Origin of the sequence: Pseudomonas sp. R3-56 (assembly GCF_051132075.1) — a bacterium.
Lineage (GTDB): Bacteria > Pseudomonadota > Gammaproteobacteria > Pseudomonadales > Pseudomonadaceae > Aquipseudomonas.
The window spans coordinates 3,136,552-3,367,237 of the sequence record NZ_CP071657.1 but is presented as its reverse complement, the minus strand read 5'-3'; the positions used below and the strand labels follow the sequence as shown (position 1 = coordinate 3,367,237).

Annotated in this window: 183 protein-coding genes and 1 pseudogene (2 of these 184 running past the window's edge); 94 read left to right on the top strand and 90 right to left on the bottom strand. The window is 62.7% G+C overall.

The genetic code is table 11. From position 1 onward, the window contains the following. From J3P96_RS15020 to J3P96_RS14975, 10 genes are all read left to right on the top strand, one after another. A protein-coding gene (locus tag J3P96_RS15020; protein WP_434651985.1) for an ABC transporter ATP-binding protein crosses the window boundary here: on the top strand, positions 1–745 show its 3' portion. Its footprint begins 59 nt before the window's first position; 745 of the gene's 804 nt are visible here — the last part of the coding sequence; the start codon falls outside the window, past its left edge; its stop codon occupies positions 743–745. Further along, positions 742–1,725 carry a FecCD family ABC transporter permease gene (locus tag J3P96_RS15015; RefSeq protein ID WP_434651984.1) on the top strand — a complete coding sequence of 328 codons (984 nt, stop codon included), beginning with the start codon at positions 742–744 and terminating at the stop codon, positions 1,723–1,725. Before J3P96_RS15020 ends, J3P96_RS15015 begins: the two co-directional genes overlap by 4 nt. Next, positions 1,722–2,771 carry a FecCD family ABC transporter permease gene (locus tag J3P96_RS15010; protein ID WP_434568699.1) on the top strand — a complete coding sequence of 350 codons (1,050 nt, stop codon included), beginning with the start codon at positions 1,722–1,724 and terminating at the stop codon, positions 2,769–2,771. The genes J3P96_RS15015 and J3P96_RS15010 overlap by 4 nt, the downstream gene beginning before the upstream one ends. A 55-nt stretch (positions 2,772–2,826) precedes the next feature. Then, positions 2,827–3,765 (top strand): ABC transporter substrate-binding protein, encoded by a 939-nt coding sequence (locus J3P96_RS15005; RefSeq protein ID WP_434568698.1) that lies wholly within the window; start codon positions 2,827–2,829, stop codon positions 3,763–3,765. A gap of 156 nt (positions 3,766–3,921) precedes the next feature. Further along, positions 3,922–4,875, top strand: coding sequence for a TauD/TfdA family dioxygenase (locus J3P96_RS15000; protein WP_434658187.1), 954 nt, complete (start codon positions 3,922–3,924; stop codon positions 4,873–4,875). Positions 4,876–4,945: 70 nt separating this feature from the next. Beyond that, positions 4,946–9,760: an amino acid adenylation domain-containing protein gene (locus J3P96_RS14995; RefSeq protein WP_434651981.1), complete on the top strand. Its 4,815-nt coding sequence runs from the start codon at positions 4,946–4,948 to the stop codon at positions 9,758–9,760. A 43-nt stretch (positions 9,761–9,803) separates the two neighbouring features. After that, positions 9,804–19,268, top strand: coding sequence for an amino acid adenylation domain-containing protein (locus J3P96_RS14990; RefSeq protein WP_434651979.1), 9,465 nt, complete (start codon positions 9,804–9,806; stop codon positions 19,266–19,268). An 11-nt stretch (positions 19,269–19,279) separates the two neighbouring features. Further along, entirely contained in the window at positions 19,280–28,312 is a 9,033-nt protein-coding gene (locus J3P96_RS14985) for an amino acid adenylation domain-containing protein (RefSeq protein WP_434651977.1), read from the top strand. Then, a complete protein-coding gene (locus J3P96_RS14980) occupies positions 28,309–32,091 on the top strand; it encodes a non-ribosomal peptide synthetase (protein WP_434651975.1) in 3,783 nt (1,260 codons plus the stop codon). The genes J3P96_RS14985 and J3P96_RS14980 overlap by 4 nt, the downstream gene beginning before the upstream one ends. Continuing rightward, a complete protein-coding gene (locus tag J3P96_RS14975; RefSeq protein ID WP_434651973.1) occupies positions 32,088–33,731 on the top strand; it encodes a cyclic peptide export ABC transporter in 1,644 nt (547 codons plus the stop codon). The genes J3P96_RS14980 and J3P96_RS14975 overlap by 4 nt, the downstream gene beginning before the upstream one ends. 9 nt (positions 33,732–33,740) lie before the next feature. Here J3P96_RS14975 and fhuF read toward each other — a convergent pair whose 3' ends face one another. Next, on the bottom strand, positions 33,741–34,478 hold the full coding sequence (gene fhuF / locus J3P96_RS14970; RefSeq protein WP_434651971.1) for a siderophore-iron reductase FhuF: 738 nt from the start codon (positions 34,476–34,478) through the stop codon (positions 33,741–33,743). A gap of 197 nt (positions 34,479–34,675) precedes the next feature. Between fhuF and J3P96_RS14965 the strand changes: the two genes are divergently transcribed. Both J3P96_RS14965 and J3P96_RS14960 read left to right on the top strand, forming a co-directional pair. Then, a complete protein-coding gene (locus tag J3P96_RS14965; protein ID WP_186610593.1) occupies positions 34,676–34,891 on the top strand; it encodes an MbtH family protein in 216 nt (71 codons plus the stop codon). Positions 34,892–34,926: 35 nt separating this feature from the next. Further along, a complete protein-coding gene (locus J3P96_RS14960; protein WP_434651970.1) occupies positions 34,927–36,357 on the top strand; it encodes a diaminobutyrate--2-oxoglutarate transaminase in 1,431 nt (476 codons plus the stop codon). 158 nt (positions 36,358–36,515) lie between these two features. Here J3P96_RS14960 and J3P96_RS14955 read toward each other — a convergent pair whose 3' ends face one another. From J3P96_RS14955 to J3P96_RS14945, 3 genes are all read right to left on the bottom strand, one after another. Then, positions 36,516–37,442 carry a sugar ABC transporter substrate-binding protein gene (locus tag J3P96_RS14955; RefSeq protein WP_434651967.1) on the bottom strand — a complete coding sequence of 309 codons (927 nt, stop codon included), beginning with the start codon at positions 37,440–37,442 and terminating at the stop codon, positions 36,516–36,518. A gap of 81 nt (positions 37,443–37,523) precedes the next feature. Continuing rightward, positions 37,524–38,315: a TIM barrel protein gene (locus tag J3P96_RS14950; RefSeq protein ID WP_434651965.1), complete on the bottom strand. Its 792-nt coding sequence runs from the start codon at positions 38,313–38,315 to the stop codon at positions 37,524–37,526. Continuing rightward, positions 38,312–39,334, bottom strand: a complete 1,023-nt coding sequence (locus tag J3P96_RS14945) for a Gfo/Idh/MocA family oxidoreductase (protein ID WP_434651963.1) — start codon at positions 39,332–39,334, stop codon at positions 38,312–38,314. Before J3P96_RS14945 ends, J3P96_RS14950 begins: the two co-directional genes overlap by 4 nt. 195 nt (positions 39,335–39,529) lie before the next feature. Between J3P96_RS14945 and J3P96_RS14940 the strand changes: the two genes are divergently transcribed. Next, positions 39,530–41,530, top strand: a complete 2,001-nt coding sequence (locus tag J3P96_RS14940; protein ID WP_434651960.1) for a sigma-54-dependent Fis family transcriptional regulator — start codon at positions 39,530–39,532, stop codon at positions 41,528–41,530. A gap of 21 nt (positions 41,531–41,551) precedes the next feature. On the opposite strand, the gene J3P96_RS14935 is transcribed toward J3P96_RS14940, so the two are convergent. Beyond that, positions 41,552–42,853, bottom strand: a complete 1,302-nt coding sequence (locus J3P96_RS14935; protein ID WP_434651957.1) for an SDR family oxidoreductase — start codon at positions 42,851–42,853, stop codon at positions 41,552–41,554. 148 nt (positions 42,854–43,001) lie between these two features. On the opposite strand from J3P96_RS14935, the gene treA reads away from it, so the two are divergent. Together treA and J3P96_RS14925 are read left to right on the top strand one after the other, a co-directional pair. Beyond that, positions 43,002–44,606 carry an alpha,alpha-trehalase TreA gene (gene treA / locus J3P96_RS14930; protein ID WP_434651955.1) on the top strand — a complete coding sequence of 535 codons (1,605 nt, stop codon included), beginning with the start codon at positions 43,002–43,004 and terminating at the stop codon, positions 44,604–44,606. Positions 44,607–44,668: 62 nt separating this feature from the next. After that, positions 44,669–45,592, top strand: coding sequence for a LysR substrate-binding domain-containing protein (locus tag J3P96_RS14925; protein ID WP_434651952.1), 924 nt, complete (start codon positions 44,669–44,671; stop codon positions 45,590–45,592). 176 nt (positions 45,593–45,768) lie between these two features. Here J3P96_RS14925 and leuD read toward each other — a convergent pair whose 3' ends face one another. The 6 genes from leuD to xylA form a co-directional block, all read right to left on the bottom strand. Next, positions 45,769–46,374, bottom strand: a complete 606-nt coding sequence (leuD, locus tag J3P96_RS14920; RefSeq protein ID WP_434651949.1) for a 3-isopropylmalate dehydratase small subunit — start codon at positions 46,372–46,374, stop codon at positions 45,769–45,771. A 2-nt stretch (positions 46,375–46,376) separates the two neighbouring features. Next, the gene (leuC, locus tag J3P96_RS14915) at positions 46,377–47,798 is read right to left on the bottom strand and encodes a 3-isopropylmalate dehydratase large subunit (RefSeq protein WP_434651947.1); all 1,422 of its coding nucleotides are present in this window, start codon (positions 47,796–47,798) and stop codon (positions 46,377–46,379) included. 125 nt (positions 47,799–47,923) lie between these two features. Next, the gene (locus tag J3P96_RS14910) at positions 47,924–49,060 is read right to left on the bottom strand and encodes a sugar ABC transporter permease (protein WP_434568680.1); all 1,137 of its coding nucleotides are present in this window, start codon (positions 49,058–49,060) and stop codon (positions 47,924–47,926) included. Continuing rightward, a complete protein-coding gene (gene xylG, locus J3P96_RS14905) occupies positions 49,061–50,617 on the bottom strand; it encodes a D-xylose ABC transporter ATP-binding protein (RefSeq protein ID WP_434651944.1) in 1,557 nt (518 codons plus the stop codon). 164 nt (positions 50,618–50,781) lie between these two features. Further along, positions 50,782–51,783, bottom strand: coding sequence for a D-xylose ABC transporter substrate-binding protein (gene xylF, locus J3P96_RS14900; protein WP_434651942.1), 1,002 nt, complete (start codon positions 51,781–51,783; stop codon positions 50,782–50,784). Positions 51,784–51,931: 148 nt separating this feature from the next. After that, on the bottom strand, positions 51,932–53,248 hold the full coding sequence (xylA, locus tag J3P96_RS14895; RefSeq protein ID WP_434651940.1) for a xylose isomerase: 1,317 nt from the start codon (positions 53,246–53,248) through the stop codon (positions 51,932–51,934). Between the two features lie 155 nt (positions 53,249–53,403). On the opposite strand from xylA, the gene J3P96_RS14890 reads away from it, so the two are divergent. Then, positions 53,404–54,579: a XylR family transcriptional regulator gene (locus J3P96_RS14890; protein WP_434651937.1), complete on the top strand. Its 1,176-nt coding sequence runs from the start codon at positions 53,404–53,406 to the stop codon at positions 54,577–54,579. On the opposite strand, the gene J3P96_RS14885 is transcribed toward J3P96_RS14890, so the two are convergent. After that, positions 54,568–54,810: a hypothetical protein gene (locus J3P96_RS14885; RefSeq protein WP_434651935.1), complete on the bottom strand. Its 243-nt coding sequence runs from the start codon at positions 54,808–54,810 to the stop codon at positions 54,568–54,570. The two genes, J3P96_RS14890 and J3P96_RS14885, sit on opposite strands and share 12 nt — an antisense overlap. Positions 54,811–54,954: 144 nt before the next feature. Between J3P96_RS14885 and J3P96_RS14880 the strand changes: the two genes are divergently transcribed. Both J3P96_RS14880 and J3P96_RS14875 read left to right on the top strand, forming a co-directional pair. Further along, the gene (locus J3P96_RS14880) at positions 54,955–55,296 is read left to right on the top strand and encodes a hypothetical protein (protein WP_434604648.1); all 342 of its coding nucleotides are present in this window, start codon (positions 54,955–54,957) and stop codon (positions 55,294–55,296) included. Positions 55,297–55,461: 165 nt separating this feature from the next. Next, positions 55,462–55,839, top strand: a complete 378-nt coding sequence (locus tag J3P96_RS14875; RefSeq protein ID WP_434651934.1) for a hypothetical protein — start codon at positions 55,462–55,464, stop codon at positions 55,837–55,839. Positions 55,840–55,865: 26 nt separating this feature from the next. On the opposite strand, the gene J3P96_RS14870 is transcribed toward J3P96_RS14875, so the two are convergent. Next, positions 55,866–56,387, bottom strand: a complete 522-nt coding sequence (locus tag J3P96_RS14870) for a GNAT family N-acetyltransferase (protein ID WP_434658185.1) — start codon at positions 56,385–56,387, stop codon at positions 55,866–55,868. 18 nt (positions 56,388–56,405) lie between these two features. After that, positions 56,406–58,055, bottom strand: coding sequence for a malate dehydrogenase (quinone) (gene mqo, locus J3P96_RS14865; protein ID WP_434651932.1), 1,650 nt, complete (start codon positions 58,053–58,055; stop codon positions 56,406–56,408). A gap of 223 nt (positions 58,056–58,278) precedes the next feature. Between mqo and J3P96_RS14860 the strand changes: the two genes are divergently transcribed. Continuing rightward, positions 58,279–59,064: a DeoR/GlpR family DNA-binding transcription regulator gene (locus J3P96_RS14860; RefSeq protein WP_434568671.1), complete on the top strand. Its 786-nt coding sequence runs from the start codon at positions 58,279–58,281 to the stop codon at positions 59,062–59,064. 90 nt (positions 59,065–59,154) lie between these two features. Beyond that, positions 59,155–60,081, top strand: a complete 927-nt coding sequence (locus tag J3P96_RS14855) for a Gfo/Idh/MocA family protein (RefSeq protein ID WP_434651929.1) — start codon at positions 59,155–59,157, stop codon at positions 60,079–60,081. 45 nt (positions 60,082–60,126) lie between these two features. On the opposite strand, the gene J3P96_RS14850 is transcribed toward J3P96_RS14855, so the two are convergent. Further along, a complete protein-coding gene (locus J3P96_RS14850) occupies positions 60,127–60,729 on the bottom strand; it encodes an XRE family transcriptional regulator (protein WP_434604657.1) in 603 nt (200 codons plus the stop codon). 157 nt (positions 60,730–60,886) lie between these two features. On the opposite strand from J3P96_RS14850, the gene J3P96_RS14845 reads away from it, so the two are divergent. Continuing rightward, positions 60,887–61,579 carry a B3/B4 domain-containing protein gene (locus J3P96_RS14845; RefSeq protein WP_434651927.1) on the top strand — a complete coding sequence of 231 codons (693 nt, stop codon included), beginning with the start codon at positions 60,887–60,889 and terminating at the stop codon, positions 61,577–61,579. Positions 61,580–61,740: 161 nt separating this feature from the next. Here J3P96_RS14845 and yghU read toward each other — a convergent pair whose 3' ends face one another. After that, the gene (gene yghU / locus J3P96_RS14840) at positions 61,741–62,580 is read right to left on the bottom strand and encodes a glutathione-dependent disulfide-bond oxidoreductase (RefSeq protein ID WP_434651925.1); all 840 of its coding nucleotides are present in this window, start codon (positions 62,578–62,580) and stop codon (positions 61,741–61,743) included. A gap of 319 nt (positions 62,581–62,899) precedes the next feature. Between yghU and J3P96_RS14835 the strand changes: the two genes are divergently transcribed. Beyond that, a complete protein-coding gene (locus J3P96_RS14835) occupies positions 62,900–64,954 on the top strand; it encodes a 2Fe-2S iron-sulfur cluster-binding protein (RefSeq protein ID WP_434651922.1) in 2,055 nt (684 codons plus the stop codon). Between the two features lie 459 nt (positions 64,955–65,413). On the opposite strand, the gene J3P96_RS14830 is transcribed toward J3P96_RS14835, so the two are convergent. Both J3P96_RS14830 and J3P96_RS14825 read right to left on the bottom strand, forming a co-directional pair. Then, positions 65,414–65,683, bottom strand: coding sequence for a YceK/YidQ family lipoprotein (locus J3P96_RS14830; RefSeq protein ID WP_434568665.1), 270 nt, complete (start codon positions 65,681–65,683; stop codon positions 65,414–65,416). Positions 65,684–65,752: 69 nt separating this feature from the next. Next, entirely contained in the window at positions 65,753–66,715 is a 963-nt protein-coding gene (locus J3P96_RS14825) for a DMT family transporter (RefSeq protein WP_434651920.1), read from the bottom strand. Positions 66,716–66,789: 74 nt separating this feature from the next. Here J3P96_RS14825 and J3P96_RS14820 point away from each other — a divergent pair, with 74 nt between their 5' ends. After that, positions 66,790–67,644: a LysR family transcriptional regulator gene (locus J3P96_RS14820; RefSeq protein ID WP_434651918.1), complete on the top strand. Its 855-nt coding sequence runs from the start codon at positions 66,790–66,792 to the stop codon at positions 67,642–67,644. Between the two features lie 10 nt (positions 67,645–67,654). Here J3P96_RS14820 and J3P96_RS14815 read toward each other — a convergent pair whose 3' ends face one another. Beyond that, complete coding sequence (locus J3P96_RS14815) at positions 67,655–68,110, bottom strand: PACE efflux transporter (protein ID WP_434651915.1); 456 nt, start codon at positions 68,108–68,110, stop codon at positions 67,655–67,657. Between the two features lie 105 nt (positions 68,111–68,215). Between J3P96_RS14815 and J3P96_RS14810 the strand changes: the two genes are divergently transcribed. Beyond that, the gene (locus tag J3P96_RS14810; protein WP_434651913.1) at positions 68,216–69,100 is read left to right on the top strand and encodes a LysR substrate-binding domain-containing protein; all 885 of its coding nucleotides are present in this window, start codon (positions 68,216–68,218) and stop codon (positions 69,098–69,100) included. Between the two features lie 60 nt (positions 69,101–69,160). Here J3P96_RS14810 and J3P96_RS14805 read toward each other — a convergent pair whose 3' ends face one another. Beyond that, on the bottom strand, positions 69,161–69,406 hold the full coding sequence (locus J3P96_RS14805; RefSeq protein ID WP_434651910.1) for a hypothetical protein: 246 nt from the start codon (positions 69,404–69,406) through the stop codon (positions 69,161–69,163). A 239-nt stretch (positions 69,407–69,645) separates the two neighbouring features. Next, the gene (locus tag J3P96_RS14800; protein ID WP_434651908.1) at positions 69,646–70,827 is read right to left on the bottom strand and encodes an MFS transporter; all 1,182 of its coding nucleotides are present in this window, start codon (positions 70,825–70,827) and stop codon (positions 69,646–69,648) included. Between the two features lie 141 nt (positions 70,828–70,968). Between J3P96_RS14800 and J3P96_RS14795 the strand changes: the two genes are divergently transcribed. Continuing rightward, positions 70,969–71,427 (top strand): winged helix-turn-helix transcriptional regulator, encoded by a 459-nt coding sequence (locus J3P96_RS14795; RefSeq protein ID WP_434651906.1) that lies wholly within the window; start codon positions 70,969–70,971, stop codon positions 71,425–71,427. Between the two features lie 12 nt (positions 71,428–71,439). On the opposite strand, the gene J3P96_RS14790 is transcribed toward J3P96_RS14795, so the two are convergent. Continuing rightward, entirely contained in the window at positions 71,440–72,174 is a 735-nt protein-coding gene (locus J3P96_RS14790; RefSeq protein WP_434658183.1) for a substrate-binding periplasmic protein, read from the bottom strand. A 247-nt stretch (positions 72,175–72,421) separates the two neighbouring features. Between J3P96_RS14790 and J3P96_RS14785 the strand changes: the two genes are divergently transcribed. Further along, positions 72,422–73,117, top strand: coding sequence for a tRNA (adenine(22)-N(1))-methyltransferase (locus tag J3P96_RS14785; protein ID WP_434651904.1), 696 nt, complete (start codon positions 72,422–72,424; stop codon positions 73,115–73,117). A 77-nt stretch (positions 73,118–73,194) separates the two neighbouring features. Here J3P96_RS14785 and J3P96_RS14780 read toward each other — a convergent pair whose 3' ends face one another. Then, the gene (locus tag J3P96_RS14780; protein ID WP_434658180.1) at positions 73,195–73,851 is read right to left on the bottom strand and encodes a glutathione S-transferase; all 657 of its coding nucleotides are present in this window, start codon (positions 73,849–73,851) and stop codon (positions 73,195–73,197) included. Positions 73,852–74,039: 188 nt separating this feature from the next. Between J3P96_RS14780 and J3P96_RS14775 the strand changes: the two genes are divergently transcribed. Continuing rightward, the gene (locus J3P96_RS14775; RefSeq protein ID WP_434651902.1) at positions 74,040–74,603 is read left to right on the top strand and encodes a TetR/AcrR family transcriptional regulator; all 564 of its coding nucleotides are present in this window, start codon (positions 74,040–74,042) and stop codon (positions 74,601–74,603) included. Between the two features lies 1 nt (position 74,604). Here J3P96_RS14775 and J3P96_RS14770 read toward each other — a convergent pair whose 3' ends face one another. The 3 genes from J3P96_RS14770 to J3P96_RS14760 all read right to left on the bottom strand — a co-directional run bounded on the left by J3P96_RS14770 (position 74,605) and on the right by J3P96_RS14760 (position 79,471). After that, a complete protein-coding gene (locus J3P96_RS14770) occupies positions 74,605–76,893 on the bottom strand; it encodes an Orn/Lys/Arg decarboxylase N-terminal domain-containing protein (RefSeq protein WP_434651900.1) in 2,289 nt (762 codons plus the stop codon). Beyond that, complete coding sequence (potE, locus tag J3P96_RS14765) at positions 76,890–78,299, bottom strand: putrescine-ornithine antiporter (protein ID WP_434651898.1); 1,410 nt, start codon at positions 78,297–78,299, stop codon at positions 76,890–76,892. Before potE ends, J3P96_RS14770 begins: the two co-directional genes overlap by 4 nt. A 176-nt stretch (positions 78,300–78,475) precedes the next feature. Further along, the gene (locus J3P96_RS14760; protein WP_434651896.1) at positions 78,476–79,471 is read right to left on the bottom strand and encodes an aldo/keto reductase; all 996 of its coding nucleotides are present in this window, start codon (positions 79,469–79,471) and stop codon (positions 78,476–78,478) included. 113 nt (positions 79,472–79,584) lie between these two features. Between J3P96_RS14760 and J3P96_RS14755 the strand changes: the two genes are divergently transcribed. From J3P96_RS14755 to J3P96_RS14735, 5 genes are all read left to right on the top strand, one after another. Further along, entirely contained in the window at positions 79,585–80,508 is a 924-nt protein-coding gene (locus J3P96_RS14755) for a LysR family transcriptional regulator (RefSeq protein WP_434651895.1), read from the top strand. A 326-nt stretch (positions 80,509–80,834) separates the two neighbouring features. Beyond that, positions 80,835–81,263: a DUF2231 domain-containing protein gene (locus J3P96_RS14750; RefSeq protein ID WP_434651893.1), complete on the top strand. Its 429-nt coding sequence runs from the start codon at positions 80,835–80,837 to the stop codon at positions 81,261–81,263. Then, positions 81,260–82,552, top strand: a complete 1,293-nt coding sequence (locus J3P96_RS14745; protein ID WP_434651891.1) for a PQQ-dependent sugar dehydrogenase — start codon at positions 81,260–81,262, stop codon at positions 82,550–82,552. Before J3P96_RS14750 ends, J3P96_RS14745 begins: the two co-directional genes overlap by 4 nt. Before the next feature lie 184 nt (positions 82,553–82,736). Beyond that, entirely contained in the window at positions 82,737–83,501 is a 765-nt protein-coding gene (locus J3P96_RS14740) for an SDR family NAD(P)-dependent oxidoreductase (RefSeq protein WP_434568649.1), read from the top strand. A gap of 20 nt (positions 83,502–83,521) precedes the next feature. Next, complete coding sequence (locus tag J3P96_RS14735) at positions 83,522–84,361, top strand: oxidoreductase (RefSeq protein WP_434651888.1); 840 nt, start codon at positions 83,522–83,524, stop codon at positions 84,359–84,361. Positions 84,362–84,405: 44 nt separating this feature from the next. Here J3P96_RS14735 and J3P96_RS14730 read toward each other — a convergent pair whose 3' ends face one another. Beyond that, positions 84,406–85,356, bottom strand: a complete 951-nt coding sequence (locus J3P96_RS14730) for a DNA/RNA non-specific endonuclease (RefSeq protein WP_434651886.1) — start codon at positions 85,354–85,356, stop codon at positions 84,406–84,408. A 71-nt stretch (positions 85,357–85,427) separates the two neighbouring features. Continuing rightward, positions 85,428–86,777 carry an OprD family porin gene (locus J3P96_RS14725; RefSeq protein WP_434651884.1) on the bottom strand — a complete coding sequence of 450 codons (1,350 nt, stop codon included), beginning with the start codon at positions 86,775–86,777 and terminating at the stop codon, positions 85,428–85,430. A gap of 197 nt (positions 86,778–86,974) precedes the next feature. On the opposite strand from J3P96_RS14725, the gene J3P96_RS14720 reads away from it, so the two are divergent. Next, the gene (locus J3P96_RS14720) at positions 86,975–87,754 is read left to right on the top strand and encodes an EAL domain-containing protein (protein ID WP_434651882.1); all 780 of its coding nucleotides are present in this window, start codon (positions 86,975–86,977) and stop codon (positions 87,752–87,754) included. Between the two features lie 81 nt (positions 87,755–87,835). Here the strand turns inward: J3P96_RS14720 and J3P96_RS14715 are convergent, their stop codons facing one another. Beyond that, positions 87,836–89,557, bottom strand: a complete 1,722-nt coding sequence (locus J3P96_RS14715; protein ID WP_434651879.1) for an amidase — start codon at positions 89,555–89,557, stop codon at positions 87,836–87,838. A gap of 269 nt (positions 89,558–89,826) precedes the next feature. Here J3P96_RS14715 and J3P96_RS14710 point away from each other — a divergent pair, with 269 nt between their 5' ends. From J3P96_RS14710 to J3P96_RS14670, 9 genes are all read left to right on the top strand, one after another. Beyond that, the gene (locus tag J3P96_RS14710) at positions 89,827–90,831 is read left to right on the top strand and encodes an ArsJ-associated glyceraldehyde-3-phosphate dehydrogenase (RefSeq protein ID WP_434651877.1); all 1,005 of its coding nucleotides are present in this window, start codon (positions 89,827–89,829) and stop codon (positions 90,829–90,831) included. A 9-nt stretch (positions 90,832–90,840) separates the two neighbouring features. Continuing rightward, a complete protein-coding gene (arsJ, locus tag J3P96_RS14705) occupies positions 90,841–92,046 on the top strand; it encodes an organoarsenical effux MFS transporter ArsJ (protein ID WP_434651874.1) in 1,206 nt (401 codons plus the stop codon). 127 nt (positions 92,047–92,173) lie between these two features. Further along, on the top strand, positions 92,174–92,905 hold the full coding sequence (locus J3P96_RS14700; RefSeq protein WP_434651873.1) for a GntR family transcriptional regulator: 732 nt from the start codon (positions 92,174–92,176) through the stop codon (positions 92,903–92,905). A gap of 123 nt (positions 92,906–93,028) precedes the next feature. Then, positions 93,029–94,318 (top strand): MFS transporter, encoded by a 1,290-nt coding sequence (locus J3P96_RS14695; RefSeq protein ID WP_434651871.1) that lies wholly within the window; start codon positions 93,029–93,031, stop codon positions 94,316–94,318. 26 nt (positions 94,319–94,344) lie between these two features. Next, positions 94,345–95,175: an amidohydrolase family protein gene (locus tag J3P96_RS14690; protein WP_434651869.1), complete on the top strand. Its 831-nt coding sequence runs from the start codon at positions 94,345–94,347 to the stop codon at positions 95,173–95,175. Positions 95,176–95,428: 253 nt separating this feature from the next. Continuing rightward, on the top strand, positions 95,429–97,546 hold the full coding sequence (locus J3P96_RS14685) for a PAS domain-containing sensor histidine kinase (RefSeq protein ID WP_434651867.1): 2,118 nt from the start codon (positions 95,429–95,431) through the stop codon (positions 97,544–97,546). Next, positions 97,543–97,905 (top strand): response regulator, encoded by a 363-nt coding sequence (locus tag J3P96_RS14680; protein WP_434623979.1) that lies wholly within the window; start codon positions 97,543–97,545, stop codon positions 97,903–97,905. Before J3P96_RS14685 ends, J3P96_RS14680 begins: the two co-directional genes overlap by 4 nt. 20 nt (positions 97,906–97,925) lie before the next feature. After that, on the top strand, positions 97,926–98,369 hold the full coding sequence (locus tag J3P96_RS14675; RefSeq protein ID WP_434651865.1) for an HIT family protein: 444 nt from the start codon (positions 97,926–97,928) through the stop codon (positions 98,367–98,369). A gap of 125 nt (positions 98,370–98,494) precedes the next feature. Then, positions 98,495–99,013: a hypothetical protein gene (locus J3P96_RS14670; protein ID WP_434604708.1), complete on the top strand. Its 519-nt coding sequence runs from the start codon at positions 98,495–98,497 to the stop codon at positions 99,011–99,013. 28 nt (positions 99,014–99,041) lie between these two features. On the opposite strand, the gene J3P96_RS14665 is transcribed toward J3P96_RS14670, so the two are convergent. From J3P96_RS14665 to J3P96_RS14655, 3 genes are all read right to left on the bottom strand, one after another. Then, entirely contained in the window at positions 99,042–99,911 is an 870-nt protein-coding gene (locus J3P96_RS14665; protein WP_434651863.1) for an AraC family transcriptional regulator, read from the bottom strand. Positions 99,912–100,265: 354 nt separating this feature from the next. Next, positions 100,266–100,553 (bottom strand): hypothetical protein, encoded by a 288-nt coding sequence (locus tag J3P96_RS14660; RefSeq protein ID WP_434651861.1) that lies wholly within the window; start codon positions 100,551–100,553, stop codon positions 100,266–100,268. Positions 100,554–100,574: 21 nt separating this feature from the next. Continuing rightward, positions 100,575–100,949 carry a YiiX/YebB-like N1pC/P60 family cysteine hydrolase gene (locus J3P96_RS14655; protein WP_434651860.1) on the bottom strand — a complete coding sequence of 125 codons (375 nt, stop codon included), beginning with the start codon at positions 100,947–100,949 and terminating at the stop codon, positions 100,575–100,577. A gap of 1,099 nt (positions 100,950–102,048) precedes the next feature. Here J3P96_RS14655 and J3P96_RS14650 point away from each other — a divergent pair. From J3P96_RS14650 to J3P96_RS14635, 4 genes are read left to right on the top strand one after another with little or no spacing between them, the layout of a single operon-like run. Beyond that, entirely contained in the window at positions 102,049–102,531 is a 483-nt protein-coding gene (locus J3P96_RS14650; RefSeq protein ID WP_434604729.1) for a formate dehydrogenase subunit gamma, read from the top strand. Beyond that, on the top strand, positions 102,525–104,084 hold the full coding sequence (locus J3P96_RS14645; RefSeq protein ID WP_434651858.1) for a formate dehydrogenase beta subunit: 1,560 nt from the start codon (positions 102,525–102,527) through the stop codon (positions 104,082–104,084). Before J3P96_RS14650 ends, J3P96_RS14645 begins: the two co-directional genes overlap by 7 nt. Then, complete coding sequence (gene fdhF, locus J3P96_RS14640) at positions 104,081–106,957, top strand: formate dehydrogenase subunit alpha (protein WP_434651856.1); 2,877 nt, start codon at positions 104,081–104,083, stop codon at positions 106,955–106,957. Before J3P96_RS14645 ends, fdhF begins: the two co-directional genes overlap by 4 nt. Next, entirely contained in the window at positions 106,954–107,175 is a 222-nt protein-coding gene (locus J3P96_RS14635; protein ID WP_434651854.1) for a formate dehydrogenase subunit delta, read from the top strand. Before fdhF ends, J3P96_RS14635 begins: the two co-directional genes overlap by 4 nt. A gap of 953 nt (positions 107,176–108,128) precedes the next feature. Here the strand turns inward: J3P96_RS14635 and J3P96_RS14630 are convergent. Further along, positions 108,129–108,410, bottom strand: a complete 282-nt coding sequence (locus J3P96_RS14630; RefSeq protein WP_434580987.1) for a fructose-bisphosphate aldolase — start codon at positions 108,408–108,410, stop codon at positions 108,129–108,131. A 470-nt stretch (positions 108,411–108,880) separates the two neighbouring features. Then, a complete protein-coding gene (locus J3P96_RS14625) occupies positions 108,881–110,020 on the bottom strand; it encodes an epoxide hydrolase family protein (protein WP_434651852.1) in 1,140 nt (379 codons plus the stop codon). A gap of 250 nt (positions 110,021–110,270) precedes the next feature. Here J3P96_RS14625 and tspO point away from each other — a divergent pair, with 250 nt between their 5' ends. Further along, positions 110,271–110,711: a tryptophan-rich sensory protein TspO gene (tspO, locus tag J3P96_RS14620; protein WP_305494863.1), complete on the top strand. Its 441-nt coding sequence runs from the start codon at positions 110,271–110,273 to the stop codon at positions 110,709–110,711. Continuing rightward, positions 110,711–111,736: an alpha/beta hydrolase gene (locus tag J3P96_RS14615; RefSeq protein WP_434651850.1), complete on the top strand. Its 1,026-nt coding sequence runs from the start codon at positions 110,711–110,713 to the stop codon at positions 111,734–111,736. Before tspO ends, J3P96_RS14615 begins: the two co-directional genes overlap by 1 nt. Here the strand turns inward: J3P96_RS14615 and J3P96_RS14610 are convergent. Beyond that, positions 111,678–112,922, bottom strand: a complete 1,245-nt coding sequence (locus J3P96_RS14610) for an acyl-CoA dehydrogenase family protein (protein WP_434651848.1) — start codon at positions 112,920–112,922, stop codon at positions 111,678–111,680. The genes J3P96_RS14615 and J3P96_RS14610 overlap by 59 nt on opposite strands. A 381-nt stretch (positions 112,923–113,303) precedes the next feature. On the opposite strand from J3P96_RS14610, the gene sfnG reads away from it, so the two are divergent. The 6 genes from sfnG to J3P96_RS14580 all read left to right on the top strand — a co-directional run bounded on the left by sfnG (position 113,304) and on the right by J3P96_RS14580 (position 119,761). Beyond that, complete coding sequence (sfnG, locus tag J3P96_RS14605; RefSeq protein WP_434651846.1) at positions 113,304–114,401, top strand: dimethylsulfone monooxygenase SfnG; 1,098 nt, start codon at positions 113,304–113,306, stop codon at positions 114,399–114,401. Between the two features lie 13 nt (positions 114,402–114,414). After that, positions 114,415–115,581, top strand: coding sequence for an AMP-binding protein (locus tag J3P96_RS14600; protein ID WP_434651844.1), 1,167 nt, complete (start codon positions 114,415–114,417; stop codon positions 115,579–115,581). Further along, positions 115,578–116,360: an ABC transporter ATP-binding protein gene (locus tag J3P96_RS14595; protein WP_434651842.1), complete on the top strand. Its 783-nt coding sequence runs from the start codon at positions 115,578–115,580 to the stop codon at positions 116,358–116,360. The genes J3P96_RS14600 and J3P96_RS14595 overlap by 4 nt, the downstream gene beginning before the upstream one ends. 67 nt (positions 116,361–116,427) lie before the next feature. Then, complete coding sequence (locus J3P96_RS14590) at positions 116,428–117,309, top strand: branched-chain amino acid ABC transporter permease (protein WP_434651841.1); 882 nt, start codon at positions 116,428–116,430, stop codon at positions 117,307–117,309. Between the two features lie 9 nt (positions 117,310–117,318). Further along, on the top strand, positions 117,319–118,386 hold the full coding sequence (locus J3P96_RS14585) for a branched-chain amino acid ABC transporter permease (protein WP_434651839.1): 1,068 nt from the start codon (positions 117,319–117,321) through the stop codon (positions 118,384–118,386). A 49-nt stretch (positions 118,387–118,435) separates the two neighbouring features. After that, a complete protein-coding gene (locus tag J3P96_RS14580; protein WP_434651837.1) occupies positions 118,436–119,761 on the top strand; it encodes an ABC transporter substrate-binding protein in 1,326 nt (441 codons plus the stop codon). A 206-nt stretch (positions 119,762–119,967) separates the two neighbouring features. Here the strand turns inward: J3P96_RS14580 and J3P96_RS14575 are convergent, their stop codons facing one another. Beyond that, positions 119,968–121,071, bottom strand: a complete 1,104-nt coding sequence (locus J3P96_RS14575) for a sigma-54 interaction domain-containing protein (RefSeq protein ID WP_434651835.1) — start codon at positions 121,069–121,071, stop codon at positions 119,968–119,970. A 401-nt stretch (positions 121,072–121,472) separates the two neighbouring features. Between J3P96_RS14575 and gabP the strand changes: the two genes are divergently transcribed. The 4 genes from gabP to J3P96_RS14555 all read left to right on the top strand — a co-directional run bounded on the left by gabP (position 121,473) and on the right by J3P96_RS14555 (position 127,590). After that, a complete protein-coding gene (gene gabP, locus J3P96_RS14570) occupies positions 121,473–122,894 on the top strand; it encodes a GABA permease (RefSeq protein WP_434623935.1) in 1,422 nt (473 codons plus the stop codon). A 259-nt stretch (positions 122,895–123,153) separates the two neighbouring features. Continuing rightward, entirely contained in the window at positions 123,154–124,875 is a 1,722-nt protein-coding gene (locus J3P96_RS14565; protein WP_434651833.1) for a type I secretion system permease/ATPase, read from the top strand. After that, positions 124,868–126,238, top strand: a complete 1,371-nt coding sequence (locus tag J3P96_RS14560) for an HlyD family type I secretion periplasmic adaptor subunit (RefSeq protein ID WP_434651831.1) — start codon at positions 124,868–124,870, stop codon at positions 126,236–126,238. The genes J3P96_RS14565 and J3P96_RS14560 overlap by 8 nt, the downstream gene beginning before the upstream one ends. Before the next feature lie 2 nt (positions 126,239–126,240). Next, positions 126,241–127,590: a TolC family outer membrane protein gene (locus tag J3P96_RS14555; RefSeq protein WP_434651829.1), complete on the top strand. Its 1,350-nt coding sequence runs from the start codon at positions 126,241–126,243 to the stop codon at positions 127,588–127,590. A 368-nt stretch (positions 127,591–127,958) separates the two neighbouring features. Here the strand turns inward: J3P96_RS14555 and J3P96_RS14550 are convergent, their stop codons facing one another. Next, positions 127,959–133,571: a putative Ig domain-containing protein gene (locus J3P96_RS14550; RefSeq protein ID WP_434651827.1), complete on the bottom strand. Its 5,613-nt coding sequence runs from the start codon at positions 133,569–133,571 to the stop codon at positions 127,959–127,961. Between the two features lie 375 nt (positions 133,572–133,946). Beyond that, complete coding sequence (locus J3P96_RS14545; protein WP_434651825.1) at positions 133,947–136,604, bottom strand: excinuclease ABC subunit A; 2,658 nt, start codon at positions 136,602–136,604, stop codon at positions 133,947–133,949. 651 nt (positions 136,605–137,255) lie between these two features. On the opposite strand from J3P96_RS14545, the pseudogene J3P96_RS14540 reads away from it, so the two are divergent. Together J3P96_RS14540 and J3P96_RS14535 are read left to right on the top strand one after the other, a co-directional pair. Next, positions 137,256–137,702 (top strand): annotated as a pseudogene (locus tag J3P96_RS14540) (MCP four helix bundle domain-containing protein); the annotation flags it as partial. A 15-nt stretch (positions 137,703–137,717) separates the two neighbouring features. After that, complete coding sequence (locus tag J3P96_RS14535) at positions 137,718–138,878, top strand: methyl-accepting chemotaxis protein (protein WP_434631326.1); 1,161 nt, start codon at positions 137,718–137,720, stop codon at positions 138,876–138,878. Positions 138,879–139,052: 174 nt separating this feature from the next. Here the strand turns inward: J3P96_RS14535 and J3P96_RS14530 are convergent, their stop codons facing one another. The 3 genes from J3P96_RS14530 to J3P96_RS14520 form a co-directional block, all read right to left on the bottom strand. Beyond that, positions 139,053–140,792 (bottom strand): dipeptidase, encoded by a 1,740-nt coding sequence (locus J3P96_RS14530; RefSeq protein ID WP_434651823.1) that lies wholly within the window; start codon positions 140,790–140,792, stop codon positions 139,053–139,055. A gap of 398 nt (positions 140,793–141,190) precedes the next feature. Further along, positions 141,191–143,194, bottom strand: a complete 2,004-nt coding sequence (locus J3P96_RS14525; protein WP_434651821.1) for a peptidase U32 family protein — start codon at positions 143,192–143,194, stop codon at positions 141,191–141,193. Between the two features lie 105 nt (positions 143,195–143,299). Then, positions 143,300–144,868 (bottom strand): sensor domain-containing diguanylate cyclase, encoded by a 1,569-nt coding sequence (locus J3P96_RS14520; RefSeq protein WP_434651819.1) that lies wholly within the window; start codon positions 144,866–144,868, stop codon positions 143,300–143,302. 128 nt (positions 144,869–144,996) lie between these two features. On the opposite strand from J3P96_RS14520, the gene J3P96_RS14515 reads away from it, so the two are divergent. Then, positions 144,997–145,455, top strand: coding sequence for a metallophosphoesterase family protein (locus J3P96_RS14515; RefSeq protein WP_434651817.1), 459 nt, complete (start codon positions 144,997–144,999; stop codon positions 145,453–145,455). A 10-nt stretch (positions 145,456–145,465) separates the two neighbouring features. On the opposite strand, the gene J3P96_RS14510 is transcribed toward J3P96_RS14515, so the two are convergent. From J3P96_RS14510 to J3P96_RS14500, 3 genes are read right to left on the bottom strand one after another with little or no spacing between them, the layout of a single operon-like run. After that, on the bottom strand, positions 145,466–146,368 hold the full coding sequence (locus J3P96_RS14510) for a sugar phosphate isomerase/epimerase family protein (RefSeq protein WP_434623917.1): 903 nt from the start codon (positions 146,366–146,368) through the stop codon (positions 145,466–145,468). Between the two features lie 45 nt (positions 146,369–146,413). Continuing rightward, positions 146,414–147,583: a Gfo/Idh/MocA family protein gene (locus J3P96_RS14505; RefSeq protein ID WP_434651815.1), complete on the bottom strand. Its 1,170-nt coding sequence runs from the start codon at positions 147,581–147,583 to the stop codon at positions 146,414–146,416. A 20-nt stretch (positions 147,584–147,603) separates the two neighbouring features. Continuing rightward, entirely contained in the window at positions 147,604–148,527 is a 924-nt protein-coding gene (locus tag J3P96_RS14500; protein ID WP_434651813.1) for a TIM barrel protein, read from the bottom strand. A gap of 127 nt (positions 148,528–148,654) precedes the next feature. Here J3P96_RS14500 and J3P96_RS14495 point away from each other — a divergent pair, with 127 nt between their 5' ends. The 3 genes from J3P96_RS14495 to J3P96_RS14485 all read left to right on the top strand — a co-directional run bounded on the left by J3P96_RS14495 (position 148,655) and on the right by J3P96_RS14485 (position 150,669). Beyond that, positions 148,655–149,710: a LacI family DNA-binding transcriptional regulator gene (locus J3P96_RS14495; protein ID WP_434651811.1), complete on the top strand. Its 1,056-nt coding sequence runs from the start codon at positions 148,655–148,657 to the stop codon at positions 149,708–149,710. Positions 149,711–149,800: 90 nt separating this feature from the next. Then, positions 149,801–150,367: a chalcone isomerase family protein gene (locus J3P96_RS14490; protein ID WP_434651808.1), complete on the top strand. Its 567-nt coding sequence runs from the start codon at positions 149,801–149,803 to the stop codon at positions 150,365–150,367. Beyond that, positions 150,364–150,669: a DUF6482 family protein gene (locus tag J3P96_RS14485; RefSeq protein WP_434651806.1), complete on the top strand. Its 306-nt coding sequence runs from the start codon at positions 150,364–150,366 to the stop codon at positions 150,667–150,669. Before J3P96_RS14490 ends, J3P96_RS14485 begins: the two co-directional genes overlap by 4 nt. Before the next feature lie 15 nt (positions 150,670–150,684). Here J3P96_RS14485 and J3P96_RS14480 read toward each other — a convergent pair whose 3' ends face one another. Genes J3P96_RS14480 through J3P96_RS14455 form a run of 6 tightly spaced genes read right to left on the bottom strand, consistent with a single transcriptional unit; the run spans position 150,685 to position 155,650 of the window. Next, a complete protein-coding gene (locus J3P96_RS14480) occupies positions 150,685–151,176 on the bottom strand; it encodes a DUF2878 domain-containing protein (protein WP_434623906.1) in 492 nt (163 codons plus the stop codon). Next, positions 151,173–152,441 (bottom strand): class I SAM-dependent methyltransferase, encoded by a 1,269-nt coding sequence (locus J3P96_RS14475; RefSeq protein WP_434651803.1) that lies wholly within the window; start codon positions 152,439–152,441, stop codon positions 151,173–151,175. Before J3P96_RS14475 ends, J3P96_RS14480 begins: the two co-directional genes overlap by 4 nt. After that, complete coding sequence (locus J3P96_RS14470) at positions 152,413–153,228, bottom strand: DUF1365 domain-containing protein (RefSeq protein ID WP_434651800.1); 816 nt, start codon at positions 153,226–153,228, stop codon at positions 152,413–152,415. The genes J3P96_RS14475 and J3P96_RS14470 overlap by 29 nt, the downstream gene beginning before the upstream one ends. Further along, positions 153,225–154,472 carry an NAD(P)/FAD-dependent oxidoreductase gene (locus J3P96_RS14465; protein ID WP_434651797.1) on the bottom strand — a complete coding sequence of 416 codons (1,248 nt, stop codon included), beginning with the start codon at positions 154,470–154,472 and terminating at the stop codon, positions 153,225–153,227. The genes J3P96_RS14470 and J3P96_RS14465 overlap by 4 nt, the downstream gene beginning before the upstream one ends. A gap of 3 nt (positions 154,473–154,475) precedes the next feature. Next, a complete protein-coding gene (locus J3P96_RS14460) occupies positions 154,476–155,231 on the bottom strand; it encodes an SDR family NAD(P)-dependent oxidoreductase (RefSeq protein ID WP_434568597.1) in 756 nt (251 codons plus the stop codon). Next, positions 155,228–155,650, bottom strand: coding sequence for a nuclear transport factor 2 family protein (locus J3P96_RS14455; RefSeq protein WP_434651794.1), 423 nt, complete (start codon positions 155,648–155,650; stop codon positions 155,228–155,230). Before J3P96_RS14455 ends, J3P96_RS14460 begins: the two co-directional genes overlap by 4 nt. Before the next feature lie 430 nt (positions 155,651–156,080). On the opposite strand from J3P96_RS14455, the gene J3P96_RS14450 reads away from it, so the two are divergent. The 5 genes from J3P96_RS14450 to J3P96_RS14430 all read left to right on the top strand — a co-directional run bounded on the left by J3P96_RS14450 (position 156,081) and on the right by J3P96_RS14430 (position 160,810). Continuing rightward, positions 156,081–157,385, top strand: a complete 1,305-nt coding sequence (locus J3P96_RS14450) for a flavin-containing monooxygenase (protein ID WP_434651791.1) — start codon at positions 156,081–156,083, stop codon at positions 157,383–157,385. Further along, complete coding sequence (locus J3P96_RS14445) at positions 157,385–157,795, top strand: RidA family protein (protein WP_003201555.1); 411 nt, start codon at positions 157,385–157,387, stop codon at positions 157,793–157,795. Before J3P96_RS14450 ends, J3P96_RS14445 begins: the two co-directional genes overlap by 1 nt. Positions 157,796–157,805: 10 nt before the next feature. After that, positions 157,806–158,480, top strand: a complete 675-nt coding sequence (locus tag J3P96_RS14440; RefSeq protein WP_434651788.1) for a DUF1028 domain-containing protein — start codon at positions 157,806–157,808, stop codon at positions 158,478–158,480. Beyond that, positions 158,473–159,642 (top strand): acetylornithine deacetylase, encoded by a 1,170-nt coding sequence (argE, locus tag J3P96_RS14435; protein WP_434651786.1) that lies wholly within the window; start codon positions 158,473–158,475, stop codon positions 159,640–159,642. The genes J3P96_RS14440 and argE overlap by 8 nt, the downstream gene beginning before the upstream one ends. Positions 159,643–159,769: 127 nt before the next feature. Next, positions 159,770–160,810, top strand: coding sequence for an ABC transporter substrate-binding protein (locus J3P96_RS14430; protein ID WP_434651783.1), 1,041 nt, complete (start codon positions 159,770–159,772; stop codon positions 160,808–160,810). Positions 160,811–160,981: 171 nt separating this feature from the next. Here J3P96_RS14430 and J3P96_RS14425 read toward each other — a convergent pair whose 3' ends face one another. The 6 genes from J3P96_RS14425 to J3P96_RS14400 all read right to left on the bottom strand — a co-directional run bounded on the left by J3P96_RS14425 (position 160,982) and on the right by J3P96_RS14400 (position 167,663). Then, positions 160,982–161,893, bottom strand: coding sequence for a LysR family transcriptional regulator (locus J3P96_RS14425; protein ID WP_434568588.1), 912 nt, complete (start codon positions 161,891–161,893; stop codon positions 160,982–160,984). Between the two features lie 214 nt (positions 161,894–162,107). Next, entirely contained in the window at positions 162,108–163,310 is a 1,203-nt protein-coding gene (locus J3P96_RS14420; protein ID WP_434651780.1) for an NAD(P)/FAD-dependent oxidoreductase, read from the bottom strand. Between the two features lie 769 nt (positions 163,311–164,079). Then, entirely contained in the window at positions 164,080–164,454 is a 375-nt protein-coding gene (locus J3P96_RS14415; RefSeq protein ID WP_434651778.1) for a response regulator transcription factor, read from the bottom strand. Between the two features lie 100 nt (positions 164,455–164,554). Beyond that, positions 164,555–165,205 carry a response regulator transcription factor gene (locus J3P96_RS14410; RefSeq protein ID WP_370870915.1) on the bottom strand — a complete coding sequence of 217 codons (651 nt, stop codon included), beginning with the start codon at positions 165,203–165,205 and terminating at the stop codon, positions 164,555–164,557. A 19-nt stretch (positions 165,206–165,224) separates the two neighbouring features. After that, the gene (locus J3P96_RS14405) at positions 165,225–166,295 is read right to left on the bottom strand and encodes a sensor histidine kinase (protein ID WP_434658178.1); all 1,071 of its coding nucleotides are present in this window, start codon (positions 166,293–166,295) and stop codon (positions 165,225–165,227) included. Positions 166,296–166,643: 348 nt separating this feature from the next. Then, a complete protein-coding gene (locus J3P96_RS14400) occupies positions 166,644–167,663 on the bottom strand; it encodes a GlxA family transcriptional regulator (protein WP_434651776.1) in 1,020 nt (339 codons plus the stop codon). 209 nt (positions 167,664–167,872) lie between these two features. On the opposite strand from J3P96_RS14400, the gene J3P96_RS14395 reads away from it, so the two are divergent. From J3P96_RS14395 to J3P96_RS14375, 5 genes are all read left to right on the top strand, one after another. After that, entirely contained in the window at positions 167,873–168,874 is a 1,002-nt protein-coding gene (locus tag J3P96_RS14395) for an ABC transporter substrate-binding protein (RefSeq protein ID WP_434651774.1), read from the top strand. Positions 168,875–168,973: 99 nt separating this feature from the next. Then, positions 168,974–169,945 (top strand): helix-turn-helix domain-containing protein, encoded by a 972-nt coding sequence (locus J3P96_RS14390; RefSeq protein WP_434604814.1) that lies wholly within the window; start codon positions 168,974–168,976, stop codon positions 169,943–169,945. 71 nt (positions 169,946–170,016) lie between these two features. Beyond that, the gene (locus J3P96_RS14385; RefSeq protein ID WP_434651773.1) at positions 170,017–170,949 is read left to right on the top strand and encodes a SphA family protein; all 933 of its coding nucleotides are present in this window, start codon (positions 170,017–170,019) and stop codon (positions 170,947–170,949) included. Between the two features lie 10 nt (positions 170,950–170,959). Further along, entirely contained in the window at positions 170,960–172,213 is a 1,254-nt protein-coding gene (locus J3P96_RS14380) for an MFS transporter (RefSeq protein ID WP_434651771.1), read from the top strand. Positions 172,214–172,230: 17 nt separating this feature from the next. Then, entirely contained in the window at positions 172,231–173,694 is a 1,464-nt protein-coding gene (locus tag J3P96_RS14375; protein ID WP_434651769.1) for an amidase, read from the top strand. 152 nt (positions 173,695–173,846) lie between these two features. On the opposite strand, the gene J3P96_RS14370 is transcribed toward J3P96_RS14375, so the two are convergent. Together J3P96_RS14370 and J3P96_RS14365 are read right to left on the bottom strand one after the other, a co-directional pair. Further along, on the bottom strand, positions 173,847–175,334 hold the full coding sequence (locus J3P96_RS14370) for an aldehyde dehydrogenase family protein (protein ID WP_434651767.1): 1,488 nt from the start codon (positions 175,332–175,334) through the stop codon (positions 173,847–173,849). 117 nt (positions 175,335–175,451) lie between these two features. Next, positions 175,452–176,780 carry an alginate export family protein gene (locus tag J3P96_RS14365; protein WP_434651765.1) on the bottom strand — a complete coding sequence of 443 codons (1,329 nt, stop codon included), beginning with the start codon at positions 176,778–176,780 and terminating at the stop codon, positions 175,452–175,454. 292 nt (positions 176,781–177,072) lie between these two features. Here J3P96_RS14365 and J3P96_RS14360 point away from each other — a divergent pair, with 292 nt between their 5' ends. The 3 genes from J3P96_RS14360 (at position 177,073) to feaR (ending at position 180,221) form a co-directional block, all read left to right on the top strand. Beyond that, positions 177,073–178,572 (top strand): APC family permease, encoded by a 1,500-nt coding sequence (locus J3P96_RS14360; RefSeq protein ID WP_434651762.1) that lies wholly within the window; start codon positions 177,073–177,075, stop codon positions 178,570–178,572. Further along, complete coding sequence (locus tag J3P96_RS14355) at positions 178,517–179,137, top strand: DUF3156 family protein (protein ID WP_434651760.1); 621 nt, start codon at positions 178,517–178,519, stop codon at positions 179,135–179,137. The genes J3P96_RS14360 and J3P96_RS14355 overlap by 56 nt, the downstream gene beginning before the upstream one ends. A 121-nt stretch (positions 179,138–179,258) precedes the next feature. After that, complete coding sequence (gene feaR / locus J3P96_RS14350; protein ID WP_434651758.1) at positions 179,259–180,221, top strand: transcriptional regulator FeaR; 963 nt, start codon at positions 179,259–179,261, stop codon at positions 180,219–180,221. 155 nt (positions 180,222–180,376) lie between these two features. Here feaR and J3P96_RS14345 read toward each other — a convergent pair whose 3' ends face one another. From J3P96_RS14345 to J3P96_RS14320, 6 genes are all read right to left on the bottom strand, one after another. Beyond that, entirely contained in the window at positions 180,377–181,144 is a 768-nt protein-coding gene (locus J3P96_RS14345; protein ID WP_434651756.1) for an SDR family oxidoreductase, read from the bottom strand. Next, complete coding sequence (locus tag J3P96_RS14340; protein WP_434651754.1) at positions 181,137–181,937, bottom strand: SDR family NAD(P)-dependent oxidoreductase; 801 nt, start codon at positions 181,935–181,937, stop codon at positions 181,137–181,139. Before J3P96_RS14340 ends, J3P96_RS14345 begins: the two co-directional genes overlap by 8 nt. After that, a complete protein-coding gene (locus tag J3P96_RS14335; RefSeq protein WP_434651752.1) occupies positions 181,930–182,751 on the bottom strand; it encodes a molybdenum cofactor biosynthesis F family protein in 822 nt (273 codons plus the stop codon). The genes J3P96_RS14340 and J3P96_RS14335 overlap by 8 nt, the downstream gene beginning before the upstream one ends. Before the next feature lie 242 nt (positions 182,752–182,993). Next, positions 182,994–183,650 carry a helix-turn-helix transcriptional regulator gene (locus tag J3P96_RS14330; RefSeq protein ID WP_305494779.1) on the bottom strand — a complete coding sequence of 219 codons (657 nt, stop codon included), beginning with the start codon at positions 183,648–183,650 and terminating at the stop codon, positions 182,994–182,996. A gap of 51 nt (positions 183,651–183,701) precedes the next feature. Continuing rightward, positions 183,702–184,067: a cupin domain-containing protein gene (locus J3P96_RS14325; protein WP_305494777.1), complete on the bottom strand. Its 366-nt coding sequence runs from the start codon at positions 184,065–184,067 to the stop codon at positions 183,702–183,704. Between the two features lie 167 nt (positions 184,068–184,234). Continuing rightward, positions 184,235–185,533 carry an NAD(P)/FAD-dependent oxidoreductase gene (locus J3P96_RS14320; protein ID WP_434623848.1) on the bottom strand — a complete coding sequence of 433 codons (1,299 nt, stop codon included), beginning with the start codon at positions 185,531–185,533 and terminating at the stop codon, positions 184,235–184,237. A 33-nt stretch (positions 185,534–185,566) separates the two neighbouring features. Here J3P96_RS14320 and J3P96_RS14315 point away from each other — a divergent pair, with 33 nt between their 5' ends. From J3P96_RS14315 to J3P96_RS14305, 3 genes are all read left to right on the top strand, one after another. Beyond that, positions 185,567–185,761 carry a hypothetical protein gene (locus J3P96_RS14315; RefSeq protein ID WP_434651750.1) on the top strand — a complete coding sequence of 65 codons (195 nt, stop codon included), beginning with the start codon at positions 185,567–185,569 and terminating at the stop codon, positions 185,759–185,761. A gap of 84 nt (positions 185,762–185,845) precedes the next feature. Continuing rightward, entirely contained in the window at positions 185,846–187,015 is a 1,170-nt protein-coding gene (locus J3P96_RS14310) for a p-hydroxyphenylacetate 3-hydroxylase oxygenase component (protein ID WP_434651749.1), read from the top strand. A gap of 71 nt (positions 187,016–187,086) precedes the next feature. Then, the gene (locus J3P96_RS14305) at positions 187,087–188,028 is read left to right on the top strand and encodes a p-hydroxyphenylacetate 3-hydroxylase reductase component (RefSeq protein WP_434651747.1); all 942 of its coding nucleotides are present in this window, start codon (positions 187,087–187,089) and stop codon (positions 188,026–188,028) included. 40 nt (positions 188,029–188,068) lie between these two features. Here the strand turns inward: J3P96_RS14305 and J3P96_RS14300 are convergent, their stop codons facing one another. From J3P96_RS14300 to J3P96_RS14290, 3 genes are all read right to left on the bottom strand, one after another. Continuing rightward, complete coding sequence (locus J3P96_RS14300) at positions 188,069–188,473, bottom strand: cupin domain-containing protein (RefSeq protein WP_434568563.1); 405 nt, start codon at positions 188,471–188,473, stop codon at positions 188,069–188,071. A gap of 174 nt (positions 188,474–188,647) precedes the next feature. Further along, positions 188,648–188,941, bottom strand: a complete 294-nt coding sequence (locus J3P96_RS14295; RefSeq protein WP_305494768.1) for a putative quinol monooxygenase — start codon at positions 188,939–188,941, stop codon at positions 188,648–188,650. 124 nt (positions 188,942–189,065) lie between these two features. Continuing rightward, a complete protein-coding gene (locus tag J3P96_RS14290) occupies positions 189,066–190,499 on the bottom strand; it encodes a PLP-dependent aminotransferase family protein (protein ID WP_434651745.1) in 1,434 nt (477 codons plus the stop codon). Positions 190,500–190,662: 163 nt separating this feature from the next. Between J3P96_RS14290 and J3P96_RS14285 the strand changes: the two genes are divergently transcribed. Both J3P96_RS14285 and J3P96_RS14280 read left to right on the top strand, forming a co-directional pair. After that, positions 190,663–191,103, top strand: coding sequence for a carboxymuconolactone decarboxylase family protein (locus J3P96_RS14285; RefSeq protein ID WP_434651743.1), 441 nt, complete (start codon positions 190,663–190,665; stop codon positions 191,101–191,103). A gap of 254 nt (positions 191,104–191,357) precedes the next feature. Then, the gene (locus tag J3P96_RS14280) at positions 191,358–192,305 is read left to right on the top strand and encodes an IS110 family transposase (protein WP_434623735.1); all 948 of its coding nucleotides are present in this window, start codon (positions 191,358–191,360) and stop codon (positions 192,303–192,305) included. Positions 192,306–192,507: 202 nt separating this feature from the next. Here the strand turns inward: J3P96_RS14280 and J3P96_RS14275 are convergent, their stop codons facing one another. The 8 genes from J3P96_RS14275 to J3P96_RS14240 all read right to left on the bottom strand — a co-directional run bounded on the left by J3P96_RS14275 (position 192,508) and on the right by J3P96_RS14240 (position 201,678). Continuing rightward, on the bottom strand, positions 192,508–192,678 hold the full coding sequence (locus tag J3P96_RS14275) for a nucleoid-structuring protein H-NS (protein ID WP_434658366.1): 171 nt from the start codon (positions 192,676–192,678) through the stop codon (positions 192,508–192,510). A gap of 181 nt (positions 192,679–192,859) precedes the next feature. Next, on the bottom strand, positions 192,860–195,433 hold the full coding sequence (locus J3P96_RS14270; RefSeq protein ID WP_434651741.1) for a bifunctional diguanylate cyclase/phosphodiesterase: 2,574 nt from the start codon (positions 195,431–195,433) through the stop codon (positions 192,860–192,862). Positions 195,434–195,562: 129 nt separating this feature from the next. Next, on the bottom strand, positions 195,563–196,237 hold the full coding sequence (locus tag J3P96_RS14265) for a DUF2238 domain-containing protein (protein WP_434651739.1): 675 nt from the start codon (positions 196,235–196,237) through the stop codon (positions 195,563–195,565). A gap of 2 nt (positions 196,238–196,239) precedes the next feature. Beyond that, positions 196,240–198,039, bottom strand: a complete 1,800-nt coding sequence (locus J3P96_RS14260) for a thiamine pyrophosphate-requiring protein (protein WP_434651737.1) — start codon at positions 198,037–198,039, stop codon at positions 196,240–196,242. 99 nt (positions 198,040–198,138) lie between these two features. Continuing rightward, the gene (locus J3P96_RS14255; RefSeq protein WP_434623833.1) at positions 198,139–198,657 is read right to left on the bottom strand and encodes an HvfX family Cu-binding RiPP maturation protein; all 519 of its coding nucleotides are present in this window, start codon (positions 198,655–198,657) and stop codon (positions 198,139–198,141) included. 16 nt (positions 198,658–198,673) lie between these two features. After that, complete coding sequence (locus J3P96_RS14250) at positions 198,674–199,312, bottom strand: ferric reductase-like transmembrane domain-containing protein (RefSeq protein WP_434651736.1); 639 nt, start codon at positions 199,310–199,312, stop codon at positions 198,674–198,676. A 306-nt stretch (positions 199,313–199,618) separates the two neighbouring features. Beyond that, positions 199,619–200,941 carry an ATP-binding protein gene (locus tag J3P96_RS14245; protein ID WP_434651733.1) on the bottom strand — a complete coding sequence of 441 codons (1,323 nt, stop codon included), beginning with the start codon at positions 200,939–200,941 and terminating at the stop codon, positions 199,619–199,621. Next, a complete protein-coding gene (locus J3P96_RS14240) occupies positions 200,938–201,678 on the bottom strand; it encodes a response regulator (protein ID WP_123344949.1) in 741 nt (246 codons plus the stop codon). Before J3P96_RS14240 ends, J3P96_RS14245 begins: the two co-directional genes overlap by 4 nt. Before the next feature lie 222 nt (positions 201,679–201,900). Here J3P96_RS14240 and J3P96_RS14235 point away from each other — a divergent pair, with 222 nt between their 5' ends. The 3 genes from J3P96_RS14235 (at position 201,901) to J3P96_RS14225 (ending at position 204,168) form a co-directional block, all read left to right on the top strand. Continuing rightward, positions 201,901–202,164: a DUF2790 domain-containing protein gene (locus J3P96_RS14235; RefSeq protein ID WP_434623828.1), complete on the top strand. Its 264-nt coding sequence runs from the start codon at positions 201,901–201,903 to the stop codon at positions 202,162–202,164. A gap of 167 nt (positions 202,165–202,331) precedes the next feature. After that, entirely contained in the window at positions 202,332–203,543 is a 1,212-nt protein-coding gene (locus J3P96_RS14230) for a cytochrome c biogenesis protein DipZ (protein ID WP_434651731.1), read from the top strand. A 295-nt stretch (positions 203,544–203,838) separates the two neighbouring features. Next, positions 203,839–204,168, top strand: a complete 330-nt coding sequence (locus J3P96_RS14225; protein ID WP_434651729.1) for a hypothetical protein — start codon at positions 203,839–203,841, stop codon at positions 204,166–204,168. 36 nt (positions 204,169–204,204) lie between these two features. On the opposite strand, the gene J3P96_RS14220 is transcribed toward J3P96_RS14225, so the two are convergent. The 11 genes from J3P96_RS14220 to J3P96_RS14170 form a co-directional block, all read right to left on the bottom strand. Next, positions 204,205–204,705 (bottom strand): DUF6644 family protein, encoded by a 501-nt coding sequence (locus tag J3P96_RS14220; protein WP_434651727.1) that lies wholly within the window; start codon positions 204,703–204,705, stop codon positions 204,205–204,207. Beyond that, positions 204,705–205,055, bottom strand: a complete 351-nt coding sequence (locus J3P96_RS14215) for a DUF6152 family protein (protein WP_434568546.1) — start codon at positions 205,053–205,055, stop codon at positions 204,705–204,707. The genes J3P96_RS14220 and J3P96_RS14215 overlap by 1 nt, the downstream gene beginning before the upstream one ends. A gap of 15 nt (positions 205,056–205,070) precedes the next feature. Next, complete coding sequence (locus tag J3P96_RS14210; RefSeq protein ID WP_434651725.1) at positions 205,071–205,625, bottom strand: DinB family protein; 555 nt, start codon at positions 205,623–205,625, stop codon at positions 205,071–205,073. A gap of 214 nt (positions 205,626–205,839) precedes the next feature. Beyond that, entirely contained in the window at positions 205,840–206,757 is a 918-nt protein-coding gene (locus tag J3P96_RS14205; RefSeq protein WP_434651723.1) for a dihydrodipicolinate synthase family protein, read from the bottom strand. A 171-nt stretch (positions 206,758–206,928) separates the two neighbouring features. Beyond that, positions 206,929–207,957 carry a trans-3-hydroxy-L-proline dehydratase gene (locus J3P96_RS14200; RefSeq protein ID WP_434651721.1) on the bottom strand — a complete coding sequence of 343 codons (1,029 nt, stop codon included), beginning with the start codon at positions 207,955–207,957 and terminating at the stop codon, positions 206,929–206,931. Positions 207,958–208,074: 117 nt separating this feature from the next. Next, positions 208,075–208,797: an amino acid ABC transporter ATP-binding protein gene (locus J3P96_RS14195; RefSeq protein ID WP_305494738.1), complete on the bottom strand. Its 723-nt coding sequence runs from the start codon at positions 208,795–208,797 to the stop codon at positions 208,075–208,077. Then, entirely contained in the window at positions 208,790–209,440 is a 651-nt protein-coding gene (locus J3P96_RS14190; RefSeq protein WP_434651719.1) for an amino acid ABC transporter permease, read from the bottom strand. The genes J3P96_RS14195 and J3P96_RS14190 overlap by 8 nt, the downstream gene beginning before the upstream one ends. Before the next feature lie 9 nt (positions 209,441–209,449). Then, positions 209,450–210,115: an amino acid ABC transporter permease gene (locus J3P96_RS14185; RefSeq protein ID WP_434651717.1), complete on the bottom strand. Its 666-nt coding sequence runs from the start codon at positions 210,113–210,115 to the stop codon at positions 209,450–209,452. Then, positions 210,108–211,886, bottom strand: coding sequence for a cis-3-hydroxy-L-proline dehydratase (lhpI, locus tag J3P96_RS14180; RefSeq protein WP_434651715.1), 1,779 nt, complete (start codon positions 211,884–211,886; stop codon positions 210,108–210,110). The genes J3P96_RS14185 and lhpI overlap by 8 nt, the downstream gene beginning before the upstream one ends. Positions 211,887–211,896: 10 nt before the next feature. Continuing rightward, on the bottom strand, positions 211,897–212,715 hold the full coding sequence (locus J3P96_RS14175) for an ABC transporter substrate-binding protein (protein WP_434651713.1): 819 nt from the start codon (positions 212,713–212,715) through the stop codon (positions 211,897–211,899). 232 nt (positions 212,716–212,947) lie between these two features. After that, on the bottom strand, positions 212,948–213,697 hold the full coding sequence (locus J3P96_RS14170) for a helix-turn-helix domain-containing protein (protein WP_434651711.1): 750 nt from the start codon (positions 213,695–213,697) through the stop codon (positions 212,948–212,950). A gap of 595 nt (positions 213,698–214,292) precedes the next feature. Here J3P96_RS14170 and J3P96_RS14165 point away from each other — a divergent pair. Further along, the gene (locus J3P96_RS14165; RefSeq protein WP_434651709.1) at positions 214,293–214,829 is read left to right on the top strand and encodes a hypothetical protein; all 537 of its coding nucleotides are present in this window, start codon (positions 214,293–214,295) and stop codon (positions 214,827–214,829) included. A 3-nt stretch (positions 214,830–214,832) separates the two neighbouring features. On the opposite strand, the gene J3P96_RS14160 is transcribed toward J3P96_RS14165, so the two are convergent. After that, positions 214,833–216,164, bottom strand: a complete 1,332-nt coding sequence (locus J3P96_RS14160) for a cation:proton antiporter (RefSeq protein ID WP_434651707.1) — start codon at positions 216,162–216,164, stop codon at positions 214,833–214,835. A 319-nt stretch (positions 216,165–216,483) separates the two neighbouring features. Here J3P96_RS14160 and J3P96_RS14155 point away from each other — a divergent pair, with 319 nt between their 5' ends. Genes J3P96_RS14155 through ligD form a run of 4 tightly spaced genes read left to right on the top strand, consistent with a single transcriptional unit; the run spans position 216,484 to position 222,633 of the window. Beyond that, on the top strand, positions 216,484–217,869 hold the full coding sequence (locus tag J3P96_RS14155) for an iron-containing redox enzyme family protein (RefSeq protein ID WP_434651705.1): 1,386 nt from the start codon (positions 216,484–216,486) through the stop codon (positions 217,867–217,869). Positions 217,870–217,878: 9 nt separating this feature from the next. Continuing rightward, the gene (locus tag J3P96_RS14150) at positions 217,879–218,880 is read left to right on the top strand and encodes a methyltransferase (RefSeq protein WP_434568535.1); all 1,002 of its coding nucleotides are present in this window, start codon (positions 217,879–217,881) and stop codon (positions 218,878–218,880) included. After that, a complete protein-coding gene (locus J3P96_RS14145; RefSeq protein WP_434651703.1) occupies positions 218,852–220,015 on the top strand; it encodes a carboxylate-amine ligase in 1,164 nt (387 codons plus the stop codon). The genes J3P96_RS14150 and J3P96_RS14145 overlap by 29 nt, the downstream gene beginning before the upstream one ends. Then, positions 220,012–222,633, top strand: a complete 2,622-nt coding sequence (ligD, locus tag J3P96_RS14140) for a DNA ligase D (RefSeq protein ID WP_434651701.1) — start codon at positions 220,012–220,014, stop codon at positions 222,631–222,633. Before J3P96_RS14145 ends, ligD begins: the two co-directional genes overlap by 4 nt. Positions 222,634–222,846: 213 nt before the next feature. On the opposite strand, the gene J3P96_RS14135 is transcribed toward ligD, so the two are convergent. Continuing rightward, positions 222,847–226,992 (bottom strand): CheR family methyltransferase, encoded by a 4,146-nt coding sequence (locus J3P96_RS14135; RefSeq protein ID WP_434651699.1) that lies wholly within the window; start codon positions 226,990–226,992, stop codon positions 222,847–222,849. Between the two features lie 155 nt (positions 226,993–227,147). Next, positions 227,148–227,759 (bottom strand): Yip1 family protein, encoded by a 612-nt coding sequence (locus J3P96_RS14130; RefSeq protein WP_434651697.1) that lies wholly within the window; start codon positions 227,757–227,759, stop codon positions 227,148–227,150. 167 nt (positions 227,760–227,926) lie between these two features. On the opposite strand from J3P96_RS14130, the gene J3P96_RS14125 reads away from it, so the two are divergent. The 3 genes from J3P96_RS14125 to J3P96_RS14115 are packed head-to-tail and all read left to right on the top strand — an operon-like array spanning position 227,927 to position 229,407. After that, complete coding sequence (locus J3P96_RS14125) at positions 227,927–228,427, top strand: CinA family protein (protein WP_434651694.1); 501 nt, start codon at positions 227,927–227,929, stop codon at positions 228,425–228,427. A gap of 10 nt (positions 228,428–228,437) precedes the next feature. Continuing rightward, positions 228,438–228,956 carry a hypothetical protein gene (locus tag J3P96_RS14120; RefSeq protein ID WP_434651691.1) on the top strand — a complete coding sequence of 173 codons (519 nt, stop codon included), beginning with the start codon at positions 228,438–228,440 and terminating at the stop codon, positions 228,954–228,956. 7 nt (positions 228,957–228,963) lie between these two features. Continuing rightward, positions 228,964–229,407, top strand: coding sequence for a DUF421 domain-containing protein (locus J3P96_RS14115; RefSeq protein ID WP_434651689.1), 444 nt, complete (start codon positions 228,964–228,966; stop codon positions 229,405–229,407). 184 nt (positions 229,408–229,591) lie between these two features. Here J3P96_RS14115 and J3P96_RS14110 read toward each other — a convergent pair whose 3' ends face one another. Beyond that, positions 229,592–230,449 (bottom strand): SDR family oxidoreductase, encoded by an 858-nt coding sequence (locus tag J3P96_RS14110; protein ID WP_434568527.1) that lies wholly within the window; start codon positions 230,447–230,449, stop codon positions 229,592–229,594. A gap of 186 nt (positions 230,450–230,635) precedes the next feature. Here J3P96_RS14110 and J3P96_RS14105 point away from each other — a divergent pair, with 186 nt between their 5' ends. Then, a protein-coding gene (locus J3P96_RS14105) for a VOC family protein (RefSeq protein WP_434568526.1) crosses the window boundary here: on the top strand, positions 230,636–230,686 show its 5' portion. Its footprint extends 354 nt past the window's final position; 51 of the gene's 405 nt are visible here — the first part of the coding sequence; the start codon lies at positions 230,636–230,638; the stop codon falls past the right edge of the window.

The following is a 230,686-nucleotide window of genomic DNA, read 5'->3' as shown; positions in this document are numbered from 1 at the left end:
CAGCCTGGATATTCCCGAGGGTTGCTTCACCGCGTTGATCGGGGCCAACGGCTGCGGCAAGACCACGCTGCTTAATGTACTGGCGCATATGTTGCGGCCGAGCGCGGGTGACGTGCATCTGGGCGGAAAATCGTTGGGACAGTACTCACGCCGCGCATTGGCGCAACGAATGGCGCTGTTGCCCCAGCGCACTACGTCGCCGGCCGGCATGAGCGTGCGGGAGCTGGTGATGCAGGGGCGCTTCCCCTGGCAGAGCTGGTGGCGCCAATGGTCCGACCAGGACCAGCAGGCGATTGATCGCGCCATCGAACTGGCGGGTATCGGGCCGTTGCTGGATCGTTCGCTGGCCACCCTGTCGGGCGGGCAGTTGCAGCGCTGCTGGATCGCCATGACCCTGGCCCAGGACACCCCGGTGATCCTGCTGGACGAACCGACGACCTTTCTCGACATCGCGCACCAGATCACGTTGCTCGAATTGCTGGTGGATCTGCGTGAGCAAGGCAAGACCATCGTGGCGGTGCTGCACGACCTCAACCAGGCCGCGCGTTACGCCGATCACCTGGTGATGATGCGCGAGGGTCGGTTGCTGGCCCAGGGCGCGCCTGCCGAGGTGTTCACCCGGGAGAATCTCAAGGCGGTCTTTGACCTGGACGCGCACATCATTACCGACCCTTATTCCGGCGATCCGTTATGTGTCCCGCAAACCACCCGTAGCCAGCCGTCGGCTGTGCGGGAGGCGATGTGATCCACGGTTTGCGCTTGCCGGTGTGGCTGGGCCTGCTGATTGCGATTGCCCTGGCCGCGCTGCTGCATCTGGCGGTGGGCGCCAAGAGCATCCCCTGGAGCGAGGCGTGGCAGGCCTTGGTCGCCTATTCGCCAGACAGCCCCGACCAGAGCGTCATTCGTGGCAGCCGCCTGCCCCGTCTGCTGGTGGCCATGCTGGTGGGCGCGAGTCTCGGCCTTGCCGGTGCGATCATGCAGGCGGTGGGCGACAACCCATTGGCCGACCCGGGGATTCTCGGCATCAACAGCGGCGCGGCATTGTTCGTCGTGTTCGGCTTGCTGGTGCTGCCGGGTCACGACCTGTCGATGATCCCGCTGTTTGCTTTCAGCGGCGCCCTGGTCGCCGCCGTTGGTGTCCTGCTGCTGGCGGGCAGGGGCCACAACCCGATTCGACTGACGTTGTCCGGGGCGATGATCGCGGCGTTATTCAGTGCTATCACTTCGATTTTACTGTTGCTCGATCAGCAGGGGCTGGACAGCCTGCGGCGCTGGCTCACCGGCTCGATCGGGGTGACCGGAGGCTCGATGCAGGCGTGGGTCTGGCCGTATGCCGTGTTGGGCATGTTCCTCTGCCTGGTCAACGTCCGCGCGCTGAACGCGCATCGGCTGGGTCCGCAAGCCGCCGCCGGCATGGGCGTCAACCTGTTGAAGATGCGTCTGTTCGGCCTGGCTTCGGTGGTTCTGCTGTCAGGCTGCGCCGTGGCCCTGGCGGGGCCGATCGGTTTTGTCGGGCTGGTGGTGCCTCACGCCGCGCGCCTGTTGTTCGGCGATGACTACCGTCGGTTGCTGCTGGCCGCGCCCTTGCTTGGCGCGCTCCTGCTGATCCTGGCGGACATCGCCGCCAGGACCGTGGTGCGTCCCTTCGAGCTCAATACCGGGATCGTCACGGCGCTGATCGGCGGGCCGATCTTCGTGGTACTGGTGTTGAGGAAAGTCCGATGATGCGCTTGGGGCTGACCCTGCCCAGAATGCTGCCGTTGCTGCCCTGGGTGGCCCGGCCGATCGACCTGATTTCGGTGCTGGTGTTGCTGCTCGCCTTGGTTGCGTTGGCCCTGTACGCACTGACCGTCGGCAGCTATTCACTGGATGTTGCCCAGGCCTGGCAAGCGCTGGCAGCCCCTGACCAGGCCAACCCGACGACGCGCAACCTGCTGTGGGAGTTGCGCCTGCCGCGGGTCTTGCTGGCGATCCTCGCCGGGGCGGCGATGTCGCTGGCCGGCCTGTTGATGCAATCGTTGACGCGCAATCCCCTGGCGGCGCCGGGCCTGGTAGGCGTGGAGTCGGGCGCCAGCGTCACCATGTTGTTGATCATCGTGCTCTGGCCCACGCTGCTGCCGCTGGAGCTGTATCCGTTGGCGGCACTGACCGGTGGGCTGGCCGTGGCGTTCTTCGTCGCGTTGCTGTCGTGGCGCCAGGGCATCTCGCCTCTGCGCTTGATCCTCGTCGGCGTCGGGCTGACCGCCATGCTCAGTGCGGTTGCCGACCTGCTCATCACCTACGGCAATATCGACCAGGTCGAGTCAGCCTTGATGTGGCTGGGTGGCAGCTTGCATCGGGCCGGCTGGGCCCAGGTCCATAGTCTCGCCGCCTGGTTGCTGCTGGCGGGGGCGCCGTTGCTGTTTTTTCATCGCCAGTTGAACCTGTTGCAGTTGGGTGAAAAAGTCGCCCTCAGCCGAGGCCTGAATGTGACGGGTGTCATGGCCTTCCTGTTGCTTTGCAGCGTCATGCTGACGGCGGCAGCGGTGGCGAATGTCGGCACCATGACCTTTGTCGGCCTGGTGGCCCCGCACCTGGCGCGCCAACTGGCGGGTGATCGCCACGGTGCCCTGATGCCTTTATCCGCGTTGATGGGGGCGCTGCTGGTGCTGGCGGGCGACACACTGGGGCGGGGGCTTTTCCCACCGTTGCAGTTACCGGCAGGGCTGGTGGTCGCGATCATCGGAGCGCCTTATCTGATCGTCTTGTTGGCGCGTCAACGCAGTCGCTGAGAACACAGCGACGCTCATATTGAAGTTATCTGGAGGCAAGCGCGTGCGGGGAAGGGTGAAGGGAATATTCCAAGGGTTGCTCGGCATGCTGTGTGTGTCGTTGGCATTGCTGTCCATGCCTGCTGGCGCGGCTGAAACCAAGGTGTTCGAGAACAGTTTCGGCCGGGTTGAAGTGCCCGTTTCGCCGCGTTGCATCGTGTCTTTGCATGATTTCAGCCTGACCACCCAGTTGCTGGAGTTGGGTATCAAGCCCTGCGGCTCGACAGGGCGCAAGAAGCTGTTTTCGGATGTGCTGTTTCGTGGCGCGCAGGAGCGCTTCGATGTGACGGGCATTCAATACATCGGCTCGCACCAGTCGCCTGACCTCGAAGCCATTGCGGCGTTGAAGCCTGACCTGATCATCGGCCTGTCCTATCACGCCGACCTCAAGGACAAGCTCAGCAAGATCGCCCCGGTCGTTCTGTTGCCGTCGCGAGAGAGCGATATCAAGACCTACGCCAAGGAACTCGCCGACCTGGTCGGCAAGCAACAGCGCTATGAAGAAATGCTTCGCGAATACCAATGGGTGGTCAGCGAGTTCAAGAAGCGCGTCAAGGACCCTGCGCGCATCACGGTCACCACGCTGGAAGTCTATACCGATGGTTTCCAGTTGATCGGCCGTGGCGGGATGGATGACGTTATCGCTGATTTCGGGCTGGGGCGTGTCGCCGCGTATCGTGAGGCGCGGCAGAATGTGCCCTACAGCCTGGAGCGAATCGGTGACTTCGACAGTGATTTCATTATCGACACCTACGAGGAGCTGCTCGATTCGGAAACCAGCACCGCAGCTTTCCGCCAGTCCCCTCAATGGCGGAACCTGTTCGCCGTGAAGAACCGTCAGTTTCTTTACCTGAACCGCAGTCGTTATGCCGATACGATGCAAGGCCTGCTGGGGTCCGCTTACCTGCTGATGTCCCATATCGCTGAGCGCGAGAGTGTGCTTCAGGGCAAGTGAATCGTAGCAGCTGTCATACTATCGTCATTAATGACAATCATTCTCTATTGCGGTTGTTACTCGTTTGTATTAGTTTGTGCTCTCGAAAAATACGCTCATCGGAATGGCGAGGGATTACAAATGGAAACTGGTTTGGCGCGTGCACAGGTTCAATCCATGGAAGGCGTACCGGGCAACGAGCAGACCTTGCCGTTCATTTTCGAAGCGCCAGCCACGGGGGCTCGCTGGCAAGATAGCCGAGCGCAGATCCTGCAGGCCGTCGAGGCCGAGTTGCCGCGTGTCGGCGGCATCCTTTTCCGCGGTTTTGCCTTCAACGGGGAAGCCGATTTCGAGGAGTTTGCCCGCGGTTTTGGCCATGAGCTGCTGACCTATGACTACGCCTCCACGCCGCGCACCAAGCTCAGCAACCGCGTATACACCTCCACTGAATACCCGGCCCACCAGGTCATCCCGCTGCACAACGAGCAGTCCTATTCGCTCAATTGGCCGATGAAGATCTGGTTCCACTGCGTACAGGCTTCTGCTGTGGGTGGTGAAACCCCAATCGCCGATAGCCGCAGGGTCTACCAGCAACTCGATCCGGCGATCCGCCAGCGCTTCGCCGAGAAACGCCTGATGTACGTGCGCAACTACGGCAACGGCCTCGACTTGCCCTGGCAGCAGGCGTTCAGCACCGAAGATCGCTCGCAGGTGGAACAATTCTGTCGCGCCAACCACATCCAGTTCCAATGGACGGACGACGGCGAGCTGTCCACGCGCCAGGTCTGCCAGGCCGTGGCCCGGCATCCGGTGACCGGGGAGTGGGTATGGTTCAACCAGGCGCATCTGTTTCATATCTCCAATCTCGCTGCGCCGGTACGCGAGACGCTGATTTCCATCGTTGGCGAAGAGGGTGTGCCACGTAACGTCTTCTACGGGGACGGTTCACCCATCGAGCTGGAAGCCCTGGAGCATGTGCGCGGCGTACTGCAGCGCTGCCAGGTGACTTTCCCCTGGCAGGCGGGCGACGTGCTGATGCTCGACAACATGCTGGTGGCCCACGGCCGCTCGACATTCCAGGGCGCGCGAAAGGTCGTGGTCGCCATGGCCGAGCCTGCTCCGGCGGGTTGAGCCCGCCGCTCTTGCATTAAGCCGCCGCATTGGCTGGCTTATTCCAAACAAGCAAAATGAAGGACATCAAATGCTCGATCGCCTGATGCATCGCTGCTGGCTGCGTGGAATTCGCCTATCGGAAGCCGAAGGTCAACTGGACATCGTTCCCGGGTCGCAAGGTGCTTTGACGGATGAACTTGAAGCTGAGCTCCGTTCGCGAGAGCACGAAGTGTTGCAATGGCTGGCCCTGCATCCCGATTATCTTGATGCGCGGCCACTGACCGACAATGAGCAGGCGCTCTGGTTTCTTCAGCGACTGGAACCCGACAGTTGTGCCTATAACCTTGCTTACGCAGGACGAATCAAGGCGCAGTTCGTAACGGAGGACTTGCCTCGGCGCCTACAAGACGCCTGGGCCACGATTCAGCGGCGTTACCCTGTGTTGAGCACGGCCTACGGTGAACGCAACGGCGACCTGGTGCAGTGGAGTCGTAGCGAAAATATCCAGCCGTTGCAGTGGGTTGCCTTGCAGGCGGCGGACACCGATACCTTGCAGCAACGCATTGCCGAACTGGCCGACCGGCCTTTCAATCTCCAGGCCGGTGAAATTAGCCGAGGTGTGGTGCTGAGCAACGCCCGGGACGGTCATACCGAGCTCACGCTGCTGCTGGTGATCCATCACATCGCTGCCGATCCGGCCACGTTCCATATCGTGCTCAACGAGCTGTTCGCACAGGTCGATGGTCAGCCGTTGCCTGCAATCAATCCTGATGCCTATCGCAACTACAACAGTGAGCTGCACGTGCGTAGCGAGGCGACCGAAGCTGCGGAGCTGGCATGGTGGCAGGCACAACTGAGCGAAGCTCCAACGCTGGAGTTGCCGACGGATTTCGCCTTTGGCGGTAACCGCTCATTCGAAGGGATGGAGCTGCCGGTTCGCTTCGATCCCGCCACCACGGCGAGGGCGAGGGCCCGGGCCCGTGAATGGGGCGTGACGCCTTACGTCTGGTGGTTCTCGCTGTTTCAACAGTTTCTCGGGGTGTTGTCCGGGCAAGACGATTTTGTGCTGGGTACGGCCGGCGGTCTGCGCTTGCGACGCGAACACCTCAATTTGCCGGGCTATCTGGTCAACTCGCTGCCGGTTCGCTGTCGCTTGCAGCCAGACCTTTCAAGTCGTGACTGGGCCCGTGAGGTAGACGCCACCGTCAAGCAGGCCCTCGCGCACCGACACTACCCGTTCTCGCGCCTGGTCAAGCAGTTGAACCTTGAGCGTCAGGCGGGCAAGGCGCCGCTGTTCCAGCACATGTTCACGCTCAACAAGGAACGTGCCGCGCCTTTTCACCAGTACGTGGACGCCGTGTTGTCGGAACAGCGTGGAGCGGCCCATGAACTGAACATGGTTGTGGTGGATGAGGAGGAGGGTTTCCTCTGTCGGTGGCGTTACAGCAAGGCTTTGTACCGTCACGAAACAGTCCAGGGTTATTGCGACCAGTTCGTTGCATTGGTCCACGCGGTCATCGACCAGCCGGACGTACCTTTTGCCCAGCTCGACTGGCTACCGTCCGTGCAACGATCGATCCTCAGTGGCGAGGACCTACCGGTCCCGGTCAGCAACGCCTGGCAGGCGTTCGCCCAGCAGTGCGCCCACAAGTCTGAGTCGATTGCCCTGCAAGACGAACAAGGCACATTGAGCTATGCCGAGCTGGGCCGAGCGGTGGTTGCCCGTGGCGAGCGGTTGCAGACAGGCGCGAACCTGGAGGGTGCTCGCATCGCCTTGTGCCTGCCCCGCAGCCGCGAGCTGGTGATGCACATGCTCGCGGCCTGGCAGTGCGGCGCCACGTACCTGGCCCTCGATCCGCAGTGGCCGCAGTCGCGTTTGCAGGACATCTGCGAGGATGCCACGCCCCGGGTCTGGGTGGGCGAGGGCCAGCGTCCCGAATGGCTGCCTGAACCGGTACGGTGGCTGTCGTTGCCAACCGCGTCGTTGTCCAGCGAATCGCCATTGCGCGCAGCCGTGGCCGCAGACCTGCCGGCTTACGTCGTCTATACCTCCGGCTCCACCGGACGGCCGAAGGGCGTGGCGGTCAGCCAGGCCAACCTGATTCATTACGTAACCGGGTGCATTGAACGCCTGGACCTGTCCGCCGATGCCAGCCTTGCAAGCCTGGCCAGTTGCGCCACCGACCTGGGGCACACGGCGTTGTTCGGTGCACTGCTCAGTGGTCGGCGCCTGCGCCTGCTGGCCGAGGAGCTGGCTTTCGATGCCGAGGAGCTGGCTGCGGTGCTTGAGCGCGAGCCCGTGGACCTGCTGAAAATCGTGCCGTCGCACCTCAACGCCTTGCTGGTCGCCAATGATCCGCAGCGCTTGTTGCCGCGCCAGTGCCTGGTGACCGGCGGCGAGGCCCTGGGCCAGGCGCTGGTTTCACGCTTGCGCGCCTTGCAGCCGGACTTGCGCATCGTCAACCACTACGGCCCCAGCGAAACCACCGTCGGGGTGTTGACCCATGAGGTCGATACCCGCGGCGCAGCGCCGCTGGGTCGACCCCTGCCGAATGTCCAGGTCAGCGTGCGTTCGCCCGCCGGCGCACTCTTGCCGAAAGGCGTCAGTGGCGAGCTGTACGTCGAGGGGGCGACCGTTGCGCTGGGCTACCTCAGCGCGACCGACGCAGACCGGGCCCGCTTTGGCCGGCACGGCTATCGCACCGGCGATCGGGTTCGACTCAATCATCAAGGGCAGGTGGAGTTTCTCGGTCGGCTCGATGAGCAGGTGAAGATCCGCGGTTACCGGGTAGAACCGGCCGAAGTCGCGGCTCGATTGCGCGCGATGCCGCAGGTCGGCGACGTGCAGGTGCTGAACAGCCCTTCGCCGTTGACCGGCAATCGCCTGGTGGCTTTTCTCGTCGCGCCAGCTGCCGCGCTGCCCGACATTCAAGCTGCCCTGCAAGCGCAACTGCCGGACTACATGCAACCGGCCCAATGGCATTGTCTCGAGGGTTTCGCCTTGCTGCCCAACGGCAAGGTCGATCGCCAGGCATTGCTGCGATGGGACGAGCAGGCGCCGGCCCAGGCGCCGGCGAAGACATCGCTTGATCAGCCGTTGGACGCGGTTGAAAGCGCATTGCTGGACATCTGGCGCGGGCTGCTCGGCAATTCCGACCTGGGGCCCGATGACAACTTCTTTGCCCTGGGCGGCGACTCGATCCTCGGCTTGCAGATCATTGCGCTGGCGCGCCAGCAGAACATCCTGATGACGCCCAAGCAGCTGTTCGCCGAACAGACCGTGCGCGCCTTGGCGCGAGTGGTGCAAACACCGCAGCGCAGTCTCGAACAGCGCTTGCTCGACATCGCTCGGGAAATTCTTAGTAACCCGGAGCTGCGGGTCGATGACAATTTTTTCAGCGTTGGTGGCGACTCGATCCTGAGTCTGCAAATCATCGCCCGGGCCAAGCAGCAGGGCCTGCAGCTCAAGCCCAAGCAGATTTTCGAGTTCCCGACCGTGCGCGGCTGGGCCGAACACGTGGTTGACCTTGGCGCGGCGAAGGAGGGTGCCAAGCCTCCCGTGCTCGAGCCCACCACGGCATTTGCCTTAACGCCGATCCAGCAATGGTTTTTCGCCCAGGAGCAAAACCAGCCCGGGTATTGGAACCAGTCGTTGCTGCTGGCGTTGGACCAGCCATTGGAACCGGCGCGGTTTACCCAGGCCGTGGGCGCGCTGTTGCAGCGTCACGCCAGCTTGCGCCTGGTCTTCGAAGCCTCGGCGCATGGTTGGCTACAACGTTACCAGGCGTTCTCTCAATCCCAAGTCAACGGGTTGTTCCATGTCGAGGAGCAACCCCTGAGCGAAGCGCTGTTGCAGCACTGGCAGCAAGGCTTCGATCTGGCAACGGCGCCGTTGATTCGCTGGGTGTATTTCTCCCAGAGCCGGGAGCTGCTGTGCACGGCGCATCACTTGCTCGTCGATGCAGTGTCGTGGCAGGTGCTGCTGGAGGAGCTGGAAAGTCTCTACCTGCAACCGGACCTGGCGTTGCCGGCCGTCTCGGCGGGTTTCCATGCGTGGAGCGAGGCCCTGCAGCAGCACCGCCGCGAGCCGGCCGTACTGGCCCAGGTTGATTACTGGCACGAACAACTGCGTGCAGAGGGCGTTGTCCCCGAACAGGCGAATACCTACGGCGCAAGCCGGACGCTGGACACGCAACTCTCATCGGCGCAGACGCAGTTGTTGCTGGGCGACTGCCACGCCGCCTATGGCACCCAGGTCCAGGATTTGCTGGTGGCGGCTTTGGCCGGCGTCATCGGCCAGTGGCAGGATCGCGAGCGCGTCACCCTTGAGCTGGAAAGCCATGGCCGCAGCGGCTGGGAGCAGGCCCCCGATTTGTCCCGCTCGATCGGTTGGCACACCAGCCGCTATCCACTGGCGGTCGACACTTCCTGGGATCTGGAGCCCTCGATCATCGCGGCCAAGGAAGCCCTGCGCCGCGTACCCGAGCAAGGCATCGGCTACGGTCTGTTGCGCCAGGATCCGGCGCACGGCCTGGCTGCGGCCTCGCTGTTGACGTTCAACTACCTGGGGCGGGTCGACCAATGGATCGGCGCTTCACGCCTCTGGCGCCTGGCGCGGCCGGTATGTCCAGGCATGCGCGCCGAGAGCACGCGCCGCACGCATTGGCTGGACGTGACGGCGCTGGTCAACGAAGGGCAGTTGCATGTGGAGTGGCGTTATGCGCCGCAGGTCCATGACCCGGCGCTGGTGAGCGAGTTGGCGCGGCAGTTCCAGCAGCGGCTCACAGCCTTGCTGGAACATTGCCAGGCGCCCTCGGTTGGCCGCGCCACGGCTTCGGATTTCGCCGACTCAGGCTTGTCCGACGATGAATTCCTGGGGCTGCTCGAACAACTCGAACAGTGAAACCTCTGCGTCCCCAAACATTACAGGTTCGGATACCGTCAGCATGAACGACAAGGTCAAAGCTCTTTCGCGCAACATCGAAGCTATTTACCCGCTGGCTCCCATGCAGCAAGGATTGCTGTTCCACAGCCTGATGCACCCGGGCAAGGGCATGTATCTGCTGCAATACCGGCACGTCATGGTCATGCCGAACCTCGACCTGGCGGCGTTCCGCCAGGCTTGGGCGCAAGTGGTGGAACGCCATGAACTGCTGCGCACCTCCTTCGTCTGGAAGCAGCAGAAGCGGCCGATGCAAGTGGTGCACAAGCAGGTCGAACTGCCGATCACTTATGAGGATTGGTCGCACCTGAGCGAAGCCGAACAGCACGCGCGTCTGGAGCAGTTGCTCAGCGCGGAACGCGCTGAAGGGCTGGACTTCACCAAGGCACCGCTCATGCGGGTCAGGCTGTACAAGTTGGCGCCCGACACCTATCAGTTCGTGCGCAGCTACCACCACATCCTGATGGATGCCTGGTGCTTCTCGATCATCATGATGGACTTCCTCAACGGTTACCGTGCCGCTCAGGAAGGCCGTCGATTGAACCTGCCGGCGCCCCGTCCCTATCGCGATTTCATTCGTTGGCTGGAAACCCAGAAGCCGGAGGACCACCAGGCCTTCTGGCAACAACGCCTGGCGGGTTTCGACACGCCAAACGAGTTCGGCTTCGGCCATGTCGGCCGCATCCAGGGCGCCAGTGAACCGGTCGAGGACTGTGTCGAGTTTCTGCAGCCTGAGCAGACCTTGGCGCTGCAAAACGTCGCGGCGCAGCACGGCCTGACCCTCAACACGCTGGTGCAGGGTGCCTGGGCTCTGTTGCTGGCGCGCTACAGCGGCGATCGCGATCTGGTGTTCGGTATCACCGTCGCCGGTCGTCCGGTCCACCTGCAAGGTATGGAAAGCATCGTCGGCCTGTTCATCAACAGCTTGCCGCTGCGCTGGAGCTGGCGCCCGGATGACGCGCTGGGCCCGTGGCTGAAAGCCTTGCAGACCGAGAACCTGAGCCTGCGTGAACACGAGAGTGTGTCCCTGGCCGACATCCAGCGCTGGAGCGACGTGCAGCGCCAGGACCTGTTCCAGAGTCTGTTCGTGTTCGAGAACGCGCCCATTGCCGCCGACGTGCGCCAGGGGCAGTTGGACTACCTGATCAGCGACATGGCCAACCGCACCCACACCAATTACCCGATCACGGTGGTCATCGTGCCGGGTGAACGCCTGCACCTGCAACTGACCTACCAGACCGACTGGTTCCTGCGTGAAGAAGTCGAGCAGATGCTGCGGCATTTCCGTGCCCTGCTGTTGAACATGGGCGAGGCCTTGGGCGCGAACTCCGCAACGCCTTTGCATCAACTGGCGATGCTCGATGAAAGTGAAATCCGCCATCAGCACCAGGTCTGGGCCGGTGGAGGCCTGGCGGCCGACGAACAACTGCTGCAACCGTTGTTCATCGAGCGCTTCCAGCAGCAGGTCCGCCAGAATCCAGGGCGCGTCGCCATAGTCCATGGCGAGCACAGCCTGACGTTCGATCAGTTGAACCGCGCCGCCAACCGGCTGGCCCGGCACCTGCGGGCACAAGGGGTAAGCAGCGACGATCTGATCGCGGTGTTCGATGAGCGCGGGCTGGACCTGGTGGTGATGATCGTCGCCACGCTCAAGGCCGGTGCCGGTTGGCTGCCGCTCGATCCACGCAACCCGGCCCAACGCCTGGCCCAGGTGCTGCGCCAGAGCCGCACGCCGTTGCTCGTGCACAGCGCGGGGCAGGGCGAGTTGGCCATGCAGGCACTGGATCTGCTCGAACAGCGGCCCAAGGCCGTGCGTTATGACCCCTCGGTGCTGAGCGGCTACAGCGATGAAAACCTGAACATCGCGGTGCACGGCGACTCGTTGGCCTATTGCATCTTCACCTCCGGCTCCACCGGCACGCCGAAGGGCGCCATGGTGGCCCAGGCGGGCATGCTCAACAATATTCTGGGCAAACTGCCGGGGCTGGGGCTCGATGCGAATGACGTGATCGCCCAGACCGCACCGCAGTGCTTCGACATCTCGGTCTGGCAAACCCTCGCGGGCCTGGTGCTGGGCGCACGCACGGTGATTCTCGGTGACTGTGTGGTACAGGACCCCGAGGCGCTGGCAACGGCCATCGGCCGGCATGGCGTCAGCATCCTCGAAGCGGTGCCGTCATTGATGCAAAGCCTGCTTGACGCCGGCCTGGAGACGTCGCCCCTGCGCTGGGTTCTTGCCACGGGTGAGGCCTTGCCGCCAGTCTTGGCGCGACGCTGGTTCGAGCGCTATCCGGCGATCCCGCTGGTGAACGCCTACGGTCCGGCCGAATGCTCCGATGACGTTGCCTTCCACCCGCTGCTGGAACGCTTGCCGGAACAACGCATCAACGTGCCGATCGGGCGCGCCACGCTGAACAATCGCCTGTATCTGCTCAATGCTGATCTGCAACCGATACCGGTTGGCGCAGTGGGCGAGATTTTCGTCGCCGGTGTCGGCGTCGGGCGCGGCTACATGGCCGACCCGGCGCGCACGGCGGCGGTGTTCCTGCCGGATCCGATCGCCAACGACGGTTCGCGTCTGTATCGCACCGGCGATCTGGCGCGCTTCCTGCCCAATGGGGATCTGGAATACGTCGGACGCACCGACCATCAGGTCAAGATTCGCGGCCACCGTATCGAACTGGACGAGATCGAAGCCTGCCTGACCCGTTACCCAGGGGTACGGGAAGCGGTGGTGGTGGCCCGCGACGACCAGCAGCGCTCCAAGGTGCTGGTGGCCTATGTCGTGGCTGAGGTCGCGTGCAGCATCGAGGCGTTGCGCGAGCATGTGCTGGGCAATCTGCCGGCCTACATGATCCCGAGTGCATTCGTGTTGCTGGAGCGTTTCCCGCTCAACGGCAACGGCAAGATCGATCGCAAATCCTTGCCCGCTCCGGATTTCGCCGCGCAAAGCCAGGCCCGCTATGTGGCACCCAGCAGCGCGTTGCAAGGCCAGTTGGTGGAAGCCTGGCAAAGCGTGCTCGGGCTCGAACAGGTGGGCGTCGAGGACAACTTCTTCGAACTCGGCGGCCATTCGCTGCTGGCCACTCAACTGATTGGCCTGATCGGCAAACTCACAGGCAAGGACTTGCCGTTGCGCGTGGTCTTCGAGCGCCCGACCATCACCGCCATGGCCGATTGGCTGGAAAGCCAGGCCGGTACGGTAAAACCGTCGCCAACCCTGCTGCCACGGCCGGAAAAGCTGCCGCTGTCGTTTGCCCAGCAACGTCTCTGGTTCTTGCAGCAACTCGATCCGCAGAGCCCGGCGTACAACCTGGCGGGCGCGGTACGCCTGACCGGCGAGCTGCATGTCGCTGATCTGCGTGCGGCGTTGCAAGCGGTAGTCGACCAGCACGAGGTGCTGCGCAGCGGCTTTGTCAGCGGGGCCGAAGGGCCGAGCCAGGTGATCCTGGCGCAGACCGAAGTTGATTTGCCGGTGATCGATGTGGCGAGCGAGGAAGCGCTGCACGATCGGCTGCGTCAGGATGCAATGACCCCGTTTGCGCTGGATGCGGCGCCGTTGCTGCGCGCCCGGCTGTATCGCCTGGCGCCGCAGGTGTCGGTTCTGTCGCTGAACTGCCATCACATCGTTGCCGATGGCTGGTCCCTGCAATTGATCATCGACGCTTTGTGCGAGCAATATCGCAACCGCCGCCAGGGCCAGTCGACTCAACAGCTCGCCCCGGCGATGCAATACGCTGACTACGCCGTCTGGCAGCACCAGTGGATGGGCAGCAAGGCGTGCGCGCAAGAGCTGGCCTACTGGCGCGAGCAACTGTCCGGTGAACTGCCAGTGCTCGACCTGGCGGCCGATTTTGCCCGACCTGCCCAGGCCAGCCAGGCCGGAGGGCGCGTCGAGCGACGCTTGCCCGAGGACCTGGCGGCCCGCCTGAAGGCGTTCAGCGCCCGCCACGGCTGGAGCAATTTCATCCCGATGCTGACCGCTTTCCAGTTGCTGTTGCGCAGTCGCAGCGGCGAAGACGACATTCTGGTCGGTGTTCCAGCGGCCAACCGGCACCATGCGGTGTTGCAGCCTCTGGTCGGTTGCTTCGTCAACACGCTGGTGTACCGCAGGAAACTTTCCGGCGAGCGCAGCCTGCTGCAACTGATGAGCGAATTGCAGGCGCTGTCCGTGTCGGTCCAGTCCCATCAGGATCTGCCGTTCGATTACCTGATCGAACAACTCGGCGTGGTTCGGCAGGTGAGTTACAACCCGCTGTTCCAGGTCATGTTCAACTATTTCCCGGGTAATGCCCTGGAGCGTTTCGACCTCACCGACGTCATTGCCGAACCGCTGGACAATCGTCCGGACAGCGCGCTGTGCGACCTGCACCTGGATGTGCGCGACAGCGAGCACGGCATCACCCTGAGCTTGCAGTACAGCAGCGACCTGTTCCGTGAACAGACCGTGCAAGCGATGGCCGCACAGTACCTGGCGTTGCTCGACGCGTTGATCGAGCAGTCCGATCAGCCGTTGGGTGAGCTGGCATGGCAGCCGGCCGAGCGGGATCTTGCGCGGATTGATGGTCGCGCGGTGAACGGTCATCAGGACATCCTCCAGGCCTTTGCGCTTCAGGTTGCCCGCCAGCCCGCGGCGATTGCCGTCGTGGCCGGCAACGAACAGCTGACCTACGCCGAACTGGATCAGGCCGCCGAGCGGCTGGCGGCGAAGTTGCAGGCCCAGGGCGTCGGTGTCGAAGACCGCGTTGCGCTGAGCCTGCCTCGCGACGCGCGCCTGCCAATGGCCATGTTGGCGGTGCTCAAGGCCGGCGCTGCGTATGTGCCCTTGGCCGAGGACACGCCACCGGAGCGTGGCCGCTACATTCTTCAAGCGGCCCGGCCCACGTTGTGCCTGGGCACGGCGGCGAGTCTCGGTGTGTTGGCGCAGTGGAACAGCGGCCTGCCGTTGCTCGACATTGATGCCAGCGCTTCAACCGACACCTTCAATGCAGTGGCCTGCGTCGCCGGTCAGCTCGCCTACGTGCTGTATACCTCGGGTTCCACCGGCCAGCCCAAAGGCGTGGCGATCAGCCGTGGCAACCTGATGAACCTGATGCTGGCCGTCGAGCAGGTCCTGCCGATGACGGCCCGGGACCGGGTCCTGGCGCTGACCACTGCGACGTTCGACATTGCCATCGTCGAGTTGCTCCTGCCCCTGGCCCGAGGCGCCAGTATTCTGCTGGCCGATCGCGAACAGGCGCGGGACCCGCAGGCCATCGACCAGTTGTTGCTGTCCGGACAACCCACCGTCATGCAGGCCACACCGGCCACCTGGCGGATGCTGGTGGCGCATACCTCGCGTAGCTGGCAAGGCGTGCGCGCCATCTCCGGTGGCGAGGCCTTGCCGTGCGCATTGGCCGAAGCCATCGAAGGCAGGGGAGCCGAGGTCATCAATGGCTACGGGCCGACGGAAGCGACCGTCTACAGTACCTTTGAAGTGCGCAGCGGCAACGAAACCGGCGCCGAGGTGCCGATCGGGCAGCCGGTGGCCAATACCGCCGCGTACATTCTCGATGCCGACTTGCAACCGGTGGCCGCCGGTGTTCCCGGTGAGCTGTACCTGGCCGGGGCCAACCTGGGCCGGGGTTATTTCGCCGCTGCGCGCCTGACCGCCGCGGCGTTCCTGCCGGATCCTTTCGTGGCCGGCGCGCGCATGTACCGTACCGGCGACCGGGTCAGGCGTAACAGCAATGGCAGCCTCGATTACCTGGGACGCCTGGATTTCCAGGTCAAGCTGCGGGGTTTCCGTATCGAACTGGGTGAGATCGAAGCGCTGTTGTCCCGCATCCATGGGGTTCGCGAGGCCGCTGTTGTGTTGTTGGGCAGCGGTGAGTCGGCGCGCCTGGTGGGCTATTACGCAGGCGATGCGCTGGATGAAGCGCTGCTGCGTGGCACCCTCGGCGCTCAGTTGCCGGACTACATGCTGCCCAGTCAGTTTGTGCGCCTCGACACGCTGCCGTTGAGCCCGAGCGGCAAGGTCGACCGCAAGGCCCTGCCGGCACCGCAGCAACGTGACGGCCAGCATGGCGCGCTGGCGGGTGAGTGGGAACTGACCTTGGCCGAGCTCTGGAAGGAGCTGTTGGGATGCACCGAGGTTGGCGCTGACGATAACTTTTTTGCCTTGGGCGGACACTCGCTCCTGGCGGCGCGGCTGGTCGCGCGGATCGCCGAACAGCATGGCCGACGCCTGCCATTGCGCAGCGTGTTCGAGCAACCGCTGCTGCGTGACCTGGCCGCTACGCTGGCCCAGGCAAGCACCGAGGCCGACGGCATCCTGCGTGCTTTCGAAGAGCCCTTGGCACCGTTGCATTTCACCCAGCAACGCTTGTGGTTCCTTGATCGCCTGCAGGGCGATACCCAGGCCTATCACTTGTCCCTGGCCCTGCGCCTGGCTGGCAACTTGCAACCGGCCGTGCTGGAGCAGGCGCTGGCGCAACTGGTTGCCCGTCAACACAGCCTGCAAACGCTGTTCAGCGAAACAGCCGAGGGTGCGCGCCAGCGTGTCGAGGCCCTCGACATCATGCCGCTGAGCTTCGAGCCACTGGAAAATGATGAGCAATCGAGCGCTTTCACCCAAAAACTGAGCCATGAGGCGCAGCGTCCGTTCGACCTCACCGCGCCGCCGCTGTGGCGCGTGCGTGTGTACCAAGGCCACGACCGCAGCGTGCTGCAAGTGACCGTGCATCACATCATCGCTGATGCACGCTCGCTGGAGATTCTCTTCAACGAACTGCAACTGATCTACCAGGCTTTGCTGGAAGGGGGCGACGCTTGCCTGCCACCGCTGCCGCTGCAATTCTCCGATATCGCGGCCAGCTGGCAGAGCCCGGCCGGGCAGGCACGAATCGAAGCGCAGCTCGGGTACTGGCGTGACGCCCTGGCGGGCGAGCCGCACGTGCTGAATCTGCCGACCGACATGCCGCGGCCCGCCGAGCAGGGCTACAACGGCCAGCGGCTGCGCTTCAACCTGCCGATTGCGCTGGTCCGGCGCCTGCGCGAAACGGCACAACGTCACGGCCTGACCGCTTTCCCGCCGTTGCTGGCGGCCTGGAAAACCTTGTTGGCCAGGCACTCGGGGCAGCGCGAAATCTGGGTCGGCCTGCCGGTCGCCCATCGCCATCAGGCCCACACGGATAACCTGATCGGTTACTTCGCCACCACTCAGGTCCTGCGTAGCCACATCGACCCGCAACAATCGGTCGAGCAGTTCTGGCAGCAATTGCAAGCCACTCACCTGGCGGCACAACAGCATGCCGACGTGCCTTTCGAGCGTTTGGTGGAAGCGTTGCAGGTGCGCCGCGATCTCAGCCACACGCCGCTGTTCCAGGCGTTGTTCAACCTGATTCAGCGGGATGCCAACGCAGCGCTCGAACAGCGCTTCGCCGGGTTGCCGGCACAGCGCCTGAACGTCGAAAGCGCCAGCGCCCTGGTGGACATCGGCCTGCATATCGAACAGCAGGGCGAGGATTGGCAGTGCGTGCTGGAGTACAACACGGACCTGTTCCTGGCACATACCGCGCAGCGTTACGCCGATGAGTTCCGTTACCTGCTCGAAGGCATGCTCGAGCAACCCGAGGCGCGCCTCTGGGACATCGACCTGGCGAATGCCGACCATGCGCTCGCCGAGCGGCCTTGGAACCGGCCCGCGCAATCCTTGACTGCCGCGGTGGACGTGATTGCCCGCTTCGAACGGCAAGCCGCCCTGACGCCTGAAGCGCTGGCCGTGGATTGCCAGGACCGGCAACTGAACTACGCGCAACTCAACGCCATCAGCAATCGATTGGCCCATTGGCTGCGTGCGCGCAATGTCGGCACTGATGATCTGGTTGCCGTTTGCCTGAGTCGCGGCCCGTGGTTGCTGCCAACCCTGTTGGCGATTCACAAGGCGGGCGCGGCGTACCTGCCGCTGGATCCGCAACACCCGAGTGAACGCCTGCGCTTCATCATCGATCACGCGCGTCCAGCCCTGGTGCTCGGCGAAAGTCTCTGCGCCGAGGCCTTGGCCGGCGTCGATCACGTCCTGCTCGATCAGTTGCCGCTGGATGCCAGCAGCGACGCCAACCTGACGCTGGCGGTGGACCCGCGGCAGCGCGCGTATGTGATCTACACCTCGGGCTCAACCGGCACACCAAAAGGCGTGCAGGTGACCCGTGGCAACCTGAGCAATCTGTTGGCCGGTCTCGATCGCTTGCTGCCGCTTGGTGCCGAGGATGTCTGGCTCGCCAGCACCACGTACGCCTTCGATATGTGCAAGCCGGAGCTGTTCCTGCCGCTGGTCAACGGCGCCGCGATCCTGCTGGCGCGGCGCGAGCAGGTGGTCGATGGGCACCAGCTGTTCGCGCTGCTGCGTCGGGCCACGGTGTTCCAGGCGACACCGGCCGGTTGGCAGATCCTTCTGGAGACCGGCCAGGCTGACTGGCCGCCGTTGCGTGGGCTGATCGGTGGCGAGGCGGTGCCCGGTGAACTGGTGAACGAATTGCGTGGCCGAGGCGTGGCGTTGATCAACGCTTATGGCCCGACGGAAACCACCGTCTGGTCGACCACCCAGGCGTTGCAAGACGTGCCGTCCGGCGTCGCCGACATCGGCGCGCCCTTGCTCAACACCCGTTGCTACGTGCTCGACGACATGCTCCGCCCGGTTCCGCTGGGCGCCACTGGCGAACTGTATATCGCCGGCTCCGGGGTCACCCGTGGTTATCAACACGCGCCCGCCATCACGGCGGCGGCGTACTTGCCCGACCCTTATGCCGGCGAACCCGGCAGCCGCATGTACCACACCGGCGACCTGGTGCGCCGACGCGACGACGGGCGACTGGCCTATGTCGGTCGCGGTGATTTCCAGGTCAAGGTACGCGGGTTCCGCATCGAACCGGGCGAAATCGAATCGCTGCTGCGCCGTTACCCAGGCGTCGAAGAAGCCGTGGTGATGATCGATTCGCGCAGCCAGAGCCTGTTCGCCTGGCTGCAAACGCCGAACCCGGTTGATCAGGCGGCGCTGCGTCGGTATCTCGAAGGTGTGCTGCCGGGCTACATGATTCCGGCCGGCTTCATCGAACAACCGCGTTTTGCCCTCAACGCCAACGGCAAGATCGACCGCAAGGCATTGCCGGCACCGCAGCCCGTGGCGATCCGGGGCGTGGCACCGCGCAATGAGCTGGAACAGCAACTGGCGGACATCTGGCAGAACCTGCTCGAGTTGCCGCAAGTCGGGGTGTTCACCAGCTTCTTCGAGCTGGGCGGGCATTCGTTGTTGGCGATGCGTTTGATGACCCAGGTCGAAAGCCGCTTCGGCGTCAAGCTTGAGCTGCGCAGCCTGTTCCAGAACCCGACGATCGCCGCGCTCGCCGAGCAGATCGAAAAGCCCCAGGGGCCTTCGACCGACGAAGCCTTGGACGAAATGCAGCGCCTGTTATCAGAGATGGAAGAGTAAGGATGAGTACGATGACGCAACAAGCTTTCCTGGAGATTGCGCAGCGGCTGGCATCCTTGCCCGCGGACAAGAAAAAAGTCTTTCGCCAGCGCCTGGCCGAGAAGGGCATCGACAGCTGGCGCCTGCCGATCGTCCCCGCCGTGCTCGGCGAAGGCGAGCACAGGCCGCTGGCGCAGGCGCAGCGGCGCTTCCTGTCGGCTGAAGCCCTGAGCAGCCGGGCCCTCTACAATCTGTGCTCGGTGCTGCGATTCGACGGGCGTCTGGACGGCGAGCGTCTGCAGCAGGCGATGCAGCAAGTCGTCGATCGCCACCAGATCCTGCGCACTCGCTACACCACGGATGCCAACGGGCAATTGCAGCCTCATTGCGCGCCGCAACAGGTCCGCTTGCCAGCCGTCGAGCGGCTGACGTTGGCGGCGTCTGACCAGGCGCAATGGTGCGCCGATGAGTACGCCCGCCAACTTGCCGAACCGTTCGACCTGGCTCAGTCGATGCCTTGGCGCTGGCAAGCGTTCAGTGACGCCCAGGAGCAATCCACCTGGCTGTTTTTCACCATCCATCACGTCGCCTATGACGCCTGGTCGGCCCAGCAACTCACCTTTGAACTGGCCGAGGCCTATCGGGCGCTCGCTTCGAACCAGCCTGCCGCACAACCCGAGTTGAGCATTCAATACGCCGATTACGCCGCGTGGGAACGCGAGTGGCTGGACAGCGACACTTGCCGGCAGCACATCGACTTCTGGCGCGACCAACTGGCGGACGCGCCGGCGCCCCTGGCGTTGCCACTGGACCGGCCGCGCCCTGCGGCCACCCAACGTCGCCACAGTGGCGCGATCCTGGCCCGGGAGCTATCGCCGCAACTGACCGCAACGGTGGAGGCGGCCATTCGCAACCAGGGGGTGACGCTGTATATCTACGGCCTGACGGCCTTTACCTGCCTGCTGTCGCGCTACAGCGGCGAGACCGATCTGTGCCTGGGCACGTCGGCGGCCCAACGTGACCGTCCGGAGCTGGTGCCGCTGATCGGCCCGTTGCTCAATACCCTGGTGATCCGCCAGCGTCTGCAGGACAACCCGGACTTCGGCAGCGCCTTGCTGCGGACCCGCGAAACGGTCGCGGCCGCATTCGACCATCAGCAGTTGCCCTTTGAAAATATCCTCGAAAGCCTTGAGCGTCCGCGTTCGAGCCCGCTGTTCCAGGTCATGTTCGTTCAGGTTGATCTACCCGAAAGCCGCACCCTGGCCTTGCCCGGTGTGGCGGTCGAGGTGCTCGACCCGCCGCAACGGCATGCGCGTTTCGACTTGACGCTGCGCATGGTACGTAGCGCTGACGCGCGACTGCGCTGCGAGCTGGAGTACAGCGACGAATTGTTTGATGCGGCGACGGTCGAGCAGATGCTCGACGACTTGCTGGCGATTCTGCACGAGGGCTCGGTGCATCCGCAGCGACGCCTGGCGGATCTGCAACTGGTTTCGCCGCCCAGCGAGTTGCATGGCCCCGCCCTGGATACGGCGCCGTTGCCGTTGGACCGGCAAGTGTTGCACTGGGCCAATCAGACGCCGTCCGCTGCGGCACTCTGCAGCGCTGGGCGGACCCTTGATTACGCCACGCTCGGCGCCGCCAGTCGGTCGATGGCCGCGCGGCTGGCCGGGCAGGGCATCGGACCTGGGCAGGTGGTTGCTCTGTGCATGCCACGCTGCGCTGAACAGCTGTTGGCGACCCTGGCTTGTTGGCAGCGTGGCGCGACCTGCCTGTTCCTCGACCCGGCGCAACCGCCGCAGCGCCTCGCGCAGTTACTGCAAGACAGCAGCGCGAGCCTGTGGGTGACGCTGGCGCACGCGCCTGAAGCCGGCGCTGGCCTCGCGCATCTGGTGATGAGCGACGCCGACTGGTCGGCCGATGCCAATGTCGGGCAGGGCGAAAGCCTCAGCCAGCCGCAGTTGCCTGCCTACCTGATCTATACCTCGGGCTCGACCGGCCAACCCAAAGGCGTGCTGGTCAGCCATGCCAACCTGGCGCATTACGCGAGCGCAGTCGGCCAGCGCTTGCACGCCTTACCCGGCAGCCGTTGGGCGACCCTGGCGACCGTCGCCGCGGACTTGGGGCTGACCTCGGTATTCGCCGCGCTCGCCGCTGGCGACCCGCTGGTCTTGCCGCCGGCGTCGTTGGCTTTCGATCCACCCGGCTGGGCTGACTTTCTTGATCAGAATCCCGTCGATTGCCTGAAGATCGCGCCTTCGCATCTGCGCGGCTTGCTGGCATTGGACGATGCCCGTCGGGTGTTGCCCAAGGACATACTGATCCTCGGCGGCGAGGGGTTCGATCAGGCCCTGTTCGCCAAGGTGCATGAACTGGCGCCGCAACTGCGTATCTTCAATCACTACGGCCCGTCGGAAACCACGGTTGGGGTGGTCTGCGGGGAAATCACCGGGTCCGACGCACTCGAAGCGGGTCAATACTTGCCGTTGGGCCAGCCTTTGTCCGGCTGCGAGTTGCGCATCGTTGATGGCAATGACAGAACCGTACCGCTCGGGGTTGCCGGTGAGCTGTTGATTGGCGGGCCCCAGGTTGCCCAGGGCTACCTCGGGCAACCCGGGTTGACGGCGCGCGCGTTCGGTTGCACGGCCCAGGGGCAGCGATTCTATCGCAGCGGTGACCGGGTGCGCCTGGATCGCAACGGGCGGCTGGTATTCCTCGGGCGCCAGGACGATCAGGTCAAGATCCGTGGTTTTCGTGTCGAACCGGGCGAGGTCAGTGCCTGGCTCAACGCCCAACCCCAGGTGCGCGAGGGGGCGGTGCTTGCCTGCGAAGTGAAAGGACGCACGCAACTGGTGGCCTACCTCACCCCCGGGATCGGCTCTTCGATGACCACCGAAGCCTTGGCGATGCTGCAAGCCGAGGCCAAGCGCCAACTGCCGGAACACATGTTGCCGGCCTATTGGCTGGCCCTGGAGACACTGCCGCTGACCGCCAACGGCAAGCTCGACCGGCGCGCATTGCCCGAGCCCGCAACGGATGAGCCGAGCGCTGAAACCGTCGAGCCACCGAGCGGTGCGACCGAACAGCGCCTGGCGCTACTGTGGTGCCAGATTCTCGGTTGCGCGCAAGTCGGGCGCGGGGATGATTTTTTCGCCCTCGGCGGCGACTCGATTCTCAGCCTGCAATTGATCGGCCTGGCTTCACGGGAAGGGTTCAGGCTGCAACCTCGCGATGTCTTGCAGCATCCGACATTGGTGGCCATGGCGCTGTGCATCGATTGCCGCGCCGAGCCGGCCTTGCTCACGGTGCTGACGGCCTTTCGCGAGCTGCTCGGCCAACCCGCGCTGGGCGCGGATGCGGATTTTTTTGCCATGGGCGGCGATTCGATCCTCAGCCTGCAACTGATCGCGCGCTTGCGTCAGGCCGAGCTGCGCCTGATGCCTCGGCAATTGTTGGAGAACCCAACCCCTCGGCAGTTGGCCAAGGCGCTGACGCCGGTCGTGGCGCCTGTCGTCGCGGCGGTCGAGCCGAGTGACGTGGCGAAGCAACCACAGCCGCTGTCCCACGCCCAGCAACGGGTGTGGTTCATGCAGCAGCTCGATCCGGCTGAAACCGCCTACAACGTCACCCAGTTGCTGGCCTTGCGCGGCGATCTGGATGTGCCGCGTCTGCAACGTGCCTGTCAGGCGCTGGTCGCCCGTCATGATGCGTTGCGCTGCCGCTTCTTCGAAGAGCAAGGGCAAGTATGGCAGCGCCTGGACGATACGCCCGCGGCGATCTTCAACGTCCACGATATCGGCGGCCTGACCGGGGCGGAGCAGGATGCGGCCATCGCCAGCGCGGCCAAGCGGGTGTTCGACCTCTCGCAGGGGCCCTTGCTGGCGGTCGATGTGTTTTGTGTCGCACCCGCTGACTACCGCTTGCTGTTCAATGTGCATCACATTGCCGTGGACGGTTGGTCCATGGGCCTGCTGGTCGAGGATCTGACGTCGCTCTATCAGGAGCGGACGCTGTCTTCAACAAGCGCTCTGCTGCCGTTGATCAATGCGCAGCGGCAACAGTTGGAAGGGGACCACGGCAAGACGCTGTTGGCTTATTGGCGGCAACGCCTGGAAGGCTTGGGCAACGAGCCTCTGGAACTGCCCGGACAACCCACTCGGCCGGCAGTGCAGGCGTACGCCGGAGCGCGGGACGAGTTCGCTTTGCCCGGTACGCTGAGTGCCGCTGTGGAGGCGCGGGCAAGGGCACTAGGCGTCACACCGTTCGTGGTGTATTTCGCTGCGTATCAATTGCTGCTCTGGCGTCATGGCGGACGCAGTGATTTCGCCGTCGGCGTTCCAGTGGCCGGACGCGAGTCGGCAGAGAGCCAGGCGCAAGTCGGCCTGTTCGTCAACACGCTGGCGCACCGGGTGCAGATCGATGCTCGCCAGAGCCTGCAATCGTTCGTCCAGGCCTTGAACGGCAGACTGAGCGAGGACCTGGCTCATCAGGCGCTGCCGTTCGAGCAATTGCTCGACGTGCTGAATATCGAGCGCAGCCTGGATCGCACGCCGGTGTTCCAGACGATGTTCAACTACCAGGTCGACCACCAGCAGTCCCGCAGCCTGAACCTGCCCGGCGTCAGCGCACAGGCCCTGGCATTGCCGGGCGGGGTGGTGAGCGCCAAGTTCGACCTGACCTTCAACCTGTTCACCCAAGGGCGTGGTGCCGAGGCCAGGACTTGGTTGATCGTCGAATACGCGACCGCGCTGCTGCAACCGGGCACCACCCGGCGGCTGGTGGAGGACTATCAGGGATTGCTCGCCAGCCTGGCGGGTATTGACCTTCAGACACGCTTGCCGGAAATCCCGCTGCGCTCCGTCGCGACCCTGGTGACTGCCGGTGAGCCGTTGCAATTGTCCGGCGAAGCGGATTTCGTGACGCGTTTCGAAGCGCAAGCCGCTGCGCATCCCGAGCGCATCGCGGTGTACTGCGCTGATCGGCAGATAAGCTACGGGACGCTGGATGCCCAGGCCAACCGCCTCGCTCATTGGCTATTGGCCCAAGGCGTGGGCACCGAATCGATGGTTGCCTTCTGCCTGCCTCGGGATGAGCGGTTGCTGGTGTGCATGCTGGGCATTCAGAAGGCCGGGGCGGCTTACCTGCCGCTCGATCCCGGCCATCCACCGGCTCGCCAGGCGCAAATCCTCGACCGGGCGCAGCCGCATCTGCTGCTCTGCGATTCGCCGAGCGTCGATCTGCCGGCGCCGTTGCGCGTGTGCCCATGGGCGGACCTGCCGCTGGGGCAATTCGCGGCCCAGGCGCCGGAATTGGCGGCCAACCTTGGGCAGCTGGCCTACACCCTCTATACCTCGGGCTCGACCGGCCAACCGAAGGGCGTGCAGATCAGTCGCGGCAACTTCGCCAACTTCCTGCTGGCCATGGAACAGGCGCTGCCCTTGGCGAATGTGCAGCGCTATCTGGCCTTGACCACGGTCACCTTCGACATCTGTGGCCTGGAGCTGTGCCTGCCGCTGGTGCGTGGCGGTGCGGTCGTCCTCGCCGACGATGACGAGCGCCAGGATCCGCTGCTGCTTGCGCGCTTGATCGAGGAAAAAAATGTCGACCTGATCCAGGCCACACCGGCGACCTGGGCGATGTTGCTGCAAGGCGATCGCCAGGTGCTCAAGGGGCGCGTGGCCCTGGCCGGTGGCGAGGCAGTGTCGGCCGAATTGGCCCACGAGCTGAAGCAGTGCGTGGCGCAACTGATCAACGTCTATGGCCCGACCGAGACCACGGTGTGGTCGACCCAGACGCCGATCGATGCGCTGCAACTGCCCGTCGCGCCGATTGGCCGACCGCTGCTGAACACGCGCTGTCATGTTCTCGACGAACACCTGTGCGAGGTGCCGCCTGGCTGCGTGGGCGAACTCTATATCGCCGGCGACGGCCTGGCCCGCGGTTATGCCGGGCAGCCGGGGCTGACCGCCGAGCGCTTCATTGCCGACCCGTTCGGGGGTAACGGCGGGCGTTTGTATCGCACTGGCGATCTGGCGCGCTGGCAGCCCGACGGCCAGCTGTACTACCTCGGGCGTACCGATGACCAGATAAAGTTGCGCGGGTACCGCATCGAACTGGGAGAAATCGAGGCGGTTCTGCTCAGCCATCCCCAACTGCTGCAGGCGGTCGTGGCCGTGCAAGGCGAGCACCTGGCGGCGTTCTGGGTGGCGGAGGCTGAAAACGCACCTGACGAGGCGGCTGTGCGCGACTATCTGCAGACACGTTTGCCGATCTACATGTTGCCGACGCACCTGCAAGCGCTGGAGCGGCTGCCGCTCAACACCAACGGCAAGGTCGATCGCAAGCAGCTGCCGCGCCTGCTCGCGGTGGTCGACAGTGCACCTGCTACCGAGCGCGCCTTGTCGGCGAGCGAGGCCTTGCTGATGCAGATCTGGACCTCGGTGTTGCACGTGCAACACGTGCCGGTTGATGGCCATTTCTTCCAAATGGGCGGGCATTCGCTGATGGCCGCTCAAGTGCGTGGGCGCTTGCGCGAGCAGGGGTTTGACGTGCCATTGCGCTGGCTGTTCGAAACGCCGGTGCTGGCGCAACTGGCTGAGCGAATCGAAGGGCTTGCGGGGCAGCAGGCCCCGGCTTCGCTGACGATCTCGCCGGTTGATCATGAGGTCGAGCAACCCTTGTCCTCGGCGCAACAGCGGGTCTGGTTGATGCAGCAGCTGGACCTTGCCGACAGCAGTTTCAACATGAGCAGTAATGTCCGTTTGCGCGGGCAATTCGACATTCAGGCCCTGGAGCGTTCATTGCAGCGGCTGGTAAGCCGCCACGCCATCCTGCGCACCACCTATCACCAGCGGGACGGCGAACCGCGCCAGCGCATCCACTCGCAATCGACAGTGGCCCTGGAAACCGTCGCGTCGACGCAAGCGCAGTGGCCGGTTGAAGCCCGGGACAGGGCACTGCGCCCCTTCGACCTGGTTCGCCAGGCTCCGCTGCGGGTGGTCCTGTATCGCCTCGGCGAACAGGATCATGTGCTGCAAATGATCATGCACCACATTGCCTCCGATGGCTGGTCCGGCGCTATTCTGGTCGATGAGCTGATCGAGGGCTACGAGCCCTATAGCACCGGCGTGCTACCGAGCCATGAAGCGTTGCCGATCCAGTACGTCGATTACGCCGTATGGCAAGGTTCGGCCGCGGTCCGATTGCGTCAGCGTGAAGGCCTGGACTTCTGGCGACGGACCCTGGCCGGCATTCCCGCGCAGGTGCCGCTGCCGTTCGATTTCCCGCGTCCGGAGCGTGACAGTGGCGCCGGGGCCGCAGTGGATTTCCAGTTGCCGCCCGCCATGGTCGGTCGGCTCAAGAGGTTCGCCCAGGACAGTGGCACGTCGCCGTTCATGGTGCTGCTGACTTGTTATGCCGCGGTTCTGCAACGCGAGACGCAGGGTCGCGATCTGGTGATCGGTACGGACGTTGCGAACCGCGACCATCCGGCCACCGAATCGCTGATCGGCTTCTTCGTCAACCTGCTGGCCTTGCGTGTCCGCCTGCAACCGGAGTTGAGTTTCCGTGAGCTGGCGCTCCAGGTGCGTGAGGTCTGCCTGCAAGCGTTTGCCTGGCAGGACACGCCGTTCGAACAGGTCGTGGAGTGCCTCGAGCTGCCGCGCGTCGCCAATGTCCACCCGCTGTTGCAGACCTTGTTCGTGCTCGACAACACACCACGCCAGCAGCGTCAGCTGGGCGATCTTCAGGTCGAGCCGCTGGCCGGCGAGCAACACCATTCCAAGTTCGACATGGCTCTGTTCGCCAGCGAAGACTCTGATGCCATCAGCCTGCGCTGGGTGTACCGCACCAGCCTGTTCCGCCAGGCCACCGTCGAGCGCTTGCGCCATGCCTTCGAGTCACTGCTGGAGCTGGCCCTCGGCGCGCCGGACAATCCCATCGATACCTTGATTCCGACTGTAAAGGGAGCCGCTGCAATGTCCACGGACAACCCGCTGCAACGCAAAATGAGCAAATTGGGCAAGATGCGCCAGAGCGGATCGGCGGCGACCCGTGAGCCCATCGAAGCCCGGCCGCTGCGAGAGGAGGCGAAATTTCCGCTGCTGGTCTCGCTGCGTGACCGTGAACTGGCCCCGGCTATCTGGGCCGAAGCCAACCGCGACAAGGTCGAAAACTGGCTGCGCGAGCATGGCGGTATCCTGTTCCGTGGGTTCGACCTGCCGACACCGGCGGATTTCGAGGCGTTCTGCCAGGCGCTGTGCCCGCAGTTGTATGGACAGTACGGCGACCTGCCGAAGAAAGAGGGTGGCAAGAACATCTACAAGTCCACGCCATACCCCAAGGACCGGATGATCCTGTTCCATAACGAGAGTGCGCACCAGCACCGTTGGCCGCGCCGCCAGTGGTTCTACTGCGAGACGCCAGCGACCTCCGGTGGCGCGACGCCGATCGTCGACAGCCGCCAGGTCTACCGCGAACTGCCGGCCTGGTTGCAGGCAAACCTGCGGCGCAAACAGCTGATGTACGTGCGCAATTTCAGCGCCAGCCTGGACGTCAGCTGGCAGCATTTCTTCCAGACCGAGGATCGGGCCGAGGTCGAGCGGATCTGCCGTGAGAGCAACATCGAATTCCAATGGCGCGGCGCCAACGAGCTGCACACCCGCCAGGTTTGCCCGGCGGTGATCCTGCATCCATTGACGGGCGAAGAGAGCTTCTTCAACCAGATCCAGCTGTACCACCCGGCGTTTCTCGATGCCGATATCCGCGAGCAGTTCCTGCGCGATGGCGAAGCCGCCATGCCCAGGCAGGTGTTCTACGGTGACGGCTCGGACCTTGAGCCGGCTGCCATCGATGCCATCAATGCCGCCTATGACCGCTGCGCCGTGCGTTTCGATTGGCAACAGGGCGATGTGGTCATGCTCGATAACATGCTGGCGGCGCATGCCCGGGATCCGTTCGAGGGCGAGCGCAAGATTGTCGTGGCCATGGGCGAGATCTATGGTCGTCACCAGGTAATGGCTGCCCCTGCGCAGACCGAAGAGCATTCCGCAGAGTTGACCCCATGATGGATCTTGGACTGACGCTTTCACCGCAACAGAAACAACTGGCCCAGGCCAATCCGCAAGCCTGGCGCTGGGTCCGCATGCGCTTGGCGGGCGTGCCCGAGGGCATCGTCGAGCAACGCTTGCGCGACGCCCTGGCGCAGCATCAGGCGTTGCGCCTGCGTTACGAGCGCCCACTGGGCGCCACCGGCCTGCGCCAGCGGGTTATCGAACCTGATGCACTGCGGCTGGACTGGCGCCAGGGGCGGGCAGCCGACGGTCACGATGGACAGTCGTGGCTGGAGGCGGCCCGGCGTCGTTGCGACGCCGAGCAACCCGACATTCTCGCCTGGCAGCTCGACGATCTGTTGCTGTTGGCAGTCCCGATCTATTCACTGGACCAGCGCAGCCTGATCGGCTTGCAGGAACACTTGCTCGGGCGTGCCGCAGCGCTGGACGACGAGCCCATGCAGTACGCCGACTATGTCGAGTGGATCAACGGCCTGCAACTGGATGAAGACGCCGAGCAGGGCGCGCAGTTCTGGCGCAACCTGGCCTTGCAGGACATTCCCGGCATGCGCCTGGTCGAGCGCTATGGCATCGCCAGCGGACGTCACGCAGTCGTCCGCCAGGAACTTGAGCAGCGCTTGCCAACGATGCTCACGGCACTGGCCGATCGTGAAGGCGTGGCCGTCGAGCAGTGGGTGCTGGCCGCCTGGGGTTCATTGCTCGGCAGGCTCAACGGGCAGCAGCAGGGGCAGTTGGGGTTGCAACACGATCCTCGCGACAACTACGAGGAATTGTCCGGCGCGTATGGGCTGTTCGAGCAGACTTTGCCGATGGTCTTGCAAGTGTCCGAACACAGCACGCTGACCAACCTGGCCCGGCAACTGGCCCGGCAATTGGAGAGTGCCGTGGACTGGCAGGAATATGTCGGCCAGGCACAGTTGTTGCCCGAGTGGCGGGCCAGCTTCCAGGCCGGCCTGCGGGTCTCGCCCGTGCCGCAACTGGACATGTCGCAGTGGCTGTCTTTCGACACACCGGTCGAACTGCAACTGCAATTGACGCTCGATGCCCAGGGCCACGGCGAGCTGGCGTTGGCATACGACCTCGGCCTGTATCGCGAGGGGCAGATGCAGACGCTGCTCAAGCGTTTTGCCCATTGGCTTGGCCAAGTGGTGCAATCGCCCGACGGGCTCATCGCAGACATTGATGCGCGCCTGCCTGAAGAACGGCTGGCCTCGGCGCAGCCTGCTGCCCTTGGACCGGACCTCGATATCATCGCGACCTTGCGCCGCCATGCCCAGGCACAACCGTCGCATCCGGCGCTGCGGTATGCCGAGCAGGTATTTTCCTACGCTGACCTGGATGCCCTGAGTGATCGTGTCGCCGGCAGCCTGAACCAGGCGGGCGTGGGCCGCGAGCAGGTCGTTGGGCTGTATCTGCCGCGTGGCGCGCAGATGCTGATTGCGATGCTGGCCTGCTTCAAGGTGGGGGCCGCGTATCTGCCGTTGGACCCACAGCAACCACCGCTGCGTCTGGCCGGCATACTCGACGACGCCCAACCGGCGTTGTTGCTGCACCTGGAAGGGCTGTTGCCCGAGACATCGGTGCGGACCCTGTGCTGGACGCAGGCGAGCAACGGGCCGGCGTTCGCCTCGCCAGTCTCCGGCACAGCGCAGGACCTGGCCTACGTGCTCTATACCTCGGGCACCAGCGGCAAGCCCAAGGGTGTGCAGATCGAACAAGGGCAACTGCGTCACTACGCCACCCAGGTGATCCACGCGTTGCAATTGCCCGAGGGCGGGCATTACGGGCTGGTGTCCTCGTTGCTCGCAGACCTGGGCAACACCGTGCTGTTCCCGGCGTGGCTGCGGGGCGGCTGCGTGCATGTCCTGGCGCAGACGACCGTGACCGATGCGCGGGCGTTTGCCGATGAGCTTCGGCGCTACCCACTGGACGTGCTCAAGATCGTACCTTCGCACCTCGAAGCACTGATGGGCGAGCAGGCCGCCGACGTCCTTCCACGCCAGGTCCTGGTGCTGGGCGGAGAGCCGATCGGCGAGGCGCTGTTGACCCGCCTGGCGCAGGCCGGACCGACCTGCCGTGTTTACAATCACTATGGTCCGACCGAGACCACGGTAGGGGTGTTGTGGCGGGCGATCGATCTGGAACAGGGGGTGAGTGGCTGCGCATTGGACCAGGTGTTGGGTGCCAACCGTATCCACCTGCTCGACGAGCGGCAGCGGCCGGTACCGTCAGGCCAGGCCGGCGAGTTGTGCATCAGCGGCGCCAGCGTTGGTCGGGGTTACGTCGGCAATGTCGGCGGCAACGCCTTTGCTGTCGAGCCTGCCACTGGTCATCGTCTGTACCGTACGGGTGACCTGGCCATGCGCCAGGCCGATGGGGCCGTGCGCATTCTGGGGCGCAACGATCAGCAGGTGAAAATCCGTGGGTTTCGCCTCGAGTTGGCCGAGGTCGAGCAGGCAATGCTGGCCCAGCCAGGCATCTCGCAGGCTGCTGTGCTGCTGGACGGCGAAGGTGACCACGCCCGATTGCTGGCCTTCGTGGTCACGGAGGAGGCGTATTCGCAAGGCACGGATCAGTTGCGCGCCAGCCTGGCCCGCCAGTTGCCGGACTACATGCTGCCCAGCGCTGTCCTGGCGCTGAAGGCCATGCCGTTGAACAACAATGGCAAGCTCGATCGCAAGAACCTGCTCGAACGCGCCCGGCAGCGTTTGCACAATACCCGCGTGGCACCGGTCGGCGAGCTGGAGGCGGCGACCCTCGCCATCTGGTGCGAAGTATTGGGAGTCGAGGACCTTGGCGTCACCGACAACTTCTTCAATGTCGGTGGGCATTCGCTGGCCGCGATCAAGGTGGTGTCGCTGATTCGTGAACGGTTGGGCCTCGACCTGCCGACCAACCTGCTGTTCGAACGCCACACCGTGCGTGACCTCGTCCAAGGCCTGGGCGAGATCGACAGTGGTCCGTGGAAGGTCCTGAACACTGCCGATCCGCAAGCCCCGGCGCTGTTGCTGGTGCATGGGGCGCAAGGGCATCTGCAGGCCTACCAGCCGCTGGTGGACAACCTGCGCGACGGCGTCGCGGTGTTTGGCCTCGCCGCGCTTGAAAGCGGCTGGGCCGAGGGCGACATGGATGCACTGCTGCGCCGATACGTGGCGAGTATCCCGGCGCAGCTCAAAGAGCGTCCGCTGGTACTGTTGGGCTGGAGCCTGGCCGCGCGCCTGGCGATGTTGCTGGTGCCGCATCTGCAAGCAAGTGGTTTCAGGGTCGCCGGGTTGGTGGTGCTTGATCACGATGCGCAGCGCAGCCTGGCCGGCGAGGGTGATGAAGCCGGCCAGTTGATTGCCGATTTCGCTTTTTATTGCCGCAGCCACGCCCAGCCGCTCGGCGAGTCGCTACGGGAACGGTTGACGGGCCTGTTGGCCGGCCTTGACTATGCCGAGGGTGTCGCCCGGCTACTGGACGACGAACAGGTGCGCGCGCATCTGCAATGGGAATCGGCCGACGCGGAATTGTTGGCGTTGATGGCGCAATATCGCGCGATCAAGACCCGCTTGTACCAGCAGGCCTTGCCGACTGTCGATGTGCCGGTGTGGCTCTGGCGCGGCAATGCCCACGGCGATTTGCGCGCGTCATGGCAACGCCATGCCTTGCAACCGGTCAGCCAGTGGACATTGGACGTGGGGCATCATGAAATGCTCGGCGAGCCGCGACTGGTCGAAAACCTGCTGCCTTTACTGTTGCAAAACTCTGCCAAGGTGGTGCCGGTCCCATGATGTTATTGAAAGAACTGCTGCATGATGCGCGATGGCGCATCTTCCTTGCGGTGCTGTGCAGTGCCTTGAGCGCGGCCACCAGTATCGGCCTGATCGGCTACATCAACCGTTGCCTGGAACAAGGCCTCGATGACCTCGGTCGGGGCTTGCTGCTGTTCGGTGGCCTGTTGGTGCTGTTGTTCATCAGCGGAGTCGTCTCGCAATGGTTGCTGGTGCAGATCGGTCATCGCCTGGTCTACCAGCTGCGCCTGCGACTGGTGGGCAAGGTGCTGGGCACCGCGCTCGAACGCGTCGAACGGCTGGGCAGCCCACGTATCTACAACGCGCTGACCAAGGATGTGACCACCGTCGCCACGGCGTTCAAGCAACTGCCGATCTCCTTGTACAACGGTTTGCTGCTGTTGGCGGGGCTGGCCTACATGGGCTGGTTGAGCTTGCCGTTCTTTTGCCTGACGCTGGCGGTGATCGCCGCTGGCGTTGGTTTCGATGTGTTGCTGGGGCGCAAGGTCAAGACCATGATGCAGGCTGTCCGGCAACAGGACGACCAATTGACCGAGCAGTTCGAAGCCACGATCCAGGGGCGCTGCGAGTTGGGCCTGAGCCGCGAGCGCCGGCATCTGCTTTATCAACACAAGCTGGAACCCATCGCGCGCGCCTCGCTGGACGCCTCGGTGCGCGCCGACACCCTCTGGGCGGTGAACCTCAATTGGACGACACTGCTGGTGTTCATGTTGATCGGCACCCTCTTTTTCCTCGGCCAGGGGCTGGGCTTGCTGGACCAGCAGGTGGTGGTCGGCTACGTGTTGGCGATCATGTTCCTGCGCACGCCCATCTCGATGATCCTCGACGCCATTCCCGCAGTGATCCGCGGTCATGTCGCGTTGCAGGCCATCGACGCGCTGGCGCTTGGCGAGACGGTGGAATTCAAGACGCCGGCGCAAGCGGCGCAGCCGTTTCGCGAACTGCGCCTGGCGAACGTGCATTACCGTTATTCCGGCAAGAACGAGGAGTTTGCATTTGAACTGGGTCCGATCGACCTGACGATTCGCCGTGGCGAGCTGATTTTCATCGTCGGTGGCAATGGCAGCGGCAAGTCGACCCTGGCCAAGCTGCTGACCGGCCTCTACGTGCCCGCTTCCGGGGAGGTGTCACTCAATGGCGTGGTACTGGATGCCACTACCAGTGAGTGGCACCGGGAGCATTTCGCCGCGATCTTCGCCGACTTCTATCTATTCGCCGATGTGCTGGGCGAGGCGGGAGACCATGAAGGGCTCGAAGCCCGGGTGGACCATTATCTGGAGCGCCTGGGGCTGGCCCACAAGGTCGAATTCGCCGCCGGGCGCCTGTCCACCACTGCCTTGTCCCAGGGGCAGCGCAAACGCCTCGCGTTGCTGTTGCTGATGATGGAAGGCCGGGAAGTGTTCCTGCTGGATGAGTGGGCGGCGGACCAGGACCCGGTCTTCCGCCATGTGTTCTACAACGAGTTGCTGCCCGAGCTGAAGGCCGCCGGCAAAACTGTCATCGCGATCACTCACGATGATCGTTATTTCGATGTGGCGGACCGGGTCTATCGCCTCGACTACGGCCACCTCGTCGATTACGACCGGGCCACGGAGAACCCTTTTCAGCTGGTGAAATAACGGCTGCGCTCAGGCGCCTTGAACCTGGCGCCTGGATTCATCGAGGGGGCAGCTGCTGCAATAGCCAACGCCGGGGAGGCGGTAGCGAATGCAGCAGATGCGCCTCAGGCGCTGCGGCTCGTCCTCGCCGATGTCGTGGTAACGCACGGGCGCGAACAGAGGGTTGCGCCGGCCGTCGGGGCGCAGCCGGGCAGTGAGGATCTCCCTGGCCGGCAGGGTGCTGGAGGCATCAGCCAGGGGGTGCAGTTCGATCCGCGTGGTGACAAATTCGAAGGTGTTGGCGGCGTTGCTCCAGAACAACCGGGGCGATGCCCGGCTGACACTGGCAAGAATCTCGATGACCGGTTCCAGATGGCATTCGACGAGCGTATGGAACCGCTCGAAGGCCGTGCACCGGGGGAGTATCTGGCCATCGTCGCGCAAATGCAGGGCCTGGGGCCTGGCGTCATCGCCGAGTTTCAAGCCGACATCAGCCAGGGCGAGCGGCAGCTCGCGTTGCTGGAGCAGGTTGGCGGCCATGACTGGCGCCAGGAAGGTACTGAAATACCACTTGGACCACAGCGACACCAGGGCCAGGCGCTCATCGGTCTTGTAGCGTGCCAGCAGATCGTCGACGAATGCACTGAACGTCTCATGCTGGAAGAACACGGCGGCCGGCAGATCGGTGCGCGGGAGGCTGCGCAGTTGCAGTTTCTCTTCAAAGGCTGCGAGCGGCCCGATGAACAGCGGAGCAAGGCTGGGAATCATTGACTCATCCGTGACCGCGAATCGAGAGAGGTTATCGTTCAGGGGCGAAGTATAAACAGCGTACTGCTGTCTTGCGACTGCTCGCCAGCAATGAAATATGTGCGCAACGTAAGATTTTTATAATATTAATGAGAATCGCTACCATTAGTATTGTATCGTAGCGATCTTTTCCGTCATGCCAGTCAAAGGAGCAAGCAATGAGTTTGGATAGCCCGGATACGCGGTTTCTGGTTGTCGTCAACGAAGAGGAGCAGTACTCGATCTGGCCGGACTACCGCAGCGTGCCCGACGGCTGGCGCACCGTGGACATGCAGGGCAGCAAGGAAGAGTGTCTGGCCTACATCGAGAAAGTCTGGACCGACATGCGCCCGCTGAGCCTGCGTCAGGCCATGCAGGTACAAGGACAGGGCTGATCGCCCACAACCGAGTGGTTACTCAGGGAGTCAAAATGGAAAGTGTCCAGCCCCGTTCATCCTCCAACGCAACCTTCACGCTGGAGCAGTTTCGCCAGCAAGCGCCGCGTGAACTGAACACCAACCCGTATCTGCAACGCCAGGCGGCCCGGGAGTCGAACGCCCGTTCTTACCCGCGGCGCATTCCGTTGGCCTTGCAAGAAGCCCATGGTATTTATGTGCGCGATACTCAAGGACAATTGTTCATGGACTGCCTCGCGGGTGCGGGGACTTTGGCGCTGGGCCATAACCATCCGGTGGCCATCGCGGCCATGCGCCAGACACTCGATTCCGGCCTGCCCTTGCACACCCTGGACCTGACGACACCGGTCAAGGATCGTTTCGTCGAGGACCTGTTCAACGCCTTGCCGGAAAACTTTGCCCGTCACGCGCGCATCCAGTTCTGCGGACCGACCGGTGCCGACGGTATCGAGGCGGCCCTGAAGCTGGCGCGGATCGCCACCGGGCGCAAACCGATCCTGACGTTCTCCGGCGGTTACCACGGCATGACCCTGGGGACACTGAGCCTGATGGGCAACCTGGGGCCGAAACAGGGGCTGGGCTCGTTGATGGCCGACGTGCAGTTCCTGCCGTACCCCTATGACTACCGCTGTCCGTTCGGCATCGGCGGCGAAGCCGGCATCGATGCCGGGCTGCACTTTATCGAACAACTGTTGAGCGACCCGGAGTCGGGTGTGCTGCCACCGGCAGCGGTGGTCGTGGAAGTCGTGCAGGGCGAGGGTGGGGTGATCCCGGCACCGGTCCGTTGGCTCCAGGGCTTGCGCCAATTGACCCGCAAACACGGCGTGGCACTGATCATCGATGAAGTACAGACCGGCCTGGGACGTACCGGCAAGCTGTTTGCTTTCCAGCACGCCGACATCGAGCCGGACATTCTGGTCTTGTCCAAAGCTATCGGCGGCGGTCTGCCGCTGGCGGTGATGGTGTATCGCGAAGAACTGGACACCTGGAAACCCGGTGCCCATGCCGGCACGTTCCGTGGCAACCAGATGGCGATGGCAGCGGGGGGCGCGACGTTGCGTCATATCATCAGCGAACACCTGCCAGCGCACGCTGACATCATGGGGCAACGCCTGATGGAGCAGCTGCGTCAGTTGCAGGGCGATTACCCTTGCCTGGGCCAGGTGCGTGGTCGTGGCTTGATGGTGGGCGTAGAGGTTGTCAGCGATACGCCGAGCGATGCCCGTGTGCCCGCCGCGGATACGGCACTGGCCCAGGCCATCCAGCGCCAGTGCCTGCGCTTGGGCGTCATCCTCGAGTTGGGCGGGCGCCATGGCGCCGTTGTGCGATTCCTGCCACCGCTGATCATCCAGGCTGAGGAAATCGATGTGCTGGTCGAGCTGTTCCGGGTGGCCTTGAACAATGCCATCGCCGAGACCAAGGGCAGGGCGTTGCACATCGCCTGAGCAGGTGCTGGCTGTTGACGTGAGGCAATCGACCCGTGGCGAGGGAGCTTGCTCCCGCTGGGCTGCGCAGCGGCCCCAAAAGTCTTGCGGCTGCTACGCAACCGAGCGGGAGCAAGCTCCCTCGCCACGAGGCCATCATTTTTCTCAGGTGATTACTGCTACTTGTAGCGCTGCTCAAACACCGCCAGTTGCTCAGGCTTGATCAACTGGAACGGCACCCAGACCTCCGGTTCAACCGGCTCGCCCTTGATCATCTTGAGCGCCGCCTGCACCGCGCTGGTCGCTTGGGCCTTGGGGTCCTGGAATACCGAGGCGACCAGCATCCCACGCTTGATCGCCGCCAGGCCATCAGGCAAACCGTCGATGCCGACAATCGAAATCTCGCCCTTGGCTTTGCCGGCTTGCTGCAAGGCCATGGCCGCACCGATGGCCATCTCGTCATTGTTGGCGACGATGGCATCGAAACGGCTGCCGGCGAGCAGCCAGTTGCTGGTCAGGTCCATCCCTTTGCTGCGCTGCCACTCGGCGCTCTGCTGCTCGACGACCCTGATCTGGGGGAAGTCCTTGAGCACCTGCTTGACCCCTTCGGTGCGGTCATGGGTGGCGTTTTGCGCGAGGTCGCCCATGATGATCGCGAGATTGCCCTTGCCGCCGAGTTTTTCCGCCAGGTAGCGCATCTGCAGTTGGCCGGCCTCGATGTCGTTGGACGCCACCGTAACTACGCCTTTGGGCAAGGTGCGCTCGTCCGGGTGGCGGTTGACGTAGACCAGCGGCGTCTTGGCTTCGACCGCGGCGCGGGTGATGTTGGCGGTGGCGGAAGTGTCTACCGGCAGGACAATGACCGCATCGACTTTCTGGTTGATGAAGCCCTGGACCTGATTGAGCTGGCGGACCACGTCGCCCTGGGCATCTTCGAACTGGATCTGGACGTTATCCTTTCTGGCGGCCTCGTCCAGGCCGTTACGCACGTAGGTCATGAAGTTGTCGTCAACCCTGGCGATGCTGACACCGATGCGATAATCGGCGGAGGCCCATTGGCTGAACAGCACCAGCAATGTGGCGAAAAGCAGTGTGCAACGACGCATGATGGTTTTCCTTTTGTTGTTATGGAGTGAACGTCATCAAGTGATGGAAATTTTGCCGCGCGTCTGGCGTCCGCGAGGCGCTCACCCATCCAGGGTGAAAGCCTGTCTGAAACGCTCCAGTGCTGTTTCGCTGTCACCGCTGGCCCAGCCTTCAAGGCCGACGACACCGCGGTATCCCGTGCCGAACAGCGCCCGGGCAATGGCCGGATAGTGAATTTCACCGGTGCCGGGCTCCATGCGACCCGGAACATCGGCGACCTGGATTTCGCCGATGGCGTCACCGGCGCGCTGGATCAGCTCGATCAGGTTTCCTTCGCCGATTTGCGCGTGATAAAGGTCCAGGTTCATTTTCAGGTGCGGGCTGCCCACGGCTTCGATCAGCGCCAGGGTATCGTCGGCGCGGGCGAACGGTGTGCCGGGATGGTCGACTTCGGTGTTGAGATTTTCCAGCAGGAATACCCGGCCGGCGTCTTCGCCCAGGCGGGCGATTTTTTCCAGGGTCTTGCAGGCGCTCAACCACATGCGTCCGGTGGTTCGGGCTACCGGTTTGACCGGCAAGCCCAGATCACCCAGGCCGGTGCCGTGCAGGTTCAGGCTCGGGCAGTTCAACCGGGCTGCGACGGCCAAGGATTCCCCGGCGCTGTCGAGCAGTTGCCGGACGGCCTCGGGATCGGTCAGGTTGCCCGAGATGTAACCTGTCATCGAGGTGAAATCCGCGCCAGTCGCCGCGAGGGCCTGGATGTCCTTGCTCGTCCAGTTCCATATCTCGACGCTGAAACCCTGCGCGTGGATGCGTTTGACCCGTTCGACAAAGGGCAGGTCAAGAAAGACCATCTCGGCGCTGACCGCCAGTTTGAAGGGGATGAAACTCATGACGAGGCTCCTTGCACACGTACCGCTTTACCCTGCTGGAAGGACTCGATGCAAGCCCGTGCAATGGCCAGGGCGGCCCGGGCATCTTCACCGCTGGCCAGCGGTTTCTCGCCGCTGCGCACGCAACTGACGAAGTGATTCAGCTCGGCCACGTACGCATCACGCAGCAAGTCGGTGTCCAGGCGTTGGGTATCGGCCTGGACCCCATTGGCCAGATAGCGCAGCAAGTCGGAGTCGTTGACGCTGCCCATGGTCAGCATGCCGGCACTGCCGAACACTTCGCCCCGGACGTCGTAGCCATAGACGGCCTGGAAGTTGGCCTCCGCGGTGGCAATGGCGCCATTGTCGAAACGGATCGTGACCACTGCCGTGTCGAGGAAACCGTTCTCCTTGTAGGCGGGTGCAATCAAGGCATCGGCCATCACGAATACCTCGACCGCCTCGGCGCCCGGATTCAGGTAGCGCAGGGTATCGAAGTCATGGATCAGCGTTTCCAGGAAGATCACCCATTGCGGCGAGGCGGCGGGGTTGTTCAGCGCCGGGTCGCGGGTCAGCGAGCGCAGCAGTTGGGGTGTGCCGATCCGGCCGGCGACCACGTCCAGATGAGCTGTGCGGAAACTCCTGGCGAAGCGCCGGTTGAAACCGACCTGGAGCGTCACCCGGGCATCGGCAGCGGCGGCGATGGCGCGGTCGGCTTCGTCCAGCGTGATCGCCATGGGTTTTTCACAGAACACCCCTTTGCCGGCCCGGGCCGCGCTGATCACCAGCTCGGCATGGCTGCGTGCCGGGGCGGCGATCAGCACGGCGTCGATGTCCGGGTCGTCCAGCAGTTGCTGCGGGTCGGCGTAGGTCTTGCGCACATCCAGCTCCGCCGCCAGGCGCGCGGCCTGGCCGGGAGTAGGGTCGGCGATGGCGGCGAGGCAGGCGCCGGGGATGTGCCGGGCGGCGGTCAGGCCGTGAAAACTGCCCATGCGGCCAGCGCCGATAAGACCCAGGCGAATGGTTTTCGAGGTGCTCATGAAATGACTCCCTTTTATTGTTGTTCGCGACTCGCTGGCTGGAACGCCGGTGTCGCTATACAGCGGGGAGCAACTGCTGTGCCAATATTCAACGAGCTGAATTTAAAGGTTTTTTCCTGCGATCTTGAAAGAGGGATGTTCATTTCATGGACATGTCTACACTGACATGTCGAAAACCTGAACATAGAGCCGACAATGAATGCACAACCCATGGCCCTGAGCGTTGAAGACCGGGACTATCTGACCGCCCTCGGCCCCGCGTCGTTGAATGGAGGATCAAACGCTGCGCTGGAAGAGGCCTGGCGAGCATGCCTGAACGCCAGCACCGAGCGTCCCGCCGGTGTCAGGCAAGTGATCTGGAATTCCTGGCGGCGCAGCGTCGATGCCGGGCTGGATCCGGAGGACGGCGAGTACCGTTTTGTCGCGCCCGCCGTGCTGACCGCCACGCTGACGGCGAATCGCCTGTTGATCGCCGCCGCCGCACAGGTCATGCGCGGCTTGCTCGCCTACAACCCCAACGGGCATATCAACCTGACCGATGCCGAAGGCACGACCCTGTATTTCTGCGGGCTGGACCTCACGCCCATCGGCAGCCGATTGCTCGAATCGGTGCAGGGCACCAATTGCACCGGGCTGGCGCTGGTTGAAGACCGGCTGGTGTATGTGCTGGCCGAGGAAAATTTCGGCATAGGCCTGCGCCAGCGGCGTATGCATTGTGCCGCCGCGCCTATCCGCGATGCTCATGGGCGGACCCTGGCGATGCTGACCCTGACCGCCGAGCCCGGCTGGTTTCACTTCCATACCCTGGGCACCGTCCAGGCCGCGGCTGAAGCGGTCTCCCGGCAAATGGCGCTGCAGGCACTGCTGGAAGAACAACAGACAGTCCTTGAAGTGCTCAACGAGGGCTTGGTGGTACTCGATGAAACGGGTTGCATCAAGGCTCTCAACCATTACGCCCGGCAATTGTTCCGCGTCGACCGTGACTGGTTGGGCAAGCCGTTCCAAAGCCTTGGGCAGACCGAGCTGAGCGGCGAAATCCTGCGAGGGGATGGCGAAGGGGCAAGGGACCTGGATTGCACCTTTGAGCTACATGACGGCAGTCATCTGGCCTGCCTGGTATCTGTCTGCCCTCTGGAGCAGGGCGGTCGTATCGTTTCGCTGCGCGAGAATCGGCGCATCCGTGAGATTACCCGGCGCCTCATCGGCACCCAGGCCAGCTACACGTTCGAGATCATCCAGGGTCGTTCACGGGCGATTCAGGACGCCTTGCAACTGGGCCGGATCGCCAGTCGCAGTGACTCGACCACGCTGATTCTCGGTGAGAGTGGCACCGGAAAGGAGCTGTTTGCCCAGGCCATCCATAACGCCAGCGAGCGCAGTGGCGGTCCGTTCGTGGCGGTCAATTGCGGGGCCATTCCCCGGGATCTGGTGCAGAGCGAACTGTTCGGCCATGTCGAAGGTGCGTTCACCGGATCGGCTCGCGGCGGCTCGGCGGGCAAATTCGAACTGGCCGATGGCGGGACGATCTTCCTCGACGAGATCGGTGACATGGCCTTTGGTGCGCAGGTCAGCCTGCTGCGCGTCCTGCAGGAAGGCGAAGTGACGCGGGTGGGGGCGAAAAAATCGCTGCGGGTCAACGTGCGCATCATTGCCGCCACTCACCGCAACCTGAGCCAGGCCGTCGCCGACGGGGCCTTTCGCGAGGACCTTTATTACCGTCTCAATGTGCTGAGCCTGACGGTGCCGCCGCTGCGGATGCGGCGGGAGGACGTGCCCTTGCTGGCGCGGCATTTCCTCGCGCGGTGTGCCCGGTCGCTGCGAAAGCCGATACGTGACCTGTCACCACAGGCGCTGGAGGTTCTCGATGCCTATCATTGGCCGGGGAACGTCCGTGAGCTGGAAAACGTCATTGAGCGCGCGACCAACCTGGCAACCACCGAACTCATCCAGGCGAATGACCTGGCCCTGGAAATCAGGCAGGGCGGGCGGCCCTCGGCCCGCCAAGCTACTCCTGAACCCAGGGCGGCCCTCGATCTGGGCACGCACGAAATGAACGCAATCATCGCCGCCCTGCGGGACACGCGCGGCAATATCCGTCTGGCCGCCCAACGGTTGAACGTGTCCCGGGGCGGCCTGTACAACAAGATGAGCCGGTTCGGGCTCAACGTCGAAGCGTTCCGCTCGGCGCAGGACTGACCCGATCGCCTCGCTGTGCGGTCACCTGCGGTCACGCTCCCGACCCAATGCCACCAGGCACCCGCCAAGCAACAGCGCCGCGCCCGCCACCAGCACGGGCGATGGCCGTCGCGCAGGCTTGCGCCAGCCGCCTTCGATTTTACGCGGCCCGCTGGGCGGGTTGAACAGGTTGCCCGAGGATGACGCCAACGCCGGGCTGCGGTTCAGGCCCAGACGCGTCAACCAGCCGGACAGTTGCGGGAAACCGGGCACCAGGAAATGCGCGACTCTCGCCAGTACCGCCGCGCTGCCCACGGTGGTGCTGGGCTTGGGGTTGAGCGCACAGCTGACCATCGCTTCGGCAACCCGCTGCGGGTCGTAGACGGGAGGCGGTGGCTTGAGCGCATGGCCGGTGTAATTGGCGCCGTCGCGAAAGCCCGGCGTGTCGATGACGGCGGGGTAGATGTCGCAGACATGGATGTCCCGGTATTCGCCGAGTTCACCGCGCAAGGCTTCGGACAAGCCGCGCAAGCCGTATTTGCTTGCCGAGTAGGCAGCGGCATAGGGCTGGGCGACCCAACTGCCCAGCGACAGGGTGTTGATCAGGATTCCACGCTTCTGCGCCTTGAAGTAGGGCCATGCCACATAGGCGCCCCGCAGGTAGCCGAGCAGGTCGGTTTGCAGAACCTGTTCATGTACCTCAAGCGGCGTTTGCTCGAAACTGCCCACCGCGCCGACGCCGGCATTGTTGATCCAGATATCGATGCGGCCGTCGCCAAACGCGGCGGCCTCGGCGGCTAGCGCCTGCATCTGTTCGCTGCGGGTGACATCGGTGCACACCGCCAATGCGGCGACGCCCTGGGCCTGGCATTCGTCGACAACTTCGGCGAGCGCCTCCCGATCACGTGCCGCCAGCACCAGGCGCGCCCGTTGCCGGGCAAACGCCAGGGCGGTGGCACGGCCGATTCCGCTGGACGCTCCGGTGATAACCACGAGTTTTTCCGCCAAGGGATACGACTTTGTCTGAGCGGCGGTAGCGGCGGGGCCCGTGGGCCGGTCGATGTCGGGCTGCAAGGGGGTCAGCTTGAGGCGCACGCCATCGGCCATTATCAGCGTCAGGTCCTCGATGGTGCCGGCCACTCTGCCGGGGTACACCGGCTCGCCCTCGGGGTCGAGCTGGTCGTAGAGGAATGTCTGGCCTTCCAGCCAGCCCACCGCCGTATTCAATTCAGGGCCCAGGTAATACTTTCCATCAAGGAAGAAACCCGGGAAGTGAGGCGCGCGCTCGATGCTTTCAACGGCGTAACGCTCACCGTGCCGCATGCCGGTTGCTGGGGCAATCATGATCAACACCTCCGTCCTGTTGGTCCTGCGATAGAGAGCAGGGGTCAGGCAGGGGTTCCGTCGAGGTGAGGAAAGGCATTTCGAGTGAACCGCGCTCCACCTCGTTCTGTCACTCGTTGGTCAGGAACGACAAATAATGGAGCCGCCGATGCGACCACTGTATTTCCCCAGCCTGTCTCTCGCTGCCGTGCTGTGCACGGCCTGTTCAAGCCAACCTCCCGCCATGTGGGGTTATGCCGACGCCCGGGACCGGGCCAATCAGCCGCCCGACCAGATGTACCCCGAGCTGTTCGAAGCCGTGCAGCGTCAGCAGGTATTCACCGACCAGAAGCATTTCGTCGATGCGTTGCCCAAGCGTGACCCGGCGAAGATCCGTGCCGATTACCTGGCCCGTCGGGAGGGCGCCGATTTCGATCTCGATGCCTTCATAAAAGACAACTTCATCGAATCCGGCCAGGCTGAAAGTCCTGCCCCCGAACCGGGTGCGCCGATCAAGGAGCACATCGATAATCTCTGGCCCGTGCTCAGCCGAACCTACACCCAGGTGCCACCCTACAGCAGCCTGCTGCCGTTGCCGCAACCGTATGTAGTCCCGGGCGGACGTTTCCGCGAAATGTATTACTGGGACTCGTATTTCACCATGCTCGGTCTGGAGCAAAGCGGCGACAAGACGCAGGTTCGCCAGATGACCGACAATTTTGCCTACATGATCGACACCTACGGCCATATCCCCAATGGCAACCGCAGCTACTACCTGAGCCGCTCGCAGCCACCGTTCTTTGCTTACATGGTCGAGTTGCAGGCGCACATCGAAGGCGAGCAGGCCTACGGGCGCTACCTTCCCCAGTTGCAAAAGGAATATGCCTACTGGATGGACGGCGCGCAGGCCCTCAAGGCCGGTGAGGCGGTGCAGCATGTCGTCAAGCTCGCCGATGGCAGTGTGCTCAACCGTTATTGGGATGCCAGCGCTACGCCTCGGCAGGAGTCATGGCTGCAAGACACGAAGACCGCCGAACAGGCGCCACAGCGACCCAAGGAGGAGGTCTGGCGCGACTTGCGCGCCGGGGCCGAAAGCGGCTGGGATTTCAGCTCCCGCTGGCTGGGGGACGGCAAGAACCTGGCGACCATCCGAACCACGTCGATTGTGCCGGTGGACCTGAACGCCCTGATGTTCCACCTGGAGCGCACCATCGCCAAGGCCTGTGAGACGGTGGCGAACACGCCTTGCGTCCAGGCCTATGGGCAACGTGCCGAGCAACGCCAGCGCGCCATCGAGACGCACTTGTGGAACGCCGAAGGTGGTTATTACGTGGACTACGACTGGCAGCAGAACCGGCAACGGCCGGGATTGACTGCCGCAACGCTGTTCCCGCTCTTCACCGGCCTGGCCTCTGCCGAACGCGCCGATCGTACCGCCGATGCGGTGCGTCGAGGTTTGTTGCGTCCTGGCGGCATCGCCACCACCCAGGTCAATAACGGCCAGCAGTGGGACGAGCCGAATGGCTGGGCGCCGTTGCAATGGGTGGCGGTCGAAGGATTGGACCGCTACGGACAAACGGAACTGGCCCGGGATGTTGGCAACCGCTTTCTGAAGCAGGTCCAAGACCTTTATCTCAAAGAGGACAAATTGGTCGAGAAGTACGACGTGTCCGGACAGGGCGACGGCGGTGGGGGCGGCGAATACGAACTGCAGGACGGCTTCGGCTGGACGAACGGGGTAACGCTGAAGCTGATGAATAAATACGGCGGTTGAGCCGGGCGGGATCGATGCTATTCTTCGCAAAATCTGCGAAGAATAGCGCTGCCGTGGGGCTTATGAACACGAGTCGTGATCAGTTTCCATTACCGGAGGACCTGAAGGTCTTTCTCACCGTCGTTCGAAAAAACGGCTTTGCCAGTGCCGCGCAAGCGCTGGGTTATTCACCGGCCTATATCAGCAAGCGCATTTCGGTACTGGAAGCAACGCTCGCCACGCGCTTGCTGCACCGTACCACCCGGCGCATCGCCCTGACCGACGATGGCGAGCGCGTGCGGGTCTGGGCCGAAAAGCTATTGGGGGATTTCGAGGAGTTTGTCGGTGAAATCGCCCAGGCGCGACATCAGCCCAGCGGCGCTCTGCACATCTGCAGCAGTTTCGGTTTTGGCCGCAACCACGTCGCACCGGCCATCGGCAAACTGTCGCAGGCGTACCCCCGGCTCGACATCCGCCTGGACGTATTCGATCGCGTCGTCGATATCGTCGGCGAAGGCTTCGACCTGGAGATCCGCGTCGGTGATGACCTGCCGGACCAACACCTGGGGCGCAAGCTGGCGAGCAATCGGCGGATACTCTGCGCAAGCCCGGAGTATCTGCAACGGCGGGGCATCCCGCATTTGCTGGAAGAGCTTGACGCCCATGATTGCCTGGTGCTCAAAGAGCGCAATAACGCGTTCGGCCTATGGACGCTGACCCGGGATGGCGAGGAGGCAACGGTACGCGTCGGCGGCCCGTTATCATCCAACAGTGGCGAGATCGTTCTGGAGTGGGCGTTGAGCGGCGGCGGGATCCTGCTGCGCTCGATGTGGGACGTCAAGCCGCTGCTGGAGCAGGGGCGGCTGGTCCAGGTGCTGCCAGACTATTCGCAAAGCGCCAACGTCTGGGCCGTATACCCGACCCGGCTCAGCCAGTCGGCCAAATTGCGGGTATGTGTCGAGTTTCTCGAGGAGTGCTTCCGGGATTTGTCGGTTGGTCAGACGTAGCGGCGTTCTCTGTGGGAGCGAGCCTGCTCGCGAAGGGGCCAGCCTATCCAACATCTTCGGTGGCTGACACGCCGCCTTCGCGAGCAGGCTCGCTCCCACATTGGATTTCGACAGGCGCAGATTTCACAACCCACAGGGGGTGCCCGGACCTACCAAAACCAGGTCAAACCCAACCCCTACAACCAAGGATTCTCGGCCAGATGCCGACGCTCGAACCGGCGAATCTGCTCGGCACGCTGGAGCGTTGCGCCAATGGCGTCCAACCCCAGCAGCAACGACTCCTTGCGCAGTCCGTCGATCTCGAACGCCATAACGCTGCCGTCCGCCAGCTCAAGGCACTGCTCGGGAAGGTTGACGCTGATAGCGGCCGTATCCGAACGGCCAACGAGCTCGGTAATCTTTTTCCACTGGACCTCGGCAAGCTCAATCAGCAGCACCCCGTTTCGCTGGCAATTGTCGTAGAAGATCCCGGCGAAGCTTGTGCCAATCAGCGCCCTGATACCTACCTGCTTCAAGCCCCAGACCGCATGCTCACGGCTTGAGCCACAGCCGAAGTTTTCACCCACCACCAAGAACGTCGCATCGCGCCAGCCAGGTTGATTGAGCACGAAATCCGGATTGGCAACGCCGGGCTCGCGCCATCTCAGGTCAAAGAACAGGCCCCGGTCCAGCCCCTGGCGGTCAATGCCCTTGAGGAACTGCTTGGGCATGATGACGTCGGTGTCGATGTTGGCGGCCAGCAGCGGGGCGGCGATGCCGGTTACGATGTCAAAGGGTTGCATCTTCAGGCCTCCGGGAGCAGTGAGCGGACGTCGGTCAGGTGACCGGTTATCGCGGCGGCGGCCACCATGGCCGGACTCATCAGGTGAGTGCGCGCGCCTGCGCCCTGGCGTCCTTCGAAATTGCGATTGGTGCTGGATGCGCAGCGATCACCTGGCGCAAGCACGTCGTCGTTCATCGCCAGGCACATCGAGCAGCCGGACTGGCGCCATTCGAAACCGGCGTCACGGAAGATCGCAGCCAGTCCTTCCTCTTCGGCCTGGTCGCGCACCGCGGTGGAGCCGGGCACGATCATCGCCCGCACATGGGCCGCGACCCGCTTGCCGCGGACGACCCGTGCCGCGTCGCGCAGGTCTTCGATGCGCGCATTGGTGCAGGAGCCGATGAAGGCATGGCTGATCTGCACTTCGCCAAGGGGCATCCCTGGCGTCAGCCCCATGTAGTCCAGCGCCCGCTGCAGGCCCTGGCGCAGGATCGGGTCGGGCTGCGCCGCCGGATCCGGTACCTGGCCGCCAATCGGCGCTGCCTGGTCGGGGCTGGTGCCCCAGGTCACCATCGGCTCCAGCGCAGCGACATCGAGGCTCACTTCCCGATCGAATACCGCGCCCTCATCGCTGCGCAAGTCTCGCCACTTGGCCACGGCCTGTTCCCACAACTCGCCCCGAGGCGCACGGGGTTTGCTTTGCAAGTAGTTAAAGACCTTGTCATCGGGGGCCATGAACGCGCCTCTCGCACCCGCTTCCACGGCCATGTTGCAGATGGTCATCCGCGCTTCGACGCTCAGTGCGCTGATGACCGGGCCGGTGAATTCGATTGCATAGCCCGTAGCGCCCGAGGCGCCGATTTTTTCGATCAGCGCCATGATGACGTCCTTGGCGGTGACGCCCGCGCCGAGGGCGCCATTGACCGTGACGCGCAGGGTTTTCAGACGCTTGTAGACCAGCGTCTGGGTGGCCAGCAAATGTTCGATTTCAGAAGTGCCGATGCCGAAACCGAACGCCCCGAGCGCACCGTAGGTGGTGGTATGGCTGTCGCCAGCGGCGATGACCATGCCCGGCAGGATGAAGCCTTGCTCGGGCGCGACGACGTGCTCGATGCCCTGGCGCTTGTCGAGCACATCGAACAGTTCGATGCCGAAGTCTCGGCAGTTTTCGGCGAAGTAGGACACCTGCCGGGCGCCGCCCGCATCCGGCATGGCCGCGATACGCTCGGGCGTGGTCGGGTTTACGTGGTCAACCACCGCGAGAGTCGCGCTGGGGCGCCAGACGCTGCGGTGGGCTTCGCGCAGGCCGCTGAACGCTTGTGGGCTGGTGTATTCGTTGGCGACCTGACGGTCGATGTACAGCAGCACGTGGCCCTGATCATCCAGCGGGCAAACGGTATGACTGTCGATATGTTTCTGATAAAGCGTTCTCGGGCTGTTCATTTTCGCGCGCTTCTTGTCCTGGCGGGGCTTGCTGTGAACAGCATATGCCCCGCCCTGAAAGCATCAAGCGCGCAAAAGTAAAGGCGTTGCACACGAGTCGTGATCAATCACCCAAGGGGCGGCCATCAACGTCGTCCAGTCCGGGTGCTGACGTCTACCCAGACGGCCAGGACCAGAATGCTGCCTTTGACAATCATCTGCCAGTAGCTGTCGACGTCGAGCATCGACATGCCGTTGTCCAGGCTGGTGATGACCAGCGCGCCGAGCAGCGCACCGTATACCGTCCCGGAGCCGCCGCGCATGGAGGTGCCGCCGATGAAACAGGCAGCGATGGCGTCCAGTTCGCCCATGTTGCCGGCCGAGGGGGAGCCGGCCGCCAGGCGCGCGGTGTTGACCATGCCGGCGAGGGCGCACATCACGCCCATGATGCCGAAGATCCAGAGTTTTACCGCTTGCACGTTGATGCCGGACAGGCGGGTGGCTTCCATGTTGCTGCCCACGGAATAGACACGCCGGCCGAACACGGTCTGGCTGGTCACGTAGCTGAACACCCCCAGCAGGACCAACAGCAGCAGCACCGGAACCGGAATCCCGTCGTAGCTGTTCAGCGTGTAGACGAAGCCGGCGAGCACTGCGCCGATCAACACCACCCGCACCACGTCGCGCACCAGTGAATGGGCGGCCAGGCCGTGCAAGGCGCGATTGCGGCGTTGTTTCCAGGTCAGGAACAACGTCAGGGCAAACAGCACCACGCCAAGGCCCGTGCCGACCGCATGGGGCAGATAACCCTGGCCGACATAAACCAGCTCCGGCGATACCGGGGCGATCGTGGTGCCGCCGGTGATGCCCAGCAGAATTCCGCGAAACGCCAGCATGCCGCCCAAGCCGACGATGAACGAGGGGATGCGCAGGTAGGCGGTCATGTAGCCGTTGGCGAGGCCGATGACCAGCCCGCACAGGGCGACCAGGCTCAGGTTCGCCAGTAGCGGAATGTGATAGACCACATCGAGAATCGCCGCGAGCCCGCCGAGCAAGCCCAGCAGCGAGCCCACCGACAGGTCGATCTCGCCGCTGATGATCACCAGCACCATGCCGCAGGCCAGGATTCCGGTAATGGACATCTGCCGCAGCAGGTTGGAGAGGTTGCGCGGAGTCAGGAATCCGCCCTCGGTCTGCCAGCTGAAGAACAGCCAGATGACTGCCACGGCAATCACCAGGGCGAGCATTTTGTAGCGGGTGAACACTTGTTTGACCTGATTCATCTACGCGGATTTCCGATCATTGTTGTCAGGGGCTTCGGGATGGCTGAGCGCGGCCGCAAGCACCTGCTCCTGGGTCAGTTCACAATTGACGAAATCGCCGCGCAACTGGCCGTCGCCAATCACCAGCACGCGGTCGGACACCCCGAGCACTTCGGCCAGCTCCGAGGACACCATGATGATCGACACGCCTTCGGCCGCCAGCGCGCCCATCAGCTTGTAGATCTCGTACTTGGCACCCACATCCACGCCTCGGGTGGGCTCGTCGAGAATCAACACCCGGGGCTTGGTCAGGAGCATCTTCGCCAACACGGCTTTCTGCTGGTTGCCGCCGGACAGGCTGGTGATCGGCAGGAACGGGCTTGCGGTCTTCAGGTGCATGCGCGAGATCTCCCGGTCGATGCTGCCCAGTTCGGCCTCGGCATCGATCCGGGTCATCTTCGAGAAGTTCTCCAGCACCGCCAGGGTGATGTTCTGGCCGACGCCAAGGTCCGGGATGATGCCTTGGCGCTTGCGGTCTTCGGGGACCATGCACAGGCCGGCGCGGATCGACTTGAGCGGCGTGCTGCTGTCGATCCGCTGGCCGTCCAGCCAGACTTCGCCTTCATGGCGTCCGGGGTAGGCGCCGAACAGGGCCGACACCAGTTCCGTGCGACCGGCACCCACCAGCCCGGCGATGCCGAGTATTTCCCCGCGCTTGAGGACAAACGAAATATCGTCGACCCGTTTGCGCCTGGGGTTGTCGACGTCGTAGCAGCTGATGTGGCGCGCCTCGAAAATCACCTCGCCGATCTCGTGGGGTTCGGTGGGGTAGAGGTTGCTCATCTCCCGTCCGACCATCTGGGTGATGATCTTCGGGATATCCATGTCGGCCATGGCGGTGGTCGCGATGAGTTTGCCATCGCGGATGACGGAAATGGTGTCGCACACCGCCGCCACTTCATCGAGCTTGTGGGAGATATACACGCAGGCCACGCCCTTGGCCTTGAGGTCGCGGATGATGTCCAGCAGCACCTCGATTTCCGAACGGGTCAGGGCCGAGGAGGGCTCGTCGAGGATCAGCAGGCGCGCCTGTTTGTTCAGCGCCTTGGCGATCTCGACCAGTTGCTGGTAGCCACCGCCGTACTGCGAGACCGGCAGCGAGACGTTCATGTCCGGCACTTTGAGTTCACGCATCAGGGCTTCGGCGCGATGGATCATCGCCGGATAGTTCATGCGCCCGCCGGGCAGGGTCAGCTCGTGGCCCATGAAGATGTTTTCGGCCACTGACAGGTCGGGGACCAGCGTCAGTTCCTGATGGATGATGACGATCCCGGCGGCCTCGGTTTCGCTGATCGATTGGGCTTTCAGCGGCTGGCCGTCCCAGAGGATTTCGCCCTCCCAGGTGCCATAGGGGTAGACCGCCGAGAGGACTTTCATCAACGTGGATTTGCCCGCGCCGTTTTCACCGCACAGGCCGACACATTCCCCGGGCCGGACCTTGATGTCGATGCCGTTGAGGGCTTTGACACCGCCAAAGGTCTTGACGATGCCGTTCATTTGCAACAGGTATTCGGACATGGCGAGGGCTCGTAAAAAAGGGCTCACACAACATAAAACCTGTGGGAGCGAGCCTGCTCGCGAAGAGGCCGGCACACCCTGCATCATCATCGGCTGTGACGCCGTCTTCGCGAGCAGGCTCGCTCCCACAAGGATTTTTGCTTAACCAAAGAGCTGCGCTTTGGTCACTGCCCGGCAATCTGCGCCTTGGTGTAGAACCCGTCCTTTTCCAGCAGGTCGATGTTGTCCTTGGTCAGTGCGGTGGGCGTGAGCAGGATGGTGTCGACCTTCTTGTTGCCGTTGTCGTACTGAGAGCTGTAGGTGGGCTTCTCGTTGCGCGCCAGTTGTACCGAGAGCTTGGCGGCTTCGGAAGCGATCAGTTTCAGCGGCTTGTAGACCGTCATGGTCTGCGTGCCGTCGATCACGCGCTTGACCGCCGCCAGGTCGGCGTCCTGGCCCGAGATCGGTACCTTGCCGGCCAGCTTCTGCGCGGCCAGGGCCTGGATGGCGCCGCCGGCGGTGGCGTCGTTGGAGGCGACAATGCCATCGATCTTGTTGTTGTTCCGGGTCAGGGCGTTTTCAACGATGCTCAGGGCTTCGGTGGGGTTCCATTCCTTCACCCATTGCTGGCCGACAATCTTGATGTCGCCCTTGTCGATGGCCGGTTGCAACACCTTCATCTGGCCCTCGCGCAGGATCTTGGCGTTGTTGTCCGTAGGGGCGCCGCCCAGCAGGAAGTAGTTACCCTTCGGCGCTGCCTTCAGAACACCGCCGGCCTGCATCTCGCCGACTTTTTCGTTATCGAAGGAAATGTAGGCGTCGATGTCGGCGTTGAGGATCAGCCGGTCATAGGACATCACCTTGATCCCGGCCTTCTTGGCTTCGGCGACGGCGTTGGTCAGCACGGTAGCGTTGAACGGCACGATGACGATCACATCGACGCCCCGGGAAATGAGGTTTTCGATCTGGGAAATCTGCTTCTGCTCGTTGGCGTCCGCCGATTGCACGTAGACCTTGGCGTCGAGTTTTTCCGCCGCCGCGACAAAGTAGTCACGGTCGCGCGACCAGCGCTCCAGGCGCAGGTCGTCAATGGAAAAACCGATTTTCGGGTGGGTCGCGTCGGCCATGGCCGGAAGCGACAGCAGGGCGAGGGCGCCGGCGAGCAGGGTACGTTTGAAGTTTTTCATGGTGGTGCGTCCTTTTATTGTTTTTTGAAAGACACTGCCTGACGATGAACATGATGCCGGTAGAACTGTAGAGACTTGTTCGGCGTTCCGGGCGCAGATTTGTCGCGCGAATGTAACAACCTCCTGCGCCCACGAAGGTTGCCTGCCGTCAGGGGTAGATGAACCGGTTGACGACGTTTTCGAGCATCTCCTGCCGACCGCTGACGGCCTGCGGATTCAGCTCGTTGGTGAATGCATGCTCGGCCAGTGATTCGAGACTGAAGTCCCCCGCCAGAACCGCCTTGCCGAACGGCTGTTGCCAGCCGGCGTAGCGCTGGTCCTTGAATTTTTGCAGTTGATCGTTCTGCACCATGGCCGCCGCGCGCTCCAGGGACAGGGCGAGCACGTCCATGGCGGCAACATGACCGTGGAACAGATCGACGTCGTCGACGCTCTGGCGGCGGACCTTGGAGTCGAAGTTGAACCCGCCGTTGCCGAAGCCCCCGGCCTTGAGGATTTCATAGGTGGCGAGGGTCATTTCCTCGACGCTGTTGGGAAACTGGTCGGTGTCCCAGCCGTTCTGCGGATCGCCACGGTTGGCATCGATGCTGCCGAAGATTCCCAGGGAGACCGCCGTGGCGATTTCATGATGGAAACTGTGCCCGGCCAGGGTCGCGTGGTTGGCCTCGATGTTGACCTTGATTTCGTTCTCCAGGCCGAACTGTTGCAGGAAGCCGAACACGGTGGCGCTGTCGTAATCGTATTGGTGCTTGGTCGGCTCCTGGGGCTTGGGCTCGATCAGCAGGTCGCCCTTGAAGCCGATCTTGTGCTTGTGCTCGACCACCATGCGCATGAAGCGGCCCAACTGTTCGCGTTCGCGCGCAAGGTCGGTATTGAGCAGGGTTTCATAGCCTTCACGGCCGCCCCACAATACGTAGTTGGAGCCCTTCAAACGCTGAGTGGCGTTCATGGCGCTGAACACCTGGGCGGCGGCGCAGGCGAAGACCTGTGGGTCCGGGTTGCTGGCGGCGCCGGCGGCAAAACGCGGGTTGCTGAAGCAATTGGCGGTGCCCCACAACAGCTTGATTCCGCTTTGTTCCTGATGGCGCTCAAGGTGATCGACCATCTGCGCGAAGTTGTTGCGATATTCCTTCAGCGATTGTCCTTCCGGCGCGACGTCGGTGTCATGGAAGCAGTAGTAGTCGATGCCCAGCTTGGAGAAGAACTCGAACGCCGCCTCGGCCTTGCCGATCGCCAGTTCCAGCGGATCCCCGGCGTGCTGCCACGGGCGCTTGAAGGTCCCGGCACCGAACACATCGGACCCTGGCCAGACAAACGTATGCCAATAGCAGACGGCCATGCGCAGGTGCTCGCGCATGGGTTTGCCGAGCACCAGCTTGTTGGCGTCGTAATGGCGGAAGGCGAGCGGCGAGTCGCTGCCGGGGCCTTCATAACAAATCGGCTCGACATCGGGAAAGTACGACATGGGCGGGTTTCCTTTTTATTCTTGGCGGTGTCCCGATACTACCGCCGGCCCGCAGGCTGCTGATTATGAAAATCACCAATCGGCAGTTCGATTTTGAGTATTGAGATTCGCCGTTCGCGCGCCTAGTCTGTGTCCATCGGCCCAGGATAAAAACAATGAAAATCGTCCCGCCCGTTCACCGCATCGCCCTGCTGTTCAACGGCAGCAAGATCTACGACCGCGGCATCATCAGCGGCATCGGCAACTACCTGAGCAGCACGCGCGCGTCCTGGGACCTGTTTCTCGAGGAGGATTTTCACTGCCGGTTGAAAGGGATCGAGCGCTGGCAGGGCGATGGAATCATCGCCGACTTCGATGACCCGCTGATCGGCGAGGCGCTGGCCGGGATCAAGCTGCCCGTGGTGGCGGTGGGGGGCTCGTATCAGGACGAGCGCGCCTATCCGAAGGGCATTCCATATGTCGCTACGGATAATCACGCGCTGATCAAGTTGGCCTACGCGCATCTGATCGAAGCCGGGTTGACGCAATTCGCCTGTTTCAGCCTGCCCGAAGCCCAGGCCAATCGCTGGGCCCAGGAACGGGAAAAGGCCTTCCGCCAGTTGATGCAGCGCGATGGCCTGCCGGCGCAGGTGTACCGGGGCATGGGCACCAGCGCGCCGCTTTGGGACAGCGCGGTCGAGCAGCAGATCGCCTGGCTGCAGAGCCTGCCCAAACCCATCGGCATCATCGCGGTCAGCGACGCGCGGGCCCGGCAGTTGTTGCAAGCTTGCCTGACAGCCGGGATCGCCGTGCCGGAGCAAGTCGCGTTGATCGGCATCGACAACGACCCGCTGACCCGCAGCCTGACCCGGGTGCCGCTCAGTTCGGTGGTGCAGGGCACCGAAACCATGGGCCGGACCGCCGCGCGCCTGCTTCACCAGATGCTGCACGGCATGCCTGCCACCGGCACCCAGGTGTTGATCCCGCCCGAGGCGATCAACGTGCAAGCGTCGAGCCTGCACCAGCCACTGGGCAATCCTTACGTCATGCAGGCTTTGTTGTTCATTCGCCAATACGCCTGCCAGGGCATCAAGACCGCGCAAGTGGCGGCGTATGTCGGCGTGTCGCGTTCATCCCTGGAGTCGCATTTTCGCAAGGAGCGTGGTTGCAGCGTTCACGACGAGATCCTGCGCTTCAAGCTGGCGGCGGCGGCCAGCGGGTTGGAGAACACCGAGCTGGCGATTGCCGATATCGCCCGCGATTGCGGCTTCAAGTCGGCGCAGTACCTGCACACGGTGTTTCGTCGCGAATTCGGCTGTACGCCTCGGGGATTTCGCCAATCAGTCGGATAGCCAGGTACTCATCACCCGCCGATCCAGTTCCTCCCAGTCCGCCATGCCCAACACCCGGGTAGTGTTCAACCCCCGCAGATAACCGCGCAGTTGATTGGCCGTGTCGCGCTTGAGCTGGGGGGCGATGTCGGCATTGCTCAACAGCACGCTTTCGTACTGGACCAGGTACTCAGCCACCCGCTCACGAAAGTCGGGCAGTACCGCGTCACGAATCAAGTCAAACGTTCTCATCCGTTCCTCATCATCATCCGGCTTGCAACTATTGCTATGAGTAATAGTGACCATTAGCAAATGCAAGTTCTGCTTTGCGGGCAATCATTGGAAAATCAGCGCCATCGAGACGCAGCCCAACGTTTTTATTTTCAGGACCGATCCATGCGCCCTTTATTTCTACTGTCCCTGGCGTTTTCCCCCCTGTTATTGGCAGGATGTGCCTCGGCACCGAACGATCCGACCCTGACCTTGCAGACCAGCAAGACCCCGGCCGAATACGCTGAATGCGTCGTGCCGAAGTTGCAAGGCAGCGCTTTGCACCCGATGGTCTCGCAGAGCCAGCGCAGCTACCGCATCGTCGTGCCAAGCAAGATTTCGGCGGACAACGTGCTGGAAGCCTACAAGGCCGGCAGTGGCGGCAAGGTGTTTGTCTACGAGCGCCACCTGCTGGCGTCCAATCTCCTGCCTTCGAGTTTCGAGCGCGCCGCACAGGAATGCATCTGACCGGCCCGTAAACGCTTTTCTCCGTGCTCCTTTGGTTGGCCGCAACCAACCAATTCCCTTGCCCCGCACCGTCTTCGGTCGCGGGGCTTTTTTTGTCCGGGGACCTCACATACCTTGGTGTGAGAGGATGGCGGACGCAAATCCGCCGCAGAAAAAAGGACTGAAATGACCACGCTCCCAGCGTACTCCGCGCCATTCGCCCTGGCGCTTGCAGCCTTTTGCGCACCGGCGCAGGCCGCGACGTGGCAGATCTGCGATATCCAGCTGCACGTCACCGAAGTGGTGAAACGGCCCACGCCGGAGCTCCAGGCCCAAGTCCTGAAGGCGCGCCCGGCCTCGCCCAGTGTGGAATGCCCGGAAGAGGGCGCGGTGATCAGCTTCATTCCGGAAACCGCCGACTACCAGGCCACGCTGCCACGCCGCAAATGGCCCGGGAAAGGCCAGGCGATCCGGATCAAGTACCGCTATCTGGATGGAATCTGCAAGGGCGACGGCAACGACTATCCTTGCCGTATCGAGCATTATCCGTTTGTAGCTCGATGAAAAAGTCGCTCATCGGACGTCCAGAACTACCGGGGCTGGATTAAAAGCGAATACCAATGATGCTGCCCGTTGGCCTCCGGCTGGGTAGGCTCCACCACAAAACCACAACGATCGAGCACTTTCACCGAGCCGGCATTTTGTACATAGACTTCGGCGAGCAACCGTTCGAGTCGCCAGTGTGACCGGGCCTGCTCGATCAAGTGCTTCACTGCCAGCGTCGCCAGTCCCTTGCCACAAGCGTGTTGGGCGATTCGATAGCCGACCTGCGCGGTTCGCTCGCTGGTGTCGATGTCCTTGAGGTTCGCTCGCCCGATAATCGTTCCGCCGGCGTCCTCGATGACAAATGGGTGCCAGGTCCCGGCGGCGAAGCCGGACAGGTAATCGCCAATGTGCTCGCTGACTCCCCGCAACGAATAAAACGCCGAGGCGCGCGCATCGATGTGCCGCTCGAACCACTGGCGATTATCCACTTCAAACGCCAGCAACGCCTCGGTGTCGGCGAGTTGCAGGGTACGAATCCTGATGGCTTCCTTGTCCACGTTTCCCATCCTTGTCAGTCGAAGCATTCACAACGCCAGGTCCGGGTCGGAATCGCTGTTTTTCTGCCCCACGGGATCGCTGTTGGTCGGGGCCTTCGATTCGGCGTTTCCACGGATGTCCGGCGGCGGCGCCAGTTTTAGCACATCGCTGGTGTATTTCCATTCCTCATAGACACGATCAGGATCATCGTTTAGCCGTGTCCCATAGCTGGGAACGATCTGGTGCAGTTTTTCCTGCCAGGCCGGCGAGGCCACCTTGTCCTTGAAGACCCGCTGCATCACTTCAAGCATGATTGGCGCCGCCGTCGAGGCACCAGGGGACGCGCCCAGCAGGCCGGCAATGCTGCCATCCTGGGAGGCGACCACTTCAGTGCCCAGTTTGAGCACGCCACCTTTTTCTTCGTCGCGCTTGATGACCTGCACGCGCTGGCCGGCTTGCCAGAGGCGCCAGTCTTCCTTCCTGGCCTGGGGAAAATATTCCTGCAGGGCCTTGAACCGATCATCGTCGGAAAGCATCAGTTGGCCGGCCAGGTATTCAACCAGCGGGTATTGTTCGATGCCTACTTTGGTCATCGGCCAGATATTGTGCGGGGTCATGCTGGTGAAAAGGTCGAAGTACGAGCCTTCCTTGAGGAATTTGGTGGAGAAGGTCGCAAACGGACCAAAGAGGATGACGCGCTTGCCATCCAGCACGCGGGTGTCCAGGTGCGGCACCGACATCGGTGGCGCGCCAGTGGAAGCGATGCCGTACGCCTTGGCCATGTGTCGCTCGGCAATGCCAGGGTTCTCGGCGACCAGGAACGAGCCGCCGACCGGGAACCCGGCGTAGTCGTCTGCCTCCGGGATGCCCGATTCCTGGAGCAGATGCAGTGCACCGCCGCCGGCGCCAATGAATACGAACCTGGCATCGGTGGTGGTCGTTTCGCCGTCCTTGAGGTTCTTGTATTCCACGCGCCAGGTACCGTCGTCGTTGCGGGTGATGTCGCGCACCTCGCTGGAAAGCTTCAGGCTGAAGTTGGGCCGGCTCTGCAAGTAGCTGACGTACTGGCGGGTGATTTCGCCAAAATTCACATCGGTGCCGATCGGCGTCCAGGTGGCCGCGAGCTTCTGGTTCGGATCGCGGCCTTCCATCATCAAGGGTACCCACTTCCTGATCTGCTCCGGGTCCTCTGAATACTGCATCGGCCGGAATAACGGGCTCGCTTGCAACGCCTCGTAGCGTTTTTTCAGGAATTTGATGTTGTCGTCACCCCAGACAAAACTCATGTGCGGGGTGGAATTGATAAATGACGGCGGATTCTTCAACACGTTGTTGCGCACCTGCCAGGCCAGGAACTGGCGAGTGATCTGGAAGGCTTCGTTGATCTCGATGGCCTTGGAAATGTTCACGTTGCCCTGGTCATCCATCGGCGTGTAATTGAGCTCCGCCAGTGCCGAATGCCCGGTGCCGGCGTTATTCCAGCCGTTGGAGCTTTCTTCGGCCACCGCATCCAGGCGTTCGACCATCTCCATCGACCAGCCAGGCTCAAGCTCGTTGAGCCAGATGCCCAGCGTCGAACTCATGATGCCGCCGCCTACCAGCAGCACGTCGACCTTCTTCGTTTCCGCCGCCTGGGCCCCGTTGGCGCCTGATAAGAGCGCAGCGCCCAGCAGGACCGCGATAATGATTCTGTTCATAGTTCCATCCTCGGCGACCCGAGGAGTCGCTCGTTGACCAATTGACGCTACCGACCTTGTGTTGACCTGCGTGAAGAAAAGACTGTTCAGCGACCTGGCGGCAGAGAGTGACGAAAGGCAGCCTTGCCCTTGGGCAACGTCGAGGGTTTGACGACCCGAGGGAGACGCGGCATATTGTGCTCGGTTATGTATATTCATGCTCGTTTATGCAGGTTCAGCTGTCATGAGTGCTACCCACGAAGTGTTTCCCGGCGAACGCCAACGCTTGATCAGCGAGCGGCTTGCCCTGTATGGCCGGGTCATCGCGGCTGATCTGGCGATTGAATTCAACGTCTCTGAACATTCGATACGCCGAGACCTGGGCACATTGGCGGCGGCGGGCTTGTGCAAGCGCGTCTATGGCGGCGCGATTCGCCTGCCGGCCGCCGAAGCGCCGATCGATGTGCGGATCCACCAGGATCCAGCGCGCAAGGATAATCTTGGCCAGGCGGCAGCCGCGCTGCTTAGCGCAGGCCAGCATGTATTCCTGGATGCCGGCTCGACCAACCTGGCCATTGCCCGTGCCATCGACCCGGGGCTGCAACTGACGCTCAGCACCAACTCCCCGCTGATCGCGGTGGAACTGATGAAGCTGCCCCGCGCCGAGGTCATCCTGCTCGGCGGTCGCATGAACCGCGTCGCGGGCGGGGCGATCGGACTGGCCGCCGTCCAGCAATTGCGCCAGTTCAATTTCGACTTGTGCTTTGTCGGGGCCTGCGCCATCGACCCGGACAATGGCGTCACGGCGTTTGGCCTGGACGACGCCGAGTTCAAGCGCGCGGTGGTCGCGGCCAGCGGTCAGGTGGTGGTGGCGGTGACCAACCAGAAGCTGTCCAGCGTCGCTCATTATCAAGTGGCTTCTTGTGAAGAGGTGACCACGCTGGTGGTGGAGCAGGACGCGCCGCAAGAGCGACTCGGCCCCTTTTTCGAGCGAATCTCCAAAGTCGTGAGGGCGGTCGAACAGCAATAACGCAAGGCAAGGGGATTCGACCCATTGTCCGCCAGACGATTTACGTCTAGTTTGCTGGCCCATCATAAGTACAAAAGTCAGGAGTCATCGATGCAACCGATTCGTCTCGGCCTGGTGGGCTACGGCAAGATCGCCCAGGATCAACACGTTCCCGCCATCCAGGCCAACCCCGCGTTCGAACTGGTAGCGGTCGCCACGCAAGGCAAGCCCTGCGCCGGTGTGGAGAATTTCCAGTCCCTGGGCGAGTTGCTGGAAAACGGCCCGCACGTCGATGCAATTGCCTTTTGCACGCCGCCACAAGGGCGATTCGGTCTGGTCCGGCAAGCGCTGGCGGCCGGCAAGCATGTGCTGGTGGAGAAACCGCCCTGTGCCACCCTGGGCGAAGCGATGGCGCTGGTGGAGCAGGCGAGCGAGCAAGGCGTCAGCGGCCTGTTCGCCTGGCATTCGCGTTACGCCCCGGGCATCGAGGTTGCCCGGGACTGGCTCGCCAGCCGCACGCTGCAAAGCGTCCGGATCGACTGGAAGGAAGACGTGCGCAAATGGCACCCCGGCCAGGCGTGGATCTGGCAACCGGGCGGCCTCGGGGTCTTTGATCCGGGCATCAATGCCCTGTCGATCGTCACCCATCTGCTGCCGCTGTCGCTGTTCGTCGAGTCGGCCGAGCTGCGCGTTCCAGACAATTGCCAGTCACCGATCGCCGCGAGCATCAGGATGTCGGATGCCCGCCATCTCGATATCCGCGCCGAATTCGATTTCGACCACGGTCATGATGAGCTCTGGAGCATCGAGATTCGCTGCGCCGAAGGCGTGTTGCGACTGGACAACGGTGGTGCGTTGTTAAGCATCGACGGCGTGCGCCAGTCGGTGTCGGAGGAAGGCGAGTACGCGGCGGTGTACCGGCACTTCCAGCAGTTGATCGGTAACAAGGCCAGTGACCTGGACCTGCAACCGCTGCGCCTGGTTGCGGACAGCTTTTTCGTCGGCAGCCGGACCTTGGTCGAGCCGTTCTACGACTGAATGGCGAGCGGGCCCATCCTCATGGGGGATGGGCCCGCGGCCTGCCTATTGATGTATTTCGGCAACCGACATGGTGAAGATCAGCTTCGACTTGCCGGCGTTGGAATACGTGTGCGCCACGTCGGTTTTCGCGACCGCCGAGCTACCGGCGGGGACGACCAGTTCCGTTTCTCCCACCACACATTTCAGTGTGCCTTTTTCTACATGGAACAGCTCAAGCGTACCTTGAGGGTGTCCGGCCGAGGCGAAGGTTTCGCCGGGAAACATTTCCCAGCGCCACAGCTCGATCATGTTCGGGCCTGGCGTGCCGGCCAGCAGGCGCGCGCTGCCTCCCAACTCTCCGGTCCAGAGCGTGGGAATGTCCTGGCTGTCGATGACATGGGCCGAGGGCGCTTCTGCCACATTGACGATATCGGCTACCGAAAGGCCCAGCGCCGCGGCGATCTTGCACAGGATGCCGATGCTCGGGTTGGCCGTGCATTTCTCGATTTCCACTACCATCCCTTTGCTCACGCCCGAGCGTCGGGACAGTTCGTCCAGCGTGATTTTCTGAGCCTTGCGCGCCTGCTTGAGCGTGCGCGCAACGGCCAGGCTCACCGCGTGGGCGTCCGCGCCAGGGACGGTCGATAGAGGGCTGTTCAGGGGCATCACCAAGGTCGCGATAAATGTGCCAGGGATTCTCGGCGTTTGCCGGGGACGGCGTCAATCGGCCATCGCAGTTTGATGACTAAAAAGTCGATATATTGACTTTGACGACCGGCGGTGACTAGCATGAAAACCGATTTTGAATTGCTGGAGAATGCTGATGCTGTCGGTACAGCCGTTGATCGACCAAGCCGTTGCCGAGCTGGCGCCGGGGTTCAGGGCCCTGAGCATCGTCGCACAGGCTGCGCCGCTCACCGATCCCGACGTCGCCCGCGCGGCGCTGGAGCGGGCCTGTCAATCGGTGCTGGCGGGCGGGCCGGCTTGGGCGGAGGCCCATTTGCAGCAGTGGGCCCAAACGTTCCGACTGTTCGGTGCCAAGCCGCAACGCACGCCATGTTCAGCCGAAGCGTTGCGCAAGCGGGTGCTGCGCGACGGCGGCTTACCGAGCCTTGATCCCGTCGTTGACCTCTACAACGCCATCAGTCTCGAATATGCGATCCCGGTGGGCGGGGAAAATATCGAGGCGTACACAGGCTCGCCGCGACTGGTGATTGCCGAGGGTGGCGAACCGTTCGATACGATGAAAGAGGGCGCGCCTGCCCTTGAATATCCCGACGCCGGCGAAGTGGTCTGGCGCGACGACCAGGGCGTGACGTGCCGTCGCTGGAACTGGCGCCAGGGCGTCAGGACCCGCTTGGACGCGGATGCCAGGCAGATGTGGTTCATCCTCGAAAGCCTGCCGGCGATGCCGCTCGAAGCGCTGACCGAAGCGGGCGACAGGCTGATAGAAGGCTTGCAGTCGATGATGCCCGGCGTGCAGATCGAGAGCGTGCTGATCGGGCCCGGAAGCTAACGCGCTGGCGGAAGCTCTTGTGGCGAGGGAGCTTGCTCCCGCTGGTCTGCGCAGCAGACCCAACCCAGCCAACGCAGTCATTCAGGCATATCGCATTGACCGGCTGACGACTGCTGCGAAGCCGAGCGGGAGCAAGCTCCCTCACCACGAGGGGGTGTCAGTCAGTCCAGGTCTTGCGCGCTATGCCGCTCCGGCACCTGGCTCGTTTCGTCGCCCCAGGTCCGGTTGACACGCTGTCCGCGCACCACGGCGGGACGCTTGGCGATTTCCTCCGCCCAACGCTGCACGTGGGTGTATTCGTGGGCCGCCAGGAACTCGGCCGCCGAGTACACGTTGTTCCGCACCAACTGGCCATACCAGGGCCAGACCGCGATATCGGCAATGGTGTACTGGTCGCCTGCCAGGTAACGGTTTTCAGCCAGGCGACGATCCAGCACATCCAGTTGGCGCTTGGCTTCCATGGTGAAGCGATTGATCGGGTATTCCAGTTTCTCCGGCGCGTAGGCGTAGAAATGTCCGAAGCCGCCACCCAGGTAAGGCGCCGAGCCCATCTGCCAGAACAGCCAGTTCAAGGTTTCGGTGCGCCCGGCCGGATCGGTCGGCAGCAGCGCAGCGAATTTTTCCGCCAGGTACAGCAGGATCGAACCGGACTCGAACACCCGGATCGCAGGTTCGACGCTGCGGTCCAGCAGAGCCGGGATCTTGGAATTCGGATTGACCTCGACGAAACCGCTGGAAAACTGGTCGCCTTCGCCGATGCGAATTAGCCAGGCGTCATATTCCGCGCCGGTGTGCCCGAGCGCCAGTAGTTCCTCAAGCAGGATGGTCACTTTCACGCCATTGGGCGTTGCCAGCGAATAGAGCTGCAACGGGTGCTCGCCGGTCGGCAGGGTTTTTTCATGGGTCGGCCCGGCGACAGGGCGGTTGATGCTGGCGAAGTGGCCGCCCGAGGGGGCTTCGTGCTTCCAGACTTTGGGCGGGACGTAAGACGCTTGGCTCATGGGACGTACCTTATCGTTTGAATGCGCTGATCCTGAAGCGAAGCCATAGCACATTTGCGCTATGGCTCAGGTCGGGGACATGGACTCTAATCTATGGGCGCTCTGTCAGGCAGACAAGGGCCGTCGAAAATAATGCCGAGGGTCAACGGTCATTTCATTTGATGAAACAATGGATTTCAATCCGTGCGTATTCTTGCGCCGGCGCATTGGGCAGAAGATGACTCCACCCGCCCACACACCCGATCAAGAGGGTGACGGACGAACCCTGACCGTAGCGCACTGGCCCAGGCAGCAATGCCGGGGGTGCAAGGAGTGATCGATGAACGAAGCCTCGAAAGTAGCCCCTTCGCCCTGGCATGAAGGCGAGTTGGCCTTGCAGCGCACCGTCGGGGCAGTAGAAATGATGGCGGGTGTCGGCCAGCGGCAACTGGCGCGTAGCTGGATGCCGGATCAGCACCGCGAGTTCTACGCTCAGTTGCCTTTCGTGGTGCTGGGCGCGGTGGATCGCCAGGGTGATGTCTGGGCGACCCTGCGCACCGGGCAGCCCGGCTTCATGAATTCACCGGACCCGGAAACGCTGCACATCCATTTCGACCCTGAGCCCGAAGACCCGGCCGAGCAAGGTATGGGCGAGGGCGATGCCATCGGCATGCTCGGCATCGAGTTGCATACCCGTCGCCGCAACCGCATGAACGGTGTCGTCCGGCGTCGGCTTGAGCGCGGGCTGGAGATCTCGGTGAGCCAGGCCTATGGCAACTGCCCACGCTACATCAACCTGCGCCAGTACCGTTTCGTCGATGAGCAGCCCGCCGAATCGCGCCAACTGGAGGCGGCCGACCCGTTGGTCCGGCAGTTGGTCACGGCGGCCGATTCGTTCTACATCGCCACCTACGTGGTACGCGACGGCGAGCGGCAAGTCGATGCGTCCCATCGCGGCGGCAAGTCAGGTTTTGTGCGCATGGACGAGGACGGCACACTGACCATTCCGGATTTCTCTGGAAACCTGTTCTTTAATACGCTGGGCAATATCCTGCTGAACCCGCGTGCGGGCCTGGTCTTCGTTGATTTCCAAACGGGTGATTTGCTGCAGATGAGCGGATCGGCGCAAGTGTTGCTGGACGATCCGCAGATCGCCGCGTTCCAGGGCGCCGAGCGGCTGTTGCAGTTTACTCCGCAGCGCATTGTCCATCGTCCGGCGGCGCTGCCGTTGCGCTGGAAGGACCAGGACGAGGGTGACTCGCCCAATTCATTGATGACCGGCAGCTGGGAGCAGACCGCCGAGCGCTTGCAGGCCGAGGCCCTGCGCAGCCAATGGCGGGCGCTGCAGGTCACCCGGGTGGTGGACGAAAGTCACGACATTCGGTCCTTCTACCTGCAAACCAACGACGGCGTCGGTTTACCCCGGTTCGAAGCCGGGCAGCATCTACCTGTACGGATAACGCTGGAAGGACAGCAAGTGCCATCGATCCGGACCTATAGCGTGTCCAGCGCGCCGTCGGACGATTTTCTGCGCATCAGCGTCAAGCGTGACGGCGCGGTATCTTCGCACCTGCATGAGCAGATCCAGGCGTCCCACCAGATCGACGCCCGGGCGCCTCAGGGTCATTTCACGGTGAATCCGACTGAGCGCCGGCCTTTGGTACTGTTGGCGGCGGGCGTCGGTATCACACCGCTGTTGTCGATGCTGCGCGAAGTGGTCTACCAGGGGAAACGCATCAGCCGGATGCGCCCGGTCTGGCTGGTGCAAAGCGCTCGCCACGTGGCCGACCTGGCCTTTCGCGAGGAGATCGATGAATTGGTGGCCCGTGCCGGTGACAAGTTGCGAGTGCTGCGCATGGTCAGCCAGCCGCCCACCGACGGGACGGTCGGGCAAGGCTACGACGTGGCCGGCAGAATCGAAGTGACGCTGCTCAAGCAACTGTTGCCCCTCGATGATTACGATTACTACCTGTGCGGGCCGGGCAGCTTTACCCAGGCGTTGTACGACGGCTTGCGCAAGCTGCGCATTCCCGATGATCGCATTCACGCCGAAACCTTCGGTCCGTCCACGCTGGTGCGTGACATCGAAGTCAGCATACCGGCGGCCGAGCAAGTGCCGGCGGCCACCGAAGCGGTAAAGGTGCTGTTCGCCGGTTCGGCCAAGGAGGCCCGCTGGGAACCGGAAAGCGGGACGCTGCTGGAATTGGCCGAGGCGCGGGGTCTGAATCCGGAGTTCAGTTGCCGCGGTGGATCCTGCGGCACCTGCAAGACCCGCATGACCCAGGGCCAGGTGCATTACCTGACCCAGCCGGCCGAGCCCGTGGCCGCTGGCGAAGTGCTGATCTGCTGCGCCGTACCGGCCCAGGGCAGCGAGCCTTTGGTGCTGGAGGTCTAGCGTGCGGCGCTGGCGCTTGTTCCTTCGCCAGCACATCCAATATCCTCATCGCCTGACACTCCGCCTTCGCGAGCAAGCTCGCTCCCACATGGGGCCTGCGGCGCATATACATCCAACGCCTGGCCCATTCCAGTGTGGGAGCGAGCCTGCTCGCGAAGAGGCCAGTCCATCCAACATCTTCATCGCCTGACACTCCGCCTTCGCGAGCAGGCTCGCTCCCACATGAGTCCTGCGGCGCATACACATCCAACGCCGGGCCCGTTCCAGTGTGGGAGCGAGCTTGCTCGCGAAGAGGCCAGTCCATCCAACATCTTCATCGCCTGACACTCCGCCTTCGCGAGCAGGCTCGCTCCCACATGGAGCCTGCGGCGCATATACAGCCAACGCCTGGCCCATTCCCGTGTGGGAGCGAGCCTGCTCGCGAAGGGGCCTGTGTGTTCAACACCCAAGACAGTGAATTTATTCCTCAGCCGGTCTCATATGAAAAATGGTGTAAGGCAGGATCAGCGTATCGGCGACGAAGCTGAGGGGTAGATCGATGACTGCGAACGGCGCCAGTGCGCGCGCGATGGTCGCGTTATCTTCGGTCGTCGCCTTGAGCACCTGGAGGTCGACGGACACGCCGCAATAAGGATGAATACCGCAAAGCTGCCCGGTGCCAAAGGTTTCGTTGGCCGTCGCGCACCCTGTCAGCAGTGCGATGGTCAAAGCAATTCCCACGATGCGCATGGCGGTCCCTCGTAATTGGTGCGCGACTGTAGCACTGTGATCGGGCTCAAATTGACTTATCCGCCTGACTCAGTGCGCTCGCGATGACTCCTGCCGATTTTCAGTACGTCGCGTCTCTCGGCTTTCGTCACGCACCACCAGCCAGATCCCGATGGCGGAAACCGCCATCCCCAGTGCCATCTGCCATGAAAGCGGTTCGTCGAACATCGCCCAGGCCCACAGCATCGTGATCGGTGGGCTCAGGTACAGGACGCTGGCGACGCGGGTGGTGGACGCCCGGCGCAGACACAGCCAATAGAGCCCGTAACCGCCCATCGTCGACAAACCTGCCGTCCACAACACACTCAGCGCGAACCCGGTACTCGGTATCGGCGCCAGGCTGCCTTGCGTGCCCTCGATCATGGCGAATGCCAAGCCAGAGACACCACATTGCAGCCAGAGGTTGGGCAGCAGGCCGAGCGATTGCGAGGCAGGCAGCCGCTTTTGCCAGAGGGTCGCGATAGCCAGCGAAAACATTCCCAGCAATGGCAGCCCGTACGCCCACAGTGGCGCGTGGCCCCAAGCCAGCGCGCCGTGGGTGCCAAGCGCAACGCCGATCAGGCCGACGATCAGCCCGGCCCAGACTCGCGGCGCCAAGCGCTGGCCCAGTGCACCGGCGCCCAGCAACGCCAGGCCTATCGGCAACAGGTCGGCGAACAACGCCGCCAGCCCGGCCGGCACGCCCAAGGCGATGCCCTGAGTGATACCAGCCAGGTACCCAGCCATCGCGAGCAGGCCGATGCCGGCGTTTTTCAACAAAGTGACTCGCGAGGCTCGCCGCAACTGCCCGGCGACAAAAGGAAACAGCACCAGTGTGACTACCAGGCAGCGCCAGAACACCACCAGCAGTGGCGGCGCGTAATCAATGGAGAATCGCGCACCGACAAACCCGGAGCTCCAGGCCAGAAGCAGGGCGGCCTCCAGCAAAGGCAAGGGGATCAGCCAATAAACGCTGGACGGCAAAGGGCAAGTGATCGATTTGGGCAGGTTCATGGTCACAGGCTACGAAAGCAGCCTAATCTAATAAATCAAAATATCTTGCAGCAGTCGTTCAGGAAAGATGAATCATGCCCGCCATTTTGGATATCGAGCTGATACGGACCTTTCACGCCGTCGCGCGCATCGGCAAATTCAGCGCCGCAGCCGAGCAGCTGCACAAAAGCCCGGCGGCGGTGAGCGTGCATATCCAGCGATTGGAAGCGGTCGCTGGCGGCCGTTTGCTGAACCGCGACAATCAGGCGGTATCCCTGACCGCGCTGGGCAAACGCTTGCTGCTTTCCACCACCGAGTTGCTCACCACCCACGATCGGGTGCTGGCCGACCTGCACGGCACGCGGCTGGCGGGTCGCATCACGTTAGGCGTGCCGGACGAGTACGCCGACCACGTCATCCGCGACATCCTGCCGACATTCACCGCAGCCTGGCCTAACGTGATCCTCGAGCTCAGGACGGCCCCCAGTTATGCCCTGCGTGAGCAGGTGCAGCGCGGGAAACTGCAAGCGGCCGTGCTCGCTCAGCCGATGGATCAGCCAAGGGAGGAAACCGAGGTGTTGACTACCACGACGCCGGTCTGGGTCGGCGCGATTCACGCGATGGCCAACCCGGCGCAGCCGCTCGCGTTGGCTGTGCATGCAGCGCAGTGCCCTTATCGGCAAGCCATGATGCAGGCGCTCAGGGAGAGCGGTTACCGGCTGCGTGTCGTCCTGGAAAGCCCGTCCAACCAGGCCGTCAAGGCCTGTATCGAAGCCGGCCTGGCGATCAGCCTGATCGACCGTGCGCGCGTGACCGAGCACATGCGGATTCTCGATGGCCTGCCGGTGATCGCCGACCATGCAGTGGTGTTCATGCGCTCCCAGGCTTCACGCGGCAATGAAGCGGTAGACCTGCTTGGCCAGGCCATGCAGCAGCGTTTTCGACTGTAGGCGGTCTGGTTCAGGTGGCGTTGGCCTTGCAGGTCGAGGCCTGGTCGGGCTGCGCCGAGAGCGGAACATCAAACACCCGGTCGAATGCCCACTGAAAAACCAGGGCGTAGAAAAAGAAAAACACGAAGAGCCCCAGGTTTGTCGCCAATGCCTGCCACAGGCTGATATCCAGCCACGCGGCAATCACTGGCGTGAGGATCAGCGTCAGGCCGCCTTCGAATCCCAGCGAATGCCCCAGACGCCGCCGCCAGTTGCGCTGGCGATTGTCCTGGCGCCGCTCCCAGGCTTCGAACACACCATTGAACAGCATGTTCCAGGCCAGCGCGACGAAAGAAATCAGCAACGACAGCAGGGTCGAATAACCCATGCCTTGCTGGTAGATCAGCGCCAGTGCGGGGGCCACGAACAGCACGCCGCCGGCTTCGTAGAGGATGGCTTGAAGAATTTTTCGAGGTGCGCCTTGCATCGGTGGTCTCCTGGAAACGGGGCAGGACCACAGCCTGGCGAGTTGAGCGACGGCGCACAATTGAGCTAAATTGAGCCTCGCTCAACCTGAGTAATGCTTGCCGCCATGTTTGCCAGACAGCCCCTTACCGCCTTGCGCGGCTTCGAGTCCGCCGCACGGCTGGGCAGCTTCAAGGCGGCGGCCCAAGAGCTGAGTATCAGCGCCGCGGCGATCTCCCATCAGATCAAGAGCCTTGAAGCGTTTCTGGGGGTGCGGTTGTTCGAACGCTCCAGCCAAAGCGTACGCCTGAGCCCCGATGGCGAGCGGCTTTATCCGCATATCCACCGGGCCTTGGCGGAGATCCAGCACGGCTTGCAGACATTGGCGCCGCCTTGTGTCGCGCAATCACTGGTGGTGAGCACGACGCCGGCCTTCGCCAGCCTGTGGCTGATCCCGCGGCTCGGTGATTTTTATCGAGCGCACCCGGACATCAGCGTCCGACTGCACAGCAGCAATGACGTCGTCGACCTGCAGCGTGACGCCAGCATCGACCTGGCGATTCGCGCTGTGTTCACCTCGGATCCGCTACTGTTCGAGCAGCCATTGCTGGATGAATATTTTGCCGTCTACTGCCACCCCGGCTGGCAGCCGCCCGCAACGGGGGCTCCCGTCGAGTTGATCGACGTGCCGTGGCTGAGCAGTTCCGATGTCGCGGTCGATTGGCCGGCCTGGTGCGCCCGGGCCGGCACTTCGGTCTGGCTGGATAATGCCCGCGTGCGAGGCTATGACGAAGAGCAACACGCCCTGCAGGCGGCAATCGTCGGACACGGTCTGGTGCTCGCCAGCCAGGTCCTGGTTGCAGAGGCCGTGGCCCGTGGGCAGTTAGTGCCTTATCGGCCGGAGGTTCGCCTGGCGGGTGCGCGCTATACCCTGGTGTGCGTACCGGGACGGGAGCGGCAGCCAGCGGTACGGGCGTTTAGCGAATGGTTGCTGGGGCAGGGCGCCTGCTGAAACGAGGCGTCAAACGGCTGGGCCAGGGAAAACCCGATTGGCGCGGGAACAGGTTCGAGGTCAAGGCTGTCCCTGGACTTTGGTCGAGACGAGACTCTCGTAACTTTCCGGATGCGGCGCCTCGGTGAAAATCACGTTGGAACGCTCGCTGCGGCACTTGAACTTCACGCCCTTGCGCGGCGTCATCTCCCGGGTCGTCTCCAGGCAGATCTGCCTTGAAGCGTAGGTCGGCCCCGGTCTGCGTTCTTCAACGCAGCCCTCGAAGCCACTGCAAATCGTCATAACGACAAAATATACGGTCATCATCCTTGTATTGCTCCGCTGGGCGATGCGATTGACTACCTCTGCGCCTGCCCCTGTTCAGTTGAACAGGCAGGGCCGATGAGGCGGATGATGAGCGCTTCATCGAACCTTCAGCAATGGCACGTCAGTGCCATTTGTCGGAATATTGTCGCTTTTTCGAATGTTTTTAAAACTTCCGTTTCTGTCGCCAATATATTGGCGAAAGCGCCGTTATCGATAGTTTTTGCCAGGGGTTGAAAAGGCTAACTCCGCGCCGAGAAATACCATGCAACCAGCGCCGCGAGGCTGATCGAGGCGCCCAGTAAACTCACCGCCTGCCAGCCCCAAAGCGCATACACCTGAGTGGCAGCTGCCGCCCCCAGCGCGCTGCCGACCGAGTAGCAACACATGTACGCGCCAACCATGCGGCTCTGGGCGTCGGGCCGCGCGGCGAAAAGAAAACTCTGGTTGGTCACATGCACCGCCTGCACGGCGAAATCGAGCAGGATCACCCCCACGACCAGCGCGATCAACGACGACTCGGCAAAGGCGATGGGTACCCAGGAAAGCGCCAGCAGCCCCAGGGAAAGGCCGGTCACCCGTCGCCCCCAGCCTCGGTCAGCCCAACGGCCAGCCCTCCTGGCGGCGAGCGCCCCGGCAACGCCGGCCAGGCCGAACAGGCCGATAGCGCTGTGTGAAAGCGACAGCGGCGCGGCACTGAGGGGCAACACCATGGCGGTCCATAGCACGGAAAAAGTCGCGAAGATCAGCAGGGCGAACAGGCCTCTGCTGCGCAGGACCGGTTCAGTCAGGAACAGTTTGAACAGTGATCGAATGAGCGCTGGGTAGGTATGCTGGTTACGTAGCGGTTTGGCGGGTGGCGCTATTTTCCATAACACTGCCGCGATCGTCAGCATCAGTCCTGACGAAACGAAATAAACCGCACGCCAGCCCGCCAGGTCGGCGATCAGCCCTGAAGTGAACCGAGCCATGAGAATGCCCAGCACAATCGCGCTGGTCAGGGCTCCCACGGCCTGCCCGCGTTGGGCCGGTGGAGACAGCAGCGCGGCGTAGGCGACCAGTACCTGCACGACCACCGCCATCAAGCCCGTCAGGCTCATGGCTGCCAACAGGACCAGCCAGTGCCGGGAGGCACCGACGGCCGCCAGCGCCAGCACCGATAACGTCACGAGCGTGAGGATCAGCCGCCTGCTGTCGACCTTGTCGCCCAACGGCACGATGAACAGCAACCCCAGCGCGTATCCAGCCTGAGTGGCCGTCACCACGATGCCGATCGATCCGGACGTCACGCCAAGGCTTTGTGCGATGGAGGCGAGTAACGGCTGGGCAAAATAGACATTGGCAACGGCCAGTGCGCAAGTCACCGAAAACAATAACGTCAGCGTTTTGGACAAGCCTCGTTCCAGGGGGGTAAATGCGCTCATGTTCCTCTCCGTGGGTTATTCTGGTTTCAATTAAAAACCTGTTTGAGATTTATGCGGGATTGGGTTTTAAATTGCAACCACATGGGCGAGACTGACCGACGAGTAAACGGCGTACCGCAGCCCCGTCCGAAGGTAAACAAGATGGTTGAGAACGATGTGTCGCATAACCGCGAATGCCCCGTGGCACGCACGCTGGAAGTCATCGGTGATCGCTGGTCGCTGATGATCATCCGCGACGCCTTCGATGGGCTCCGCCGCTTCAGCGAGTTTCAGAAGAACCTGGGGGTGGCCAAGAACATCCTGGCGTCGCGACTCAAGGCCCTGGTCGAGGTCGGCGTGTTCGAGGTGCGACCCGCCTCGGATGGGAGCGCCTACAAGGAGTACGTCCTGACGGAAAAAGGCCAGGCGACTTTTGCGCTGGTGGTCAGCTTGAGGCAGTGGGGCGAAAGGTTCCTGTTCACCCCGCAGGAAACAAGGTCGCTGTTGGTAGACAACGAGTCGGGGCAGCCGCTGATGCCGATCGAGGTTCGCTCATCGGGCGGCCGGAAACTCGAACCGTGGGATTGTCACCGGGTCAGGCGGGTTGCCGGCGCGTCGTGAAGCCGATGTGCTTCAGCGTCCGGCAGGTTGCTCGTAGCGTTGCTGGATGCGCGCCAGTTCACCGGACCGGCGCAGTTGCTCAAGCGCGCTGGCCCACTTGGCAATCACCTGCTCGTCGCTGTCGACGCTGAAGGCGATGTACAGCGAGGAGCGGTAGAGTTCGATGGGAATCCTGCGCAATGTTCCGGCGGGTATTTTCAACTGGCGGCTGTAATACGCCACTCCCGCATCGGTATCGCCGACGATGATATTCGTCCGCCCGGCCAGCAACATGCGGTAGAGCAGCTTGCTCTCGGTGGCGCTCTTGTCCAGGTTGTTGAAGCCCAGCGATTTCAGCATCTGGGGCACCAGGCCGGCATGGCGGGTGGTGATTTGCGGGGCGCGCAGCAGTTGTTCCAGCGAAGTGATCGGCGGCGCGTCAGCCAATTGATAGGCGTGGATGGATTCTTCGACGATCGGCCCGACCCACTTGTACAACGGCTCGCGCTCCGGCGTGCGGAACAGCGAGTACATGATGGTCTTGGGCCGGGTCCGCAATATTTGCGTGGCCCGCATGCTGGGCTGCAGCACGACTTCGAAGTCGTCCCCGGTCTGGGCCATGATGGCTCGGACGATTTCCGTGGTCATACCGGTGAGCTGACTGTTTTCGACGTAGTTGTAGGGTGCCCATTCCTCGGTCACGACCTGATATGGCTCAGCCGCGGCCCCTGAACCGAGCAATAGACAGAGCAGCGCTGCGGCAGGCATCGAATGCTTCACATGTTCTCCTGATAGGCGGTTCGCCGTTCCTGAGCGAACCCAAGACAAGCATAGACCCAAACACGTGGCTGACGACGGCTGCGGCTCCGTTATGAGAACGATCCCTCAGTTGCGTGCCGTGCCGGGCCGGCTGCGCGAGGGTTCACAAGCCTGACTGCCTCCGTCGCTGGTACAGTGTCGCGCCTGACCGTGGCTACAGACGCCGGGCCTGCCTGGCGAGAATAGGACTGGAAGTTTGAACGAACAGACATTATCCATGCGCCTGGAGCGTGTGGCAGCGCTTGTGCCGGCGGGTGCCCGGCTTGCCGATATCGGCTCCGATCACGGCTACCTGCCGGTGGCATTGCTACGTCGTGGTGTGATCAGCGCAGCTGTGGCCGGGGAGGTGGCGTTGACGCCGTTCCGCTCGGCCGAACGCACGGTGCGCGAAAGCGGCCTGGAACACACGATTGCCGTGCGCCTGGCCAGCGGCCTGGGGGCGATCGAACCCGGCGACGGTATAACGGCGATCAGCCTGTGCGGCATGGGGGGCGAGACGATTCGCGACATTCTCGAGGCCGGCAAGTCCCGCCTGAACGGCCGGGAACGGCTGATCCTGCAGCCCAACGGCGGCGAGCAGCCACTGCGCCAATGGTTGGTGGCCCACGACTACCGCATCCTTCATGAGGAAATGCTGCGGGAAAACCGCTTCTACTACGAAATCATCGTCGCCGAGCGCGATGGGCCGGTGACGTACAGCGCCGAGGAACTGTACTTCGGCCCGCTGCAGATGCAGGCTCGCAGCCCGGTATTCCTGGACAAGTGGGAGCGCATGCTGCGCTTCAAACACAAAAACCTGGCTAACCTCACCCGGGCGCAGCAGGGCGTAGCGCAGGAAAAGGTGCAGGAGATCGCACGGCAAATTCGCTGGATCAGCGAATTGTTGGCGTGAGCCGCTCGAGCTGTTCCGCGACTGGCTGACAAGGCGCATCCGCCGCCGTTACGTCGAATGGCGGATGCGCTTTTACTTCAACGTTGCGCTGCACCGCGCTCGACCATCGCTCGCCACTGCTGGACGCTGGGTCTTGCCTGCATCTTCGAATGCCATGCCAGCAACGCCTGGCATTCCTCGGGCACTGGCAACTTGACCAGCGAGGCGAAGATCATGCCGCCCAATACCGCGATGTCTGCCATCGAAAAACGCTCGCCTGCAACAAAAGGGCGTTGGCCCAGCAGGTCGTTGAAATAACGCATGCCCCTGACCGCCTTGTCGCGCATGCGCATGCCCCACTCAGCGTTCTGGTACAACTCGACTTCCGGCCCTAGACCCGGGGTGGCATGGTGGAAGTACACGCTGACCGCATCGAGGAATTCTATTTCGGCGCGCTTGGTCATCATCTGGATCAGGCCTTTCTCCAAAGGCGTTTCACCGGTCAGGGCAGGGGGGCCAACCAAGGCGTCCAGGTACTGCGTGATTGCCGTGCATTCGGCAATGAGCGTGCCGTCTTCCAGCTCCAATACCGGCAGCGTTCCCGAATAATTGATCGCGAGGAACGCCGGCTTCTTGTGTTCGCCCGTCCATAGATTGACCGAGACGAATTCGATTTTCGAGAGTAGACCTTTCTCTGCCAGGGCGATGCGTACTCGCGCCGGATAGGGCCCGTCAAACCAGTCATGGATTTTCATCATTGGGAGTTCGGAAACGTCGTGATGGGAATGGGTGAGAGTCATGATCAAGTTACCTGCCTGTCAATTGGTAGGTAAAAGATTGGGCGACAATTCTCGCACTGTCAACCCCTACCTGTCACTTGGCAGGTTAACTGGCTGCGGGTACAATCAGCCCGGTTTCAGCCATTCAGAATGAGGAACGGGACGTGAGCGAAAACGCTCGGGAAGCCATCCTGGCAGCCGCTAAAAGCGCTGCGCAGACCCATGGCTACAGCGGAATCAACTTTCGAAGCATTGCCGAAGCGGTGGGGATCAAGAACGCGAGTATCTACTACCACTTCCCCAGCAAGGCCGACCTGGGCGCGGCGGTAGCTGAACGCTACTGGCAGGACGCGGCCGCCGTTCTGAAGACGATCCGTGAGGAGAACCCCGACCCCCATGGTTGCTTGCGGCTGTACCCCTCGATCTTTCGCAAGTCACTGGAAGATGGCAACAGACTCTGCCTGTCCAGCTTCATGGCGGCCGAACACGAAGACTTGCCTGAGCCGGTGAAGCGCGAGGTCAAGGCCTTCGCCGACGCCAACGTGGCGTGGCTGGCCGAGGTGCTGGCAGCCGCCGGCACGGGCAGCGTGGAAAAGTGTGAACGCCGCGCCCTGGCCATTTACACCGCTGTCGCCGGTGCCCAGTTGATCGCCCGGACGCGGCTCGACATCAACCTGTTCGACGAACTGATCCTCAGCTACCAGGAAGCCGGACTGATCCCGGCTTGAGCTACTGTTTCAGCACCAGCAATCGATAAGTGCCCGCTTCGCTTTCAATTCCATGGGTGTCATGGGTGAACCCGGGGAACGATCGGTCAAAGCTTTCCAGCGCCTTGAGGTAGGTCAGCACCGGTCCTTCCGAAGGCCCTGCGTTTTCTCCCGGCATCAGCAAGGGAATCCCTGGTGGGTACGGCACGATACCCGTCGCGGCGATGCGTCCGGCCGCTTCTTCGAGGGTGACTTGCTCGATCTCGTTCTTGACCAGTTTCTCGTACGCCTCCACCGGGCTGAAGTGCGCCTCAGGCAGTGTGCCGAACGCCTGGGCCATGGCGGCAGTGGTCCTGGTTTGTTTCATGGCGGCGAAAATTTCCTCGGCGAGGTCCTTGAGCCCCATGCCGGAATAACGTTGCTGGTTGGCGCTCAACAGGTCGGGGAGGCAGAGTTCCAGTTCCAGGTTGGCGTCGTAGTCGCGCTTGAAGTCGAGCAACGCGTTGACCAGCGTGCCCCACTTGCCCTTGGTGATGCCGATGGAAAACAGGAACAGGATGGTGAAATCGGTGGTCTTTTCCACCACGATGCCTTGCGTGCCCAGGTAGGCACTGAGCACACACGCCGGAATACCGAAGTCCAGCAGGTTGCCGTCGTCGCCCATGCCGGGGCTGAGGATCGAGACCTTGATCGGGTCGAGCATGCAGTAGCCGTCTTCAATGTCACCGAAGCCGTGCCAGACCTCATTGGGGGGCAGGACCCAGCAGCCTGGGTCGACCTTGAGCCTGGCCGGGTCGACTTCGTGGAACGCAATCGACAACCCGTCGACCTGCACTGACGGCGGCTGCCAGCAGGAAAAGAACCAGTCGTCATGGCTGCGCATTTCGTTCTGCATATGCGAGATGACCTGACGGAAAGCGATGGCTTCCTCGATCGCCTCGCTGGTGAGGATCTGCCCGCTGGGCGCCTCCATCATCGCCGAGCTGACGTCGCAGGAGGCCATGATTGCGTAATTCGGCGAAGTCGAGGCGTGCATCATGTACGACTCGTTGAAGCGCCCGTGGGGAATCGGATTGCGGCCATTGCGCACATGGATCATCGAGGCCTGGGACAGCGCCGCCAACAGCTTATGCGTGGACTGGGTGGCGAACACGGTCGGTTTCGACGGGTCGTGATCGTCCGGGCTGCCATGCATCGCAAAGCGATCCTTGTACAGCGGATTAAAACGCGCGTAGCCATACCAGGCTTCGTCGAAATGCAGGCGGTCGACGCTTTGCCCCAACAACTCTTCGACGCGAGTGACGTTGTAGGTCAGGCCGTCGTAGGTGGAGTTGGTGATGATCGCATGCACCGGCGTCGGGTCGATGTGACTCTTGACCAGCGGGTTGCTCGCGATGGCGGCCTTCACCCCCTCGGCACTGAGGGTCCGCGGCAGGATCGGGCCGATGATGCCGAAGCGGTTGCGGGTCGGCACCAGGTAGGTCGGAATGGCCCCGGAGAGGGTCATCGCATGCTCGGCGGATTTGTGGCAGTTGCGGTCGCACAATGCGATCTGGTCGCGGGTCACACTGGCCATCAGGATGACGCGGTTGGACATCGATGAGCCGTTGGTGACGTAATAGGTGCGGTGCGCGCCGAACACTTTGGCGGCATAACGCTCGCCCTGTCCGATGGGGCCGCTGTGGTCGAGCAGGGAGCCTAGCTCGCCGACGGAAATCGACAGGTCCGAACGCAGCAGGTTCTCCCCGAAAAATTCATAGAATGCCCGGCCGGCGGTGCTTTTCAAGAACGCCGTGCCGCCCGCATGGCCCGGTGTGTGCCAGGAATATTCGTAGCTGCGGGCAAACTTCAGCAGCGCGCCGAACATCGGCGGCAGCACCGCCTGGCGATAGCGCTCGATAGCCGCCAGTATCCGCCCGCTGAGGAAACGGCTGGTGTCTTCAGGCAACCAGATGAAGTCATCGGCATGTTGCATGACGATCAACGGCACATTGGACGCCGTGCTGCGATCGCTGATCAGGAACACCGGTACGCGGGTGTTGCGCTCGCGTAGCGCGGTGAGCAGGTCGATGCATTCGCGGTGGTCGTCGCTGGTGTCGATTTCCCAACTGAGCAACACGCATTGGATGGCCGGGTCGGAACTCAGGATCGACTTGGCATCACTCAGGGTTTCGGAGGTCAGCACGCTCACGGCGCGGTCCTCCACGTCGCTGATCAGCTGGATCAGGGCACGACCGAATACGCTGCGTTTGTCGGGCGCATTGGAGACCAGCAAGGCCAGCATCCCCAACAGATTTCGATGTTCCGTCATGGCAAGGGCTCCAGGTTAGCTGCCTTCAGGTGGTTGACGGGAATGGGCTCGCCAACGATGTGCTGCCCCGCGACGGTCTGGGTCGGTACGCTGTTGTTCATGGCCTCCAGGCGGATCAGGCGGGTGTTGACGAAACCGAACAGCGTATAGCCGAAGATCACCGCGACGCCGCCGAGCATCAAGGCTTGTTCGCCCGAGCTGTAGAGGGCCAGGTAGCTGTAGGCCGCGGCGATGCCCGCGACGATATTGGTGACCAGGGCTTTGTTCGCCGGGACATTCGAAACCTTTTGCAGGGTCACCAGTGTCGCCATGGAGAGAATGTAGGGCACCAGGTTGGTCACCACGGCGAGATTCACCAGCGTATCGAACTGCTTGGCCAGGTCCGGGCTGATGGTCAGCAGCGCCATGGTTGTCTGCATCGCCAGCAGGATCAGCATGCTGATGATCGGCACGCCATGCTTGTTGGCCTTGGCGAAGATCGGCAGGAAATAGCCGGTATCCGCCGAACTCTTGAAGACCTGTGCCACGGTGAATTGCCAGCCGAGCAACGAGCCGATGCAGGCCAGCACCATCAGGCCCATGACGATGTCACCCACCAGCGGCGTGAACATCTTGGCGAACACCAGGCCGAACGGCGCGGTGGAGGAGACCAGCTCGGCGTTGTCGACGATACCGGCGATGACGTTGGTGGAAACGATATAGATCACCGCGGCGCCGAGGGTCCCGCCGAGGACCGCGATCGGCACGTTCTTCTCGGGATTTTCCACCGCGTCACCGTTGGCGCAGGCCGATTCGAGCCCGAGGAATGCCCAGAGCGTGATCGCCACCGAAGCGCCTGCCGCTTCGTACCAGGTCTTGTCGTGAGGGTTCCAGCCGGCGGCATAAACGCTGCTGTCGAACCAGAACCAACCGACGGTGGAAACCAGCACCACCGGGGCAATGACTCCCCACACCGTCACGGCGCCGATCTTGCCGGTGATGCCTGCGCCGCCGAAATTGGCGAAGGTGGTCAGCCACAACAAAGCGATGGTCGCCAGGCCGACTTGCAGGGAATCCAGCTTGATATCGAACAACGTCTGGATATAACCGACCGCGGTAATGCTGATCGCCACGTTGGCAATCAACAGCGAAAGGCCGTAGGTGTAGTTGGTGATGTAGTTGCCGGATTTGCCAAAGGTATATTCGGCGTAACCGCCCATGCCGCCGGTCTTGCGGCTGAGCATGCCGCAGCGGGCAAACGCGTAGGCCAATGCCAGCGAGCCCGTGGCGGTGATCAGCCAGGACAGAATGGAGATGCCGCCGACTTCGGCGAGTTTGGTCGGCAACAATATGATGCCGGACCCCAGCATGTTGACGGCGGTCAGCATGGTCAGCTGGCTCACACTCATCTTCTTGGCGATTGACATTCCCTTGCCTCACATGCATGAAGTGAAGGGCTTAAGCTATAGCAGAGGATTTGCAGTAAGCCAGAATATCGCAGCGGGATTTGGCGCCGCTGGTCAAGAATCGGATCGAAAACGTGCTGGGGTGGCACGGGGGACGAATGTCCCCGATGCCGTTGCTGGTAAAAAGCCCTGCCTGATCAGCCGTCGAGCAAGGTCATCACCTCGGCGCTGTAGCGTTCGCCGGCCACCGCGCCTTGGGCGCCGAAAATCGCATCCAGGTGAGCCAGCTCCTCGGCGCTCAGGAAGACGCTGGCGGCGGCGACGTTGCTTTCCAGGTACTTGCGCTGCTTGGTGCCCGGGATCGGAATCACATTGCTGCCCTGGGCCAGGACCCAGCCCAAGGCCAGTTGCGAGGCGCTGATCTGCTTCTGCTCAGCCAACGCCTTGACCCGTTCGACCAAGGCCAGGTTGCGCTGGAAATTGTCGGCGAGGAAACGCGGGTTGAAGCGGCGGTAGTCGTCTGCGGCAAAATCATCAGGGGTCTTCAGCTCGCCCGTCAGGAAGCCGCGGCCCAAGGGGCTGTAGGCGACAAAGGCGATGCCCAGGCGCCGGCACGTGTCGAGCACGCCGTTGTGTTCCGGCTCCCTGGACCACAGCGAATATTCGCTTTGCACCGCTGCCAACGGATGCACGGCATGGGCCCGCTGGATGGTCTCGGCGCTGGCCTCTGAGATCCCGATGTGGCGGACCTTGCCGGCCTTGACCAGCTCGGCCATGGCGCCGATGGTTTCTTCGACGGGTACCTGTGGGTCGATGCGATGCTGATAGTAGAGGTCGAGGTAATCGGTACCCAGGCGCTTGAGGCTGCCATCGATCGACTGCCGGACGTATTCGGGGTGACCATTGACGCCCCGGGCATGCGGGTCATCGCTGCGCACCAGGCCGAACTTGCTCGCCAGGTAAATGCCTTCACGCTTGCCGCGCAAGGCGCGTCCGAGCAGCTCTTCGTTGGTGTGCGGCCCGTACATGTCGGCCGTGTCGAACAAGGTCACGCCCAGCTCGACGGCGCGGTGGAGCGTGGCGATGGATTCACGCTCGTCGGTGCCCGTGGTGTAGAAATCCGACATGCCCATGCAGCCCAGGCCGATGGCGCTGACGTGTGGACCTAGGTGGCCAAGTTGACGAGTGATCATGAGGTTGTTCCTTTGGGTTGAAGTGACGTGATCAGTCTCCGTAAAACGGTTTTCTGGATAAAGCCGCTGTTTTTGGTTTAACTATTCGCGATTTCTGAATAGTGAGTAGAACCATGGATCGATTACAGGCAATGCAGGTGTTCCGGCGCATCGTCGAACTGGGCGGTTTCGGCAAGGCGGCCGACGATCTGGGTTTGCCCCGGGCTACCGTCAGCCTGCTGATCCAGCAACTGGAGGGGCATCTGGGGGTGCAACTGCTACAGCGCACCACGCGGCAGGTGCGCGCAACCCTGGATGGCGAAGCCTATTACCAGCGCTGCGGCCAGTTGCTGGATGAACTGGACGACTTGGAAACCTCGCTGTCCGCGCAACGCAGCCAACCTCGCGGCACCCTGCGCGTGGACATGCCCATCGCCTTCGGCTGTACATGGATCGTGCCGAACCTGGCGGACTTCTATCGGCGCTATCCGCAATTGAAACTGGACCTGGGGTTTCATGACCGGTTGGTTCATCTGCAGCGTGAAGGGGTGGATTGCGCCATCCGGGCCGGCGCCATCAGCGACCAGGCGCTGGTGGCGCGACCGATCGTGCGGTTGTGCCAAGTGACTTGCGCCAGTCCCGACTACCTGGCTCGCTTGGGTACGCCCGTGGCGCTGGAGGATCTGGCGGAGCACCGCGCCATCGGTTTCGCGTCGGGCAACGGACGCTTTTTTCCGTTCGAGTTCCAAGTGGCGGGGCAGGTGCGCGAATTGCACATGTCATCCGAACTGACCGTGAACAACGCCGACGGCTACGTGACGGCTTGCGAGGCGGGATTCGGCCTGATCCAGGCGCCGCGTTACCACGTGCAACGGCAACTGGCCGAGGGGCGGTTGGTCGAGGTACTGAGCGATCATCCGGTGCCGTCATGGCCGATTTCAGTGGTCTACCCGCCTCATCGACAGCTGTCGCCGAGGGTGAGGGTGTTCATCGATTGGCTGATCGAGTTGCTGCATGGCGCGGCGGATGCGGACGAGGCCCTGATGGTGCGGGTTTAACACGAACCATCCTGCACACCAGTACCTCGTGGCGAGCCCCTTGTCCTGTGGCGAGGGGATTTATCCCCGCTGGGCTGCGCAGCGGCCCCCAAAACCTGACTGGCAATAGCCTGATACACCGCAATGACGGTTTGGGGCCGCTACGCAGCCCAGCGGGGATAAATCCCCTCGCCACAAAGCGCTGGGAACTGCCGCCTTACCCCAAGCGAAAAATCGGAACTATCGCTTTGGCTGCACGATCATTTCCCTAGGCGTTAATCAACGCGGCCCCGACGGCCCGGATCTCACGGAAACCGCTACGGGACGCTGAACGATAAGGAGCTGTCATGACCGTTACCACCCATCCCCTCTACCGAAGCACGCCAGGTCCGCTTCACGCGGTCCTGCTCGCCGGTAGCGTTCCGTTGTTTCTCGGGGCGCTGCTCAATGACATCGCGTACTACAAGACCTACCAGATCCAATGGAGCAATTTCGCCTCCTGGCTGATTGCCGGCGGACTGCTGTTCTGTGGGTTGGCATTGCTGTTTGCGCTGGTCAATCTGATCCGTGCGGAGCGCAAGGGCGGGCGTCCCGTGGTGTATTTCCTGCTGTTGCTGGTGACTTGGGTACTCGGGCTGATCAATGCCTTCGAACATGCCAAAGACGCCTGGGCCATCATGCCCCAGGGCCTGGTTCTGTCGGTCGCGGTCACCGTGTTGGCCTGCGCTGCGGCGTGGGTCGGGCTGACCAATCTGCGTTCCGGAGGTGAGCAATGAAATCGCGCATCGCATTGACAGCCCTGAGCATGGCGTTGTTGCTGAGCGCCTGCGGAGGAGAAGGGGACGCCACTCAGGCACGCGGTCCGGACCCCAAATTGCCGGAGCCCCAGCGCGGGTTGTTGCCCAGCATGAAAATCGCCGAGCCGGTGCCCTGGGGCGAGCAGAAACCGACGGTGCCGCAAGGCTACGACATCACCGCTATCGCCACCGACCTGAAGATTCCGCGCCAGACCCTGGTGTTGCCCAACGGCGATATCCTGGTGGCCGAAGGCCGTGGCGGAAACGCCGCGAAGCTCAAGCCCAAGGATGTAATTGCCAGTGTCATCAAGGCCAAGGGCAACACCCAGGTCAAGGGCGGCAATCGCCTGACGCTGTTGCGCGACGCTGACGGTGATGGCACCTACGAGCTCAAGACGGTCTTCGCCGAAAACCTCAACGCACCCTATGGCCTGGCGTTTGCCGACGGCAAGCTGTACGTCGCCAACCAGGACGCACTGGTGCGCTTCGATTATGAAGAGGGCCAGACCAAGGCCAGCGGGCCACCCACAAAAGTCACCGACCTGCCGTCCGAGATCAACCACCACTGGACCAAGGCGCTGGCGATCAGTCCCGACGGACGCTCGCTGTACGTGGGCATCGGTTCGAACAGCAACGTCACCGAACGCGGCATGGAAGTCGAAATCGACCGGGCCATGGTCTGGCAGATCGACGCCGAGACGGGCGCCCACAAACCCTATGCGACCGGTCTGCGCAACCCGACGGCGTTGAAGGTCGAGCCTGGCTCCGGACAGTTGTGGGCGGTGGTCAACGAGCGCGACGAGTTGGGTCCCGACCTGGTGCCGGATTACCTGACATCGGTGCGCGAAGGTGCGTTTTATGGCTGGCCCTATAGCTATTGGGGGCAGAACGTCGATCCGCGCGCACAACCGCAGGATCCGCAAAAAGTCGCCGCTGCGGTCAAACCCGACTACAGCCTCGGGTCCCACGTCGCGGCACTCGGTGTCGATTTCTCCATCCCGGCCATGGGCGAGCAATTTGCCGAAGGCGCCTTCGTGGGTGAGCACGGCAGTTGGAACCGCGACCAGCCGGTGGGCTACAAGGTCATTTTCGTGCCGTTTCGCAACGGTCGTCCCGCTGGTGAGCCGGTGGACTTCGCCACGGGTTTCCGCGGCGACGATGGCAAGACCCGTGGGCGGCCCGTGGGTGTGACCGTTGATCCGCGCGGTGCGTTGATCATCGCCGATGACCTGGCGAACACCGTGTGGCGGGTGACTCGCAAGCCATGAACCCGATGCCCGGGACGCGCTGCCGTCCCGGGTAATCCCGCCGGTTTTGCACGTTCGCGCAAAACCCCGACAGTCCCCGCAACATCACCAAAGCCCGGTAACCCTCGTTGCGCGACAGTGAAGCCGTCAATCACGACAGCGCACCGGCGAATGTCTCGTCGGTCGGTCAACGAGGAGAGCTACCATGAGCGATATCAAACACAACATTCCCCACGAAGTCGAAGGCAAGGTCGCCCTGGTCACCGGCGCCGCCAGCGGTATCGGCAAGGCCATTTCCCTGTTGCTGCATGCCCGTGGCGCCAAGGTGATCGCCGAGGACATCAACCCCGCCGTCAACGAGCTGGCCCGCCCGGGACTGGTGCCGCTGGTGGCTGACATTACCGAGGACGGCGCCGCCGAGCGCGCGGTGGGCCTGGCGGTCGAGCAGTTCGGCCGGTTGGACATCCTGGTCAATAACGCCGGCATCATCATCAACAAACTGGTGGTCGACATGACGCGCCAGGACTGGGAACGCATCCAGGCCGTCAACGCCACCGCGGCGTTCCTGCATTCACGCGAAGCGGTCAAGGCGATGATGCCCAACAAGTCCGGGGCCATCGTCAACATCGCCTCCTATGCGTCCTATTTCGCTTTCCCGACCATCGCCGCCTACACCGCGTCCAAGGGCGCTCTGGCGCAGTTGACCCGCACGCTGGCGCTGGAAGCCATCGAGCATGGCATCCGAGTCAATGCGGTCGGCGTTGGCGATGTGGTCACCAATATCCTCAACGACGTGGTCGAGGATGGCCCGCAGTTTCTCGCCCAGCACGGCGAAGCCGCCCCCATCGGCCGGGCCGCGCAACCTGAAGAAATCGCCGAGGTGGTCGCCTTCCTGGCCTCGGACCGTGCCAGCTTCATGGTCGGCTCGGTGGTCATGGCTGATGGCGGCATGACAGTCACCGCCGGCTGAGCCAACAGAGGAGAACCGTCATGAGCAATCGTAAAACCTGGCTGGTCACCGGCTGTTCCACTGGTTTTGGTCGATACATTGCCGAGCATCTGCTCAAGCAGGGTGAGCGCGTGGTCGTCACCGCCCGCAAAGTCGAGCAAGTGCAGGACCTGGGCCGCCTCGGCGAAGCTCTGGTGCTGCCGCTCGATGTCACTGACCCACAGCAGGCCCGCGACGCAGTGGCCGCCACCGAGCGAGTCTTTGGTAAGGTCGACGTGTTGATCAACAACGCCGGTATCGGTTACTTCGCCGCCGTCGAGGAGACCGATCCGCAGGCAGCGCGTCGGCTCCTGGAGGTCAACCTGGTCGGTACCGCGAACATGATCCACGCGGTGCTGCCTGGCATGCGCCGGCGGCGGCAGGGGATGATCGTCAACCTGACGTCCATCGGCGGGCTCGCCGGCTTTCCTGCGGTGGGTTATTACTGCGCGAGCAAGTTTGCTGTGGAAGGGCTCAGCGATGCCTTGCGGGCCGAAGTCGAACCGCTCGGCATCCGGGTCATGACCGTGCAACCCAGCGCGTTTCGCACCGAGTGGGCCGGCTCGGCAGCCGAGGTAAGCGAGTCGATCGACGACTACGACGCCACCGCAGGCGCCGCACGCCGCGCTTATCACGTCTCGGTCGGCAGGCAGGAAGGCGACCCGGCGCGTGCGGCCGCGGCGATCTATACCGCGGTCAATGCCGAGCAGCCGCCTCAGCGGTTGCTGTTGGGCAATCGCGCATTCGAAGTGGCGATGGCCAAGCTGTCCGCCATGCAGGAAGAGTTTCGCGCGTGGGAGGCCACGGCGCGTGGAGCTGATTTTCCTGGTCAGGAGCGCTGATAGCCCGACCGGCGTCCGTTGTACCGGGCGCCGGCCGGTCCGTTTTACAGAAGGATATCTTCGGGCCCGCGGATGGCCGCTTCAATCCGTGTTCCGGTCAAGCGTTCCTCGTTCGAGAAACCGTCGTAGTTGGCCAGATCACCAAAACGAACACCCGTCAGCGTTTCGATCTGATCAACGCTGTGTCGGTAGGTCTTTAGCGCTCCGAACAGGAGTTCCAGTTTTCCCAGTTCCCGGCGTTGGTCAATCATGTAGGCGCTGGCCGAGGGCTTGCCGTCGTCACCGAGGAATGCCACGACTTTCCAGAACGCGGTGGGGATCTGCACGCCCCGATAGGTCGGATCATCTTCGCGCAGCAACGGCCCGGTGAATACCGTCGCCCGGGCTTTCCAGCGGCGAGTGTTGTCGAGGATATAGTCCTCGAGCTCCAGCCAGGTTTTCTGGTTGAACGCGGCCATCTGTGGCGAGCAGTTGGTGAAGTGGAAGGTGTCGGTGTTGGCCGTGTGCGCCTCCTGGCCCCAGTTGGGGTCCTGGCGCCTCACCAGATGGCCGCGATCGAGCAGGTTGTCGGCATAGAGCTCTTCGCCGAGCTGCGCATCGCTGGGCAGTCGCCCGTCATAGGCCCAGGCATCGCGCCCGCGATCGACTTCGACACTGCTGGCGCCATCGATATTGACACCCGCCACGAGCGCCAACCGTCGACTCCGAGACAGGGTGATGGAGAAATGGGTGTAATCCAGACGGTTCATGGCTGCGCCCGTCGGGTGGACGTCCTCTGCCTGGGCTGAATCCAGGGACGGCCAGGGCACGATGAAATCGCCAAGGAAGTCGCTGCGATAACCCTCTCGATTTTCCAGCTGTGTTGCCGGAGTGATCCTGGGTTCCGCCTGTCTGCGCAGGGCAGCGGGAGTTGCCCGCAAGGATTGGACAAGCGGTTTGAGATCCGCAAGCCTTGGTCGGTGAGAGACGTTCGTCGCTAGTCCTGATGACGGCATGGCGCTTCCTCGCTGGGCTCGATGCCAACTATCATGCCGTCAGCAGCGTGAAGGTTTGATGATGCGTCTTTTCAGAACGGCCCGAGCTTCAGCGGGTACTGGAGGACGACGTACAGCCTGTCAATATCATCGCCGGCCTGGGCGCTGTTGGCGCGGTGGGTGACGTGGGACAGTTGCAGCGACAGGTCCTTGGCCGGCCCTGATTGCACGACGTAATGCAGGTCCAGGTCGCGCTCCCAATGACGGCCGCCGTCCCCCTGCTGCGGGCTGTAGGTTCCGGTGTCGCTGTCGAACGGGTTGTAGGCGCCGCCCCTTGGCGCATGGCTGCCATCTATCCCGTTGCCGGTTACATAGCGGGCCATGAAACTCAAGCCGGGGATGCCCAAGGTGCCCAGGTCTAGGTCGTAGCGAGCTTGCCAGGAGCGCTCGCCCGGGCCATTGAAATCAGCGTATTTGATCGAGTTGGCCAGGTAGATGGAGTCACCACCAACGAAATCGAAAGGCGTGTCGCCGTTGATTTTCTGGTACGCCAAGGTGAATGCCTGGGCTTCATGTCGATATTTGCCGGACAGGCTGAAGGCCGTGTTGTCGATGGCGCCTGCGCTGGCCTGGCCATGGTCGCGGGTGTAGTAGACGTTACCGTCGAGGAACAGCTGGCCCAGCGTCGAATGCAGATTGGCGTAGTACTGGCGCCAGGTGTCGCTCAGCTCGGAAGCATAGAGCGCGCCGCCCACCGTGCGGCCGCTGAACAGGTCGGCACCGATGAAGTCGATACTGCCGTGGCGGGTACTTGCCCCATAACCGGAGAAATCGCCTTTGGCGGTGGAGGCATCCTGATTCTTGAAGGCGTTGAAATGACCCGCCTGCAAATCGACCTCATCGATTTCCTGGCTCGACAACAACACGCCGCTGGCGTATTCCGGTTGCAGGCGCTTGTCAGCCGTATCGAATACCGGTGTCGCGACGGTCATTTCGCCCAGCGCCAAGGTGGTTCGTGAGGTCTTGAATTTCAGCGCAGCGCCGGCGCTGGAGTATTCGTCCTCACTGCGCCCGTCGTCGTCCAGTGGCAGCAGTCCCGTCCCCGAGTGGCCCTTGCCGCCGTCCAGTTTCAAACCGACGAACCCATGGGCGTCGACACCTGCACCGACGATGCCGGGCGTGAAGCCGGACTCGAACGTGGCGATGAAGCCCTGGGCCCATTCCGCCTTGTAGCTCTTGCCCGCCGGGGTAGGGGACCGATAGTCATTGTTGAGGTAGAAGTTGCGGCTCAACACCTCAAATGTCGCCCCTTGCAGGAGACCCTCGGCGGTTTGTCCTGCCAGCGCGGGTGCGCTTCCCGCCAGCAAAGCCAGCAGCCAGATCGGCTTCAGGGCGACCGGTGCTGGCCCAGGGACAATCATGTTTGTGGATGCGAGCGACATGCGTCTTTTCCGTGTGAACCAAGGCCTGGACAGAGCGACATTCTTGGTGAGGCCGCGCGCAGGGGCGAGTTAAACGTTGTTAATTGCGTAACGCGGGCCCGACCGCACTCCAGAAAGCGCGACCCGTGCCGATTCAAGGGACATTGCCTGTAGTTTCTGCAACACAGGGACACCCGCTGCCGCGACGGAACACTGATATGACCGCATCCTCTTCTCCTCAAACGTTCAAATCCCTTGGTTGCGCCGAGTGTCGCGACCATTCGGCATTGGGATTTGATTTCACCATGGCGTTCCAACCGATCTTCAATGTCCGCACGCGCACGGCCTTTGCCTATGAGGCACTGGTCAGAGGCGTAAACGGCGAATCGGCAGGTTATATCCTCGGGCTTGTGAATGACGGCAACCGCTACCGGTTCGACCAGGCCTGCCGAGTAAAAGCGATCGAGGAGGCTGCCAGGCTGGGTATCCTCGACATTCCCGGTTGCCTGCTGAGCATCAACTTCCTGCCCAACGCCGTGTACCGGGCCGAGACCTGTATACGGGCGACATTGGAGGCTGCGCGTCAAAGCCGCTTTCCGCCGGACAGGCTCATGTTCGAGGTCACGGAAGGCGAAAGGGTGGACGACCCCGAGCACCTCAAGTCGATCTTCCTGGAATACGAGCGCCAGGGTTTCACTACCGCAATAGATGATTTCGGTTCTGGCTACTCGGGGCTCAATCTGCTGGCGCTGTTCCAACCCCAGGTGCTGAAGATCGACATGGCGTTGACCCGAGGCATCGACCAGGACCCGGTCAGACGCGCGATTGTCGAGGGGATCATCCTGGTTGCCGGCCGGCTGGGTATTACCGTCATCGCCGAGGGCGTCGAGACGCGAGAAGAAAGCGCGACGCTGCTGGAGTTGGGCATCGAGCTGATGCAAGGGTATCTCTATGCGCGGCCCGAGACGGGTCGGCTTGCGGTGGGCAGATTCGATTAGCCAGCAGCAGGCGCTGATGACGCAGGCCTCACAGCTATTGAAGCGGTGAGCCTGCTTTCCTGTTTCATGTACCCGCCGCGATCACGCGCGCGGATGGTCACCAGACAACGGCGGAGTGCGCGGCGGGATCATCCGTTTCGAGCCCGTCGACTCGAATGCCGAGGCCAGCTGCAGCAGTTTCGAATCGTCATAGGCACGGCCCGCGAACGTCAGCCCGACCGGCATGCCGATGTCCGCCATGACGCCCATCGGCACGGTGACGGTTGGCACGCCGAGGTGGCGGATGGCGAGGTTGCCGTTGGCGACCCATACGCCATTGCTCCAGGCAATGTCGGCTGACTCCGGGTTGACGTCCGCGTCGGCGGGCCCGACGTCCGCCACGGTTGGGAAGATCACCGCGTCCAGGCCAAGCCGCTCCATCCAGTCCTCGAGATCGATCCGGCGTGTCTCTTCGAGGCCGCGCAAGCCATCGGGCAAGGTCGGGATCTGGTCCCACGGCGTGATGCCGCGTTGGGCCATCTTCACATATTCGTCCATGCCGGCGGCAAGATCATCCTCGCGATTGGGCAGGGTGCCCGGGTCGTGAGGGAAAATCAGCGGTCCGTCGACGTCGGCCAGGCGATTGAGTTTCGGATCGCCGTTGGCCCGCAGGAAATCGTCGAACGCCCAGGCCGACAGGTCCCAGAGTTCATGGTGCAGGAACTCCTTGGACACCAGGCCGCGGGTGAACACCGTCGGCGCGCCAGGGCGATCGCCCTCGCAGTTGGACACCAGCGGGAAATCCACCTCGATCACTTCGGCGCCCTGGGCCTCCAAGGTTTGGCGCGCGGCTTCCCAGAGGGCGATCACCGACGGGCGAGTGATGATCCGTTGCCCGGTCGGGCCGCCAATGCCTGGCTTTTCAGCGGTGCCCGCCTCGGGGTCGGCATTGATGTACATGCGCGGCACGCCGAAACGGATGCCGGCCAGCGCTTCGGGATTGGCGGCAAGGCTCGGGTACGAGGCGGGACGGACCGAATCGACGGACGGAATCGGCACCCAGGGTTGCAGGCGCCACAGGTCGCCACGGGGGTCGGGGTCGTTCGCCACCACCACTTCCAGCACTTCCAGCAGGTCGGCCATGGTCCTGGCATAGGGCACGACAACGTCCATCGTCGGCGTCAACGGCCAGTTGCCGCGCACCGAGATCACCCCGCGCGAGGGCGTGTAGGCACACAAGCCATTGTTGGAAGCCGGGCCGCGTCCGCTGGACCAGGTTTCTTCAGCGAGGCCGAAGGCGGCGAAACTGGCAGCGGTGGCAGTGCCCGCGCCGTTCGACGAACCGGAGGCAAAAGGCGCGGTGAGGTAATCCGCGTTATAAGGGCTTTCGGCGCGGCCATAAACACCGCGCTGCATGCCGCCGTTCGCCATCGGCGGCATATTGGTCTTGCCCAGGCAGATCGCCCCGGCGGCACGCAGGCGTTCGATAGTGAAGGCGTCGCGATGGGCAACCAGGTCCTTGAAGGCCGGGCTTCCAGACGCAGCGGTCAGCCCCTTCACCAGATAACTGTCCTTGGCGGTATAAGGAATGCCATCGAGGGGGCCCAGAGTCTGGCCTTTGGCCCGCCGGGCATCGGACGCGTTGGCCTCGTCCAGCGCAGCGGGGTTGCGAACCACTACCGCGTTGAGGGCGGTGGGCGTGTCGGGGCCGTCATAGGCGTCGATCCGGGCGAGATAGGCCTGGACCAGCTCGACCGCCGTGGTCTGGCCGGATTCCAGCGCAGCCCGGAGCTGGGCAATGGAGACTTCGGTGATTTCAATCATGCTGTTACCGCTTCGGCTGACGAAGAACATGAGGTGCGGGTCTGTTCAAGCAAAATTCCCGGACACCTGATGTCCTTCAAATTGGGGCTGATATCGGGTGCAGACTGTACTACGAGAGCGTGATCGGAACACTCTCCCTTCTGAAATAACAACGGACTCCGTGGCGAGGGAGCAAGCTCCCTCGCCACGGGGATGCGCCACTTTCGATTTCCTCTTGTATCCGGAAAAACATATATTCGACTGAACACAGATAGACGGCCCCCTTCAAAATGACGATCAAAGTAGGCATCAACGGTTTCGGACGCATAGGTCGCCTTGCCTTGCGCGCAGCCTGGGGCTGGCCGGATTTCGAGTTCGTGCAGGTCAACGATCCGGCGGGCGACGCGGCGACCCATGCGCATCTATTGAACTTCGATTCGGTGCACGGCCGCTGGAACCGCCAGGCCGACGCCGATGGCGCCAGCATGATCATCGAGGGGCAGCGCATCAAGGTCACAGCCAACAAAGCGATCGCCGACACCGACTGGTCGGGCTGCGATGTGGTGATCGAGGCCAGCGGCAAGATGAAGACGGTAGCGGTGCTCCAGGCGTATCTCGATCAGGGCGTGAAGCGCGTGGTGGTCAGTGCCCCGGTGAAAGAGCAAGGCGCCTTGAATATCGTCATGGGGGTCAATCACCAGCAGTTCGAGCCGGACCGGCATCGCATCGTGACGGCGGCTTCCTGCACCACCAACTGCCTGGCACCCGTGGTCAAGGTAATCCACGAGAAGCTCGGCATCCGTCACGGCTCGATCACCACGATCCATGACCTGACCAATACCCAGAGCATCCTCGACCAGCCGCACAAGGACCTGCGCCGCGCCCGGGCGTCGGGCATGAGCCTGATTCCCACCAGCACCGGCTCGGCCACCGCTATCGCCGAAATCTTTCCCGAGCTGCGCGGGCGCCTCAATGGCCATGCCGTGCGGGTGCCGTTGGCCAATGCGTCGCTGACCGATTGCGTGTTCGAGGTCGAGCGAGCCACCACGGTCGAACAAGTGAACGGTTTTCTCAAGGACGCAGCCGAGCACGAGCTCAAGGACATCCTCGGTTTCGAGGAGCGCCCTCTGGTGTCCATCGACTACCGCACCGATCCGCGCTCGTCGATCATCGATGCGCTGTCGACCCTGGTTGTCAACGGCACCCAGGTCAAGCTTTATGCCTGGTACGACAACGAATGGGGCTACGCCAACCGCACCGTCGAACTGGCCCGGATGGTTGGCCTGGCCGGCTGAGGAATCGTGATGAGTGCCTTGTCAGCCATAGCGCCGCAAGTGCGACAGTACCTGCTCGTCACCGGTAATTACTGGGCTTTTACCCTGACCGACGGCGCCCTGCGCATGCTGGTGGTGTTGCACTTCCACGCGTTGGGCTACAGCCCGTTGCAGATTGCCGCGCTGTTCCTGTTTTACGAACTCTTCGGCGTGGTCACCAACCTGCTGGGCGGCTACCTCGGTGCCCGGCTGGGCCTGAATCGGACGATGAACATCGGCCTGGGCCTGCAAGTGGTGGCGCTGCTGATGCTGACGGTTCCGTCCGCCTGGCTGACCATCGCCTGGGTGATGATGGCCCAGGCGCTTTCGGGAATCGCCAAGGACCTGAACAAGATGAGCGCCAAGAGCTCCATCAAGCTTCTGGTGCCTGACGGTGAGCAGGGCAGGCTTTATCGCTGGATAGCGATCCTCACCGGCTCGAAGAACGCGCTCAAAGGCGTCGGCTTTTTTCTCGGCGGGGCGCTGCTCGCATGGATCGGTTTCCAGGGCGCATTGTTGGCGATGGCCGTCGTGTTGGCACTGATCTGGGGCGGTAGCCTGATCCTGCTGAAGAAGGACCTGGGCAAGGCCAAGGCCAAGCCCAGATTTCGCGACATCCTTTCCAAGAGCCGGGCGATCAATATTTTGTCGGCCGCGCGAATGTTCCTGTTCGGCGCCCGGGACGTCTGGTTCGTGGTGGCCCTGCCGGTGTACCTGAGCAGTGTCTACGGCTGGAATTTCTCGACCGTGGGCGGATTTCTCGCCGCGTGGGTCATCGGCTACGGCATCGTGCAATCCCTGGCGCCGAACATCACCGGCAAGAGACGCGGGCAGGTGCCGGATGGACGCGCCGCGTGCCTCTGGGCGCTGGCGTTGGCGGGCTTGCCGGCGGCGATGGCCCTGGGGCTGTCACAACAGGCGATGCTGTTGGGCGGGCTGATGGTATTTGGCGGGCTGTTCGCGGTGAATTCTTCCCTGCACAGTTATCTGATCGTGTCGTACGCCAAGGAGGACGGCGTGTCGCTGGACGTGGGTTTCTATTACATGTCCAACGCCATCGGCCGGCTGGCCGGGACGCTGCTTTCCGGTTGGGTCTACCAAGGGTACGGGCTGGCGGCGTGCCTGTGGATTTCCAGTGCATTCGTGTTGCTCGCTGCCCTGATTTCGTTGGCGTTGCCTCGTCACGCAACGCACTGATTCGCTGCGCTTACTGTTTCCGTTGGTCTGCAAAGTATCAGGCCCCGTCTTGACAACACGGCGGGTCGAAGCAAATACTCGGCTCAAATTCATATAGATGACTAGATAACAAGGTGAATATAGTCCTATGAACGCCCTGTCCAGCGACGCCCGCCTGCCGCTTTATCAACGTTTGCGTGACCAGTTGGCGGAGCAGATCGCCAATAATCGCTGGCGTCCGGGAGAGGCGATTCCTACCGAGGCGGCGTTGTCAGCCGAATACCAGCTGTCCACCGGAACCGTGCGCAAGGCAATTGATGCCTTGGTCAGCGAGGGCATCCTGGAGCGCCAGCAAGGGCGGGGCACCTTCATTCGTCGTCCGCAGTTCCAGTCATCGTTGTTTCGTTTCTTTCGCTTTCAGTCGGCGTCCGGTGAACGCCGGGTTCCGCAGAGTCGCATCCTGTCTGTCGAGCCGGTGGCGGCGCCATCGGCGGTCGCACAGGCCTTGGGGTTGCCGGTCGATGCGCCGGTGATCCGCATCGTCCGGGTGCGTCTGCTGGAAGTCGAGCCGGTGCTCGCCGAAGAAATCTGGCTGCCACGTGGCCGATTCCAGCCGTTGCTGGAGATCGACCTGAACCAGAAAGGGCCGTTGCTTTATCCCATCTACGAGGAAATCTGCGGGCAGGTGGTTGCCTATGCGCAGGAAACCCTCACGGCCGAATCGGTCAACGAGGTGCACGCGCGCTTGTTGCAGGTTCCGGTCAACAGCCCGGTGGTGGTGATCGAGCGTCTGGCCCGCGATTACGCCGGCACCCCGCTGGAATGGCGCCGTTCGCGCGGGCATGCCGAGCATTTCCGCTACAGCGTCGAAATCCGCTGACTTCGGCGGGCTAGCGGCGTCTCGAATGCCGCTGCCCTTGCCCTATGTGTTTTTCCTGACTGGCCCTGTAGCGGCGCGGTTCGCTCTCGGCTGCCCTTTGTTTCACTCATAAGGATAAGAATCATGTTCAGTTGGTATCGCCAGATCACTTCGCGGGAGCGCAAGACGTTTTGGGCGTGTTTTGGCGGCTGGTCGCTCGACGCGCTGGAAGTCCAGATGTTCGGCCTGGCGATACCGGCGTTGATCGCCGCGTTCGCCTTGTCCAAGGGCGATGCGGGGCTGATCAGCGGCGTTACGCTGGTGACCTCGGCCCTGGGTGGCTGGGTCGGCGGGACGCTATCCGACCGTTATGGCCGGGTGCGCACGCTGCAATGGATGATCCTGTGGTTCTCGTTCTTCACCTTCCTGTCGGCGTTCGTCACGGGCTTTCACCAACTGTTGATCGTCAAGGCATTGCAGGGCTTTGGCATTGGCGGAGAGTGGGCCGCCGGCGCGGTGCTGATGGCCGAGACGATCAATCCGAAATACCGCGGCAAGGTCATGGGCACGGTCCAGAGCGCCTGGGCGGTGGGTTGGGGGCTGGCCGTCGGGGTCTTTACGCTGATCTACTCCCTGGTGCCGCAGGACATGGCCTGGCGGGTGATGTTCATCGTCGGCCTGCTGCCGTCGTTCCTGATCATCTGGGTGCGCCGCAACGTCGAGGAGCCGGACAGTTTCCAGCGGCTGCAAAAGGAACAGGCGATCCCGCAGAGTTTCTTCAAATCCCTGGGCGGCATTTTTCGCCCCGAACTGATTCGCGTGACCCTGTTCGGCGGTTTGCTCGGGTTGGGTGCCCACGGCGGTTATCACGCGGTGATGACCTGGCTGCCGACCTTCCTCAAGACCGAGCGCAACCTGTCGGTGCTCAATTCCGGCGGCTACCTGGCGGTGATCATCTTTGCCTTCTGGTGCGGTTGTGTCGTCAGTGGCTTGCTGATCGATCGCATCGGCCGGCGCAAGAACATCCTGTTGTTCGCGCTGTGCTGTGTGGTGACCGTGCAGTGCTACGTATTCCTGCCGTTGAGCAATACGCAGATGTTGTTCCTGGGCTTCCCGCTCGGCTTTTTCGCAGCCGGCATTCCGGCCAGCCTCGGGGCGTTCTTCAACGAGTTGTACCCGGCGGATGTACGCGGTGCCGGCGTCGGTTTCTGCTACAACTTCGGCCGGGTGCTGTCGGCGGTATTCCCGTTCCTGGTGGGGCACATGAGCGATTCCATGTCCCTGGGATCAGCCATCGGCATTGATGCGGGCATCGCCTACGGCGTGGCTGTGCTCGCGGCGCTTTGCCTGCCGGAAACCCGAGGCCGTAGCCTTGAGGCATCTGCGTCACCGGCGCCCGCCGTGGCATCAGCCAGCGAGAGCGCCCGCGCCTGATCCTTTAATTTTGATAGATGAGAACCATGGTTGATTCCTGTACTACGTCGATGACCGGCATCGACTGCCATGCCCACGTGTTCAGCCGTGAGCTGGAGCTGGCTGCCGTGCGGCGTTACACACCGGACTATGACGCTACGCTTGCGCAATACCTGAACCATCTGCAGACCCATGGCTTGAGCCATGGGGTTCTGGTCCAGCCGAGCTTTCTCGGCACCGATAACCGCTACCTGCTCGCCGCGCTGGAACAGGCGCCGGAGCAACTGCGCGGGGTCGTGGTGGTGGAACCGGATATCAGCCGAGTCGAGCTGGAGGAGATGGCGCGGCTGGGCGTGGTCGGCGTTCGCTTGAACCTGATGGGCACGGCCTCGCCCGACTTTCGCGAAATCCTGTGGAAAGACTTCCTTGGCCACCTTGCCGAATTGGATTGGCATGTTGAATTGCATGCCCCGGTAGAACATGTGCCGGGACTGATTCGCCAGTTGATGCCGTTCGGCGTGCGCTTGGTGGTCGACCACTTCGGTCGCCCCGATGCGCGTTCGGGCCTTGATCAACCGGGATATCCCGAGCTGATGACGCTGGGCGCCAGTGGGCAAGTCTGGATGAAAGTTTCCGGCATCTATCGGCTGGCGGGCACCGAGCAGCAGAATCTGGCATTCGCCAGGTCCGCATTGGGCCTGCTGGAGCAGAGTTTCGGCGCCCATCGCCTGGTATGGGGGAGTGACTGGCCGCATACACAACACGAGGCAGTCATCGGCTTCGATACGGTGATGCGCCAGTTGCAGGATTTGCAGATTTCTTTGCCGTTTATGCGCGCGCTTATGGTAGAAACGCCCCGCGCGTTGTTCCGATTTTGAGACTGGCGTGCCATGTCGCCGAATTTTCCTGAACTCGCAGGTTGAATAAGGATCTAGTATCCATTGCAGCTGCATGAAAAAATCCGCTCCGGCATGTAAAGGAATAGTCCGGGCTGGGATCGCCGACTCAGGGGATACCGAGTCGTTGTGTAGCAGGCGCATTCAGCCAGGCGGATTGGGGATAGAAATGTCGAATATTGAAGCGTTTCCCAGGGAGACGCGTACACCGAGCGAGTACGAAGGACTTTTGGCGATGGGCGCGAATGCGCTCGACGCCATTCCTGGCGCGGTGTATCTGTGTGATCACAACGGCTGGCTGGTCCGCTACAACAGCGAGGCGGCCACGTTGTGGGGACGAGCGCCGGTATTGGGAGAGGGCGGCGACCGTTTCTGCGGTTCCTATCGCCTGTTCCTGGCCGACGGTACGCCGTTGGCATTGGAGGACTGCCCGATGGCCTGGGCGCTGGAGTCGGGTACGGCGACGCGCAACCAGGAAGTATTCATCGAGCGTCCGGACGGCTCGCGGATCGTCGCGCTGGTGAACATCCGGGCCCTGAGGGATGAGCAGGGCACTATCCAAGGGGCGATCAACTGTTTTCAGGACGTCTCGGCGCACCACGCGATGGCCGACGAGCTACGGCGCAAGAATGCCGACCTGGAAGACTTCTTCGAAAACAGTGCGGTGGGCCTGCACATCGTCAGCGGCGAAGGCACCATTGTGCGTGCCAACAAGGCTGAATTGGCCTTGCTCGGTTATTCGGCGCAGGAGTACATCGGCCGCCATATCACCGAGTTCCATGTCGATGAGCCTGTCATCGGCGACATCCTGAGCAAATTGAGCAACGGCGAATGCCTGGAAGACTATCCGGCTCGCCTTCGAGCCAAGGATGGTTCGATCAAGCATGTCACCATCACCTCCAACGGGCGGTTCGAGGACGGCAAGCTTTTCAACACCCGGTGCTTCACCGTGGACGTGACCTCGGTCCATGCGGCCGAGACGGCACGCCAGGAGAGCGACGATCGGTTGTCCGCGACCTACGAGGCGGCGACGATCGGCATTGCCGAAGCCGGGGCGGATGGCCGTCTGTTGCGGGTCAACGATGCGCTCTGCAACATGCTCGGGCGCTCGCGCGAAGAACTGCTGAACATGACTTTCCTGGGGTATACCCACTCCGACAGCACCGACGAAGACGCCGCGCTGTATGCTCGCCAGGTGGCGGGCGAGCTGGATAACTACGTGCTGCGCAAACGCGCCTTCAAGCCTGACGGCGAAACCGTCTACCTGGACATCCACAGCTCATCGGTCCGGGACTCCCAAGGCGTGTTTCGTTATGGCGTGCGGGTTATCCAGGACGTCACGCAGGCGCGGCGCATGGAAAACCAGATCCTCGAAAGCGAACGGCACATGCGCAACCTGCTCGAGGCGCTGCCCGCGGCGGTCTATACCACGGACGCGCAAGGCCGGATCAATTTTTTCAACCGGGCAGCGGTCGAGTTGTCGGGGCGTACGCCTGAACTGGGCGACCTTTGGTGCGTGACCTGGAAACTGTTCACCACCGATGGCAATTTCCTGCCCCACGACCAGTGCCCGATGGCAGTGGCCTTGAAGGAAAACCGGCCGATACGCGGGGTCGAGGCAGTCGCGGAGCGTCCCGACGGCAGCCGGGTCCCGTTCGCGCCTTATCCCACGCCGCTACACGACGCGGAGGGCAACCTGGTTGGCGCCATCAACATGCTGGTGGACATCTCCGAGCGCAAGCAGGCCGAAGACCGGCAGAAAACCCTGATTGATGAGCTCAACCACCGGGTCAAGAATACCCTGGCCACGGTGCAATCCCTGGCAGCCCAGACCGCCCGCAATGCGGTGGATGCCAAGGATGGTTACAATCGTTTCGAAGCCCGGCTTCTCGCGTTGTCCCGCGCCCACGATCTGCTGACGAGGCGGCATTGGGGCCAAACCCCGCTGGCCTCCCTGGCCCGGGAAGTGCTGGTGCCGATATTCGGGGCCGACCCTGGCCGTATCACCTTCGAGGGTGATGCCATCGACGTCGATACCCGGGTCGCGCTCGGCCTGACCATGACCCTCAACGAACTGGCGATCAATGCGCTCAAGTACGGCGCGATGTCGGTCGAGACGGGCAGGCTTTCGCTGAACTGGAACGTCCAGCCGCAATCGAACGGCACCTTGCTGACCTTGGATTGGCGCGAGCAGGGCGGCCCCCCGGTGTTTCCGCCGGAACGGGAAGGGCTCGGTTCGCGATTGATGAAGCGCTGTATCGAGCGCGATCTTGGCGGAATTTTTGTCCTGACTTTTGCACCTGAGGGCGTTCTCTGTCGCTTCTCGTTCATGGTCGTTGAGCAATCTGCATGACCCGGTTTGCTGGTATCAGGGTTCTGCTTGTCGAGGACGAAGGCGCGGTCGCCATGCTGATCGAGGAAATGCTCGAAGAGCTGGGCTGCACGGTGGTGGCGTCAGTCCCACGACTCGCCCAGGCTCGGGAAAAAGCGGACACCCTGGAAGTTGACCTGGCAATCCTGGACGTCAATCTGGCTGGTGAACGGGTGTTCCCGGTGGCTGATATCCTGCGCGCTCGTAACGTTCCTTTCCTGTTCAGCACCGGATACGGCGTCAGCGGCCTGCCCGCTGACTTCGCCCAGTGTCCGGTTCTGCACAAGCCCTTTTCCGAAAACGAATTGCAGCTGAAGATAGCGCTGACGCTGAAAAGTTGAAGTATTTGCGAGGAGCAACCATGAGCTTGTACGGCCAATACGATCCGCAGAACATCTTTGCGCTGATTCTTCGCGGCGAAGCGCCCTGCTATAAAATCTACGAAGACGCTGATGTACTGGCCTTCCTCGATATTTTTCCGCAGTCGCGCGGTCATGTGCTCGTCATCCCAAAGGCGGCCCAGGCGCGCAATATTCTTGATGTCGACCCCGCGGTGCTGGGCAAGATGATGTCGGCGACGCAACGCCTCACTCGCATCCTCGTCGACGAGCTGCAGCCGGATGGCGTGCAGATCGCGCAGTTTAACGGGGCGCCCGCCGGGCAAACGGTCTTCCATATCCACGTCCACATCATCCCGCGCTGGGACGGCGCCGCGCCTGAGGCTCATGGACGGGGCAAGGCTGATCCGCAGGAGCTTGAAGCGTTGCAGGCGCGGCTGGTGGAGCGTATTCGTTCGCAAGAGTGATGGCTTGGTCTTCCAAGGGGGGCACCGAGTGTGCGCCCCACCGCAAAACCCATGACAAATCGTCACCAACCTCCAGTCCAGACGCTAATATCCGCGCCAATCCTTGGACATCGCGGACCCACCTTATGAAATTGCGCCTGCTGACCGCTGCCTTGTTTTTCATCTGCACCCTGGCTCAAGCCGAAGAACCGAAACCCATTCCGCAAGCCTTGGAGGCACAGATCGGGCATCTGGTGGCGCTGCTCAAGGACAGCTATGCCACCGGCTACCCCGACGCGGCGCTGGTGCAAACGCTCGATACCGGCGAGGACAGCCAGGTCACGCTCGCGGTCTTCACTATCGAGGGCTTTGGGATGGGCAACAATTACAGTCAGTACCTGGCGGCCTTTACCCCTGAGGAGAACGAAGAGGGCGTGCCGCATTACAGCCTGCTGGATGTGATGCGAATCGGCGGAGACAGCTGGCGAGCGATCGATAAGATGGACGCCAGGCTGGTCAGCGACCCGGCGGGTGAGCAGACCCTGATCGACATCGCGGCAATGGAAAACACCGACGACGATGCGCCGAACTTCCCTAGCAGAGCGGCAGTTATTCATCTGTCCTTGGCTGGTGCACAATCCCTGCGGTTGGTAGAGATAAAGTAGGGCGCTTTCGGTAGCGGGCGTTTATCCGCTATTGCAGCGGGACATACACATCGGTTTGCCATTGATCCTGTGGCGTCTCGGGATAGGCGCTCAGGTAGTGGAAAAACAGTGGCTGATCACGCAGCTCCTCACCGCTCGCGGGGAGCCAGTCGCGGTAGATCGGGTAGATCGTCTCGCCGATATGATCGGGCGACCCCGCATGGCGTACCACGACGTAGCGGCCGCCGGGAATGACGAGTGGGCCTACGCCGAACTCATTCGGCGTCACGTCTTCGTGAATCTCACCGCAGATCGCAAATCGGAAGGCGTGCGCAGGTGTCGTATCGGGATTGCCATAAGGAATACCGAACGTGCGGCTTGATGCCACCGGCGACTGCCCGCTGCGCATCCGCCACTCGATGAACTGGCGGACGCTCGCATTGACGAGCCCGGGCGGCCCGCGGTGCTCAAGGGCCGCTACGTTGATTTCAGTGAGTTCGATAATGCGTACTTGCATGAGAAGAGTCCTGGAAAAATGTGGGACGGCGAATACCGTGTTCCAGACCTGCCAGTTTGCATTCTTCCTGAACGCGCTTGGCGCGGCGCCGAACGCCCGGCTGAACGCCCTGGAGAACGCCTCGGGGCTCCTGAAGCCCGCATCCAGCGCGGCGTCCAGTACCGAATAATCGGCAACTGCGACCAGGCGATGTGCCGCGCGTCGTAGCCGCATCAGCTGGACGTAGCGCGAAACAGGCACGCCCATGAACGCCGTGAACTGGCGATGGAAGTGAAACGGCGAGAAGTTCGCCACATGACTTAACGTCCTCACCGACAGATCATCTTCCAGATTGGCATCGATATACGCCAGTACAGCGTCGAAGCGTTTTTTGTAGGCGTAATCGTTTGGTAGCTCAGGCACGGGGGAAGGCTCTTGGAGGTGCGGTCGGCGTCAGAGTCGACTATACGCGCAGAGCATGCCTAGCCGCGTTTGCTTAAAAGCGCGCAGTCAGGCCTCATACTGGCTGCCGCTGTCGGCCCCGGGGCTGAGTCTCCGATGCCAATACACCCACCGTGGCGAGGGAGCTTGCTCCCGCTCGGTGGCGCAGCCGCCGCAAAACCGAGCAATGCGGTGTGCCTGGTAAAACGGAGATGCCGATTCAGGGCCGCTTCGCCCGAAGTGCCGGGCCGGCCCAGCGGGAGCAAGCTCCCTCTCCACGGTGGCTGCGTTCGTCTCGTTAGATAGCGCAGACCGACGCCTTTGGTACTTTCTGTTCTATTCAATCAAGACGCGATACCTGATATCCCGGTCAAACGGGTCTTCCGGGTTCTCGTAGGTCTCAAGCATTTCAAGGAACCCCGCGCGCTCAAGACTGGCCAGATCCTCCAGGGTCCAATCGGCAGGAAAGTCGCCGGAAAAATCCTTTCCTTGATGTACAACCCATCGAAAAACCGGGAAGGGCATGTAACCGAGCCACTCAGAGCGATAGGTAATCTCGTCAGAATCGCTGGTTGCTACTGCGGCGCGGATCTTGTTCTTGATGGCTTCCTGGTATTCATCCATGGTGTTTTGCTCCTGGTTAGATCATGCCGTGCCACTCGCTTGTGAGTCGAAAATGATGCGCACCTCCGGACTTTGAAGCAAGCTTTCCGGGGTGACGGTACGACGTTGCCAAGGAATTCGGCCGAAGAACCACAGCCGCCAGAAGGCGAGATTCGGCTCGGCGTTATCTTGTAGTAACGTCGCGAACGTTTCCACTTTGCCGACCTGGATGTTCGTCGCTTCATCGATGACTTCACGAACGAAACGGGAGCAGAACTGGCGTCGCGAGGCCAGGTTGAAGCCTGTGTCGTAAAATCGGCCCAGCCGATGATCAGCGGCATTCTGAAGTGCCTTTTTCCGTTGATTAATGCTCGAAAGGCTGCCTGCTATAGCAAAATACGATGTACATGAAAGCAAAACATTCTAAAGAACTGTCAATCTTTACAGGTTCAGTGATTGTGTTGTTGGACCATCCTCTGATCAGCGCTGAGGTTCTTTGTCAGTACTGACCCATCGGCAGGAGGCTGATGATCTTCATACGGTCGAAGTCATTACAGGCCAGTGTTCTTGTGCGCTATTGACTGCGTGCCTTTTGGGCCGTTCTTTAGCAGGGCTGAGATCTGATGATCTGACCTAATCCGTTGCTAACCGGTTGACAGTCTACCGCCGTTGGCACAAATATCTAGAGGGCAATAGAATGAATTTTTCTAGGTTATGCGTTGCGTCGTTTTCTCTTCTTGCGTTGCAATTTAATTTTGCCGAGGCAGCGCATGATGCTGAATGCCAAGCCGCATGGAGCAAGTCGTCTGCCTATAAGACTTGCACCGGAGATAGTTGGACTGCTCAGTCTCCAGCTGGCACTTGCCAGCTTTACCAAACTTGTTTGGGGACGGGACCTCACACAGCTAAAGGCCTCACTTCGTCTAGTAAGGTTGTTTACGAGGATCGGACACGTCAAGCAATTAGTCTCCCACTCGGCGACGTGAAAGTATTAAATAATTGTAAAGGCACACTAACGTTGGATCCCTGTTAGGGACTCTGAATAGTCTGATTGATGGCTTCGCTGGGGCCCGGTAGAGATAATCAGTTCAGGTTGCACTTTTGCGCTTCGACAAATACTTATAGTGCAACCTGAACGCTCGACGTGGTCCTGTCTGTCGAGCGCGTTGTAATCGGCCTATTCACCCGTTATGAGTTTCTCCTTCGCTTCGGTTAACCCCTCCATTAGTGATTCGCATGCCTACAATCTAAGTCAGGGCAGCCCATTTCCTTGGACGAAATTGTTCGCACCCCGGTCGCTTTCAGAACACGTTTCGTCGTCCACGTACAATCGCCGCCCCCCGGGAGTGGCAAGCTGTGAAGATGCCCCGGACCAGGTGCGCCAAAGACACCTGGCCGGAGAGCAAGAATGGCGACCGGATTGCCACGCTACCGTGACGTGGGCCGCACGCCCTAGCCAAGACTCCGAACGACTACCGCCACGCGGCGGTGTCGTTCGAGATGCCGAGGTACGTTTATGCCTGATGAGACGCTCCACCTGCCTCTGATTCACAGCGTGCTGGCGCGCAAGAAGGACACCCCCGGTGCCCTGTTGCCCATCCTTCATGCCATCCAGGAAGGTTGCGGGTACATTCCCGACGCCGCGGTCCCTGAAATCGCCCATGCCCTCAATCTCAGCCAGGCTGAAGTGCGCGGGGTAATCAGCTTCTACCATGACTTTCGCACCACGCCGCCGGCGCGCCATACCCTGCGCCTGTGCCGGGCCGAGTCGTGCCAGAGCATGGGGGCCGAAGGCCTGGCTGCGCAGTTGCGCGAACAACTTGCGCTTGACGATCACGGCACCAGTGCCGACGGGGCGATCAGCCTGCGGCCGGTCTATTGCCTGGGCGCCTGTGTGTGCTCGCCGGCCCTGGAGCTGGACGGGGAGTTGCACGCACGGCTGACCCCCGAACGCCTGCGCCAGTTGGTGAACGGTTGCCTGGAGGATGGCCCATGCTGACCCTCTGCATTCCCCGTGATTCAGTGGCCCGCGCCGTCGGTGCGGACAAGGTGGCGGATGCGCTGGTGCGCGAGGCCGAGCGTCGTCAACTGCCGCTTGAGGTGCTGCGCACCAGCTCTCGCGGGCTGTATTGGCTGGAACCCCTGGTAGAGCTTGAAACGCCCGAAGGGCGGTTGGGGTTTGGCCCGATCACCGCGCAAGATGTGCCAGGCCTGCTCGATGCGCTTGGCCACGACCCGGGCGGTCATCCTTCGGCCTTGGGACTGGTGGAGAACATTGCGTATCTGAAAAGCCAGCAGCGCCTGTTGTTTGCGCGTGCCGGCATCACCCGGCCCTTGTCCCTCGACGACTATCGGGCCAAAGGCGGGTTCCTCGGCCTGGCCCGGGCGATCCGGATGGACGGCGCCGAGGTGGTTGCCCAAGTGCTGGATTCCGGCCTGCGCGGCCGGGGCGGCGCGGCATTCCCGGCGGGCATCAAGTGGCGCACCGTGCGCGACGCGCAGGGCCCGCAAAAATACGTGGTCTGCAATGCCGACGAAGGCGACTCCGGCACGTTCGCCGACCGTATGTTGATGGAAGGCGATCCGTTCCTGCTGATCGAAGGCATGGTTATCGCCGGGATCTGCGTTGGCGCCACCATGGGCTACATCTATGTGCGCTCGGAATACCCCGACGCCGTCAGCACGCTGAACGAAGCGCTGCACATCGCCCGCGAAGCCGGTTACCTGGGCGCCGATGTCGGCGGCAGTGGCCGCGCCTTCGAGCTGGAAGTGCGAGTGGGCGCCGGCGCCTATATCTGTGGCGAAGAAACAGCGCTGCTGGAATCTCTCGAAGGCAAGCGCGGGATGGTGCGTGCCAAGCCGCCGCTGCCGGCGTTGCAGGGCCTGTTCGGCTTGCCGACGCTGGTTCATAACGTGGTGACCCTGGCCTCGGTGCCGGTAATTCTGGAGAAGGGCGCGCAGTTCTACCGGGACTTCGGCATGGGCCGTTCACTGGGCACCATGCCGTTCCAGCTGGCCGGCAACGTTCGTCGCGGTGGGCTGGTGGAGCGGGCATTTGGCCTGAGCCTGCGCGAGTTGGTGGAGGAGTATGGCGGCGGCACCGCCAGCGGTCGTCCGTTGAAGGCCGCGCAAGTCGGCGGCCCGCTGGGCGCGTGGGTCCCACCCGCGCAGTTCGACACGCCGCTGGACTACGAAGCGTTCGCCGCCATGGGCGCGATGCTCGGGCACGGTGGCGTGGTGGTTGCCGACGACAGCCTGGACATGGCCCGGATGGCCCGGTTCGCCTTGCAATTCTGCGCCGAGGAATCCTGCGGCAAATGCACGCCGTGTCGCATCGGCTCGACCCGTGGCGTCGAGGTGGTGGATCGCTTGATCGCCAGCACCGATGCCAGTGCCCGCCAGGAACAGGCGGCGCTGTTGCAAGACCTTTGCGACACCCTGCAATACGGCTCGCTCTGTGCCCTCGGTGGGATGACGTCCTACCCCGTCGCCAGCGCCCTCAAGTACTTCCCCGCCGACTTCGGTCTGGCGACCACGGAGGCCGACCAATGATCAACATCTTCGATCCAGCCAGCGACATCGACCTGGGCACCCCGGCCCGAGTAAGCGACGTGCAGGTCAGCCTGACCATCGATGGCCGTGAAATCAGCGTTCCCTCCGGCACGTCGGTGATGCGCGCGGCGGCCTTGCTCGGTACCACCATCCCGAAACTGTGCGCCACCGACAGCATGGAAGCCTTCGGCTCCTGCCGTATGTGCCTGGTGGAGATCGACGGGATGCGCGGTTACCCGGCCTCGTGCACCACGCCGGTGACCGACGGCATGGTGGTCCGCACCCAGACCTCAAAGCTCGCCACGCTGCGTCGCAACGTGATGGAACTGTACATCTCCGATCACCCGCTGGACTGCCTGACATGCCCGGCCAACGGCAACTGCGAATTGCAGACCGTAGCAGGGCAGGTGGGCTTGCGCGAGGTGCGCTACGGCTACGAAGGCGCCAATCACCTGGCCGAAGCCAAGGACGTCTCCAACCCTTATTTCGACTACGACCCGAGCAAGTGCATCGTTTGCAGCCGCTGCGTGCGTGCCTGCGAGGAAATCCAGGGCACCTTCGCCCTGACCATCAGCGGAGGCGGCTTTGATTCCCGTGTCGAAGCGGCCGGCGGTGACAACTTCCTCGACTCCGAATGCGTGTCCTGCGGCGCCTGCGTCCAGGCCTGCCCGACAGCGACGCTGATCGACAAGAGCGTCGTCGAAATCGGCCAGCCGGAGCGCAGCGTCGTCACCACCTGCGCCTATTGCGGCGTGGGCTGCTCGTTCCGCGCCGAGATGAAAGGCGAACAATTGGTGCGCATGGTCCCGGACAAGAACGGCCAGGCCAACCACGGCCACTCGTGCGTCAAGGGCCGCTTCGCCTGGGGCTACGCGACGCACCCGGACCGCATCACCAAGCCGATGATCCGCAAGCACATCGACGACCCGTGGCAGGAAGTCAGCTGGGAGGAGGCGGTCACCTACGCCGCCAGCGAACTGCGGCGCATCCAGCTCAAGTACGGGCGCGATTCCATCGGCGGTATCACCTCCAGCCGCTGCACCAACGAAGAAACCTACCTGGTGCAGAAACTGGTGCGCACGGCGTTCGGCAACAACAATGTCGACACCTGCGCGCGGGTCTGCCATTCGCCGACCGGTTATGGCCTCAAGCAAACGCTCGGCGAGTCGGCCGGTACGCAGAATTTCGACTCGGTGATGAAAGCCGACGTGATCATGGTGATGGGCGCCAACCCCACCGATGCGCACCCGGTGTTCGGCTCCCAGCTCAAGCGCCGCCTGCGCCAAGGCGCGCGGTTGATTGTCATCGACCCGCGGCGCATCGACTTGGTGGATTCGCCTCACGCCCGTGCCGAGCTGCATCTACAGCTGCGTCCGGGCACCAACGTGGCGATGCTCAACGCGCTGGCCCACGTGATTGTCACCGAGGGGCTGGTTGATGAGCCTTTCGTCAAAGAGCGTTGCGAGGCGACAGATTTCGCCCGTTGGCGCGACTTCATCAGCTTGCCGGAAAATGCCCCCGAAATCCTCGGCCCGGTGTGCGGCGTGCCCGCCGAGCAGATCCGCGCCGCCGCGCGGCTCTACGCCACCGGCGGCAACGCGGCCATCTACTACGGCCTCGGTGTCACCGAACACAGCCAGGGCAGCACCTCGGTGATGGGCATCGCCAACCTCGCCATGGCCACCGGCAATATCGGCCGCGAGGGCGTCGGGGTGAACCCGCTGCGTGGGCAGAACAACGTCCAGGGTTCCTGCGACATGGGCTCGTTCCCCCATGAGCTGCCGGGCTATCGGCACATCTCCAATGAAGCGGTGCGGGCCCAGTTCGAGCAGGCCTGGAACGTGACGTTGCAACCCGACCCGGGCCTGCGCATCCCGAACATGTTCGAGGCGGCGCTGGACGGCACTTTCAAGGCGCTTTACTGCCAGGGCGAGGACATCGCCCAGAGCGATCCCAATACCCAGCATGTGACTGCGGCGCTGACCGCTTTGGAATGCGTGATCGTGCAGGACATCTTCCTCAACGAAACGGCCAAGTTTGCCCATGTGTTCCTGCCGGGCAGCTCGTTCCTGGAGAAGGACGGTACCTTCACCAACGCCGAACGCCGTATCTCCCGTGTTCGCAAGGTCATGGACCCGTTGGCGGGCAAGGCCGATTGGGAAGCCACCATCGCCCTGGCAGATGCCCTGGGCTACAAGATGCACTACAACCACCCTTCGGAAATCATGGATGAAATCGCCCGCCTGACGCCGACCTTCAGCCGCGTCAGCTACGCCGAACTGGAGCGTCACGGCAGCCTGCAATGGCCGTGCAACGATGCCGCGCCGGACGGTACGCCGACCATGCACATCGACCAATTCGTGCGCGGCAAAGGGCGCTTCATGCTCACCGGCTATGTGCCCACCGAGGAGAAGGTCAATGGCCGTTATCCGCTGTTGCTGACCACCGGACGGATCCTCAGCCAGTACAACGTCGGCGCGCAGACCCGGCGCACCGACAACGTGGCGTGGCACGAGGAGGATCGCCTGGAAATCCACCCGACCGACGCTGAGAATCGCGGCATCGCCGAGGACGATTGGGTCGGTATCAGCAGTCGCGCGGGGCAGACGGTGCTGCGCGCCAAGGTCACCGAGCGGGTGGCGCCGGGGGTGGTCTACACCACCTTCCACTTTCCCGAGTCCGGGGCCAACGTGATCACCACCGACAACTCGGACTGGGCCACCAACTGCCCGGAATACAAAGTCACGGCGGTGGAAATCGTGCGGGTCACCCAGCCTTCGGAATGGCAGAAGCGTTATCAGGCCTTCAGCGACGAACAGCGGCGCCTGCTGAAGGAACGTCGTCACGCCGAGAAAGCCGAGGTGCGCCGATGAGCTCGCAGAACCTGATCAAGATGGCCAACGAGATTGCCCGCTACTTCGCCACGGAGCCTGATCAGTCGCTGGCGGTGAGCGGCATCCGCCAGCACATCAAGAACTTCTGGACGCCGGGCATGCGCAGGGATTTGCAGGGTTGGGAGGAGAAGCATCCGGATGCGGTTTTGCATCCGTTGGTGTTGGCGGCGTTGAAGGAGCCGGAGGGGGTTACCTGATTTCTTTTTGATCGAGTGCATATCCGTTTCTTTGGTGACGGCTGCTAATGGTTTCGCTTTTACAGCGAGTCACTTTCGAAAGGCACGAAAGTAACCAAAGTGCCTTTGCCCCACCACTCGGTGCCTCGCCTGGGCTCGGCATGCCTGAACGAAGGCATTGCTCCGTGGGCCCGCCGCGAAGGGCCGTCCCTGGCCCAGCGCGGCTAACCCGGCATCCATGCCGGGTTACCCACTCCACAACACCTTCGTTCAGCCAGCGTGGTTAACGGGGCGCCCGAGATCAACGTCCCCCGCGAGGCGGCCTTCGAGCCGACCTGGTTCTTGCTGTCGTACTCCGACCCAACTGGACTGACCCCAAACTGTGGGAGCGAGCTTGCTCGCGATGGCGGTATGTCAGGCAATGAAGATGTTGGATGTGCTGGCCTCTTCGCGGGCAAGCCCGCTCCCACAGGATTCTATGTGTGCCGTTAGATCTATATCCGCCGAAAATCCAGTGTGGGAGCGAGCTTGCTCGCGATGGCGGACTATCAGCCAATTAAGATGCTGAATGTGCCGGCCCCTTCGCGAGCAGGCTCGCTCCCACAGGAGAAACGCGATTCGCCAAAAAACAGGTCGGCTCGAAGGCCGCCTCGTGGGGGACGTGGATTTCGGCGCCCCGTTAACCACGCTGGCCGAACGCAGGCATTGTGGAGGGGGCACCTCGGCATGGATGCCGAGGTAGCCGCGCTGGGCCATGGAAGGCCCTTCGCGGCGTGCCCCCGGAGCAATGCCGGAGTGAGGGCATGCCGAGCCTAGGCGAGGCACCGAGTGGTGGGGCAAAAGCGCTTTGGTTACTTTCGCGCTTTTCGAAAGTGACTCGCTGTAAAAGCGAAACCATTCGCAGCCGTTACCGCAGGAATGGATATGCACTCAGTGCCAGCCTATACCGCGAGCAAGCTCGCTTCCACAGTGGGTCAGCCTTCGAGACCGCGTCGTTCAATGACGCCGAACACGTCGGCCACGTCCTGCACGAGGATCCGGGCAACGTTGGTCAGAGTGTTGATATCACTGGTGGATGAGTCCCGCAGGCTGGAGCAGGCCACCAGCGTCAGGTAATCGAGCGTGGCGTGCAGGCGCTCGCTGACACAGGCGTGGAGTTCGGGCAGTGGCGCGTGAGTGTCGATCAGCAGGACAGGGTAGGTGGTAGCGATCGGGGTTAGGGGGGTGTAGCGGGCAGATGCATGATTAGCGGTCATAAGGTTACTTCCTTCAAGAAAAAAGAAATGCCACCTTTTCGCTGCGAAACAAACGGGTGGCAGTTGCGCGCGGGTTCGCAGACCGAGGAAGGAAAACCCGGCAGACCCGAAGATCTCCCGCGCGCAACCGCCATAAAATGAACGCGGGCAAGTTTGCCTGAATTTCATTCGACGGTGCATTTCCTTTGCAGTCGGGCTGCGAAACCCAGCCACCAGCCAAAACCAGTGACGCCCCAACTATAGAAGTCGCACCCAGCCCCCACAACCGACCTGTAGGACGCCCCGATCCCCCGTGGCGAGGGAGCTTGCTCCCGCTCGGTGGCGCAGCCGCCGCAAAACCAGGCGATGCGGCGTGCCTGACGAAATGGCGTAGCTGATTTGGGGCCGCTTCGCAGCCCAGCGGGAGCAAGCTCCCTCGCCACGGGTTGCGAATTCCTACATGATTTTCGGAACACTAAAGACGGAAAAACTCATCGCAAATCCCGAAAGAACGCCCGAATATCCTCCGCCAGCAACTCCGGCTGCTCCAGCGCAGCAAAATGACCACCGCGCGGCATCGGCGTCCAGCGCTTGACGTTATAACCACGCTCCACCCAACTGCGTGGCGGCAGCGGCAGTTCCCTGGGAAACAGCGCGACCCCAAGTGGTGGTTTCACCCGCTCGCCGCTGTTGAACAGCAAGGGCCGCTTGCTGCCTTCCACATACGGGCGAAACGACGAACCGATGCAGTTCGTCAGCCAATAGAGCGTCACATTGGTCAGCAGCCATTCATGACTGATGGCGGGGCTCGTATCACACCACGACAGAATTTTTTCTCCCATCCAGGCCAGCAACCCCGCCGGAGAGTCGCTGAGGCCCACGGCCAGGGTTTGCGGTTTGGTCCGTTGGATGTGCGCATAGGCGCCTTCGGCTTCGCTGAAGGCGCCTATGCGTTGCAGGTAAGCGGTTTCTTCTTCGCTCAAAGGTGGGTCGGTTTCGCCCAGGGGCGGGCGGTAGGCGCCGGGAATGTAGTTGAGGTGGATGCCGGTCAGTCGCTCGGGAAAGCGCATGCCCAACCAACTGGTGACAGCCGCGCCGACATCGCCGCCCTGGGCACCGAACCGCTCATAACCGAGCCCGCTCATCAGCTCGTTCCACAAATCGGCAACCTCGAAAGGCCCATGGCCCGCCTGTTTGAACGGCGCGGAAAAGGTATAGCCCGGCAAGGATGGCACCACCACATCGAACGCATCGGCTGGATCACCGCCATGGCTCGCGGGATCCGTCAGCAGTTCGATGATGCGCTGCATCTCGATGAACGACCCGGGCCAGCCGTGGGTGAGCACAAGCGGCATCGGATTGGGCCCGACGCCGCGCTGATGGACGAAGTGCACCTGCTGCCCGCCCACGGTGGCGACAAATTGCGGCAGACGATTGAGCGCGGCTTCCTGCGTACGCCAATCGAAGGTTGTCGACCACTGGAGGAGGAGTTCCCCAAGCACGTCCATGTCCATGCCTTCGCTCCAGCCCTGGCCGGCCAGTGGCACCGGTAGTCGAGTGTTTTGCAGGCGATGGCGCAGGTCATCAAGTGCGCTTTCAGGAATGTCGATGGAAAAAGGTCTGGCGAACATTTCTTGCTCCCAAGTGGGTGGCAACTGCCCTCCCAGTCATGGGCCTAGCGTAGGCGAATTGTCGGATTCGCGGCAATTGATCTGGCCCCAGGCCCAGCGCTCAACCTTCCTTCCTGATACAAGTGCCCCGAACGCGTTGAATTTTTACCAAGGCCAGCGAGTCTTTGAAGAAGGACATGGCAATGAATCGCAGCCAACCGCTGCCTGTCATGCTCGTCCCTCGACAACCGCCCCCAGCCAAGGACGCTCAATGACCTTCTTTATTTTCCTCCTCGCCTGCTGCGCTGCGGCAAGCACCGGTGTCATTTTCAAACCGGGCCAGTGGTACGAATCCCTCGTCAAACCCCGCTTCACACCTCCCAATTGGCTGTTTCCCGTGGCCTGGACTGTCATCTACCTGCTGCTTGCCTGGGCCGGATATCGCTTGAGCCTGATCCCGGGGAGCCAATTTGTATTGGCATTATGGGCGGCGCAGATTGCGCTCAATACTCTGTGGACTCCGGTGTTTTTCGGCGCCCATCAGGTCCTGGCCGGTATGGTGGTGATCACGCTGCTCTGGCTGGTCGTGGCCGTGATGGTGGTGTTGGCGTTGCGCCTGGACGTGATCACCGGTTTGATTCTGTTTCCTTACCTGGCGTGGCTTTGCGTAGCAGCTGCCTTGAACTTCTCGATCCTGCGCAATAACCGCTGATGAGCAGTCGCCCGTTGAATACCGCAAAGCTATGGCCAGCGGACGAAAATGAGCTGGCGCAGGTGCGCAGTTTCAACAGGAAACTGGCGTGGCTGCCACGCTTTCGCATCCGCAATCGTGTCACCCCGCGCCTCATTCAAGCGCTGTTGCGTGCCAGTCAGATCAACGGCGACGGCAAGTTGAACAAGCATGGGCTGCTGGCTGAAAAACGCCGGATTGGCAAGGGCGACGTCGCGGTGCCGGTGCGGATAATCCGGCCGAAAGGAAAAGCCAGAGGCGTCGTGCTGGATTTCCACGGTGGCGGCTGGGTCATCGGCAATGCCCAGATGAATGACCCGTTCAACATCGCCATGGTGCAAGAGTGCGGGGTGGCGGTGGTCTCGGTGGATTATCGGCTCGCGGTCAGCACACCGGTGGAAGGCCTGATGGAGGATTGCCTCTCAGCAGCGCGTTGGCTATTGGGCGAGGAGGAGGAATTCGCCGATCTGCCGGTGATCGTTGTGGGTGAATCGGCTGGAGGCCACTTGGCCGTGGCAACGCTGCTGGCGCTCAAGCAATGGCCGGATTTGCTTGGGCGCATACGCGGTGCGGTGCTGTACTACGGCGTCTACGATCTGGCCGGGACCCCCAGCGTCCACGCCGCCGGCCCTGAGACGCTGGTGTTGGACGGGGCCGGTATGGTCGATGCCCTGCGCCTGCTGACGCCGGGCCTGAGCGATGAGGAGCGACGCCAGGCGCCGCTGTCGCCGCTCTATGGTGACTTCACGGGGATGCCAGCGGCGCTGCTGTTCACTGGCGAGTTGGACCCGCTCAGGGACGACACGCTTGGCCTGGCTGAGTTGTGGGGCAGGGCCGCTACGGTTGAAGCGCATCTTCTACCGTCCTGCCCCCACGGGTTCATTCATTTCCCGACGACGATCGCCGAGCGCGTGCTCAAGCACAGTCGGGACTGGATCACGGCCCGGCTCAACGCTGCTTCGAACCCCCACCAATCTGCCAGACATACGGCGGCTCCGTCCCGTTGATTTCCCAGTCGCCGATGATGCGTTCCTTGTAGATCAGCGGGTTGTGCGAAGCCGCCGTCCGGGCGTTACGCCAGTGGCGATCGAGGGCTTTGCTGGTGCTGGTGGCGGAAGCACCCAGTGCGTTGAACAGGTCGCTGGTGGCGCGCAGTGTCAGGTCGGCGACCGCCACCTGGGCCTGGGCCGATTCCAGTTCGGCGAGGAGGTTAGCGGTGTGTTCCTTCTCGGCGTCCAGGTCGAAGCGACTTTGATAGGCCCGCTGCGAGGCATCGGCGGCGCGCAGGGTGGTGGCTTCGGCGGCGTAGACCTGGGCCGAGGCCCTGCCGATGACTTGCTGGACTTGCACATCCTGGCTCACTTCACTGGCGTTGCCGGTGCTGAACACCCGCGTGCGCTGGCGCACCTGTTCGCTGATGTCGCGGACGGCGGCGCGCCCGGCGCCGGTCTGCACGGCGAGCAATACCAACTGGTAAAACGCGGTCTGGTATTTGAAGCGAGTGGAGAAGTCGATGAGGTTTTCGTCTTCTACCACGGCGTTTTCGAATACTGACGTGCCGCTGCCCGTGGTCCGTTGACCAAAACCATCCCAGTCATCGCTTTGCCTGACGCCCGGCTGATGAACGCTGACGGCGGCGATCACGTCGGCGCCGGTGTCGTCGCGTTGGGCATACAGGTCGATCCAGTCGGCAAAGATGCTGCCGGTGCTGTAGTACTTGGTGCCGTTGACCACCCATTGGTCACCCTGGCGGGAAACCCGGGTGATGACCTGGCCAAGTTTCACCGCGCCGATTTCGGTCCAGGCGTTGCCCACCAGGTCACCGTCGACGAAGCGCTTGAACCAGACGTCCTGCGGGCGGGTGGCATGGGCGTTGAGGCGATCCTCGACAAAGGCGAAGTGCCCGCGCAGCGCCTGGGGCAGGTTGGAGTCGGCTTCGGCCAGTTCGATCAGCAGTTGCAACAATTGCGGCAGCGAGGCGCCGGCGCCACCATATTCGACCGGCACCCTTATGGCGCCAAAACCCGCTTCCTTGAGCCATTTCACCTGTTCGAAAGGCAGGCTGCGGGTCTGTTCGCGTTCCAGCGCCCCGGCCTGGATACGCGCGAAAATCGGCCGGAAGCGCTCGGCCAGGGCTTCGTAGTGGGTGCCGGTGGAAAGGACATGTGGCAGGTATTGTTGCTGTGCGGTCATGGCGGTGTTCCTTCTGAGGAAAAGAGGGCGGGCAAGGCCAAGGCCTGCCGTTGTCGACAGCCATTGCACGCTCCATGCCGCTGCTCGAAGCCAATGAAAACAAGGGGTTCGCCGGGTTTTCCGGCATAAATGCTGTCGTCCCGCGAGCAATCTGTCCGGCGACTGTTCGACAGGCAACAGTCCACCTTTTGCGCGGCAGTACGCCGGGTGTTGGCTGTGCAACAGCGATCCAGCAGCTTGCTCGCCGCACGACAGTCGAAAAACTGAGTAGGCGAATTAACTGACTGAAAATAAAGGAAAAATCCAAGTGGCACGGTTGCTGCTCTAGCCGTTGTACAAAGGCGACGACGCCTATATCTCAACGAGCCGGGAGTACACGCAATGAGCCAGGACACGATCAAGTTTGCCTACTGGGTGCCCAATGTCAGCGGCGGGCTGGTGGTCAGCAACATCCCGCAGCGCACCGACTGGGGGATCGATTACAACCGCAAGCTGGCGCAGATTGCCGAGGATGCCGGCTTCGACTATGCCCTGACCCAGATCCGTTTTACCGCCGGTTATGGCGCCGAATACCAGCACGAATCGGTGGCGTTCAGTCACGCGTTGCTGGCGGCCACCACGCGCCTGAAAGTCATCGCGGCGGTCTTGCCAGGGCCGTGGACGCCTTCGGTGCTGGGCAAGCAGATCGCAACCATCGATCAGCTCACTGGCGGCCGCGTGGCGATCAACGTGGTGTCCGGCTGGTTCAAGGGCGAATTCACCGCCATCGGCGAGCCCTGGCTGGAGCACGATGAACGCTATCGCCGTTCCGAGGAATTCATCACCACGCTCAAGGGCATCTGGACCACCGACAACTACACCTTCGCCGGTGATTTCTATCGCTTTCGCGACTACACGCTCAAGCCCAAGCCGCTGCAGCAGCATCCGGAAATTTTCCAGGGCGGCAGCTCACGGGCCGCGCGGGACATGGCTGCGCGGGTGTCCGACTGGTACTTCACCAACGGCAACACAGTGGAAGGGGTCAAGGCCCAGGTCGATGACCTGCGGACCAAAGCGGCGGCCAACAACCACAAGGTGAAGGTCGGCGTGAACGCCTTCATCATTGCCCGCGATACCGAGGAAGAGGCCCGCGCGGTGCTGGCCCAGATCATCGACCAGGCCGACCCGGAAGCCGTCAACGCTTTTGGCGACGCGGCAAAACAGGCCGGCAAGGCCAGCCCCGAAGGCGAGGGTAACTGGGCCAAGTCCAGCTTCGAAGACCTGGTGCAATACAACGATGGTTTCAAGACCAACCTGATCGGCACACCCCGGCAGATTGCCGAGCGCATCGTCGCCTTGAAAGCCGTGGGAGTGGACCTGGTACTGGCCGCGTTCCTGCACTTTCAGGAGGAAGTCGAGTATTTCGGCAAGCGGGTCCTGCCGCTGGTGCGCGAGCTGGAGCAGGGGAAAGTGACGGTCAAGACGGCGGCGGTCGCTTAGGCGGGGAGGCAGCATGGGCACGCTCATTGAATCCTTCGACACGTTGCCTCATTGGCTGCATCGACAGGCGCTGGAGCACGGTACGGACGTCGCCCTGCGCCACAAGCACCTGGGGGTCTGGCAGGTGCGGACCTGGCGGCAGCTGGCCGATGAGGTGCAGCGTCTGGCGAGTGCCCTGCAAGCTCGGGGATTCTCGGTGGGCGCGACCCTGACGATCATCAGTCGCCCGACACCACAGGCGATCGTGGCGGCGTTGGCGGCGCAATGGCTGGGTGGTGCGGCGAGCCTGTTCGATCCGTTGGACCGAGTCGCGGGGCAGGTCGAACTGCTCGGCGAATTGCAGCCGGATTTTGTCCTGGCCGAGGGGTACGAAGAATTGTCGCGTCTAGGCGCGGCGCAGGTGGCCCCCCGCGTGGTGATCTACCTGGACAAGCGCGGACTGTCAGGCTCGGTCGCGTTTGATCAGGCGCTGGATTACGCCACATTGATCGAGGCGAAGACGCTCGATGAACGCGTCCCGCTGGCACATGCGCAGCAAACGGCGTTCGTTTTCTATCGCCGGGGGCCACAAGCCATCGAGCAACAACGCATCAGCCACGCCGAGCTGTTGCAACACGGGCAGCAACTGGTACAGCGCGAAGGACTGCGACGGCAGGAGGAAGCATTGGCGGCGCGCGGTTTCGCCTCGGGCGGCCAGGCGCGGTATCTGCTCGCGCCCTGGCTGATCGCCGGTTTCCGCTTGAACTTCCCGGAAAACCTGGCGACCCGTGACCGCGACCGACGTGAGTTGGGCCCGACGCTGGTGGCCGGCACCCGGGAAACCTACGAGCGTCTGCACGGCTATGTGCTGGAGCGCCTACCGGCACCGGGCGATGGGGCACGCAGACTGGTGGATTGGGCCCTGGCGGCACGTCCGGGGCCGTTGCGAAGGTTCATCGGTCATTGGCTGGTGCGCCGGCCTCTGCGCGACGTGCTTGGGTTTTCACGAATCCACGCACCGTTGCTGGTGGGTGATGCGCTAAAGCCTGAGACCCAGGCATTTTTTGACACCTTGGGTATCAACGTCCGCCAGTGGGAGAGTGCGGCCCATTGGGAGGTGCCGACGATTTCGTTGGCGTCCACTACCAATGAACGGGACGAACGCCAATCACAACGCGCCTGGAAGGAGGCGACCACATGACCCGAACGGCCGCCACGCAGCTCCTCGAGCTGGACAATATCTCGCTGTCGTTCAAAGGCGTCAAAGCGATCACCGACATCAGCTTCAGCGTTGCCGCCGGCGAGATCTGCGCCTTGATCGGCCCCAACGGCGCCGGCAAGAGTTCATTGCTCAACATCATCAGCGGGGTCTACCAACCCCAGCAAGGGCGCATACGTTTCGACAATCGCGAGCGCCGCGGCATGCGCGCCCACGACGTGGCGGTGCGGGGCGTCGCCCGGACGTTCCAGAACATCGCGCTGTTCAAGGGCATGAGCGTGCTCGACAACGTGCTCACCGGGCGCAACCTCAAGCGTCGCAGTACCTGGATCGAGCAGGCGTTGCGTATTGGGCGGGCCGGTAAGGAGGACGACCGCCAGCGCGAAGCGGCCGAGCGGGTCATCGAGTTCTTGCGTTTGCAGCCGTGGCGCGACGCATGGGTGGGCACCTTGCCTTACGGTCTGCAGAAGCGCGTGGAGCTGGCCCGCGCCCTGGCAGCGGAGCCGCGGTTGTTATTGCTGGACGAACCCATGGCAGGCATGAACGCCGAGGAGAAACAGCAGATGAGCCGTTTCATCGTCGATATCAATCGTGAGCTTGGCACCACGGTGGTGTTGATCGAGCACGACATTGGCGTGGTCATGGACATCAGCGACCACGTGGTGGTGCTCGACTACGGTCGCAAGATCGGCGACGGCGCCCCGGATGCGGTACGGCAGAACCCCGAGGTCATTTCGGCTTACCTCGGCACCCGACACTGATTTTTGCAATTCGACGCCTTTCCGTCAGGAAGGGTCGGCAAGCTGCGCCCGCAAAACAGGAAACGCTATGGAATTTTTCTTTGAAGTATTGATTGGCGGGCTGTTGGCCGGGGTGATGTACGCCTTGGTGGCTATCGGTTTTGTGCTGATCTACAAGGCCTCCGGGGTGTTCAACTTTGCCCAGGGCGCGATGGTGCTGTTCTCGGCGCTGACCTTCGTCAGCCTGCTGGAGCGCGGCGTGCCGTTCTGGCTGGCGTTTCTCATCAGCCTGGTGGCGATGCTGCTGATCGCCGTGGCGGTGGAGCGTGTGGTGTTGCGCCCGTTGGTCAATCGATCGCCGATCACGCTGTTCATGGCCACCCTTGGGCTTTCCTATGTCATCGAAGGTTTCGCCCAGGCGTTGTGGGGTGCCCAGGTGCATGGCCTGAATCTGGGCATCAGTGATGAACCGTTGGAATTGGGTGGAATGCTGCTGTCGCAGTTCGACATTTTCGCCGCGCTGACCGCCGCGTCGCTGGTGGCGTTGCTGTCCTGGCTGTTCAACAAGACCCGCTTGGGGCTGGCGCTGCGGGCGGTGGCGGATGATCCGTTGGCGGCGTTGGCCGTGGGTATTCGCTTGCAGCGGGTCTGGGTGGTGGTGTGGACGGTGGCGGGGTTCGTCGGGCTGGTCGCCGGCCTGCTCTGGGGCGCTCGCCTGGGGGTGCAGTTCTCGCTGTCGCTGGTGGTGCTCAAGGCCTTGCCAGTGTTGATCATCGGCGGGTTTACCTCGATCAGCGGGGCGATTGTCGGTGGGTTGATCATCGGAGCTTCGGAAAAATTGGCGGAGGTGTATCTCGGGCCGTTCATCGGCAGCGGCATCGAAAACTGGTTTCCCTACGCGCTGGCGCTGCTGTTCCTGCTGGTGCGTCCGGCCGGGCTGTTTGGCGAACGCGCCATCGAACGGGTCTAGGAGAGCAGCATGTTTTATCGAGAAGCAGGCCAGTTCAACACACGTTATGCCGAGGACCGCCGGGTCTTTGCCTTGCGCCAGGATCGCCACGGGCTGGCGGCGCTACTGCTGGTTGCGTTCGTCGTGGTGCCGTGGCTGGGCAATGACTATTGGCTCAGCGCGATATTGATTCCGTTTCTGGTGCTGTCCCTGGCCGGGTTGGGGCTCAATCTGCTCACCGGTTACGCCGGGCAGTTGTCCCTGGGCTCTGCGGCGTTCATGGCCGTGGGGGCGTTCGCCACGTACAACCTTGAAGTGCGTGTCAACGGTTTGCCGTTGGTGTTCAGCATTGCCCTGGGCGGGCTGACGGCGGCGTTGGTGTCGCTCCTGTTCGGCCTGCCAAGCCTGCGCATCAAGGGCTTCTATCTGCTGGTCTCGACACTGGCGGCGCAATTCTTCGTGACCTGGACGCTGACCCGCTTTGGCTGGTTTTCCAACGACAGCGCGTCGGGGGTGATCAGCGCGCCGCGCCTGGATGTTTTCGGCGTGAACCTGGACGCGCCGGCCGGCCGCTATCTGCTGACCCTGACGGTGGTGGTGGCGCTGTTCTGGCTGGGCAAGAACCTGGTGCGCAGCGAATTGGGGCGCCAGTGGATGGCCGTGCGCGACATGGACACGGCAGCGGCGGTGATCGGCATTCCCCTGGCGAAAACCAAGTTGCTGGCCTTTGCCATCAGCGGGTTTTACCTCGGCGTGGCCGGCGCGCTCTGGGCCTTCGCCTACCTGGGCACCGTCGAACCCCACGGCTTTGATCTCAATCGCTCATTCCAGATCCTGTTCATCATCATTATCGGCGGGCTTGGCAGCCTGCTGGGCAACTTCCTCGGGGCGGCTTTCATCGTGCTGTTTCCGGTGCTGCTTTCCAACCTGGTGTCGCTGCTGCCCGGCGGGCTGATCGATGCCGGCCAGGTGGAAAACCTGCAAAAAATGTTTTTCGGCGCGCTGATCATCCTGTTCCTGATCAAGGAACCGGAGGGCCTTGCGCGCCTCTGGCAACGACTTCGCCAGCGTGCGCGGTTGTGGCCGCTGCGCTACTGAACAGTTCCATTACGTTAGTTCTCCAGGGCTTCATAACAAGGAAAATCCGATGTTCAAACGATCATTCGCCAGCACCCTCGCGCTGGCCCTGAGCCTCACCGCCGCTGCGTTCACCGTGCAGGCGGACAACGAACAGTACTTCCCGCTGCAAAGCTATCGCGTCGGTCCCTATGCGGCCGGCGGCACGGGATTTTTTGGCGGCTTCATCGACTACCTCAAGTACGTCAACGCCAACGGCGGCGTGAACGGGGTGAAGCTGACCTGGAGCGAATGCGAAACCGAGTACGTGGTGGAGAAGGGCATCGAGTGCTACGAGCGACTGAAGAAAGGTCTGAACGGCGCGCCGGCGGCTGCCACAAACCCGCTGTCGGTGGGCATCGCCTACGCCACGCTGGAGCGCTCCACGGCTGACAAGCTGCCGCTGATCACCATCAACCACGGCCGCACCGATTCCACCGATGGCAGCGTGTTCCCCTATGTCTTCCCGCTGCAATTGAACCCGTACTCCGAAGTGTCGGCGATCATCAACTACATCGGCCAGCGCGCTGGCGGCCTGGACAAGCTCAAGGGGCAGAAAATCGTCACCCTGTATCACGGCTCGCCGTACGGTAAGGAAACCAACGAGGTGTTGCAGACCCTGGCGGATAAATACGGCTTTTCGCTGACCTTGCTCGAAGTGCCGCATCCGGGCAACGAGCAACAGTCGCAGTGGCTGAATATCCGTCGGGAAAAACCCGATTGGGTGATCCTGCGCGGCTGGGGCGTGATGAATCCGGTGGCGCTGAAAACCGCGCAGAAAGTCGGGTTCCCGGCCGACCACATCATCGGCAATATCTGGAGCAACTCCGAGGATGACGCCGCGCCGGCCGGTGCCGCGGCCAAGGGGTTCATCGCGATCACCACGCACCCGTCGGGCACCGGTTTCCCGGTGCTGCAAGGCATCAAGAAGGACGTGGTCGACGCCGGCCATGGCGACCTGGCGGACCCCAAGCGTTTCGGCACGGTGTATTACAACCTGGGCGTGGTCAACGGCATCCTCAACGTCGAGGCGCTGCGCATTGCCCAGCAGAAGTTCGGCCAGCAACCGTTGACCGGCGAGCAGGTTCGGTGGGGCTTTGAGAATCTCAAGCTCGATGATGCACGTCTCAAGGAGCTGGGGGCGCTGGGGTTGGTGCAGCCGTTGCAATTGTCCTGCTCGGACCACGAGGGCGGCGGCGCGGTGCGCTTCCAGCAGTGGGACGGCACGCAGTGGAAGCTGATCAGTGACTGGGTGCAGGCCGACCGCGCGTTGCTGCGGCCGATCATCGAAGCGTCTTCGCTGCAATACGCCAAGGAAAAAGGCATCACGCCGCGCGATTGCAGCAAGGAATCCTGACGACTTGGGTCGCTTTTGCGAAAGCCGCCCGGCGTGGTGATGGCCTTTCGTCCAGACAGCGAACCCGTGGCGAGGGAGCTTGCTCCCGCTGGGGCGCATAGCGCCCCCAATGCAGCTGATTGAGTGGATCTGACATCACAGCGACAGGTTGGGGCTGCTTCGCAGCCCAGCGGGAGCAAGCTCCCTCGCCACAGGTGAACGTTGGCTCAGGTTGAAAGGTTGACCACCCGACCATCGCGCGTACTCAGCGCCGGGCGCCGTTTGTTGACCGCCAGCTCGCCGATCCGGATCAGCAGGCTGCGGGTGACGTTGCGGCTCAGGCCCAACAGGCTTGCGGTGTGGACCTGATTGCAACTGGCGTAGCGGTAGGCGGTGCGCAGCAGGGCAGCTTCGACTTTTTCATAGACATCGCCGTGCGCTTGCTCAAGCAGTTGCTCGAAGGCTTTTTCCAGCAGTGCCTCGGTGGTTTGCGGCGTGTTGTCCTGGGACGCGTCCTGGCGCTCGATGCGAAAGTTCGACAGGTGCAGATCCTGCACGCCGATCACCTTGTTGCGGCAGATCAGCAAGGTGTGATGGATGACGTTTTCCAGTTCGCGAATATTTCCCGGCCACGAGTAGTCGAGCAGTTTGCGCTGGGCCTGGGCATCCAGCGTCACCTCGCCATGACCGAGCCTGCGGCTGTACTCGGCGATGAAATGGCGAATCAGCGGCAGGATGTCGCCGGGACGCTCGCGCAACGGCTTGAGCACCAGGCTGACCACACTCAGTCGGTAATACAGGTCTTCGCGAAAATGCCCGGCGTTGATGGCTTTTTCCAGTTGCACGTTGGTGGCCGCCAGCACCCGCACATTGATCCTGATGGGCTTGCGCGAGCCGAGGCGGACCACTTCACGTTCTTGTAGAACGCGCAGCAGCTTGACCTGGATCGGCAATGGCAGGTCACCGATTTCATCGAGGAACAGCGTGCCGCCGTCGGCTTCTTCGAACCACCCGGCCTTGGCGGTCAAGGCGCCGGTGAACGCGCCTTTTTCATGGCCGAACAACTCGGCCTCCACCAGCGTCTCGGAAAACGCTCCGCAGTTCACCGCCACGAACGGTTTGTCGCGTCGAGCACTGAGGTTATGGACGTGGCGGGCGACCAGCTCCTTGCCAGTACCGGTCTGGCCAATGATCAACACGCTGGCGTCACTGGGCGCGACTTGCTGCAAGTGCGTCAGCAGTGCCTGGGAGCTGGGATCGGCGAACACTTGGGCCGTGGCGCGGATCGAGGTAGCCAGGCCGGGGGAGGGAGGAAGCGTAAGAAGCTGCATGACGGTGGCCCGTTTATGAGAGTGCGGTGATGATTGGGTGAGGACCAACGCTCCTTGGTGGTATCACCGTGCGAAGCCATTGGGCTTAAGGCTTAATCTAAATGATCTAAAAAAAATAAAACAAATAACATAGAGTTATATGCTTAAGGCGATGAGCCGCCTTCGTCGTCAGCCGCAGAGCCTCTACGCAGGACCGGGTTTGGCGAGATCAGGCAAAAAGGCGGCGCTCACAGGTAACTAACTCGGGAGTGTAGGCGGGTAACGTGGCTCAACTTTACTGCAGAGCCCAATTCGCGAGGGACGGATCAGACATCCAGGGTGTGCCGCTTTGAGGAGGAGCGAAACCAGCAGCACCGACGGTCCCTCGACACGCCTCAATGTCGACAAGAGAATAAAAAACCATGACCAGCCCGAGCTTCAAGGATTCGAACGGCCACTTGGCGCAGGGCTTCAAGCCTCGTCACGTCACCATGCTTTCAATCGCCGGGATCATCGGCGCCGGCCTGTTTGTCGGCTCGGGCCATGCGATCGCCGCTGCCGGTCCGGCCGTCATGTTGGCTTATCTTTTTTCCGGTCTGCTGGTGGTGCTCGTCATGCGCATGCTTGGCGAAATGGCGGTAGCCCGGCCAGACACCGGCTCGTTCTCCACCTACGCCGATCAGGCGATCGGGCGCTGGGCAGGCTTCACCATCGGTTGGTTGTACTGGTGGTTCTGGGTGCTGGTGATTCCCATCGAGGCGCTGGCCGCCGGTCATGTACTCAACCAGTGGTTTCCATCCGTTGATGCCTGGCTGTTTGCCTCGGTCTCGATCATTGCCCTGGCCGTGACCAATCTGTTCAGCGTGTCCAAATACGGCGAGTTCGAGTTCTGGTTCGCCATGGCCAAGGTGATCGCGATCATCGGTTTCATCTCCCTGGGATTCGCCGTGCTGATGGGCTGGATTCCCGAGCGCGAAGCCAGCGGCTTGAGTCGCTTGATGGAGGAGCATGGCGGGTTCGCGCCCAATGGCTTGTCCGCCGTGGTCGGGGCCTTCATCACCATCATGTTCAGTTTCATTGGTACGGAGGCGGTGACGATTGCCGCCGCCGAATCCAGCAACCCGGCACAGAACATCGCCAAGGCCACGCGCTCGGTGATCTGGCGCATCGGCGTGTTTTATCTGCTGTCGATCTTCGTGGTGATTTCCGTGGTGCCCTGGGACGATCCGCTCCTGGCCTCGGTGGGCTCCTACCAGCGGGCACTGGAGTTGATGAACATTCCCCACGCCAAATTCATGGTGGACGTGGTGGTATTGATTGCCGTGGCCAGTTGCATGAACTCCTCCATCTACATTGCTTCACGCATGCTCTATTCCCTCGGCCGGCGTGGTGATGCGCCGAGGGTGGTGGAAGTGACTTCGTCCGCTGGCGTGCCCCGGGCAGCGGTGATAGCCAGTACGGTACTGGGCTTGGGCATCACCTTGTTCAGCTACTTCATGCCGGCCGGGTTGTTCCAGTTCCTGCTCGCCAGCTCCGGCGCCATCGCCTTGCTGGTGTACCTGGCGATCGCCGTGTCCCAGTTGCGTATGCGCCGCAAGCTGCTTCGCCAAGGCGTCGAGCTGGGCTTTCGCATGTGGCTGTTTCCCTGGCTCACCTGGGCGGTGATCGTGTTTATCTGCGCGGCCTTGGCCGTGATGATGGTGACTCCTGAGCACCGCAGCGAAGTGAGCACCACCCTAGGCCTGGCCTTGGTCATTTCCTTTGTCGGCCTGGTGACTTCGCGGCAATCTCCGCAGCCTGAAGAGGCGGTTTCCTCGGCTAGCCTCCATAGACCCTCGGCCTAAGACATTCCCGTGGCGAGGGAGCTTGCTCCCGCTGGGCTGCGTAGCAGCCCCTTCCTTTACTGATCGCCTAAAAAACCCCAAACTCCCCCCAGCAACTAACCCCTGCTTACGCTGTCAGTACTTGGCGCCCGTAGCGCCGACGTTCGCCACCGATGGCGACAATGTCAGCTACATGGCGCTTTTTTTCTGACGCCTCAAGGCAAATAGCTCGCAATGGATTGCGCCGGGACCGTTTATTCCTTTTGCGGGTTGATTCTCTATGGGTTTTTTTCTTGATCCTCGGCATGACATCGACGCCGCTTTGTTGAGTTATCGCCGGGTATTCTGGTCGCTGGCCCTCTTCAGCGGCGTGATCAATCTGCTGGTGCTGGTGCCATCGCTGTACATGATGCAGGTCTACGATCGGGTCCTCACCAGTCGCAACGAAACCACGCTGTTCATGCTCACCTTGATCGCTCTCGGGCTGTTCATGTTCAGTGCGTTGATCGAGTGGGTGCGTGGCGAAGTGATGATCCGCATGAGCGCCGGGCTGGACGATGCCTTGGGCGAGCGGATTTTCGATGCAGCGTTCGCCCGCAGCCTGCGCGAGCACAACGCCAACCCGGCGCAGGTGCTGAGTGACCTGGCCACCTTGCGCCAACTGATTACCGGCCAGGGGCTGATCGCCTTGCTCGATGCACCGTGGTTGCCGATTTTCCTGCTGGTGGCGTTCATCATCCACCCCTGGTTCGGCGTGCTGACCCTGATCCTCGCAGCGTTGCTGGTCGGCCTGGCACTGTGGGGCGAGCTGGCGACCCGCACGCGCCTGGGGGAGGCCAATCGGCTGGGCGTGCAATCGTCGATCTACGTCAACAGCACCCTGCAGAATGCCGAGGTCATCCAGGCCCTGGGCATGCTCGGGCCGCTGCGCCAGCGCTGGAGCCTGCTGCAGCAACGGATCATCGCGGCGCAGGCGCATGCCAGTGATCGCGGTGCGCGTATCACCTCGGCGACCCGTTTCGTGCGGATTTCCGGCCAGTCCCTGGCCTTGGGGCTGGGGGCGCTGCTGGTACTCGAAGGGCAATTGTCGGCGGGCATGATGATTGCCATGTCGTTGTTGCTGGGGCGTGCCCTGGCGCCGGTGGAAATCGCCATTGGTTCGTGGAAGCAATTCAACGCCGGTCGCCAGAGTTACCAGCGTCTGAGCCAGTTGCTCGCGCAACATCCTCGCGATCGCCTGCGTATGCCATTGCCACCGCCAACGGGCGCGGTGCGCCTGGAGCAGCTCTACGTCGGGCCACCCGCTGCGACGCAGCCGCTCCTGCGTGGCATCAATTTCAGCCTGGACAAGGGCGAGGTACTGGCGGTGGTCGGGCCCAGCGCCAGCGGCAAATCGACCTTGGCTCGGGCATTGGTTGGCGTGTGGCCGGCCATGGGTGGCTCGGTGCGGCTGGACGATGCCGAGATCAGCCAGTGGTCCCATGACGCCTTGGGCCCGTACCTCGGTTATCTGCCCCAGGACATCGAACTGTTCGATGGCAGTGTCGCTGACAACATTGCTCGTTTCGGCGAGCAGGACGCCGACAAGATCATCGCCGCCAGTCGTCACGCGGGCATTCACGAAATGATCCTGCGATTTCCCAAGGGTTACGACACGCCGCTGGGTCCCGGCGGGCTTGGCCTGTCCGGCGGACAGAAGCAACGCCTGGGCCTGGCCCGTGCGCTTTATGGCAGCCCTTCGCTGATCGTTCTCGACGAGCCCAACTCCAATCTCGATGAAGCCGGCGAACTCGCGCTGGTACAAGCCATCGGCGTGCTCAAGGCCGCCGGCAGCACGGTGGTGTTGATCACTCACCGGCCCAACGTGTTAGCGGTGGTTGATCACATCCTGGTGCTGAAGGACGGTACCCAGCAGGCGTTTGGCCCGCGCGACCGGGTGCTCAAGGCGCTGATGCCAGGCCCGAGGCCGACGGCCGTGCGGGAGGCGGGTAAAGATGCGTGATTTGAAACCGGCGACTCCGGCCCACGGCGACCACGGCTTGAGCGTGCTCAGCAGCAACACGCTACCCAGCGCCAGTACCGATGCCGGCGGCGCGGCGCGCTACGGCGTGGTCTTCCTGGCCCTGACCTTGGGCGGTTTCCTGCTTTGGGCGTGCCTCGCGCCGCTCGACCAGGGTGTGGTCGGCAGCGGCACCGTGGTGGTGGCGGGCGAGCGCAAGGCTGTGCAATCGCTGGTGGGCGGGGTCGTGGAAAAGCTGCTGGTCAGCGACGGCGACCGCGTCAGCCAGGGCCAGTTGCTGGTGCAGCTCAACACGGTGCAGGCCCAAGCGCAGTTGGACGTGACCCTGGGCAAGCTGCTCAATGACCGCAGCATCGAGGCGCGCTTGATGGCCGAGCGCCTCGGCGCCGAGGAAATCCAGTGGCCGGCGCAATTGCTGGAGCGCGCCGAGGAGCCGCGCGTCAAGGCGGCCATGGCGCTGCAGAAGCAACTGTTCCTGACACGCCGTGCCGAACTGGGCAGCCGCCTGCAGATCATCGAACATGAAGTCGGCGCCTTGCAGCAACAGTTGCAGGGCTATGAAGGGGTCAAGCGCAACTACGACGCGCAGATGCGTTTTCAGCAGCAAGAGCTTGAAGGTTTGCGCGAATTGGCTCGGGAAGGCTACGTGCCGCGCAACAAACTCTTCGAGGCCGAGCGCAACGCGGCGCAACTGGCCGGGCAGATCGCTTCCGGCATTGGCGATGTCGGCCGCACGCGCCAGGCAATCAACGAAAGCCGGCTCAAGGCCTTGCAGGCGCAGCAGGAATTCCGGCGCGATGCCGAAACCCAACTCAGCGAGGTCTCGGCCGAGGCCGCCGGTTATGCCGATCAGATCCGCGCCTTGCAGTTTGAAGTGGATAACGGGGCGATCCGCGCGCCGGTGGCGGGGCAGGTCATGGACGTGTCGATCCATACCGTCGGCGGCGTCGCCCAGGCCGGGCAGACGCTGATGCAGGTAGTGCCGCTGGATGCGCCGATGGCGATCACCGCGCGTTTTGATCCGCTGATGGCCAACAAACTCAGCCCGGGTCTGCCCGTGCACGTGCATTTCACTGCGTTGCAACGGGTGGACACGCCGATGGTAACCGGCACGATCACCACCGTGTCGGCGGACCAGTTGATCGACCAGCAGACCCACCAGCCCTATTTCTCCGCCAAGGTCGAGATTCCCGCCGACACCGTCGTTTCGCTGCAGAGCGCCGGGCTGCTGGTGCGCCCCGGCATGCTTGCCGATGTCACCGTGGTGACCGGCGAGCGGACCTTGATGAACTACCTGATGAAACCTTTGCGCGAACGCTTGCTGGCGGCCTTCAAAGAGGAATGAGCATGACCGACCGTTGCCGTTATGGCGTCCGTGTGCTGTTGAGCCTGTGCACCAGTTGGGCGGTGATCGGCCCCGTCTGGGCGGCGGAGGGCGGGCTGAGCCTGATCGCCGCTTACGATGCCTCGCGCCTCAACGATCCGACCTTGCAGGCGGCGACCCACGCCTACGATGCGTCGCGGCAGGAGGAGGCGATCGGCCGTGGCGGTCTTTATCCGCAAGTGTCGCTGTCGTCGCGTTATGGCTATGGCGGGCGTACCGATGGCGGCGACGACAGCAGTTACGTCAACAGCAACGATTACCAGGCGAACAGTGTGACCCTGGCCGCGCAGCAGGCGCTCTATGACAAGGGGCGTTGGGCGGCCTATCAGGAAGGCAAGGCGCGGGGGGCGCTGGGTAGCCAACAATTCGATGTGGCCGGCCAGACCCTGTTCGATCGGGTCGCCAAGGGCTATTTCGACGTAGCCCGGGCCGAGAACGAACTCAAGCTGATCGCCCAGCAGAAAACCGCTATCAGTGGCTTGGTCCTCCAGAGCAAAAAGCTCTATGCGGGCGGCCAGGGAGCGATCACCGATATCGACGAGGCCCAGGCCCGGCTCGATCTGGTCGAGGCTCAGGAAACCGAAGCCCAGGCCCGCCGCGTGGCTGCGCTGCGAGCACTGTCGGGGCGGGCCAGCGTGCCGATCGACGACATCCAGGCGATGCGCGAAGAACTCCCCGCCGGCAGCCCGATCCCGCCGGAGCAGGATCTGCCGTATTGGACAACGATTGCCCGTGAGGCCAGTCCGGAGCTGGCGGCGCGGTTGGCGGCGGTAAAAGTCGCCGAGGCCCAGGCCGACAGCCAGCGCGCCGGGCATTATCCGACGTTGTCGCTCACCACTCAGTTGACCCGTCGGGAAACCCGCCAGTACCAGGAGCTCGACCCGCGCCAGGACACTTACTACGTCGGGGTGCAGCTGGATATCCCGTTGTATCGCGGCGGCGCGGTGCGTGCATCGGTGGCCAAGGCCGAGGCCCAGCTGGCCGGGGCCCAGTCCGATTACGATGTGCAGCGTCAGGAACTGGCCGAGGCTATCGAAACCGACTACCTGGGCGTGGTGGCGGGCTTCGCCAAGAGCAAGGCCATGCTACGAGCGGTGGAATCCAACCAGCGGGCGCTGACGTCGACCGAGAAGGGCTTCCAGGGCGGCGTGCGCTCGACGGTCGACATTCTTGATGCTCAGCAACGCCTGTTCCAGGCACGCCGGGACCTGCTCGATACCAAGCTGGACATGCTCGAAAGTTATGTAAGCCTGCACACCCACACCGGCCAGATGAACCGCGCGGTGCTGGAACAGGTGCAAAGCCTGTTCTAAGGAACCGGCCGAGCCGCATCGCTTCTGTGGCGAGGGAGCTTGCTCCCGCTGGGGTGCGAAGCGCCCCCAAAGCCAATCACCGCGCTGTGTCAGGCTGGACCCCCATCAACCTTTTTGGGGCTGCTGCGCACCCCAGCGGGAGCAAGCTCCCTCGCCACGGAAGCACCGTGTGGGAGCGAGCTTGCTCGCGATGACGGCAGTTCATTCAACGCCGTTCAGCCTGGCACACCGCTTTCGCGAGCAGGCTCGCTCCCACAGGGGACACTGCCCTGGGCCCCAATGCTTCCTGCCCACAGGGTTTGCTCATCAGTGCTGTTGTGGCGAGGGAGCTTGCTCCCGCTGGGCTGCGCAGCAGCCCCCTCGTTCACTCAGGCGGTGAAGTCGCTGGCGTGCAGCTCCTTGACGCCCACCAGTTCGAACTCGAACTCGGCGGAGGCGTCGGCATTGACGCTGCCGTAGAGGATGCCATCGACAAAACGCAATTGGCCGGTGGCATTGGTGGCGTCGAAGGCGTTGCTGCCGATGAAGGTAAAGGCATCGACGCTGGCGGTCAGCGGGTTGGCGTCCAGGCCGGTGAAGTCCAGTTTGTCCAGCTCCGCCGTCTTGAAACCGTTGATCACATCCCGCGCGGTGCCGACGCCCATGTCCGACAATGCAGTAAACGCGTAGGTATCCGCGCCAGTGCCACCGGTGAGGTTGTCGGTGCCGGCGCCGCCGATCAGCCGGTCATCGCCCGAGCCGCCCACCAGCGTGTCATTGCCGGCACCGCCGTTGAGGATGTTCCCGGCACTGTTGCCCGACAGCGTATCCGCGTAGGCACTGCCCGTCAGGTTCTCGATGAACTTCAGCGTGTCGAGTCCGGAACCGACGGTGTTCTGCTGTGCGGACGTCGACAGGTTCACGGTCACCCCGGCCAGGGCCCGGTCGTAGGAGGCGGTGTCGTTGCCATCGCGTCCGTCCAGGACGTTGTCGCCCACGCCGGCGAACAGCGTGTTGTTCAGCGCATTACCGATCCCGTTTGCGGCCCCGGCGCTGTCGACGTACAGATTCTCCACGTTGTTGCCCAACGTGTAGGTAGCGAGGCTGCTGTGGACGCCGTCGATGCCGCCGGACACCGGGTTGCTGCTGGTCTCGATCACGGTATCGCTGGCGTTGTCGACGTAGTAGGTGTCGTTGCCGTCGCCGCCGCTCATGCTGTCCGCTCCCACCGCGCCATCGAGCACGTTTTTGGCGGCATTACCGGTGATGAAGTTGCGCCGTTCGTTACCGGTGCCGTCGATGTCCGACACGCCGGTCAGCACCAGGTTTTCCAGGTTGGCGCCCAGGGTCCAACTGACCGAGGCCTGTACCGTATCGATCTGCGAAGTCGAGGTGTTGGTTTCCACCACGCTGTCGAACGCGTTGTCGACGACGTAGATGTCGTTACCATCGCCGCCGGTCAACGAGTCGGCACCCAGGTCACCGTCCAGTATGTCGTTGCCGGAGCTGCCCACCAGGGTGTCGGCCTGGTCGGTGCCGGAAATCTTCCCGCCCTCATTCTGCGCGCCATCGAAAATATCCTGCACGCTGTTGTTGTCGTTGGGGTTGCCCTGGAAGCCAAGGTCATTGGCGATGTAGTCCGCCAGGCGCTGCCCGACGATTTCCGCTGACTCCTCGTGCAGGTGCCAGACATCGTCGGGATACACCAACGGATCGACTTCATAACGCAAGGGCAGGTCGTTGTAGTCCACCGCCAGTTTCACATCGGCGCGCTCGGCGGCGATGGCTTCCTGGACGGCGCGGACGAAGCCCACCCCCTCGACGATGGAAGCAATCTTTTCCTCCGAGTAACCACGGGCACGCGCGGCGTCCTGCTCGTAGTGACCGGTTTCCATCAGGTACACGTTGAAGTTGCCGAGTTGGGCGTGCAGGTAATCGAAGACCTTCAGCGTCGACGCCTTGTAGGCCGCCGCAGCCGCTGCCTTGTCGGTGGAGCGGGCGATTTCCTGGGCGGCTTCCTCGCCCTGGCCCCAGATGATCCCCATGGTCACGTTGTCGATGGCCTTGAGTTCGGTGAGCTGGTCGCGCAACAACGTCACGGCGCGCAGCAATGCCGGCCCGGGTTGGTTGGTGTCGGTCAGCCACCAGCACAACTTCAGCTCCTCGGCGCCGAGGGTCGACAAGCCGTTGACCGTACTGCCACCCACTGCGATGTCAATGCCGTTGCCGTCGGCGTCGCTGAACTGGCTGCGCACGTCATAGGTGGTGTATTTGTTCAGGTCGTTGACCAGCATCGAAGTGCCGGACTGATCGTCATCCTCGCTCATGCGCAGCAGACGTGCGTTGGATTGGCCGAGCGTCGGCAGATAGAGGATGTCCTGCTGGGCGCGTTCGCCGAAGACGAAATCACTGGCGGTCAGGGTGTTGAGGTAGTTGCCGTTCAGGGCGATCTCGAAACGGTTGCCATCGGCATCAGCCTGGCTGGACTTGACATAGGTCTTGTCGCCGGCCGCATTCAACGTCATGTAGAGCGTGCCGTTGCTACCGTCGCCGAGGCCGAGGAAACCCAGCCCGGAGACGTCGATCTTGTCGACGCCGACGGTGAAGTCATAAATCGTGTCCGTGGCCGTGACGCCACCGGTGTCGTAGTCCCGGTAGCTGTCGGACAGGTTGCTGTAGCGGAACGTGTCGGCGCCGGCGTCGCCATACAGCGAGTCCCTTCCGGCGCCACCGTCGATGATGTCGGCACCGGTCCCAGCCTTGATGGTGTCGTTGCCACCCAGGCCGAGGATCAGGTCGGCGCCTGCCGTACCGTTGAGGCTTTCGGCATTGGCCGTGCCGGTGATGGTGTTGGCGGGCGCATCGGCCACCACCAGGGCAAAGCTGTCGCTGACCGATGCGCCGGACGGATCGGTGGCCTTGACCAGCACGTCGTAGTTGCCGGATGCAGTGCTGGTAGGCGTGCCGCTGAAAGTCAGCGTGCTGGCGTTAAAGCTCAGCCATGAGGGCAGGGCGCTGCCATTGGCTAGGGTCGCGGTGTAGGTCAGCACGTCCTGGTTGGCGTCGCTGAAGCTGTTGTTGGCCACCGTGTAGCTGAACGGCGTGCTTTCGCTGGCGTTCTGGTCGAGCAGCGGAGTGACCACCACCGGCGCCACGTTGGTCGGGGTGTTCTGGTCGGCAAAGACAAAGTGATTGGCGGTCAGGCTGCTGACGAAATTTCCCGCCAGGGAGATTTCAAAGCGGTTGCCGTTGGCATCGACCGTGAGGTCCTTCAGGTACGTGCGGTTGGTTGACGAGCTGTAACTGACTTGCAGCGTCCCGTTGAGCCCGTTGCCCAGGCCGGTGTAGCCCAGCGCCGCGACATCGATCTTGTCGGCGGCCACGTCGAAATCGAGGATCTGGTCACTGGCGCTGGTGGAACCGGTGCGGTAGCTGTCGAGCTTGGAGGTGTAGCGAAACACATCGGCGCCCGTGCCGCCGGTGAGTTTGTCCACGCCCGTGCCGCCCACCAGGATGTCGTTGCCCGCTGCGCCATTGAGGGTGTCGTTGCCCGCGCCACCGAAAATCTGTTCGTTGGCGACGGTGCCGGTCAGCGTGTCGTTGTTTGGTGTGCCGTTGATCACCACCGAGCCGGGCACGTCCTGCACCGCCAGGGTAAAGCTGTCGCTGACGGTGGCGTTGCTGCCGTCGGTCGCGGTGACCTGGATCGAGTAAGTGCCCGATGCGGTGTCGGGTGGGGTGCCGCTGAAGGTGCGCGTGGCGGCGTCGAACGTCAGCCAGCTGGGCAGGGCGCTGCCATCGGCCAGCTTGGCGGTGTAGCTGAGGCTGTCATTGTCCGGATCGGTGAAACTGGTGGCCGGCACCACGTAGCTGAAGGGCGTCTTTTCACTGGCGTTCTGGTCCAGCAATGGCGTGGCCAGCACCGGTGCCTGGTTGGTCGGCGATGTTGTCGCGAAGACGAAGTTGGCGCTGGTCAGGGTGTTGAGGTAATTGCCGTCCAGTGCCACTTCGAAGCGGTTGCCGTTGGCATCGGCCTCCAGGGATTTGATGTAGGTCTTGGTGCCGGCGCTGTTGAGCACCAGGTAGACGGTATTGTTCTTGCCGTCGCCCAGGCCGGTGAAGCCCATGGCGGAGAGGTCGATCTTGTCGGCAGCGATGTTGAAGTCGGTGATCAAATCGCCCAGGTTGGCGCCACCGGTGTTGTAGTTGCGGTAGCTGTCCAGCCGGTTGGCGAACACGAAGGTGTCCGCCCCGGCGCCGCCCGTGAGGGTGTCCATGCCGGCGCCGCCGTCGAGCTTGTCGTCGCCCGCGCCACCGCTGAGGCTGTCGTTGCCGGCCAGGCCGAGCAAGGTATCGGCGGCGTCGCTGCCCAACAAAGAGTCGCTGCCGGTGGTGCCGGTGATGACCCGATTGAAGATGAAGTTGCTCGCCATCAGGGTGCTCGCCAGGTTGCCCGAGAGAATCAGTTCGAAGCGATTGCCGCTGGCATCGGCGTCGTAGTCCTTGATATAGGTGCGGTCGCTGCTGGCGTTGTAACTGACTTGCAGGGTGCCGCCACGCCCATTGCCCAGGCCGGTGAAGCCGAGGCCAGCAAGATCGATCTTGTCCTGGGTTACGTCGAAATCGGTGATGGTGTCGTCGAAGCTCGCCGTTGCATTGCGATAGCTGTCGGACTGACTGGTGAAGCGGAACGTATCGGCGCCCGTGCCACCAGTGAGTTTGTCGACGCCCGCGCCGCCCACCAGGATATCGCTCCCGGCCGCGCCATTGATGGTGTCGTTGCCGGCCGCGCCGTAGAAAATTTCGCTGGCGGCGGTGCCCGTGAGGACGTCGTTGCCCGCCGTGCCTTGCACGGTGGTCATCGGCACGGTGGCGCTGACATAGCTGCCATCGCCATAGACCAGCGTGGCGCCCTTGCTGGTGTGGCTGATGGTGTTGGCGATGATCGCGTTGCGATCGGTGCCGTCTTCGTTGCGCTCGGCGACGCCGTAGGTGGACAGGTTGCTGCCGCTGATGACGTTGCCCTGGATCAGGTTGTCGCTGCCGTTGAAGTACTTGCCGGACACACCGAGGGTGTCGTCGTAGGACTGGATGATGATTTCCGGCACCGCGCCGCCCAACGAGTTGTTGTTGAGGGTGTTGTCGATGACCTCGACATGGTTGCTGCCGTAGATGCGGATCCCGGCGCTGGCGTTGTCATGGATATCGACGCCGGTGACGGTCACGTCGCTGGACAGCTTGACCAGCACGCCCTCGGCGCCGTTGCCGTACACCTCGCCACCGGTGATGGTGATGTTGCTGGGAGAGGGGATATCTTCGCTGCCGCGCTGCACCACGATGCCGTTGCCGCCGTTGTTGTAGGCGACGTTGTTGGTCATGGTGAAATCGTGGGTGCTGGTGACGACGTTGAAACCGTGGCGGTCGTTGTCGTAGGCAATATTGTTTTCGAAGGTGCTGTCGCTGAGGAAGTCGGCGACGAAGCCATCCAGGCCGTTGCCGTGGGACACGCTGTTCTTGATGACCATGTTGACGGTCTGCTCATGCGGGTCGAAGCCGTACCCGGAGCAGTCCTTGATCTCGACGCTGTCGAGGGTGACGTTGGAGTCGTAGCCTTCCTCGCCGGGAATATAACCGTTGAACCAGCCATCCACCTTGCCGGTGGTGGCGTCGCGGTTACCGTCGATGGTGAGGTTGCTGACGCCGAAGTCGTGGGTTTCCTCGCCATAGGCCGAGCGGATGATGCCGGTGATCTTGGTGTCCGATCCGTCGGCCAGCTTGACCGTGGTGTCGCCCATGCCGTCGCCGTACAGGTAGACGTTGCTTTTGAGCATCAGGCAGCCATCGGAGGGTTCCTCACCTCCCGAAACGATGTAGGTGCCGGTGGGCATGTACACCTGGCCACCGCCTGCGGCCGCTGCCGCATCGATCGCGCTTTGAATGGCCGCCGTGTCGTCGGTGACGCCATCTCCTTTGGCGCCAAAATCTTGTACGTTGAAAATCATGGACTTATCTCCGTATCAGGCTAAAAACCTAAGTGACTGCCAATATTCCATCGGCGACCACCGTGTTATGACCCAGCGGAGCGAAAAAGTTGTGACCGCATATCGGCGAAGTGTCAAAAAACTGATAAACGGTTGTGTGGATTGTCGACGTGTAACGTTTCATTGACGCTTTTATGGCTTGGCGAAATAACTGTGGGTGAATGCGGCTGAGGCGCTAGCTGCGCCATGTGAAGAGTGCTTTCGTGGCGAGGGAGCTTGCTCCCGCTCGGTGGCGCAGCCGCCGCAAACCAGGCGCTGCGGTGTGCCTGGCGAAATGAAGTGATTGCCTGTGGGGCTGCTTTGCAGCCCAGCGGGAGCAAGCTCCCTCGCCACGGTTCATCGTGCGGGTTGCAAAGCTCTTTTCAGGAACGGCGCGGTGCGGCTTTCGTCACAGTCTGCAACGACCTCTGGCGCACCGCACACCACCACGTTCCCGCCCTGTGTCCCGGCTCCCGGGCCGATGTCGATGACCCAGTCGCTCTGCGCCACCACGCGCATGTCGTGTTCCACCACAACCACCGTATGGCCTTCGTCCACCAGGCGATTCAACTGCACCAGCAGGCGATCCACGTCCTGGGGGTGCAGACCGTTGGTAGGCTCATCCAATACGTAAAGGGTCGCGCCCCGAGCCTTGCGTTGCAGCTCGGTGGCCAGCTTGATCCGCTGCGCCTCGCCGCCGGACAGCTCGGTGGCCGGTTGGCCAAGGCGCAGATAACCCAGGCCGATGTCTTGCAAGACTTGCAACGAGCGCCTGGCCGACGCTTGTTCGGCGAACACTTCTAGAGCCTGGTTCACCGTCAGTTGCAGCACTTGGGAAATGTCCAGCCCCTGCCAGGTCACGTCCAGGGTCTGCGGGTTGTAGCGGGCCCCATGACAGGTCGGGCAGGGCGCATACACGCTAGGCATGAACAACAGCTCGACGCTGACGAAGCCTTCGCCTTCACAGGTTTCACAACGACCCTTGGCGACGTTGAAGGAAAACCGTCCGGCATCGAATCCCAGCGCCTGCGCCTGTTCGGTAGCGGCGAAGAGTTTGCGCACGTGGTCGAACAGCCCCGTGTAGGTGGCGAGGTTGGAGCGCGGCGTGCGGCCGATGGGTTTCTGGTCGACCTGGACCAGTCGCTTGATTGCGTCGAGCCCGGCGCTGACCCGGCCGCCACTGGTTTGCACCGGTTCGTCTTCCAGGCTCTGCTCCTCGGCTTCCGCGTTGGGGTTGGCCTGGCCCAGATGGGCACCGACCAGGTCCAGCAGGGCCTGGCTGACCAGGCTGGACTTGCCCGACCCGGAAATGCCGGTCACCGCCGTGAAGCAACCGAGTGGAAACGCTGCGCTCAGGTTGTCGAGGTTGTTGCGGGTGATGCCTTCCAGGCGCAGCCAATCCTGGGGTTCACGGGGGATGCGCGCGGTGGCGCGGTCTTCGGCGAACAGGTAGGCGCGGGTCCGGGACTCGGGCACTTGACCGAGGCCATCGGGTGGTCCGCTGTAGAGGACCTTGCCGCCTTGCTCACCGGCGTCCGGGCCGACGTCGATCAGCCAGTCGGCGCGACGCATGGTGTCGAGGTCGTGTTCGACCACGAACACGGAATTGCCCGCGGCCTTCAGGCGTTGCAAGGCGCCGAACAGCGCCTCGCTGTCGGCCGGGTGCAGGCCGGCGGAAGGTTCGTCCAGGACATAGATGACCCCGAACAGCTGGGAATTGAGCTGGGTGGCCAGGCGCAGGCGCTGCAATTCGCCGGAAGACAGCGTCGGCGTGCTGCGCTCCAGGGCCAGGTAGCCAAGGCCCAGGTCAATCAGCGTGACGATCCGCTCCAACAATTCGGCGGCGATGCGTTGGGCCGCCAGGCGCTTTTCGAGGGACAGGTTCGGCGTGTGGCGCGCATCCGGTCCGCCGGCGTGCGGGTTGTCGCCGCGGGCGGCGCGTTGCTCGCGGGCCTCTCGGGTCTGGCTGTGGCTGAGCACGTCGCCCGGCTCTTCGGGTTGCTCCAGATAGTCGGGGGCCGCGACGGTCTTGAGCACTTCGGCCAGTTCCAGCAGCGCCAGGTTGGACAACTGCGCTATGTCCAGGCCCGCGAAGGTGACGGTCAATGCCTGACGCTTTAGGCGTTTGCCTTCGCACATCGGGCAGGGGCTGGCGCGCATGTATTGCGCCACGCGCTTGCGCATCTGCGCGCTTTGCGAATGCATGAAGGTATGCAACAGATAGCGTCGGGCACCGCTGAAGGTGCCTTGATAGCTGGGTTCGAGCTTGCGCTTGAGCGCTTCGCGGGTCTGGGCTGGGGTCAGCCCTGCATATACCGGGACGGTGGGGGTCTCTTCGGTAAACAGAATCCAGTCGCGCTGCTTTTTCGGCAGGTCGCGCCAGGGAACGTCGACGTCATAACCCAGGGTCACCAGGATGTCGCGAAGGTTCTGGCCTTGCCAGGCCATGGGCCAGGCCGCCACGGCGCGTTCGCGGATGGTCAGCGACGGATCGGGCACCATGGAGGCCTCGGTCACCTCATGGACCCGTCCCAGGCCGTGGCACTTCGGGCAGGCGCCCTGCGGGGTGTTGGGCGAGAAGTCCTCGGCATACAGCATCGGCTGGTCCGCCGGATAGCTGCCAGCGCGGGAGTAGAGCATGCGGATCAGGCTCGACAGCGTGGTGACGCTGCCCACCGAGGAACGTGCGCTGGGCGTGCCGCGTTGCTGTTGCAAGGCAACCGCCGGCGGCAGGCCCTCGATGCTGTCCACGTCCGGCACGCCCACCTGGTCGATCAAACGCCGCGCGTAAGGCGCGACCGACTCGAAATAGCGGCGCTGGGCTTCGGCATAAACCGTGGAGAAGGCCAGCGATGACTTGCCGGAACCCGACACGCCGGTGAACACCACCAGGGCATCGCGGGGGATGTCCACGTCGACGTTCTTGAGGTTGTGTTCGCGGGCGCCACGCACCCGGACAAAACCGGCGCCTTCGGGCAAAGCCGCAGTTGAAGCAGGGGCGGAGCGTGGGGGCATCGGGCATTCCTTGTGTACGTCGGTGGTGCCCTTCGGGGCGTTGTGGCGTGGAGAGTGGACTGGATCACAGCGCTGACCATTATGCGACCGGGCGCGACGCTTCTTGTGCAATAAAATTTACTCCGGGCTCGAGAGATGAAAGCTCTTGACCGCTTTCGTGGCGAGGGAGCTTGCTCCCGCTGGGCTGCGCAGCGGCCCCAAGGAGGCTTACCGCGATGAACCTGACACACCGAGAGCAGAGGTTTTGGGACTGCTTCGCAGCCCAGCGGGAGCAAGCTCCCTCGCCACGGGATTTTAGGAGGACGCAAATCGAGCGGTTGAGCCCACAGTATTCAATCGAGTTGTTTTCAGTTGCGTAATTGATCGCGGCTTACCAGCAGGTGGGCGTTTTCCGTAGGAAAACAGGTAATCAGCCTGAATTTCTCCCTGCGTGCGCTGCAAATCAGAAACGCCCTACAACATGAAACAGTCCATCCGCACTAGCATTTCCAGCAGTTTCTGAACCCTCTATTCCACTCTCCATTTTCACCGGACCGGCACTAGCCGTGGATCCGGCGAGCGCGGCTTCTGCTGCCCGGGCATCTGCTTCAGGCACAGTAACTGCGGGCCAGGATTCGTTGAACAGAGCCCCTGAAAGGAAATGTTTTGATAATGACCAGACTCACCATTGCCCAGCGAATCGTCATGGGTTTTTCCATTGCGCCCATCGCTTTGATCGCCGTGGCGTTGTACGCCTTGTACGACCTGCGGATATTGCGCGACCAGGCCGAAGTGGTCGCCCAGCGAGACTGGCCGAAAATCGCCCCGATCATGGCCATCGCCACGGGGGTGCGGGATAACGCCAGCCACATTCGCGAACTGTTGATCGACAGGAACGATCCCCTGGCCCAGACGTCCATCGACAACACGCGGCAACGCATCGACAAAGCGCTGGCAACGCTCGGGCCGTTGCTTGATCGAAGGCCCGAAGGCAAGGCGGCTTTAGCGGCCCTGAAAAAGAATGGCGAGGTCTACCAGGCCGCTTTTTCGCAAATGCAGGGCTTGATTCACCGGAACGTGCCCCATGAGGCGGTGCTGCAGCTGGAGCAATCCGTAACCCCGGCGGAGCAGGCGATGTACCAGAGCCTGGACGGACTGATGGCGATGCAGGACCGTCTTTTTGACGAGCGTGAGCGCGGGGCCCAGACACGCTACCAGGACGCGCAACTGCATTTGCTGATGATGGTGCTGGCGTGCCTGGCCCTGGTGGCGACGGTCGCGGTGCTGGTGACCCGCAGCGTTACCCGGCCACTGGGCGGTGAGCCCGGTGATGCGGCGCGGATGCTGGGCCATATCGCCCAAGGCGACCTGACCATTGAGGTGCCCGTGGGGGCGGGCTCGGGCGATAGCATGATGAGTAACATGCACGAGATGCAGCAGAGCCTCCACTCCATGGTCCGGCAGATCGCGACCTCGGTGGATCGGGTCGCCAGTTCCTCCGAGGAGTTGAGCGCCGTGAGCAGCCAGACCAGCAGTTCCTTGCAACTGCAGGGAATTGAAATCGAACAGGCGGCGGCAGCCGTGAACCAGATGACCGCCGCGGTGGACGATGTGGCGCGCAATGCCATGAGCACCAGCGAAGCATCGCGGATTTCCGAGCAGACGGCCCTGGATGGTCGTGAGCAGGTCCAGGAGACGGTAGCGTCCATTTCCGTGCTGGCCGACGGCGTGAGCGAAGCCGCGGAGCGTATTCAGCAACTGGCCGGGCGGGTCCAGGACATCAGTTCGGTGCTTGACGTGATCCGCAGCATCGCCGAGCAGACCAACCTGCTGGCCTTGAATGCCGCCATCGAAGCGGCCCGGGCAGGCGATGCCGGCCGCGGCTTCGCGGTCGTCGCCGATGAGGTAAGGGCGCTGGCCCACCGCACCCAGGAGTCAACCCGGGAAATCGAGGAAATGATCGGCACGATCCGCCGCGAAAGCGGGGACGCGGTAACCGCGATGCAAAGCAGCAGCGAACTGGTACAGGCGACGTTGCTAGTAGCCCGGCGCTCCGGCGAAGCCTTGGACGCGATTGCCTGCTCAATCTCGCAGATCAACGAGCGCAACCTGATGATTGCCAGTGCCACCGAACAACAGGCGCTGGTGGCCCGGGAGGTGGACCGCAACCTGGTCAGCATCCGCAACCTGTCCGAGCAGGTCTTGCAGGGAGCCCAGCATACCGATACGGCGGGGCAGGACCTGGCACACATGGCGGAGTCGCTGCATCAGACGGTGGCGCGGTTCAAGGTGTAACTAACGGTTATCTGTCCCCTCTGGATGCCATGAGCCCCGCGATCCCCTGTGGGAGCGAGCCCCGTGGCGAGGGAGCTTGCTCCCGCTGGGCTGCGCAGCAGCCCCAAAAATCTTGCGGTCGCTGCGCAACCGAGCGGGAGCAAGCTCCCTCGCCACGGGGGGGGGCGTGCAGTTTTAGAGCTTCGGCAACTGCCCGATCCGCCCCATCATCTCGGTCACGACCTGCAGGTCCAGCAGGAACTGCTCAACGGTCTTGAACTCGTTATCGTTGTGCCCGGTGTACTTGACGTCGGGCATGGCCAGGCCGAACTGCACGCCGTTGGGCAGATCATGAACCGAGGTGGCGCCTGCAGACGTGCCGAACTTGTGTTCCATGCCGAGATTCTCGGTGGCAACGGCGAGCAGAGCCTTGACCCATTCACCTTCGGGATTGCGGTACATCGGCTCATCGATGGAGTTTTCGAAGGCCACGGCAACCTTGGATTTCTTCGCCCAGGCCGAAAGTCTGTCGTCAATTTCAGTCTTCAGCGCTTGCGTCGGCTTGCCCACGGGCACCCGCAGGTTGACCGCGAGCTTGAAGGCCTTGTCATCCATCCCGACGTAGGTCAGCGAGGCGGTCAGCGGACCCATGAACGCGTCGGAAAAACCGATACCGAGTTTTTTCCCCAGGTAATCCAGACCCCAGTTGTCGGCGGCATAGCGCGCGGCGTCGGTGATGTGATTGTGCTTGAGTCCAACGGTGCCGTTCAGGCCATTGATGAATACCAGCATCCTGGCGACCGGGTTGACGCCTGACTCGGGCTCGGAGGAGTGTGCCGAAACGCCGGTGAAGGTCAGCTTGACTGTGTTATCGACGACCTCGCTGGCCACTTGAAAGTCGCCGCCATTGGCCTTGGCAAAGTCGGTGCCCGCCTTGACCAGGCTGGCAGCCATCTCGGCGGGCTTGTCCGTGGTAAAGGTTGCCACAGAAGTCGACGGGATCTGGTTGGTCGCCATGCCGCCCGTCAACGCCGTGATCTCGGCACCTTGACCCTGTGCCGCCCGGCGCGGGAAATTCGCCATGACCGTGCCATAGCCTTTCTCGGCAATCACCACCGGGTAGCTGCCGTCCAGCGCCAGGTTGTAGTTCGGGGTCGGGTTACGCTCGAAGTAATAAGGAATAGCGTCGCCGGTGGTTTCCTCGGTGGTATCGACCAGCAGCTTGAAGTTGCGCGCCAGTGGCAGTTTTTCTTCCTTGATGATTTTCATGGCGTAGAGCGCCACGACGATGCCGTTCTTGTCGTCTTCGGTGCCGCGGCCATACATGCGATCACCCACCAGGGTGACCTTGAAGGGATCAAGCTTGGTGCCATCCTTGAGCACCCAGTTTTCCGGCGTGACCGGCACTACATCGGCATGGGCGTGAATGCCCACCACTTCGTCACCCGAGCCTTCGAGGGATATCTCGTAGACGCGGTTGTCGATGTTGCGAAAGTTCAGGTTGAAGGACTCGGCCAGGCTCTTGATCTTGTCGGCGATCTTGAGAAATTCAGGATTTTCATGCTGGGTAACGCCGTCCTTGCGATAGGTCGGGATTTCCACCAATTGGCGCAAGGTTTCGGTGGCGGCTTTGCCGTACTTTACCCGGGCGTAGATACCCAGCAGGCGATGAATTTCGTTCTGCTGTTCCGCCGACAGGGTCTTGTTGCCCTGGAAGGCGCTGATGGCCGGGCCGAGGTTGGCGGTTTTTGCAACTTCGCTATTGGCGACGCTTGCGAGGAACTGGCGGAAATCGTTGACCGAGCTATCAGTGAAATTTTTGACCAGGGTCGCGCTCTGTTGCGCGGAAATGTTGGCGTAGGCCGACATCGAGAAAGACGACAGGCTGGACAGGACGAGGGTGGCGATAGCGAGACGCTTGAACGGGAAGTTCATGGTGGGGGGCATTCCTTTGCAGGGAAAAAGTGACGGTATGAAACAATCACTTACAACCTAGCATCATGAATGCGCGATAGGGGAGCCCTTTGAACGGAATCTGTCGCCCGACAAAGCGAAAACGGCGCAGAAATGAAAATCCCCTGTGGGAGCGTAAAGCTGTTCACTTAAGAAAAAATGATGGACCTGTGGCGAGGGAGCTTGCTCCCGCTCGGCTGCGAAGCAGTCGTAAAGCCGGCGGGTGCGGTGTGTCTGATGCTCCGCATTTGGCAGGTTTTGGGGCCGCTTCGCGGCCCAGCGGGAGCAAGCTCCCTCGCCACGGGTTTGTGAACAGCGTTACTTGTGGGAGCGAGCCTGCTCGCGAAGAGGACAGCACAGTCAATCGAGATCCATCTGACTCAATGCGCTCCACGCGGGATCGTCTTGAGCAAGTCTTCCGGACTGATATGACCGACCACCGGCTGCGCCGTGCTACCGGGCAACGGCAGGTCAAGGATGTGCCCCTTGATCTTGCCCACCACATGCATCTCGCAGGGTTTGCAGTCGAACTTCAGCGTCAGCACTTCATCACCATGGATCAACTGCATCGGCGCAACCTTGGTGCGTACGCCGGTGACGCCCTTGGCCTGCTTGGGGCAAAGGTTGAAGGAAAACCGCAGGCAGTGCTTGGTGATCATCACCGGGACTTCGCCGGTTTCCTCATGGGCTTCGAACGCCGCGTCGATCAGCTTGACCCCGTGGCGGTGGTAGAAGTCCCGGGCCTTCTGGTTGTAGACGTTGGCCAGGAATGACAAATGCGACTCCGGGTATACCGGCGGCGGCGTGGTCTCGGCCTTGCGTCCGCCCCGTGGGTGCGCCGCGACACGCGCTACGGTCAAAGCTTCGATGACTTCGCGGCGCAACGCCTTGAGCTGGGAGTTGGGAATGAAATAAGCCTGGGGTGCATCCAGTTTGATCGATGTGGCGTGGTATTCGGTGGTGCCCAACTGGCCGAGCAGGTCTTGCAACTGCTCCAGGGCCTGCTCCGGCTTGTTCGCCAGGCCGAAGGGACCGTCCAGGGCGACGCTGGCGCTGATGCCTTCCTCGCTGGTGGCGGTCAACTCCAGGCGATCTTCGCGCAAGCGAGCGACCCAGGCCAGGCCGACGCGACGCTCGGCGGAGGTCTTGAGCAGTGCTTGCTGCCAGTTGTGATCGAGGTTGCGGCTCAGCGCATGGTTGGGGCGCAACTGGTACAGGCCGGCCGGCATCTCGTTGGGTTCGACGCGGTAGCGGTAGCGCTGCTTGCCGTCCTCGTCGAGGAATTCACCCTTGGGTTCGGCGATGTTGGCCCGGAAGCCAACCACTTCGCGCTTGACCAGCACGTTGAGGCCGTCACCATTGGACAGCGGATCAAAGGTCACCACTTGCAGGTCGCGCTTGCCGACTTTTTCCACCACGCCCACCGGCACGCCGGTGAACGTCGGGGAGTCGAAGGCGCCGATGTCGATCTTGCGCTCGCTGACGAAGTAGTCGGTGCTGCCTCGGTGGAAGGTCTTGTCCGGGTCCGGCACGAAGAAATGCGCGGTGCGGCCGCTGGAGGCGCGGGCCAGGTCCGGGCGGTCTTCGAGGACATCATCGAGGCGCTGGCGATAGTAGGCGGTGATGTTCTTCACATAGCCCATGTCCTTGTAGCGACCTTCGATCTTGAACGAGCGCACGCCCGCTTCGACCAGGGCGCGGATGTTCGCGCTCTGGTTGTTGTCCTTCATCGACAGCAGGTGTTTTTCATAGGCGACAACCCGGCCCTGGTCATCCTTGAGGGTGTAGGGCAGGCGGCAGGCCTGGGAGCAATCGCCACGGTTGGCGCTGCGCCCGTTCTGGGCATGGGAAATGTTGCACTGGCCGGAAAACGCCACGCACAGCGCGCCGTGAATGAAGAACTCGATGGCCGCATCGGTCTCGTCGGCAATGGCGCGGATTTCCTGCAGGTTCAGCTCGCGGGCCAATACCAGCTGCGAGAAACCGGCCTGGTCGAGAAACTTTGCCCGGGCCAGGGTGCGGATGTCGGTCTGGGTGCTGGCGTGCAGCTCGATCGGCGGAATGTCCAGCTCCATGACGCCCAGGTCCTGGACGATCAGCGCATCGACGCCGGCGTCGTAGAGCTGATGGATCAACTGGCGGGCCGGCTCCAGCTCGTTGTCGTGCAGGATCGTGTTGATCGTGGTGAACACCCGGGCGTGGTAGCGATGGGCGAATTCCACCAGCCCGGCGATATCGCTCACCTCGTTGCAGGCGTTGTGACGCGCGCCGAAACTCGGGCCGCCGATGTACACGGCATCGGCGCCATGCAGAATGGCCTCGCGGGCGATGGTCACGTCGCGGGCGGGGCTGAGCAATTCCAGATGATGTTTAGGCAAGGACATGTTTTTTTAGTCAGGCTGGTCACGGTCGAAGCGCGCATTGTAGCCGCCAGGCGCCGGATCGGCACCTGTGCAGGCCAGTGTTGGCTGAAATCAACCGATATGCGGTCAGGCCTGGGAGGCGCCGGCGCTGCACCAGCGGTTTCGCCCGGTGTTCTTCGCCAGGTACAGGAAGGCGTCGGCGGCCTTGATCAGCATCGCAGGGCTGACGTCCTCGCTGCTCGGCTGGCAGGTGGTGATGCCGGCACTGATCGTCACGATCCCCAGCGGGTGGTCGCCGTGCTCAATGTTCAAGGCCCTGACGGATTCAAGGATTTGCTGCGCCACTTTGGCCGCACCTGCGCTATCCGTGTTCGGTAGCAGCACGGTGAACTCTTCACCGCCGTAGCGGACGGCCAGGTCTCCCGGTCGCTTGATGGTCTGCCCGATCGCGCCCGCAATCGCCCGCAGGCAATCGTCGCCAGCGGCATGGCCGTATTTGTCGTTGTAGCGTTTGAAGTAGTCGACGTCGAGCATGATCAGGGCCAGGGACGAGCCTTGGCGCTTGGCCAGGCGCAGCTCGTCGGCCAAAGCGATGTCCAGCCGCCGGCGATTGCCCAGCCCGGTCAGGCTGTCGGTCAACGCCATGTCGCGCATGGCCTGGTGGGCGCTGCGAATCTCCGTTTCCATGGTCATGCGGTAGCGCAACTGGCTCAGGACGATGAGCCCGAACCCGACCAGAATCGCGATCAGGAATACCAGTACCAGGCCGGTCTTGAGCAGGTCACGACGCCACGGGGCAATGATCGATTCCCGCGACAGGCCGGCTTCCACCACCAGCGGGTAGGTGGTCAGCGCCCGGTAGCCATACAGACGCTCGGTGTCGTCGACGACGGCCCTGGCTTCGGCGACGCCCTGGTTGGAAGTCGGCAGATGCTCCCGGAAGATCACGCTGTTGACGAGGCTCTTGCCGATCACCGCCGCGACGAAAGGCCGGCGGACCAGGATCGTACCGCTGCGCTTGGCCAGGACCAGCGCGCCTTTGCCGTCGATCTTGAAGTCGCCGTAGTAGTCGACGAAATAACTGACCTTGACCGTCCCGAGCATCACCCCGGCGAACGAGCCATCGGGGTTGTTCAAGCGGCGGGAGATGGGGATGATCAGGTCGTTGGTGGATCGGCTCTTGACCACATCGCCAATACGTACGCCTCGATCCTCGTGGGTGCGGTGGTACTGGAAGTAGTCGCGGTCGGCGTTGTTCGCCATTTCCGGAATCACTTCCTTGTCCGTCACCAGCCATTGGCCGTCCGGGCCGTAGATGAACAGTCCGTGCAACTGCGGCATGATCGCGGCCTGCTGCACCAGCAGCCGATGAATGCGCGGGATGTCCATGTTCTGCAGGCCGTCGCCTTCCACGCGTTCGGCGAGGGCGGCGGTGACCACGTCCACTTGTCGGATGGTGTCTTCGGCGTGTTGGGCCGTCGCCCGCGCCAGGTTCGTCACCGAATCGCGGGCAGACGCAAAAGCCGCCCGATAGTCTCGCCAGGTGCGCCAGCCTTCGACCGCCAGGAAAGCCACGATCACCACGAGCATGAAACTCACGGTCAGCCGAAATGCAGCCCCGGCCCGCACAGCTTGCGGGGAAAAGGCTTGATCGGGGCTTTCAATCCTGGGCTCCGGCCGTTTGCGTCCGAGCATTGATATATCCTTCTACACGACAGGGCTTGGCGCTTCAGCGCGCAGCCTATCCTATTCGATTTCAGCACGTTAGCTAACTGCGACGAGGCAGCTAAAGCTGACGACACACCGTAGGGGAGGAAGGTTTCATGAAAGTGGGCGTGATTTCAGATACCCATGGCCTGCTGCGCCCCGAAGCAATGGCCGCGCTGCAAGGCTGCGAGCGGATTATTCATGCCGGTGATATCGGCAGCCCGGAGATCCTCGAGACGTTGGCCGCCATTGGCGAGCTGCACGTAGTGCGGGGCAACAACGACCTCGGCGCCGATTGGGCAGGGGATATCGCCGACAGCCTGCGATTCGAAATCGGCGGGTGGCAGGTGCTGTTGGTCCACGACATTGCCGATGTGCCGGCGCTGCTCGATGCCGATGTGAGGCTGGTGATCACCGGCCATTCGCACAAACCCTTGATCGAATGGCGCGGCGAGCGGCTTTACCTCAACCCTGGCAGCGCCGGCCGGCGGCGGTTCAAGCTGCCGGTGACGCTGGCATTGCTGGAAGTAAGCGGACAGGCGATCGAGCCGCGTATCGTGCCGTTGCTCGCCTGACCGGCACGGACTACTTGAAGTACTTGTCCACGTACGCCTGGATTTCCTGGCGCATGAATCGCCCCGAGTCATCCGCGCGTTCTTCCCAGCCGAACACGCACGCTGTGACGATGCCATCGAAGCCGGTCTTGGCCAACTCGCCGAAAAACAGGTCCCAGTCGATCTCGCCCTGGTGCATGTCCATGTGCTGGTGCACGGTCACTTTCGCTCCGGGCGGGTTGACGATGTAGCGCAGCCCCGACGAAGCCTTGTGATTGTAGGTATCAGCGATGTGGACATGGGCGATCATCGATCCGGCTTCGGCGATCATGGCTTTCATGTCGTCGCCGAAATAGAACGTGTGCGGCGTGCAATAGAGGAACTTCACGTTGTTCGAGCCGAGGGTCTTGAGCATGTCCAGGGCCGGGTGCAGCGTCTCGCACCAGTCTTCCGGATGAGGCTCGACGTTCAATGTGACCCCCTCCGATTCCAGGATCGGCACCAATTCTTCCATGGAGCGCCACCAGGCCGCTTCGCTGGACTCATGGCTGTGTACGCCGCCGCAACAACTGACCTTGTGCCCGCGATCCGGCGACGGTCCGCGCCCGAACTCCGAGTTCATCGTCGTGCACCCCATCTCCACGGCGACCTGGATCGCTTCCTTCCAGTAGTTCACTGCGGCCCGGCGTTCGTCCTCGTGGGGGCTGGCCCAGCGGTACATCGGCAGCAGCGAAGCCAGTTGCAGATCATGGTCGCGCAAGGCTTTCTTGAATTCGGCGATGCGCTCCTTGTGGGCGCGTGGGCGGACCCACCACGGCAGGAAGTCTTCCCGGGGCGACAGTTCAAGGTATTCGAAGCCGAGCTCGGCGGTCTTGCGGCACAGGTCCGGCAGGCTCAGGTGACGGTGCATGTAGGGATCGAGGGCGATTTTCATTGTTGTTCTCCATTAGGCAACACTGATTCAGCTGTGGTGAGGGAATCAATAGGCAACCCAGGCTGAATCCTGGTTGGCTGATTCCACGCAGCGTTCGACCCAGCGCACGCCGTCCACGCCGGCGTCGATGCCGGGGTAGCGCAGGGCGGCGAGCGCCTCGGCGTCGCCACGGTCGGCGGCGTCCATGGCCAGGGCGAACCGCCGATAAAGGTTCGACCAGGCCTCGAACAATCCTTCGGGATGGCCGCCGCCGATACGGTCATCCAGCAGGGCATCGGGGTGCAGGTAGCCCATGCCGCGCTCCAGGGTTTGCACGGGTTGGCCCTGGACTTCGAAGCTGAGCTGGTTGGGCCGCTCGTCCCACCATTCCAGGCTCGCCCGCGAGCCGATCACGCGAATCTTCTGGCCGTGCATGGAGCCGGCATTGACCGCACTCGACCAGACCATGCCCATGGCGCCGCCTTCGTATTCCATCAAGGTGTAGGCATTGTCTTCCAGTGGCGCGCGGCTGGCGACGAAGCTTTGCCGGCTGCACATCAGGCGCTTGATCCTGAGCTCGGGCAGCATCACCTTCGCCAGGTACAGCGGATGAGTGCCGACATCCCCCAGCACATAGCTGGGCCCGGCCTGGCGCGGGTCGACGCGCCACTGGGTCGCCGGGTTCCGCGCCTCCACCGGTGCGCTGTGAAAACCGTGGGCGAACTGCATGTGCACCATGCGAATTTCACCCAGCTCCTGTGCGGCGATCAGCGCCCGGGCCTGTTCGATCAACTGGTGCCCGGCGTATCCATAGGTGAGGCCGACGATGCGTCCTCTGGATCGCGCCAGGGTTCGCAACGCTTCGGCCTCTTCCAGGGTAAAGCACAGCGGTTTCTCGCAGACCACGTGCAAACCGGCTTCAAGCGCGGCGCGAGTGATGGCGTAATGCGTGCCGTTGGGTGTGGCGATCGATACCGCCTGGATGCCATCGGGCCGTTGCGCCTCAAGTTCGAACAGGCTCAGGTAGTCGGCGTAGCAGCGCGCTGGGTCGATGCCTAACTGTTCGCCAAAGGCCCGGCCACGGTCGGGGTCGATGTCCAGCGCGGCGGCAACCAGCTCGAAGTGGCGATCGCGCAGGGCGGCCGAGCGGTGGATGTAGCCGATCTGGCTGTGCTCGCCGCCGCCGACCATGGCCCAGCGGATAGGCCGTGCAAGGGTTTTGCTGCCGTTGATCATGAGAAAAGTCCTTATGCGGGTCAGAAGCCGATGTTGGCGAGGTAGGCGCGACTGGCTGCCACGTCGTCCAGGCTCGCCGCGGCGTCGCGCGGGTCGCGTTCCTGTTCGACGGTGATGCAGCCGTGGTAACCCAGCTCCTGCACCAGGCTGTGCAACGCCGGGTAATCGATGACGCCACGCCCGATGGGGCACATCACGCCACGGGCGCAGGCGGCAAAAAAACGGATGTGTTCGTTCAGCACCTGATCGAAAACCGTCGGGTCGATATCCTTGAAGTGCAGGTAGTCCAGGCGATGGGCGTAGGTGCGCAGCGATGCAACCGGGTCCATTCCTGCGTAATAGAGATGACCGGTATCCAGGCACAGCCCGGCGGTTTCGTGGGGAATGTCATCCACCAGGCGCGCCAGTTCATCGGCAAATTCGATATGGCCGCCAGCGTGAGGATGGATGACGGCACGGATGCCGTAGGTGTGCCAGGCGACCTCGGCGATGGCGCGAATGTGCGTCATCATTGCGCTCCAGCGGGCATCGTCCAGGCGGGGCGCGCGGTCCGAGTGGCCGGCGGCGTAGTCGCGCGCGTCGTGGCCCCAATCGATGATCACCAGGTAGGGACCGGCAAAGCGCTGGCCCGCTTGCTGCTTTATCGGCGGCAATTGTTTGAGCAGCGTGCAGATGCCATGGGTCTGGCGCAGCAGTTCGGGCAGGTTGGCCGGGCTCACCAGATCATCGAAAATCGTTCCCGCGACCACTTGCAAGCCAGTCTTGGACAAGGCTGGTTCGAGGATGCCGGTGTCCAGCGGCAGAAATCCGTAGGGCCCAAGCTCGATACCGCGATAACCGGCCTCGGCGGCCTCGTCGAGCACGCGTTGCCATGGCGGCAGGAACGGGTTGTTGACGTCGTCGACGCCCCAGCAGCAAGGCGCGGTGCAGATGTGGATCGTCATGGAGCACTCCGGCGATGTTGTTTTTATTGGCTTGGCCCTGATGCTATTGGGTTGCCGGAAGGGCGGCCATGGGGGCGTGGCTTAATCTGTCAAAACCCCTCATGATGCCGGGCAGAGGTGTCAAGACATGTCAGAAAATCCACGGCGCAAACTGCGTCCCACCATGGCCGATGTCGCTCGCGAAGCCGGGGTCAGCCTGTCTACCGTCGACCGGGTGCTGAATCTGCGTGCCGATGTGCGGGCCGATACCGCCCAACGCATCGCCACCGCCGCCGCACGACTGGGCTTCCATGCCAAGGGCGTGATCGAGCAGCGTGTGCTCAACGACCGTCCCACGTTGCGTCTGGGGTTCTTGTTGCAAAAAAGCGGCGTGCCCTTTTACCAGGGGCTGGCTCACGCGCTGTCAAACGCCGCCGCGATTTGCACCCGCGCGAGGATTCGCGTGGTCATCGGTTATCTCGACGATCTCGACCCGGTCAACGTGGCGCAACGCATCCTGGCGCTGCGCGATCAGGTGGACGGCCTGGGGGTGGTGGCAGTCGACCATCCTCGGGTACGCGAGGCCGTTGGCCAACTGCGCGAGACGGGCATTGCGGTGGTTGCGCTGCTGTCGGAATTGTCGAGTACCGCCGGCACCGGTTATGCCGGTCTCGACAATCGCCTCACCGGCCGTACGGCGGGCTGGTTCATCAGCCGCCTCGCCAGGCAGCCCGGACCGGCGGTGGTCATGCTCAGCAGCCAGCGCTTCCAGTGCCAGGAGCTCTGCGAGCTGAGCTTTCGCAGCTATCTGGTGGAGCATTCCAGCGAATGGGAACTGCTAGCTTCGCGCCTGACCCTGGAAGACGATGAATTCGCCTATGGCAACACCCTCGATCTGCTCACGGCTGAGCCCGATCTGGCGGGGCTTTATGTGGCGGGCGGCGGCATTGCCGGAGTGCTGCGGGCTTTGCGCAGCTTCCAGGCACAGCAACAGCGCCTGCCCGTCGTGGTGTGTCATGACCTCACGCCGCTCACGCGCGAAGCGTTGAAAACCGGCTTGGTCCAGGCAGTGTTGTCACACCCGGTGGTGACGCTGGCCGAACAGGCTGTCGATGCCTTGGTCGAGGCCGCAACAACCGCGCCGGCAGGGCCGGTGACCAGGAGAGTGGTTCCGCTTCAGGTTGATGTGCAGGAAAGCGTTTAGCGAAGCGTCCTACAATTTTTATACAGTATCTGTACAAGTGGTGCATTTTGTACAATTATCGGAGGCCTTTGAGAATCCGGAAATTCGTCGATGCACAGCTTTTTCGCAGCCGACAGAGGGCTGCTCGCTATCGTCAGTCTCGCCTTGGCGTTGTGCGCCAACCCCGCCGCCGCGGATTGGCGGGCTGAGTTGCCCCAAGCCCGTCTGGTCGGTGAGGCGGAGTTTCGCTGGTATGGTTTTGATCTCTATCAGGCCCGGCTCTGGAGCGCGGCGCCTACGCCCAGCCTGGACACTCCTTTTGCCTTGGAACTGGTTTACCGACGCACGATCCCCCGGCACGCCCTGGTTGAAACCAGTCTCGAAGAAATCCAGCGCGTCAGCGCTACGCCCCTCGGGGCGCAACGCCTGGACGCCTGGGCGGCGCATATGCGGCGGGCCTTTGTCGACGTCAAGCCTGGCACCCGAATCACCGGGCTGAACGTGCCTGGCAAAGGGGCACGCTTTTATGTCGATGGGCGCCAGTCTCACGAGGTCAACGATCCGCTGTTTGCCCGACATTTTTTTGCCATCTGGCTTGATCCTCGTACCCGTGAACCGGAGATGCGCCAGCGTTTGCTCGGGCTTGATCCAACCCGCAACAAGAGCAGTACGCCATGACTCTCAAGGAGTTGGTCGAGCTGGCTGTTGAGGGACGGGTCGTCGGGCTGGAACTGCTGTCCCTGGAGGGCGGGATCTATCTGCTGCGAGCGCGGCTGGACCGAGAAACACGCACATTGCTCGATGAGTCAGGGCGTACGTTGCGTGTGCGCTCCACGACCCATCTGCGGGAGCTGCTGCGTGACGTTCCGCGCTTGCCTTGCATGCTGGTGCAGCAGGTCGTCCACGATGAAATGTGCGGCCAGCGTGAAGAGCCCATCACGCCGTTACGGTTGCCGATTTTCCTCGATGAGCCTTGGTAAAACCGCCGCACCGGATCAGCGCGGGTCGGCCAGACGCACGGCCAATGGCAGCCACATCGCCCATAACGGTGCCAGGATCAACGCGGTGCCGGTTACGCCCAGCGGCAGCGTCACGCCAGCCAGCGGAGCGCCGGCACAATAGGCGAGAGGGCCACCAAGCATGCCGGCCAGGGCGCCACGCCATACGGGGCTGCCTGCCCAGGCCAGGCTATGCCGCAAACCCGTGGCGAAGACCAGCCAGAGCAGGGCCAGCCACAAGGGCAAGGGGCTCTCGTTGAACCCGAACAGGCCCAGGGCGCCGAGGCTCCCGTCCAACAGCATCCCGCTTGCCCCGACACGCAACAGCGCCTGGCACTCGCTTTTCGGATCGGGACACAACCCCAGGTGGACGCCTAACCCGGCGACGACCGCCAGCAGCCATGCGGGCTGTTGCGCTCCCAATACGCAGCCCCACCAGCCCAATTGCAGCCAGAGCGCATTGCCTATCAGCCAGCTGCGGCTCTTCATCTTTGCAGGTGTTCCTGCAAGGGCACGGGGCGAGCCGCTGGCGCAGCGAACAGCAGTTGCGCGACACCGATCGCACGCTCCTGGAATCCGCCCTCGCAGTAGCACAGGTAGAACTCCCACAGGCGCCGGAACGTCTCGTCATAGCCCAGCTCCAGCAAGGCCTGGCGCGATTGCCGGAAGTTGTCGTGCCAGTGCCGTAGCGTGCGCGCGTAGTGCTCGCCGAAGTCCTCCAGGTGCAACAGGTTGAGCGGCGTCTGGGAGCTGGCGGTCTGCAACAACACCGACAGCGAGGGCAACGCACCCCCTGGAAAGATGTGGCGCTGGATGAAATCCACCGAGCGGCGGGCCTGCTCGTAGCGTTGGTCACGGATGGTGATGGCTTGCAACAGCATCAACCCGTCGTCCTTGAGCAGCGCGGCGCAGCAGCGGAAGTATTCGGGCAGGTAGCGATGGCCGACCGCTTCGATCATCTCGATCGACACCAGTTTGTCGAAGCGTCCCTCCAGGTCGCGGTAGTCCTTGCGCAGCACTTCGATGCGCTGTTGCAGGCCGAGCGCCTCGACACGTTGGCACGTATGCGCGTACTGCTCCTCGGAAAGCGTCGTGGTAGTGACCCGACAGCCGTAGTGGGTGGCGGCATGGATAGCCAGGCTGCCCCAACCGGTGCCGATCTCCAACAGATGGTCACCTGGGCGCAGGTCGAGCTTGCGACAAATGCGTTGGAGTTTGTTGATCTGCGCCTGTTCGAGGCTCTGGTCGGGATTTTCGAACATGGCCGCCGAATACATCATGGTCGGGTCGAGCAAGCGTTCGAACAGGCTGTTGCCCAAGTCGTAGTGGGCCATGATGTTGCGCCGCGAGCCTTTGCGACTGTTGCGGTTGAGCCAGTGCAATCCGCGCAGCAACGGCCGCCCCAGGCGAGCGAGGCCGCTGTCCATCGCGTCGAGCACGCTGAGATTGGCGACGAACAGGCGAGTGACGGCAGTCAAGTCATTGCTGCGCCAGTAACCCTGAATGTAGGCGTCGGCGGCACCGATCGAACCGTTGCCAGCGACCATGCCCCAAACGGCATTGTCGAGTATCTCGATGTCGGCCACCAATGGGCTGGTCGCGTCGCCGAAGCTCAGGGGCTCGCCCTCCAGCATCAGGCGCAGGTGGCCATGACGCAAACGGCGCAGTTGCGCGAGTACGGCCTGTTTGAACAGACCGCCGCTCAATGGGCAGATACCGCCGGCCTTAGTGACGCTCAGGGTGGGTTCGGACATCGTCAGGATCCTCATGGACAGGTTCGCCGACACTCAGGTCGCCATGGCTGGCCTGGTGGTCGTGCAGGGGCGTGCGTTTGAAAAGCAGGCGCAGCGCCTGCCAGTAAATGGCGCTAACGGTGCGCAGGCTCATCCACGGGAAGGCCAGGAAATAACGACGCAATGCCGGCGCGTTCAGGGGCGCACGTTGCAAGGCAAGGTCGGCCTCGAACACCTTGTGGCCGGCACGCCAGTTCTCCATGCGTATGCGGATGCGGGTGTCCTGGATCAAAAAGCGCATGCGGTAATCCATGTCCCGTGGCAGGAAGGGTGAGACATGGAACGCCTTGGCGACCTGGAGCGCATGGGGCTCGCCAGGGCTTACCGGCAACACATAATGGTGGCGCTCGCGCCAGGGGGTGTTGCGCACTTCGCAGAGAATTGCCGCCAGGCGCCCGTCGGCTTCGTGGCAGAAATAGAAGCTCACCGGGTTGAACGACAGGCCCCAGCTGCGCGGTTGGGTCAGCAGGTGGATCGCGCCTTTGGGCGCTGATCCCAGAGCCTGCTCGAGGATCGTCCGCACCGCTTGGATCAGCGGAATACCTTCACGGGTCAGGGCCGGCAGGTAATCACGTTCACGCCAGCACAACGGGGCCATGCGCCACGGGCGCAGCAAGCGCGACAGGCCGAGCACCTGTTCCTGCTCGGCGAGGTCCAGGTAAAGCATGCCGATCGGGTAGCGGAACGCGTGCACCCGTGGCGTCTGGCGCCGGTGGCCGATCCAGCCGTGACACAGACTGCTGTTCAAAGGGTTTCTCCGAAATGCCGCGCCACCGCAAGCGCGCTGACCACGCCATCCTCATGAAAACCGTTGGCCCAGTAGGCACCGCAGAAATAGCTGTGCTGGCGTCCTTGCAGATCGCCCTGGCGTGCCTGTGCGGCCACGCCGGCGAGGCTGTATTGGGGATGGGCGTAGTCGAAGCGCGCGAGTACCTGGGCCGGGTCCACCGACTCGCTTTGGTTGAGGCTCACGCAAAACGTCACGGGGGCATCCAGGCCCTGGAGGATGTTCATGTTGTAGGTCAGCGCGGCAGGCGCCTCGGGCGGGCCGCCAAGCCGATAGTTCCAGCTCGCCCAAGCCTTCCGGCGCTGCGGCAACAGGCGGGTATCGGTATGCAGCAGCACCTCGTTGCGGGCGTAGGCCAGCGCACCGAGCACCTCGGCTTCAGCGACGCTGGGCGTTTCCAGCAAAGCCAGGGCCTGGTCGCTGTGGCAGGCGAACACCACCTTGTCGAACCGCTCGATACCACGACGGCTGTGCACGGTGACCCCATCGGCGTCGCGGTTTACCCGGCGCACCGGGCAATCGAGGTGGATATGCTCGCGCAAACCCGCGCACAACGGCTCGATATAGCCGCGCGATCCGCCTTCGATCACCCGCCATTGCGGACGCTGATCAACCGACAGCAGGCCGTGGTTGTGACAGAAACGCAGGAAAAACTGCAGCGGGAATTCCATCATCCCAGCCGGTGACATCGACCAGATCGCCGACCCCATGGGGAGGATGTATTGCTCGATGAAACGTCGGCCGTAACCTTGCGCGTGCAGGTAATCTCCCAGCCGGGTCGAGGCATCGATGCGCTGCGCCAGCAGGTCTGCGGTCGCCTGCCGGTTGAACCTGAGGATATCCAGGAGCATGCCCCAGAACCCCGGCGACAACAGGTTGCGTCGTTGGGCGAACAGGCTGCCCAGGGTGTGGCCCTTGTATTCCAGGCCGCTGGCCGGGTCATGCACCGAAAAGCTCATCTCCGTCGGGCGCGAAGCCACGCCCAACTGGTCCATCAGGCGAATGAAGTTGGGGTAGGTCCAGTCGTTGTACACGATGAAGCCGGTGTCTACGCCATAGCGCTGGCCCGCCCATTCGACATCCACCGTATGGGTATGCCCGCCGATCCGGTTGTCGGCTTCGAACAGACTGACCTGATGCTGGCGAGACAATAGATAGGCGCAGGTGAGGCCCGAGATACCGCTGCCGATAATTGCGATGCGCATGCTTCAAGCCTCCCCGGATTTGCGCGCCAGGCGCCGGCCGAGCGCCAGCCGCCAGCGTGCGGGCAGATGCCCGAGCAGACGCATGACCACGATGAACAACCCCGGAAACGCGATTTCCAGAGGGCGGGCAGGCAGTCGCCGTGCGATGTGCCGGGCCGCGCGTTCGGCCGGCCAGCACATGGGCATCGCGAAGTCATTGCGCTGGGTCAGCGGCGTATCAACGAATCCGGGGCTGACCAGCGTGACGTCGATGCCCTCGTCGGCCAGGTCGATGCGCAACGATTCAAACAGGTAGCGCAACGCGGCCTTGGATGCGCCGTAGGCACCGGCGCGCGGCAGGGCCAGCCAGGTCACTGCGCTGCACACCGCGACCAGATGCGGGTTCTGGCCTCGACGCAACAAGGGCAGGGCGACGTCCAGGCAGTGGCAGGTGCCCAGCAGGTTGGTATTGAGCACCCGTTCCACCAGGCGCGCGTCGAAGTGTCCCGGCTCCAGGTATTCGCACGTGCCGGCGTTGAGAATCACCTGATCGAGGGCGCCCCATTCCCGGTCGATGTGCTGGATGATCGCGACTACCTGATCCCGGTCGGTCAAGTCGCCCGGGAGCACCAGGACCTGATCCTGATAACGCTCGGCCAATGCTTGCAGCGGGCCGGCTTGCCGCGCGCTCAACGCCAGGCGATGACCTTGTTCAAGCAACACCTTCGCCAGTTCTGCACCGATGCCGCTGCTGGCGCCGGTCAGCCAGATGCGGCTCATGCCAGCCTCCGCTTGAGCCAGCGAATGAGCGGCCCGAACACGGGCAAGTGCTCGTAGAGCAGGGCGCCGGCATCAAAGAAGTCCTGGTGCGAATAGACCCGATCATTCCAGCGCAGGTAGCTGCAGCCGGGCAATTCGACCGGCGCGCCGGCGTTCAAGCGTGGGTGCCGATAACGCAGGGTCCAGCGCAGGTAACCTTCGCCGGGAGCGGTTTCGTCATATCCATGGAAGTCGTAGTGCAGGTCGCTGACATTGGCGTAGAGCTGCGCGAAATATTCGCGCAGGGCAGGCAGGCCTTCGATCCGGTGCAACGGATCCTGGAACAGCACGTCGGCGCTGTAGAGCCTGTCGAGCTGGTCCAGGCGACTGGCGTCCAGCGCGGCGAAGGCGTGGGCGAAACCCTTGAGGAATGCGGACATGTCAGGCTCCGAAAGTTGTACATAATGTTGTTCATGTACAAGTTTTCGGAGCGTACTGCATGAGTTGTACGAGTTAAAGAGTTTTGTATAAGTATTTTACGATTTTGTACAATTTACTCGGGCGTGGCTGGATACCCAGCCGTTTCAACGCCAACACGAGAAATTTGAGATCAAGGCGTTTGCGGCTCGACCGGTCTGAATGCACCGTTAAAGCGCTTTTATCTGCCCGTTTTTGCCCGCGCCGCCCTTGCTTGGCGCAGTTTTTTGCCTGCCAGTTTTTTCCTTCCCAGCCGCAATAAAAAGCCTCGTTTCGCAAATCCCCACCTGCCAACACAATCGCCTCGACAGCTCGTTTCGAACAATAAGAAACCAGAACCCGAGGCGGCGCCATGCCGACCTGAACCAGACCCTCTGCCGGAAGTGCCCAGACATGCCCGTTGAAACCCTACTTATCGATACGCTTGTAATAGGCGCCGGCCAGGCCGGTGTCGCCATGAGTGAACATTTGAGCCGCCAGGGCGTGCCGCATCTGGTGGTGGAGCGCAACCGCATTGCCGAAGCCTGGCGCACGGCGCGCTGGGATTCGCTGGTTGCCAATGGCCCGGCCTGGCATGACCGCTTTCCAGGACTGGAATTCGAAGGGCTCGATCCGGACGCCTTTGCTTCCAAGGACCAGGTGGCCGAGTACTTCGAAGCCTATGCGCGCAAATTCGACGCACCGATCCGCACCGGCGTGGAGGTGCGCAGCGTCGAGCGCAATGCCGGTCGCCCGGGCTTCGCCATTGAAACGTCGGACGGCCGGATCGAGGCTACCAACGTGGTGGTCGCCACCGGGCCTTTTCAGCGGCCCGTCATCCCGCCCATCGCGCCTGACATGGCTACGGTGACGCAGATTCATTCGGCGCAATATCGCAACCCCGCGCAGTTGGCCGAAGGCGCCGTGCTGGTGGTCGGCGCCGGGTCGTCGGGGGTGCAGATCGCCGATGAATTGCAGCGCGCCGGCAAGCGGGTCTACCTCTCGGTGGGCGCCCATGATCGTCCGCCGCGGGCCTATCGCAACCGCGATTTCTGCTGGTGGCTGGGGGTGCTGGGCGAGTGGGACGCCGAAGCGGTCAAGCCGGGCAAGGAGCACGTGACCATCGCCGTGAGTGGCGCGCGGGGCGGGCACACCGTGGATTTCCGGCGGCTGGCCCATGAGGGCATCACGCTGGTGGGACTGACCCGGGCGTTCAACGGCAGCACGGTGAGTTTCGAACCCAACCTCAATGAAAACATTGCCCGTGGCGATGAAAACTACCTGGCATTGCTTGACGCCGCCGATGCCTACATCGCGCGCAACGGCCTGGATCTGCCGCCAGAGCCCGAGGCACGTCGGCTATTGCCCGACCCGGAATGCATGACCCAGCCGATCCTGGAACTGGATCTGACCGAGGCGGGCATCAGCACCATCATCTGGGCCACCGGGTATTCGGTGGATTACAGCTGGCTGAAAGTCGATGCGTTCAAAGCCAACGGCAAGCCACGGCATCAGCGCGGGGTCTGCAGCGAGCCGGACCTCTATTTTGTCGGCCTGCCATGGCTGTCGCGGCGGGGCTCGGCGTTCATCTGGGGCGTGTGGCACGACGCCCGGCACATCAGCGACCACATCATCAAGCAGCGCACGTATCTCGATTACCGGGATGCCTCCCAGCGCCAGTCGCAACCTTCGAAAACCAGCCTCATGGGAGTCCGTTGATGCCTACTCATACTCGCATCCGCATGTTCAACACCAAAGACACCTATCCGAACCAGACGCTGGACAACGACCTGTGCCAGGCGGTTCGCGCCGGCAATACCGTGTACGTGCGCGGTCAGGTCGGCACCGACTTCAACGGTCAACTGGTGGGCCTCGGCGACCCACGGGCCCAGGCCGAACAGGCCATGCGCAACGTCAAGCAACTGCTGGAGGAAGCCGGCAGCGACCTGAGCCATATCGTCAAGACCACCACCTACCTGATCGACCCGCGCTACCGCGAGCCGGTGTACCAGGAGGTCGGCAAATGGCTCAAGGGCGTGTTCCCGATTTCCACCGGGCTGGTGGTCAGCGCCCTCGGCCAGCCGCAGTGGCTGATGGAAATCGACGTGATTGCGGTCATTCCCGAATAAGGAGCACGACATGACGTTTTCCATCGTCGGACGCTGCGCCGAGACCGGCCAGCTGGGCATCGCCATCAGCTCATCGAGCATCGCCGTCGGCGCCCGTTGCCCCTGGCTGCGGGCCGGTGCTGGTGCCGTGTCGAGCCAGAACATCACCTTGCCGGCCCTGGGGCCGCTGATTCTTGATGAACTGGCCGCCGGCCAGGCGGCGCAAGAGGCGCTGGATCATGCCTTGGCGCGTAACGGCTACAGCGAATATCGCCAGGTCGCGGTGGTGGATGCCCAGGGACGTACGGCGGTCTTCAGCGGTCGCCACGCGTTGGGTGTTCATGGCGCCCAGCCAGGTGAGCAGTGTGTGGCGGCCGGCAATCTACTGGCGAGCGACGGAGTCATCGCGGCCATGATCGCGGCGTTCGAGCAGGGCGAGGGCAGTCTCGCGTCACGCCTGCTTGGGGCGTTGCAGGCTGGGCAGGCCGCAGGTGGGGAGGCCGGTGCGGTGCATTCGGCAGCGCTGTCGGTGGTGGATGACCTGACCTGGCCAATCGTCGATCTACGGGTGGACTGGGCCGACGAGAATCCCATCGGCGAACTGGAAAAACTCTGGCTCGCCTATCAACCGCAACTGCAGGACTACCTGACCCGCGCGCTCAACCCGACCCTGGCGCCGAGCTACGGGGTGCCAGGCGATGAGTGAGTTGCGCAGTCGCGCACTGCTCGCCGAGCTGGTGGGCTTTGCCACGGTCAGTCGTGATTCGAACCTGGCGCTGATCGAGTTCGTGGGCGATTACCTGCAAGGCCTGGGAGTAAGCAGCGAGCTGATCTACAACGCCGAGCGCACCAAGGCCAACCTGTTGGCAAGCATCGGCCCGTCGGTGCCTGGCGGTGTGGTGTTGTCCGGGCATACCGACGTAGTGCCGGTGGACGGCCAGGCCTGGACGGTTGATCCGTTCTGCCTGAGCGAGATGGACGGCAAGCTGTTCGGGCGCGGTACGGCGGACATGAAAGGCTACCTGGCCTCGGTGCTGGCGGCGGTGCCGACATTCCTGTCCAGCCCGCTCAGACGGCCGCTGCACCTGGCGTTTTCCTATGACGAAGAAGTTGGGTGCCTGGGCGTGCGCAGTCTGCTGGAGGTGCTGCCGCAACGCATCCCTCAGCCGGCCTTGTGCCTGATCGGTGAGCCCACCGAGCTGCAACCGGTGCTCGGTCATAAAGGCAAATTGGCGATGCGCTGCCACGTCCGAGGCGCACCGTGTCACTCGGCCTACGCGCCTTATGGGGTCAACGCCATCGAGCAGGCGGCGCGCCTGATCGGTCGCCTGGGAGAGATCGGTGCGGAGCTGGCCGAACCGTCGCGACACGATGGGCGCTTTGATCCGGCTTACTCGACCGTGCAGGTCGGCGTGATCCAGGGCGGGACCGCACTGAACATCGTTCCGGCCGACTGCCGCTTCGATTTCGAGGTGCGCGCCTTGCCGGATTTTGCCCCGCAGGGGGTGGTCGAGAAATTGCAGGATTACGCCGAACAGGCGCTGCTGCCGAGGATGCGCGCGGTTAGCGCCGACACCGCGATTCGTTTCGAACACCTGTCCGCCTACCCGGGCCTGGCGACTGCGCCGGACAGCGAAGCCGCGCGTCTCATAGCCCGGCTGTGCGGCAGCGAGGCCTTCGGCACCGTGGCGTTCGGCACCGAAGGTGGGCTGTTTGATCAGGCCGGTATCCCGACGGTGGTTTGCGGGCCCGGCAGCATGGACCAGGGGCACAAGCCCGACGAATACGTGAGCGTTGAGCAAATGGCTGCCTGCGACCGGTTGATGGACCGCCTGGCGAAGCATTTGAGCGAACCCGATGGCCTGTGACCGAAAAAAGGAGTCCAGGATGAACGATTTTGCTATCGCTGTAGACCGCACCGCCCGCGCTTACGGTCGCCTCTGAGCCCCATCGCCGGCTCGTGCGGGCGAGCCGGCATTTTCGAGGAACCGCTTCATGTCCATATCCTTGCGTTGCAACATTGCGTGTGCCCTGGCGTTGCTGAGCAGCAGCGTCCTGGCCGCGCCACCAAGCCTGACCGTGATCTCATTCGGCGGCGCCACCAAGTTGGCCCAGGACAAGGCCTACTTCCAACCTTTCAACGCCAGCGGTGCAGGAAACATCGTCGCCGGCGAATATAACGGCGAGCTGTCGAAGATCAAGGCGATGGTCGCGGCCGGGCACACCAGTTGGGATGTGGTCGAGGTGGAAAGTCCCGAGCTGCTGCGCGGTTGTGAGGAGGGTCTGTTCGAAAAACTCGACCCGGCGGCGATCGGAAAAGCTGCGGATTTTGTTCCGGGTGCGCTTACCGAATGCGGCGTGGCGACGTATGTCTGGTCGATGGTTCTGGCCTACGACCAGAGCAAACTCGCCAAGGCGCCCCAATCCTGGGCGGATTTCTGGAACGTGAGCGAGTACCCGGGTAAACGCGGATTGCGCAAGGGTGCCAAGTACACCCTGGAAATCGCCTTGCTGGCGGATGGCGTCAAGGCCGAGGATCTGTACAAGGTGCTGAACACGCCGGAAGGGGTGACACGTGCTTTCGCCGAGCTCGATCAGATCAAGCCGAACATCCAGTGGTGGGAGGCGGGTGCGCAGCCGGCGCAATGGCTGGTGGCCGGGGACGTTGCCATGAGCGCCGCCTACAACGGGCGCATCGCCTCGGCGCAGAAGGAAGGCATGAAACTGAGCATCGTCTGGCCACAAAGCCTGTATGACCCAGAGTACTGGGCGGTGGTCAAAGGTACGCCGAACAAGGCCCTGGCGGAGAAATTCATTGCCTTTGCCAGCCAGCCGCAGACGCAGAAAGTCTTCTCGGAAAACATTCCCTACGGACCGGTGCATCGCCAGACGCTGGCCTTGCTGCCCGCCGAAATACGCGAGCAACTGCCCACCGCCGAGGCCAACCTGGCGCAAGCGCGAGCGGTGGATGCCGAGTTCTGGGTGGACCATGGTGAAGAGCTTGAGCAGCGCTTCAATGCCTGGGCGGCTCGCTAGGCACTGAAACCCCTGGCGAACCGCTCTTGTGGCGAGGGAGCTTGCTCCCGCTGGGGTGCGCAGCAGCCCCTTTGTTTGAGCCTGTGGTGTAACAGGGTGGACCCTGTCAGGCTTTTTTGGGGCTGCTGCGCAGCCCAGCGGGAGCAAGCTCCCTCGCCACGCAAGGGTGGGCTATGCCAGCCACTCGCCGAACTGCTCCTTGCAATAATCCACGAACAGCTGCGCCGGCTTGGTCAAGTGCGCGCGCTTGAGCCAGCCGGCCACCAGCGCTGAACCTGTCACGTCTTCGGCGATGTTGACGCACACCACTCGCTGCCCGTCGTAGGTGCAGCTCGATTGCGGTCGCGTGACCAGCACGGCGAAGCCGAATCCCTGGCCGACCATGCCGCGCACCATCTCGATGGAGGGCGAACTGAAGACAATGTTCGGCGTCAGGCCCAGTTCTTCGAAGATACTCACGAAATAGGTCCGGCTGGGCTGCACGTCCAACAGGATCATCGGTTCGAGCGCCAGGTCCCGCAACGACACCTGGCCTTGATCGGCGAAGCGATGCCCCTCCGGCAGCAACGCATAGGGCCGCTGCGGCGCGGTGAGCGCTTCGGTTTCGATGGTGCTGTCGAGATCGTGCTCATAAAAAATCGCCAGGTCGAAACGTCCCCCCGTCAGGCCCTGGACCAGCTCCTGCTGTTCGCCATCCTGTACGCGGATTTCCACCCCGGGAAAACGCTCTCGGAACCCGGCGATCAGCCGTGGCAAGTAGAGCGGGGCGACGGTCTCGAAGCAGCCGATGTCGATCTGCCCGCTGACCACATCGTTGTCCGCCAGCGCGTTCTGTTCGAACTCCCGGGCCATGCGCAGCAGTTCCTGGGCCTTGCGATAGAAACGCGCACCGGCGGGCGTCAGTGATACGCCCTGGGCGTGATGGCGTATCAGCAATTGCACGCCGAAACTGTCCTCCAGGCCTTTTACCGCCGTGGCAATCGATGGCTGGGCGATGTACAGCTTGCGCGAGGCTTCGGCGACGCTGCCGCATTCCACGGTGGTCACGAAGTACTTCAACTGACGCAGGGAGTAGGACGCCACGACACACCTCGATCCGGATTTTTGCCTACCTTACCGTGTGTCGCTCATGCAGGGCGATGGACGTTGCAACGGATTTTGCTGGGCAGTGGCGATATGCAGGCTGGCTTGCCGCGCGGGTAGAAAAAACGCCCGCCGAAACAAACTTGGCAGGCGTCTGGGAAAGACCGGCGCAGAAGGACTGGCCGGGCCGGGCGCGTGAATCAGGCGAGAGGAATCAGGCTACGGGAATCAATGGATCGGCTGCGGCCAGGGCGGTTGCCCGATCGGCGGCGGGCGGGTAGATCCAGACCGAATTGATCTGGGTCTTGAGCTCCTTGGCTTCCTCGCCAACCAATTTGAGCTGGCGGTCCCAACCTTCGGTGTACACCGCGCCCCAGGCGCCCAGGTCCAGGCACGTCACGTACTTGGGCTGGCTGTAGGTCATCGGCGCGACGCCGAGCAGGTCGGCGGCAACGTTGTTGCCCGCATAACGACCCAGGGCGATGGCATGCTGGCAGGACATGACCGCGTAGTTGCCCAAGTCGTCGGTGGCGGCATAGGTCACGTCGCCGCTGGCGTAGATATCGTTCTGCCCGAGCACCTTCAAATGCCCGTCGACATGCAGCCGGCCCTGGCGGTCGCGGGTTGCGGGCACCTGTTCGGTGAGAGGGCTCGCGCGAAAGCCTACGGTCCAGATAACGGTGCTGGACTCGATGCGCTGGCCATCCGAGAGGGTGACACCGCCGGCATCCACCGATTCGACCGAGGCATTGAGGATCCACTCGATGCCCAGGTGCTCGGACGCTTCGATGATCGAAGGGCTGATTCCCTCACCCAGTGCCGCACCGATTTTCGGGCCGCGGTCGACCACGATCACGCGGACATCGGCATCGCTGCCGAGGACGGCGCGCAGGCGGGCGGGCATTTCGGTGGCGGTTTCGATGCCGGTGAAACCACCGCCTGCGACGACGACGGTATTGCGTGCGGGACTGTCCGGCAGGTTCCCGAGCGAATTGAGGTGGGCTTCGAGGCGTGTTGCCTGTTCGATCTCATCGACATCGAACGCGTGTTCAAGCATGCCTTGCAGGTCAGGGCGAACCAGCTTGCTGCCCGCTGCCAGTACCAGTCGGTCGTAGCCCAGCGTCGCGAGGCTGCCGGACACGTCGCGGTAGCTGATCTGCTTGCGGCTGACATCGATGTTCTCGGCCACGCCCTGGACGAAGTTCACGCCGACCGCATCGAACAGCGCGCCCAACGGCGCCATCATGGTATGGACGTTCGGCTCGTAGAACCGCGGGCGGATACGCAGTTCCGCCTGGGGGGCCAGGACGCTGATCTGTACGTCGTTGCGATCATGCTGGTCGAGCAGGCGGGCGGCGCTGAGTGCGCTCCATACACCGCCGAAACCGGCGCCGACAATCAAGATGTGCTGTTTCATGATGAGCTCCCGAAGGCGAAAATCGATACGTTGAATTGTTGAGTTTTCAGCGTGACCGTGTTGCGAGGTACCCGAAGGTGTGGGGCCTGATGGTTGAAATCATCGGGCGTATTCAGCTTCGGTTCGCTGTGGGAGATGGTAGGGGGTGGATTTGGGTTAGACACTTCTACATAGGGTCAGTGGGGGTATGCGTGGGTGTGAGGGGGGTATACGGAGGTATGTGTGCATATCCGTTCCTGCAGTCGCGGCCACTTAGGGTTCCGCCCTTACGGCGGCTCACTTTTGAGAAGCGCAAAAGTAAGCAAAACGCTCTTGCCCCACCACTCGGTGCCTCGCCTAGGCTCGGCATGCCCTCACTCCGGCATTGCTCCGTGGGCCGCCGCGAAGGGCCATCCATGGCCCAGCGCGGCTAACCCGGCATCCATGCCGGGTTGCCCACTGCGCAATGCCTGCGTTCGGCCAGCGTGGTTAATGGGGCGCTGAGATCAAAGTCAAAAGCAGAGCAAGAGCAAGAGCAAGAGCAAGAGCAAGAGCAAGAGCGGGGCACATGCTGGCAGTTATGCAACTGACCCATCGCCTTCGCGAGCAGGCTCGCTCCCACATTGGATTTTCGACAAACACAGATTTCATGTCCCACATTGGATTTTTGGCAAACGCTGATTCATGGCATACAGAAAACCCCGGTGGGAGCGAGCCTGCTCGCGAAGGGGCCAGCCCATCCAACACTTCATTGGCTGACCTACTGCCATCGCGGGATATACACACCAATCTAAACCGACCGTTCAAGAATCGACTCGATGCAAGCAACCAACTCCCCACACCTGAACGGCTTGGGGAAAACCGCCACGGGACCGCAACCCCCCGGTATGGCCAGCGCGGGCACAACAGGCAGGCCCGTGATGAAAACAAGCGGAATGTCGATCCCTCGGGCATAGAGCTCATCGCACAACTGAATGCCCGTCATGCCCGGCATTTGTATGTCCGACAGCACGCATGCGGTGTGTTCAAACCCGGCTGAAGACAGGAAGGCGACGGCACTGGCATAAGTCCTGACGCGATACCCGTGAGAGCGCAGCAAACCATCCAATGCAACTCGAACCGAGTCATCGTCATCGATAACAGAAATTAGTGCAGTGTCGGACATTTCGAAACCTGGCAGTAATATCAGGTCGCTATTAAAGCGCCCCTATCACTGCAAGATACGCGGTCCAAAAGCCGCGCCTAGTATACGTGGGTATGAACTTTCAACGATCGCGGCCCGGTTCCAGGGCCTGGGCCATGCGCACCAGGTCGGCAAACGAACGCGCAGCCATCTTGCGCATGGCCTGGCCTCGGTGGATCTTGACGGTGATCTCGCTCAGGCCTATTTGCCCGGCGATCTGTTTGTTCATCAGGCCCGACGCTGCCAGTGCCATCACCTGGCGCTCCCGGGCGGTCAACGTGGCGTAACGGTCCTGAAGCGCCTGCTGGCCACGCTCGGCTTCGCGGCGCAGTCGGTCGCGCTGATGGGCAGCGGACACCGCATCGATCAGGTCCTGTTCGCGAAACGGCTTGGTCAGGAAATCCACCGCGCCAGCCTTCATGGCCCGCACGGTCATGGCAATGTCGCCATACCCGGTCATGAATACGATCGGCAGATGAATTCCGGCATTCGCCAACTGCTGTTGGAAGTCCAGTCCGCTGGTGCCGCGAAGGCGCACATCGAGCAACAGGCAACTGGGTGCGTCGGGACGTGGATGGCCCATGAAGTCCGTCACCGAGTCGAACAGTTCGACCAACAGGCCAATGGAACGCAGCAGACTGCGAAGGGCTTCGCGTAACGATGCGTCGTCGTCGACCACGTAGACAATCGGTTCATGGGCGAGGGCAGGGGGCATGGCGTGGCTTGGGTTCATGGCAGGAGTCCGCAACAAGTCAGGCTTTGGCTAACAACGGCAACGAAAAGGTAAACGAGGTGCCTTGGCCTGCCTCGCTGGTAGCCCAGATCCTGCCGTCATGGAAATCGATGATCGAGCGACAGATCGACAGGCCTATGCCAAGGCCGTTTTCCCTGGTGGTAAAAAACGGGTTGAACAATGAGGGCAGTGTCTCGGCCGTGATGCCGATTCCCCGGTCCGTCACCGCCAGCAGCACGTCGTGCGCGTGCGTCCAGGTGCGCACATAAAGGATTCGGCCGCGCACCGGGAGCGTTTCCATGGCGTGGCAAGCGTTGGAGACCAGGTTGATGATCACCTGCTGCAGCTGGACCCGATCGGCGTCGACCAGGCTTGCCGCCGTCAGGTCTACCTTCAGGCTGACTTGGTGCTGAGCCAGCTGGTGGCGCACCAGATCCAGTGTTTCGCTGACGATTTCGTCCAGTCGTTCGGGCCGACGCAGAGGGTCGCATTTGCGCGCCATCGCCCGGGTCCGATTGATGACTTCACTGGCGCGGCACGCGTTGGCGACGATCCGGTCCAGCGAGTCGAGGGCCTCCTTGAGGTCGGGCACCGGACGGTCCAGCCAGCGGCGACAGGCTTCGCCGCTGCTGGTAATGGCCGTCAACGGCTGGTTCACTTCATGGGCGATGGAGGCGGCCATTTCCCCCAGGGACGTCAGCCGCGTGGCATGGGCCAACTGCGCCTGGGCTTCGATCAGGTAGGCCTGGTTATGCCGCAGGCGGTCCGAGGCATGCTTGCTGCGCAGTGCGAGAAACGCGATGGCTGACAGGGCCGTCAGGCAACGGAAGAACCCGGTGATCGATTCCCAGCGGTGGTAACCGCCGTTGTACAGGAACATCGCCGTCAGCAGGAACATGCACAGCAGCGCAACGGTGATCACCAGGTTGATTGAAAACAGGTTGGCCGCCATCAGCAGCAAGGTGATGTACAGCAGCGTCGGTGCCAGGTCGGAATGGGTTTCGGAATTGATGATGACAATCCCGCAGGCCACGACCAGACCAACCGCCCAGCCCAGGGCGTTGACCAGCGGATGAGGGCTGATGCCCATTGAAGGCCCAGGCGCCTTCGGCGACGGGTGATACCGAAGGCTGTCGTAGATGCTTTTGAACATCATGGCGGGTGTGGGCACGCTGCAACCTTTCTTTTGTCTTGTCGGTCCGGTCCCGGTGGCGGTGGACACGGGGGCATCGTCTTGAATCTTAAAAGCTGCCCCTCGCCTCGGGGTAGGACATAAAACCCTGAAATCCTGCCAGACCGGGCACTCGTCCTGAGGCACTTCCCATAATGACCCGGGAGAACGCTGGCTCCGTTCACGCTGCTGTGCGTTCATCGGTGAGCAGGCCGAAGCACAGGCTCAAGCCAGGCGCGTAGCCTGACGCGACAGCGCGGTTCAAGCTCAGCGGGAGAACCGGTTGCGATAGTCCCGTGGCGAAATCGAGAGGTGGCGTTGGAAGGTGTAGCGCATCCGTTCCTCGTCGCCGAAACCGCACGAACGGGCAATCTGATCGATGTTGCGCTCGGAGTCCTCCAGCAGTCGTCTGGCCGCTTCGAGCCGGAACATCTCGACGGCCTTGGCCGGGGTGCGTCCGGTCTGGCGCTTGTAGACCCGGGCGAAGTTGCGCGGGCTCATGCGCGCTTGCCGGGCCAGGCGCTCGATGCTCAGGTCGGCCTCATCCAGGTGTTCGGCGAGCCAGGCGTGCAGTTCATCGAATCCGGCGCTGTCCTGGGTCTGTGCCAGCAGCAACTGGCTGAACTGCGCCTGCCCACCGGGGCGCTTGAGAAACACCACCAGTTCCCGGGCCACTTGCAGCGCGACATCGCGACCACAATCGGCTTCCACCAAGGCCAGGGCCATGTCGATGCCGGCGCTGACGCCCGCCGAGGTCCAGACGCTGTCCTGCTGGATAAAAATCGCGTCGAGGTCCACTTCGATCAAGGGGAAGCCACTCTTGAGCATTTCGCACATGGCCCAATGCGTGGCGGCGCGGCGGCCGTCGAGCAAGCCGGCCTGGGCCATGAGGAAGGTCCCGCTGCACACCGAAGCAGTGCGGCGGGCCTTGGTCGAGGCCGCGCGCAGCCAGTCCACCAGCTCGACGCAGTCGATCATCGCCTGACGGATGTTCGGCGCGCCAGGCACGATCAGCGTGTCGATGACGGCGTTGTCGAACTCGCCCAGGGCGCAGGTTTGCACGACCAGCCCTTCGGCGGTCTGCATCAGACCGCCTTCAAGGCTGGCGGTGTGCATCCGGTAGCCGGGCAAGCCACGTTCGGTCATGGCTTTGGTGGCCGCCCAGAACACCGTCTGGGCGCCGGTCAGGTCGAGCAGGCCCATCTGCGGATAGGCGAGGAACACCAGCGCGCGCGGTTGGGATACGGACTCGGCGGCAATGCGGATGTCACAGGTCATCTCGTTCATGGTCGCGCGGCTCGTTTCAAGAATGGGCGGGTTCGGAGGGGGCAGCGGCTGCGCCTCCGTGTCCCTGGGTGATTAATCCTCCGCCCGGACAATGTCAAGTCGGCCGCGTTGAATCTTCAGGTGCTATCTTTATGCGATACAGGTATTTAAATTTTATTTTTTATAGCTTTAAAGTCGGTGCCTGAATTTATCCATAAGAGGCCACGGCCATGGCGTTCAAGCGTCCCGTATTTTTTCTTTCCCTGGCGGCGAGCCTGCTAATCGGGCCGCTGGCCCATGCCGAAGGCAAGATCAGCATCGCCCAGCAATTCGGCATCGGTTATCTGATCCTGGACGTCGTGCGTGACCAGCAGCTCATCGAGAAACATGGCAAGGCCCAGGGCCTGGATATCAAGGTGGACTGGAACAGCATCTCCGGCGCCACCGCCATGAACGAAGCGTTGCTCACCGGCGCCCTCGACGTGGTGTCGGCCGGGGTGCCGCCGATGCTGACGATCTGGGATCGGACCCGGGGCAAGCAGAACGTCAAGGCCATTGCTTCGCTGGGCTCGATGCCCAACTACCTGTTGACCAACAACCCCGGGATCAAGACGCTCAAGGACTTCACCGACAAGGACCGGATCGCGGTCCCGGCGGCGGGTGTCGGCTTCCAGTCGCGCACATTGCAGATCGAGACGGCCAAGGTGTTCGGCAACGAGCGCTACAAGAAATTCGACGACATCTCGGTCAGCCTCCCGCACCCGGACGCAACGGCCGCGTTGATCGCGGGCAAGTCGGAAATCAATTCGCACTTTTCCAGCCCGCCGTTCCAGTACCAGGCGTTGCAGAACCCCAACGTGCACAAAGTCCTCAGCTCCTATGACGTGCTCGGCGGGCCGGCCACGTTCAACGTGCTCTACACCACGGAGAAATTCCACGACGAAAACCCGAAGACCTACAAGGCGTTCTACGCCGCGCTGGTCGAAGCCCAGAACATCATCAAGGCCGATAAACCTGCCGCCGCCCAGACGTACATCCGGGTAGAGCAATCCAAGCTGCCATTGCCCCTGGTGGAGAAGATCGTCAGCGACCCGGAAATCGATTTCACCGTGGTCCCGCAACGCACCTATATCTACGCCGACAAACTGCATGAGCTGGGTGTATTGAAGAACAAGGCCGACAGCTGGAAGGACTACTTCTTTGAAGAAGCCCACGGCGGCGCAGGCAGCTGACTAGCCGTTTTCGGCACAATCGAGCGAGTCACCCGGGAGACGGAATGGAACTTGCCTGATCTTCGATCCATAACCCTGGAATCAGCGAAGGTCGGGTGAATGAACGACGACATGGCGGACGGGTTGCCGACGCGGCCGATCAATCGGTTCCGCACCGGCGACATCGACGAGCACGCGCGGAACATGGGCGGCTGGCAGGTGAGCTACGACCAACTGACGCCAGGACGCTTCGAAGGCGAGTTGATCGAGTTCCGTGCAGATTGGATGCAACTGGTGCGCGACCGCTCTAATCAGGCCATGACCAAGCGCGGCATGGCGTGGGAGGGCGCGATTACCTTCAGCGTACCGTTGCGCGCTGACGGGCCGGTGTTCTGCTGCGGGCACCCGATTGTCGAGCCGAGCCTGATGGTCGCCCACGGCCGCAACCTGCCGGACCTGCGCACACCCCAGCACTTGGACCTGCTCGGCGTCGCCGTCAAGGAGCAGGCCCTGGAGCACCTGCTGGAGCGCCAGGGCAGCGACTTTCGAATTACCGATCTTCCCAAGTGTTACCGTCTCGGCGATTCGACCTTGCCCGCTGAGCTGGCGGCACTCTTCGACGAACTCGAAGGGGGCGGCCAGGGGCATGAGTCATTGTTGGGCTTCGAGTCGATCCGCCGTGGCCTGCGCGATACGGTGATGCTGCACCTGCTGGAGCTGGTGGCGCCCGACCAGGCGCCGCCGCTGACCCCGACGGCCCGCAAGCGCATGGTCGACCGGGCCCGGGAATATGCCCTGGCCCATGTCGACGAGCCGCTGTCGATCCTCGACCTGTGCAACCACATTGGCGCCAGCCGGCGTAAATTGCAGTACTGCTTCCAGGAAACCCTGGGCATCAACCCGGTGGCCTATTTAAGGGCGCTGCGCCTCAATGCCGTGCGCCGGGAGCTGCGCGCTGGCGACCAGGCCAGGGGCGTGCAGGAGGTGGCGGCACGCTGGGGCTTCTGGCACCTGAGCCGTTTCTCCAGCGACTATCGGACCCTGTTCGGCGAAACCCCTTCACAAACCCTGCGGCGCACGCATCTGTGCTGAAAACGGATAACGGCTGGCGGACCGGCTCCCTAGGATGACCCCATCACCACATGGTTGGGATGGGGCATTCGATGAATCAGAATAAAAAGAAAAACCTGCAACGTAATGCGTGGATCACCGTGGGGCTGATCGGCGCCTGCGCCATGGCCAATGCCACTGAAAGTGGCGCGCCGACCACCGCGGTGGGGGTCTACGATTTCGGCGCTGGCATGATGCCGCCGGCCACGCCCTTCGGCACGGTCGGGCTGCGTACGGCGTTCTATTCGGCCAACGTGCAGAAAGATCGCCACGGCAATTCCCGCGACAACAATCTTTCCCTCGACGTGCTGTCCATCGGCGTGGCTTACATGCACATGACCGATTACACCGTGCTTGGCGCCCAGTACGGTTATGGCGCGGTGGTGCCGTTCTTCAAGATGGACGCTTCGGTACGGGTGCAGACGCCGGTCGGTCCGCTGGACCTTGAAGCCGATCCGTTTCGCCTGGCGGATATCCAGGTGCTGCCGGTGATCCTGCAATGGACGCTGTCGCCGAACCTGTTCGTCAATGCCCAGTTCCAGATCCAGGCACCGACCGGCGACTACGACGAGGACCGCCTGATCTCGCCGGGCCTGAACCACTGGACATTCTCGCCGATCCTCAACGCGACCTATATCTCCGACACCGGCTTCGAGGTGTCCTCCAGTTTCGAAGTCGACGTGAACACCCGCAACCCCGCCACCGACTACAAAAGCGGCGTCGAGTATCGCCATGAATTCGCCGTTGGCCAGCATGTCGGCCCCTGGACGCTGGGTGTGGGCGGCTACTACTACCGCCAGTTCACAGACGACGATGCTCCGGGGCTTGAGGCAGGCAATCGCGCGCGGGTTATCGCGGCGGGGCCGGCGGTGGGCTATTTCAAACCGGGCGTGCCGCCGGTCTGGCTGCACGTCTACAAGGAATTCGACGCGCGAAACCGCGCCGAGGGCTACACCACGGCCCTGCGCATTTCTCACAGTTTCTGAAGGGGACGTCATGAACTCATCAAATTCCATTTCAACGGCGTCGCCGCGTCAGGCAGTTGGCCGGCGCGAAGGGTTGGTGCTGATGCTCGGCAGCAGCCTGACCATCATGGGCTCGGTAATGGTCACGCCGATTCTTCCTCGGCTGGCCGCCGAGTTCGGCCCCGTCGAGCCTCGCGCCGATTTGTTGGTGCCGCTGGCAATCACCGGGCCCGCCCTGGCGATTGCCCTCTGCGCGCCGTTGGCCGGCTGGTTGGCCGACCGGGTCGGACGCAAGGCCTTGCTGGTGATCGCCACCTTGCTCTATGCGGTGCTCGGCGCGTTGCCGGCGCTGCTCGACAACTTGCCGGCGATTGTCGGCGCGCGCTTGCTGTTTGGCTGTGCCGAGGCGGCGGTCATGACCTGTTGCGCGACCTTGATTGCCGACTATTGGCACGGCGAGGAACGCTTGCGCTACGTCAACCGGCAAGTGGTGACCATCGGCCTGGTGGGGGCGCTGTTCTTCGTCGTCGGCGGGGCCCTCGGGGAACATTCGTGGCGCTCGCCGTTCCTGCTGTACCTGCTGCCGTTGTTGCTGGTGCCGGCCATGATGAAAATCCTCTGGGAGCCGCCGGTGGCCAAGCTGCGGACGGTCGACGCGCGCCCCGATGAATCGGCGCCGGGCAAAGTCGCGTTGCTGCAGCTGGTGGTGGGCTACCTGATGATCGTGAGCGGCATGGTCCTGACCTTCGTCATGCCGATCCAGGCCCCCACGCTGTTGGTCGGCCTGGGCGTGACCTCCAGCACTCTGATCGGCCTGGCGGCGGGGTTGAGCCTGTTGGCGACACTCGTTGGCTCGTTGACGTGGCCGTTGCTGCGCCGACGCTTGGGCATTGCCGGTTGCAACGCGCTGTTGCTCGCCCTGATGGGCCTCGGGCTGTGCCTGCTGGTGCGCGCGCAAAGCTACAACGCGGTGCTGTTGGCGGTGTTTGTCCAAGGGTTAGGCGCCGGGTTGCTGGTGCCCAACGTGATGGCGCCGGTGATGAATGCGCTGACCGCCACCACCCGTGGCCGAGGCCTGGGCGGGTTCACCTCGTTTCTCTACATCGGCCAGTTCATCAGTCCGTTGGTGGTGGCATTCGTCGGTGCCTTTGCCGGTGACCTTCGTCAGTCCATCCAATGGCTGGCCTTCGCCAGTCTCGCGGCGGCACTGCTCTGGGTGGCGGTCGGATTACGCACGCGCGGCCATCGACAGGCGGACGTCGCCGGATCTCGTCAATCGTCATGAACAAGGAATCTGAAACCATGAGTCTGCAAGACATCCACCAATTGATGGACAGCGAAGACGGGACCGCCCTGGCCGAGTGGGTCAGGCGCGGTGAGGTCCAGCCCGGCGAGCTGCTGGAGACGGCTATCGAGCGCCTGGAACGGGTCGAACCGCAGCTTAACGCCGTGGCGGAACGGCTTTACGATTCGGCCCGGGAGGCGGCGCGTGCGCCTCAGGCCGGGCAGGGCCTGTTTGCCGGCGTTCCAACCTTGATCAAGGATCTGTTTTCGCCGGTCCAGGGCGCGGCGATGACCAACGGCTCCCGCTCGCTGGGCGCCTGCCGCGCGGATTTTGAAGCGGAAGTGGTGACGCGCCTGAGAAATGCCGGATGCCAGGTGTTGGGGACCAGCACGTCGCCTGAGTTCGGCACGTCTTACTCCACCGAATCGGCGCGCTTCGGCGCCACGCGCAACCCGTGGAGTACCGAGCGCAGCGCCGGCGGCTCCAGCGGCGGCGCGGCCGCATTGGTGGCGGCCCGGGTCGTGCCGTTCGCCCACGGCAACGATGGCGGCGGTTCGTTGCGGGTGCCGGCGTCGTGCTGCGGGGTGTTCGGCTTCAAGCCCAGCCGCGGATTGCTGCCGTCGGGGCCGATGATCGGCGAAGGCTGGGCAGGGATGGGCACGCCCCATGCAATCACCCTGTCGGTGCGCGACAGCGCTGCGTTGCTGGATTCCACCGCCGGGATTGATCCGGGCGCGCCGTATGCCGCGCCGCTTCAGGCGCAGCCTTACGTGACGGCGCTGCAGCGCGATCCGAAGCCGTTGCGCATTGCCCTGGTCGAGCAATTCGGCCCCTGGGGCACCTCCGCGCAAAGCCTACAGGCGGTGGGCGAGGTCGCCAGGTTGTGTGAAACCTTGGGCCATCGCGTCGAACCGGTGAGCTTGCCGGTGGTGTTGCCGGAGTTTCTTGATCAGGTCTTCACCATCATTGGTGCGAGTACCCGCCATTACGTCGACCTGCTCGGCCAGATGCGCGGGGCCGCGGTGCAGGCTGAGGAACTGGAAGTGCGCACCCGGATCATCCTGCGGGACAAAGGCAACGTCAGCGGCGCCCAGTACGTCGGCGCGGTGGAATGGATTCATGCGCTGGGCCGCCAATTGGCGGTGTTCATGCAGGATTACGACGTGATCCTTTCTCCGGTCCTGACCCGCGAACCGGTGATGATTGGCGAGCTCAACGTTGAGGACGTCTGCATGAGCCTTGAGGCACTCATCGAGCGATTCCACAGCTACTCGCCGTTCACGGCGCTGTTCAATGCCAGCGGCCAGCCGGCGATGTCGGTACCGTTGTCCTGGAGCGCAAACGGCCTGCCGCTGGGCGCGCATTTTGCCGGGCGGTTCGGCGAAGAAAGCACCTTGCTGGCCCTGGCCGCCCAACTGGAACGCGCCCAGCCGTGGCGCGGGCGTGTACCGCCGGTCAATGCCCACCGGATAAAAAACTGACGCAAAACCTACCGTGGCGAGGGAGCTTGCTCCCGCTGGACTGCGCAGCAGGCCCAAGCTTGCGGTCGCTACGCAACCGAGCGGGAGCAAGCTCCCTCGCCACGGGTATATGCGTCTGTTGGGCGCCGGATTCTATCCGGTGCCCAACATACTCAATACCGAATCATCACCGACTTCAGCTCGGTGTAGTCATCGATGAACGCGCTGCCGAACTCCCTGCCGATACCCGAGGACTTGCTCCCGCCGAATGGCACGGCGGGGTCGAGCAGGGTGTGCATGTTCACCCAGACGGTGCCGGCTTCAATGGCGGGCACCATGCGCAGGGCCTTGCCCAGGTCGTTGGTCCAAAGGCTGGCGCTCAGCCCGTAGGGCGAGTCGTTCATCAGGTCGAGCAGTTCCTCCTCGGTGTCGTAGGGCAGGAAGGTGGCGATCGGGCCGAAGGTTTCTTCATTGAGCAGCGCATCATCTCGATGGTTGGCGAGGATGATGGTCGGCTCGACATAGCAGCCAGGCCTGTCGATCAGCTTGCCGCCGTGAACAATCGTGTTGTTCTGTGCCCGCGCCCTGGCGAAATACTCGCCGAGTTTCTGCTGATGCTGACGGTTGGTCACCGGACCGAATTGCGTGGCTTCATCCAGCGGCGAGCCGATGCTGAGCTGACTGAGGCGTTCGGCGAGCTTGCGCATGATCGGTTCGATCTGCGAGCGGTGGACAAAGAACCGCTCGGCCGCCGCGCAAATCTGCCCGGAGTGCAGGAAACCCGCCTCGATGATGCCATTGACCGCCACCTCAGGATCCACATCAGGCAGGAATCCCGCAGCGTTCTTGCCACCCAGTTCCAGTGTCGCCCGGGTCAGCCCAGCGTTCATCGCCGCCTGGCCCACGGCGATGCCGGTAGGCACCGAGCCGGTGAACGACACCTTGTTGGTGCCTGGATGCTCGATCAAGCCCTTGCCCACCAGGCCGCTACCCGTCACCACGTTCAACGCGCCCGCCGGCAGACCGGCCTCCATGGCCAGTTCAGCGATGCGCAGGATAGTCAGCGGAGTGAACTCGCTGGGCTTGATGATAATGCTGCAACCGGTCACCAACGCCGAGGCGAGTTTCCAGATGGCGATCATCGTCGAAAAATTCCACGGCACGATGCCGACCACCACGCCCACCGGTTCGCGCAGGGTGAACGCCGTGTAGCGTTCACCGGCGAAGGAGGGCAGCGACGGGGTAATGGTCTGGCCGCTGATCTTGGTCGCCCAGCCGGCGTAGTAGCGCAAGAAGTGCGCAGCCTGGTCGACTTCGAAAGCGCGGGAGATATGGATGATCTTGCCGGATTGGCAGGTTTCGATCTGTGCCAGCTCCTCGCGGTGTTGCTCCATCAGGTCCGCCAGTTTCAGCAATACATGCCCGCGGACCGCCGGGGCGGCCTGGGACCACTGCTTGAAACCGCGCCGGGACGACTCGACCGCCGCATCGATATCGCCAGGAACGGCGTCACAGACCTGGGCGATGACCTGGCCCGTGGCCGGGTTGATCACATCCAGCGTCTGTCGGCTCTGGCTTTCGACATAAGCACCGTCGATGAACAGCGCGTGATGTCGGCCAAGGAAGGCTTGGACCTCGGGCAGCAGGGCAATATCGCTCATGGGAAGTTCCTGTTCGCAGGCAAGGGAAAGCCCCGAGACTAACCCTTGGGAGGCCGGGCGGGCTTGACCGTGCCTGCCGCGTCGCATGTCTGTGGCTGCCAATTCCGGGGCTGACGCTCAGAACGGAACCGCCACCACCAACTGGCTGTAGACATTGGTGCCGTTGCCACCCACCTGGTTGCCTCCGTTGCTGGCGTCTTTCTCTGGCTTGTACAGGCCCAGCAGCGGCGTGATGATCAGGTGCTCGTTGGCTGCCCACTCGACGTACAGGTCCAGCTCACGACCGTCGAGGTTCAGCGCTTGCGCGGTGTGCAAGGTCTTGTAGTCGAAAAACAATGCGCCGATCGTCACGGTCTCGGTTGGCTTGAGCTTGAGGCCGACGTGCTGGATGGCCGTGTTGCTGTTGAACGGGCCGGCATAATTGCCCGCCACTTCGCCTTGGAACCAGGTGCCATGACCTCGGTTGGTGCCTGTGAACATCGAGTCCCAGTTTTTCGAATAACGGCTGTAGCGATAGGTCAGGTCGGGGCTCCAGGGCAGCTCGGCGAAGGTATAACCGGCTTCGGTGTACCAGGCTTTCTGAGGACCGGCGTCCTTGTCTTGCCAGGCGTATTCGAAGGAGAAGTGCGCGTTTTCGATACCGGCATCGCCCGCGCCGCGCAGGCTGTAGATGTCCATGCCGTCGCGTTGTTTCTGCAAGTCACTGGCGTAGTGCTCATCCACGTCGATGCCATGGATGTAGGTCAGCCCGAGGGTGCCGGGTGCTGCGGTGTATTCCAGGGTGCCGGCGGCCATCTCGGTGTTGGCTTGGGCGCGATTGTCGGACTTGAACCACAACAGGCTCCCATGCACGCCGTCCTTGTCGCCCAGGCGCAGCACCGCGGTCTTGTCGAAGGCGTGCCGGGCGGCGAGGTAATAGGCGCCGCCGCGATTGAGTTCGCCATCGGCCACGCCCTTGCCGACGTTCAGGCCGTCGTCGTTGATGATGAAACCGTCGCCAAGGGTAATCACCTGGCGACCGAAGGACAGGTCGACGCCATCCTTGCCCAACAGCGGGAACAGATCGCCGGAGCGCCAACCGGCGAAGGCCTCGTCGAATTTCGTGGTGCGTTCTGAGCCGTCGCTCAGGCCCGCCGCATCGCCATCGCCCCAGGTGCCGGAGCTGACCAGGTTGGCGGTCCCGTAGAGGTTCCCGCGGCCGTCGAGTGTCTGCTCGATACTCAGGCCATACTTGATGAAACCTTCGCGCCAGCTCGAACCGCCGGCGCTGCTGTCGTAGTTCTTGCGGCTGTTGAACAGACCGTAGACCGCGAGAAAGTTGCCGCTGACGGTGGTGTCATCGTCCGCGTAAAGCTCGATGGCCTGGGCCGATGAGCCTGCCGCCAGCAAGGCGATGCCCAGGCCGATGGCCTGGCGTGGCAGGCGTGATTGACGAGTGTGCTCCATGGTGTTTTCCCCAGTGCGATAGGACAGCGGAGCGCGCATTAGGGAGAGCCTGGGCTGCGAAGTCTTTCACCAGCCTGCCAAGGTATTGATCCTGGCCGCCATGGCTGTGGCAGTGGCAGGCAGCTACAAGACCGGCGGCAGGCATGGGCAAGACGCTCGGGGCGAGGGCGGCGCACAGTGATCCTGCACGCAACGCCGTTTTAATCAGGGACTGGCTGGGGAAGGCTTGAACGCCAGTGCCCGGACGGCGGTAGCACCCATACTAAAAGTCCGTTTTTCGAGGATCCGCACCATGTCGATCAATGACAGGCTCACCGAGCATCTGAACCGGGGTACGGTGGGTTTTCCCACTGCGTTGGCCAGCACCATTGGCCTGATCATGGCCAGCCCGGTCATCCTGACCGCCACCATGGGGTTCGGCATCGGTGGCAGCGCCTTCGCCATGGCGATGTTGATCGCGGTGGTGATGATGCTGGCCCAGGCGACGACGTTCGCCGAAGCCGCATCGATCTTGCCGACCACCGGCTCGGTCTACGATTACATCAACTGCGGCATGGGGCGCTTCTTCGCGATTACCGGCACTTTGTCGGCGTACCTGATCGTCCATGTGTTTGCCGGAACGGCGGAAACCATCCTGGCCGGGGTCATGGCCCTGGTGAACTTCGAACACCTCAATACCCTGGTCGAATCGGCCGGCGGTTCCTGGCTGCTGGGCGTGGGTTTCGTGGTGGTGTTTGGTGTACTCAATGCATTCGGCGTCAGTGCTTTTGGCCGCGCCGAAATCATCCTGACCTTCGGCATGTGGACGACTCTGATGGTGTTCGGCGTGTTGGGGCTGATCGCCGCGCCGGCGGTGGAACTCGAGGGCTGGTTCGGCGCGTCCGTGGTCGGGACCGACCTGGTCACGGTGCTGTCGCTGGTGGGCATGGCAATGTTCATGTTCGTCGGGTGCGAATTCGTCACGCCACTGGCGCCGGACCTGCGCCAGTCAGCCAGGACCATGCCGAGGGCAATGATGCTGGGCCTGTTCAGCGTCGCGGCCTGCATGTTCATCTATGGCGCGGCGATGAAGCGCCAGGTGGAAAACGTGCTGCTCGATGCCACCAGCGGCGTGCACCTGCTGGACACGCCCATGGCAATTCCGCGCTTCGCCGAGCAGGTGATGGGCGACATCGGGCCGATGTGGCTGGGGATCGGCTTCCTGTTTGCCGGCGCCGCGACCATCAATACGCTGATGGCCGGCGTACCGCGCATCCTTTATGGCATGGCAGTGGACGGCGCACTGCCCAAGGTTTTCACCTACCTGCATCCTCGTTTCAAGACGCCGTTGCTGTGCATCCTGGTGGCGATGCTGATCCCTTGCCTGCATGCGCTGTGGCTCGGCGGTAACACCGATAACATCATGCATCTGGTACTGGCGGCGGTGTGCGCCTGGAGTTTTGCCTATCTGCTGGTGACGATTTCGGTGATCAGCCTGCGCGTCCGCCGTCCCGATTTGCCCCGGGCCTACCGCTCGCCGTTTTTCCCGCTGCCACAGATCCTGTCCAGCGTCGGCATCGTCCTGGGCATGTGGTTCATCACGCCGCCGGGCATGAAGCCGGCGGACATTTATGTGCCCTTCGCCGTGATGCTTGGCGGTACCGCGGCCTACGCCCTGTTCTGGACCCTGGTGGTGCAGAAGGTCAATCCATTCAAGCCGGCGACCGTCGAAGACGTGCTGGCCAAGGAGTTTTCCCATGAGCCAGGGCAACCTGTCGGCGAGTTTATCGAGCCTGCTGCAAAAGCTGTCTGAGCTGTTCAGCGCCCGTCGCGCCCCGGCCGGTTATCGACCCGGGGTAACGCTGGAGCATTTGCGACGCAACCTCGCACTGGCGCGGTTTGAAGTGTCGATGCCGGGGGCGGCGGCGATGGTCACCGACGATGGGAGCCTGCAACTGGAGATCGTCGAGCGCACCGAGTCGCAGTTGCTGATGCACGTGGTAACGACCGAGTTCGTGTTGCACGTACCTGCGTCGAGAGAGGGCAACGCGCGCCTGCAATTGCACCATGGCGGAGCCATTCGGCGCAGCGGCATTCGTTGCCGCCAGTTGAAGGGAGGTGACGCGTTGTCGGTCCGGCTGCGGACGGCCATCGAAGGTGATCGTGCGCTTTACGCCGCCCTGATGCCGCTGGACTTCAAGCGCCTGGACATCGAGCTGCAAGGCCGGCAATGGTCTGTGCGACTGGAGCATGTGGGCGGCAGCGAGGTGGTCAACCGGATGCCCTCGTTCCGCCGCTACATCGCGCTGAGCCCGTTGCAACGCGATGCCTTGTTCGCAACGCTGGGTGGGCTGCGGAGGGTACTCTCGACGTTCTGAGTTTTCGTTTTGCCTGGCATCATTCCTGCTACTGCTCTGGCGATCAGGGACTTGTTGCGCGCATTTAGATAACATGTTAACTATTGCCGCACAAAAACAATAAGCCATTGTGGAGAGCGCCATGAGCATGCAACAGGCTGGGCAAGGCGGGCTGGACACCTGGAATCGGGACCTGCGCGCGACATGCGGCCATTTCGAGACGGAGCTGGCCTTCAATCGCGCGTTGTTCATTGGCGAAGTGTCGACCTTTCAGCGCGGCGGCCTCTCACTCGCCAACCTGCGCACCAATGCCGGTACCATCAGGCGCCAGCTATGCAAACCGGATCACGATGATGACCAGGACTGTTTCCTGGTCAGCCAGCGCAGCGGTTATTCGCGTATCACCCAAAATGGCACGAGCATCCAGCTGGCTCCCGGCGAGCTGTTGCTGATGGATTCGGTGGGTTCCCTTGAAATCAGCCCGTTCGGCCTGATCGAGCATGCCGTGTTGTCGTTATCTCGGCGGGACGTCGCCAGGCGACTGGGCGGCGACAGCAAGACCTTCGGCAAGATTTCTTCAAGCAAGGCTTGCGGAAGAATGCTGCACGTATTGGTGGACCAGCTCTGCAAGGACACCCTGGACGGCGAAAGCAGCGCCGGGGAGGGCGAAGCCCTGCAGAACGCCTTTGTCTCGCTGTTGGGATCGGCGCTGGAGCATGAAACCGACCTGTGCGGCGACAGCGTCGGGTTGCAAGGCAGTCATCTGCGCAGCTACGTACAGAAAGTCATTGATGAATGCCTGACCCAACCCGGTCTCAGCCCGGTCGGCCTGGCCAACCGCTTGAACATCTCGGTGCGACACCTGTACCGCTTGTTCGAAGAGCAGGATGACAGCGTGTGCCGCTACATCCAGCGCGCCCGCCTCAAGCGCAGCGCCGATGACTTGGCCAATCCTTTCTTGCGGGACGAGTCGATCACCTCGATTGCCTACAAATGGGGCTTCACCGATTCGGCGCACTTCAGCCGTTCGTTCAAGAAACAATTCGAACAGTCGCCCAAGGCGTTCCGCTCCAGCCAGTTGCAGCAGGCGCAAGGGGTGGCTTGACCATCGCCTTCGCGAGCAGGCTCGCTCCCACAGGTGACCGGGTTGACTCCGGATCAAGTGATCAACACAAAACAGTGTGGGAGCGAGCTTGCTCGCGAAGGCGGCGGTTGGTCCAGCAACGATGCCAACTGAGCCACCGCTATCGCGAACAGGGCTCAAACCTCAGGCAACGTCGAGCCGCCATCGACGATCAAGGTCTGGCCGGTGACGTAGGCGGCCAGGTCCGAGGCCAGGAACAGCATGGCTCCGGCGATGTCCGACGGTTTGCCGAGTCGCCCCAGCGGTACTCGGCGGGCGATGTCGTGGTTGACTTGGGCGTCCCCCAGGTTGGCCATGGCTGGTGTTGCGATCATCCCCGGTTCGACGCCATTGACGCGGATATTCTCCGCCGCCAGCTCCAACGCCGCATTGCGGATGAAGCCGTTGACCCCGGCCTTGGACGCCGCATAGTGGCTGAGGCCCGGGTAGGCTACGCGCGGGCCGGTCACCGAAGAGGTCACCAGCACGCAGCCCTGACCCTGGCGACGGAACATCGGCAGTGCGGCCTGGGTCAGCCAGAACAACGCTGACAGATTCACCGCCAGCGTTCGCTCCAGCACCGCTGGCGTGATTTCGGCGAAGGGCGTCAGGGGGAAATAGCCGGCGTTGTGCACCAGCACATCCAGCCTGCCGGTGCGTTGTTCCAGCTTGGCGATCATTTGCGTAATGGCCGTGGCGTCGGCCAGGTCGACGCCCATGGCATCCACCGGGTAAGCGCTGGCGCGCAGGTCGCTGGATACAGCCTCGGCCCCCGCCAGATCCAGGTCGGCAATGACCACTCGCGCCCCACGCCAGGCAAACCCTTCAACGATGGCCCGGCCGATGCCTTGCGCGCCGCCGGTCACCAGCACCGTCTTGCCGGAGAAATCCAGATCATCAGGCATTTGCTTGCTCCATTCGGCTGAAGGCCAGCGTCGGCACATCGACGATGCTGGATCCGCCATCGGCCACCAGCGTCGCGCCGGTGATGATCGAAGCATCCGGCGAGGCCAGGAAACGACAAGCCCGGGCGATTTCCTCGGCGCTCGCGGCCCTGCCCAGCGGCACATCGGCGCAGACCCGGGCATAGGCCTGTTGCAGATTCTCACCGTGGAACTGCATCAAGGCCTGCATCTCTTCATCGGCCATCGGCGTGCGTACCCAACCAGGGCAAACCGCGTTGACGCGCACACCGCGTGGTCCGTAGTCCCGCGCCAGCGAGCGATTGAGGCCGAGCAGCGCATGTTTGGCGGTGGTGTAGCCGCAGACCTGCGGTCCGGCTGCCAGGGAGGCGATGGAGGCGACCAACACGATATTGCCGGCGCTTTCCATCAGCAGCGGCAGGCAGGCACGAGCGCTGTAAAAGGCGCTGTCCAGGTTGCTGCGTAGCGCCGCTTCCCACGCCGACGGGCTGGTGTCGGTGGCGCTGCCCTGGCCCAGCCCGCCGGCGCAAGCCAGCAGCACGTCAAGTCGGCCAAAGCGTTGGCGTATCTGTGCGACGAAACCGTCCCACGTCGCCGGGCACGCCGCGTCGCCCACCAGCACCAGGCCGCCGATTTCCTCTGACAGTTGCTCCAGCGGCTCGCGGCGCCGGCCGATCAGCACCAGGTTGGCGCCCTCGGCGGCGTACAGGCGGGCGCAAGCGGCACCGATACCGGTGCCGGCACCCGTGATCACCACAGTGCTTGGCTCAGGCATCGGGGTACTCCGTCTGGTTGAGTACCTGGCAATAGGAGCTGACCGGGAAGTTCGAGAACTCGTCGAAGGATGCGCCGGCGTAACCGAAAATCTTGCCGTCACTACGGTGCTGCTGCAGGTCGATCAGCACCAGGCCCAGGGTCGGGATGATCTTCTCCCGCCAGACGAACAGGTACAGCTGATCGGCAATCTTGTAGGTGTCGCAGCGGTCGGTGTCGCACAGGCCTTGTTCAACGCCCTTGAGGCACTGCCAGGAATAAAAACGCTGGTTGAGGTAGATGTGTTCGTAGACTTCACTCGGGCTGTAGCGATACAGGTTGCGCAGCCCCACCAGTTCGCTCGTCGGTGCGTGAGGGCAGAGGCCCGGTTGCCATGGACGATCCAGCGTGCCGTGGAGGAACTCGACTTCCACCGAGGTCAGCGGTTTGCCGGCCAATGCGCGGCTGTAGAGGCCTTCGAGGGTTTGCGCCTCGGCGGGCATGCGCCCGATCACGGCGGTGAACGCGGCGCTGACGGTATCGAGCACCAGGCTCACCGACCACGTCTGGCCATCTTCGCGTTTGATGAAGTCGACGAGGTACAAGCCCGGACGCACCGACGTGGCTCGATACGGCGCGGTGCCGGTGGAATGTCCGTCGGCTGCTGCCCAGCTCAGCGCGTCCTGTTCGAAGCGATGTTCGATCTGCCAGCCATTGGCAAAGTGCAGGGTAAAGGTCTTGCCGTCCAGGTCGGCGAGGTTCGGCAGGATGAAGGCTTCGGGGGCAAAGCCATCGGCCAGGGCGCCGACGGTGATCCAGTCTGAAGAAGTACTCATTGCAAGGCTCCGGTGGTTGAATGTGCCACTCGGATCATGGCGCCTGGCAGAGCGTCGGCCTATCAACCAAAGGGTTGAGCAAAGCTCTTGTGGCGAGGGAGCTTGCTCCCGCTGGGCCGCGTAGCGGTCCTGAAATCGGTTATCGCGATTTTTCAAATAGACCGAGTCGCCTTTTCTGGGGCCGCTGCGCAGCCCAGCGGGAGCAAGCTCCCTCGCCACGGGGCGGTGCCACAGGCTCGGTGTTACAGGAAAAGGCTGCTGACCAGCTCGGTACGATTGCTCACGCCGGTCTTGCGGAACAGGTTGATCAGGTGGGTCTTGACTGTCGGCAGGCCGATGTCGAGTGCTCGGGCCAGTTGTTTGTTACTGGCGCCCTCGCGCAGCAACAGCGCAATCTGCCGCTCCTTGGGCGTTAGCTGGCTGAGACCGTCGTCCGCGCTGGGCAACTGGGCCACCGCCAGGTGCAGCAACGTTTGCAGCGCGCTGAGCTGGCTCAATTGCTGGCCGGTGAACGCGCCTTGTTCGGCGGTGCGCAGCATTGAAATCGCCGCTTGCGGCTGGCCGGCGCGGTGGACGAACACTTCCACGACATCCACCACGCCATAGCGCTGCAGGAAACGCTGGTAGCAATGATTGTCGCGGACCGGTTGGCGGGCCATGGCCAGGCTCAGCGGGACGACGCTCGGACTGGAGAGACAGTTTCGCGGGCGCAGCGGATCGAACGCGCAGTAATGGTCGAGATAGTCCTGGTGCATCTCGCCACTCATGCCGTGCAAGCTGAAGTCGTAGGCCTGCAAATGCCGGTCTACGCGATAGAACGCCGCCCGGCTGGCGGGAATGAGTTGCGTGAAGGCGTTCAGGCAATGACTTGCGATGTCTTGTACAGCGATGACATTCATTTTCCAGACTCCGCCAGGAGGCTGCCGACGGGGGCCGGCAGCCGGAATCGGTCAGGCTACCGCGAAGTAGTGTTTCACGAAACTTTCGCTGACCACTTCCCACAGGACGGGCGTGCCCTTGGTCACGAACCAGCTGTCGCCGGCCTTGTAGCGGGTGCTCTGGCCGGTGGCTTCGTCGGTGAGGACCACTTCGCCGGTGACCACGGTGGCCTGTTCGGCGAACGGATAGACCATGCGGAACTTGCCTTGTGTGGTGCCGAAGTAGGCGCTGCTGACCGGGTCGGTGGGCGCACCGAAGGTCATCTTGCCGAAGGCTTTGACTTCGCCTTCGAGAATCTGCGAACCGAGGTCGGCAACGGTGCCCCAGGCGTCCAGGTCGGACAGTTGGATGTTTTTTTCGAGGGTGGTAAGCGGCATGGGATATCTCCTGATAAAAGTCGGGGTGTATGTTCAATCCGGGTCAAGCGTGCCCTCTGTGGGAGCGAGCCTGCTCGCGAAAGCGTTGAGTCAGGCAACATCAATGTCGACTGTCGTACTGTTTTCGCGAGCAGGCTCGCTCCCACAGTGGCTGTATCAGGGTGTTGTCAACGACGACCATTCCAGTAACCCGACAACTGATGCCAGGACTTGCCGGCGGTCAGCAATAGCGGACGGATCGCGTCCTTGCCGATGATGGTCGGACGGTTGATCGAGCTGACCAGGTCGTAGCGCGCCGAGCCTTCGCTCATGCCTTCGGCCAGCACCTTGCAGATGATGTGGCTCGGCGTGACGCCGAAACCCGAGTAGCCCTGGACGAAAAACGCATTGCTGCGGCCGGGCAGGGTGCCGACCTGGGGGAACAGGTTCGGGCTGCACGCCATGGGGCCGCCCCAGGCCAGGTCGATCTTCACATCCTTCAGGTAAGGGAAAATCTTCAGCATCAGGCGCCGGTTCCACGCCTTCAGATCCTGCGGGATATGCTCGACCAACGGCGTTGCCGCGCCGAACAGCAGGCGGTTCTCGTTGGTGACGCGGTAGTAGTCGATCACCGGCCGGATGTCGCTGTAGGCGCCGCGAATCGGGCTGATGCGCTGGATCAGCTCATCCGACAGCGGCTCGGTCATCATCTGGAACGCATAGGTGTTGATGGTCGAGCGATGCAGCTCCGGTTCGAGCTTGTTCAGGAAGCTGTCGCAGGCCCACAACAGCTTGCTGGCCCTGACCGAGCCACGGCCGGTGCGCACGGTGATGCGTTCGCCATAACTGACCTCCAGCGCCGGGCTGTTCTCGAAGATCCGCACGCCGTGGCTGACGAGTGCCTTGGCTTCGCCCAACAGCAGGTTCAGCGAGTGCACATGCCCACCGCCCATGTGCAGCAATGCGCTGCCGTACGCGTTGGACCCAATGATCTGCCGGACGTCGGAGCCGCCGAGAAAGCGGATCTCGTGCTTGCTGTTGATCGACTTGAAATCTTTTTCCCAGGCCCGCAGGGTCTTTTCCTGGCGGGCGTTGAAACCCATGTAGCCATAGCCATGGCAAAAGTCCGCATCGATATCGTATTTGGCAATGCGGTCCTTGATGATGTCGGCGCCCAGGTCGCTGATTTCGAAGACCTGGCGCAGACCCTCTTCACCGACGTCCTTCTTGATTTTTTCCAGGTCATGACCAATGCCGGCCATGATCTGGCCGCCGTTGCGTCCGGTGCCGCCGAAGCCCAGGTAACGCGCCTCCAGCACCACGATGTTGGTAATGCCTTTCTCCGCCAGCTCCAACGCGGTGTTGATGCCGGAGAAACCGCCACCGATGACCACAACGTCGGCTTCCACGTCCTGTTCCAGGGTCGCAAAACTGAGGTTGTATTTCTTGGTGGCCGTGTAATAGGTGGGCGTTTCGATATTGATCATGACGCAACCTGACAAAGTGAAGGAAAGCTCCGCTTGCAGGGCCTGAGCCAGGCGCTGCGAGGGATGGCTCTATTAAGGGGCCTGGCAGGGGCGGCTGTCTTGATCATCCGTGCCGGCTATTTGACCGAGCGCGCCATCGCGGTATCGCGCACCATGAAAAGTACAATCTTGGATCTGGAAGGTGCATTTTTCAGCGGCTCCGGTGAACCCATACTGGACCGGCCTTAATCATTGATCCCGCTGTTTGCGTAGCCGCCTGGCCGGCGGGCAAAGGCGGGATCGGCAGACGCCAGATAATAAAAGAGCCCGTCCATGAAAAAGCCAAACCCGCTGCTCGAAGACCTCAAGCCAATCCTGCCGGTCATCGCCGCCAACGCCTTCCAGGCCGAGAAGGACCGTACCGTTCCCGTCGAGAACATTGCTCTGCTCAAGAGCATAGGCATGCACCGGGCCTTCCAGCCGAAAAAATACGGTGGCATGGAGATTTCCTTGCCGCAGTTCGCCGATTGCATCGCCCTGCTGGCCGGCGCTTGCGCAAGCACCGCCTGGGCCATGAGCCTGTTGTGCACCCACAGTCATCAGTTGGCATTGTTTCCGGCCCAGACCCAGGAGGAGGTCTGGGGTGACGACCCCGACGCCACCGCCAGCAGCAGCATCGCGCCTTTCGGCCGCACCGAGGAAGTCGAGGGCGGCGTGACGTTCAGCGGCGAAATGGGCTGGAGCAGCGGTTGCGACCACGCCGAATGGGCCATTGTCGGTTTCCGCCGAAAGAATGCCGAAGGCACCCAGGATTATTGCTTTGCGGTGTTGCCTCGTCGCGATTATGAGATCCGCGATGACTGGTACGCGGTCGGCATGCGCGGCAGCGGCAGCAAGACCCTGATCATCAATAACGCCTTTGTGCCGGAACACCGGATCCAGAAAGCCAAGGACATGATGGAGGGCAAGTCCGGCGGCTTTGGCCTGTACCCCGACAGCAAGATTTTCTACGCGCCGTATCGTCCGTATTTCGCCAGCGGCTTCTCTACCGTCAGCCTGGGCGTCGCCGAGCGCATGCTGGAGGTCTTTCGCGAGAAGACCCGGACCCGCGTGCGGGCCTACACCGGTGCCGCGGTCGGCGCCGCCACGCCAGCGCTGATGCGCCTGGCCGAGTCCACCCACCAGGTGGCCGCGGCTCGGGCTTTCCTCGAAAAAACCTGGGAAGACCACGCCGAGCACAGCGAGCGGCATCAATACCCGAGCCGCGAGACCCTGGCGTTCTGGCGGACCAACCAGGGTTATGCGACCAGGATGTGCATCCAGGCGGTGGACCGCCTGATGGAAGCCGCGGGCGGCGGCGCGTGGTTCGAAACCAATGAACTGCAACGGCTGTTTCGCGATGCGCACCTGACCGGCGCCCATGCCTACACGGACTATGACGTCTGTGCGCAGATCCTGGGCCGGGAATTGATGGGCCTGGAGCCCGATCCCAGCATGGTTTGATCGTCTGCCCGGCAAACCCGGTTCCAATAACAACAATCGAGGCCGTCGACTGAGGCGGCCGGGAGTCTTGCATGTCCGATATCTGTGAAACTGCTTTCGACACCCGCGCGTTCCGCCGGGCCCTGGGCAACTTTGCCACCGGCGTGACCGTGGTCACCGCCGCGACCGAGGATGGGCGCAAAGTCGGCGTGACAGCCAACAGCTTTAATTCGGTATCCCTCGACCCGCCGCTGATTCTCTGGAGCATCGACAAGCGTTCCAGCAGCCACGGTGTATTCGAAGCCGCGAGCCATTTCGCCGTCAACGTGCTGGCCGCCGACCAGATCGACCTGTCGAACAACTTCGCCCGGCCCAAGGATGACCGCTTCGCCGAAATCCAGTTCGAGGCCGGCGAAGGGGGCGCGCCGGTGTTCGTCGATTGCTCGGCGCGTTTCCATTGCGAGAAGTTCCAGCAGGTCGATGGCGGTGATCATTGGATCATGATCGGCAAAGTCGTCGCGTTCGATGATTTCGGGCGCTCGCCGTTGCTCTACCATCAGGGCGCCTATTCGATGGTCCTGCCGCATACGCGCATGACCCAGCGCGGCGAAGGCCAGCCGCCGAGCAGTCATTTCCAGGGTCGCTTGAGCCATAACCTGTATTACCTGATGACCCAGGCTCTACGGGCCTACCAGGCCAGTTACCAGCCGCGCCAGTTGTCTACCGGACTGCGCACCAGCGAGGCGCGGATGTTGATGGTGCTGGAGAACGACGCCGGCCTGAACATGGCCGATCTGCAGCGCGAAGTGGCGATGCCGGTGCGTGAGATCGAAGAGGCGGTGGCCAATCTGCGACGCAAGGGGCTGGTTACCGATGAAGGCGATCGCGTGCGCCTTACCGTCAAGGGCATCGATGAAACCGAAGGCCTCTGGGCGATTGCCAAGGAGCAGCAGGACAAGGTGTTCGGCCAGTTCAGCGATGAGCAACTCGAGAGTTTCAAGACGATGCTCAAGGGCATCATCCAGGGCGCCTGAGCTGCGCCGGGCCAAAAGCCCGGCACAGTCGCGGCGGCGGTCAGTCTTTCAACGGGATCAGCACCGCTTCGTCCTTGCCCATCACCATGAACACCAACAGTTTCGCCGGTTGGGTGGCGCTGGCGTTCTTCGACACCAGGTGCTCGGAGCCGGCGGCTTCGTACCAGAACTCACCGGCCTTGTAGGTGATCGCCGGTTCGCCCTTGACCTGGGAGGTGATGGCGCCCTCAAGCACATAGGCCATGGCCGTGCCGTCATGCTTGTGGGCGATGGAAGACTGGCCCGGCGCATAGTCGACGGTCAGCATCATGGCTTTTTTGTCGGGCAGGTTTTTCAGCAGTTTCTCTTGCAACACCTGGATCTTTTCCGCAGGCGCGGTTTCATGAGCGTAGAGCGGGGCGACGGGAAGCAGGCCAAGGGCAGCGATCAAGTAGAGGGTTTTCATCGAGGCGGGTCCTTTGTGGTGGGAGTGGGTTCGCGCTGTGGCGATGGCTCCACCCTAAGCCCCGAGGCGTTGTGGAAAAACGTCCAATCTTTCGGAAGACAGGTAGACCAATGAGTGCCTCACGCGGAGGGCTCCCTCGCCACGAAAGCTTTCAGTGCCACAGGGAGAAGGGATTCACACCAGCGGAAAACTGTTGAAGTCGACGCTGCGAGCCAGGCGGCTTTCGATCAGGCTGATGAAACCCTGGACTTCGGGGCAATTGAAATGGGCCTGCATGGCCGCCTCCGATTGCCAGCGGGCGCTGACGTTCCAGCGGTCGTTGTGCTCCGGGCAACGATCGACCATGTAAGCATCGCAGCCCGGCAAGGCGCGCAGGGTTTCGACGATTTGCTGCAACTGCCGGCCGAGTTCTTCCGAGCGCCCGGCGGCGGCTTGCACCTGTACGGTGTTGATCACTTGGCGAGACATTGTCCTGGCTCCTGAATCAAGTCGAACGGGAGTGCTTCCGATACGTGATGACACCCAAGCAGGATAGGCCTGCCGGCACCCGGCTAAAACAGCCAATGGGCGGATAAATCCCCAGTCCAATCGATCAGGCGACCTGCTGGAGAATGTCGCGCAAACGGTCGAGGGCGACGTCGATTTCGAGCAGTTCGATGGCGCCAAAGCCTAGCATCAGGCCGGAGCGTACCGGTGCGGCATGAAAAAAACCGTCGAGGCTGTAGAGCCCGACCTCGGCTTTTTTCGCCAGCTCGATCACCAGCGGCAGGTCGATTGGCACCTTGCACAACACCGCCATATGAAAACCCGCGGTCGTCGGCACGGCCTCGAACCAAGGCGCCAGATCGTCGCCCATGCGGGCCAGGATTCGCTCGCGCCGGCCTGCGTACAGGGCGTGGCAACGGCGGATGTGCTTGAGCAGGCAACCCTCGGCGATGAATTTGGCCAGCGCCCATTGGGGCAGGGTGGAGGTGTGCTGGTCGGTGAGGCGCTTGGCGAGGATCACTGCTTCGAGGATCGCCGGTGGCAGGATTGCATAACCGAGCCGCAGCTCCGGCAACAAGGTCTTGGAGAACGTCCCGACGTAGGCGACGATCCCGCGCTCATCCATGCTTTGCAGCGAGTCGGTGGGCCGGCCTTCATAGCGAAATTCACTGTCGTAGTCGTCTTCTATGATGATCGCCCCCAGTTCATAGGCCCGCGACAGCAAGGCCTCGCGCCGGGGCTGACTCATGGGCATGCCCAGGGGGAACTGGTGGGAGGGTGTCACGTAGATCAGCCGTGTGCCATCGGGAATCAAGTCCACGCGCATGCCTTGCTCATCCACCGGCACCCCGGCCACCGTGGCGCCATGGGAACCAAACAGCAGGCGTGCCGGCGGATACCCGGGATCTTCCATGGCCACCAGGCTGCCGGGGCGGGTCAGCACCCGTGAAATCAGATCCAGCGCCTGCTGCGCGCCGTTGCACACCACCACGTCTTCGTCCTGGCAGTTGACCCCACGAGAGAACGCGATATGCCGGGCGATGGCATTGCGCAGCGCCGCCAACCCTTCGGGCTGGCTGTAGAAACCCTTGGCGTTGGCGATCTGACGCAGGGCATGGGCCGTACACCGGCGCCAGTCATCCAGGGGAAACTGGCCCTTGCCGGTAGCGCCGCCGATGAAGTCATAGCGCAACGCACTTTCGGCAAGCGGGTGACGCAGCAGGTCCGGCATGTTGCGCCAGGTCTCGACGACGTCCGCCCCGGCGAGCTCGCGGTGGCTTTGCTTGCGCACGATGTTGGCCGGTCGGGCGTTGACATAGGTGCCCTTGCCAATGACGCCGGTGAGGAAGTTTTCGTAGGTCAGCTGGGCGTAGGTGTCGGAGACCGTCTTGCGCGAGATGCAAAGTTGCTCGGCCAGCAGACGGCTGGGCGGCAGCTGCGTGCCGGCCGCCAGGCGACCACCTTCGATGGCGCTGCGAAGTTGTCGGTACAACTGGCCCGTCAGGTCCTTGCGGCCGTTGATGACGACATGAAGTTCCATACCCGCGGGCTCCTGGGTGATCGTTTGCGGCAAGGGGAGAACGCGAGATTACTCGCAATGCGCTGTGGCGGAGAAGTTGCGTGGGCGTTTTTCGGCGGATTGGACCTGTCACGCGCGGCCTCGACGGCCTACGGTGGATGCATCGATCACTACGGAGCCCGCCATGAGCCCGCGTCTGGATTACTACAGTGCGTCCCCCGCGGCGATGAGAGCCATGATTGGCCTGGAGGCGCTGACCAGCCGGCTGAGTATAGAACCGGCGTTATTGCAACTGATCAGGATCCGCGCCTCGCAGCTCAACGGCTGCGCGTTCTGTACCGACATGCACTCGGTGGATGCCCGTCGCCAGGGCGAGACCGAGCGGCGCCTCTACGCGGTGGCGGTGTGGCGCGACAGCGGGTTTTTCAACCTGCGCGAACGAGCCGCCCTGGCCTGGACCGAAGCCGTCACGCTGCTGGCCGAAAGCCAAGTGCCAGACGACGTCTACGCCCTGGCCCGCGCCAGTTTCAGCGAAGAAGAACTGGTTGACCTGACCCTCGCGATCAGCACCATCAATAGCTGGAACCGCCTCGCGGTGAGCTTTCGCCAGAGCCCCGGGGGTTAAGCGGCTATTCATGCGGCGGCCGTCAGACCGTCTTCGCGAGCAGGCTCGCTTGTATGGTAGGACTTGAAGGGAGGAGGAGGGACTAGGCTCGATTCTGACTGTTAGCCGCAGTACAGACCGTGGGAGATTTCGCCCCTCCTCCTTTCACCCAAGCGCCGATAAAGAATGCATCTGGCCTAGACCGACGATAGGAACAAGCCTGCGCCTCTGGGTGAACCCTTCAAGTGTTCAAACCTTAGCCCGGAGGATTTTCAATGGCAATGCCCGTCGCCACCGCCCAGCCGATCGTAGGTGTGGATGTCGCCAAAGATGAGTTGGTGATTTATCACGCCCAATCCGATCGACTCGAAACGATCCCCAACACCAAAGCTGATATCAAGAAGTGGCTCAAGGCATTACCTGCGCCAGTGGATGTCGCCATCGAAGCCACGAATATCTATCACCAGGACTTCGCCGATCTGGCTTATGCGCATGGCTGTGTGATTTATATGATCGGCGGTTACGAACTCAGTCATTACCGCAAAGGGGTGAAAGTGCGCGCTAAAACCGATGCGCTGGATGCTCGGTTGTTGGCTCGCTACTTGAACAACGAAGGCCACCAGTTGCACCCTTGGTCCCCGCCATCGCCCCTGTATTGCAGGCTTATAAGCCTTTTCCGGCGACGGGCAGCCTTGGTTCAGGCGCGTGTCAGCCTCAAGCAAAGCTGGTCGAACGAACCGTTGCTCAAAACGGCCTTTGAGAACCAGATAAAGGCCATGCAAAGACTCGAAATTTTGCTTGAGAAAACAATCCAGACGCAGTTGGATGCAGCCGGTTTGGGCAGTCAGCTCAAGCGCTGCATGAAAGTCGAAGGCATCGGTCTGTTAAGCGGTGCCCGTTTGCTCACGTCGTTTCAACGTGGAGATTTCAGAAATGCCGATGCCTTCATCGCTTTTCTGGGTCTGGACCTGCGCATATCGGACTCGGGAAAAAAGAAGGGACGCCGCTGCCTGTCTAAGCGAGGTGATCCGGAGGCACGCCGATTGATGCACAACGCCGCGATGTCGGCGAGTCGCACAGCGGCGTGGAAGGGATTTTACGAGGGTTTGAGGTCCCGAGGGCTCAGCACAACCGAGGCATTGGTAGCGCTGGCCCGCAAGCTTGCCCGAGTGGTATTCGCTCTGTTGAAGAACCAGAGCGAATACTTACCAAAAGGCATTTAGGGGCTAGTCCTGCACCATAGAATCTCCCACAGGGGGCGCAGTGTTGCGAATGTAGATGCAATGAACACCGGAGACCGAGGTGGGAGCGAGCCTGCTCGCGAAAGCGGTGGGTCAGTTTGCATCAGCATTGAATGTGCCGCCGCCTTCGCGAGCAGGCTCGCTCCCACAATGGGATTGGAATACAACCGAAGAACCAGGTCGGCTACCAGGCCGCCTCGCGGTGGACGTTGATCTCGGGCGCCCCGTTAACCACGCTGGCCGAACGCAGGCGTTGCGCAGTGGGCATCCCGGCATGGATGCCGGGATAGCCGCGCTGGGCCAGGGACGGCCCTTCGCGGCGGGCCCACGGAGCAATGCCGGAGTGAGGGCACACCGAGCCTAAGCGAGGTGCCGAGTGGTGGGGCAAAGGCGTTTTGCTTACTTTTACGCCTCATAAAAGTGAGCCGCTGTAAAAGCGGAACCATAAGCCGCCATTACCGCAGCAACGGATATGTACCCGACCAAAAAAATCCCGGCCGGTTATCAGGCTCGCTCCCACACAGGCATTGCAGATACTACAGCCAGCGAGGCGTGGTAAAGAATGAGGCCATTTCCGAGCGGGCCAGGGCTGCGCCGAAATACGGGCCTTGCACATGATCGCAAGCCACGCTGCGCAATTGGCTGAACTGCACGGCGTTCTCGATACCTTCGGCCGTCACCATCAACCCGACGCTGCGACTCAACCGAATCATCGCCAGCACGCCTTCCTGGTCATGTTCCAGGCCCAGTTGCGCCAGGATATTACGATCGAAGCGAATGCCGTCGAACGGCTGGTCGAGCACTTCCCGGAGGGACGCTATGTTGGTGCCGAACTTGTCGATATTGATCCGCACGCCCAGCGCCTTTAAAGCATGAAGGGTTCTGGCGAGCGTCTTATGGTCAGTCAGCAGGACGCCTTCGGCCACTTCCAGGGTCAACCGTTGGGCGGGCAGGCCGCTTGTTTCCAGAGCCTTGTGCACCTGATTGAACAGGAAACTGCTGCTGAACCAGCGAGGCGAGACGGCGATGGAGACATTGAGCGGGGTAGGCCAGCTCATTGCCTCGTCACAGGCGTTGATCAGCATCCAGCTGCCCAGGTCCTCCAATTGACCGGATGCTTCGGCGACCGGGATGAAGTCGATCCCGCCCAGCTCACCGCGCTCAGGATGGTGCCAGAAGGCCTGGGCTTCAAAACCATACAGCTGCTCGGCGCCCACATCGAAACGGGGCAGGTAGCGCAGTTCGAGCTGGCCCTGCTGCATCGCATCGCGCAACTGCTGCTCATAACGTCGACGGTCGCGGGCCACATTGCCCATGGCCTCTTCGTATACGCGCCAGGTATTGCGTCCCGCGGCCTTGGCCGCGTACAGGGCAATGTCGGCCTGGCGCAACAGCTCTTCGGCACGCTGCTCAGCGGGCTGCGACCAGGCAACCCCGATACTCACGCCCAGGTACAGCGTATTGCCGTCCAGGTGCATGGGCCGTTGCATGCATTCGATCAGGCGCGAGCACAATTGGTCGAGATCACTGGCGCCGCCCGGGCTCGGCAGGATGATGACGAATTCATCGCCACCCAGGCGCGCCACCAGGTCGCTGCCGCGCACGTTCTGTTGCAGGATATGGGCAACTTCCTTCAGCACCTTGTCGCCGACGGCATGGCCCAGCGAGTCGTTGACCGGTTTGAACCGGTCCATGTCCAGGTTCAGTATCGCCAGTGGCGTATCTCGCACCTGGTCGAGGTGCTGGCTGAGGCAATCGAACAGGCGGTTGCGGTTGGCTAGCCCGGTCAGCGGATCGTGCAGCGACAGGTGCTTGATCTGCGCCAGCGCCCGCAACTCTTCGGTAATGTCGGTGGCGGTGCCACGAAAACCCAGGGCGCCGGCTTCAATGGCCCGTACCGAGAGTTTGCAGGTGCGTATGCGCTGGTTGCGCGCGGTGTATTCGCAAAGGAGCGGCGCAGAGGAGGCGCTGTTGGCACCGGCGAGCAGCCAATGGGCGATCGAGATCGATCCGTTGTGCGGATGCAACAGCCGGTGCAACGGCTTGCCCAACCACTCGCTGGGGTTGAAGCCCGTGACCTGCTCGAAGCGTTCCGACAGATAGGTCAATGTTCCGTTCGAGTCGACCTCCCACAGCCAGTCGGACGAGACCTCGGCGATGTCCCGGAAGCGCTCCTCGCTGCGCTCCAGCGCCTTGCGGTGTGCGAGGAGGCTGGCGTATTGCTGCTCCTGGGCGCGGAGCATGATCAGCGCATGACGCAACACCGCCAGGGCCATGACGGCAAGAAACAGCAATGCGAGCGCGAGCAAGGGCAGCAGCACTTTGCGCAGGTCCTTGCCGGGAGTCGCGGGGCGCCAGGCCAAAGCTTCGCGGGTCAGGTCGTTGAGCAAGACTTGGGCGGTGTCCTTGGGACCTGGCGTGCGGGCAATATGCGCGTCGGGCAGGGCGAAGTCCCGGGACAGGCTTTGCAGCGCGCCACGATCCAGGACTTTGACAAATAACAGCAGGCTGGGCGGCCCCGGAATTTCGGCCACGCTGTTGTCCGTGCCGGTGGTAATCGCCGAGACGGCGACGAAGGCGGGCGCGTCCTCGTGATGCAACAGCTCGACGATCACTTCATCGCGGTTTTCCGCCGCCCTGGCCTTGCTGGCGAGTGCGCGCAGGTCACCTGTCAACCACGTGTCGGCCGCCACGTGGCTCATCTCGCCATCGATGACCGAATAAACCGTCTTGCCGGCTGGAGAAATGACGAACACGGCCTGGTAGCCATAGAGTGAAAACACGCTGCTGCCGACATTTTCCTGGTCGTAGGCCCAGTCTTTGTCGACCTTTACGTGCAGATGGCGATAAGCGTCGCTCCATTTGGAGTAGTCGCTCAGATCACGACCGATGCCCGTGCGCATGCCTTCGATGGCCCGCTGGGCAAAAAACACGCTTTGTTCTCGGGCCTGCTCGTCCTGGGTCTGGGTAACGTTGAGCAGCACCGCGATGGCCAAAGCGGACATGATGAACAGCAACAGCATGATGGCCGGGAAAGTGCGGCGGGTGAAACTTCGGGTTGGCCGCTCGCCGGAAATCACGGAGGAGCCATTGCCAGCATCTTCAATCATAAAAACAAGCCATCAGCTGAACGCGAGAATACCCCGCACTGGCTTTGTATCGGCTGACTGCCTGATTAACTTAATAAAAGTGAGAAAATGCTGACCAGTTGCACCATTTTTTCCGAGGACCGGTCCCTTTCACGTGCTGGCTTTCTTGCGCAGTGCCCATTCCAGGGCAAAGTCCCGTTGCTGGAAATAATTGACCGCGGCGGCGGCTACCAGCGTCAAGCACGCCGCCAAGCCCGCCAGCGCCATGTCCTTTTGCGAGTCCCACGGGTCCTGTTGCGCGCCGACGAAGGCCTTGGCGGTGTCGCCGCCCATATAGGCGCCGCCGATCCATTCGATCAGCTCATAGATGGCCGATGATGAGAGGATCAGGTTCCACGCCAGGAAATAACCCGCGAAACCCCGGGCCGGAATCACCCGCAGCAGCGCCTCGCGTACCGGATAGGCCAGCAGCAGGCCATAGCTGAAGTGCACCAGGCGATCGAACTGGTTGCGCTGGAAACCCAGGAGCTGGTCCAGCGGCTGGCCACCGGTCAGGACTTGCCACCATTGGTTGTAGGGGACTTTTGCGTAGGTGTAGTGAGCGCCGACCTCATGGATGCAGAGGAATACGAACACCAGCGTCGCCGACAGACGCGAGAAGCTGAACCGCCGATGGACCGCCACCAGGACGATCAGCAGCGCAAACACCAGCAGATTTTCCGCCAGCCAGTCGCTGCGCTTGACCGGCGCGATAGCCAGCCCCGTCCATAGGGCGATAAAACTTCCCAGCAGGATCAACTCGTAACGGCTTGCTCGGATCGGCATGCTTACTCTTTATCCTTGCGCTGGCCGGGCAGCAGTGCGCCGAGCACCTGTTTGGCGGTCTCGACCACGATGCCCCGTTCGTTCGGGTCGCCCTGGAGCAGGGTCGAGGCAAATTTTTTCGCCTGTTCCAGCTTGATGTGTGGCGGCAGCGGCGGCACGTCGGGGTCGGTGCGGAATTCGATCAGCACCGGGCGTTCGGCGGCAAGTGCCTGTTCCCAGGCGCTGGCCACGTCGCTTTCCTGATCGACGAGGATGCCCTTGAGGCCAATGGATTCGGCGAACAGGTGGTAGGGCACGTCGGGAATGTTCTGCGAGGCCTCGAATTTCGGATCGCCCTCCATGACCCGCTGTTCCCAGGTCACCTGGTTCAAATCCTGATTATTGAACACCGCGCAGATCCAGGTGCTGTCCGTCCAGCTGCGCCAATACTTGGCGACGGTAATCAGCTCGGCCATGTTGTTCATCTGCATGGCACCGTCGCCCACCAGGGCGATGACCGGCCGATCCGGATGGCAGAACTTGGCCGCAATGGCGTAGGGCACGGCGGCGCCCATGGAGGCGAGGCCACCGGACAGCGAACACAGCATGCCCCGGCGGATCTGCAGGTCCCGGGCATACCAGTTGGCGCAGGAGCCGGAATCACAGGTGATGATGGCGCGGTCCGGCAACCGTGGCGACAGTTCGAACGTGACCCGTTGCGGATTGATCGGCTTGGCCGCGACCAGCGCGCGTTTTTCCAGGGTCTTGTCCCAGTCCGCACGCCAGTGTTCGATTTTTTTGCGCCAGGCGCGGTCGGTCTTTTCTTCGATCAGCGGCAACAAGGCTCGCAGGGTGTCGGCGCTGTCACCCTGCAGGTTGACTTCCATGGGGTAGCGCAGGCTGAGCATGTCGGGCTGCAGGTCGATCTGCACGCCACGCGCATGGCCCTCTCGGGGCAGAAACTCGGCATAGGGGAAGCCGGACCCGATCATCAGCAGCGTGTCGCAACCGGCCATGAGGTTGTCACTGGGTTCGGTGCCCAACAGGCCGATGGCGCCGGTGACCCACGGCAACTCGTCGGGCACCGCGGCTTTGCCAAGCAAGGCCTTGGCGACGCCGGCACCGAGCTTGTCAGCGATGGCAATCACTTCATCCGTGGCATGCAGCGCCCCGGCGCCCACCAGGATGGCGACCTTCTTGCCAGCGTTGAGGACTTCGGCGGCCCGCTGCAGGTCTTCCTCGTAAGGCACGACCTTGGGTTTGCGATAACCGACGCCAGAATGCAACGTGCCGTGCTTATGGGGCGGCGCCGTGTATTCCATGTCCTGCAAGTCGTTGGGCAGGATCAGCGCGGTGACCCGGCGCTCGCCCACCGCCGTGCGCACGGCGCGGTCGAGGAGATGGCGCACCTGCGCCGGTGCGCTGGCCTGCTGGACGAACGCGCCGGCTACATCCTTGAACAGGCTGACCAGGTCGAGTTCCTGCTGATAATGGCCGCCAAGCGCATTTCGCGCTTGTTGGCCGCAGATGGCCAGGACCGGCATATGGTCCATTCGCGCGTCATACAGGCCGGTGATCAGGTGCGACGCCCCTGGCCCCGAAGTGGCGATACAGACCCCCAGCTCGCCGGTGAACTTGGCATGGGCGCAGGCCATGAATGCGGCCATTTCCTCGTGACGCGCCTGAATGAACCGGATCTTGCCCTTGGCCCGGTTCAAGGCGCCAAACACGCCGTTGATGCCATCGCCCGGGTAGCCGTAGATACGGCGAACCCCCCACTCGTAAAGGCGCTCAACCAGAAAATCGCCGACGGTCATGCTCATGTCTGTTCCTCGTCCTGATGGGCTGTCGTGTCGGGCTGCGACCCTGGGCAGCGGTACGCAGCGCCGTGGCTCATACAGGACTGGACCGACGCAAGCCGCTCAAGGTTTCGATTTTTTTACCGATTGCAGCGTCTTCAGCAAGGCATCCACACTCATTTTCCCGGCGCCCTGCAACAGCAACGGCAGCAGCGCCACCAGGTAAATCAATGGCAGCTTGAAGTTGCCAAAGCCTTTGTTGGTGATGGCGTATCCCTGGGCCAGTTCGCTCAGGCTCGACCAATCCGCCGGCCAGTGCACGGCCGCCGTCGCGACCACCGTGACGATCATCAGCACCAGCGCCGAAACACGTGTGCCCAGGCCCACCAGCAGGGCGATGGCGCAGATCAGCTCCGCCCACATCGACAGTTCCCAGTTCCAACTGGCCGGCACATGGTTGAAAGGGAACGGGAAGGCCGCCTGGATTTCGGCGAACCAGTTCTGGCCGTGCCATTTTTCCAGGCCCGACTCGAAGAACTCCCAGGCCAGGAACAGGCGCAGCCCCAGCGGTGCGAGCCATGAGCCGGCGTGGTCGAGGTTGAGGTGCAGGCCGTTCAAGGCTTTCGAAAAAGACGCGTACATGTTTGATCTCCCTTACTCAGGCTGCACGTTGCAGGGCGTGGCGCTTGTTGGCCTGGGCGAGCTTGCCCACCAGGCGGACCGCCGTGGCGGCGCAGATCAGGCCGAAGGGCAGCACGTACCAGGCGCTCATCGGAATGCGCTTGAAGTTGGAGTAGGCAAAGATCGCCGCCAATACCCACATGCCGGTGGTGTGCAGGCGTTTCCAGGCGGTGGCGCCGATCAGCCGCGTGGTGCTTTTGAACGAGGTCAGGGCCAGCAGCAGGATGAACACATAACCCACACTGCCGGGCAGATTGCCGACGGTAGTGCGGCCGGGCCAGAACTCGGTGTTGAGCTGGCCGTACCAATAGATCAACACCGCGTGCACCAGATGCGAAAAAGCAAAGGCCAAGCCGATGAAGCGCCGTTCGCGCACCAGGGACTTGCTCCAGGGCGAGGGCACCAGTACGGCAAACGCCGAAGCGGTGAAGGCCAGCAGGAACAGGGCAAAGGATGACCGGGCGGTGGCGCGAATGGCGCTGCGCACGCCTTCGGTGAGGTCCGGGTTGACTGCCAGGGTCAGCGCGGTCATCAACAGCACCAGGGCGGCAATCAGGCTGAACAGCGACCAGCCCTGGAAACGGAAAGCAGGTGGCGTTGCGGTGGTGGCAGGCATGGGTAGGCTCCTTGGATTCATGGCCCGGCCGTCAGGGTGGCCGGGGACACAAGGAGTCTTTCAAGCGGGTGTAAGCGGGGTGTGTCTGGAATGACGCTGGTGTGCAAGTTTGTGTATGTCATGTGCCCGCTGACACACTGATATACAAACCCAACATCAAGCCGAATGCCGAACCCTGTGGGAGCGAGCCTGCTCGCGAAGGCGTCAGGTCAGCCAACAGTGATGTCGACTCGCAAAGCGTTTTCGCGAGCAGGCTCGCTCCCACAGGGAAATACTGTTCACTTAAGGCAATCCACAGGGGCTTGATCAGCTTCCGGATGGGGTATTGCAAGCCAACCGCAACTCGGCACACAACCCGCCGCCATCGCGATTGCTCAAGGTCAGCGAGCCGCCCATGGCACTCGCCAGTTGTTGGGCAATGGCTAGTCCCAGGCCCGTGCCGCCGGTTTCCCGATTGCGCGAGCTCTCCACCCGGTAGAACGGCTTGAGCACTTCGGCCAGTTCTGCCTCGCTGATGCCGGGCCCGCGATCCAGCACCTGGATCGCCAGTTGCCCATGGGTGGCAGGCTGGACCTGGATCTGCGCCGCGCCGCCGAATTTCAGCGCGTTGTCCACCAGATTGACCAACACCCGCCGCAGCGCATGGGGACGGGTGTCGATTACGGCGGCGTTCTTGCCCGACAACTGCACGTCCTGGCCGGTGTCCTGGTAGTCGAACACCAAACTGTCGAGAAACGCATCCAGGCTGATCCGGCAACTGGCCTCGGTGGCGCCATGGATGCTGCGAGCGTAGGCCACGCCCTCACGCACGAGGTGTTCCATCTCGCTCAGATCGCTGCACAGTTTGTCCTTTTCGATGCCGTCGTCCATGAATTCTGCGCGCAGTTTCATGCGGGTGATGGGCGTCTGCAAGTCATGGGAAATCGCCGCCAGCAGTTGCATGCGCTCCTTGAGGTAGGCGGCAATGCGGTCCTGCATGGCATTGAACGCCTTTGCCGCGTGTACTACTTCAGTCGGGCCTTTTTCGTCCAGGCGCACGCCGTGGGCGTTGGGGTCGAGGGTTTCCACGGCCTGGGCCAGCCGGGTCAGCGGGCTGACAGCGATGCGCACGGCCAGCCACGTGCAGCCGATCAACAGCGCTAGTTGCCCGAGCAGCACCGCGGGCAGCCAGGGCGAAAGTGGCGCCATTGCCGGACGCACATCGATGGTCAGCGGGTTGCCGTCTTTCAGGCGCAGGTGCGCCTGGTAGTGCATCTTCGGGCCAGGGATCTGGTTATAGGTCAGCGCATAGGCTTCGCCCAGGGCCTGCTGGATCGAACTGACCGATATCGGTGCGTTGTCGGGCAACATCGGCATGCCAGGTTCGCCTTCGTCGAGCACGTAGCCGTAGTTGCGCCGGGCCAGTTTCGGCAGCCAGGCCTCGCGCTCGCCGGCCGGCAGGCGATCGAGGATGGCGACGGACGTCGAGACGTCGGTCTCGAGGTTGCCGAGCATGGTGTTCTTCGCGCTCTCGTAGCGTTCGTAATACTGGACGCCAAACGACAGGCCTTGGGCCAGGACCAGGCCGATCAGGAAGATCAACGACAAGCGCGAGGCGAGGGTACGAGGCCAGCGCAGCGACAGCTTCATACCGACGCCTCGAGGATCTCCACCGGCAGCGAGAACACGTAGCCTTCGCTGCGTACGGTCTTGATGTAGGCCGGTTCACGGGCATCGTCCAGCAGGCGCTGGCGCAAGCGGCTCACCAGCAGGTCGATGGAACGATCGAACAGATCGGCGTCGCGGCCTTGGGTCAGGTTCAGCAACTGGTCGCGGTTGAGTACCCGCTGCGGATGATCGAGGAACACCCGCAACAGACGGTACTCCGCGCCGCTCAGGGCGACCATGGTGCCGTCGCTGTCCAGCAGGTGGCGGGCGGTGGTGTCCAGCCGCCAGCGACCGAACGCCAGCAGGCGTCCGCTCTCGGTGACCACCAGATTGGGCGGCAACATCCGGGTGCGGCGCAGCACGGCGTTGATTCGGGCGAGCAGCTCGCGAGCGGCGAAAGGCTTGACCAGATAGTCGTCGGCGCCCATTTCCAGGCCGATGATGCGGTCGGTTTCGTCGTTGCGGGCGGTGAGCATCAGCACCGGCGTGGCCTTGTGCTTGCCGGCGCGCAGTTCCCGACACAACACCAGGCCATCATCGCCGGGCATCATGATATCCAGCACGATCAGGTCCACCGGGGTGGTTTCCAGGAAGGCCCGCATCTGCCGGCCATCGGCGACCACGGTGGTGCGCAGGCCGTTCTTTTTCAGGTAGTTGCCCACCAGCTCTCGAATCTCGCGATCGTCATCGACGATCAACACATGATCGACATGATCCATGCTGTTCTGCCCCTTGGCGTTTTGTTGTTGACCAGTCTACAGGCACCAGCCGGCCTGGCCCGCGACGGTTTGTATTGCAGTGTATCTGGCGCGCGGCGGATACACAGCGATGCAAAAAGCCCCTTGCCCGATACAGGCGCGATACCTGGGCGGCATTCAATGGCATCCATCGAGGCAACACAACGGGCCTCTGCGATAAACCATTGAATCGAGGACATCGTCATGAACACCAAAGCCATCTACGCCGCCTGCCTGTTTGCCGCGCTGAACATCTGCACCTTGTCGGCGCGGGCCGAAAGCGACGTTCAGCCGCAGACCTATAGCTACGGCAGCCACCTGGACGTGCGCAAAGTGCTGTCCCTGACCGAAGACCCGCAACCGGCCTGTGGCGTGGTCAATGCCCACATGACCTATCTGGATTCCGCGGGACACGAGCAGGCACTGGACTATCGCAAGTTTTCTGATCACTGCACCAACCAGAACTGACGTTCTCTCGTGGCGAGGGAGCTTGCTCCCGCTGGGCCGCGAAGCGGCCCCAAAAACGCATTGACCATTCGGTGTGTCAGGCAGATACGAGGGGGCGCTCCGCGCCCAGCGGGAGCAAGCTCCCTCGCCACGGGTTCTTCCGCCAACTTTCATTTTGAGGTGTTGCCATGCTTCTGATCGCTTTTCTCGGCGGGGTCCTGACGATCCTCAGCCCTTGCATCCTGCCCGTGGTGCCATTCCTGTTCGCCCGCGCCAATCAATCGCGCGGCTCGGTGCTGCTGACTCTGGCCGGCATGGCGCTGACCTTCGCCCTGGTGTCGAGCCTGGCGGTGGTCAGCAGCGAGTGGGTCATCCGCGCCAGCAGCGTCGGCCGGCAAGTCGCCTTGGTGGTGATGGTGCTGTTTGCCTTGTCGCTGATGTTCAGCCGGGTCGGCACGTGGCTCGCGCGGCCGCTGGTCAGCCTGGGCAATCGCCTCGACGCCGGAGCTGGACGGATGGCTGGGCCGCTGGCGTCGCTGCTGATCGGCGTCGCCACTGGGCTGCTCTGGGCGCCGTGCGCCGGGCCGATCCTTGGAGTGATCCTGACCGGGGCGATGCTGCAAGGCGCCAGCGCGCAGACCAGCCTGTTGCTGCTTGCCTACGGCCTGGGCAGCGCCTTGTCGCTGGGTACGCTGATCCTGGCCGGGCGTGGCCTGATCGGTCGGCTGAAACCGTCGCTGCCAATCACCGCGTGGCTGCGTCGGGCGACGGGCGGGCTGGTGTTGCTGGCGGCCGTGGCGATCGGCAGCGGGGCAGATGACCGGTTGTTGGCGGCGACGTCCTCCGAACAGTCCGCCAGCCTGGAAAAAAGCCTGCTGGAGAACGTGCCCAAGGCCATCGATTACGTGGTCAGCAAGGCTGACGCCAGCAGCCTGCCGCCCCTGGATGCCCAGGGCGCGATGCCTTCGCTGGCAGGCGCGGTGCAGTGGCTCAACTCGCCGCCGCTGGACAGCGAGTCACTGCGGGGCAAAGTGGTGCTGGTGGATTTCTGGACCTATGACTGCATCAACTGCCAGCACACGCTGCCGTACGTGAATGGTTGGGCGAAGAAATACGAGAAGGACGGGCTGGTGGTGATCGGCGTGCATACGCCGGAATACGGCTACGAGAAGATCATCGATAACGTTCGCGAACAGGTGCGCAAGCTCGACATCCATTACCCGGTGGCCATCGACAACCAATATTCGATCTGGCGCGCCTTCAACAACCAGTACTGGCCGGCCCATTACTTCATCGATGCCAAGGGGCAGGTGCGCTACAGCCACTTTGGCGAAGGGAGTTATGCAGAGCAGGAGCAAGTGATTCAACAACTGCTGCAAGAAGCGAAGGCCAGCAACTGACCCGTGGCGAGGGAGCTTGCTGTGGTGAGGGGATTTATCCCCGCTGGGTCGCGAAGCGGCCCCTTTGACCTACCTGATAAACCAAGTTGCCAGGTGTTGGGGCTGCTTTGCAGCCCAGCGGGGATAAATCCCCTCGCCACGGTAGAAAGTAATTAAAAATAATGGCTTGAGAAATAATCCTATAGTTATTTCTAGGTTGCGCCGCAAAGGCCTGGGGCAAAATGAAAATGCTGGCCCCTTGCTCATTCACACCAAGTCAAACTTCTTTCATTTCAGAATGTTGGACGACAAACCTATGCGCGTTTCTATATGGATCGCGGCGGCTGTGGTGCTGACCGCTGTCTCGCTTGAAGCCCAGGCCAGGGCGCTTACCTCGAACCAGCAGTCGGTGTGTCGCTGGGGTTCGGACATTGCGGCGGGCGCCCAGGCGTCGAAGCTGTCCGGTGTCAGCCTGTATGGGGCGCGCAAGAAGCTGCAGGTGCGCAAGTTTGCGCGGCCATGGATGCGCATGACTGCCTTGGGCATTACCGAGCAGACCTACAACAGCGCATCGCGGCTCAAGCCTGCCGCCGTCGAGCAGACCTATTACGAACAATGCGTGCGTCATGCGTTGGCGCGACGCTAGCCCCTCAGCGGCAATCGCATTTTTCAAGGTGTAAGTTCAGGTGTACGCCAGCAATCGACCGCAGAGAATCACCGCGATCCATAGCGCGATCGATACCAGTGCCTGGACACGTGCCAGCCCGGGGGCCTTCTGGCCGGTATTCCATTGTTCGACCGAACGGTAGGTTCCGACATGAAACAGCAGGGCGTTGATGCCCGCCGCCGCAATCAGACCGAGCTTGAGGATAAAGACGTTATTGCCGGCGAAATCCTGCGGGTGCGCGCTGAACATCATCAGCCCGGCCGGTACGATCAGCAGCAGGGCCCCGACGGCCCAGGTCAGCAGGTGCCGGGCGAGGGCGGTCACGGCGATGGCCTTGGACAGGCCGAGGACGCGCAAGTCGAACATCACCACCGCGCCCACCAGTACTGAAAAGCCGATGATGTGCAGCACCTCCACCAGCGGGTACAGCCATAGCTCGTCGCGCATGGCCAATGCCAGCGACGAGTCGGCCAGCCGGTCCATCCAGCCTTGCGCGGCCGGACCCGTGGCCTGCATCAGCGCAACTCGGTGGTCTTGTCATCAATGGTGATGCGCTCGGCGCGCAGTTCATCGGGTTTGTTGCGGTTGGCATAGCCGACCACGGTGGCTGAGTTACCCGCCTTGAGCATGTCCTTGGTCAGCCCGCGGCTTTCCATGCGTGAGGGCGGCGCCAGCACTACGGTCCAGGTCTTGTCGGTGGTTTGCAGGCGCACGGTGCCGTGGGGATGGGAATACCCGGATTGCTTTATCGTGCCTTCCAGCGTCAAGGGGTTGCTGGCGTCGTATTCGCTCCAGCCATGGTGGGCAAACGCCGCCGTGGCGACCAGCAACGACGATAAACCAATGCAGCGAAGGGTGAGGTTCATGACAAGCTCTCCGGTTCAATTGGGATGATATTCGCTCCAGACCCGCTGCCCGTCGAGTTGAAGCAGCTGTTCCTCGACCTCGCGGAAACGTCGGTCGCAGTCGAGAAAGAATTCATCGAGTTGCGGCGGCTCGACGTGGGTGGCGCTGAGCATGGTATGGACTTGGCCGCGGTGGTGGATCTGGTGCTCGAACAGGTGCAACAGCAACCGGTCGATCCGCTCGCAGACCCTGCCGTCGGCGCGCACCAGGTCGATGGAGCGGGCAAGGTCCGTTTCCCGCAGGGTTTCGCAGAAAGCCACCAGCCGCTGGTCGGTCTTGCCCTGGTTTTCCTTGAGCTCAGCGAAAGCCAGGGTCCGGAAGAAATCCCGTTCCTGGCCGTCAACATCGCCTTCCAGGGCAGTCAGGTAATAACGGTCAACCTCAAGGATATGGCACAGCGTGGCTTGGATGGAGGGGAAAAAACTGGTGCGGTAGGCTTCGTATTCGGCCGTGTTCAGTTGCGCGCAGGCGCCCAGCAGCCGGTGGTTGGCCCATTGGTTGTTCAGGGCCTGGGCCAGGAAATAGTTCATGGAACGCCTCCCGTTCGCGTCGTTGCGCCGGGCGAAAGCGTAGCAAAGACTGGCGGTGGCGACGTGTTGCTGGTCGGTTGGCCCTACGAACAGAGTGCAACCTTTGTGGGAGCGAGCCTGCTCGCGAAGACGGCGGCACATCCAGCACCTTCGAATCAGGCAGACCGCTTTCGCGAGCAGGCTCGCTCCCACAGGGTCTTCATCGGCTGCGGCTTTACAGCCCCACATCCGGCAACGCCGGCCGATTGGCCAGGGCCTTGGCCATGATCTGCTCCACGTACACCCGGTCTTCTTCCGGCAAGGCCAGGCGCGGTGGGCGGGTGAGGGCGCTGCCACGACCGGCGATGGCTTCGCACAGCTTGATGCATTGGACCAGGTCGGCGCGGGCGTCCAGGTGCAGGATCGGCATCAGCCATTCGTAGATCGGCATGGCTTCGGCGAACCGTCCGGCGCGGGCCAGGCGGAAGATGGTTTCGCCTTCTTTCGGGAACACGTTGGACATGCCCGAGACCCAGCCCTCGGCGCCGACGGCGAGGCTTTCCAGGACCACATCATCGAGACCGGCAAACAGCACGAAGCGATCACCGACTTCGTTGCGCACATCGATGAAGCGGCGGGTGTCGCCGGAGGAATCCTTGAAACACACCACGTTGTCGCAGTCGGCCAGGGAAATCAGGATGTCCGGGGTGACATCGTTCTTGTAGATCGGCGGGTTGTTGTAGACCATCAGCGGCACGTCGGCATGCCGGGCCACGTAGCGGAAATGTTCGGCGGTCTCGAACGGCTTGGAGCCGTAGACCAGCGCCGGCATCAGCATGACCCCGTCGACACCGACCTTGCGCACTGCGTTGGCGACCTTGGCGGCCTGCACGCTGGTGAACTCGGCCACGCCGCAGATCACCGGCACCCGGCCACGGGAGGCGTCCACCGCCACTTCGGTCACGGCGATTTTTTCCTCGGCGCTCAAGGAGGTGTTTTCCCCCACGGAACCACAGACCACCAGGCCGGAAACGCCATCGCGGATGACGTTGGAAATGACCTGGTGGGTTTTTTCCAGGTTGATGGAAAAGTCTTCGTTGAATTGGGTGGTGACAGCGGGGAATACGCCGCTCCAGTTGATGCGTTTGCTCATGAGTTGTCTCCGTTTTTGATAGGCTTTTGTGGCGAGGGAGCTTGCTCCCGCTGGGTCGCGAAGCGGCCCCCAGGATCTGACTGACACACCGAGTTATCAGCCTTCAGGACTGCTTCGCAGTCCAGCGGGAGCAAGCTCCCTCGCCACAAGGGTTTTGGGTGAAGCTGGAAATCATGCCCCCGGCCAGGTATCCGAAAGCCGATAGCCCTGCGGCCACGGATCGCTTGGGTCGAGCAACAACTGGTGGGTACCGGTAATCCACGCCCGTCCGGCAATGCACGGGTAGATCGCCGGGCGTCCGGCCACGTCGGTCAGTGAATCGATCCGGCAGTGAAATTCGGAGCCGATGATCGAGCGGCCGATAAACCGTTCGCCCACTTGCATCAAGCCTTTGGCGTGCAGCACCGCCATGCGCGCCGAGCAGCCGGTGCCAGTGGGGGAGCGGTCGATCTTGCCGGGCTGGATGACGACGGCGTTGGCGCCGGTGGCGATGCCGTTTTCCGTCACGAGGGGCGCCGCGATCTGGCAGAAAGAAATGTGCGACCAGTCGGAATTCAACGGGTGCACGAAGCCCAATTGCTCGTTCGCCGCGCGGGTAATTTTCAGCCCCACGGCCACCAGCTCGGCGGCCTCGTCAGGCCGGATGGCAAAGCCCAGGCGCTGGGCGTCGACGATGACAAAGCTGTCGCCACCGTAGGCCGTGTCCACCTGCAGCGAACCCAGGCCCTCGACTTCGATCCAGGCATCGAGGCGGTCGGCGAACGAGGGTACGTTCTTGATCTCGACCCGCTGCACCTTGCCGTCGCGGCAGTCGGCCACGGCTTCGATCAGGCCACCCGGTGCTTCCAGCACCAACCGCGTCTGGGGTTCGCTCATCGGCAGGATGCCGCTGTCCAGCAGCACGGTGGCGACGCACAGCGAGTTGGAGCCGGACATCGGCGGCGTGTCGGCCGGCTCCATGATGATCCAGGCCATTTGCGCCCGCGGGTCCTTGGCCGGCACCAGCAGATTGACGTGGCGAAACACACCGCCCCGGGGTTCGTTGAGGACGAAGTTGCGCAGGGTCTGGTCCTGGGCGATCCAGCGTGACTGTTCCCACACGGTGGCGCCGGGTGGCGGCGCGACGCCGCCGACGATCACATCGCCGACTTCGCCTTCGGCGTGGCAGCTGACTACATGGATGATTTTTGATGAGCGCATGGATCAGATCCTTGTGTTGTCTGGTCGGGCCTCTTCGCGAGCAGGCTCGCTCCCACAGGGTTCAATGGTGTACACGAGTCCGTGTGGGAGCGAGCCTGCTCGCGAAAGGGCCATTCGCTATTTCACCGATTTCAGAAACGCCGCCGTCTCCGGCTGCTGCGGATTGCCGATCACTTGGTCCGGCGGCCCGATCTCATGAACTCGACCATTGCAAAAGAACGCCACCCGGTCGGAGACGTCGCGGGCGAAGCGGATCTCGTGCGTCACCAGCACCATGGTCATGCCGTCCTCGGCGAGCATGCGCATGGTGTCCAGCACCTCACCCACCAGTTGCGGGTCCAGCGCCGAGGTGGCTTCGTCGAACAGCATGTAGTCGGGTGACATCGCCAGCGCCCGGGCGATGGCCATGCGTTGCTGCTGGCCGCCGGACAGCTTGCCGGGGAAGGCCTTGAGCTTGTCGCCCAGGCCGACGTGCTCAAGCTGGCGCACCGCCAGCGCCTCGGCGTCCTGTTTGCTCTTGCCCAGTACCTTGCGCGGCGCGAGCATGACGTTTTCCAGCACGGTGAGGTGGGGAAAGGCGTTCCATTGCTGGAAGACAATGCCGATCTTCTGTCGCAAGCGATTGAGGTCGGTGGCGCTGTCGTGGACCTCCACGCCGTCCACGCGGATGCTGCCTTTCTGGATCGGCTCCAGGCCATTGATGCACATCAGCAGGGTCGATTTGCCGGAGCCGGAGCCGCCGATGATCGAGACGACTTCGCCCTTGTCCACCGTCAGGCTGACACCCTTGACCACCTCCAGGTTGCCGAATGATTTGTGCACGTTTTCGATCTCAATCATTTTCCTGCCACCTTCTTTCCAGGCGCGCGCCGAGGCGGGCGACCACCAGGCTCATGACGTAGTAGATGAGGCCCGCGATGCACAGCACCAGCAGGGGTTCTTGAATCCGCGTGACAATGGTCTGCGAGGCGCGGAGCAATTCGACGATGCCGATCCACATCACCAGGGCGGTGTCTTTCATCACCCCCAGCACCAGGTTCAACCAGCCAGGGAAGGCCACCCGCGTGGCGATCGGCAGGACGATGAAGCGCAAGTCCTGGAGGTAGCTCAGGCCCAGGGAACGACTGGCCCGCCGGGTGCTCAGCGGCACCGCCAGCACGCCACCGCGGACGATCTCGGTGAAGTACGCGGCGGCATAGACGCCGAGCACGATACAACCGACGGCGAAGGCACTGAGGTCCAGGCCGACGATGCTCTTGAGGGAGTTGAACAGCACGAACTGGATCAACAACGGCACACTGCGAAACACGTCCAATACCCAGGCCAACGGCAGGCTGGCGCGGGGCAGCAACGCCCGTAGCAAACCGAACAGCAACCCGGCGAGGGTGCCCAGCAGGATCGACCAGGCGGTCAATTGCACCGTGACCCAGGCACCCTCGAGCAGGTACAGCACGTCATTAACGGTAAGGCTTGTAGAAAACATGACCAGCCCTCAATAACGAAACAGCCGCCAGGACAACAGCCGGGCCAGCCCGACGATCAGCTTGGCGATCAGGTAGTAGAGCAGCGCCGCGAGGGCGAAGTATTCGAAGGTGCGGAAGGTCTTGACGTTGTATTCCTGGGTCACGCCGGTGAGGTCGTTGTTCAAGCCGACCACCACGCCCAGGGATGTCATCAGCACCGCCCAGACCATCTGGTTGGTCAGGGGGTAGAAGACGATCCGCAGCAACTGCGGGACGATGATCATCCGGTAGGCCTGGAACGCGCTCATGCCCAGGGAACGGGCCGCGCGCATCTGCGTGCCCGGCACCGCCTTGAGGCCGCCGCGAAAGTTCTCCGCCAGATAGCCGGCGTTGTTGAAGGTGATACCGGCCAGCAAGGCGAACCATGAACTGACGTGCAGGCCGAGAGAGCCGAGACCGAAATAGAGGATGTAGATCTGGAACAACGACGGCGTGTTGCGGGCGATCGATACCCAGCCGTTGGCAACGCCGCGCAACAACGGATGACGGGCCTGGCGCATCACGGTCAGGAGTAGGGCGATCAGCACGCCGAAAATCATCGACAGGGCGGCCGTTTCGAAGGTCACCCAGGCGCCGGCAAGCATATCGGGCAGCGCGCGCAGGGCCGGGCGCCATTGGAAGCTGTAGTCAAACATGGCTCGGGTTTCCCTTGCGTGCGATAGGTTGCAACCACTGCGGCGGCTGGCCGCTGGCCGTGGCGGTACAGGCGGCCTCGACGCAATCCCCAAGGCTGGCGAAGTGCACGCTGCGCCCCACCAGGCCGGGTGCGTAGTGGGCGTACTTGCCGGAATTGGTCATCAGGGTCGTGGCGGCCGGAGGGATCACCGGTTCACCCAGCATGCACCAGCAGGTGTCGGTGACCAGCGTCGCGCCGAAAGCCTCGATGGGCTCCAGGTAACCGGCCTGGCGAGCCTGCTCCAGCACGGCGCGACCGCAGGTGATCGCCACTACCACGTCGGAGTGCCTGGTTCGTCCCGCACAAATGTTCGCCAGGGTGGCGAATTCGCTCAGGGAGAAGTGCGGGTTACCCAGGGAAACCACATCCACATGGCGGTGCCGGGCGCTGTTGAGTTCGCGCCAACTGGCGAGCAGTCCCGTCGCGTCCACGGTTTTCACCGATAACACGGCGTCGTGATCCAGCACCTGGGCCGGGTCCATGGCCTCCGGCGTCACCCCGGCGATGTGGAACAACGGCGCCGCGCTGGTGGTGGCGAACGCGGCGCCGAAGGCTTTCAGGTCGTCCAGGGTCGGCGCGGCGTCTTCCAGGCCTCGGATCAGCGGGATACGCCGCCCCGTGAGGCTGCCAATGTGATAGCCGAGCAGCGGGTAGAAGCTGTCATCCGCTGATTCTGTCCTCGGCACCTCGACGATCAGGCCGGCCTTGCGCTGGTCATCGAGATGACAACCGGCCAGCGGCGCTCGGCCACACAAGGCAATGCAGATATCGAGGAAGTCCGGGTACTTCTGCGTCCGCGCACCGAGCACGCTGTTGGCATAGACCACCGCGTTGGACTCGGCCCAGACGATCTGTTCACCCGCCGTCGGCGCGGTGTCGAGCAGGTAGGGTGCACAGGTGAAACTCAATTGCGCGCCCATCGCCATGTAGGCGTCGCCCAAGGCACTGGCCGGCTCGCCCAGGGCCGGATCGACGCCGAGCTCACGCCAGCGGCGCTGGTCCACGGAAATCGAATTGAGGGTGGTGGGCACGCATACCTTTGCGCCCCACTGCACCAGTTGTTCGGCAAAACGCAGGCTGGCCGGGCCGGTATAAATGCAGCCGTCGATGTGGGCCTGGGTAATGTCCAGCAACTGTCCGGCGCCCTGGATGTCGGCCATGCGCAGGACGATTTGCATCGCCACCTGGGCAGCCTTGCCATGGGCCCCGTCAAGCAGCGCCTGGTCCCGTTCGTTCAGGCTGACGGTGGAGGGCCGGAACGGCTGCGCGCAAGTATTTTCCCCACGCCATTGGTCGTTGGGCCGACGCCCGGACAAGGTCAGGCGGTTGCCCTCGACACGCCCGAAGCCCTGGCCGCGCAAAGCGCTGAATGCCTCGCTGCCGATGCACAGCACCGGCAGCGAGCGCTGGAAAACCACCTCGGCGACAAGCACGCCCAGGGTCAGGATTTCATCGGCTTCGGCCAGCACCAGTGCCGCCGGTGCATGGCCGTTGCTGATCAGTTCCATCAACACGCTGCTGCCCGTGCAGGAGCCGCGCCCGCTGGGAATCGCCAGCACGCGCCCGGCCAAGCGCTCGCCACTGAGCGGGTGGTGTCGGTCGATGACTTCGCCCGTGGCCGGATCAACCCCGCCCCAAAAGCTCAGGCCGACATCGGCGAACAACAGGCTGCCCTCGGCGGCACCCTCGACCAGGCTGCGGCCCTGCAGGCGGATAGGCGTGCTCGGCATGCCGCGATCCTCAGTAATAAACCTGCGGCACGGTCAGGTTGGCCGGCGGTATGTCGCTGCCGACCCACTTTACGAAGAGCTCCTTGTAGCGGCCGGTCCGCACCTGCTGGTTGACGAACAGGTTGAGGTAATTGAGCAGGCCGTATTCGTTGCGTTTGGCGCCGAGGGATACGTAGTCGATGACGTAAGGCGCGTCCCCGGCGATCTTCAGACCCTTGTACTTGCCCGACTTGATGGTCGCGGCAGCGACGGTGTTGGTCACCACGGTGGCATCGATGTGGCCCTGGGCGACGGCCAGCAGTGTGTCGTTCTGCGATTGATAGGCGCGGAAACTGCCGCTGCCCCAGCTCTTCTGGTCTTTCTCCAGAGCGATGGCTTCATAGGTGCTGCTGGTGTTGCCGAGCTTCTTGCCCTTGAGGTCGGCGTAGCCGTTGATGCCCGTGTCGTCGCGGGTCAGCACGACCATCTGGAAAGCGAAGTAGGGCACGGTCAGGCCGACGGTCTTGGCTCGCTCCAGGGTGTCTGAAGTGGAGGCGACGATGACATCGGCGCGGCCCGAGAGCAGCGCGGGGATTCGGTCGGAGAATGGCGTTTCCACAACCTCCGCGTCGACGCCGAGAACCTTCGCCAGATCGTGGCAATAGTCCACGTCGAATCCTGCCGGTTTGTTGCTTTCATCGCGAAAGCCCATCGGTGGGAAGTCCAGTGTCACGGCGCAGCGCAGTTTTCCCGAGCCGATGATGTCGTCGAGTTTGTCGGCGTGGGCGGGAAGGATGAGCAGGGGAAACAGGGCCACGCCGAGGGCTACGGCCAATCCAGGGTTTTTCATAAATGCCTCGCTGTCGAATAAGTGCTGGGAAATATCGTATTGAGGATTTCGTATACGATATTAAATAAGCAATCGACGTGCCTGTTTTTGTTTTCCCGATAAATCGTCGGTAAGCGCTTGATATACCGAGGGTTGCCGATGCTGCTTGCTGACGTTGGCGAGCAGGCGCGTCAGGTGCGGTGTTACAGATCGGAGCAGTGGTACTCGCGCACGCCCGATAAAGGAACAGCAATCAGCGCTGGTTTTCCCGGTATTGGCTGGGAGACAGGCTGGTCAGGGCGCGGAACTGGCGACTGAACGCGCTGTGATCGGTGTAGCCGCAGCGCAGGGCGATCTCGGTGATGGGCAAGTCCTGCTCCAGCAGCAAGCGCGAGGCTTCTTCCAGGCGCGCCTTGTGAATCATTTGCCGGGGCGTGAGCTGGAAGATGCGCTTGCAGTGTCGCGCCAGTTGCGCCACCGACAACCCGGCGATGGCGGTCAGCTCGGCCAGGCTGATGGTACGGGCGAAGTGGCGCTTGATGTGTGCATCCACCGCCGCCAGCTTCTGGAACGCCGGGTGGCTCGATTGTGGCAGTTGCAGGTCACGTGAGATTCCGGCCAGGCCGACGATCCGGCCAGTGAGGTCGTGCAGGGCCAGTTTGTGGGTCAGGCACCACACTGGCTGGTTGCCGTAATACAGGTGCAGTTCGAGTTGGTCGGCCAGTTCTCTTCCGCTGGCGAGCACTCGGCGGTCCTGTTCGGTGTACAGCGGGCCGAAGCGTTCCGGGAATACTTGTTCGGCGGTGAGGCCGAGCAGGTCGTTGCGCTCTTTGAAGCCGCAGCGTCGGGCCAGGGTCTGGTTGACGAAGGCATAGCGGGCCAGGTTGTCCTTGATGAAGAACACTGTGTCGGTGAGGGTGTCGAGCAGCGGCGCGATGGGTTGCAGGCTCTGGAGCAGGGTGTCGAGGTCGCAGGGGGGCAGGGAGGCGAGTGAGGGGTACATGGGCGGTGTCGTTTTTTTGTGAGGCAGGGAGTGTCGGATGGAAGTGAGGTGCTTGTCACGTGCTCCGTCTTATCTGTCTCGGGCTGTCTATTGGTGTGTATATCCGTTGCTGCGGTCACGGCGTCGTCTGGCTTTATCTGTCTTGGGCTGTCTATTGGTGTGTATATCCGTTGCTGTGGTAACGGCCACTTTGGGTTCCGCCCTTACGGCGGCTCACTTTTGAGAAGCGCAAAAGTAAGCAAAACGCTCTTGCCCCACCACTCGGCACCTCGCCTAGGCTCGGTGTGCCCTCACTCCGGCATTGCTCCGTGGGCCGCCGCGAAGGGCCATCCATGGCCCAGCGCGGCTAACCCGGCATCCATGCCGGGTTGCCCACTGCGCAATGCCTGCGTTCGGCCAGCGTGGTTAATGGGGCGCTGAGATCACAGTCAAAAGCAGGGCAAGAGCAAGAGCAAGAGCGAGAGCGAGAGCGGGGCAGGAACCAGGCCGTTCGTCGGGTGCTTGGATGCAAGCGCCTCCGGTCGATTGCTTTGAACTCGGCCACGGCAATCATTTCTACATGCACCCCCATTCAAGCCGAGGCACTATCCGCGCAATGCCCAGAATTCTGACTCACCCTACGCCCGAAGAAGATCTGACCGAGCACAATGCCAAGCTGTTTGGCTCACCCAAGGAGCGGCTGGATTTCTATCGGCGGGAAATCCAGTACGAAACCAGTATTCTCGCCAATCGAACCGACGCGTATCTGGCCGCACAGTCTTTCCTGGTGATTGCCTTTGCGTCGTGCATGGCCAACCTGAATCCGGAGTGGGGCAAGCTTTTCACGCTGATCGTGCCGCCATTCCTGGCGCTGCTCGGTTTCCTGAGTTCGCTCAACGCCTGGCCGGGGATTCGGGCTGCCTACGAGATCATCGACCATTGGCATTTCAAACAAAGCGAACTGCTGCGCAGTGAACCGTTGATGGGCCTGGCCTACGATGATTCGCCGCTGTTCAGCGAGCGTGAATCGACCCACAAGGGCTATCGCAAGTCGCTGCTGTTTTCGGTGCGCACGCCGTGGATCTTCGCGGCGTTCTGGGTGTTGCTGGGGGTGTATTCGGTGTTCATCCAAGTGACCGACCCGGGTGGCTGACCGTCACTTTTTTCGGCGCTCATACCACGCCAGTGCGGGTTGGGTGCTGACGCCGTGCACCAGGATGCTCAGCGCCACCACCGACAGCGTGAGGTCGATGCATAGCTGCGCCACTTCGGGTTGCAGGTGATGGTTCAAGGCGTAGAACAGGTAAAACAGGCTGCCGATGCCGCGTATGCCGAACCAGCCGATCAATAACCGTTGCGGCCCATCCAGCAATCTCCCCCAAGGCATCGCCAGCACGCTCAACGGGCGGATCACCGCGAACAGCAAGGCACCGATGGCCAGGGCCCGCCAATCCCAGTGATGGGCAAGGACCACGCCGAGCAGTGTGACCAGGAACACTTCCATGGAGCGCTCCACCAGGCTGCCGAACGCCAGCATGTCGCTCATCATCACCCCGGCCGCCACCTGGCCGTCGTCCAGGGCCTGGGTGTCGCCGTGCACGGCCTGCTCCGGTTCTACCGCTTCATGGCCCACCAGCGGTTGCACCAGATGCTCGGCCGGCGGCGCGTTTTCATCGGTGGACTCGACTTCCGCCTGGCGCAATCCCAGGCCGGCGGCGAACACCGAAAGAAAGCCATAAGCCTGCACCGACTCCGCCGCCACGTAGGCCAGTGCGATCAGGGCCAGGGCCAGGTAATCGTTTGGCGACAGGGTACTGTCGGCGTTCTTGATGCGCATCGACAAGGTCAGCCGGCCGATGCCACGCCCCAGCCAGTAGCCGATCAGCAGCCCCGCCGGTACGGCCCACAAGACGTTGCGCAAGGCCCACTCGCCGAGGAATCCGCTGCCGTCTTCCTGCAGCATGAGCAAGCCAAGGATGACAAAGGGAAATGCAGTGCCGTCGTTCAGCCCGGCTTCCCCGGACAAGCCGAATCGCACGCGATCATCGTCGCGGGCATCATTGACCTGCACCAGTGCCGCCAGCACCGGGTCGGTGGGTGCGAGCATCGCGCCGATCAGCATGGACACGCCCCATCCGAGCCCAAACAGGTAGTGCAAGGTCAGGCACAGGCCGACGATGGTCAGGATCATCACCGGACCGGCCAGCCCGTAGGCCACGCGCCAGCTGCGGTTCTTCAATGGCAGGCGCAGCTTGAGGCCGCTGACGAACAGCGAGAACACCACGGCAACTTCGGTCAGATGCTCCATCCAGCCTGACGAATCGTCGACCCCCAGCCGCAGCAGTCCCAGCCCCGCCGGGCCAATGACGACGCCCAGCACCAGGCACACGGCCGAGGTGGTGACCGGCATCCAGCGCAGGTAGGACGACGTCAGGGCCAGGGTCAGCAACACGGCACCGAGCACCGCTACCCACACTGTGAAAATCATCGTTGCTCCTTGGATTGTGACCACTCATTTCCTTGTGGCGAGGGAGCTTGCTCCCGCTGGCCGCGCAGCGGCCTTTCTTTGGGGGCCGCTGTGCACTGGAGCGCCAGCCCGGCCCAGCGGGAGCAAGCTCCCTCGCCACGAAAAACCGCCTTGCCTAGCGTTCGAGGGTGTTAGCGAAGCGAGGGTTCCCCGGCATATCGGCAGGCTCCCGTTTATCCGGGCGCTTTTCGATCCAGGGGAATTTTTTCCCGTGCGCGAGGCTCTGCAATGGAAGAGACGTGCTGATCGAGCGTCCCGTCGAGAAACCCAAGAGGCCTTTATGACTGCGCTGACATCCCTCCAATCCAGGCCTGCCACCGCGCAGCCGTTCACCACTGCGGGCAACGTTCGTCAATGCTACGAGCGGCTGCTGCAGGGCCCCGACGACAGCGACAAGCAAGCCGATGCCCAAGCCTTCCTCCAGCCTTTGCTGGAGCAGGCCGCGGCGTTGCCCCAGGAAATGCCCGACGATCCGGCGGCGCTGCTTGCCTGGGTAGAACAGCACAGCGCCGGCGTGGCCCGGCAGTACGCCGACTACCTGGAGCGACGCAAGAGCGGCGGTCGTCGGGAGTTCTTCCACAGCAAGGCCCAGGCTTTGTACTTCCTGCAGGCCGTGGCGCCGACCAAACTGGTGGATGGCGCCTGGTTGTACGGCGTGCTCAGGCACTGGCATGACCACCGTTTCGAAGGGCTGCTGTGTACCTATCTGGAAGAGCTCGGCGATGGTGTGCCGGCCCAGAACCATGTGGTGCTCTACCGCAAGCTGCTGGCCGAACACGGCCTGTCGGACATGCCCGACATCCACGACGACCGCTATCTGCAAGGTGCGGTGCAACTGGCTTTGGGTTATGCCGGCGACGAGTATCTGCCCGAGGTCATCGGCTACAACCTTGGCTACGAACAACTGCCACTGCATTTGCTGATCAGTGCCTACGAGCTGAGCGAACTCGATATCGACCCGTATTATTTCACTCTCCATGTGACCATCGACAACGCCAGCACCGGCCATGCCCACAAGGCTGTGCAATCGCTGCTGCAACTGATGCCGATGGAGGCGGATCGCGAATCCTTCTGGCGTCGGGTCACCCTGGGCTATCGCCTCAACGACCTGGGGCAGGGCAGCCGGGCGGTCATCGAGTCGTTTGACCTGGAACGTGAAGTCCTCGACATGCTTGAGCGCAAGCGCCCGTTTGGCCAACACATGCATTCCGATTACTGCAAATTCGAAGGCAAGACTGTCAACCAATGGCTGGCGGAGCCGGGGCAGCTGGAAGGTTTCCTCAAGGCCATGCAAGGCAAAGGCTGGATCCGGCGCCACGAAGATCCGCAGAACAGCCGCTTCTGGACCCTCATCGAAGGCGCAGGCGCGGCGATGTTCGGGGTCTTCAGCCCTTACGAAAAGCAGCTGTTGCACGATTGGATCGCCGGCGACTGGTTGGAGGAGCGCGGTCGCTCCGGTGCGCGCCGCAGCCTTGGCGCGGCGCAGGATACCCAGGCACCGACGCAGGATCCGGACGTGCAGAACCTGCAGCAATTACTGCGGGGCAAGGCGCCCGATGCGCAGATGCAGATCCTCATGCCCTGGCTTTCGCCGCGCGCCCATAGCCATCCGGCCGGGCTGCTGGCGACCCGCCGGTTCATCGAACTCAAATCCGCCCTTCGTTAGGAGCCCTGCATGAATCAGGAAGATCGCCTGTCCGAACCCGACCTGGCGCTGCTGCAACTGGGTCGCCGCCTGCACGCCGACGGCTACCGTTTCATCACCCCGACACCGTTGACCCATGAGCGGGTCAATAAACGGCCCGGCAACGAGCGCTCGAAGACCCTGCGGGACGTTTTCGGCTGGTCGCGGCCGTTCGCGCCTGGGCTGATTTCCGCCGATGAGCAGCGTCAGTTGCAGGAGGCGCAGGTGCTGGAGGAACGTGACGGCCTGTTGTACAGCCGCGTGCGCTGGTCGAGCCTGGACGGCATGCTGTTCGCCCATTCGCAGTTTCCCACCCAGGCCAATGACGCCGTGTTTTTTGGCCCGGACAGCTATCGGTTCGCCCATCTGATCCATACCCACCTGCAACAGAACTTCACCGCGGTGCATCGGGCCGTGGACATCGGCTGCGGTGCCGGTGTCGGGGCCATGGTGATTGCCCGCGCCCGGCGCGAGGCCGAGGTTCTCGCCGTGGACATCAATCCCCTGGCCCTGCGCCTGTGCGCGGTCAACGCCGCGCTGGCCGAGGTCGCCAACGTCGAGGTCGCCCACAGTGATGTTCTCCGGGACGTCGAGGGCAGCTTTGACCTGATCGTTGCCAACCCACCGTACATGGCCGACCCGGCCGAGCGTGCCTATCGCCATGGTGGCGGCGCGCTGGGCGCCGGCCTGTCGCTGCGTATCGTCGAGCAGGCGTTGCCCCGGCTTACGCCTGGTGGCTCGCTGGTGCTCTACACCGGCGTGGCGATGGTCGACGGTCGCGATCCGTTCCTGGAGGCGCTTGGCCCTTGGCGCGATTCGGCGCAGTACGCCTGGACTTACCGGGAACTGGACCCGGATGTCTTCGGCGAGGAATTGCTGACCCCGGGTTATCAGGACGTGGAACGGATCGCCGTGGTGGCGTTGGTTGTCACCCGCACGGGTGCGGGTATCGGAGGGAACATCGATGAACAGGCGTCTGAAGTTCGGCATTGAAGAGGAATATTTCGTCACCGACCTGCAAACCCGGCACATGCCCGACCAGCCGCCCGCGGCGGCGATTGCGGCATGCCGGGAGGAGCTGGGTGAGCATTTCGCCCACGAGATGTTCCTGAGCCAGGTGGAGATGGCTTCGCCCATCTTCGAGAACCTGGCGGAGGCCGCCGATTACCTGGCCCAGGTGCGTAGCGGTCTGACGCGGCGCCTGGCACCCCACGGCCTGGGATTATTGAGCGCCGGCTCACATCCGATGACCACGGTCGGCTTGCAGCCCACCGACGAGCTGCACTTCCAGCAATTGTTCGACGACTACCAGCGGGTGGCGCGCCGCAGCGTGTTATCGGGCCTGCATGTACACGTGGAAGTACCGGGCGATCTGGACCGGGTCAAGGTCATGAACGAAGTGTTGCCGTGGCTGCCGATGTTGTTGGCGCTGAGTGCGTCTTCGCCGTTCTGGAACGGCGGCTACAGCGGCTTCAGCAGTTATCGCCAGGTGGCCTGCGATGAATGGCCGCGGATGGGCGTGCCGGAGTTCTTCGCCGACGAGGCCGCGTTCAACGGCTACGTCGACATGCTCACGCGCACCGGCTCCATTCGCCAGCCCAGCGATTGCTGGTGGGTGCTCAGGCCGTCGTCGCGTTACCCGACGCTGGAGCTGCGTATCTGCGATGCCTGCCCGCGGATCGACGACGTTCTGTGCCTGGTTTCGCTGTTTCGCCTGATGGTTGCCCATGCCTGCGCCCAGCCCAAGCCTGGGGCCAATTACAGCCTGATGTCGCAGTGGATCCTCAAGGAAAACCGCTACCGGGCCAAGCGCCACGGCATCCTGGCGGAGTTCATCATCGAGGGGCAGGAACAACCCTTGCTCATTGGCGAATGGCTGAACCTGGCCGAGCAGACCTTCGCCGACACCGCAACAGCGCTGGGTGTACAGGACGTGTTCAAGCAGGCCCGCCGGATCGTTCAGGAGGGCACCAGTGCTGATCGCCAGGTCGTGCTTTATGAACAAGGCTTGCTGCTGGGAGACTCCATCGAACAGGCCTTGAGCCGGGTGGTTGATCAGTTGCTCTCGGAAACCGCCGGCATGCCGGTGGCCGATCCTACCCTTGCGCAAGTTGCAGGTGGCCCATGACCAGCAAAACCCTTGAAGACTACAACCGCATGCGCGACTTCGCCGCCACCCCGGAACCGGCGGCGAAACGCTCGCGCAAAGCGGCGAAAACCGCCCATGCCCTGCAGTACTGCATCCAGAAGCACGATGCCACGCGGCTGCATTACGATTTTCGCCTGGAGCTGGACGGCGCGCTCAAGAGCTGGGCAGTGCCCAAGGGACCGTCCCTGGATCCGAAGGTCAAGCGCCTGGCCGTGCATGTCGAAGACCATCCGCTCGATTACGCGACCTTCGAGGGCAGCATTCCCGAAGGGCACTACGGCGCCGGCGATGTCATTGTCTGGGACCGGGGCGTGTGGATTCCCCAGGGCGACGTACACGAAGCCTACGAAAAGGGCCGCCTCAAGTTCGAGCTGCGCGGGGAGAAACTCGCCGGCCTGTGGAACCTGGTGCGCACCCATATGCCCGGTAAACAGGAGCAATGGTTCCTGATCAAGCATCAGGACGACGCAGCCCGTCCGGAGAGCGAGTACGACGTGGTCCAGGCCGAGCCGGACAGCGTGCTCAGCGACCGCACGATCGTGCCCAAGCGCCGAGGCAAGGCCGCTGCTGCCAAAGCCGTAAAACAACCGGAAAAAGCCGCGCCGCCGAAATCGTCAAAAAAAACCGCGAAGACCACCCTCAGCGGCGCCGTTGCCGGCCCGATTCCCGAAACCCTCAAGCCGGAACTGGCGACGCTGGTGGACAGCGCGCCCGAGGGCGACTGGCTCTACGAGATCAAGTTCGACGGCTACCGGGTCATGGCGCGTATCGACAACGGCGATGTGCGCTTGATCACCCGCAACGGCCATGACTGGACCCACAAACTGCCGAAACAGGCCGAGGCCTTGGCCGGGCTCGGATTGGAATCGGCCTGGCTCGACGGCGAGATGGTCGTCGCCAATGAGCAAGGCGTGCCGGACTTCCAGGCCCTGCAAAACGCCTTTGATGCCGGCAGCAGCGGCAAGATCGCCTATTACCTGTTCGATTTGCCCTACCTCAACGGCATGGATCTGCGCAAAGTGCCGGTGGAGGAGCGTCGGGCCGCGCTGGCAGCGGTGCTTGAGGCGAATGAAGATCCGTTGCTGCGTTTTTCCGACGCCTTCGAGGAAACCCCCGAAGCACTGCTCAACAGCGCTTGCCAGATGCGCATGGAAGGACTGATCGGCAAACGCCAGGGCAGCGCCTATGTGTCCCGGCGCAGCAGCGACTGGATCAAGCTCAAATGCAAGAATCGCCAGGAGTTTGTCGTGGTCGGCTTCAGCGAGCCCAAGGGCTCGCGCAGCGCGTTCGGTGCCTTGTTGCTGGGCCTGCATGACGTAGACAGCGGTGAGCTGCGGTATGCCGGCAAGGTCGGCACCGGTTTCAACGAGACGACGCTCAAAAGCATCTACCAGCAGCTGTTGCCCCTGGAAACGAAAAAAGCCGCCGTGGTCAACCCCCCCACTGGTTACGAGGCCAAGGGCGTGCACTGGCTCAAGCCGGAATTACTGGCCGAGGTGGCATTTGCTGAAATGACCAAGGAAGGTTCGGTACGCCACGCGGTGTTCCATGGCTTGCGCAACGACAAGCCGGCCAAGGCGATTACCCAGGAACTGCCGAAACCGATAGAGAAGCCCGCCAGGAAAAAAACCGCCGCCAAGGAGGAGCCGGCACCGGCCAAGCCCAAGACCAAAGCCAAGGCCAAGACCACCCAGGCACCGACCCTGGACGGCAAGGTGCGCATTACCCACCCGGACCGGATCATCGATGCCAGCAGTGGCACGACCAAGATGCAACTGGCCGAGTACTACGCCAGCGTTGCCGAATTCATCCTGCCGGAACTGGCCGACCGTCCGGTGGCCCTGGTGCGCGCGCCGGACGGCATCGCCGGCGAGCTGTTCTTCCAGAAGAACCCCGAGCGCCTGGCGATTCCCGGCATCACCAGCCTGGACAAGGACCTGACCGGACAACCGGTGATGATCATCAACAACGCCGAAGCGCTCATCGGTGCGGTGCAGATGAGTACCGTGGAGCTGCACACCTGGAACGCCACTTCGGTAGACCTGGACAAACCCGACCGTTTTGTCCTCGACCTTGACCCGGACCCGGCGCTGCCGTGGAAAAGCATGGTGGAAGCCACGCAACTGACCTTGTCGGTGCTGGATGAGCTGGGCCTGAAGGCGTTTCTCAAGACCAGCGGCGGCAAGGGTATCCACGTGGTGGTGCCGCTGACCCGCAAGTTGGGCTGGGACGAGGTCAAGGGCTTCAGCCACGCCATTGTCAGCCACATGGCCAAGCTGTTGCCCGATCGCTTCTCGGCGGTATCGGGACCGAAAAACCGGGTGGGGCGGATTTTCATCGATTACCTGCGCAACGGCCTGGGCGCCACGACCATTTGTGCCTATGCCGCCCGCACCCGTGAAGGGCTGCCAGTGTCGGTGCCGATTTATCGCGAAGAAGTGGCCGAGCTCAAGGGCGCCAACCTGTGGAACGTGCACAACGTGCATGAGCGGTTGGCGGAGGTGGGGCATGAGCCTTGGGCGGACCTGAAGAAAACCCGCCAGGGCATCACGGCCGAAATGCGTCGGCGGATCGGGATGAAGACCACCTCCAAGTAGCTGGAGCCCGGATACTCAGCCGGAGCCAGACCGCTTTTGTGGCGAGGGAGCTTGCTCCCGCTCGGTTGCGCAGCGACCGCAAAAAGCTCAGGGCTGCTGCGCACCCCAGCGGGAGCAAGCTCCCTCGCCACGAAAGCAGTTCCCACTGGAGAACCCCTCTGTCTACAAAAGAAATTATCCAGCTGGAAGGCCCAACCCTGGCCAGCCGCCTCTCTAATAAACCAGCGCCCGCCGCAATTGCTCGATCGCTTCGATCAACTCGTCATAGGACACCGGTTTGCCAATGTGCTGGTCAAAACCCGATTGCTGCGACTTGTGCATGTCGACAGACGCACCGTACCCGGTCAGGGCGATGGCCGGGATGTTTTTGATGTGGGGCAACTCGCGCAGCGCCTGCATCAGTTCATGGCCATTCATCACCGGCATGCCCAGGTCCGAGATCACCACGTCGTAACGGGCGTCCCGGGCCGCTTCCAGCGCTTGCAACGGTTGATCGAACGCAACGACGTTGGCGTCCTCCATTTCCAGCAGCAGCTTGAGGGTATCGAGCACGTCGGGGGAATCGTCCACCAACAACACCGTCAAGCCGCTCAGGCGTCCGGATTGCTCTTCGCAGGCTTGCGGCTTGGGCGCCAGCTCGGCGCTGCTCAAGGGTAGGCGGATGGTGAACGTACAGCCTTTGCCCAGCCCTTCGGACTTGACCTCGACGCTGCCGCCGTGGGCTTCGGTCAACTGCCGTACCAGCGACAGGCCGATTCCCAGCCCTTCGCGCTGATGGGTCGCATGCTGGGTCTCGGCCTGGCCGAACAGGTCGAACACTTCGCTCAAGTGTTCCGCGGCAATACCGACGCCTGAATCCTTGACGTCCAGGCGAGCCATGCGCCCGTCCTGGCTGGCGATCAACTGCACGCGGCCGCCGTTCGGGGTGAATTTCAGCGCGTTGTTCACCAGGTTCCAGATGATCTGCTCCAGCCGGGTCGGATCGGCGTTGACAATCAGTTCGCTGCCGGGCCCTTCGGGGAGTTCCAGGGTGACCTTGTTCGGGTGGTTGTCGTTGATGACCACGGTGTAGATGTCTTGCAGCACGCGCCCGAGATCGACCGCCAGGCGCTTGAGCTTGAGCTTGCCGGTGCGTACCCGGGCCACGTCCAGCAGGTCGTCGATGATGCGCGCCTGGCTGGTGACCGCGTCGCAGATGGTATTCACGGCCCTGGCCGCCGCGGTGACTGTCTTGGTCACCGGCAGGCGGCGCAGCAACTCGGCATTGAGCTGAATCAGGTTCAACGGGTGCTTGAGCTCGTGGGACATGACCGCGAAGAACTCGTCCTTCAGATGGTTGGTGTTCTGGGTTTCCATCAGCCGCTGGGTCTGTTCTTCGTGCAGGCGCTTATGCCCGGTGAGATCACGGGCAATCTTCACATAGCCCTGCAAGTAGTCGCCACTGAGCAGCGTGACTTCGCCGCTGCAGAAGAAGCGGCTGCCGTCCTTGCGTTGATGCCAGCGCTCGTCTTCGCAACGGCCTTTGGTGCGAGCGGTGCTCAGTTCGGTTTCAGGAGCGCCAAAGCTACGGTCTTCCGGGGTAAAGAGGAAGTCGTAATAAGCGCCTTCGGCTTCGGCCTTGGTATGGCCGAAAATCAGCTGCGCGCCGGTGTTCCAACTGGTGATCACGCCATGTTCGTCGAGCAGGATGATCGCGTAGTCGCGGGTGCTTTCGGCCACCAGGCGCATGCGCTCTTCGCCCAGGCGCAACTCTTCTTCAGCGGCCCGGCGCTTGGTGATGTCGATGAAGGTCAACACCGTGCCGTCGATGTGGTCTTCGCTGGAGCGATAGGGCAGCAGGCGGGCGATGTACCAGCGGTCATCGTTGCTGCTGATTTCGCGCTCGATCATGTTCAGCGATTCGAAAACCTGGGTGGCGTCGGCGGCCATGTGCGGATAGTCGAGGCGGTGGGTGATGTCGAGCAGTGAACGCCCGGTGTCCACCGGGAGCATGCTGAAGATTTCCGTGGCCCGCGGGGTGAACCATTTGATGCGCATGCTGCGGTCGACGAATACGGTGGCGATGTCGGTGGAGGCAATAAGGTTGGTGAGGTAGTCGTTGATCTTGTCGGTTTCCTCGACCTTGGTCTTGAGCTCGTAGTTGACCGTCAGCAACTCTTCGTTGATCGATTGCAGCTCTTCCTTGCTGGTCTCCAGCTCCTCGGTGGCCGAGCGCAACTCCTCGTTGATGGCCTGCATTTCTTCGTTGGAGGCCTTGAGTTCCTCACTGGAGACCTCAGCCTGCTCGATAGTGTCCTGCAGGTGCGACTTGGTCCGCTGTAGCTCGCGCTCCAGGTTGGCCAGCACCTGGTTTTCGGTCTGGTTGGTGATGGTAGCCATCTGTTGGCTGGGATCGACTTCCTCCTCCTCGAACACGACAAGGACAAACTCGCCATCGGATTCGTCGTCGCGATACGGCTGGACCAGCAGGTCCACCAGGAAGCGTTTGCCATCGCGCTCCATATTGACCTGGCGGGACTTGACCGGCTGGCCGTTCTGGTTCACCTGGAACAAGGCGGTGCGGATTTCCAGGCGCAGCTGCGGGTTGATCAGCGTCAGCAGGTTGCGCGACATCTCGCCGCCAACGTGGCGCAGATAGCGGCCGGCGGTTTCGATCATGTGCAGGATGTCGCCATTGCTGTCGACAATTATGCTCGGTGGCGCGGCCCGTTCGATGGCACGCAAGTGGATATCGGCAAACGACACCTTGCGCGGCGCGATGATCTGCGGCGCGGCCAGGGACGAGGTGCTGCGCACGTAGCCGCCACGGGGCATGGTCGGGGTGCGGCGGCTGGCGGCAGTGCCGTACTTGGCTTTGAAGATCCGGTTGCGCTTGTCCACCGGACTGAACAGCTCGCCGCAGGCATCGGCCGACTCTGACGAACCGAGGAACAGGTAGCCACCCGGGCGCAGGGCAAAGTGGAACATCTGCAGGATTTCCCGCTGCACCTCGCGGTCGAGGTAGATCAGCAGGTTGCGGCAGACGATCAGGTCGATCTGCGAGAAGGGCGGGTCCGACAGCAGGCTGTGTTTGGCAAACAGCACGCGCTCGCGGATTTCCTTGCGCACACGGTAAGTCGCGTTTTCCTTGAGGAAATACTGACGCAGGCGGGTAGGCGGCACGTCGGTGACAATCGCCTCCGGGTAGGCGCCATTGCGCCCGACGGTAATGGCGCGTTCGTCGATGTCGGTGGCGAATATCTGCAGCTTGGCGTTGCTCGAATCGTGCTGTAGCTGATCGCTGAGCAACATGGCCAGGGTATAGGCCTCTTCGCCGGTGGAGCAGCCGGCCGACCAGACCCTGATTTCCTCAGGCGGCACGCTACCCGGCTCGACCGGCTTCAACAGGTTGGGCAGGACGTCGCGCTCCAGGGCTTCGAAGGCTTCGCGATCGCGGAAGAAATTGGTCACCCCGATCAGCAGGTCGCCCAGCAGCGCCTTGGTTTCTTCGGGATGACTCTGCAGATACGCGTAGTAGGCGCCCAGATCTGGCTGGGCGGTGACCTGCATGCGCCGTTCGATGCGCCGCAACACGGTGGCCCGCTTGTAATGCTTGAAATCATGCCCGGTGCCGGCGCGCAGCTGCACCAGGATGTCATGCAGCGATTGCTCGGCGGCGACTGCTTCGCGCTCGGAGGTTGGCGGTTGGGTCTTGATTTCCGGGTCGTTGGCCGTCGGCAGACGAATATTTTGGGAATTGCGCCACAGCTCCAGGAGCTTTTGTGGCATCTCCACCACGGGAAGTACCAAGTCGACCATCTGGGTGTCGATGGCGGCTTGGGGCATGCCGTCGAATTCGGCGTCCTGGGGCGATTGGGCGATGGTCACGCCGCCCTGTTCCTTGATGCGCGACAGGCCCACGGCACCGTCGGAGCCGGTGCCCGACAGCACCAGGCAGAATGCCCGCTCCTTGTGTACGTCGGCCAGGTCACGGAAAAACAGGTCGATAGCCACATGCCCGCCGAGGCGCGGCTCGGCCGGCCTGACCTTCAGATATCCGTCGTTCATCGACAAATTATGGGCGGGGGAAATGACATAGACATGGTTTTTCTGGATCGGGACCGTCTCGCTCACCTGGAGCACCGGCATCTTGGTCGATTCCTGGATGATCCTGTCGGCGATGCTCTGATGATCTGGAGCCAGGTGCAGGACGATCACGAACGCCATGCCGTTGTCCTTGGGCATGTGCTCGAAAAACTGCTTGATGGCCTGCAAGCCGCCCGCGGAGGCGCCGATTCCTACTACCGGAAAATCGAGGCTGCTGGGGCTCAGCTCTCGTCGCTGTGGCACGTTAGGAGAGCGTTTGCTTGATGAAGACATATGACATTGGCCTTAGGAAGGGCGGCGCAGCGGTCCAGCGCTGTCGCCTCGATGTTCAGGATGCAAAAACTCGCAGGATAGTCGGGTTAGGCGAAGATTGCGAAGCGGATGTCCGCCCAACCGCTGCTACCGTCATTGTGCGCCTCGACGCGGGCTCAGCCCACTGGCACGCGAAGGTATTCCGGCTGCAGGTAGTTGAACCACAGCAGGATCATTTCCACCAGGGTCGTGACCAGCACCAGCAAACCAACGCCCCAGACGCTCGCCGAGTACAACAGCCCTTGTTCTTTCTTCAGGCCCATGAATTTTGGCAGGCCGACGAACAGCAGGAACGTCGAGTAGGCCGAAGCGAGCAACAGGACCGCTACCGCCAGCCAGCGGCTGGGGTACAGCCCGAAGATGCCGGCCAGGAAGTACGGGGTTGCGGTGTAGGCGGCGAAACCGATGCACTGGTTGACCGTGGGCCGAGCCTCGAAGGTGCGCGACATCCAGCGAATGAACAGCCCCATCAGCGTGACGCCGACGACAATGGTCAGGTAGAGCAGGGCGCACAGTTGCAAGGCGCTGGCCTGACTCAACCTGACGGTCTCGTTTTCGGCCAGGCTCCAGCCGGTCCAGGTGGTGCCGACGAACAGGCACACCGCCGGAATCAGCGCGAGCAACAGCAGATGGGCCAGGTAATGGTGAGGGTGAGCCTGCTCCTGCTCGCGAATGTCCCCCCAGGCAAATTCCGGATGGGTGAACAGCTTGACGAAAAGCACAGACATGACGACCTCCTGATCAGGACAGCCTCTGCATGAGGCTCATACCGTTATGAGGTACGGGATCGGCCAGGGGTTTCATTTATTTGGCGTGTCCGGGCGACGGCGCGATAAAGGGAATGATTCGAAACCGCGGGGGTCAACCCATCAGCATCCATGAAGGACTGAATGCCATGACTGTTGCCCAATCCCTGGTTGATTATCTGCAAGACCATGAACTGCGCCTGACCACCGCCGAATCCTGCACCGCCGGGCTGATCGTCACCCTGTTGGCCGAAGTGCCGGGCAGTGGCTCGCTGATCGAAAGCGGCTACGTGGTGTATTCCCCCGAAGCCAAGCAGCGCTTGCTCGGCGTCAAGCCGCGCACCATCGATACGTTCAATCTCACCAGTCGCGAAGTCGCCGAAGAAATGGCCTTGGGCGCGCTACGCGACGCCAACGCCAACGTGGCGGTCGCCACGACCGGCCTGCTCGGGCCGGACGACAAGGACGGCATACCCGCCGGCACGGTCTGTTTTGCCTGGGCGTTCGAGGTGAATGGCCAGCGTGCGCTGTTCAGCCGCCGGGAGCGGTTCTTTGGCGACCGACGCCAGGTGCAGTTGCTCTCCAGCGAGTACGCCTTGCGGCAATTGCCCGGCTATCACCAGCGCGCTTTGGCCGGTGAACTTCGATAGGAGCGGCCCCATGATCGATCAGCGCGAACAGGACGACCACCGCAGCCGCCAGTTCCCGGTGGAAGAGGACATGGCATTCCAGCACAAGGTCTGGCGCTTCGAGCGGGTCGGCTGGTACGTATTGGTGCTGTTGGTGATCCTGACCCTGCTCGGGCTGTTTTCCCGTGGTCCGCTGAGCAGTCGCGAAGCGCAAAGCGCGGACGGCAGCATCGGCGTCGAATACGAGATGTTTCATCGCAACGGCTCGGTCAATCCGCTGGTCATCCGTCTGCAGGGACCGTCCAACGCGGTGCTGGAGGTGGAACTCGGCGGCGATTGGCTGGAGGGGTTCGATGTGCAGAGCGTGCAACCGCAGCCAGTGCGTTCGGCCGCCGCGGGGCAGGGTATGAAGGTCTGGGTCCGGGCCGACGGGCAGGGGCGGGCCAACCTGCACTTGTCACTGCTCGGTGAAGGCCTCGGTAACTATAAAAGCCGCATCGCAACGCCCAATGGCGCCGAGGTCAGGTTCAATCAATTCATCTTTCCATAGGTGACGTATGGATTCGGTATTGCGAGCCGCCGCGATGTACGCGGTATTGCTGGTGTTGTTCAAGATCGCCGGGCGACGTTCGCTGGCGGAGATCACCACCTTCGATTTCGTCCTGTTGATGATTATCGGCGAGGCGACCCAGCAGGCGTTGTTGGGGGACGATTTCTCGATGACCAATTCGTTCATGGTCATCGTCACGCTGATTGCCATCGACGTCGGGTTTTCCCTGCTCAAGCTGCGCTCCGACTGGGTTTCGCGGCTGATCGATGGTGGCCCGACCGTCATCGTCGAGGACGGGCGCATCTTGCAGGCACGCATGCGTCACGCTCGGCTGATAGAGGCAGACATCATGGAAGCGGCGCGCTCGAGCCAGGGCATCGAGACCCTGGATCAGATCAAGTTCGCGATCATCGAACGCAACGGGAAGATATCGGTGATTGCCAAGGAGTGATCCTTGGTAGTGGCGGGGCTTTTTGTGGCGAGGGAGCTTGCTCCCGCTGGGCTGCGAAGCGGCCCTGAAATCTTGCGGTCGCTACGCAACCGAGCGGGAGCAAGCTCCCTCGCCACAGAGTCAAAAGCCCGGAGCCCGGAGCCCGGAGCCCGGGGACCACAGGTCCGCGGGATTGCGACGAGCTTTAAAGGATCGGCTTGCCCCCGGTCACCGCATACCGCGAGCCGGAAATGTAGCTGGACTCATCCGAGGCCAGCAGCACGAAGATCGGCGCCACTTCCACGGGCTGGCCGGGGCGCCCCAGTGGGGTCTGCGAACCGAAGTTCTGCACTTCTTCCTCGGGCATCGTGGCAACGATCAGCGGTGTCCAGATCGGCCCTGGCGCGACGCTGTTCACCCGGATGCCCTTGGGCCCGAGCATCTGCGCCAGGCCGCCGGTGAAGTTGGCGATGGCGCCTTTGGTCGTGGCATAGGCCAGCAGTGTCGGCTTGGGCATGTCCGAGTTGACCGAAGTGGTGTTTATGATCGATCCGCCGGCCTTCATGTGCGGCACCGCGGCCTGGCAGATCCTGAACATTGCGGTGATGTTGATATCGAACGTGCGCACCCATTCTTCGTCCGGAATCTCTTCCAGGGTTTCGTGAGTCATCTGGAACGCGGCGTTGTTGACGAGGACGTCGATGCGGCCGAAGCGCGCCACGGTTTCATCGACGACCTTGCGGCATTGGGCCTTGTCCGCCAGGTCGCCGGGCAGCAACAGGCATTGCCGGCCGGCCTGTTCGACCCAGCGAGCGGTCTCCTTGGCATCCTCGTGCTCGTTCAGGTAGGAAATGGCCACGTCAGCGCCTTCGCGGGCGAAGGCAATGGCTACCGCGCGCCCGATGCCGCTGTCGGCGCCGGTGATCAGGGCAATCTTGTTCGCCAGGCGACCGGAACCCTTGTAGCTTTGTTCACCGCAGTCTGGATACGGGTCCATTTTCTGCTGGCTGCCGGGGACGGGCTGGCTTTGTTTGGGGAAGGGTGGGGTTGGGTAATCGGCCATTTTCGTTCTCCATGGCAGTTGGTTGCGATGGAGGGTGGACTGTGAGGTTTCGGGCGGAGTTCGGTCGGATTTCCCGTCGGTCGATGAGCGTGCCCGCCAAGCGTTTCGTCGATCGTGCTCATGTTCGGCTGAACGTGGGCACGGTCATGCTCTCCAATGGCAACAAGACTGCATAAGGAGAAGGGCATGTTCAGTCACATTCAGATTGGTGCGCGTGATCTACCGAAAATGGTCGCG

Coding starts and splice junctions, on each gene's coding strand:
- J3P96_RS15010 (WP_434568699.1), top strand. CDS start 1,722: ATGATGCGCTTGGGGCTGACCCTGCCCAGAATGCTGCCGTTGCTGCCC.
- J3P96_RS15000 (WP_434658187.1), top strand. CDS start 3,922: ATGGAAGGCGTACCGGGCAACGAGCAGACCTTGCCGTTCATTTTCGAA.
- J3P96_RS14995 (WP_434651981.1), top strand. CDS start 4,946: ATGCTCGATCGCCTGATGCATCGCTGCTGGCTGCGTGGAATTCGCCTA.
- J3P96_RS14990 (WP_434651979.1), top strand. CDS start 9,804: ATGAACGACAAGGTCAAAGCTCTTTCGCGCAACATCGAAGCTATTTAC.
- J3P96_RS14985 (WP_434651977.1), top strand. CDS start 19,280: ATGACGCAACAAGCTTTCCTGGAGATTGCGCAGCGGCTGGCATCCTTG.
- J3P96_RS14980 (WP_434651975.1), top strand. CDS start 28,309: ATGATGGATCTTGGACTGACGCTTTCACCGCAACAGAAACAACTGGCC.
- J3P96_RS14975 (WP_434651973.1), top strand. CDS start 32,088: ATGATGTTATTGAAAGAACTGCTGCATGATGCGCGATGGCGCATCTTC.
- fhuF (WP_434651971.1), bottom strand. CDS start 34,478: ATGATTCCCAGCCTTGCTCCGCTGTTCATCGGGCCGCTCGCAGCCTTT.
- J3P96_RS14965 (WP_186610593.1), top strand. CDS start 34,676: ATGAGTTTGGATAGCCCGGATACGCGGTTTCTGGTTGTCGTCAACGAA.
- J3P96_RS14960 (WP_434651970.1), top strand. CDS start 34,927: ATGGAAAGTGTCCAGCCCCGTTCATCCTCCAACGCAACCTTCACGCTG.
- J3P96_RS14955 (WP_434651967.1), bottom strand. CDS start 37,442: ATGCGTCGTTGCACACTGCTTTTCGCCACATTGCTGGTGCTGTTCAGC.
- J3P96_RS14950 (WP_434651965.1), bottom strand. CDS start 38,315: ATGAGTTTCATCCCCTTCAAACTGGCGGTCAGCGCCGAGATGGTCTTT.
- J3P96_RS14945 (WP_434651963.1), bottom strand. CDS start 39,334: ATGAGCACCTCGAAAACCATTCGCCTGGGTCTTATCGGCGCTGGCCGC.
- J3P96_RS14940 (WP_434651960.1), top strand. CDS start 39,530: ATGAATGCACAACCCATGGCCCTGAGCGTTGAAGACCGGGACTATCTG.
- J3P96_RS14935 (WP_434651957.1), bottom strand. CDS start 42,853: ATGATTGCCCCAGCAACCGGCATGCGGCACGGTGAGCGTTACGCCGTT.
- treA (WP_434651955.1), top strand. CDS start 43,002: ATGCGACCACTGTATTTCCCCAGCCTGTCTCTCGCTGCCGTGCTGTGC.
- J3P96_RS14925 (WP_434651952.1), top strand. CDS start 44,669: ATGAACACGAGTCGTGATCAGTTTCCATTACCGGAGGACCTGAAGGTC.
- leuD (WP_434651949.1), bottom strand. CDS start 46,374: ATGCAACCCTTTGACATCGTAACCGGCATCGCCGCCCCGCTGCTGGCC.
- leuC (WP_434651947.1), bottom strand. CDS start 47,798: ATGAACAGCCCGAGAACGCTTTATCAGAAACATATCGACAGTCATACC.
- J3P96_RS14910 (WP_434568680.1), bottom strand. CDS start 49,060: ATGAATCAGGTCAAACAAGTGTTCACCCGCTACAAAATGCTCGCCCTG.
- xylG (WP_434651944.1), bottom strand. CDS start 50,617: ATGTCCGAATACCTGTTGCAAATGAACGGCATCGTCAAGACCTTTGGC.
- xylF (WP_434651942.1), bottom strand. CDS start 51,783: ATGAAAAACTTCAAACGTACCCTGCTCGCCGGCGCCCTCGCCCTGCTG.
- xylA (WP_434651940.1), bottom strand. CDS start 53,248: ATGTCGTACTTTCCCGATGTCGAGCCGATTTGTTATGAAGGCCCCGGC.
- J3P96_RS14890 (WP_434651937.1), top strand. CDS start 53,404: ATGAAAATCGTCCCGCCCGTTCACCGCATCGCCCTGCTGTTCAACGGC.
- J3P96_RS14885 (WP_434651935.1), bottom strand. CDS start 54,810: ATGAGAACGTTTGACTTGATTCGTGACGCGGTACTGCCCGACTTTCGT.
- J3P96_RS14880 (WP_434604648.1), top strand. CDS start 54,955: ATGCGCCCTTTATTTCTACTGTCCCTGGCGTTTTCCCCCCTGTTATTG.
- J3P96_RS14875 (WP_434651934.1), top strand. CDS start 55,462: ATGACCACGCTCCCAGCGTACTCCGCGCCATTCGCCCTGGCGCTTGCA.
- J3P96_RS14870 (WP_434658185.1), bottom strand. CDS start 56,387: ATGGGAAACGTGGACAAGGAAGCCATCAGGATTCGTACCCTGCAACTC.
- mqo (WP_434651932.1), bottom strand. CDS start 58,055: ATGAACAGAATCATTATCGCGGTCCTGCTGGGCGCTGCGCTCTTATCA.
- J3P96_RS14860 (WP_434568671.1), top strand. CDS start 58,279: ATGAGTGCTACCCACGAAGTGTTTCCCGGCGAACGCCAACGCTTGATC.
- J3P96_RS14855 (WP_434651929.1), top strand. CDS start 59,155: ATGCAACCGATTCGTCTCGGCCTGGTGGGCTACGGCAAGATCGCCCAG.
- J3P96_RS14850 (WP_434604657.1), bottom strand. CDS start 60,729: ATGCCCCTGAACAGCCCTCTATCGACCGTCCCTGGCGCGGACGCCCAC.
- J3P96_RS14845 (WP_434651927.1), top strand. CDS start 60,887: ATGCTGTCGGTACAGCCGTTGATCGACCAAGCCGTTGCCGAGCTGGCG.
- yghU (WP_434651925.1), bottom strand. CDS start 62,580: ATGAGCCAAGCGTCTTACGTCCCGCCCAAAGTCTGGAAGCACGAAGCC.
- J3P96_RS14835 (WP_434651922.1), top strand. CDS start 62,900: ATGAACGAAGCCTCGAAAGTAGCCCCTTCGCCCTGGCATGAAGGCGAG.
- J3P96_RS14830 (WP_434568665.1), bottom strand. CDS start 65,683: ATGCGCATCGTGGGAATTGCTTTGACCATCGCACTGCTGACAGGGTGC.
- J3P96_RS14825 (WP_434651920.1), bottom strand. CDS start 66,715: ATGAACCTGCCCAAATCGATCACTTGCCCTTTGCCGTCCAGCGTTTAT.
- J3P96_RS14820 (WP_434651918.1), top strand. CDS start 66,790: ATGCCCGCCATTTTGGATATCGAGCTGATACGGACCTTTCACGCCGTC.
- J3P96_RS14815 (WP_434651915.1), bottom strand. CDS start 68,110: ATGCAAGGCGCACCTCGAAAAATTCTTCAAGCCATCCTCTACGAAGCC.
- J3P96_RS14810 (WP_434651913.1), top strand. CDS start 68,216: ATGTTTGCCAGACAGCCCCTTACCGCCTTGCGCGGCTTCGAGTCCGCC.
- J3P96_RS14805 (WP_434651910.1), bottom strand. CDS start 69,406: ATGATGACCGTATATTTTGTCGTTATGACGATTTGCAGTGGCTTCGAG.
- J3P96_RS14800 (WP_434651908.1), bottom strand. CDS start 70,827: ATGAGCGCATTTACCCCCCTGGAACGAGGCTTGTCCAAAACGCTGACG.
- J3P96_RS14795 (WP_434651906.1), top strand. CDS start 70,969: ATGGTTGAGAACGATGTGTCGCATAACCGCGAATGCCCCGTGGCACGC.
- J3P96_RS14790 (WP_434658183.1), bottom strand. CDS start 72,174: ATGCCTGCCGCAGCGCTGCTCTGTCTATTGCTCGGTTCAGGGGCCGCG.
- J3P96_RS14780 (WP_434658180.1), bottom strand. CDS start 73,851: ATGAAAATCCATGACTGGTTTGACGGGCCCTATCCGGCGCGAGTACGC.
- J3P96_RS14770 (WP_434651900.1), bottom strand. CDS start 76,893: ATGACGGAACATCGAAATCTGTTGGGGATGCTGGCCTTGCTGGTCTCC.
- potE (WP_434651898.1), bottom strand. CDS start 78,299: ATGTCAATCGCCAAGAAGATGAGTGTGAGCCAGCTGACCATGCTGACC.
- J3P96_RS14760 (WP_434651896.1), bottom strand. CDS start 79,471: ATGATCACTCGTCAACTTGGCCACCTAGGTCCACACGTCAGCGCCATC.
- J3P96_RS14755 (WP_434651895.1), top strand. CDS start 79,585: ATGGATCGATTACAGGCAATGCAGGTGTTCCGGCGCATCGTCGAACTG.
- J3P96_RS14750 (WP_434651893.1), top strand. CDS start 80,835: ATGACCGTTACCACCCATCCCCTCTACCGAAGCACGCCAGGTCCGCTT.
- J3P96_RS14745 (WP_434651891.1), top strand. CDS start 81,260: ATGAAATCGCGCATCGCATTGACAGCCCTGAGCATGGCGTTGTTGCTG.
- J3P96_RS14740 (WP_434568649.1), top strand. CDS start 82,737: ATGAGCGATATCAAACACAACATTCCCCACGAAGTCGAAGGCAAGGTC.
- J3P96_RS14735 (WP_434651888.1), top strand. CDS start 83,522: ATGAGCAATCGTAAAACCTGGCTGGTCACCGGCTGTTCCACTGGTTTT.
- J3P96_RS14730 (WP_434651886.1), bottom strand. CDS start 85,356: ATGCCGTCATCAGGACTAGCGACGAACGTCTCTCACCGACCAAGGCTT.
- J3P96_RS14725 (WP_434651884.1), bottom strand. CDS start 86,777: ATGTCGCTCGCATCCACAAACATGATTGTCCCTGGGCCAGCACCGGTC.
- J3P96_RS14720 (WP_434651882.1), top strand. CDS start 86,975: ATGACCGCATCCTCTTCTCCTCAAACGTTCAAATCCCTTGGTTGCGCC.
- J3P96_RS14715 (WP_434651879.1), bottom strand. CDS start 89,557: ATGATTGAAATCACCGAAGTCTCCATTGCCCAGCTCCGGGCTGCGCTG.
- J3P96_RS14710 (WP_434651877.1), top strand. CDS start 89,827: ATGACGATCAAAGTAGGCATCAACGGTTTCGGACGCATAGGTCGCCTT.
- arsJ (WP_434651874.1), top strand. CDS start 90,841: ATGAGTGCCTTGTCAGCCATAGCGCCGCAAGTGCGACAGTACCTGCTC.
- J3P96_RS14700 (WP_434651873.1), top strand. CDS start 92,174: ATGAACGCCCTGTCCAGCGACGCCCGCCTGCCGCTTTATCAACGTTTG.
- J3P96_RS14695 (WP_434651871.1), top strand. CDS start 93,029: ATGTTCAGTTGGTATCGCCAGATCACTTCGCGGGAGCGCAAGACGTTT.
- J3P96_RS14690 (WP_434651869.1), top strand. CDS start 94,345: ATGGTTGATTCCTGTACTACGTCGATGACCGGCATCGACTGCCATGCC.
- J3P96_RS14685 (WP_434651867.1), top strand. CDS start 95,429: ATGGGCGCGAATGCGCTCGACGCCATTCCTGGCGCGGTGTATCTGTGT.
- J3P96_RS14680 (WP_434623979.1), top strand. CDS start 97,543: ATGACCCGGTTTGCTGGTATCAGGGTTCTGCTTGTCGAGGACGAAGGC.
- J3P96_RS14675 (WP_434651865.1), top strand. CDS start 97,926: ATGAGCTTGTACGGCCAATACGATCCGCAGAACATCTTTGCGCTGATT.
- J3P96_RS14670 (WP_434604708.1), top strand. CDS start 98,495: ATGAAATTGCGCCTGCTGACCGCTGCCTTGTTTTTCATCTGCACCCTG.
- J3P96_RS14660 (WP_434651861.1), bottom strand. CDS start 100,553: ATGGATGAATACCAGGAAGCCATCAAGAACAAGATCCGCGCCGCAGTA.
- J3P96_RS14650 (WP_434604729.1), top strand. CDS start 102,049: ATGCCTGATGAGACGCTCCACCTGCCTCTGATTCACAGCGTGCTGGCG.
- J3P96_RS14645 (WP_434651858.1), top strand. CDS start 102,525: ATGCTGACCCTCTGCATTCCCCGTGATTCAGTGGCCCGCGCCGTCGGT.
- fdhF (WP_434651856.1), top strand. CDS start 104,081: ATGATCAACATCTTCGATCCAGCCAGCGACATCGACCTGGGCACCCCG.
- J3P96_RS14635 (WP_434651854.1), top strand. CDS start 106,954: ATGAGCTCGCAGAACCTGATCAAGATGGCCAACGAGATTGCCCGCTAC.
- J3P96_RS14630 (WP_434580987.1), bottom strand. CDS start 108,410: ATGACCGCTAATCATGCATCTGCCCGCTACACCCCCCTAACCCCGATC.
- J3P96_RS14625 (WP_434651852.1), bottom strand. CDS start 110,020: ATGTTCGCCAGACCTTTTTCCATCGACATTCCTGAAAGCGCACTTGAT.
- tspO (WP_305494863.1), top strand. CDS start 110,271: ATGACCTTCTTTATTTTCCTCCTCGCCTGCTGCGCTGCGGCAAGCACC.
- J3P96_RS14615 (WP_434651850.1), top strand. CDS start 110,711: ATGAGCAGTCGCCCGTTGAATACCGCAAAGCTATGGCCAGCGGACGAA.
- J3P96_RS14610 (WP_434651848.1), bottom strand. CDS start 112,922: ATGACCGCACAGCAACAATACCTGCCACATGTCCTTTCCACCGGCACC.
- sfnG (WP_434651846.1), top strand. CDS start 113,304: ATGAGCCAGGACACGATCAAGTTTGCCTACTGGGTGCCCAATGTCAGC.
- J3P96_RS14600 (WP_434651844.1), top strand. CDS start 114,415: ATGGGCACGCTCATTGAATCCTTCGACACGTTGCCTCATTGGCTGCAT.
- J3P96_RS14595 (WP_434651842.1), top strand. CDS start 115,578: ATGACCCGAACGGCCGCCACGCAGCTCCTCGAGCTGGACAATATCTCG.
- J3P96_RS14590 (WP_434651841.1), top strand. CDS start 116,428: ATGGAATTTTTCTTTGAAGTATTGATTGGCGGGCTGTTGGCCGGGGTG.
- J3P96_RS14585 (WP_434651839.1), top strand. CDS start 117,319: ATGTTTTATCGAGAAGCAGGCCAGTTCAACACACGTTATGCCGAGGAC.
- J3P96_RS14580 (WP_434651837.1), top strand. CDS start 118,436: ATGTTCAAACGATCATTCGCCAGCACCCTCGCGCTGGCCCTGAGCCTC.
- J3P96_RS14575 (WP_434651835.1), bottom strand. CDS start 121,071: ATGCAGCTTCTTACGCTTCCTCCCTCCCCCGGCCTGGCTACCTCGATC.
- gabP (WP_434623935.1), top strand. CDS start 121,473: ATGACCAGCCCGAGCTTCAAGGATTCGAACGGCCACTTGGCGCAGGGC.
- J3P96_RS14565 (WP_434651833.1), top strand. CDS start 123,154: ATGGGTTTTTTTCTTGATCCTCGGCATGACATCGACGCCGCTTTGTTG.
- J3P96_RS14560 (WP_434651831.1), top strand. CDS start 124,868: ATGCGTGATTTGAAACCGGCGACTCCGGCCCACGGCGACCACGGCTTG.
- J3P96_RS14555 (WP_434651829.1), top strand. CDS start 126,241: ATGACCGACCGTTGCCGTTATGGCGTCCGTGTGCTGTTGAGCCTGTGC.
- J3P96_RS14550 (WP_434651827.1), bottom strand. CDS start 133,571: ATGATTTTCAACGTACAAGATTTTGGCGCCAAAGGAGATGGCGTCACC.
- J3P96_RS14545 (WP_434651825.1), bottom strand. CDS start 136,604: ATGCCCCCACGCTCCGCCCCTGCTTCAACTGCGGCTTTGCCCGAAGGC.
- J3P96_RS14535 (WP_434631326.1), top strand. CDS start 137,718: ATGTACCAGAGCCTGGACGGACTGATGGCGATGCAGGACCGTCTTTTT.
- J3P96_RS14530 (WP_434651823.1), bottom strand. CDS start 140,792: ATGAACTTCCCGTTCAAGCGTCTCGCTATCGCCACCCTCGTCCTGTCC.
- J3P96_RS14525 (WP_434651821.1), bottom strand. CDS start 143,194: ATGTCCTTGCCTAAACATCATCTGGAATTGCTCAGCCCCGCCCGCGAC.
- J3P96_RS14520 (WP_434651819.1), bottom strand. CDS start 144,868: ATGCTCGGACGCAAACGGCCGGAGCCCAGGATTGAAAGCCCCGATCAA.
- J3P96_RS14515 (WP_434651817.1), top strand. CDS start 144,997: ATGAAAGTGGGCGTGATTTCAGATACCCATGGCCTGCTGCGCCCCGAA.
- J3P96_RS14510 (WP_434623917.1), bottom strand. CDS start 146,368: ATGAAAATCGCCCTCGATCCCTACATGCACCGTCACCTGAGCCTGCCG.
- J3P96_RS14505 (WP_434651815.1), bottom strand. CDS start 147,583: ATGATCAACGGCAGCAAAACCCTTGCACGGCCTATCCGCTGGGCCATG.
- J3P96_RS14500 (WP_434651813.1), bottom strand. CDS start 148,527: ATGACGATCCACATCTGCACCGCGCCTTGCTGCTGGGGCGTCGACGAC.
- J3P96_RS14495 (WP_434651811.1), top strand. CDS start 148,655: ATGTCAGAAAATCCACGGCGCAAACTGCGTCCCACCATGGCCGATGTC.
- J3P96_RS14490 (WP_434651808.1), top strand. CDS start 149,801: ATGCACAGCTTTTTCGCAGCCGACAGAGGGCTGCTCGCTATCGTCAGT.
- J3P96_RS14485 (WP_434651806.1), top strand. CDS start 150,364: ATGACTCTCAAGGAGTTGGTCGAGCTGGCTGTTGAGGGACGGGTCGTC.
- J3P96_RS14480 (WP_434623906.1), bottom strand. CDS start 151,176: ATGAAGAGCCGCAGCTGGCTGATAGGCAATGCGCTCTGGCTGCAATTG.
- J3P96_RS14475 (WP_434651803.1), bottom strand. CDS start 152,441: ATGTCCGAACCCACCCTGAGCGTCACTAAGGCCGGCGGTATCTGCCCA.
- J3P96_RS14465 (WP_434651797.1), bottom strand. CDS start 154,472: ATGCGCATCGCAATTATCGGCAGCGGTATCTCGGGCCTCACCTGCGCC.
- J3P96_RS14460 (WP_434568597.1), bottom strand. CDS start 155,231: ATGAGCCGCATCTGGCTGACCGGCGCCAGCAGCGGCATCGGTGCAGAA.
- J3P96_RS14455 (WP_434651794.1), bottom strand. CDS start 155,650: ATGTCCGCATTCCTCAAGGGTTTCGCCCACGCCTTCGCCGCGCTGGAC.
- J3P96_RS14450 (WP_434651791.1), top strand. CDS start 156,081: ATGCCCGTTGAAACCCTACTTATCGATACGCTTGTAATAGGCGCCGGC.
- J3P96_RS14445 (WP_003201555.1), top strand. CDS start 157,385: ATGCCTACTCATACTCGCATCCGCATGTTCAACACCAAAGACACCTAT.
- J3P96_RS14440 (WP_434651788.1), top strand. CDS start 157,806: ATGACGTTTTCCATCGTCGGACGCTGCGCCGAGACCGGCCAGCTGGGC.
- argE (WP_434651786.1), top strand. CDS start 158,473: ATGAGTGAGTTGCGCAGTCGCGCACTGCTCGCCGAGCTGGTGGGCTTT.
- J3P96_RS14430 (WP_434651783.1), top strand. CDS start 159,770: ATGTCCATATCCTTGCGTTGCAACATTGCGTGTGCCCTGGCGTTGCTG.
- J3P96_RS14420 (WP_434651780.1), bottom strand. CDS start 163,310: ATGAAACAGCACATCTTGATTGTCGGCGCCGGTTTCGGCGGTGTATGG.
- J3P96_RS14415 (WP_434651778.1), bottom strand. CDS start 164,454: ATGTCCGACACTGCACTAATTTCTGTTATCGATGACGATGACTCGGTT.
- J3P96_RS14410 (WP_370870915.1), bottom strand. CDS start 165,205: ATGAACCCAAGCCACGCCATGCCCCCTGCCCTCGCCCATGAACCGATT.
- J3P96_RS14405 (WP_434658178.1), bottom strand. CDS start 166,295: ATGGGCATCAGCCCTCATCCGCTGGTCAACGCCCTGGGCTGGGCGGTT.
- J3P96_RS14400 (WP_434651776.1), bottom strand. CDS start 167,663: ATGAACGAGATGACCTGTGACATCCGCATTGCCGCCGAGTCCGTATCC.
- J3P96_RS14395 (WP_434651774.1), top strand. CDS start 167,873: ATGGCGTTCAAGCGTCCCGTATTTTTTCTTTCCCTGGCGGCGAGCCTG.
- J3P96_RS14390 (WP_434604814.1), top strand. CDS start 168,974: ATGAACGACGACATGGCGGACGGGTTGCCGACGCGGCCGATCAATCGG.
- J3P96_RS14385 (WP_434651773.1), top strand. CDS start 170,017: ATGAATCAGAATAAAAAGAAAAACCTGCAACGTAATGCGTGGATCACC.
- J3P96_RS14380 (WP_434651771.1), top strand. CDS start 170,960: ATGAACTCATCAAATTCCATTTCAACGGCGTCGCCGCGTCAGGCAGTT.
- J3P96_RS14375 (WP_434651769.1), top strand. CDS start 172,231: ATGAGTCTGCAAGACATCCACCAATTGATGGACAGCGAAGACGGGACC.
- J3P96_RS14370 (WP_434651767.1), bottom strand. CDS start 175,334: ATGAGCGATATTGCCCTGCTGCCCGAGGTCCAAGCCTTCCTTGGCCGA.
- J3P96_RS14365 (WP_434651765.1), bottom strand. CDS start 176,780: ATGGAGCACACTCGTCAATCACGCCTGCCACGCCAGGCCATCGGCCTG.
- J3P96_RS14360 (WP_434651762.1), top strand. CDS start 177,073: ATGTCGATCAATGACAGGCTCACCGAGCATCTGAACCGGGGTACGGTG.
- J3P96_RS14355 (WP_434651760.1), top strand. CDS start 178,517: ATGAGCCAGGGCAACCTGTCGGCGAGTTTATCGAGCCTGCTGCAAAAG.
- feaR (WP_434651758.1), top strand. CDS start 179,259: ATGAGCATGCAACAGGCTGGGCAAGGCGGGCTGGACACCTGGAATCGG.
- J3P96_RS14345 (WP_434651756.1), bottom strand. CDS start 181,144: ATGCCTGATGATCTGGATTTCTCCGGCAAGACGGTGCTGGTGACCGGC.
- J3P96_RS14340 (WP_434651754.1), bottom strand. CDS start 181,937: ATGCCTGAGCCAAGCACTGTGGTGATCACGGGTGCCGGCACCGGTATC.
- J3P96_RS14335 (WP_434651752.1), bottom strand. CDS start 182,751: ATGAGTACTTCTTCAGACTGGATCACCGTCGGCGCCCTGGCCGATGGC.
- J3P96_RS14330 (WP_305494779.1), bottom strand. CDS start 183,650: ATGAATGTCATCGCTGTACAAGACATCGCAAGTCATTGCCTGAACGCC.
- J3P96_RS14325 (WP_305494777.1), bottom strand. CDS start 184,067: ATGCCGCTTACCACCCTCGAAAAAAACATCCAACTGTCCGACCTGGAC.
- J3P96_RS14320 (WP_434623848.1), bottom strand. CDS start 185,533: ATGATCAATATCGAAACGCCCACCTATTACACGGCCACCAAGAAATAC.
- J3P96_RS14310 (WP_434651749.1), top strand. CDS start 185,846: ATGAAAAAGCCAAACCCGCTGCTCGAAGACCTCAAGCCAATCCTGCCG.
- J3P96_RS14305 (WP_434651747.1), top strand. CDS start 187,087: ATGTCCGATATCTGTGAAACTGCTTTCGACACCCGCGCGTTCCGCCGG.
- J3P96_RS14300 (WP_434568563.1), bottom strand. CDS start 188,473: ATGAAAACCCTCTACTTGATCGCTGCCCTTGGCCTGCTTCCCGTCGCC.
- J3P96_RS14295 (WP_305494768.1), bottom strand. CDS start 188,941: ATGTCTCGCCAAGTGATCAACACCGTACAGGTGCAAGCCGCCGCCGGG.
- J3P96_RS14290 (WP_434651745.1), bottom strand. CDS start 190,499: ATGGAACTTCATGTCGTCATCAACGGCCGCAAGGACCTGACGGGCCAG.
- J3P96_RS14285 (WP_434651743.1), top strand. CDS start 190,663: ATGAGCCCGCGTCTGGATTACTACAGTGCGTCCCCCGCGGCGATGAGA.
- J3P96_RS14280 (WP_434623735.1), top strand. CDS start 191,358: ATGGCAATGCCCGTCGCCACCGCCCAGCCGATCGTAGGTGTGGATGTC.
- J3P96_RS14270 (WP_434651741.1), bottom strand. CDS start 195,433: ATGATTGAAGATGCTGGCAATGGCTCCTCCGTGATTTCCGGCGAGCGG.
- J3P96_RS14265 (WP_434651739.1), bottom strand. CDS start 196,237: ATGCCGATCCGAGCAAGCCGTTACGAGTTGATCCTGCTGGGAAGTTTT.
- J3P96_RS14260 (WP_434651737.1), bottom strand. CDS start 198,039: ATGAGCATGACCGTCGGCGATTTTCTGGTTGAGCGCCTTTACGAGTGG.
- J3P96_RS14255 (WP_434623833.1), bottom strand. CDS start 198,657: ATGTACGCGTCTTTTTCGAAAGCCTTGAACGGCCTGCACCTCAACCTC.
- J3P96_RS14250 (WP_434651736.1), bottom strand. CDS start 199,312: ATGCCTGCCACCACCGCAACGCCACCTGCTTTCCGTTTCCAGGGCTGG.
- J3P96_RS14245 (WP_434651733.1), bottom strand. CDS start 200,941: ATGAAGCTGTCGCTGCGCTGGCCTCGTACCCTCGCCTCGCGCTTGTCG.
- J3P96_RS14240 (WP_123344949.1), bottom strand. CDS start 201,678: ATGGATCATGTCGATCATGTGTTGATCGTCGATGACGATCGCGAGATT.
- J3P96_RS14235 (WP_434623828.1), top strand. CDS start 201,901: ATGAACACCAAAGCCATCTACGCCGCCTGCCTGTTTGCCGCGCTGAAC.
- J3P96_RS14230 (WP_434651731.1), top strand. CDS start 202,332: ATGCTTCTGATCGCTTTTCTCGGCGGGGTCCTGACGATCCTCAGCCCT.
- J3P96_RS14225 (WP_434651729.1), top strand. CDS start 203,839: ATGCGCGTTTCTATATGGATCGCGGCGGCTGTGGTGCTGACCGCTGTC.
- J3P96_RS14220 (WP_434651727.1), bottom strand. CDS start 204,705: ATGCAGGCCACGGGTCCGGCCGCGCAAGGCTGGATGGACCGGCTGGCC.
- J3P96_RS14215 (WP_434568546.1), bottom strand. CDS start 205,055: ATGAACCTCACCCTTCGCTGCATTGGTTTATCGTCGTTGCTGGTCGCC.
- J3P96_RS14210 (WP_434651725.1), bottom strand. CDS start 205,625: ATGAACTATTTCCTGGCCCAGGCCCTGAACAACCAATGGGCCAACCAC.
- J3P96_RS14205 (WP_434651723.1), bottom strand. CDS start 206,757: ATGAGCAAACGCATCAACTGGAGCGGCGTATTCCCCGCTGTCACCACC.
- J3P96_RS14200 (WP_434651721.1), bottom strand. CDS start 207,957: ATGCGCTCATCAAAAATCATCCATGTAGTCAGCTGCCACGCCGAAGGC.
- J3P96_RS14195 (WP_305494738.1), bottom strand. CDS start 208,797: ATGATTGAGATCGAAAACGTGCACAAATCATTCGGCAACCTGGAGGTG.
- J3P96_RS14190 (WP_434651719.1), bottom strand. CDS start 209,440: ATGTTTTCTACAAGCCTTACCGTTAATGACGTGCTGTACCTGCTCGAG.
- J3P96_RS14185 (WP_434651717.1), bottom strand. CDS start 210,115: ATGTTTGACTACAGCTTCCAATGGCGCCCGGCCCTGCGCGCGCTGCCC.
- lhpI (WP_434651715.1), bottom strand. CDS start 211,886: ATGCCGAGCACGCCTATCCGCCTGCAGGGCCGCAGCCTGGTCGAGGGT.
- J3P96_RS14175 (WP_434651713.1), bottom strand. CDS start 212,715: ATGAAAAACCCTGGATTGGCCGTAGCCCTCGGCGTGGCCCTGTTTCCC.
- J3P96_RS14170 (WP_434651711.1), bottom strand. CDS start 213,697: ATGTACCCCTCACTCGCCTCCCTGCCCCCCTGCGACCTCGACACCCTG.
- J3P96_RS14165 (WP_434651709.1), top strand. CDS start 214,293: ATGCCCAGAATTCTGACTCACCCTACGCCCGAAGAAGATCTGACCGAG.
- J3P96_RS14160 (WP_434651707.1), bottom strand. CDS start 216,164: ATGATTTTCACAGTGTGGGTAGCGGTGCTCGGTGCCGTGTTGCTGACC.
- J3P96_RS14155 (WP_434651705.1), top strand. CDS start 216,484: ATGACTGCGCTGACATCCCTCCAATCCAGGCCTGCCACCGCGCAGCCG.
- J3P96_RS14150 (WP_434568535.1), top strand. CDS start 217,879: ATGAATCAGGAAGATCGCCTGTCCGAACCCGACCTGGCGCTGCTGCAA.
- J3P96_RS14145 (WP_434651703.1), top strand. CDS start 218,852: ATGAACAGGCGTCTGAAGTTCGGCATTGAAGAGGAATATTTCGTCACC.
- ligD (WP_434651701.1), top strand. CDS start 220,012: ATGACCAGCAAAACCCTTGAAGACTACAACCGCATGCGCGACTTCGCC.
- J3P96_RS14135 (WP_434651699.1), bottom strand. CDS start 226,992: ATGTCTTCATCAAGCAAACGCTCTCCTAACGTGCCACAGCGACGAGAG.
- J3P96_RS14130 (WP_434651697.1), bottom strand. CDS start 227,759: ATGTCTGTGCTTTTCGTCAAGCTGTTCACCCATCCGGAATTTGCCTGG.
- J3P96_RS14125 (WP_434651694.1), top strand. CDS start 227,927: ATGACTGTTGCCCAATCCCTGGTTGATTATCTGCAAGACCATGAACTG.
- J3P96_RS14120 (WP_434651691.1), top strand. CDS start 228,438: ATGATCGATCAGCGCGAACAGGACGACCACCGCAGCCGCCAGTTCCCG.
- J3P96_RS14115 (WP_434651689.1), top strand. CDS start 228,964: ATGGATTCGGTATTGCGAGCCGCCGCGATGTACGCGGTATTGCTGGTG.
- J3P96_RS14110 (WP_434568527.1), bottom strand. CDS start 230,449: ATGGCCGATTACCCAACCCCACCCTTCCCCAAACAAAGCCAGCCCGTC.